177 protein-coding genes, 2 pseudogenes and 1 riboswitch (2 of these 180 only partly in view) are annotated in these 230686 nt (G+C 62.1%); of the genes and pseudogenes, 53 read left to right on the top strand and 126 right to left on the bottom strand.

What is annotated here, in order from left to right:
* The 3 genes from GN300_RS20815 to GN300_RS20805 all read right to left on the bottom strand — a co-directional run.
* On the bottom strand, positions 1-720 hold the 5' portion of the coding sequence (locus tag GN300_RS20815; RefSeq protein WP_003940866.1) for a glucose 1-dehydrogenase. 51 nt of this gene lie to the left of the window's left edge; 720 of the gene's 771 nt are visible here — the first part of the coding sequence; it begins with the start codon at positions 718-720; the stop codon falls past the left edge of the window.
* Between the two features lie 14 nt (positions 721-734).
* Positions 735-1082, bottom strand: a complete 348-nt coding sequence (locus tag GN300_RS20810) for a hypothetical protein (RefSeq protein ID WP_007727425.1) — start codon at positions 1080-1082, stop codon at positions 735-737.
* Positions 1083-1316: 234 nt separating this feature from the next.
* Positions 1317-4604 carry an error-prone DNA polymerase gene (locus GN300_RS20805; protein WP_037129108.1) on the bottom strand — a complete coding sequence of 1096 codons (3288 nt, stop codon included), beginning with the start codon at positions 4602-4604 and terminating at the stop codon, positions 1317-1319.
* Positions 4605-4872: 268 nt separating this feature from the next.
* Between GN300_RS20805 and phoA the strand changes: the two genes are divergently transcribed.
* Positions 4873-6405, top strand: a complete 1533-nt coding sequence (phoA, locus tag GN300_RS20800) for an alkaline phosphatase (RefSeq protein ID WP_063316680.1) — start codon at positions 4873-4875, stop codon at positions 6403-6405.
* 37 nt (positions 6406-6442) lie between these two features.
* On the opposite strand, the gene GN300_RS20795 is transcribed toward phoA, so the two are convergent.
* The 4 genes from GN300_RS20795 to GN300_RS20780 are packed head-to-tail and all read right to left on the bottom strand — an operon-like array spanning position 6443 to position 10072.
* Positions 6443-7213, bottom strand: a complete 771-nt coding sequence (locus tag GN300_RS20795) for a (2Fe-2S)-binding protein (RefSeq protein ID WP_063316681.1) — start codon at positions 7211-7213, stop codon at positions 6443-6445.
* Entirely contained in the window at positions 7210-8007 is a 798-nt protein-coding gene (locus GN300_RS20790) for an ABC transporter ATP-binding protein (protein WP_081305329.1), read from the bottom strand. The genes GN300_RS20795 and GN300_RS20790 overlap by 4 nt, the downstream gene beginning before the upstream one ends.
* Before the next feature lie 32 nt (positions 8008-8039).
* Positions 8040-9080 carry an iron ABC transporter permease gene (locus tag GN300_RS20785; protein WP_058226420.1) on the bottom strand — a complete coding sequence of 347 codons (1041 nt, stop codon included), beginning with the start codon at positions 9078-9080 and terminating at the stop codon, positions 8040-8042.
* Complete coding sequence (locus GN300_RS20780) at positions 9077-10072, bottom strand: ABC transporter substrate-binding protein (protein WP_063316757.1); 996 nt, start codon at positions 10070-10072, stop codon at positions 9077-9079. The genes GN300_RS20785 and GN300_RS20780 overlap by 4 nt, the downstream gene beginning before the upstream one ends.
* A 115-nt stretch (positions 10073-10187) precedes the next feature.
* Positions 10188-10334, bottom strand: a riboswitch (cobalamin riboswitch).
* A 71-nt stretch (positions 10335-10405) separates the two neighbouring features.
* Here GN300_RS20780 and GN300_RS20775 point away from each other — a divergent pair.
* The 4 genes from GN300_RS20775 (at position 10406) to GN300_RS20765 (ending at position 15513) form a co-directional block, all read left to right on the top strand.
* Entirely contained in the window at positions 10406-12526 is a 2121-nt protein-coding gene (locus GN300_RS20775) for an MMPL family transporter (RefSeq protein ID WP_003940878.1), read from the top strand.
* 67 nt (positions 12527-12593) lie between these two features.
* Positions 12594-13061 (top strand): hypothetical protein, encoded by a 468-nt coding sequence (locus GN300_RS20770; RefSeq protein ID WP_231915037.1) that lies wholly within the window; start codon positions 12594-12596, stop codon positions 13059-13061.
* 284 nt (positions 13062-13345) lie between these two features.
* A complete protein-coding gene (locus tag GN300_RS29775; RefSeq protein WP_003940840.1) occupies positions 13346-13468 on the top strand; it encodes a hypothetical protein in 123 nt (40 codons plus the stop codon).
* A 50-nt stretch (positions 13469-13518) separates the two neighbouring features.
* On the top strand, positions 13519-15513 hold the full coding sequence (locus tag GN300_RS20765; RefSeq protein WP_063316682.1) for an SDR family oxidoreductase: 1995 nt from the start codon (positions 13519-13521) through the stop codon (positions 15511-15513).
* Positions 15514-15609: 96 nt separating this feature from the next.
* On the opposite strand, the gene GN300_RS20760 is transcribed toward GN300_RS20765, so the two are convergent.
* Positions 15610-16338 carry a response regulator transcription factor gene (locus GN300_RS20760; RefSeq protein ID WP_007727444.1) on the bottom strand — a complete coding sequence of 243 codons (729 nt, stop codon included), beginning with the start codon at positions 16336-16338 and terminating at the stop codon, positions 15610-15612.
* On the bottom strand, positions 16335-17507 hold the full coding sequence (locus GN300_RS20755; RefSeq protein ID WP_233405678.1) for a sensor histidine kinase: 1173 nt from the start codon (positions 17505-17507) through the stop codon (positions 16335-16337). The genes GN300_RS20760 and GN300_RS20755 overlap by 4 nt, the downstream gene beginning before the upstream one ends.
* A 298-nt stretch (positions 17508-17805) precedes the next feature.
* Here GN300_RS20755 and GN300_RS20750 point away from each other — a divergent pair, with 298 nt between their 5' ends.
* The 4 genes from GN300_RS20750 (at position 17806) to GN300_RS20735 (ending at position 23038) form a co-directional block, all read left to right on the top strand.
* Positions 17806-18891 (top strand): serine hydrolase, encoded by a 1086-nt coding sequence (locus GN300_RS20750; RefSeq protein WP_233405677.1) that lies wholly within the window; start codon positions 17806-17808, stop codon positions 18889-18891.
* A 228-nt stretch (positions 18892-19119) separates the two neighbouring features.
* On the top strand, positions 19120-20304 hold the full coding sequence (locus tag GN300_RS20745; RefSeq protein WP_007733647.1) for a serine hydrolase: 1185 nt from the start codon (positions 19120-19122) through the stop codon (positions 20302-20304).
* A 99-nt stretch (positions 20305-20403) separates the two neighbouring features.
* Positions 20404-21600 (top strand): serine hydrolase, encoded by a 1197-nt coding sequence (locus GN300_RS20740; protein ID WP_233405676.1) that lies wholly within the window; start codon positions 20404-20406, stop codon positions 21598-21600.
* Between the two features lie 295 nt (positions 21601-21895).
* Positions 21896-23038, top strand: a complete 1143-nt coding sequence (locus GN300_RS20735) for an MFS transporter (RefSeq protein WP_230691667.1) — start codon at positions 21896-21898, stop codon at positions 23036-23038.
* A 93-nt stretch (positions 23039-23131) separates the two neighbouring features.
* Here GN300_RS20735 and GN300_RS20730 read toward each other — a convergent pair whose 3' ends face one another.
* On the bottom strand, positions 23132-24757 hold the full coding sequence (locus GN300_RS20730; RefSeq protein ID WP_007727452.1) for an amidohydrolase family protein: 1626 nt from the start codon (positions 24755-24757) through the stop codon (positions 23132-23134).
* A 153-nt stretch (positions 24758-24910) separates the two neighbouring features.
* Positions 24911-25900, bottom strand: coding sequence for a threonine/serine dehydratase (locus GN300_RS20725; RefSeq protein WP_082845812.1), 990 nt, complete (start codon positions 25898-25900; stop codon positions 24911-24913).
* A gap of 81 nt (positions 25901-25981) precedes the next feature.
* On the opposite strand from GN300_RS20725, the gene GN300_RS20720 reads away from it, so the two are divergent.
* Complete coding sequence (locus GN300_RS20720; RefSeq protein ID WP_063316684.1) at positions 25982-26905, top strand: LysR family transcriptional regulator; 924 nt, start codon at positions 25982-25984, stop codon at positions 26903-26905.
* A 2-nt stretch (positions 26906-26907) separates the two neighbouring features.
* On the opposite strand, the gene GN300_RS20715 is transcribed toward GN300_RS20720, so the two are convergent.
* A complete protein-coding gene (locus GN300_RS20715; protein WP_042449699.1) occupies positions 26908-27483 on the bottom strand; it encodes a TetR/AcrR family transcriptional regulator in 576 nt (191 codons plus the stop codon).
* Between the two features lie 76 nt (positions 27484-27559).
* Between GN300_RS20715 and GN300_RS20710 the strand changes: the two genes are divergently transcribed.
* On the top strand, positions 27560-28174 hold the full coding sequence (locus tag GN300_RS20710) for an NAD(P)H-dependent oxidoreductase (RefSeq protein ID WP_063316685.1): 615 nt from the start codon (positions 27560-27562) through the stop codon (positions 28172-28174).
* A 13-nt stretch (positions 28175-28187) separates the two neighbouring features.
* On the opposite strand, the gene GN300_RS20705 is transcribed toward GN300_RS20710, so the two are convergent.
* Positions 28188-28769, bottom strand: coding sequence for a GNAT family N-acetyltransferase (locus GN300_RS20705; RefSeq protein WP_007727469.1), 582 nt, complete (start codon positions 28767-28769; stop codon positions 28188-28190).
* Positions 28770-28845: 76 nt separating this feature from the next.
* Here GN300_RS20705 and GN300_RS20700 point away from each other — a divergent pair, with 76 nt between their 5' ends.
* Positions 28846-29829 carry a hypothetical protein gene (locus tag GN300_RS20700; protein WP_063316686.1) on the top strand — a complete coding sequence of 328 codons (984 nt, stop codon included), beginning with the start codon at positions 28846-28848 and terminating at the stop codon, positions 29827-29829.
* Positions 29830-29883: 54 nt separating this feature from the next.
* On the opposite strand, the gene GN300_RS20695 is transcribed toward GN300_RS20700, so the two are convergent.
* The 3 genes from GN300_RS20695 to GN300_RS20685 are packed head-to-tail and all read right to left on the bottom strand — an operon-like array spanning position 29884 to position 31918.
* Entirely contained in the window at positions 29884-30774 is an 891-nt protein-coding gene (locus GN300_RS20695; protein WP_063316687.1) for a sucrase ferredoxin, read from the bottom strand.
* Positions 30775-30832: 58 nt separating this feature from the next.
* Positions 30833-31405, bottom strand: a complete 573-nt coding sequence (locus GN300_RS20690; protein ID WP_003940957.1) for a YdeI family protein — start codon at positions 31403-31405, stop codon at positions 30833-30835.
* Positions 31406-31414: 9 nt separating this feature from the next.
* Positions 31415-31918 carry a hypothetical protein gene (locus GN300_RS20685; RefSeq protein ID WP_037129197.1) on the bottom strand — a complete coding sequence of 168 codons (504 nt, stop codon included), beginning with the start codon at positions 31916-31918 and terminating at the stop codon, positions 31415-31417.
* Between the two features lie 128 nt (positions 31919-32046).
* On the opposite strand from GN300_RS20685, the gene GN300_RS20680 reads away from it, so the two are divergent.
* Complete coding sequence (locus GN300_RS20680) at positions 32047-32892, top strand: alpha/beta hydrolase (RefSeq protein ID WP_054188135.1); 846 nt, start codon at positions 32047-32049, stop codon at positions 32890-32892.
* On the opposite strand, the gene GN300_RS20675 is transcribed toward GN300_RS20680, so the two are convergent.
* Complete coding sequence (locus GN300_RS20675) at positions 32877-33833, bottom strand: GlxA family transcriptional regulator (protein ID WP_007727480.1); 957 nt, start codon at positions 33831-33833, stop codon at positions 32877-32879. The two genes, GN300_RS20680 and GN300_RS20675, sit on opposite strands and share 16 nt — an antisense overlap.
* A 125-nt stretch (positions 33834-33958) precedes the next feature.
* Between GN300_RS20675 and GN300_RS20670 the strand changes: the two genes are divergently transcribed.
* A complete protein-coding gene (locus tag GN300_RS20670) occupies positions 33959-34597 on the top strand; it encodes an HD domain-containing protein (RefSeq protein WP_007727481.1) in 639 nt (212 codons plus the stop codon).
* A 9-nt stretch (positions 34598-34606) separates the two neighbouring features.
* Here the strand turns inward: GN300_RS20670 and GN300_RS20665 are convergent, their stop codons facing one another.
* The 7 genes from GN300_RS20665 to GN300_RS20635 all read right to left on the bottom strand — a co-directional run bounded on the left by GN300_RS20665 (position 34607) and on the right by GN300_RS20635 (position 41936).
* Entirely contained in the window at positions 34607-35563 is a 957-nt protein-coding gene (locus GN300_RS20665) for a R2-like ligand-binding oxidase (protein ID WP_003940790.1), read from the bottom strand.
* An 87-nt stretch (positions 35564-35650) separates the two neighbouring features.
* Positions 35651-37288, bottom strand: coding sequence for a sulfatase-like hydrolase/transferase (locus GN300_RS20660; RefSeq protein WP_058226414.1), 1638 nt, complete (start codon positions 37286-37288; stop codon positions 35651-35653).
* Positions 37289-37333: 45 nt separating this feature from the next.
* Positions 37334-37675, bottom strand: a complete 342-nt coding sequence (locus tag GN300_RS20655) for a DUF6292 family protein (RefSeq protein WP_007727485.1) — start codon at positions 37673-37675, stop codon at positions 37334-37336.
* A gap of 67 nt (positions 37676-37742) precedes the next feature.
* A complete protein-coding gene (locus tag GN300_RS20650; protein ID WP_030535116.1) occupies positions 37743-38498 on the bottom strand; it encodes an alpha/beta fold hydrolase in 756 nt (251 codons plus the stop codon).
* Positions 38485-39330, bottom strand: a complete 846-nt coding sequence (locus GN300_RS20645) for an alpha/beta hydrolase (protein ID WP_058039032.1) — start codon at positions 39328-39330, stop codon at positions 38485-38487. The genes GN300_RS20650 and GN300_RS20645 overlap by 14 nt, the downstream gene beginning before the upstream one ends.
* Positions 39331-39495: 165 nt before the next feature.
* Positions 39496-41049: a DNA polymerase Y family protein gene (locus GN300_RS20640; RefSeq protein WP_003940966.1), complete on the bottom strand. Its 1554-nt coding sequence runs from the start codon at positions 41047-41049 to the stop codon at positions 39496-39498.
* Complete coding sequence (locus GN300_RS20635; RefSeq protein ID WP_058039031.1) at positions 41046-41936, bottom strand: hypothetical protein; 891 nt, start codon at positions 41934-41936, stop codon at positions 41046-41048. The genes GN300_RS20640 and GN300_RS20635 overlap by 4 nt, the downstream gene beginning before the upstream one ends.
* Positions 41937-42163: 227 nt before the next feature.
* Here GN300_RS20635 and GN300_RS20630 point away from each other — a divergent pair, with 227 nt between their 5' ends.
* Positions 42164-43363 carry a serine/threonine-protein kinase gene (locus tag GN300_RS20630; RefSeq protein ID WP_058039030.1) on the top strand — a complete coding sequence of 400 codons (1200 nt, stop codon included), beginning with the start codon at positions 42164-42166 and terminating at the stop codon, positions 43361-43363.
* A gap of 9 nt (positions 43364-43372) precedes the next feature.
* On the opposite strand, the gene GN300_RS20625 is transcribed toward GN300_RS20630, so the two are convergent.
* Both GN300_RS20625 and GN300_RS20620 read right to left on the bottom strand, forming a co-directional pair.
* Positions 43373-44764 carry an FAD-binding oxidoreductase gene (locus GN300_RS20625; RefSeq protein ID WP_003940869.1) on the bottom strand — a complete coding sequence of 464 codons (1392 nt, stop codon included), beginning with the start codon at positions 44762-44764 and terminating at the stop codon, positions 43373-43375.
* Positions 44761-45597, bottom strand: coding sequence for a class I SAM-dependent methyltransferase (locus GN300_RS20620; protein WP_058039029.1), 837 nt, complete (start codon positions 45595-45597; stop codon positions 44761-44763). Before GN300_RS20620 ends, GN300_RS20625 begins: the two co-directional genes overlap by 4 nt.
* 135 nt (positions 45598-45732) lie before the next feature.
* Here GN300_RS20620 and GN300_RS20615 point away from each other — a divergent pair, with 135 nt between their 5' ends.
* The 6 genes from GN300_RS20615 (at position 45733) to GN300_RS20590 (ending at position 51311) form a co-directional block, all read left to right on the top strand.
* Positions 45733-46410: a helix-turn-helix domain-containing protein gene (locus tag GN300_RS20615; RefSeq protein ID WP_003940889.1), complete on the top strand. Its 678-nt coding sequence runs from the start codon at positions 45733-45735 to the stop codon at positions 46408-46410.
* A 110-nt stretch (positions 46411-46520) separates the two neighbouring features.
* On the top strand, positions 46521-47105 hold the full coding sequence (locus tag GN300_RS20610) for a M15 family metallopeptidase (protein WP_063316688.1): 585 nt from the start codon (positions 46521-46523) through the stop codon (positions 47103-47105).
* A 2-nt stretch (positions 47106-47107) separates the two neighbouring features.
* Positions 47108-47749 (top strand): phosphatase PAP2 family protein, encoded by a 642-nt coding sequence (locus GN300_RS20605; RefSeq protein WP_003940956.1) that lies wholly within the window; start codon positions 47108-47110, stop codon positions 47747-47749.
* 75 nt (positions 47750-47824) lie between these two features.
* Entirely contained in the window at positions 47825-48523 is a 699-nt protein-coding gene (locus GN300_RS20600) for a response regulator transcription factor (protein ID WP_063316689.1), read from the top strand.
* Positions 48520-49914: a cell wall metabolism sensor histidine kinase WalK gene (locus tag GN300_RS20595; RefSeq protein ID WP_003940854.1), complete on the top strand. Its 1395-nt coding sequence runs from the start codon at positions 48520-48522 to the stop codon at positions 49912-49914. The genes GN300_RS20600 and GN300_RS20595 overlap by 4 nt, the downstream gene beginning before the upstream one ends.
* A gap of 188 nt (positions 49915-50102) precedes the next feature.
* A complete protein-coding gene (locus GN300_RS20590; protein ID WP_063316690.1) occupies positions 50103-51311 on the top strand; it encodes an MFS transporter in 1209 nt (402 codons plus the stop codon).
* Here GN300_RS20590 and GN300_RS20585 read toward each other — a convergent pair.
* Genes GN300_RS20585 through GN300_RS20575 form a run of 3 tightly spaced genes read right to left on the bottom strand, consistent with a single transcriptional unit; the run spans position 51308 to position 54748 of the window.
* A complete protein-coding gene (locus GN300_RS20585) occupies positions 51308-52762 on the bottom strand; it encodes an MFS transporter (protein WP_042449833.1) in 1455 nt (484 codons plus the stop codon). The two genes, GN300_RS20590 and GN300_RS20585, sit on opposite strands and share 4 nt — an antisense overlap.
* 49 nt (positions 52763-52811) lie before the next feature.
* Positions 52812-53471 (bottom strand): response regulator transcription factor, encoded by a 660-nt coding sequence (locus GN300_RS20580; RefSeq protein WP_003940972.1) that lies wholly within the window; start codon positions 53469-53471, stop codon positions 52812-52814.
* Positions 53468-54748 (bottom strand): ATP-binding protein, encoded by a 1281-nt coding sequence (locus GN300_RS20575; RefSeq protein WP_037125680.1) that lies wholly within the window; start codon positions 54746-54748, stop codon positions 53468-53470. The genes GN300_RS20580 and GN300_RS20575 overlap by 4 nt, the downstream gene beginning before the upstream one ends.
* Positions 54749-54984: 236 nt before the next feature.
* Between GN300_RS20575 and GN300_RS20570 the strand changes: the two genes are divergently transcribed.
* Both GN300_RS20570 and GN300_RS20565 read left to right on the top strand, forming a co-directional pair.
* A complete protein-coding gene (locus GN300_RS20570; protein ID WP_007727507.1) occupies positions 54985-56370 on the top strand; it encodes a PspC domain-containing protein in 1386 nt (461 codons plus the stop codon).
* Positions 56367-56600, top strand: coding sequence for a hypothetical protein (locus GN300_RS20565; protein ID WP_003940832.1), 234 nt, complete (start codon positions 56367-56369; stop codon positions 56598-56600). Before GN300_RS20570 ends, GN300_RS20565 begins: the two co-directional genes overlap by 4 nt.
* Before the next feature lie 55 nt (positions 56601-56655).
* On the opposite strand, the gene guaA is transcribed toward GN300_RS20565, so the two are convergent.
* On the bottom strand, positions 56656-58227 hold the full coding sequence (guaA, locus tag GN300_RS20560; RefSeq protein WP_007727510.1) for a glutamine-hydrolyzing GMP synthase: 1572 nt from the start codon (positions 58225-58227) through the stop codon (positions 56656-56658).
* Positions 58228-58594: 367 nt separating this feature from the next.
* On the opposite strand from guaA, the gene GN300_RS20555 reads away from it, so the two are divergent.
* Positions 58595-60364 (top strand): Ig-like domain-containing protein, encoded by a 1770-nt coding sequence (locus GN300_RS20555; protein ID WP_063316691.1) that lies wholly within the window; start codon positions 58595-58597, stop codon positions 60362-60364.
* A gap of 51 nt (positions 60365-60415) precedes the next feature.
* Positions 60416-62173 carry an Ig-like domain-containing protein gene (locus GN300_RS20550; RefSeq protein ID WP_003940813.1) on the top strand — a complete coding sequence of 586 codons (1758 nt, stop codon included), beginning with the start codon at positions 60416-60418 and terminating at the stop codon, positions 62171-62173.
* Between the two features lie 69 nt (positions 62174-62242).
* Here the strand turns inward: GN300_RS20550 and GN300_RS20545 are convergent, their stop codons facing one another.
* The 3 genes from GN300_RS20545 to guaB all read right to left on the bottom strand — a co-directional run bounded on the left by GN300_RS20545 (position 62243) and on the right by guaB (position 66861).
* Positions 62243-63997: a GMC oxidoreductase gene (locus GN300_RS20545; protein ID WP_063316692.1), complete on the bottom strand. Its 1755-nt coding sequence runs from the start codon at positions 63995-63997 to the stop codon at positions 62243-62245.
* Between the two features lie 173 nt (positions 63998-64170).
* A complete protein-coding gene (locus GN300_RS20540; RefSeq protein WP_003940976.1) occupies positions 64171-65310 on the bottom strand; it encodes a GuaB3 family IMP dehydrogenase-related protein in 1140 nt (379 codons plus the stop codon).
* Between the two features lie 27 nt (positions 65311-65337).
* Positions 65338-66861, bottom strand: coding sequence for an IMP dehydrogenase (gene guaB / locus GN300_RS20535; RefSeq protein WP_003940903.1), 1524 nt, complete (start codon positions 66859-66861; stop codon positions 65338-65340).
* Positions 66862-67104: 243 nt separating this feature from the next.
* Here guaB and GN300_RS20530 point away from each other — a divergent pair, with 243 nt between their 5' ends.
* A complete protein-coding gene (locus GN300_RS20530) occupies positions 67105-67509 on the top strand; it encodes a DUF5319 domain-containing protein (RefSeq protein WP_003940777.1) in 405 nt (134 codons plus the stop codon).
* A 102-nt stretch (positions 67510-67611) separates the two neighbouring features.
* On the opposite strand, the gene GN300_RS20525 is transcribed toward GN300_RS20530, so the two are convergent.
* The 3 genes from GN300_RS20525 to GN300_RS20515 form a co-directional block, all read right to left on the bottom strand.
* The gene (locus tag GN300_RS20525; RefSeq protein WP_230359675.1) at positions 67612-68550 is read right to left on the bottom strand and encodes an anti-sigma-D factor RsdA; all 939 of its coding nucleotides are present in this window, start codon (positions 68548-68550) and stop codon (positions 67612-67614) included.
* The gene (locus GN300_RS20520) at positions 68534-69112 is read right to left on the bottom strand and encodes a sigma-70 family RNA polymerase sigma factor (RefSeq protein ID WP_003940953.1); all 579 of its coding nucleotides are present in this window, start codon (positions 69110-69112) and stop codon (positions 68534-68536) included. The genes GN300_RS20525 and GN300_RS20520 overlap by 17 nt, the downstream gene beginning before the upstream one ends.
* 175 nt (positions 69113-69287) lie before the next feature.
* Complete coding sequence (locus GN300_RS20515) at positions 69288-69986, bottom strand: hypothetical protein (RefSeq protein ID WP_007728619.1); 699 nt, start codon at positions 69984-69986, stop codon at positions 69288-69290.
* 768 nt (positions 69987-70754) lie between these two features.
* On the opposite strand from GN300_RS20515, the gene GN300_RS20510 reads away from it, so the two are divergent.
* The 4 genes from GN300_RS20510 (at position 70755) to GN300_RS20495 (ending at position 73378) form a co-directional block, all read left to right on the top strand.
* Positions 70755-71051: a WhiB family transcriptional regulator gene (locus tag GN300_RS20510; RefSeq protein WP_003940939.1), complete on the top strand. Its 297-nt coding sequence runs from the start codon at positions 70755-70757 to the stop codon at positions 71049-71051.
* Positions 71052-71216: 165 nt separating this feature from the next.
* A complete protein-coding gene (locus GN300_RS20505) occupies positions 71217-71882 on the top strand; it encodes a fasciclin domain-containing protein (RefSeq protein ID WP_007728616.1) in 666 nt (221 codons plus the stop codon).
* 88 nt (positions 71883-71970) lie between these two features.
* Positions 71971-72639: a sigma-70 family RNA polymerase sigma factor gene (locus GN300_RS20500; protein WP_007728615.1), complete on the top strand. Its 669-nt coding sequence runs from the start codon at positions 71971-71973 to the stop codon at positions 72637-72639.
* A 1-nt stretch (position 72640) separates the two neighbouring features.
* Positions 72641-73378 carry an anti-sigma factor domain-containing protein gene (locus GN300_RS20495; protein WP_063316694.1) on the top strand — a complete coding sequence of 246 codons (738 nt, stop codon included), beginning with the start codon at positions 72641-72643 and terminating at the stop codon, positions 73376-73378.
* Between the two features lie 74 nt (positions 73379-73452).
* Here the strand turns inward: GN300_RS20495 and groL are convergent, their stop codons facing one another.
* The gene (groL, locus tag GN300_RS20490) at positions 73453-75063 is read right to left on the bottom strand and encodes a chaperonin GroEL (protein ID WP_003940715.1); all 1611 of its coding nucleotides are present in this window, start codon (positions 75061-75063) and stop codon (positions 73453-73455) included.
* An 86-nt stretch (positions 75064-75149) separates the two neighbouring features.
* Positions 75150-75449 carry a co-chaperone GroES gene (groES, locus tag GN300_RS20485; protein ID WP_003940763.1) on the bottom strand — a complete coding sequence of 100 codons (300 nt, stop codon included), beginning with the start codon at positions 75447-75449 and terminating at the stop codon, positions 75150-75152.
* A 233-nt stretch (positions 75450-75682) separates the two neighbouring features.
* Between groES and GN300_RS20480 the strand changes: the two genes are divergently transcribed.
* Complete coding sequence (locus tag GN300_RS20480) at positions 75683-77398, top strand: TIGR03767 family metallophosphoesterase (protein WP_063316695.1); 1716 nt, start codon at positions 75683-75685, stop codon at positions 77396-77398.
* A gap of 19 nt (positions 77399-77417) precedes the next feature.
* Here the strand turns inward: GN300_RS20480 and GN300_RS20475 are convergent, their stop codons facing one another.
* Positions 77418-77978, bottom strand: a complete 561-nt coding sequence (locus GN300_RS20475) for a potassium channel family protein (RefSeq protein ID WP_063316696.1) — start codon at positions 77976-77978, stop codon at positions 77418-77420.
* 161 nt (positions 77979-78139) lie between these two features.
* Here GN300_RS20475 and GN300_RS20470 point away from each other — a divergent pair, with 161 nt between their 5' ends.
* Complete coding sequence (locus GN300_RS20470; protein ID WP_063316697.1) at positions 78140-79729, top strand: Hsp70 family protein; 1590 nt, start codon at positions 78140-78142, stop codon at positions 79727-79729.
* Positions 79730-79747: 18 nt separating this feature from the next.
* Here the strand turns inward: GN300_RS20470 and tsaD are convergent, their stop codons facing one another.
* The 7 genes from tsaD to GN300_RS20435 form a co-directional block, all read right to left on the bottom strand.
* Entirely contained in the window at positions 79748-80785 is a 1038-nt protein-coding gene (gene tsaD, locus GN300_RS20465; protein ID WP_054827677.1) for a tRNA (adenosine(37)-N6)-threonylcarbamoyltransferase complex transferase subunit TsaD, read from the bottom strand.
* The gene (gene rimI, locus GN300_RS20460) at positions 80782-81276 is read right to left on the bottom strand and encodes a ribosomal protein S18-alanine N-acetyltransferase (RefSeq protein WP_003940971.1); all 495 of its coding nucleotides are present in this window, start codon (positions 81274-81276) and stop codon (positions 80782-80784) included. The genes tsaD and rimI overlap by 4 nt, the downstream gene beginning before the upstream one ends.
* Before the next feature lie 10 nt (positions 81277-81286).
* A complete protein-coding gene (gene tsaB, locus GN300_RS20455) occupies positions 81287-81970 on the bottom strand; it encodes a tRNA (adenosine(37)-N6)-threonylcarbamoyltransferase complex dimerization subunit type 1 TsaB (RefSeq protein WP_063316698.1) in 684 nt (227 codons plus the stop codon).
* Between the two features lie 107 nt (positions 81971-82077).
* Complete coding sequence (gene tsaE / locus GN300_RS20450; protein WP_003940673.1) at positions 82078-82569, bottom strand: tRNA (adenosine(37)-N6)-threonylcarbamoyltransferase complex ATPase subunit type 1 TsaE; 492 nt, start codon at positions 82567-82569, stop codon at positions 82078-82080.
* Positions 82559-83611, bottom strand: a complete 1053-nt coding sequence (locus GN300_RS20445) for an alpha/beta fold hydrolase (RefSeq protein ID WP_003940782.1) — start codon at positions 83609-83611, stop codon at positions 82559-82561. Before GN300_RS20445 ends, tsaE begins: the two co-directional genes overlap by 11 nt.
* Positions 83608-84810, bottom strand: a complete 1203-nt coding sequence (gene alr / locus GN300_RS20440) for an alanine racemase (protein WP_007728606.1) — start codon at positions 84808-84810, stop codon at positions 83608-83610. Before alr ends, GN300_RS20445 begins: the two co-directional genes overlap by 4 nt.
* A gap of 55 nt (positions 84811-84865) precedes the next feature.
* Complete coding sequence (locus tag GN300_RS20435; RefSeq protein WP_063316699.1) at positions 84866-86299, bottom strand: NAD(P)H-hydrate dehydratase; 1434 nt, start codon at positions 86297-86299, stop codon at positions 84866-84868.
* Between the two features lie 38 nt (positions 86300-86337).
* On the opposite strand from GN300_RS20435, the gene GN300_RS20430 reads away from it, so the two are divergent.
* On the top strand, positions 86338-86709 hold the full coding sequence (locus GN300_RS20430; protein WP_003940908.1) for a plastocyanin/azurin family copper-binding protein: 372 nt from the start codon (positions 86338-86340) through the stop codon (positions 86707-86709).
* 53 nt (positions 86710-86762) lie between these two features.
* Here the strand turns inward: GN300_RS20430 and glmS are convergent, their stop codons facing one another.
* Positions 86763-88625, bottom strand: coding sequence for a glutamine--fructose-6-phosphate transaminase (isomerizing) (glmS, locus tag GN300_RS20425; RefSeq protein WP_003940837.1), 1863 nt, complete (start codon positions 88623-88625; stop codon positions 86763-86765).
* 112 nt (positions 88626-88737) lie between these two features.
* Between glmS and GN300_RS20420 the strand changes: the two genes are divergently transcribed.
* Positions 88738-89577, top strand: coding sequence for a dienelactone hydrolase family protein (locus tag GN300_RS20420; RefSeq protein ID WP_003941000.1), 840 nt, complete (start codon positions 88738-88740; stop codon positions 89575-89577).
* Here GN300_RS20420 and GN300_RS20415 read toward each other — a convergent pair.
* The 10 genes from GN300_RS20415 to eccCa all read right to left on the bottom strand — a co-directional run bounded on the left by GN300_RS20415 (position 89538) and on the right by eccCa (position 100500).
* The gene (locus tag GN300_RS20415; protein WP_003940907.1) at positions 89538-89822 is read right to left on the bottom strand and encodes a hypothetical protein; all 285 of its coding nucleotides are present in this window, start codon (positions 89820-89822) and stop codon (positions 89538-89540) included. The genes GN300_RS20420 and GN300_RS20415 overlap by 40 nt on opposite strands.
* Positions 89819-90883, bottom strand: coding sequence for a hypothetical protein (locus GN300_RS20410; protein WP_233405675.1), 1065 nt, complete (start codon positions 90881-90883; stop codon positions 89819-89821). Before GN300_RS20410 ends, GN300_RS20415 begins: the two co-directional genes overlap by 4 nt.
* Before the next feature lie 80 nt (positions 90884-90963).
* Positions 90964-91269: a hypothetical protein gene (locus GN300_RS20405; protein ID WP_063316701.1), complete on the bottom strand. Its 306-nt coding sequence runs from the start codon at positions 91267-91269 to the stop codon at positions 90964-90966.
* A 111-nt stretch (positions 91270-91380) separates the two neighbouring features.
* Positions 91381-92718, bottom strand: coding sequence for a phosphoglucosamine mutase (gene glmM / locus GN300_RS20400; RefSeq protein WP_063316702.1), 1338 nt, complete (start codon positions 92716-92718; stop codon positions 91381-91383).
* Between the two features lie 154 nt (positions 92719-92872).
* Positions 92873-93382 (bottom strand): 30S ribosomal protein S9, encoded by a 510-nt coding sequence (gene rpsI, locus GN300_RS20395; protein WP_007728596.1) that lies wholly within the window; start codon positions 93380-93382, stop codon positions 92873-92875.
* Complete coding sequence (rplM, locus tag GN300_RS20390; RefSeq protein WP_003940842.1) at positions 93379-93822, bottom strand: 50S ribosomal protein L13; 444 nt, start codon at positions 93820-93822, stop codon at positions 93379-93381. The genes rpsI and rplM overlap by 4 nt, the downstream gene beginning before the upstream one ends.
* A gap of 290 nt (positions 93823-94112) precedes the next feature.
* Positions 94113-94406 (bottom strand): WXG100 family type VII secretion target, encoded by a 294-nt coding sequence (locus tag GN300_RS20385; RefSeq protein WP_003940975.1) that lies wholly within the window; start codon positions 94404-94406, stop codon positions 94113-94115.
* Between the two features lie 100 nt (positions 94407-94506).
* Entirely contained in the window at positions 94507-94812 is a 306-nt protein-coding gene (locus GN300_RS20380) for a WXG100 family type VII secretion target (protein WP_003940986.1), read from the bottom strand.
* A 184-nt stretch (positions 94813-94996) separates the two neighbouring features.
* On the bottom strand, positions 94997-96439 hold the full coding sequence (locus GN300_RS20375) for a type VII secretion-associated protein (RefSeq protein ID WP_233405674.1): 1443 nt from the start codon (positions 96437-96439) through the stop codon (positions 94997-94999).
* Between the two features lie 56 nt (positions 96440-96495).
* Positions 96496-100500 carry a type VII secretion protein EccCa gene (gene eccCa / locus GN300_RS20370; protein ID WP_063316762.1) on the bottom strand — a complete coding sequence of 1335 codons (4005 nt, stop codon included), beginning with the start codon at positions 100498-100500 and terminating at the stop codon, positions 96496-96498.
* 235 nt (positions 100501-100735) lie between these two features.
* On the opposite strand from eccCa, the gene eccD reads away from it, so the two are divergent.
* Positions 100736-102202 carry a type VII secretion integral membrane protein EccD gene (gene eccD, locus GN300_RS20365; protein WP_063316764.1) on the top strand — a complete coding sequence of 489 codons (1467 nt, stop codon included), beginning with the start codon at positions 100736-100738 and terminating at the stop codon, positions 102200-102202.
* Between the two features lie 14 nt (positions 102203-102216).
* A complete protein-coding gene (gene mycP / locus GN300_RS20360; RefSeq protein WP_063316703.1) occupies positions 102217-103629 on the top strand; it encodes a type VII secretion-associated serine protease mycosin in 1413 nt (470 codons plus the stop codon).
* Between the two features lie 14 nt (positions 103630-103643).
* Here the strand turns inward: mycP and eccB are convergent, their stop codons facing one another.
* Positions 103644-105110 (bottom strand): type VII secretion protein EccB, encoded by a 1467-nt coding sequence (gene eccB / locus GN300_RS20355; RefSeq protein WP_082845801.1) that lies wholly within the window; start codon positions 105108-105110, stop codon positions 103644-103646.
* A 97-nt stretch (positions 105111-105207) separates the two neighbouring features.
* Here eccB and eccE point away from each other — a divergent pair, with 97 nt between their 5' ends.
* Complete coding sequence (eccE, locus tag GN300_RS20350) at positions 105208-106848, top strand: type VII secretion protein EccE (RefSeq protein WP_063316704.1); 1641 nt, start codon at positions 105208-105210, stop codon at positions 106846-106848.
* 16 nt (positions 106849-106864) lie between these two features.
* Here eccE and GN300_RS20345 read toward each other — a convergent pair whose 3' ends face one another.
* Positions 106865-107422, bottom strand: coding sequence for an NADPH-dependent FMN reductase (locus GN300_RS20345; RefSeq protein ID WP_003940967.1), 558 nt, complete (start codon positions 107420-107422; stop codon positions 106865-106867).
* A 22-nt stretch (positions 107423-107444) separates the two neighbouring features.
* Positions 107445-108023 carry a TetR/AcrR family transcriptional regulator gene (locus GN300_RS20340; protein ID WP_003940885.1) on the bottom strand — a complete coding sequence of 193 codons (579 nt, stop codon included), beginning with the start codon at positions 108021-108023 and terminating at the stop codon, positions 107445-107447.
* A gap of 57 nt (positions 108024-108080) precedes the next feature.
* Here GN300_RS20340 and GN300_RS20335 point away from each other — a divergent pair, with 57 nt between their 5' ends.
* Positions 108081-109223, top strand: coding sequence for an acyl-CoA dehydrogenase family protein (locus GN300_RS20335; protein WP_007728582.1), 1143 nt, complete (start codon positions 108081-108083; stop codon positions 109221-109223).
* 58 nt (positions 109224-109281) lie between these two features.
* Here GN300_RS20335 and truA read toward each other — a convergent pair whose 3' ends face one another.
* The 32 genes from truA to rpsJ form a co-directional block, all read right to left on the bottom strand.
* Positions 109282-110166 carry a tRNA pseudouridine(38-40) synthase TruA gene (gene truA, locus GN300_RS20330; protein WP_063316705.1) on the bottom strand — a complete coding sequence of 295 codons (885 nt, stop codon included), beginning with the start codon at positions 110164-110166 and terminating at the stop codon, positions 109282-109284.
* A 6-nt stretch (positions 110167-110172) separates the two neighbouring features.
* On the bottom strand, positions 110173-110730 hold the full coding sequence (gene rplQ, locus GN300_RS20325; RefSeq protein ID WP_003940748.1) for a 50S ribosomal protein L17: 558 nt from the start codon (positions 110728-110730) through the stop codon (positions 110173-110175).
* Positions 110731-110759: 29 nt separating this feature from the next.
* A complete protein-coding gene (locus tag GN300_RS20320; protein WP_003941016.1) occupies positions 110760-111821 on the bottom strand; it encodes a DNA-directed RNA polymerase subunit alpha in 1062 nt (353 codons plus the stop codon).
* Positions 111822-111941: 120 nt separating this feature from the next.
* Positions 111942-112547 carry a 30S ribosomal protein S4 gene (gene rpsD, locus GN300_RS20315; protein ID WP_003940769.1) on the bottom strand — a complete coding sequence of 202 codons (606 nt, stop codon included), beginning with the start codon at positions 112545-112547 and terminating at the stop codon, positions 111942-111944.
* Between the two features lie 22 nt (positions 112548-112569).
* On the bottom strand, positions 112570-112983 hold the full coding sequence (gene rpsK, locus GN300_RS20310; RefSeq protein WP_003940683.1) for a 30S ribosomal protein S11: 414 nt from the start codon (positions 112981-112983) through the stop codon (positions 112570-112572).
* On the bottom strand, positions 112983-113357 hold the full coding sequence (rpsM, locus tag GN300_RS20305; protein ID WP_003940834.1) for a 30S ribosomal protein S13: 375 nt from the start codon (positions 113355-113357) through the stop codon (positions 112983-112985). Before rpsM ends, rpsK begins: the two co-directional genes overlap by 1 nt.
* 250 nt (positions 113358-113607) lie before the next feature.
* On the bottom strand, positions 113608-113721 hold the full coding sequence (gene rpmJ, locus GN300_RS20300; protein WP_003938068.1) for a 50S ribosomal protein L36: 114 nt from the start codon (positions 113719-113721) through the stop codon (positions 113608-113610).
* A gap of 90 nt (positions 113722-113811) precedes the next feature.
* Positions 113812-114033, bottom strand: coding sequence for a translation initiation factor IF-1 (gene infA / locus GN300_RS20295; protein ID WP_003418601.1), 222 nt, complete (start codon positions 114031-114033; stop codon positions 113812-113814).
* 313 nt (positions 114034-114346) lie between these two features.
* Positions 114347-115144 carry a type I methionyl aminopeptidase gene (map, locus tag GN300_RS20290; RefSeq protein WP_003940806.1) on the bottom strand — a complete coding sequence of 266 codons (798 nt, stop codon included), beginning with the start codon at positions 115142-115144 and terminating at the stop codon, positions 114347-114349.
* Positions 115144-115689 carry an adenylate kinase gene (locus GN300_RS20285; RefSeq protein ID WP_003940868.1) on the bottom strand — a complete coding sequence of 182 codons (546 nt, stop codon included), beginning with the start codon at positions 115687-115689 and terminating at the stop codon, positions 115144-115146. The genes map and GN300_RS20285 overlap by 1 nt, the downstream gene beginning before the upstream one ends.
* Positions 115686-117005, bottom strand: a complete 1320-nt coding sequence (secY, locus tag GN300_RS20280; RefSeq protein ID WP_003940773.1) for a preprotein translocase subunit SecY — start codon at positions 117003-117005, stop codon at positions 115686-115688. Before secY ends, GN300_RS20285 begins: the two co-directional genes overlap by 4 nt.
* 276 nt (positions 117006-117281) lie before the next feature.
* On the bottom strand, positions 117282-117725 hold the full coding sequence (gene rplO, locus GN300_RS20275) for a 50S ribosomal protein L15 (protein ID WP_003940829.1): 444 nt from the start codon (positions 117723-117725) through the stop codon (positions 117282-117284).
* Positions 117726-117727: 2 nt separating this feature from the next.
* Positions 117728-117907 (bottom strand): 50S ribosomal protein L30, encoded by a 180-nt coding sequence (gene rpmD, locus GN300_RS20270; RefSeq protein ID WP_003940751.1) that lies wholly within the window; start codon positions 117905-117907, stop codon positions 117728-117730.
* Positions 117907-118578 (bottom strand): 30S ribosomal protein S5, encoded by a 672-nt coding sequence (gene rpsE, locus GN300_RS20265; protein ID WP_003940718.1) that lies wholly within the window; start codon positions 118576-118578, stop codon positions 117907-117909. Before rpsE ends, rpmD begins: the two co-directional genes overlap by 1 nt.
* A gap of 31 nt (positions 118579-118609) precedes the next feature.
* Positions 118610-119017, bottom strand: a complete 408-nt coding sequence (rplR, locus tag GN300_RS20260) for a 50S ribosomal protein L18 (RefSeq protein ID WP_003940996.1) — start codon at positions 119015-119017, stop codon at positions 118610-118612.
* A 1-nt stretch (position 119018) separates the two neighbouring features.
* Entirely contained in the window at positions 119019-119558 is a 540-nt protein-coding gene (gene rplF, locus GN300_RS20255; protein ID WP_003940970.1) for a 50S ribosomal protein L6, read from the bottom strand.
* 14 nt (positions 119559-119572) lie between these two features.
* On the bottom strand, positions 119573-119971 hold the full coding sequence (gene rpsH, locus GN300_RS20250) for a 30S ribosomal protein S8 (protein ID WP_003940873.1): 399 nt from the start codon (positions 119969-119971) through the stop codon (positions 119573-119575).
* 452 nt (positions 119972-120423) lie between these two features.
* Positions 120424-120609 (bottom strand): type Z 30S ribosomal protein S14, encoded by a 186-nt coding sequence (locus tag GN300_RS20245; protein WP_003940698.1) that lies wholly within the window; start codon positions 120607-120609, stop codon positions 120424-120426.
* Positions 120610-120613: 4 nt separating this feature from the next.
* On the bottom strand, positions 120614-121180 hold the full coding sequence (rplE, locus tag GN300_RS20240) for a 50S ribosomal protein L5 (protein ID WP_003940924.1): 567 nt from the start codon (positions 121178-121180) through the stop codon (positions 120614-120616).
* Between the two features lies 1 nt (position 121181).
* Positions 121182-121499, bottom strand: coding sequence for a 50S ribosomal protein L24 (gene rplX / locus GN300_RS20235; RefSeq protein ID WP_003941019.1), 318 nt, complete (start codon positions 121497-121499; stop codon positions 121182-121184).
* On the bottom strand, positions 121499-121867 hold the full coding sequence (rplN, locus tag GN300_RS20230) for a 50S ribosomal protein L14 (protein ID WP_003940951.1): 369 nt from the start codon (positions 121865-121867) through the stop codon (positions 121499-121501). Before rplN ends, rplX begins: the two co-directional genes overlap by 1 nt.
* A gap of 346 nt (positions 121868-122213) precedes the next feature.
* Entirely contained in the window at positions 122214-122495 is a 282-nt protein-coding gene (gene rpsQ / locus GN300_RS20225) for a 30S ribosomal protein S17 (RefSeq protein ID WP_003941020.1), read from the bottom strand.
* A complete protein-coding gene (gene rpmC / locus GN300_RS20220; RefSeq protein ID WP_003940734.1) occupies positions 122492-122728 on the bottom strand; it encodes a 50S ribosomal protein L29 in 237 nt (78 codons plus the stop codon). Before rpmC ends, rpsQ begins: the two co-directional genes overlap by 4 nt.
* Positions 122728-123144, bottom strand: a complete 417-nt coding sequence (gene rplP / locus GN300_RS20215) for a 50S ribosomal protein L16 (protein ID WP_003940899.1) — start codon at positions 123142-123144, stop codon at positions 122728-122730. Before rplP ends, rpmC begins: the two co-directional genes overlap by 1 nt.
* 3 nt (positions 123145-123147) lie before the next feature.
* Complete coding sequence (gene rpsC / locus GN300_RS20210) at positions 123148-123954, bottom strand: 30S ribosomal protein S3 (RefSeq protein WP_003941003.1); 807 nt, start codon at positions 123952-123954, stop codon at positions 123148-123150.
* The gene (rplV, locus tag GN300_RS20205) at positions 123954-124358 is read right to left on the bottom strand and encodes a 50S ribosomal protein L22 (RefSeq protein ID WP_003940717.1); all 405 of its coding nucleotides are present in this window, start codon (positions 124356-124358) and stop codon (positions 123954-123956) included. The genes rpsC and rplV overlap by 1 nt, the downstream gene beginning before the upstream one ends.
* Positions 124355-124636 (bottom strand): 30S ribosomal protein S19, encoded by a 282-nt coding sequence (rpsS, locus tag GN300_RS20200; protein ID WP_003940820.1) that lies wholly within the window; start codon positions 124634-124636, stop codon positions 124355-124357. The genes rplV and rpsS overlap by 4 nt, the downstream gene beginning before the upstream one ends.
* Positions 124637-124649: 13 nt before the next feature.
* The gene (gene rplB, locus GN300_RS20195; RefSeq protein ID WP_003940895.1) at positions 124650-125486 is read right to left on the bottom strand and encodes a 50S ribosomal protein L2; all 837 of its coding nucleotides are present in this window, start codon (positions 125484-125486) and stop codon (positions 124650-124652) included.
* Between the two features lie 39 nt (positions 125487-125525).
* Positions 125526-125831: a 50S ribosomal protein L23 gene (gene rplW, locus GN300_RS20190; protein ID WP_003940990.1), complete on the bottom strand. Its 306-nt coding sequence runs from the start codon at positions 125829-125831 to the stop codon at positions 125526-125528.
* Positions 125828-126502, bottom strand: a complete 675-nt coding sequence (gene rplD, locus GN300_RS20185; protein ID WP_003940723.1) for a 50S ribosomal protein L4 — start codon at positions 126500-126502, stop codon at positions 125828-125830. The genes rplW and rplD overlap by 4 nt, the downstream gene beginning before the upstream one ends.
* Positions 126499-127155 carry a 50S ribosomal protein L3 gene (gene rplC, locus GN300_RS20180; RefSeq protein WP_003940826.1) on the bottom strand — a complete coding sequence of 219 codons (657 nt, stop codon included), beginning with the start codon at positions 127153-127155 and terminating at the stop codon, positions 126499-126501. The genes rplD and rplC overlap by 4 nt, the downstream gene beginning before the upstream one ends.
* A gap of 17 nt (positions 127156-127172) precedes the next feature.
* Positions 127173-127478 carry a 30S ribosomal protein S10 gene (gene rpsJ, locus GN300_RS20175; protein ID WP_003938093.1) on the bottom strand — a complete coding sequence of 102 codons (306 nt, stop codon included), beginning with the start codon at positions 127476-127478 and terminating at the stop codon, positions 127173-127175.
* A 552-nt stretch (positions 127479-128030) separates the two neighbouring features.
* Between rpsJ and GN300_RS20170 the strand changes: the two genes are divergently transcribed.
* The 5 genes from GN300_RS20170 (at position 128031) to GN300_RS20150 (ending at position 133090) form a co-directional block, all read left to right on the top strand.
* Positions 128031-128507 (top strand): hotdog fold domain-containing protein, encoded by a 477-nt coding sequence (locus GN300_RS20170; protein WP_003940943.1) that lies wholly within the window; start codon positions 128031-128033, stop codon positions 128505-128507.
* An 85-nt stretch (positions 128508-128592) separates the two neighbouring features.
* The gene (locus GN300_RS20165; RefSeq protein ID WP_019747551.1) at positions 128593-129117 is read left to right on the top strand and encodes a chorismate mutase family protein; all 525 of its coding nucleotides are present in this window, start codon (positions 128593-128595) and stop codon (positions 129115-129117) included.
* Positions 129114-131198 (top strand): aminodeoxychorismate synthase component I, encoded by a 2085-nt coding sequence (pabB, locus tag GN300_RS20160; RefSeq protein ID WP_063316706.1) that lies wholly within the window; start codon positions 129114-129116, stop codon positions 131196-131198. Before GN300_RS20165 ends, pabB begins: the two co-directional genes overlap by 4 nt.
* A gap of 8 nt (positions 131199-131206) precedes the next feature.
* Complete coding sequence (locus tag GN300_RS20155) at positions 131207-132106, top strand: prephenate dehydrogenase dimerization domain-containing protein (RefSeq protein WP_063316707.1); 900 nt, start codon at positions 131207-131209, stop codon at positions 132104-132106.
* Between the two features lie 6 nt (positions 132107-132112).
* Positions 132113-133090, top strand: a complete 978-nt coding sequence (locus tag GN300_RS20150) for a diiron oxygenase (RefSeq protein WP_063316708.1) — start codon at positions 132113-132115, stop codon at positions 133088-133090.
* Between the two features lie 120 nt (positions 133091-133210).
* Here GN300_RS20150 and GN300_RS20145 read toward each other — a convergent pair whose 3' ends face one another.
* Positions 133211-134068, bottom strand: a complete 858-nt coding sequence (locus GN300_RS20145; protein ID WP_083057623.1) for a glycosyltransferase family 2 protein — start codon at positions 134066-134068, stop codon at positions 133211-133213.
* A gap of 404 nt (positions 134069-134472) precedes the next feature.
* Here GN300_RS20145 and GN300_RS20140 point away from each other — a divergent pair, with 404 nt between their 5' ends.
* The 5 genes from GN300_RS20140 (at position 134473) to GN300_RS20120 (ending at position 139359) form a co-directional block, all read left to right on the top strand.
* A complete protein-coding gene (locus tag GN300_RS20140) occupies positions 134473-135444 on the top strand; it encodes a daunorubicin resistance protein DrrA family ABC transporter ATP-binding protein (protein WP_020969036.1) in 972 nt (323 codons plus the stop codon).
* Positions 135441-136304, top strand: a complete 864-nt coding sequence (locus tag GN300_RS20135; RefSeq protein WP_007728549.1) for an ABC transporter permease — start codon at positions 135441-135443, stop codon at positions 136302-136304. Before GN300_RS20140 ends, GN300_RS20135 begins: the two co-directional genes overlap by 4 nt.
* Positions 136301-137158 (top strand): ABC transporter permease, encoded by an 858-nt coding sequence (locus tag GN300_RS20130; RefSeq protein ID WP_007728547.1) that lies wholly within the window; start codon positions 136301-136303, stop codon positions 137156-137158. The genes GN300_RS20135 and GN300_RS20130 overlap by 4 nt, the downstream gene beginning before the upstream one ends.
* 194 nt (positions 137159-137352) lie before the next feature.
* Positions 137353-138366: an alpha/beta hydrolase family protein gene (locus GN300_RS20125; protein WP_007728545.1), complete on the top strand. Its 1014-nt coding sequence runs from the start codon at positions 137353-137355 to the stop codon at positions 138364-138366.
* Between the two features lie 129 nt (positions 138367-138495).
* Positions 138496-139359, top strand: a complete 864-nt coding sequence (locus GN300_RS20120; RefSeq protein ID WP_052027895.1) for a triacylglycerol lipase — start codon at positions 138496-138498, stop codon at positions 139357-139359.
* A 156-nt stretch (positions 139360-139515) separates the two neighbouring features.
* On the opposite strand, the gene GN300_RS20115 is transcribed toward GN300_RS20120, so the two are convergent.
* From GN300_RS20115 to GN300_RS20075, 9 genes are all read right to left on the bottom strand, one after another.
* Positions 139516-155178 (bottom strand): non-ribosomal peptide synthetase, encoded by a 15663-nt coding sequence (locus GN300_RS20115; protein ID WP_233405672.1) that lies wholly within the window; start codon positions 155176-155178, stop codon positions 139516-139518.
* Between the two features lie 93 nt (positions 155179-155271).
* The gene (locus GN300_RS20110; protein WP_374229176.1) at positions 155272-184044 is read right to left on the bottom strand and encodes a non-ribosomal peptide synthase/polyketide synthase; all 28773 of its coding nucleotides are present in this window, start codon (positions 184042-184044) and stop codon (positions 155272-155274) included.
* A 451-nt stretch (positions 184045-184495) separates the two neighbouring features.
* Entirely contained in the window at positions 184496-185101 is a 606-nt protein-coding gene (locus GN300_RS20105; RefSeq protein WP_039973146.1) for a 3-oxoacid CoA-transferase subunit B, read from the bottom strand.
* Positions 185102-185142: 41 nt separating this feature from the next.
* Positions 185143-185898: a CoA transferase subunit A gene (locus GN300_RS20100; protein ID WP_007730192.1), complete on the bottom strand. Its 756-nt coding sequence runs from the start codon at positions 185896-185898 to the stop codon at positions 185143-185145.
* Between the two features lie 3 nt (positions 185899-185901).
* A complete protein-coding gene (locus GN300_RS20095) occupies positions 185902-186729 on the bottom strand; it encodes a CoA ester lyase (protein WP_003942031.1) in 828 nt (275 codons plus the stop codon).
* Complete coding sequence (locus GN300_RS20090) at positions 186726-187214, bottom strand: MaoC family dehydratase (protein ID WP_003942078.1); 489 nt, start codon at positions 187212-187214, stop codon at positions 186726-186728. Before GN300_RS20090 ends, GN300_RS20095 begins: the two co-directional genes overlap by 4 nt.
* Positions 187211-188374: an acyl-CoA dehydrogenase family protein gene (locus tag GN300_RS20085; RefSeq protein WP_007730190.1), complete on the bottom strand. Its 1164-nt coding sequence runs from the start codon at positions 188372-188374 to the stop codon at positions 187211-187213. Before GN300_RS20085 ends, GN300_RS20090 begins: the two co-directional genes overlap by 4 nt.
* A complete protein-coding gene (locus GN300_RS20080) occupies positions 188374-190413 on the bottom strand; it encodes an acetyl/propionyl/methylcrotonyl-CoA carboxylase subunit alpha (protein ID WP_063315116.1) in 2040 nt (679 codons plus the stop codon). Before GN300_RS20080 ends, GN300_RS20085 begins: the two co-directional genes overlap by 1 nt.
* Before the next feature lie 5 nt (positions 190414-190418).
* Entirely contained in the window at positions 190419-192008 is a 1590-nt protein-coding gene (locus tag GN300_RS20075) for a carboxyl transferase domain-containing protein (protein ID WP_042453308.1), read from the bottom strand.
* A 98-nt stretch (positions 192009-192106) separates the two neighbouring features.
* Between GN300_RS20075 and GN300_RS20070 the strand changes: the two genes are divergently transcribed.
* Both GN300_RS20070 and GN300_RS20065 read left to right on the top strand, forming a co-directional pair.
* Complete coding sequence (locus tag GN300_RS20070; protein WP_003941968.1) at positions 192107-192706, top strand: TetR/AcrR family transcriptional regulator; 600 nt, start codon at positions 192107-192109, stop codon at positions 192704-192706.
* 48 nt (positions 192707-192754) lie between these two features.
* Positions 192755-193501, top strand: a complete 747-nt coding sequence (locus tag GN300_RS20065; protein WP_024487832.1) for a GTP pyrophosphokinase family protein — start codon at positions 192755-192757, stop codon at positions 193499-193501.
* 158 nt (positions 193502-193659) lie between these two features.
* Here the strand turns inward: GN300_RS20065 and GN300_RS20060 are convergent, their stop codons facing one another.
* Entirely contained in the window at positions 193660-193920 is a 261-nt protein-coding gene (locus GN300_RS20060; RefSeq protein ID WP_003942027.1) for a GlsB/YeaQ/YmgE family stress response membrane protein, read from the bottom strand.
* Positions 193921-194108: 188 nt separating this feature from the next.
* Here GN300_RS20060 and dctA point away from each other — a divergent pair, with 188 nt between their 5' ends.
* A complete protein-coding gene (gene dctA, locus GN300_RS20055; RefSeq protein WP_063314726.1) occupies positions 194109-195506 on the top strand; it encodes a C4-dicarboxylate transporter DctA in 1398 nt (465 codons plus the stop codon).
* Positions 195507-196055: 549 nt separating this feature from the next.
* Complete coding sequence (locus GN300_RS20050) at positions 196056-196910, top strand: glycosyltransferase family 2 protein (protein ID WP_233405670.1); 855 nt, start codon at positions 196056-196058, stop codon at positions 196908-196910.
* A 45-nt stretch (positions 196911-196955) separates the two neighbouring features.
* Here GN300_RS20050 and GN300_RS20045 read toward each other — a convergent pair whose 3' ends face one another.
* The 3 genes and pseudogenes from GN300_RS20045 to GN300_RS20035 form a co-directional block, all read right to left on the bottom strand.
* Positions 196956-198320 carry a PQQ-binding-like beta-propeller repeat protein gene (locus GN300_RS20045; RefSeq protein ID WP_063314727.1) on the bottom strand — a complete coding sequence of 455 codons (1365 nt, stop codon included), beginning with the start codon at positions 198318-198320 and terminating at the stop codon, positions 196956-196958.
* Positions 198317-199762 carry a hypothetical protein gene (locus GN300_RS20040; RefSeq protein WP_063314728.1) on the bottom strand — a complete coding sequence of 482 codons (1446 nt, stop codon included), beginning with the start codon at positions 199760-199762 and terminating at the stop codon, positions 198317-198319. Before GN300_RS20040 ends, GN300_RS20045 begins: the two co-directional genes overlap by 4 nt.
* Positions 199763-199945: 183 nt before the next feature.
* Positions 199946-202193 (bottom strand): annotated as a pseudogene (locus GN300_RS20035) (MMPL family transporter).
* 223 nt (positions 202194-202416) lie between these two features.
* Between GN300_RS20035 and GN300_RS20030 the strand changes: the two are divergent.
* Complete coding sequence (locus GN300_RS20030; protein ID WP_058227514.1) at positions 202417-203865, top strand: hypothetical protein; 1449 nt, start codon at positions 202417-202419, stop codon at positions 203863-203865.
* Between the two features lie 55 nt (positions 203866-203920).
* On the opposite strand, the gene GN300_RS20025 is transcribed toward GN300_RS20030, so the two are convergent.
* The 20 genes and pseudogenes from GN300_RS20025 to GN300_RS19930 all read right to left on the bottom strand — a co-directional run.
* Positions 203921-205033 carry an NDMA-dependent alcohol dehydrogenase gene (locus GN300_RS20025; RefSeq protein ID WP_003942086.1) on the bottom strand — a complete coding sequence of 371 codons (1113 nt, stop codon included), beginning with the start codon at positions 205031-205033 and terminating at the stop codon, positions 203921-203923.
* Between the two features lie 47 nt (positions 205034-205080).
* Complete coding sequence (locus GN300_RS20020) at positions 205081-206580, bottom strand: aldehyde dehydrogenase family protein (protein WP_019744236.1); 1500 nt, start codon at positions 206578-206580, stop codon at positions 205081-205083.
* Between the two features lie 108 nt (positions 206581-206688).
* The gene (locus GN300_RS20015; RefSeq protein ID WP_003942072.1) at positions 206689-208356 is read right to left on the bottom strand and encodes a sigma-54-dependent Fis family transcriptional regulator; all 1668 of its coding nucleotides are present in this window, start codon (positions 208354-208356) and stop codon (positions 206689-206691) included.
* A gap of 4 nt (positions 208357-208360) precedes the next feature.
* Positions 208361-209998, bottom strand: coding sequence for an AMP-binding protein (locus GN300_RS20010; RefSeq protein WP_039973143.1), 1638 nt, complete (start codon positions 209996-209998; stop codon positions 208361-208363).
* Positions 209999-210205: 207 nt separating this feature from the next.
* Positions 210206-211483, bottom strand: coding sequence for an MFS transporter (locus GN300_RS20005; RefSeq protein ID WP_139799876.1), 1278 nt, complete (start codon positions 211481-211483; stop codon positions 210206-210208).
* Positions 211484-211813: 330 nt separating this feature from the next.
* Entirely contained in the window at positions 211814-212353 is a 540-nt protein-coding gene (locus GN300_RS20000) for a hypothetical protein (RefSeq protein ID WP_007730168.1), read from the bottom strand.
* A 142-nt stretch (positions 212354-212495) separates the two neighbouring features.
* On the bottom strand, positions 212496-213794 hold the full coding sequence (locus GN300_RS19995) for an HAD family phosphatase (protein WP_054186892.1): 1299 nt from the start codon (positions 213792-213794) through the stop codon (positions 212496-212498).
* 80 nt (positions 213795-213874) lie between these two features.
* A complete protein-coding gene (gene eutC / locus GN300_RS19990) occupies positions 213875-214648 on the bottom strand; it encodes an ethanolamine ammonia-lyase subunit EutC (protein WP_058227511.1) in 774 nt (257 codons plus the stop codon).
* Positions 214645-216069, bottom strand: a complete 1425-nt coding sequence (locus GN300_RS19985; RefSeq protein WP_007730162.1) for an ethanolamine ammonia-lyase subunit EutB — start codon at positions 216067-216069, stop codon at positions 214645-214647. The genes eutC and GN300_RS19985 overlap by 4 nt, the downstream gene beginning before the upstream one ends.
* Positions 216066-217538 (bottom strand): ethanolamine permease, encoded by a 1473-nt coding sequence (gene eat, locus GN300_RS19980; protein WP_003941913.1) that lies wholly within the window; start codon positions 217536-217538, stop codon positions 216066-216068. The genes GN300_RS19985 and eat overlap by 4 nt, the downstream gene beginning before the upstream one ends.
* A gap of 165 nt (positions 217539-217703) precedes the next feature.
* Positions 217704-218264, bottom strand: coding sequence for a DUF779 domain-containing protein (locus GN300_RS19975; RefSeq protein ID WP_042922384.1), 561 nt, complete (start codon positions 218262-218264; stop codon positions 217704-217706).
* A gap of 91 nt (positions 218265-218355) precedes the next feature.
* Positions 218356-219879, bottom strand: a complete 1524-nt coding sequence (adh, locus tag GN300_RS19970) for an aldehyde dehydrogenase (protein WP_063314730.1) — start codon at positions 219877-219879, stop codon at positions 218356-218358.
* A 143-nt stretch (positions 219880-220022) separates the two neighbouring features.
* A complete protein-coding gene (locus tag GN300_RS19965) occupies positions 220023-221336 on the bottom strand; it encodes a helix-turn-helix domain-containing protein (RefSeq protein WP_003941954.1) in 1314 nt (437 codons plus the stop codon).
* Between the two features lie 105 nt (positions 221337-221441).
* Entirely contained in the window at positions 221442-222923 is a 1482-nt protein-coding gene (gene mftG, locus GN300_RS19960) for a mycofactocin system GMC family oxidoreductase MftG (protein ID WP_063314731.1), read from the bottom strand.
* A complete protein-coding gene (mftF, locus tag GN300_RS19955; protein WP_007730153.1) occupies positions 222920-224317 on the bottom strand; it encodes a mycofactocin biosynthesis glycosyltransferase MftF in 1398 nt (465 codons plus the stop codon). The genes mftG and mftF overlap by 4 nt, the downstream gene beginning before the upstream one ends.
* Positions 224318-224414: 97 nt before the next feature.
* Positions 224415-225107, bottom strand: coding sequence for a mycofactocin biosynthesis peptidyl-dipeptidase MftE (mftE, locus tag GN300_RS19950; RefSeq protein WP_063314732.1), 693 nt, complete (start codon positions 225105-225107; stop codon positions 224415-224417).
* Between the two features lie 98 nt (positions 225108-225205).
* Positions 225206-226420: pseudogene (locus GN300_RS19945) on the bottom strand (DUF222 domain-containing protein).
* Between the two features lie 75 nt (positions 226421-226495).
* Complete coding sequence (locus GN300_RS19940; RefSeq protein ID WP_063314733.1) at positions 226496-228445, bottom strand: mycofactocin system FadH/OYE family oxidoreductase 2; 1950 nt, start codon at positions 228443-228445, stop codon at positions 226496-226498.
* Positions 228445-229272 (bottom strand): mycofactocin-coupled SDR family oxidoreductase, encoded by an 828-nt coding sequence (locus GN300_RS19935; protein WP_063314734.1) that lies wholly within the window; start codon positions 229270-229272, stop codon positions 228445-228447. The genes GN300_RS19940 and GN300_RS19935 overlap by 1 nt, the downstream gene beginning before the upstream one ends.
* On the bottom strand, positions 229269-230686 hold the 3' portion of the coding sequence (locus GN300_RS19930; protein WP_063314735.1) for a mycofactocin system FadH/OYE family oxidoreductase 1. Its footprint extends 514 nt past the window's final position; the window shows 1418 of its 1932 coding nt (coding positions 515-1932); its start codon lies beyond the right edge, outside the window; it ends in the stop codon at positions 229269-229271. Before GN300_RS19930 ends, GN300_RS19935 begins: the two co-directional genes overlap by 4 nt.

Here is a 230686-nt window from a genome sequence, read left to right as displayed (position 1 = left end):
GCACCACGACGACTGGTCGCTCGCAAAGAACACTGCGGCGGCGGCAACTTCCTCGGTCCGGCCGTAGCGCGTCTGCTTCGTGACCATCAGGTCGTCGAATCCCCCGGACTCGAGGCCGAGGGCATTCTCGAAATCCTGCTGGTGACTCTTGACCAGGTCGGTATCGATGAATCCGGGCAGCAATGCATTCGCGCGGATTCCGTGGAAGCGAAGTTCGGCTGACAGGGTTTCGGTGAGATTGCGAACTGCTGCTTTGGCTGCGGCATAGCTGCCGATCAAAGGCGAGCCGGTGGTCGACGAGATCGACGAGATGTTCACGATCGAACCGCCACCGGATGCGACGAGAGCGGGCAGCGAATGACGCACTGTCAAGAACACTCCATCGAGGTTGACCGACATCACTTTCCGCCAGTCCTCGAACGAGGTCTCGATCAGCGGGGTCGTGGTGGCGATACCGGCGTTGGGTACTACGACGTTCAGTCCGCCGAACTCTTCGACCGCTCTGGCGACGAGATCCTTGACCTGCTGTTCGTCGGTGACATCAGTGGTGACAGCGATAGCTCCGTCGATCGAGTCCGCCACTGCCTGTGCTGCGCCACCGTTGATGTCGGAGACCACGACCCTCGCGCCCTCCGCCCCGAACGCCCGGGCAATGGCGGCGCCGATTCCGGCACCTGCGCCGGTGACAATTGCAACTTTGTTCGCGAGAAGATCGGACATGTCAGCGTTCCCCTTCAATTCTCGGTCGGGACGTAGAAAAGCAATTCGGGTCCGGTGTCGCCGGTGGTCGCGATGGCCTCGGACATGTCGAGAGTTCCGTCGCCCAAAGCACTTCCCAACGCCTGCGCGGTGCCCGCGAGATCTTCCGTGTCGAGTTGATAGATGCTCAGGTAGCGGCGCGCGGGCAATGCATCCTCGGGCAGCAACTGCACATCCGCCAGGAAGAATCTGGAGGCGGAGACAACTCCGGGCACTCGTTCGACGACCTGCGGAATATGCACGTCGTCGTACCAGCGGTTGAACGCATCCTCCGAAGACGGATCGGCGGGGTGTACGTGTGCGACGAGAATCGCTGTGCTCATGAAGTTCCTCTTCGACTCGAAGTGCTTTTGGTTCAGCGCGTTTGGAAGGCGACGATATTCACGCGCAAGGCAACTGACCGCGGCTGCGTGTGGTGAATCGATCGCGCTCAAGCGACAACCCTAGGGAGCAAATGTGACCCGCACCATATGCTCGGAGGTCAGAGTTGAGCTCCACATTTGTCCTCTCGGCACAAAACTGTCTCTCGGCACTAACATGGTGGCCAGAATCAGGCGTTAACGGAAGTCTCGCGATTTGGCCGTAACTCGCAGATCCATCAGCTGCATCCGGTCTGCCACGACGGTGACAGCGCCTTCTGCATTCTGCACCTTCCCTCGAATAAGCAACGCCGGCGCCGTATTTGCCAATTTTCGGTACTTTGCCCACAACCCCACCGAACACACGACGTTGACCATGCCGGTTTCGTCCTCGAGGTTGATGAACGTGACGCCCGCAGCTGTGGCCGGACGCTGCCGGTGTGTGACTGCTCCCCCCACCAGCACACGGTCACCGTCCGGGATGTCGAGAAGTCTCGACGCCGGCACCACGCCGAGCGCGTCGAGCTGTGGGCGGAGGAATTGTGTCGGGTACGTGTCGGGAGATACTCCTGTCGCCCAGACATCCGCCGCCGCTAATTCGACGTCGCTCATGCCGGGCAGGGTGGGAGCTGTGACCGACGCACCGATACCGGGCAAGCGGTCGGGGCGCTCCCCCGCCGCAGCGCCCGCTGCCCACAGCGCTTCTCTACGCGAGATACCGAAGCTGGCTAGCGCACCGGCGGTCGCCAGCGATTCAGCTTGTGCGGTAGTCAGTTCCACCCGCCCGGTCAGATCGAGAAACGACGTGAACGGTCCACCGAGGTCGCGCTGTTCGACAATTTTCTCGGCGAGTGCATCGCCGATGTTGCGCACTTCCCCCAGCCCCAGCCGAACCTCGAATCCACCTGCCTCGACGGTGGCATGCGCGAGGCTGACATTGATGTCTGCACCGTGTACCTGCACTCCGTGCCGGCGCGCATCGGCAACCAAGGACTGCGGCGAGTAGAAACCCATGGGCTGCGCGCGCAGAAGTCCGGCGCAGAACGCAGCGGGATGATGAAGTTTGAACCACGAGGAGTAGAAGACCAGCGCGGCAAAACTCTGTGAATGGCTTTCCGGGAAACCGAAATTAGCGAATGCATACAGCTTTTCGTAGATCCGGTCGGCAACCTCGTCACCGATGCCGTGTAGGTCTCGCATGCCCTGATAGAACCTCGCGCGCAGTTGTTCCATCTTCTCGGTGGAGCGTTTCGATCCCATTGCCCGACGCAATTGATCGGCCTCGGACGGCGTGAAGCCCGCAACGTCGACGGCCATCTGCATCAACTGTTCCTGGAACAGCGGAACCCCCAACGTGCGTTCGAGTGCCTTCTCGAGCGACGGATGGTCGTAGGACACAGGTTCGAGTTTGTTGCGCCGACGAATGTACGGATGCACTGATCCGCCTTGAATCGGCCCCGGACGGATGAGCGCGACCTCGACTACCAGGTCGTAGAAGTTTCGAGGCTTCAGACGCGGCAGTGTCGCCATCTGCGCACGTGATTCCACTTGGAACACCCCCACCGAATCTGCCCGCTGCAGCATCTCGTACACCGCCGTTTCCGACAGATCGAGTTGCGCCAGATCGACTGTGATGCCTTTGTGTTCGGCCACCAGATCCATCATGTAGTGCAAAGCAGAAAGCATGCCGAGACCGAGCAGATCGAATTTGACCAGCCCAGCGGCAGCACAGTCGTCCTTGTCCCACTGCAGGACACTACGATTGGCCATCCGCGCCCACTCCACCGGGCAGACGTCGGCGATGGGACGATCACAGATGACCATGCCGCCTGAGTGGATGCCCAGGTGCCGCGGATAGCCTTCGATCTGCGCCGCCAGTTCGAGTACCGGACGCGGAATATCGGTATCCGCGTTCTTGTCGATACCACCCCACCGGCCGACCTGCTTACTCCACGCATCTTGCTGGCCCTGCGAAAAGCCAAGTGCCCGAGCCATGTCCCGCACTGATGATTTTCCTCGATAGGTGATGACATTGGCGACCTGCGCGGCATACGTACGCCCGTACTTCGCGTACACGTGCTGGATCGCCTCTTCCCGGCGGTCGGACTCGATGTCCACGTCGATGTCGGGCGGGCCGTCACGTTCGGGCGCAAGAAACCTCTCGAACAACAATTTGTTGCGAACCGGATCGACATTGGTGATGCCGATCGCGTAACACACCGCCGAGTTCGCAGCGGAACCTCTTCCCTGACAGAGGATGTCGTTGTTCTTGCAGAACGACACGATGTCATGCACCACCAGGAAATATCCGGGAAAGTTCAATCCCTCGATGATGGCAAGTTCATGTTCGAGCTGTTTGTATGCCTTCGGTGCACCTTCCGGCGGTCCGTAGCGTTCCAGCGCCCCCACCATGGTGAGCTCACGCAACCACGACGCCTCGGTATGCCCGGCTGGCACGTCGAACGGTGGCAATTTGGGCGCGATGAGCTTGAGATCGAAAGCGCACTCACGACCAAGATCGGCGGCACCACTGACAGCCTCGGGATAGAGCGAGAACAGTGCCGCCATCTCCGCGCCGGACCGCAGGTGCGCTCCGCCGGTAGGGGCCAACCATCCTGCTGCCTCGTCCAAGCTTTGACGCGACCGCACAGCCGCCATTGCCATGGCGAGGCGTCGACGCGGAGGAGCGGCGAAGTGCGCGGCGGTGGTCGCCACCGTACGTAGTCCATGCTCTCTCGCCAATTCGGCCAGAACGGCATTGCGCTCGTCGTCCTCCGCCAACCCATGATGAGTGAGTTCCACCGACACTCGCTCCGCCCCGAAACGCTCGACCAGATCCCCCAAGGCATCCGCCGCTGCTTCGCGACCACCCGACGTCAAGGCTTGCCGCACATGACCTTTCCGGCACCCGGTCAGGATCTGCCAGTGGCCACCGGCCGCTTCGGTCAGCACGTCGTAGTCGTACTGCAGTTTGCCCTTCTCGCCGCCCGCCAGATGCGCGGCAGCGATCTCCCGCGAGAGCCGGCGATACCCTTCCTGCCCACGGGCAAGTACCAGGAGGTGCGTTCCACCGGGATCTGCCGTGCCGGTTCTGGGTACCGAATCCAGAGACAACTCGGCCCCGAACACGGTGCGCATTCCCCATTCACGTGCGGCTTCCGCAAACCTCACCACGCCGTAGAAGCCGTCGTGATCGGTGACGGCGATAGCTTCGAGCCCGAGACGCACTGCTTCCTCGACCAGCTCTTCCGGCGGTGATGCACCGTCGAGGAAACTGAAGGCCGAGTGAGCGTGCAGTTCTGCGTAAGGAACTACACCGGCACCACGGGTGAGCTCGCCCGCGTGGTACTCGCCGCGCTTTCTTGACCAGGCGGGGCTGTCGCTTCCATCGCCCGGAAACAAATCCTCATGTTCCACACGGCCGGGTCGTCCGGAAAGCACCCGTTCCATCTCGGACCACGTCGGCGGCCCATTTCCCCAACCCACACTGACCTCGCACCTGATCGAGTCGGCCGTCAGGGACGACCGACTGCTCGAGGATGCCGAAAGGGAAGACGCACCACATACATCGAACTGATGTTCGATGCTGATTCAGTCTGACAGGTCACTCACCCACAGTCAACAGAGCGAATCTCAACCCTCACCGTCTCGTCACATTCAGATGTACGCATGTCTGCACTCCGTTCACTTTCGCCCCAGATCATTAGCGGCGTTCATAATCTCCATCCACACTGTTTCCAGGAGTACTACTCGTATGTCGTTCTCGCGCAACACACGTAGGTTGACGGCCGTCGCCGGCGCCGTCGCCGTTCTGGCCGCTGCCGGCTGCAGCAGCAGTGCCGACGAGGCCACCGGCTCGAACGGCGCGACCGTCGATCGCGCCGCGACCGGCGAACTGTCCTCGAACGGTGGCGCTCGCCGCATCGACGGTGATCAGTCGGCCGCAGTGCGCGACGCCGTCAACGCTTCCGGCGCGAAGAACGTCATTCTCTTGATCGGCGACGGCATGGGCGACTCGGAGATCACCGCCGCGCGCAACTACGCCGAGGGCGCTGCCGGCAGCTTCCCCGGTCTCGATGCCCTGCCGATCACCGGCCAGTTCACGCACTACGCACTGACCAAGGACGGCAAGCCCGACTACGTCACCGACTCCGCAGCCAGCGGATCGGCATGGTCCACCGGCACCAAGACCTACAACGGCGCGATTTCCGTCGACATCAAGGGTCAGGCCCAGTCGACCGTCCTCGAGATCGCCAAGGCGAACGGCAAGGCCACCGGCAACGTCTCCACCGCCGAGGTGCAGGACGCCACCCCCGCAGTGCAGGTCGCGCACGTCAGTGGCCGCAAGTGCTACGGACCGGAGGCAACGTCCAAGTCCTGCCCGGAGAACGCCCTCGAGAACGGCGGCAAGGGGTCGATCAGCGAACAACTCCTCGACACCCGCGCCGACGTCACCTTCGCCGGCGGCGCCAAGTCCTTCGCCGAGACTGCGAAAGCCGGTGACTGGCAGGGCAAGACACTCAACGAGCAGGCCGCAGCTCGGGGCTACCAGCTGGTGAAGAATGCCGCCGAGATGAACGAGGTCGGCAAGGCCGATCAGGATGCACCCGTGCTCGGCTTGTTCGCCGACGGCAACATGCCCGTCCGCTGGGAAGGCTCTGTCGCCACCCGTGACGGTTACCTGCAGCCCGCAGAAACCTGCGTCGACAACCCCAAGCGAACCTCCGACGTACCGAAGCTCGCGGACATGACTCAAAAGGCGATCGACCTACTGAAGGTCAACGACAACGGATTCTTCCTCCAGGTCGAAGGTGCCTCGATCGACAAGCAGGATCACGCAGCCAACGCATGCGGTCAGATCGGTGAAACCGTCGACCTCGACGAAGCTGTGCAGAAGGCACTCGAATTCGCGAAGACCGACGGAGAAACCCTGGTCATCGTCACAGCCGACCACGCTCACACCAGCCAGATCGTCACCAACGTCAGCGCCGACGACATCGCCACCATCGCCAAGGACCAGAACATCCCGGTCGAGCGCGCCCAGGAAATCGTCTACCCCGGTCTGACCCGTAAGCTGACCACGAAGGACGGCTCGGAGATGACGATCAGCTACGGAACGTCCGAAGATCCGGCCGTCGAATCCGAAGGGCATACCGGCACTCAGTTGCGCGTAGCAGCTTTCGGCCCGCACGCGGCCAATGTCAGCGGCCTCACGGACCAGACCGATCTGTTCTTCACGATGACCGACGCGCTGGGACTCGACCGTTCCAAGGTCGCAGCTCACTGACCTGACAACACCCGACCCGGTAAAAGCCTGGGTCCAGTCACACCAGAGCAGCCAAGGCGCGCACCCGATCTTCGGGTGCGCGCTTCGGGCAACTGGTGCATTTGCCTTCACCGGGCACCTCGTAAATCAGGCAGCACGACGCGCGCTGCGTGAATCTGCGTCGCCCGGATGCCACCGGTGTCAACGGATCAGAAACGCGCACAACACTTTCATTGCGGCCGACATCGACGAAACGCGGAACCGGAATGCCCGGGTTCTCACCGCGGAGAACATCGATCAGGCCGGCAGCAAATGCACTTCCGCGTTCCCTCGCGCTACCGGCGGCGTCGAGGCTGCGATTGGCGATGGAGTCCGTCGCGATCGCCCACAGCGCCTGCTGCCGAACGCCGGACACCTCGGCGAGTACCTCGATCACGGGACTGAGTGAGCGGAACATCGCGTGGCCCAACTCCGCCACACTCCGCGAGATCGGAATGACCGATCCGGCAGCAAAACCGCCCAGATAGCCGTTGTCACGCAAGAAGATCCGCCCACCGTCCAACGATGGATCGGCCGCGAACCCGGTGACCATCCCGGTTCCGATCGGAATGCCGGTCAGCGTCGAGCTGGCCGAGTACCACCACAACGTGCCGTTCACTCGACTGTCCGCACTCCCCCATCGCTCTGCCGTATCGGCGACACGTGCTGCCAACCACTGGGGGTCGGTCATCAACACCGCGGGCACCGTATCCGGATACGCGCTCAGGTTGTCGAAGAACGGCACAGCTACTGCCATACGGGCGTAGATCCCGGCCACCGATTCCGTCATGCCAGCCCCAATATCTCCATCCGCGGACGTACTCCGCGTTCGACTCGCGCCCTGATGCCGAAAACCTCGGCCAACAACGGCTCGTCCAACACCTCGACCGTAGACCCACACGCGCGGAGTTCACCTTCGGTGAGCACGGCAAGGTTGTCGCAGTACTCGACTGCCAACCGTAGATCGTGCATCGTGACCACAACTGCGAGCCCCGCCGACGCAAGTTCGGTAAGCAGTTCCATCACGATCAACTGGTGACGAAGATCGAGATGATTGGTCGGCTCGTCCAACAACAGAACCTTGGGCTCCTGAGCCAATGCGCGGGCTATCGAGACACGTTGCCGCTCACCACCCGACAGGGTCGATACGTCTCGTCCGGCAAGCTCGACCAAACCGACCTGCTCGATGCACCGGTCCACGATGGTGGTATCGCGCTCCGTGCTTCGGTCCAACCAGCTGCGGTGCGGAGTTCGTCCGAGCGCGATCGATTCACGAACCGAAAGTCCTGCCGAGACAGTGGGTTCTTGAACACTTGCCGAGACAGTTCGGGCGATGTCCTTACGCGAGAGCGTCGTCGAGTCGACTTGATCGATCAGAACTGCGCCACCTGTCGGCGTCAAAGCGTTGTAGCAGCAGCGCAGCGCCGTCGTCTTGCCACTGCCGTTCGGCCCGACCAAGCCCAATATTTCACCGGACTTGACTGCGAAAGTGATGCCGCGCAACACTTCGCGATTTCCGAGCCGCGCCCGGGTCTCGACGAGTTCGAGCAGGGGCGCAGTTTCGGAGTCTTTCGGGAGTGTCACTGTTCTGGCCTGTGTCACTGTTCTGGCCTGTGTCACTGTTCGAGCCTCCGATACTGCCGGTAGAGCATCCAGACGAAGATCGGTGCACCCACGAGGGCCGTGATCACTCCGACCGGAACTTCAGTGGATTGTGCCACCGAGCGCGCAGCGGTATCCGCGGCAACCATCGCGACGGCGCCCAGCAGGGCTGCAGCAGGGAGCAGTCGAATTGCTCTGGTGCCGACGATGAAGCCGGCCAGATGCGGGATCAGCAGACCGATGAAACCGATTCCACCGGCAACGCTGACTGCTGCGCCCGCCAGTACGGAGACCGCGAGCAAGGACAAGACACGGAACCGTCGGACGTTCATACCGAGTGCAGCGGCCCCGTCGTCACCGGTCTGCAAAACGTCCATCCATCGCGAACTGAACAGAAGGGCTGTGCCGACGACGGCCAGTGTGATCGTCGGGAAGATCAGCGTCGACCATCGTGCATCACCGAATCCGCCGGCAATCCAGTGCATCACCGACGTCACGTGCCGATCATCGGCCAATACCAGGATGCAAAAGGTGATGAGCGCCGAGAATATCTGGGCGAGCGCGACACCCACCAAAATGATCGCGGTCGGCTGCGGATACCGGCCGCCGATCAGCAGTGCGAGAAACAACGGGATCATCGCCCCGGCAAATGCTGCGACCGGAATCGTGAAAACCCCGAGGAGGCCGGCGCCGAAACCCAGCACCGACACGAGCACCACCATGAATCCCGCGCCCGACGAGACTCCGAGCAGATACGGATCGGCAAGCGGATTACGGGTGACAGCCTGAGCAACTGCACCTGCCATGGCCAACGAAGCACCCACTACCGCGGCAGTGAGTGCACGTGGCAGGCGGGAGTCGATCACGATCGACTCCCGCGCCGCGGTCCACCACGTCTCGAAAGTCCCTGGCGCCAAACGTGCTCCGACTATCGCCCAGACGTCACCGACGGGAATGCGAACCGATCCCAAGGATACGGCCAACCCCAGGACGATCGCCAAGGCGACCGCCAAGCCGACAAGCAGGGCGCCGTACCCGTAACGCGTGCGGGTCACTTCGCCGCGTCAGCGCCTGGATGGAAGGCTGTTGCGATGATCTGTGCCGAACGCACCAACCGTGAACTCTCGAACAGGTCAGCGAGAGGAACCACGACGAACCGGTTCTGCTGCACAGCAGGGGTGGTCGCCATCAACGGCTGGGCACGGAGGAAGTCGATCTTCTGCTCGGCTGTCTTGTCGCCGTAGTCGATGACCACGATCGCCTGGGGTGCACGCTCGGCAACAGCTTCCCACGATGCGTCGATGTAGGGCTTTGTCCCTTCGGCGAAGATGTTCGAGACGCCGGAGTATTCCGCGACCAATTGACCGACGCCGACTCCGCCGATGGTCGTCGGAACCTGGTCACCGCTGTCGTAGAAGAAGGTCGGTACCGGCGCCGCGTCTCCGACCGAAGCGCGGACGGAATCGAGACCATCGCTGATCTCCTCTGCGACCTCGCGGGCGGAATCTTCGACGCCCAGGACTCGACCGAGTTGCGTGTAGTCGTTCTCGAGCAATCCGATGTCGGGGAACCCGGTGCCACAGTATTCCGAGAAGAGGAAGGTGTTGATTCCGCGCTCGCCGAAAGCGTCTCGGGAACGGCCTTGCTTCTCGTTGAAGGCACTGGTCATTCCTCCGACCACGAAGTCCGGATCGACGTCGAGAACCTGCTCCATGCTGGGGAACGTATCGGAGAGGCTGGGAATCTTGTTGAATACATCGGCGGTCTCGGCAGTTGGCGGGTTGTCGCTGTACGCCCGCCCGACAATCCGATCACCCGCGCCGATCTCGATGAGGGCTTCGGTGACGTGTCCGTTCAAAGACACGATGCGCTGCGGCGGCGAATCGAAGGTCATCTCGCGATCGCAGTTGGTCACGGACACCGGCTGTGCGAAGGATTCCGCAGCAGACGCCGACTCTGATTCCTGACCTTTGGAACAACCTGCCGAAACCAAGGCGACCGCGATGAGAACAGCGGCGGCGCGGGACGGGGAGAACTGAAGTGACACGGGGACCTCGTAAGGGCTCTGAGCCACGAATGAGGATCCGACAGACAACTCCGCCCGCACGCTGATCCTCGGCCAGAGCTCCTGCTGGACTTCCTTTTCGTAGACCACGACGAATGGATGTCGCACACCGCGCGGCGGGTAATCGGGCTTGCCGACACTCGGTGACTACCGAGAATCGACCTACCGTTGCGGGTCAGCGCCGGATTCGGACCGGCTTCCCCCACACGCGTGGCTTGCAAGTGCTTCGAGCAGTATGCATGACGTTTCCGATTCAAGACCAAACGCCCACTACAGTCGATCTGGCCAGACGCCCCCACACACCGGAGTTGATACATGACACGCTGGGCCCAAACCGTCGTCGCCCGGAAATGGTGGGTACTGAGCCTCGCGGTTCTGATAGTTCTCATCAGTGGGGTGTGGGGACTCGGAGTGTTCGGCAAGCTCAGCCAGGGCGGCTTCATCGATCCGGGCAGCGACTCCGCGAAGGTCGCCGACATCATCGAAGACAATCTCGGACCGCAGACCCCGGACATCATCGCGATCTACTCGCCCACGGACGGCAAGACTCTGGACGACATCGGGCCGGCAGTGACAGCCGCCGTCGACCAGTTCAAAACCGAAGTGCCGACCGCTTCGGTGAAATCGTATTGGGGAACAGACGCCGCAGCGAAGGCCAGCCTGCTCTCGAACGACGGATCCATGGCGGCCGTTGCGATCACGTTGGCCCCGGACTCGGGCGTCACGCCCGCCACTTTCGCCGATCTCCTGCCGAAGCTCGAAGTCGAAGGTGCCGAGGCACAATTCGCGGGTAACACCGTCGTCGGCGTCGCATTCAACACCAAGCTCGAGAAGGACCTGGTGGTCGCCGAAGCCATCGCCATTCCGATCACTCTGGTGCTGTTGGTCTTCATCTTCGGCGGCATCGTCGCTGCTGCCGTGCCCGTGTTCGTGGGTGTACTCAGTGTCCTGAGTGCTTTGGCGGTTCTGCGAATCCTCACGCTGATCACCGATGTGTCCTCGTTCTCGATCAACGTCGCTTCTCTTCTCGGGTTGGGACTGGCCATCGACTACGGACTGTTCGTGGTCGGTCGGTTCCGTGAAGAACTGAATTCGGGCTCGGACCCGGGAGCGGCTGCTCAGCGGACAGTTCTGACGGCGGGTCGCACCGTCATGTTCTCGGGTCTACTGCTGATCTGTGCGTTCAGCGGCATGCTCGTATTCCCCCAGGCCGTCATCCGCTCTCTGGGCTTCGGCGCGATCGCTGCGGTATTGAGCGCGGCCGTCCTGTCGCTGACCGCTGTGCCTGCGCTGCTTGCCATTCTGGGGCATCGCATCAACGCCCTGACGTGGCGCAAGGATGCGGCGCAACGCGGCGAGGAACGCTCGCGCAAGTTCTGGGGCCGCGTCGTCACGTGGGTGATGAAGCGTCCGGTCGCAGTCTCGGTGACGATCGTGGCTGTGCTGCTCGTGATGGCCTCGCCGCTGCTCGGCGCCCGGCTGGGAGAACTCTCGTACACCGCACTACCGGACAACGACCCCGCTCGCGTCGCAATGGACACGTTGGTCAACGACTTCCCGCAAACCGGAAACGGCGCAACGATGATCCTTCAGGCCGAGGACGGGAACACTCTCACCCCGGCCGAAGGTGCAGCGATCGCCGAGTCCGCCGGTCAAGTCGAGGGCATCGGTCAGGCGACCGTCGTCGCGAGCACCAATCAACTCGTCGCGGTTCAGGCTCTCTACAGCGAGGGCTCTACACCCCAATCACAGAGCGCCGCAGTGACAGATCTGCGTGCGATCTCCGCTCCCGACGGAACGGTGCTGCTTGTCGGCGGCGGTCAAGCCATGGTCGACGACGGCAACAACGCCGTCCTGCACTGGCTACCGGTGATGATCCTCATCATGGTCGGATCCACCCTGATCCTGTTGTTCCTCGCGTTCGGTTCGGTGGTGCTGCCGATCAAGGCGGTGCTGATGGCAGCCCTGAGTCTCGCGACCACCTTCGGTGTCCTCACCTTCGTCTTCCAGGACGGACACGGCGTCGAACTCCTCGGGGTCAGTCAAACTCCGCTGGAGGCGACGTTCGTCGTGCTCATCCTGGCGGTGGTCTTCGGATTGTCCACGGACTACGAGGTTTTCCTGATGTCACGGATGGTCGAGGCCAAGAACGCGGGAGCGACGACAGAGGAAGCGGTCAAGTTCGGAACCGAGCGCACCGGCCGCATCGTGACGGCTGCCGCCTTACTCCTGATAGTGGTGACGGGGGCCTTCGCAATGTCAGGGCTGTCAGTGATGAAGTTCCTGGGCGTCGGCATGATCGTCGCGCTGATCGTCGACGCGACCATCATCCGCATGTTGCTCGTGCCCTCGCTCGTGAAGTTGATGGGCGAAGCGAACTGGTGGGCTCCTGTGTGGATGAAAAAGGTTCACGCGAAGGTCGGCATCGGCCACTGATCGCGACTGGATCATGTCGCTGAAGAGTGCCTGGGATCCTGCGGAGAGCCGTGTTTGACTAGGGGTCGTGGATGACTTACCTGAGAGTGTTGTGGTCGGCTCAGCAGTGTTTTCGCGTGTCGACTCGGACGATTCGTTGGCGTGCTGGACATCGATCATCGATGTCCAGGGGGTCGGTGACTCCAGGCCGGTGAGTCTGGTTATCGAGCCGGCCACCGTGCCGGAGTCTGCGGTGTGTGAGCTCGCTGCGACCGTGATGGCCCGGTTCGGTGAGTTTGCCGAAGTCGCCGCCGATTACCTGCGTCAACAGCTGCGTGGGCCACAGTTCGGCCTCCGCCACTCCGAACTCGTGGAGTTGGACGCCACGGAGTCACTGTTCGGCGAACCTGAGGCGGTGATCTGGGCTGACGGAACCTGGCTGCTGCGGTTCGCTGAGTCAAGGCTCGAGATGGCCGATCCTTTCGGGATCGGTGTTCTGTTCGAAGGAACGACCCCGTATGCGGTCGAGGACTTGTCGGGCGCTGAACCGGCCTAGGGTTTGCCGGCCTGGCCACTCCATCGCCTCGACGATGGTGCGCCGGTCTACTGGCGGACGGCGCATGGCCTTCACACCCTCGGAACAACGGCCGCCCACATCTCATCCGAAATCACGTCACGCGACGCAAGGACGAGCGCGCACCCCACTGCGCCCGAAACTCTTCAGCAACAGACCTAGTGGATTTCCCTGATCGGGCAGTCGTCCTCGAGGATGACTGCCCGATCGTCTAAATCGCTCCGCAGGGCGATGTTCTCCGAAGCTGATTTCGTCAGACTTGGAGCATGACAATTTTCGAATGGATCCTTGCAATCCCCGCTCTTGCGCTTGCCGTCGCGTTCTTGTTCTCCGGAATCATCTCCGCGGGCATCGACTTCGACGCCGAGGACGGGGTCATGACGCATTGATGTTCGTTTCCCTCTAGCCGCTGATCTTACTTTGGAGTAAGTTACCGACTATGGCCACATACATCGTCACTGGCGGTACCGGATTTCTCGGACGAGCTGCACTGCCACTCCTGCTCGAGCGTGATCAAACTGCTCAGATCCATGTGCTGGTCAGAGCCGGTTCTGTCGCCAAACTCGAAGAACAGGTGTCGGCAATTCCCGGCGGCGATCGCGTGCATCCGCTCATTGGAGATCTGACCGAGCCTGGGCTGGGCATCGATTCTCCCCCACCTGCCGACCACGTCCTTCACCTCGGCGCGATCTACGACATCACCGCCGGAGACGAGCAGGCTTCGACGAATGTCGAGGGCACACGCTCCGTGGTCGAACTTGCTGCGAAACTGGGAGCCACCCTTCATCACGTGTCATCGGTCGCAGTCGCAGGCGACTATCCGGGCACGTTCAGCGAGACCGATTTCGATTGCGGCCAAGGCTTTCCGACGCCCTACCACCGAACCAAGTTCGAGGCCGAGAAGCTCGTTCGAGAACGAGAAGGCCTCACCTGGCGTGTTTATCGGCCGTCTGCCGTGGTCGGCAACTCCGTCACCGGGGAGATGGACAAGATCGACGGTCCGTACTACTTGTTTCCAGGACTGGCGCTACTCGCGAAACTACCTGCAGCACTCCCCGTCCCGATCCCCAACCTCGGCGCAACCAATGTGGCGCCCGTCGATTACGTAGCCGCCGCCCTCGTCGAATTGATGCACGCGCCCGGCCACGACGGCGAAGCATTCCATCTCGTGAATCCGAAACCTCAACCGGTACGCGAAATCTATGCCGGACTCGCCAAGGCCGCCGGAGCGCCCCGGCCCGCACTCAGCCTGCCGGGCGTGATCGCCAAACCCTTTGTCTCGCCATTGCCGATGGATTCGGCAGAATCGGCGCGGAAGGTCTTCCTCGATCGCATCGGCATGCCTGCAGCATTGCTCGACAACATGACGATGGCGCCGACCTTCACCTCGGAGAGAACCGTTGCCGCCCTGGCCGGATCGGGACTGGCGGTCCCCGAGTTCGGGTCGTACTCCACTGTGTTGTGGAAGTACTGGCGCGCAAACCTCGATCCCAATCGCGCACGACGTAACAGTCCCGAAGGACCACTCGTGGGTCGGATCGTTCTGATCACCGGAGGCTCTTCCGGAATCGGCAAGGCATCGGCCATTGCCGCCGCTCAGAAGGGCGCCACCGTTCTCCTGATCGCACGCCGCACCGACGAACTCGATGCCGCAGTACAGGAGATTCGATCAGCCGGAGGCAAGGCGTTCGGTTACCCCTGCGACATCACCGACGACGAGTCGGTCCAGCACACGATCAAAAGCATTCTGACAGAACACGATCACGTAGACATGTTGGTAAACAACGCCGGCCGATCCATCCGGCGCGGCATTTACCACTCCACTGATCGTTTCCACGACTACGAACGAACGATGGCCGTGAATTACTTCGGCGCTGTGCGATTGGTGCTCGCCTTGTTACCGACCATGCGTTCTCGCCGCTTCGGCCACATCGTGAACATCAGCAGCGCGGGAGTCCAGGCGGCAACGCCTAGATTCTCGGCCTACGTGGCGAGCAAGGCCGCCCTCGACGGTTTCTCGGACGTAGCCGCCTCTGAAACCCTGGCGGACGGAATCACTTTCACGACCATCCACATGCCGCTGGTCGAAACACCGATGATCGCTCCGACCGGCGAATACAACAACGGCCCGATCACCAGCCCGGAAAAGGCTGCGGCAATGGTGATCCGCGCGCTGATCGACCGCCCCAAACGCATCGACGTACCACTGGGAACCCTGGGTGATCTGGGAACCCTGTTCGCACCGCACACCAAGGACCGAATTTTCAACCAGATGTACCAGGCCTTCCCCGATTCTCCGGCGGCAAAGGGTCAGGTAGACAAGGAAACTCCGGCAGACGCTCCGGCAACACCGGCGCGACAGCACCACTCGCGCTCGCGCATCCGCAAACTCGGCCGTCGTGCCGCCCGACTCGTGCCCGGTACGCACTGGTGACCGGTGGTGTGACTTCGTCTCGGAGCGTTTCGGCAAGAGGAACGGATCTGTAGGTTCAGTCGGCGAATCCTCACCGGGTCACGCTGACAAAATCAATCAACCGCCAGTTGCACAGGGTTCCGTATCGGTGCCTGACCCCGGGACCACCAGACCAGACTCGTAGGCGATGACGACAGCGTGCGTCCGATTCTGAGCACCGAGCTTTGCCAGCACGTTCCCGACATGCGTTTTCACTGTCTCCAGGCTCACAACCAGAACCTGAGCAATATCCGAGTTGCACAGCCCGGTGGCCATCAACCGCAATACCTCTTCCTCCTTTGCTGTCAGCGCTGCATTCGGGAACGCCTCAGCGGAGACCAACGGGCGGGGCGTAACCATCCGGCGTAGCGCGGCAGGGAACAGGATCACTTCGCCCGCCGCCACCACACGTACTGCCGCTGCGATCTGCGGGACTGGGAGCCGCTTCAGCACGAAGCCACTCGCGCCCGCACTGAGTGCGGCCGTGACGTAGCCATCGTTTTCGAAAGTGGTGATTACCAAGACTTTCGGCGGTTCGGTGCACTCGGCCTGGAGGTGCCGAGTTGCCTCTATTCCGTTGCGCAGCGGCATCCGCACGTCCATCAGCACCACATCCGGACGAAGTTGCCGCGAAAGCTCCACTGCTTCGATACCGTCGGAAGCCTCGCCGACGACCACAATCCCGGGCTGAGCTGCGAGCAGCATACGCAGGCCGCTGCGGGTAACGTCGTCGTCATCCGCAATCAGCAGGGTGACTGGCATGCTTGCAGGTTTGGCGGCGTCCTCACTCCAATTGGCTTCGGTCATCGTGCCACCCGGACCGGCAACTGAACACTCAATCGCCAGCCCCGGGCTCCGTCCGGTCCAGCCTTGAACTCACCGTTCAAGAGTCGCACGCGCTCGGCCAAACCTGCCAGGCCGCGCCCTGATCTTCGAACTACGTCTGCCTTTCCCCCGGTCACTGCCCCGATGCTGTTGACCACTCTGAGCTCGACGCTCTCCGAGCCGACTGCCACCGTGATTTCGATCGGCCCGCTGTCCCCGTGCCGCAGAGCATTGGTCGTCCCCTCTTGCAGGATCCGGTACGCCGCGCGAGAGAGTGTCCCCTGGATCTGTGAAAGGTCACCCGACAGGTTCACCTCCACAACCGCCCCCGCATGCCGCAACCGATCAATTAACGCAGGCAAGTCCGACAGCGTCCGAGAAGGTACAGCCCCAGGCCTCTCCTCGCGAAGTACACCCAGTACGTAGTCCAGGTCCTCGAGCGCTGCCCGTGTCGACTCCTCGATGCTACGCATGGCGGCCCTCGCTGCGGCAGGATCGGAGGCAAGCACCTCGCCGGCCACCGCCGCCTGGATCGTGGCGGCGGTGAGCGTGTGTCCGATCGAGTCGTGCAACTCGTGAGCGACCCGATTACGTTCGGCCAGTTGCAGTTCACGTTCTTCCGCCAGCGCGAGCCGTTCAGCCGTGGACGGCCCCAACAGTCGTGGCGCCAGCCATCTCAGCAGTGTTGCCACCAGGACACAAATTCCTACCGCAAGCAGGAGGCAGCCGGCCGCCACGACCCAGGTCCATCCACCCGTCACGTCAACCGACGTATCGAACAGACTGATTCGCGCCGTGCCGCCGAGCCAGTTCCCCGGGAGCGAAATCCCCATGATGAAAAGGACGCTGGTCGCGAGCGCCGCCAGCCAACCCACCATGACATGCAGGACAATCCAGAGCGGGGCCCGCCAGCGATCAATGTCCGAGAGGTTAGGAGTACGGTGTCCGAGCGCTGGACTCGGCAGCGACACCTGCAGCAGTCGGCGGGCAGAAACGATGAGCGCGCGTCGCACAGGATGCACCAGGCCGAGTGCTCCTACCAAAGTCACCCATATGAGCAGGACCGAAAGCACCCGGACGAACTCGGGTGCGGATTGCCACGCGAGAGCAGGCAACATCGCAACCACCAGAAGTGGCAGGCTTGCCAACACACCACAAAAGGCGAAAAGTACAGCTGAGTATGTAGAGCCCCGCATCAGCGGTCGTAGTCCGGTGATCATGATTCGACAAGTATGACTGGGCCGCTCGGCGATGGCCTCCCCCGATCGAGGGAGATGGTTTTCCCGCGTCGGAGCGATGCGCGACCAATCCTCCAGCAGACAGGATCGTGTCCAGACCGATCAATCTCTCCAAGGAGTTCTACTGATGCGCCGCCACAGTCGACAGGGCCAGCCTCCCTCACCCCAAAGACAAAGCCGGAAACGGCACCGCGCCCTCTGTTCCGTCGCAATGACTCTCAGCGTGGTCACCCTCGGTGCGTGCTCGTCGTCCGCCGATACCGTCGCTGCGCGGCACGATGCGGTTCAACGCTCCCTCGACGCGCTGGTGAGCGAGGACGGACTACCCGCCGCCCTCGCAAGCATCCAAGACCGAAACGGCAACTCCCACAACTACACCGCAGGAGTCGGTGACCTGACCACCGGATCAGAGGTACCCCCCAACGGCCAGATACGAATCGGCAGCAACACCAAAACCTTCACCGCAGTAGTGGTCCTGCAACTGGTCGCCGAAGGAAAGATCGAACTCGACACCCCCATCGAGACCTACCTACCCGGACTCGTCCGCGGAGACGGGATCGACGGCCACAACATCACCATCCGCCAACTCCTCCAACACACCAGCGGACTCCCCAACTACAGCAACTACCTGGAAGACGAAGTCCGATATTACGACCCACGCGAACTTCTCGACATCGCGCTCGAACATCCTGCCGACTTCGCCCCCGGAACGAGTTGGAAGTACAGCAACACCAACTACGTCCTCGCCGGCCTACTCGGACAGAAGATCACTGAAAAACCCCTCGCCGAGGAGATGAACCGGCGAATCTTCGCGCCGATCGATCTGCAGCACACATACTTTCCTGAACCATACGACGAGAAGATCTCGGAACTTCACCCCCGCGGCTACTACCGGGAGTCATCGGACGCGCCTCCCGTCGACATCACAGAGATAGACCCCTCGTGGGGATGGGCCGCAGGGCAATTGATCTCCACCACCTCGGACCTCAACCAGTTTCTCCACGCACTCCTCGACGGACGACTGCTCCCCGCAGCCCAACTCGACCAGATGCGCACTACCGTCCCCGCGGAGGAAACCTTCGGACCCGATGCCCGCTACGGACTTGGATTGGTCAGCCGCCCGCTACCGTGTGGCGGCCTGTCCTGGAGCCACGGCGGCAGTTTCCCTGGATACGAGACACGCGGGGGCGCTACCGACGACGGACGCGAAGCGAACATCGCGGTCAGCATGCAAGTAGTCGACGACGCCACCCGGAGAAAACTCGAACACGCGGTGGATATCGCCCTTTGTCGCTGAGGCCTCCTGTCAATCACCAAAGGCCGCCTACTCCGAAATAGCTCGTCAAACCGACAGTATCGGCCGCGAGACGCCGGACTCCGAGGTGCAGCCAGCTACACCCCGTACGCTCCGGCACGCACCACCGAGAGACTGCACTTCGCACCATGGAGGACGCGTACGCACGTCAATACTGTTCTCTGCATGTGGAACTCACCACGAGATTCGACGAACAGGAGACCACAACCAATGACCACCCTTCGACGTCGCCCCCTGCTCACCGTGCTTCCGGCAGTCACCGCTGCAGCCCTCATATTGGGCGTGAGCGGATGTGGTGACACCACTGACTCCACTGATTCCACTCGGCAAAGCGACGCTGCCGTGCAACAGGCGCTCGACGGCGTCATCGAGCAGGGGATCCCCGGCGCACAACTCGTGATCTCCGACCCGTCGCGGGGCACTCGCATCATTCGTGCAGGAATGGGAAACACCGCCACCGGCGAGCCTATCCCCGATGATGCGCGGGTCCGAATCGGCAGCAACACAAAGGCCTTCGTCTCGACCGTCGTCATGCAACTCGTCGACGACGGACTGCTCGACCTCGATATGAGCATCGAGCACTACCTGCCCGGAACGGTCGTAGGCAACGGGAACGACGGCAACCGAGTCACCATTCGAGATCTCTTGCAGCACACCAGTGGACTGACGGACTACCTCGCCGCCGGCGGAGCACGGCCGGAAGACATCAAGCCCGGCCAGCTGCTGGTGGGGACAAGCGCACAACCACCGGAGCACTTCTCCCCCACTGAACTGGTCGATATCGCGATGTCTCTTCCACCCGGCCCGGCAGCCAAAGACAAGGCTGTCTATTCGAACACGAACTACATTCTGCTCGGGATGCTCATCGAGAAGGTCACAGGACGCCCTGCCGCGCAGGAGATCACCACCCGCATAATCGATCCGCTCGGACTGATGGACACCTATTTTCCCGCCTCCCGCGAGACACAGATCCGCGGTTCTCATGCACAGGGCTATCACCCGATTGACGGCATTCAGGTCGATGTCACCGATGGCGACGTGTCGTGGGCCGACACCGCAGGTGCGATGGTCGCAACGGGCGCCGACCTCAACACTTTCTTCACGGCTTTGCTACGCGGCGATCTCGTCTCGAATGACAGGCTCGCCGAGATGAAACACACCGTGCCGTTCGACAGGAGCCCGCAGGACAGCTACGGACTCGGACTAGTCCGCGTGAACAGCTCCTGCGGGAAGGAGATCTGGGGTCACGGCGGCGGAATTCCCGGCTTCGGCACCTCGGGCGGAGTCGATACCACAGGACGCGCTGTGACTCTCACCCTCAATCACATCCCGATGAGCGAGGACGCCTTCGTAGCAGCACAGCGAGTTGTCGACGCAGCGATGTGCGAGAAGTGAAGGAAACATGTTCGTGCACGACTTCGCACGCAACATCGAACAACAATTCTTCCCGAGCGAACGATGTCCCGAACCTACCAATCCTCAGGAGTTCTACTGATGCGTAACAATATTCGAAAGGGCTTCCCTTCCTCAGATCGCCGGCAGGACCGCAAACGGCACCGGACCTTTTCGGTCGTTGCCGCGGCGGCCCTCGGTGCCATGACGCTGGCGTCCTGCTCGCCGTCATCCGCCCTCAGTCCCGATACCGTCGGTTCTTCCTCCACCGAGTCCGACGCGGTTCAACGCTCCCTCGACGCGCTGATGAGCGAGGACGGACTACCAGCCGCCCTCGCAAGCATCCAAGACCGAAACGGCAACTCCCGCAACTACACCGCAGGAGTCGGTGACCTGACCACCGGATCAGAGGTACCCCCCAACGGCCAGATACGAATCGGCAGCAACACCAAAACCTTCACCGCAGTAGTGGTCCTGCAACTGGTCGCCGAAGGAAAGATCGAACTCGACACCCCCATCGAGACCTACCTACCCGGACTCGTCCGCGGAGACGGGATCGACGGCCACAACATCACCATCCGCCAACTCCTCCAACACACCAGCGGACTCCCCGATTACGGAATACACGTCAATGACGAAGAGATCAGATACCGCTACGCCGACCCCCACGATTTGCTCGACGTCGCGTTCCAACACCCCGCCGACGCACCGCCCGGAACGAGTTGGGGGTACAGCAACACCAACTACATTCTGGCCGGCCTACTCGTACAGAAGGTTACCGGCCGCCCCCTCGCCGAGGAGATGAATCGACGTATCTTCGCGCCGATCGGCCTGCGCGACACCTACTTCCCATCCCCGGGAGACATGACCATCCGGGGTCCCCATCCCAAGGGATACCACCGCACCGCACCAGACAGCCCACTGAGTGACGTCACAGAGATGGACCCGTCGTGGGGATGGGCCGCAGGGCAGCTGATCTCCACCACCTCGGACCTCAACCAGTTCCTCTACGCGCTACTCGACGGACGACTGCTCCCCGCAGCCGAACTCGACCAGATGCGTACCACCGTCCACGTCGGCGGGCCCACCGGACTCGAGTACGGCCTCGGCCTCACCAGCAGGACTCTCTCGTGCGGCGGGGTCTACTGGGGCCATGGCGGCGACATAGTCGGTTACGAGACCCGCGGCGGCATCACCGACAACGGGCGCGCCGTAAACCTTGCGGTGACTGCTCTTCCCACGACTGCGTCCGCCACGCAACACGTCGTAGACACCGTGGACAGAGCTTTGTGCAGTTAAAGCTCTGGTGACAGCGTCACCCGGAATCTCACCCGAGTGACGCTGTACCGCCCGACGAAACATTCGGTCGGTTATTGGCCGAACGGACCAATGCGGCCAACGTGTCCGCTGCCACACTTCATCAGTCCATGCGGCACAACGCAATTCAGGAGACATGATGAAGTCGGAACGCGCCACAGTTGAGGAACCCTCGCATAGCGGCGGCAAGTCGATACAAAAAATATTGGACAACAAGTCAATTCGTCGAACAACGACTATGACTGTTGGGCTGCTCAGTACGATCTGGATGATCGACATGATAGATCGCGTGATGATCGGGCTTGCACTGCCGATGATCGGAGACGAATTCTCCCTCAGTAATACGCAATTGGGCGGAGTCGTGTCGATCTTCGCCATCTTTTACATGCTCGGGCAGGTCCCCGGCGGCATGCTGGCCGACCGATTCGGACCCCGGCCACTATTGATCGTTGCGTTGATCCTGTGGTCGGTGTTCACCGCACTGACAGGATTCGCCTGGGGACTCGTCTCGCTGATGGTCATGCGTGCGATGTTCGGGCTCAGCCAGGGCCTCTTCCCAGCAGCGTCGTTCAAAGCTCTGGCTGAGCGAACCCGTCCGAAAACTCGCGCCACGGCCATGGGCTTCATGATCGGTGCAAACAACCTGGGCCCCGGCATCGCACCATTGATCATCGCCCCAGTTCTCATGGCCGTCGGTTGGCGGGACGCATTTTGGCTGGTGGCCATAGTCGGCGCCGTGATCGGCACAGTCGTCTGGTTGGTGCTCCCGGCGCCGTTGGACACAGAGATCACGGAAGATCCGGAGGCCGCACTGCAACCGCTCGCCAGTGAACACTCACGCGCCGCGGTATTCAAGTCCGTTTCGGTCTGGAAGTTCGCACTTCTGTTCTGCCTGGCCAACATGGCCGGATATGGGCTGTTGACCTGGGTGCCGAGCTACCTCCTCAACGAAAAGGGGCTCTCGCTGATCGATACGGGAATCTTCGCGGCGATCCCGTTCATCGTCACGGCATTGGCCATCGTCGTCGGTGGACGTCTGGTGGACAAGTACTTTCACGACAGCGCGCGCATTCTGCTCGTTCCGTGCATGGCCACCTCCGCCATTCTGCTGTTCTTGATGACTACCACCGATACCGTCGCGATGTTCACGTTCTATCAAACCCTCGCGATGGGCGTCAGCGGACTGTGCTCGATGTCGATCTTCGCCCTCCCGTTGCGGGCATTGCCTGCCGAATTCCTCGGTTCCGGAATGGGTTTGATCAACGGTTGTGGACAGCTCGCCGGTTTCATCACCCCCCTCGTGATGGGATGGATGGTGGACCAGTTCTCGTACATGGCCGCGTTCGGAGTCCTGGTCGGCGCGACGGCTGCGGCGGCTTTGGTGGCCATGATCGTTCCGCAAACCCCGGCGAAATTCTGAGGGCTCTCACGTGGTCCGGCGAAGTGGCCGCTGAAGGGTCGTTCCCGGCAGTGGCCGCTTCGCCGATCCGGAGCTGACCCCGGTGCCAGCTCGTCACCTCACTGCATCGAACCCGTTGCGCGAGCGCCGAAGTGCGCGCCCTGCAAGCATCCCCGTCGGCACCCCGTCCGACAGTGCCGGTTGCCCATTGACCACAACGTGCCGCATTCCGGTCGCATACACTCTTGGGTTGTCGTATGTCGCGAGATCCTCTACCTGCGAGGGGTCAAAGATCGCCAGATCGGCGTATCCCCCTGGCGCAATGTAGCCCCGCTTCGCCAAACCGAAGTTTTCAGCAGGAAGGCTGGTCATTCGGCGAACGCATTCCTCGACTGATTGCCCGCCAATGCCGCGGGTGTAGCGGCTCAGAATACGGGCGAAAGTTCCGAATGAACGGGGGTGGACGGGTTGCCCCGCGAAAAGGGTCTCCGTGCTTTGAGCATCGGCATCGGAACCAACCGAAACCCAGGGACGCTCGAAGGCAGTTCGCGTGTTGTCCTCCGACGCAATGAAATAGGCAGCCTCGGCTGTGGGGAGAGCGTCGAGAACAGCCAGTATGGTGTCTACCGGGTCATGATGCCCCATCCTCCGAGCAATAGATCCCAGAGCTTCCCCCGCTCGGATCCCGAGTGCCGGTACCTCGGACAAGATCGTCACCCCATCGGCGCCTCCGGACGCAGCGTAGAGATTCTCCCAGTCCTCGTCCTCACGATGGATCCTCTCGCGGATCTGCTCTCGGACACCGGTCGAGTTCAGGTGCGTGCGCCCGGCCGTCGTGTCACGACACCGAAACTCCGGTGGCAACGCGGCACTGAGCAGCGTGTTCCCCGCCTCGTACGGATATACGTCCGCGGTGATTCGCACACCGTCCTCGCGAGCCGACTCAACCAATTGCAAGGCCTCGGACATTTTGTGCCAGTGCGACTTACCAGCAACCTTGAGGTGGTAGATCTCCCCGCGCGCTCCTGTCGTTCGAGCGATATCGACCAGTTCCTCGATGCTTTCGAGAAACCTCTGCCCTTCGCTTCGGAGATGGCAGATATGGACGGCATCGTGTCTGGCGAGCACCTGCGAAAATGCTCGCAACTCGCCGGAATCCGCATAGCTTCCGGGTGGATAGATCAGAGCCGAACCCACTCCGAGAGCTCCATTTTCAAGCTCCTCGTCGAGCAGGGCACACGCTTCGGCCAGCTCTTGTTCACTCAACAGGCGATTGTCCACACCCGCAACCACCATGCGCAGATTCGCCGCGCCGACGAAGCTCGCCACGTTGAAACCGACGCCGTTCGTCTCCAAGGATTCGAGAAAATCATGCAACCTCGGCCAATGTGATTGCACCCCAGTTGGAATCGCGCCCAATCCGAGCATCGCCGGAGTCATCGAACCCGTGACCGGTCCGAGAGACACGCCTTCACCGAAGACCTGGGTTGTGACCCCCTGATACAAGTCCGACAATCCTCGTGGGTCTTGCTGCAGCGTGAGGTAACTATGGCTGAGCACATTCACAAAACCGGGAGCCACCATGCAACCGCGAGCATCGATGTCGATCGCCCCCGGCACAGCACCGATCGTTCCGACTTCCACGATCGTGTCACCGGAGATCGCAACATCCGCTTTCCTGGGCGGGCTCCCTCTACCATCGAGCACAGTCCCGTCCCGAACGACGATTGTCGGCAGCATCACGTCTCCTCCACGGTGGCCTTGCTGTCGCGAGATGCGACCCTGTTCACTTTGCTGAATCGTGGAAGCGAAATCTTGTTCCAGACACACATACGCGATGCAAAATTGGTGCCGCCCTACCAAACTGGCCCATGGTTCCGATCATGCCATCGGTCAGCCGACGACCCTGCGGATCTCACTCTCGGAGGCATTGGCGCCCGTGCAGACAACAGCAACGCGCTTATCAGCGAAGGTGTTCGGATGCGAATAGACCGCAGCAAGTGCGGCCGCACCGGCACCTTCGCTCAAAGTGTGAGCGTCGTAGAGCAACGCCCGCTGCGCGAGGGTGATGTCGTCATCCGTGACGAGCAGGAAGCCTCCTAGCCGTTCACGCAAGACACGTTGTGTCAGTGCAAACCCGGCACCGGTCGCAAGCCCCTCGACCCGGGTGGTGTTCGGGCGCTCGACGCACGTGCCGGAACTCCACGAGTCATGTGCGGCTCGTGCGGCCTCAGACTGCACTGCGAACACCTCGAGGTGCGGTGCAAGCGCACTGGCGACGAGACACGCCGCCGCCGCACCGCTGCCGCCACCGACTGGGACCACCACCGCGTCCAGATCAGGTTGTTGTTCGAGGAGTTCGACGTAGGCCGTTGCAACACCGGCGAGGATTGCCGGCTCATTGGCGGCGCTCACGAGACGCAGGCCGTCACGTTCGCTGATGAAATCGGCGTGAGCACGTGCTTCGTCGAAGTTCACACCGTGCTCGATGAGCTCGGCTCCGAGCATGCGGACAGCGTGAGCCTTGACTGGATTCGCCCCAACCGGCATGACGATCACACACCGCACGCCCGCACCCGCTGCGGCATACGCCAAGGACTGAGCATGGTTTCCGGTCGAGTAGCCGACAATCCCCCGCGCCCGCGTCGCCTCATCCAGTCCTGCCACCAGGTTCAGTCCGCCGCGAACCTTGAACGCACCCGTGGGGTGCACGTTCTCGTGTTTGACGAACAATTGGCTGCACGAGCCCGCACCCAAGGTCGGGTGCGATATCAGGGACGTGACCGGTAGATGCCGACGGACGACCTGACTGGCACGCTCGATGTCTGCCCATACGGGTGGATGTAGCTGGTTTGATGCCGTGAGATCAGATGCCGGTGCCATGTGATTCACCCTGCCAAACACCGATTCATAGATCCAATACGTGTTTTCGTCCAAAGCATCGAAATCTTCTATGATTTTGGCATGCTCGATCTAATTCGGCTGAGGGTCCTGGTCGCTGTTGCACAGGAAGGATCGGTGACAGCCGCCGCCGATTCTCTCGGTTACGCGCAGCCCTCCATCAGTCACCACCTTCGACAGCTCGAATCGGAAGTCGGGGTTCCACTGTTCCAGCGAGCGGGTCGTGGACTGCGCCTGACGGACGCCGGCGGAGTGCTGGTTCGGCGAGCCACCGAGATCCTCGGCCACGTCGACGCAGCGGTAGCCGAAGTCCAGACGTACGCAGGACTGAGGGCCGGGCGGGTACGACTGGCCGCATTCCCGTCAGCCCTGGCGAGTTTGATTCCGCAGGCGATGGCAGCGTTCACGTCCCAGTACCCCGATGTGTCCATCAGCCTCGTTGATGCAGAACCACCCAAAGCACTTGCACTGCTTCGTAACAACGATGTCGACGTAGCTGTTGTCTTCGCGCACGAGGACACCCCTGAAGTCGGGCTCAAGCAGGTCGCGCAGACGACTTTGCTGGAAGATCCGTTGTACCTGATCACATCTACGCGGAATGCAGATGCCGCCAACGAGATCACGGACTACGCCGGTGAGACCTGGATTGCCGGTTGCCCGAGCTGCCGAGCCCACCTCCTCACCGCTTGCAATCGAGCTGGATTCATTCCGCGGATCGAGTTCGAGACCGACGACTACGTCGCCGTCCAAGCCCTGGTCGCCTCCGGAAGCGGGGTAAGCACCCTTCCGGCCCTCGCCCTCCAGGCACATCAGAACCCGAGTATCCGCGCACACCGCATTCCCGGCGAGCGACGCACTGTCTCCGTCGCAACCTACGGCAAACCTCCACTTGCTCCCGCGATCGACGCGTTCGTCAGAACTCTGACAGCGATATCCGAATCCATGCGTGAGCGCGTCGAATTGGATGGGCACCAAGATAACCGGTGACCTCAGGTCCGGCCGACCACCGCGACTATCAGTGCGGCAAGTTCGCTTCGAGCATCGTCGGGCGAGAGCGCTCCCGCTACCGCCGCATGCGAGAGTGCCTCTGCAGCACCGAATATTGCGGTCATCGAAGGTTGCGCAAGTCCTCCGCCCGCACCAAAGGGAGTCAGCACCTCCCGACATCGTTCGGAATAGGCGTGTTCCGATTCACGCTTGACCCGCTCCAGCTCGGGCGAACCCTCCAGCGCTGCAAGCACACCCGTCAGTTCACGCCCCTGCGCCAGCGAACATCCGACGTAGGAGTCGGCGATGGCATTCGCGCGTCCGTTCAGAGACTCATCCGCGGCATCGAGATACTCCTCGAGCATCACCGTCTGACGATCGTCGAATTCCTTGAAGAGCGCTGCCAACAACGCGGCGCGAGAGGCGAAATGGCTGTATACAACTGGCTTTGCAACGCCGGCACGTTCAGCCAACCGACCAAGGGTCAGCGCGTCCGCACCCTCCTCTCGCACCAACGCCCACGACACCTCCACGAGTTGTTCGTACCTGCCGGCTCGCGACAGTCTCGTACGTGCCATCGGACACCTCCTTGCGCTATATACCAATAGTAACCTACTCTTAGTACATAAGCGCACCATCTACCGAAGGACGCTCATGACCACACTCGTCGTAGTCTCCCACCCCGATCCCCAGTCACTTACCCAGCATGTCGCCCGTTCTACCGCCGACGCGATCCGCGACCTGGGCGGCGACGTCGACTTCGCGGACCTACATGCCGAGAATTTCGATCCCCGATTCGCCGAAGCCGATGTGAACCTGTTCCGCGGCAAAGGGACTCCCCCGGCCGACGTTATAGCCGAGCAGGAGCGAATCGATCGTGCAGACGATCTGATTCTCGTGTTTCCGATGTACTGGTGGTCGATGCCCGCACTACTCAAAGGTTGGATCGATCGAGTCTTCGTCAGCGGATGGGCTTACGAATTCACCCCGGGAAGCGAATTCGTGAAGAAACTGGACCGACTCACCGTCCACCTGATTCCAGTCGCAGGTGACGACGCCGAGAGTTTCGACCGACACGGCGTGTACGAGGCCTTCCGGACACAGATCGAACGCGGAATCATCGAATATTGCGGTGCCACACTGGGATCGACAACCTTCGTTCACGAGTCGGACACGAAGAGCCGAGGCGTCCTCGCCGCAGAAATCCACGACCTCAGCGAAAGCATCGCGTCCCGTGTCGCCTACCCTGCGACCGCGACTTCCCGTTGACGGTCAAAAACGGTCAACTGGCGCTTGACCGGCCCGTGGCCGCCCAGTAGCGAAGCGTGTCTCCCGAATGGCCGAGGTTGCGCGACAACTGATCAGCTGGGCGCACGCTATCGAGAAGTCCCCCACACCCTTCGATAACATTACGCGAACCCGCGTTCGTTTCGTCGCAGGTAATCAGGACGCGACTGAGCCCCACCGGGTCGCCGGCATACGTGAGCACTTCCCGCAGAGCAGCCGACGCTATCCCTTTCCGCCGTTCCGACGGCCGAATCCCGTAGCCGATATGACCACCAAGATCCGCCAAGAACTCATTCAAGCTGTGTCGCAACTGGATAGCACCGAGATACCTGCCGTCTCGCACGATCCACCAGTTGGTTGCCGGGACAATGTCGGGCCCCGGCAACGCCTCGGGCTGCGCCAACAACTCCTGAACCCACTGCCCGAATCCATCGCGTGACGCAAGGTCGAGATCCAGACGTTGCGCAACTCCCAACGCCGAACCGGGCTGATCCGCCTGCGGTCCACCCCACTCGTCACGCGACTCCAACCAGGACACCCACAAGGCCTCGTCAGGCGCAACCAAATCGACTGTCATAGCAGCGATGCTACGTCGCACCCGCAATGGTCGAGACTTCGCCTCAATCCATCGCAAAAGCACATAGTGTCGATGTATGAGTGGACGATTCACAGCTGGGGTCTTTATCGTCGTCGTCAGTGTCGTCGCCGTTGCGTTGGTTTGGACCGGCGTTCGAGACTATGAATCTTTCACTCCACCGGTCGCGACGGCGGTCGATCGGGCAGACTGCCTCGCCCCTGATATCACCGCCGCGCTCGTAGCCCCCGAGGCACGCGACAGCAGCATCGCACTTCGCCCCGAGGGAAGTGGTTACCCGCCTCCTGATTTCAGCCCCGTTGCCGTTGTTCGATGCGAACGCGGAGAAACGTCCGACGGTGGGTTGACCATCGACTCCATACGCCTCGAGGGGGACATCCACGCGGTGGACGATGCATTCCGCGAACAGTCTCGTCGATTTCCTGCCAACGTCCGGGCCGACTGCGCGTACCGTCTCGTCCCGCCAGCCGGTTTGTGGCTGGTAGACGAAGCAGGAGCAGCCATACGCCCTACCTGGCCGACCGCGCCCTGCGGACTGCAAGAGAAACCACACGCAGCCCTGAGCCAACTACATGAGATCAGCCGCGCGCAGCATCCGGTCGACGACATCTCCTCCGATGACGCCGGAACCTGCGCGGAGTCGATCGGACAACCGTTCGCGACGACCACTGAAGCTGACATGAGTCGCATGGCAGAACACGAAGACACTCACGCGCGCCCACTGACGGAAACAGCTTTGGCTACACCGATTTCCGACGTCGGCAGACTACTGGTGTGCCGCTATTCCACCGAACCGCCGCTGCCCGAGTCCCGAATCCGCTTGTCACGCCAGCAGAGTACTGATCTGATGGAGGTTGCATCCACCGCGCCACCTGCAGGCCCATGCGATCTCGTCGCCCATCACATCGCTTCGATCGACGTACTTCGTCCCGACGGATCGGGCGGCACGCGGATGGCAGTCGAACTCGACGGATGCCAACGCGTAAACCTCCTCGGACAACGTCAATTACCGCCCGCAGTCATTGCGCTCCTGTTGCAGTAGCGATGACCCACACCCGAGTTCATCGAGACTGATCGTAGAAAACCGACGATGAAATCACAGGTCTCGAATCGACGTGACGACAACCGGCCTGACCGGCTTGGGCGCCGCGCCGCAACTCGGTGGACGCGGCGCGAGTTCGGAGACTGCAGTCTCCACGGCCCATTGCCGGCCGTCCACATGTGCGACGACGCATGTCCCGTCACTCGCCTGCTCGATGACAGCCAAGTCGTCGATTCCGCAGGTTATTTGCTGTCGCACAGCAATTTCCGAAGCCTGCCCCGCAGGAGACCAACAACTCCGTCCACGCAGGCCTGGCAAATGGACCTGATCTCGGGAAGCCACCTCCACGGCCGTGACACTCTCACTTGCCGACAGACGGCCGTACGTATTGCCGCTCGGCAACAGGATCATCGACGGCGCGAATCGGTGCCCGCCGGTATGCGAACACTCCCACACCTGGGGTCCGAAGGACGACATCAGCGCTGCGGCGATCGGCCTGCCGAATACAGCGCAGCACTGGTCGCGCTTGCCGTGTGCGCAAACCAATACGACTGGCTCGGTCACTTGCTCGCCCAGTCCTGGTGGCGGCCCATCCAACAAGAAGAAATCGACGTCGAGTAATTCCATCGGCGAATCGATGTGCAACCTTTCACACCATGAGTCGCTCGGATCGGAGCGCGCAAGCAGGACGGTGTGTCCATCAGTCATCGGATCGGTGCGCCCGGGTCGCCGAACGAACATGATTCGTACGTTCGCTGCATCGGCTCGGCGGCTCAGCTCGGCGGCAAGCTCCTCCCCCAAGGCCGTACCGTCCAACACGTCACGACCCCACGCGGCATTGAATTCGAGGCATACCCAGCCCCGCACGACGGCAGCGCTGCCTGCCAGCGGCTCATCGACAGCAGACAGTGCGGAACAGGTTTCGGCTTCGATCACGAGGCCCATTGTGTCAGCCTCGCTGGGTGTCGATTCGCAAGTCCCTGTGGCCCAGTGACACGGCAGCTCAATAGAACTTCTTGCCCTCCGCAAGCTGGTTCACGAACTTCTCGATCCGCCTGGCTCGCGTCTCCGGACGCTTTGCCTCCTGCAGTCGGTACGCGATGGTGAATCGGTTGGTGGAATTGAGCGTCGCGTAGAACTCACGAGCCTTCGGGTTTTCCGCGAGCGCATCGAGAAAGTCTTTCGGGACCTCGGCCTTGGCTGATCCCTCGTACGCGCGATCCCATCGACCGTCGGCCTTGGCCTTCTCGATCTCGGCGATGCCGGAAGGCTCGAGAAGTCCCGCAGCGTCGAGGCGGGCGACTATCTCGACGTTGCGTTTGGACCACGGACTCCGCGCGGTGCGTCGCGAAAACTTCTGTACGAAGAAATCGTCGTCGATTCGCCGTGCGAGGCTGTCGATCCAGCCGAAGCACAGGGCAACGTCCAACGCTTGGTCGTAGTCGATCGAACTGTGCGACGAGGTCTTCTTGGCCATTTTCAGCCAAAGGCCGGGGACCACCTCGTGGTTCTCGGACAGCCATCGACGGAACTCTGCTCCGTCAGCGAAGTATTCGGTATCGAGTTCGACTGCCATCAGTGCTCCTCATTTTCGCGATACCCATACTCTGACAAAACCCTGCGACAAATATCCGAGAGTTCCGAGTGCGAGCACCCATTTGGCAATACTGACGGTCGAAGCGGCGCGAACCCTCGAGTCGGTGATCCTGTCGCGATGATCGAGGAAATGGAGTCCGACCACGTTCTCGACGTAGTCGCCGGCCGCCGACAGTACCGGCACTACGGCAAGGGCGCGCCGAGTTGCCGGGGAAAGGGGAACCCGCTCCCCGAGCCTCGTGCCCGCTGACCGCAAAGCCATCGCGTAGATCGCGGGATGTACGAAGTCGGGGTAGTAGTGACTACGAAATCGTGCCGTGGCCTCTTCGTCCATGGAGTCCAAGATCTCGACGTACCGGCGAGCGGAGAACGCCGTCTGCACTTCCAATACTTTGGGAGCCACCGGCCCGAGTAGGCGAGCAATATTCGCTTGTGAGACAACAAAAGCGGTGGTCCACAGTGCCATCGCCTTCGCAGATCCAGTTGGTGCCATTCCACGATCGTGCCATCTTCGCACAACAGAACGGAACGGCCCGACGGAAGAGCTCGCCGAGAATGTGAATGAGGTTGTAAAAAGCGGGCATCCCGTATCGATCATCGGTCCGATAGCGGGGAGCGCGCATGTCGCCCAAGTCCAACCCGACTGTTCTGTTCATCCACGGACTTTGGATGCACCCGACCACCTGGGACCCCTGGGCGCAGGTTTTCAGCGCGCAGGGATACCCCACGATGGCGCCGGGGTGGCCAGGGGACGCGTCGACCGTGGGTGAGACGCGTGAACACCCGGAAGACATCGCGGGACACGGCATCGAGGACGTGACGGATCACTACGCCAAGGTGATAGCCGATCTCGACGAACCACCGATCGTGGTGGGGCATTCGTTCGGAGGTTTGATCGCGCAGAAACTTCTGGGCCAGAAGCTGGCGACCGCGGCAATTGCCATCGACCCGGCTCAGCCCAAAGGGGTGTTGAAACTTCCCCTCGTTCAACTGGGCAGTGTTTTCCCGGTCCTGTCCAACCCCGGGAACTACCGGAAGGCGTACTCACACAACAGAGAGTCGTTCCACAAGTCCTTCGCCAGCGCCGTGTCCAAGGACGAGTCCGACGCCTTGTTCGAGCAGTATGCGATTCCCGCCCCTGGTCGGCCGTTGTTCGAGGCAGCACTCGCCAACTTCGCGCCCCACAGCCCCGCTGCAGTAGATTTCAACGCTCGCCGCGGGCCACTCCTGATGATCGGCGGCGGCAAGGATCGCACAGTCCCGAAAGCCAGTTCGGACAGCTCGTTCAAGAAGTACGCCAAAGCCCCGACGATCAACGAATACAAGGTCTTCGGCGATCGAGGTCACTCGCTGACCATCGACCACGGCTGGCGTGAGATCGCGGACTACAGCCTTGCCTGGCTCGACAAGCAGGGCATGAGCCCGCCGCAAGGCAAGCACGAAAGTCAGTCTCAGCCGAAAGCTTGAAAACGACGGCGGTACACCTGCGGCGAGATTCCGAGATGCGTCGAAAATGCTCGTCGTAGGGATTCCGAACTGCCGAATCCCGCCAATTGCGCGGCTTCGGTCACCGAGTGGCCGGCATCGAGGAGCGCTTTCGCGGAGTCGAAACGGATCAACTCGACGTATTTGGCCGGCGTCGTACCGAGTTCTTCCCGAAAGAGCCTCGTCAGATGCCGTGGGCTCAGGTGCGCCAGGGCAGCCAGTTCGTCGACCGAGTACTCCCCCGCCGGATCGGCGGCCACCGCCTCGACCACTGCGCGAAGCGCGGGCACCCGGGGCCGCGGCCCGCTCAACGACGGCGAGAACTGTGACTGCCCACCTGGACGTTGGAGAAATACCACCAGAAGCTGTGCGACACGTCGGGCCATTTCTGCACCATGATCTCGCTCGAGCAATGCGAGCGCGAGGTCGATCCCGGCGGTCACACCCGCAGACGAGAACACCGTGCCGTCCTGGATGAAAATGGCGTCGGGAACTACCGTGATCTGCGGATAGGCGCGCGCCAGCGTTGCCGTGTGTTGCCAATGCGTCGTTGCGCGGCGTCCATCGAGCAGTCCACTCGCCGCCAGGATGAATGTCCCGGTACAGATCGAGGCAACCCGACCCGAACGTCTCGCCAGATCGCTCGCTGCCTCACGCAATTCCGGACTCACCGGCATCGACGGGAACACGTCGCCACCCATGACCAGCAACGTGTCGAAGGAACCGGAATCTGCGACGTCACAGTCGACCGGAATGCGCATGCCGGTCGACGAGTCGACATCGTGTCCACCTACCGAGCAGATCACCAACTCGTAGTTCGCTCCGCCGCGATTGGCCTCTGCGAACACCTCACTCGGACCTGCGACGTCGAGCAGTTTGACGCCGTCGAACACCAGGACGGCAACTCGATGCACTGCGGTCACGATCGCTCCCCTTCGTCCTGATCTGTGGACAGTATGGCCGAGATCAGGGTGCGCCCGCGTGCGTGCTCGACCGACACTGGGACAGACCGAGAAATTCGCAGCAGCGACGAGCAGAGCAGGTACCGATGAACACGATCATTGCCGGTGTGAAAATCCCCGATTCGAAGATGGCTGCCGACGCCACCGAACTCGTCCGAGATACGGCGTCCGAGTTACTGTTTCACCACTCGCGACGCGTCTTCCTCTTCGGATCGCTGCAAGGCGCGCGTTTGGGACTGCACGCCGACCCTGAATTGCTCTACGTCGGCGCCATGTTTCACGACCTGGGGCTCACCGAGAAATTCCGGGACAGTACGGCGCGATTCGAATTGGACAGCGCGGACGAAGCGCGGCGATTCCTCACCGGCTACGAAGTCGACGAAACCGACATCCGCAAAGTGTGGGAAGGCATCGCTCTACATACGACGCCCGAGGTCCCCTCGCGGCTGGAGCCCGAAATCGCCTTGGTGACAGCGGGTGTGGAGACCGATGTACTCGGAATCGGATACAGCGAACTCGACCAGGCCGACATCGACGCCGTCACCGCGGCCCACCCCCGTCCGGATTTCAAGAATCAGATCTTGAAGGCCTTCACCGACGGCTTCAAGCACCGTCCCGAAAGCACGTTCGGGACGGTGAACGCTGACGTACTCGAACATTTCGTGCCGGGATTTCGGCACATCGATTTTGTCGAGGTCATCCAGAACTCGGCTTGGCCCCAATAGAATTCGCAGTCATTTGGCCGCCTCACTCATCGCAGCGGCATCTTCTGCCCCGAACTTTTCCTCGAGGGTCTCCGGCGAATAGTCGAGGTCGATCTCGGCGACGTCGCGCCCGCGTGCAGACTCGATCGCCGAAAGTCGGCGCTGCGCACGGTCTGCGGCATACTCGAGGAACTCCTGATTGTCCAAACCGAACGGCTGCACCTCGAATTGATCGTTGACCCAGTTGATCATTCCGAGGGCCATGGGCATGAGTTCACCCATCCGCTGCTGGACGACGTCCCAGTTGTGATCGTCGGCGGCGACGTGCCTTCGGCAGGTGAACGTTCCCCAAGCCATGTGCCGTCGTTCGTCGTCACCGATCTTTCGCACCAATTGCTGCATGCCAGGGAGGATTCCGCGCGTCGCACAAACTTTCTGCCAGGCGTAGTAACCTGTCAACGCCAGACTGCCCTCGATGACGTGGTTGTACGTGACGCTGGCACGCACCTGGTTGACCGGGCTGGGGTCTGTCTCGAGAATGCGTAGCGACGACGGCAGCTCCTCGTAGAACAGTTGCCGGTAGTACGGATTGTCAGCGACGTAGGAATGCAGGTCACTGGTCAATCCCACTTCGTCCATCCACAGCCGAAACACCTGGGTGTGCTTGGCTTCCTCGAAACAGAACTGCGTCAAGTACATCTCGTCGCCGAATCGTCCCTCGGTCGACATTGCTTTCATGAACGGTTGAATGTCTTCGGTGACGGCTTCTTCACCGGCGATGAACTGCGCACACAGGAAGGTGGCGCTGCGCTGTTGTTCGCTGGTCAGCTCCTGCCAGTCACGAGCATCCTGCGAAAAATCGAGGTCGGTTGGGTTCCAGAATTTGGCGTTTCCCTTGGTGAACAATCGGAGTGGGAACGAATCCCAGTTCAACCCTCCCGACCGAAGAGAACTGAAACCTTCTCGCCCCGGCGAGGTGACAGTCATGACATTCCTTCTTCCCGAACCGAAGACAGATGCCCCACCAGCATGCCCGCAGAACTGAAACGTGAATCAGTTTTGACGAAATTCGATCTATTCCTTCAGGGAAACACCCTTGGTCTCCATCACTGCGAAGAGCTTGGCGTTCATCTGAGCTGCCAGATCCGGCCGATACGAACCGATGTTGAGCGGATTGGCGAGATTGTTCAGTTCCAAGGGGTCGGCTTGTAAGTCGTACAGTTCGTATTGCGGCGCAGCAACTCCCGCAGGATCGAAGTACATCGTGTACTTCCAGCGGCTCTCGCGTATGCACCGAATGTGGTTGGGCTGCGTGACGATGTTCTGACCGTCGGGCGTCGCACAGTTCTGATCGTCGTAGGTGAACAGAATCGTGTCCTGAACCTGCGTGCTGGGACTTTGCGGATAAGCGGCAGCGTCGACGATGACCGGTGTCAGATCGGTACCCAGGAAGTTCCACGATTGACGCGCAGGCGCTTGGGCGAGCGTGGCGAGAGTGGGCATCACGTCGATCAACGACGCCAGGGCGTCGGTGCGAACGGGTTCGGGAAACAGCAAGGGGTTGCTGATGACCAGTGGAACGCGCAGTGTTTCCTCGTAGGCGTTGAACACTTTCTGCCGCAAACCTCCGTGACTCATCCCCATCTCCCCGTGATCGGACATCCGAACGATCACCGTGTCGTCGAGCATCTGTGGAGTGGCTTCGATCGCGTCGAGCACGCTGCCGATGTGTTCGTCGACCACCTTGTGCATATAGGCGTAGAAGTTGATGTAGTTACGCGCCTGATCGGGTCCGAGCAGCGGCCCGAGCCCGGCTGCCAACAGCAGTTCCGACTGAACCTGGGCTGTCGGTTTGTGATTGAGCGCCAGGATCTCGTCGAAGGTGGGCGGCAAGTCGATACCCTGCTCGAAGGCGCCTGGCGCGTCCGATCCGTAGTTGTCGCACGTGCCGTTCATCGCGTTCCACGTCTGGGGGTACGCGAGGACATCGTGCGGGTTCACGAACGAGACGATCAGCGCCCAAGGCTGTCCGGATGCGACTGCGGGTCCGGAGAGAAACTCGACAGCTTCCTCGGCGACACGGCGATCATGGTCTGCGCACCCGCCACCGAAATGATCCGGATTGGTGTCCTGGCCCGCGTCCGGCGGAATCCACCCCTCGAAGCCGAATCCTGCCACGTCCTCGCTTGTCGGATCACCACCCTCGACGCCTTTGCTCAGATGCCATTTCCCCCGGTACTGGACGTTGTAGCCGGCCGACGCCAGCAGCTTTGCCATGTTCTGTTCGGAGACCTGCAACTGTGGCTCGGTGGGTGAGACAGTGCCACCTTCGGTGAGCGTTCTGGTGACCCCGTGCTGCGCGGGGTAGAGGCCGGTGAAGAACGTACTGCGACTGGGCGAGCACATCGCGGTGTTGCACACTGCCTGGTCGAAACTCAGCCCGTGATCGGCAATCCTCTTGCGGTTGGGCAGATTCTGTTCAGCCCAGCCTTGGGGCCAGTACATCGGCCGGCGTTCCTGATCGGTGATGATGACAACGATGTTGGGTTTCTGCGGAAACCGATCGGCGGGTGCTGCTTGTACCGGCACCGCGCTCACCGCGCCGGCCGCGACGTCTGCCACTCCCGCGAGGACAAGGGCACCGACGCCACCGAGGAACGTCCGGCGCGGCAATGAATGACAATGCGGGGCTGGAACGTTCTCTGGGTTCACGGGCGTCGTCCTCTCGGAGGCGTTGTCGCCCCAGAGTTGACCGAATCACTCTTCGCTACACATGCGCGAGCAAACTGCCCGTGCGCTGATCAGTTCGATAACCCGATCCGCACAGCGCAGCGGATCCGGTGTCCGGCCGATACCGAGGGTGTCGACTATCGAAATCGTCCTTCGCACATCAGCCTCCTCGACACCCCACGACCAACCGAAGTCGTGATTCCAGAGCAGAACTGCGTTCTTCCCCGGATGGTGCCTGGCATGAACGGGAAGGACGATCACCGCATCCATGCTCGGCCCCTGCGGCCATCGGACGGTCTCACCGTGAACGGACCGTGCTACCGCGTCGACGTATTCGTGTGCGGACCAGTCGTTGCCGTTGGTATGCATGGAAGTACATTCGGTGCCACACACGTTTCGGATGGGTTCTTGGCATCACCGATCGAGTATTGCGCTTTCAGGAAATGAACGGCAACACAACGGATTCGAATTGGCGATGACCGTCGCGGTGGACACTGTGGCCGGTACGGAAAGAGACCAATTCACAGCGTGCGACGGTGGCTGCAACAGCGTCGAGGCGAACAGGATCCACCATCCCGCCCAGACCTCCACGCAGGAACAACATGTCAGCCTCGATGAGCGGCAACCGATCCCACCACTGCGGATCCGGTCGGCGGAACTGCTCGAGCGCGGACCGCGTCATCGAGCGATCGAACGTCAACGCGGCTCGCGGATGCCGCACCAAACTTGTTGTGGCGTGCCACAGTTCTGGGACACTCGGCAATTTCCTCGCGAACACCTGTTCCGGGTCACCCGCACGTAGTGGTAACGGCGCTTCCTCGATGACCAACTTCCGCACCGCAGTGGGACGTTTCTGCGCGATCAACGACGCCGCGTGCCCGCCGAGCGAGTGGCCGACCAGGTCCACCTGCTCGAGTTCGAGATGATCACACACGTCCATGACGTCGTCCGCGAACTCCTCGAACAGATACGACGACGCACGAGCGCTCCGGCCGTGGCCGCGAAGGTCGACCGAGACAACTCGCCGGTTGCGTGATCGCAAGGTCCGCGCGAACTTGTCCCAGGTACCGCTGTCGCCGCCCATCCCGTGCACGAGGACTACCGGAGGCAGATCGGCCACACTGGGATGCGAGCCGGAATCGCGGTAGCTGATCTGGACCCCGCCGGCACTTCGTACGTTAGCGACACTCACGAGTTCCCAGGATAGACCCGTCCTCGCGGATTGCTGACGCGGTCAGCCGAGGCTGCAACTCCCCTGGTCGCGTGACCTCGTCGTAGCGACCGAGTCCGATCCTCGCGATGTTTCGCAGCGACTCGCTTGCATCGGCGAAGTAGCCGCAATGCCCTCGAACGGCTCCGGTACCGAAAACAATGGCTCCGTGCTGCGCCCGAACTGGAGACGGGCCGTGGCCGATGCGGCCGATCTTGACGCGTGGGAAATAGCGGATCCAGTCCGACGGACCAAGCGCAGCCCAGAGATTTCCGGCAAAGCACAGGTCTTCGCGCGAACTGGTCCCCATCCCCGGACTACCCAGCACCACGCAATCGTCCACTCGCGCCGACTGGAGAGCGAGTCCGCACACCACGGCCCCGTAGCTGTGTCCGACGAGCGTCACATGCGCCGATCGCGGCAGGATACGAGTCAACCGCGCCAGATCTATCGCACCAAGTTCTGCAAGTGTCCGGGAGAACGACTCGAGAAATCCCCACGGCGTCCGATAACCGACCCACACGATCACCGCGACGCGGTCGTTCGGCCCGAGCGTTCGGAGCATCCTTCCCAGTGTCCATCCGCTCGCGCGTGGTCCTGTCGGACGGTTCTCGTCGAAGTAGTTTCCCAGTCCGTTGTCGTTGCCCGGCACGAAGATCATGATGTGCTCGGCTGTGGCGACATCGCCGAACACCTCCACGATCCGGCCTTCGCCGGTCTCGTCGTACGCCAGAAGTTGTGCGTCGCGTAGCTCCATCGACTCGTAGTGAAGTCGATCGGTTCCGGAAACGTCAGCTCGACCCGCCGTTTTCATGACACTCCTCGCGAAGAGTTGCAACGACGAGAATCATTGCAACAGTGAGTTTTTGAATGTCATCAACGCTAGGCACCCGATGGCGTCAGTGCGATGGCGCCAGCGCCCCTACTGTTCGTACAGTCGACTCGACCATGTCCGGTACAGCTGGCTGTACCTACGAGCTCATTCGTACACGCCCTCCACCGACCATCCACCGCCTTCACAGATCATCAGCAACGCCCGCGATTCCTCCAACAGCACCTGAGCCCGCGCGGCCGTGCGCGCCGAGGCTGCGTCCCACCATCGCTCGTCCACCGGCCAGGGCCCGGCCCATCCCTGCACTGCCCATTCCTTGCTCCCCCACTTCAGCCTTCCCGGCTGCGAGCTGAAGACACCGCGCTCAGTGACGTACACGGCGTTGCCGGCCACATCCTCCAGCCATACCTTGGGATTGTCGACGAAGATCGACCCCGGAGACGGCTGCGGCAGACGACCAGGCCACGGGGCTGTCGGATCATGAGCAGCTACCCGCTCGTCACCCAAGGGCAACAGGGTAATTCGCTCCGAGGGCCCTCGACCACCGCTCAGGACACCGACCTGAACCGATTCGCCGCCCAGAAGACCTTGCACGCGCACCAATGCTCGCCTGGCCCGCTCCTCCTCGTCGCCGACACCGCCCCACAGCCCCAACTGCAAAGCGCCGGCACTGACCACCTCCACCGGTTCCAGACGCAACACCGCTATGCCTGCGGTCGGCCGGGTCTCACTGCGCCCGGTGAGCCAGCCGTCCAGTTGCCATCGCACTCGATCGGCCGTTCCCTCCGGTGTCAGAGGTTCGGCGCAACGCCAAGTCCGAGAAAGATTTTCACCGTTGCCCGTGCTGGCCGAAATCGACAGGCGGGTACACGCCACTGCGGCAGCCGACAATTTGTCGTGCAGGAGACTCGCCAAGGCGCGCCCGGCAAACGCTGCGGCATCCACCCGCTCGATCGACGGATCGTAATGCTGCTCCACTTCCAGATCCGGCGGAAGCGTCCGCGCCGACGGTGGCCGCTCGGGTTCACCGCGCGCCGCACGATGCGCGAGCACCGCATCGGCCCCGAAACGCGAAGCGACGTCCACTGCCGGTAAATCCGCGAAAGCACCGATGGTTCTGATCCCGAGCCTGCGCAGCAGATCCACCAACTCCCCGCGATGCGGCGCAGACAGACTGGGCTCGGCCGCCAACTCCGGCATGGGTAGCGGCGCCAGAAACCGTGCCCCCTCCCCCGGCGGCACCAGCGCTGCCCGGCGCGCGGCAATGACCGCTGTGGACAGTTGATCCGCCACACCCACCTGACTCTCGACGCCCGCAGCAGATGCCTGATCCACCAATCGTTCCGCCGCGGCTTCCTCCGAACCGAAGTACCGACTGACACCTCGCGCACTGAGCACCAACAAACCAGGACGAAGTACCTCGACGCCCGGTGCCACCGCATCAATGGCCGCGGCGACCGGCTCGAACAATCTGGCGTCGCGTTCCGGATCTGCCATCGCCACATACAGTTCCGGGCAGCGGGCCTGCGACTCGCGTCGGCGCAGGCCTCGTCGCACTCCCTCCGCGCGGGCCGTCGCCGAACATGCGATCACCCGATTACCCGAGGTGACCGCGACAGGATGCGTGGCAGGAAGATCGGCAAGCGCTGCCGCTGCCACCGCCGGCCAGTCCGGGCACCACAACGCCAGAACTCTGCTCACAGTGACACCACCCGCGACGACACCACCCGCGACGACACCACCCGCTCCGACACCACCTGTTCCGACACGGCCTCGACCGGCCGGGAAGGTACCCACTCGACCCGCCCGGCTGCACTACAGATGTCCAGATGCGTGGTCCGGGGCTGGAACGAGCGCCCCCGAGCACGAACCGCGAGGCTCAGGGAACTGAGCCGACCACGCCCCAACTCACGGCCCTGACCGAACCCACCGTAACCATGAACCCGAGCGTCCAACCGAACTTCGGCCCCGTCCCAGTGACCTTCGGTGACAACAAGAGTCGAGCCCTTGCTCCGGGCGCGCGCCACCACCGCTCGCGCACGCGACGGGGATACCGACGCACCCGCCAATCCCAGAATCACCAGATCCATACCGTCAAGCAGCACAGCAGCGATCTCGACCGGATCCGGCCCAGGCGCCGGAATGAGCGCCAGACGTTCCAGTTGCGCACCCATCTCGTACGCCGCCAGCAATCCCAGTCGAGGTTGCCCGATGACTGCCACATGCCCCCCGGACGCCGTCACGGACGCGACCAATCCCAAGAGCAAGGAAGCAGCGCCCTCGACGGACACCACGGTTCCGCGCACCAAACCGCCCTGCGGTAGCAATGCCCCGATACCTTCCGGCACTGGGAGAACACCAGCCTTGTGCGCGCGGTCCACGACCGGTATGTCCCGGTCGGCAACACTCTCGAAGGCTGCTGCACTTGTCCCGGAAACACCAGCCACGGAAACACTCGGTCCCGAAAACGACGTATCGCCGCGAGAGGGAATGGACGCGATCTGTCGGCGGAGCTGTGCCAGCCGATCCTGACGGGACAACCCCGCCGCATCTGCCGACAGCTCCACCAACTCGGTCACCTCGGTCATCCCCATCCTCCGGAACACCGGAAAAACTCACTCGGCAGCAATCCATAACCAGCCGGCAAACCGCGGGGAAGTCGGGTCTGACATGCATCCAACGAACAGCAATTTCGAACATATTTTCGAACTGTTTTCAGTAAACCGTGTCACCCCCGACACGTCAAGCAGAGCAAAAAACCCAGTTCACAGGAGCCTCGAGCGTCACAGTGGCATCAATCCATTAACCTTGAGATGTGACAGCTCAGGAGCAGACCGGGAGGGGCATCGGGCCCGAATACCTGCTGGCGGGGCGGTACCGACTCCGCTCCAAGATCGGCGACGGAGGCATGGGCGCCGTCTGGCTGGCCCGCGACACCCTCCTCAGCCGTGACGTCGCGGTGAAACAGGTCACAAGCACGGAAGGCCTCGACACCGAAACGGCCGAAGAGGTCCGTGAACGTACATTGCGCGAAGGCAGGAACGCCGCAAAGCTCACCCACCCCCACTCCATCGCCATGTACGACGTCGCGATCGAGTCCGGTGAACCGTGGTTGGTCATGGAGTACTTCCCCGCCCGCAGCCTCGCCCAGGCGATGAACCTGGCCGACACGTTGCCACCGCTGGAGGTCGCGCAGATCGGCGCGCAGATCGCTGCGGCGCTCACCGAGGCGCACGCCGCCGGCATCGTCCACCGCGACATCAAGCCCGGCAACATCCTGATCGCCGACCGAGGCAAGTCTCTCGGCACCGTCAAGATCAGTGACTTCGGCATCGCCCGCGCAAAGAGCGACGTATCCGACACCCAGGACGAGGTCATCACCGGCACTCCCGCGTACTTTGCACCCGAAGTTGCCCGCGGCGACGATCCCACCGAGGCCAGTGACGTCTTCTCACTCGGGTCGACGCTCTACACGGTGATCGAGGGTCAACCGCCCTTCGGCATCGACTCGGACGCCATCGCTCTACTGCATCGTGTCGCCAAGGCCGAGATCTACCGACCCACCAAGTCCGGACCGCTCACCGACGTTCTCCTTCAGCTCCTCGAGCCGGACCCCACCCGTCGGCCGACGATGGCTCAGGCACGCGACGCGCTCGCTGCAGCCGCGACGGGCGGTGGCACGATCGAGCAGTTGATCGACGCTCCCGTCTACTCGTCCGAAGGCGCCGTGCCGGCGTGGGCTCACCGCACCACACAACTCGCCGACCCACACCGCCGCAATCGCCTGACCGGCTCCACGATCACCGGACTGCCTGCAGTGCAACAGAACACGCCACTGCGGAACGTCCCCAGCCCCATGGACATGTTCTCCTGGCCGCCGCGGATACCGACCGGCCCCACCGATGCCAGCACCCGCGACAAGGTAGTGGCCTGGGCTCCCCTCGCCATGACAGGCATGGTTGCCGTCATCATCTTGGCCGCACTGATCGTCGTCATCCTGGTATTCACGGCCTGACCGGACGCTCTACGCGGGCAGAATGTTTGCGTTGAGGTGAAACACGTTGTCCGGGTCGTACTTCGCCTTGACGGCGGACAATCGCGCGTACTTCGCCGCACCGTAGGACGCTCGCACTCGGTCCTCGTCGACATCGGTCATGAAGTTGACGTACCCGCCTTGATTGGACGAGAACGGACGCAAGGCTTCCCAGGTCTCACGCACCCACGATCGATCCAATTCCAGTGTCCCGGCATCGGTGGCCGTAGCCGTCATGTTGCACACGTAATGTGGTGTGCGAGAACCACCGAACGCAGTGTCATCCTCGCCGACGGAGGTGAAAGCTCCCTGCAGCGGAAAGATCGGCATGAAGGACATCGGCGACGATTTCTTGCCCGCTTGCTCGGTCAGAACATCGATCACGTCGTCGGAGAAATCCACCAGGTCCAAGGCCTTCTCATAGGCGTATGCACCCCATGGTTCCGATTCGTCGAGCATCGACTGTAAACCGATGTACGGGAGCGGGGTGACGAACTCGAACAGCGTCGGCACGCCCTCTCGAATCGGCGCAATCGCGTTCGAGTGTTCCTCTTCCGATCCGAAACCGGCTACCAGCAACGCGTATCCGGGCAGCAGGTGAAACTGATCCGGAACAAACGGTGCCGGAGGCGCGGACAAACCGACGGCAACCATCGCTCCGGCATTTCTCGGCAGGGCAGGCACCACTTCGCGGCACAGACGAAGCGCTGCGGGTCCGTCCTCCATCCCCCAGAAGAACAGTCCCAGATGCACTTCCGGACCGATCTCGCTCAGACGGTACTCGAACTCGGTGACCACTCCGAAGTTTCCGCCGCCGCCGCGCAGCGCCCAGAACAAGTCGCTGTGATCGTTCTCGGAGGCCCGCACGATCGAACCGTCGGCGAGCACCACCTCTGCCGACACCAGATTGTCGATCGCCAGGCCGAGCGTGCGCGTCAACCACCCCATGCCGCCGCCGAGGGTCAGGCCACCGACGCCGGTATCACTGATCACTCCACCGGTCACTGCCAATCCGTGTTCCTGCGTCGCGGCGTCGAGGTCGGCAATCGTCGCACCACCACCGACCCTGGCTCGCTTCGCGGACGGGGCGACACTGACTACGTTGATCGCACTGAGATCGATCATCACACCGCCTTCACACACCGATGTACCTCGGTAGGAATGCCCACCGCCTCTGACCGAAACCTCCAACGAATGGGCTCTGGCAAATGCAAGTGCCACAGACACATCCGACGCCGACCGGCACCTGGCGATCACCGCCGGACGATGATCGATCTGCCCGTTCCAGATCGACCTGGCGTCGTCGTACTCCGGATCTCGGGGGCTGAACACAGAACCCGTGATCGCCGATTTCAGTGGCGCGAACTCGACCGTCGTCATCATGCACCGCCCTCGTCGGGTGTCGCGGTGAGAAGCAGGTACTCCCACTCCATCACGAACGGCTCGCTTCCTCTGCCGTACTTCTTTGCCAACTCGAGCAGATCGCGATCGAGCGCCTGCGTGCGGTCAGGATCGTCGGCGATGTTCCGGTACACCGCGATGGTCGGGCCGTAATTCTTCTTGAAGAAATCGCGGAAATCTTCCGGCCCGCTGAATGTGTCCACACGAAGTACGTCTTTCCTTGCGGCAACATCGCCGAGCAGATCACGAACATGGTTCTCGTCGCCCCACAAAGGCGCCGGCTGCGAACCAGGAGGCGGGGGCGGTGCATACGGCTTCATCGTTTTGAACATCTCGCCGATGAACCCCGTCGGAGTCCAACTCAGCACTCCGATCTTTCCGCCGGGTCGGCATACTCGCAAAAGTTCGTCCGCGGCGCGCTGATGATGCGGGGCAAACATCACACCGACGCAAGAGAGCACTACGTCGAACTCGTTGTCGCCGAACGGAAGAGCCTCGGCATCGGCCTCCTGCCAATCGAGTTCGACACCCGCGAGCGCCGCGGCCTCCCGTCCTGCCACGAACAGTTCGGGAGCCAGGTCGGTGGCGATCACCTGCGCACCCAGCGCAGCCGCCGGAATGGCGGCGTTGCCGGACCCCGCCGCGACGTCGAGCACCCGATCTCCTTTCTGCACGCCGCATTCACGCACCAATACAGGTCCGAGTTCCGCGATGACCTGCGTCGCCACCGCCGGATAGTTACCGAGCCCCCACATTGCCCGGTGCTTGGCCTTCAGCTCCCGGTCCAACCCGAGAGTCCCCGTTGATTCACTCATTACCGTTCTCCTTCAATAATTTTCGTACTCGGAGCCCGACAGCGTTCATGCCGTTACTCCGACGCTACGACGACGGTTCGCTCCTCTCCAGTACGAAATCTGTACCGGAGCACCCCGGAGGCCTACGATCGAGAGATGGGGTCCTCGTACCACCAGTTCTGCCCCGTCGCCAAGGCGATGGAGCTACTCGACGAGCGGTGGACACTGCTTCTCCTCCGCGAACTGATCATGGGAAGCGAACATTTCAACGATCTCCGCCGCGGGCTCCCGCGAATGTCACCGACTCTGCTCTCGACCCGGCTTCACCAACTCGCGGTCGCCGGCATCGTGGAGCGAGAAGAAACCGACTGTGTCGTCAGCTATCGTCTGACCGACGCCGGCCGTGAACTGCGCCCTGTGGTCGAAGCTCTCGGCATCTGGGGTACCAGGTGGATCGGTGAACTGGGCGACGAAGATCTGGATCCGAAACTGCTGCTGTGGGACATGCATCGCCGCGTGGATCATTCCGTGGTGCCTGAAGGCAAGACCGTGGTGCACTTCGCATTCTCCGGAGTACGTGGACATTCGCGGAACTGGTGGCTCGTCATCAATTCCGGTGAGGTGGACATGTGCGATATCGATCCGGGTTTCGACGTTGCAGTGTCGGTCTCTGCGGGCTTGCGACAGATGACCGAGATCTGGCGAGGTAACCTGACCTGGTCGGACGCCATACGGTCCGGTGACGTCACCATTTCTGGGCCTACCGCGTTGCGTCGTAGCCTGCCATCGTGGTTCGAGCTGTCGACTTTCGCGTCGATCCCGCGCCCCGCGTAGCGCGCGCTCACCAGCCCCGTTCCGTCCTGTTACAGAGCTGTTGCAGACCGTGACACCGTCGACGAACGGTGACCACCTGCCGGTGACACTGACCGAGAAGTCTCTGTTGTATGCCCAGCCACCGCGGAATCATCCGCTTCGTCGCACTCGGTGCAGTCGTGCTCGGTGCGGTCGCGCTCAGCTCCTGCTCGTACACAGAAGAAGCACAACCGAAGAGCGGTAACTACCTTGCCACTCAGCCTGATTCAGGACCTTCAGGCGGCGAGATCGAGGACGGCATCAGCGTGCAGGACACTCATGTGCCCGCGCTTGCCCGTCTCGATTCCGCACTGCTCGCGGCGCTCCAGTCGGCAGCGGCCGACGCACAGGCATCCGACGTGGACATGCACGTCACGTCGGGTTGGCGGTCCGCGGCATACCAACAGCGACTGTTCGACGAAGCCGTCGTCAAGTACGGCAGCGTGGACGAAGCGTCCAAGTGGGTGCACTCGCCGAGCCTGTCCAAGCATGTCAGTGGACAGGCCGTCGACATCGGACCGACCGACGCCGACGACTGGCTCATTCAGCACGGCAGCGATTACGGCCTCTGCCAGACCTACGCCAACGAGATGTGGCATTTCGAATTGGCAACCACTCCTGGCGGGGAATGCCCGCCACAACTGAGCAACCCCTCGGACGAGAGAGCGGAAGGCTGATCATGACACGAGTCAAGCCAGCGAGACTGATTGCCGCACTGGCAGTCTTGATCCTCGGAGTCGTCGAATTCGAATTGGCGGTCAACACGACCGGTGGTCAGATCGTCGACCAACAACTCATGGTGGGCGCGGCCACCTCCGAACGCCTCAGCGTGTTCTCCGCCGAGTTCATCGGCCTCGTCACCCCGATACTGATAGTGGGAGGAGTGCTCGTGGCGCTCATGATCACATTGCGCAACAACCCGATTGCGCTAGCCTTACGCGTCGTCGTCGTGACCCTCGGCCCCATCACGACAGCCTGGGTTCTCAAACAATCGCTGAATCGACCGGACCTGAACGGTCTGGTGATGCACAATTCCTTCCCCAGCGGCACTTTGACGGCCATAGCTGCTCTGGTCTGCGCGATCGTGATCGTCACGCCCTCGAGGTGGCGGGCGGTCGTTGCGGTCAACGGTGCGCTGATCACCATCGGAACCGCGATCTCGGTAGTCGTGCTGCAATGGCACCGCCCGAGCGACGTGATCGGTGCACTACTGCTCGTCGGCTGCTACACCCTCGCTGTGTCGGCATTTCCCTTGAACACCAGCGTCGCCCGGCATGCGGTGCTGGCAGACTCAGGCAACGAGCGACTCTCGCGAGTGTGACCCCTGTACCCTTGGCTGACCGAGATTTCTCCGACCGCAGAAGGCCCCTGATCATGGCGAGTCCAAGGTGAGCTCATGGTGAGCATTCTTTTCATAGAAGACGATCCAGCCGTGGCCGAGGCAATCACGTTGGGACTGAACCGACTCGGGCACGACGTCAGCCATCGCCCCGACGGTAACGGTGATTTCGACGACGTCCTCGGCTCCACCGACCTCGTCCTACTCGACCTCGGGCTGCCGGGTGCCGACGGTTACGAGATCTGCCGACGTATCCGCACCCGAAGTTCGATCCCGATCATCATTCTGACCGCTCGATCCGACGACATCGACACCGTCGCCGGCCTGGAAGCCGGTGCCGACGACTACGTCGTCAAACCGGCCAGTCCGCGCGTCCTCGACGCTCGTATCAAAGCCGTCGTGCGGCGCTCGGCACCCGCAACGACGCGCCCGGATGCGACGCCGGGTGCAGAGACGTTCGGCGACCTGGAATTGGATCGGTCGTCGCTGCAGGTCCGCAAGGCCGGGATGCTGCTGACCCTCACCCCGACCGAACTCCGACTGATCCTGGCGCTGACCGAGAACCCCGGACAGGTCCTGAGCCGCCGACAGTTGTTGTCCGCAGCCTGGGACCAGGAGTATCTGGGTGATTCCAGAATCGTCGATGCAGCAGTGCAGCGGCTGCGCGGAAAGATCGAGGACGACCCGGCCGCACCGACCGTCATCGAAACGGTGCGCGGGTTCGGGTATCGCTTCAACACCAGCCCAGCCCGATGAGACCGACCTGGCTTCAGGTCGACGGTCTGCGAACCAGGCTCGTGCTCGTGTTCATCGCAATCGTCGTGATCATCGCCGGGGCAACCGCGGGTGTCGTCTCGTTCATGGCGCGGTCGTGGATCTATTCCAACGCTCAGGATGTCGCGACCGCACAATTTCGCGACGAACTGCAATACGTCAACGGAACACCGGTAGACGAGTTGACGCCTGCCAACCTCCAACAGATCTTCCAGTCCGACATGACGCTGATCGTCGACGGCGAAGTCATCCGTCAAGGATCCGTGGATGCGGCGACCATTCCGCCCAGCTTCGACGAAGGTTTGGACAGTCCGAAGCTGATCCGTTTCGAGAGGCTCGACTCCCAGCGCATCATGTTGGGAATGTCCGTCAATGTCGTGGACATGAGCGCGGACGACAGCTACGACAACGAGACATTGGTCAAAGCCGTCACCATCCGGCCGCTGGTAGGAGTGCAGGACAAGTTCGACGACCTGCTTCGAGCTGTCGGCCTCACCCTCGCCGCCGGTGTGTTGGTGAGCGGACTACTCGGGCTGTGGATCGCGTCGACGCTTGTCCGTCCGCTCAAACGCCTGGACAAGGCGGCCGCCCGCGCTGCCGACGGCGACCTCAGCGTCCGACTCCCCGAAGACGGAGTAGCCGAACTCGCCCAGGTCACAACAACGTTCAACAACATGGTCGCTCGCAACGAAGCGGTCATCCGAGGTCTGGAAGAATCGGAAGAGCAGTCGAGAAGGTTTGTCGCAGACGTCTCCCACGAGCTCCGGACGCCGCTCGCAGCACTGGTGCCGGTCAGTGAGATCCTCCGTGAAGAGATCCCCAATCTTCCGCCCGACGCCGCCGCTGCCGCGCGCATCGTGAGCAGTGAGATCGGCAAGCTCACTCGACTTGTCGAAGACCTCATCGAAATGTCTCGCCACGACTCTCAGCAAGCGCACCTCGTCCTCGACGACGTCGACCTCGTCGAATTGACCGAGCGCACACTCGAGAGCCGCGGATGGACAGACACCGTCGAACTGCGCGCACCCGAAAGTGTCAGCGCCAGAGTCGATTCGCGTCGGATCGACATTGTCGTCGCCAACCTCGTCGGCAATGCACTGCGCCACGGAGCGCCCCCGGTTCGCGTCGAGTTGAGCGTCGAATCCGGTTTCTCCGTCATCACCGTCGTCGACCACGGCCCCGGCATCTCACCCGAAGACCGGCAGGCGATCTTTCGGCGGTTCTACAAGGTCGACACCGCGCGCGGACGCAGCGAGGGCAGCGGACTCGGACTCTCGCTCGCCGTCGAGAACGTGCACCTGCACGGCGGCACCATCGGCGTCGACCAGGTGGATGGTCGCACGGTCTTCACGGTTCGCCTGCCCCGTCGCTGAACCCTTCCCGAGCGAACGTACCTTTCGGCGCACCCAAGGCGATCGTCGTACCGTTCGCTCGAAAAGGGGTGGGCACTTCGCACCCTGAACCGTCCGCGTTCGACCAAATAGTGGGATTCTGGTTTCAACATGTGAAACCACGCGAGTAGCGTCGGCATCGTCGAACAGCGTAGAGATCGGAGGGCACCATGACGCAGGCGTCGCGGCTGGAAAAGACGGCCGTCTCCCCGAAGGCGTGGACGATGCTCGGAATCGGCGTCGCAGCCCAGGCCTCAGGCACCGTCTTCGTCAGCACCCCCGCCTTTTTGATCCCGCTGCTGCATTCCGAGCACGGCCTCTCGTTGACGCAGGCCGGAACTCTGGCCGCTGCACCCACTTTCGGCATGGTTCTCACGCTGGTGGCGTGGGGAGCGATGGCTGACAGATTCGGCGAGAAATGGGTCATCTCCATCGGGCTCGGCCTGACGGCGATCGCCGCGCTGGCCGCGACCACCACCGACAACTACACCCTCCTCGGGATCGCATTTCTGCTGGGCGGAATGGCTGCGGCGAGCACCAACGCTGCCAGTGGACGTGTTGTGGTCGGCTGGTTTCCCAAGGATCGGCGCGGCCTCGCGATGGGAATCCGGCAGATGTCACAGCCCCTGGGCGTGACCATCGCGTCGCTGACCATCCCGACTCTCGCTGCGAACGTAGGAATCGGTTCGGCCGTCGGACTGTCGGTAGCTCTCAACGGCGTTCTCGCCCTGATCTGCGCCGTCGCATTGATCAATCCCCCGCGGCCGGCGGCGCGGCCCACAGACATCCCGGTCGAAACGGTAAATCCTTATCGCTCGAACTGGTTCCTGTGGCGCATTCACGTCGTCTCGGCACTGCTGGTGTTTCCGCAGTTCACCCTCTCGACATTCGGTCTGGTCTGGCTGATCAGCGAGCAAGGATGGGACGCTGCGCCCGCTGGGCTCCTGATCGGGATCTCCCAGTTCGTGGGTGCACTCGGACGCATCGTTGTCGGCATCTGGAGTGATCGCGCCGGAAGCAGAGTAGGCCCGCTGCGGTTGGTTGCCGTCTCCGCGTCTGCGGTCATGTTGGCAATGGCGGCAGCCGGCGCAGCGCCTTGGGGCGTTCCCGCCTTGATCCTGCTGCTGGCAACCACTATCAGCGTCGCCGACAACGGTTTGGCATTCACTTCCGTGGCCGAAGCTGCCGGGCCGAAATGGCAAGGAAAAGCATTGGGCGCACAGAACACCGGGCAGTTCATTGCCGCGTCAGCAGTGGGCCCGGTGGTCGGTGCGCTGATCGGCGCGGTCGGCTACCCGCTCGCCTTCGCGATAGTCGCGGCATTTCCCGCCGCAGCAATTCCCTTGGTGCCCAGCCGCGATCGCGACATCAGCGTCTAGTCCCTCATCGGATTCGGTTGCACTGCAGGTCCCGTCAGATCACAATGCGGCTTGCAGGCAACCGAATCCGCTTCCTGAACAGGCTCTACTGTCGGAGTTCGGATCAGCGTCGCGGCGATCGCTGCACCGACCAACAGCAGTGCCACACAGATGTACATCGCGTACCGGAACCCGTCGGAGAAACTCGTCGGATCGACCAGACTTTCGGCGTCGATACCCACGAGGGCAGGCAAGGCCGCGACGGCAAGAAGTTGGCTCGTGCGAGCAACGGCATTGTTCACACCGGATGCGATTCCGGACTGCTCCACCGGTACCGAACCAAGCACCGCGGCGGTCAACGGCGCGACCATCACCGCCAGGCCGAGCCCGAACACCAGAACTCCCGGCAGCACGACGGTCAGGTACGACGCATCCGGGCCGATCCGCGTCATCAACACCAACCCCACCGCGGCAACGGCGGGCCCGACCGTCATCGGCAACCGCGGTCCGTGCGTCTGCGCGTAACTGCCCGCGCGCGAAGACAACAGCAGCAATGCCAAGGTGATCGGTACCGTTGCGACGCCGGCAGCCACCGGCGAGTACCCGGCAACCAATTGCAGTTGCAGCACGAGCAGGAAGAACACACCGCCCAGCGCCGCATAGACCGCAAGGGTCACCAGATTAGCCGCGACGAACATCCGCGAGCGGAACAGGGACGGCGGCACAAGGGCACTCGGTGAGCGTCGTTCCACCACAACGAACAGGCAGAGCGCGATCACTCCGATCAGCCCGACTATCGGGTTGACCTCGATCAGCCCGTACGTCAGTGCGCCGAGACCGACTACTGCGCAGGCAGATCCGACCACGTCCAGGTGCTCGGGCGGATGCGGGTCGCGGCTCTCCGGTACATGGCGCACCGCTGCCCACACCACGACGATCGCCAGCGGGATATTGAGCAGGAATACCGATCGCCATCCCGCCACTTCCACCAGCCAACCACCGAAAAGCGGTCCGATGGCGCCGGCAACACCACCTAAACCCGACCACAATCCGATTGCCGCGCCGCGGTCCTCCTCACGAAGTGACGCGGAGATGATGGCAAGGCTGCCAGGTGTCAAGAGCGCAGCTCCCACTCCCTGCAGGATTCGTGCAATCACCAGAAACGTGATGTCCGGTGCAATTCCGCACAGCAACGACGCGACCGCGAACCAGACCGTCCCCCACACGAATACCCGTCGCCGACCCCAACGATCACCGAGGGCTCCCCCGAGCAGAATCAGCGACGCCAAGGCCAAGGTGTAACCGCTGAGCGTCCACTGCAGTCCGGCGACACCGGAACCCAGTTCTTCACCGATGTGAGGAAGAGCAATGTTGACGACGGTGCCGTCGAGGAGAGCCATGCTCGAGCCGAGAACGGTGGCGGCGACAACCCAACGCCCACGCTTCGACGCGAGCGCCAGTGGTTCCGTCATCGGTCCATGGTGCGCCTTCGCACGCAATCGCGAAAGAGCGCGCGGGAATTCAGTCGATCTGGCGGCGATGTGCCCAACGCGTCAACGCATTGCGATTGGACTGCTGAGTCTTTCGCAGAACGTTCGATGCGTGAGTCTCGACCGTCTTCACGGAAATCACCAGGTCCTCGGCGATTTCACGGTAGGTGTACCCACGTGCCAGCAATCTGAGCACTTCGAGTTCTCGCGGAGTCAGCGAGTCGAGTTCCGGATCGAGTTGCGGCTCGGGTGCGTTGGAACGCCCGGTGAAGGAGTCCAGTACGAAGCCTGCCAGGCGAGGCCCGAACACTGCGTCACCACCGGCAACGCGTCGTACACCCTCGGCCAGTTCGGATCCCGAGATCGTCTTGGTCACATACCCGCGCGCGCCGCCGCGGATCACCGCGATCACGTCCTCGGCCGCATCGGAAACGCTGAGCGCCAAGCACACCGGGCCGGAATCGATTCCGCGCAGAACTGCCACTCCACCACCGTCAGGCATGTGGACATCGAGCAGAACGACATGCGGTTTCGTCGAGTTGATACCCGCGATCGCCTCAGCGACGCCACCGGCTTCACCGACTACGTCCATGTCTGCCTCGCGCGAGAGTTCCGCCCTCACCCCGGAGCGGAACACTGCATGATCGTCGACAAGAAATACGCGGTACGGGGGCGGCGCAAGCGAAGTCACTGGGGCTGTTCCTCGGGGTTGTCGACACGGTCAGCAGTCTGGTCCCACTTTAGAGCAGAGTCACCGAGCGGCATGTGCACGCGGATCTCGGTGCCCTTTCCGATGTCGGATCGAACCACGACGCGGCCACCCCGTCGCTCGATGCGACCACGAATCGACTTGGCCAAGCCCTGACGGTCCTCCGGCACCGCATTGACGTCGAATCCAACTCCGCGATCACGAACGAACACACTAACCTGGTCGCCCTCGACCTCGGCGAAAAGATTGATTTCCTTCTCCCCCGAGTGCTTTGCCGAGTTCACGAGAGCTTCACGCGTCGCACCGAGGAGCGCGGTGAACGCTTCCTTGGGCAGACCGTTCTCGACGCCTTCGCCTTCGAGTTGTACGTCGCCGACCGTGACGGGGCGGACCGTGACGCCATGCTGGTCCTCCACTTCACCGGCGATGATCTTCAGACCTTCGGTCAGGCTCGTGTGGTCGATATCCCCGCCGCTGAACAACCACTTGCGCAGCTCGCGTTCCTGACCACGGGCCAGGCGCGCCACCTCTTGCGGATTGTCGGACTGCTTCTGAATCAGCGCCAACGTCTGAAGTACGGAGTCGTGCAGATGCGAGGCGATCTCTTCACGTTCGTCGTTGCGAATACGAGCCGCACGCTCGGCGCCGAGAGCCCGCCACATCCGCAGCCACAGCGGCACCGTCAACAATCCGACACCGATCAGCGTCACCACCACGGCCAGCAGGGACGAGCGCAGTGCTTCGAGGTCGACCTGAGCGAGGACGACGACGCCGAGACCCAAGATGATCAAGGTCGCTCCCCCGACCACCCGCGCCCACGTGAGAACGGTAGGCCGCTGCGGCAAGCCGATGACGGTCCGGGGACCGTCGGAGTCGAACTCGCGCCACACCAAAGCAGCACCGATCGCGACGACGAAGAACGGTGCGAGCACCGAACCCGCCGTGCCGCTGAACAGCCAGGACAACGCGGCTGCGCCGCCCAATCCGAGTGCGATCAAGCCGTACGCCCGCTGCCGCTCGGCCGCGGACGGCTTCTGGGTGTCCGTGCCGGCTGAGGTGAAGATCCAGAGGGCGCCGTAAATCACGATGCCGGATCCGGCCATCGCCGCCAGAATCGCGAAGGCGACTCGAACCTTCAGGACGTCGATCCCGAGATGATCGGCGATACCGCCTGCAACACCGGCGACGATGCGACCGCCGGAGCGCCGCTCCAGCTTTCGCAATGGAACACCGCCCGGAATGGGCACACCCTTCTTCATGGGTACGGCATGCACCGGTACCCCGTTGACGGGCGGGCCTCCCGTGAACCCGGGAGCGGGACCGCTCACGAACGGCGGATCTGACAGATATTGCACATAGTCGATACTGGCACGAACCACTCGGACTCACATCAGGGTCCAACCCTGAATCAGGGCGGCGCCCCTGGCCCCGATCGTCACAAAGATCAGGGTTGGCCCTGATGCGCGGAGGCCGCCCCGGAAGCCAGGATTGATTCATGAACAATCCGACTTTCCAAGAACAGATCCAGGATCTGTGGCGGACCCGCCCCGTGCGTCTGCCGGCACAAGGTCACGTGGCCGGGGTATGCGCCGGAATCGGATACCGGTACGGCATCGACCCCATTCTGGTACGTGTCGCGTTTGTGGCCTCCACTATTTTCGGCGGCTCAGGCATCCTTCTCTACCTCGCCGGGTGGTTGGTGCTCGCCCGCGCCGGTGACGGATCGTCCCCCGCACAGTCGTTGATGGGCCGCGGACACAGCTCCGATTCCAGTACCAAGACCATCGTCTTGTTGGTGGCTCTCGCCATCGCGGCTACGACCGTCGGGCCTGTCGGCGTCGGCCTGGGTGGTTCCGGTCTGATCGGGCTGATTCTGATGGTCGGAGGCCTGTGGCTGCTCTACCAACGAGCGCCGGTCCCGCCTGCACTGCCACAGAGCACGTCACCGTACGTCGGCGCGGGTACCGCGTATCCAGGCACGGGATTCACGCCCGGGCCGTTCACTCCCGGATACTTCGCACCCAATCAGCCGCCCGTGTACACGCCGTACACAAAACTCCCCGACAGCTACGTGCCCGAGGAACGGCCGGCCGAACAGTCACCGCAATCTCAGGCCGATCATCCGACGATCAACCTGTCGAAGGACCCGAGCGCTTCAGCCGCCGCCAATCCGACCGAGGTGATCGGCGAGGCCGCCATCACACCGCCCTCCTGGGATCCGCTCGGTGTCGCTCCGTTCGCCTGGGATCTCCCGGACCCGGCAGTCAAAGCCACGCCGCTGCTGCCTTTGCCACCACGTAAGCGTCGCTCGCGATGGACGCTGACAGTGCTCGGACTCGCGATCATCGTCGCCGCCGTCACCGGGGCAGCGGGCGCGGCAACCGGCAACGAGTGGTTCACTCCCGGCCGAGTCGGTGCTGTCGGACTCGCCGTCATCGCGCTCGGCCTGATCCTCGGGGCATTCTTCCGCAAGGGGTACGGCCTGCTGGTCGTCACCGGACCGCTCGTGGGTTTCGTGCTTCTCGCCTCGTTGGTCTACCCGATCGATTTCGACGCCTCGGGTGAGCAAAGATGGACTCCGGCAACCGCTTCCGAGTTGGAGCCGTCGTACTCGGGAGCCTTCGGAAGCTTCACTCTCGACCTCAACGGGGTCAAGTTCACCGAGGACAAGACCATCGACGTCGCGGCGTCGTTCGGTGAGTTCGTCGTCATGGTGCCACCAACCGTCAACGTCAAGAACAGCTGCACCGTCGTCATGGGTGACGGATCAGGTTGCCTCGACGGCGGAATACACCCGGGCCGTGATGTGACACCGGATTCGCCCACACTGACCATCAACGCCAAAGCAACGTTCGGCAGTCTGAAGGTGACGCAATCATGAGCGAATACGACGAGACCACAGAGCACGACGAGACCCGAGAATCCAAGCGCCCCTCGGCACTTCTGCTGATCGCCGGACTGGCCGCACTACTGGTCAGCGTGTGGGCGTTGGTCGGGCCGTTCTCCCTGGCGCCGGCAGCGAACATTCAATTCCGTTGGCTGTTCGTCGGTGCCGCCGTCGTGGCAGGACTACTGCTGGTGATTCTGCCGAATCGGCGCAACCGGAAGTAAAACTGCTGTGCGCCTTTATTAACCGCGGGGGGTTAATAAAGGCGCACAGTTGTTTTTACTCCCACTCGATAGTTCCCGGCGGCTTGCTCGTCACGTCGAGGACTACGCGGTTCACGTCCGCAACCTCGTTGGTGATTCGAGTCGAGATGCGCTCGAGGGTCTCGTACGGCAGACGCGTCCAGTCCGCGGTCATCGCGTCTTCACTCGAGACCGGACGCAGCACGATCGGATGACCGTACGTCCGGCCGTCACCCTGCACGCCCACGCTTCGGACGTCGGCGAGGAGAACTACCGGGCACTGCCAGATGGTTCCGTCCAAGCCTGCAGACGTAAGCTCTTCGCGCGCAATGGAATCTGCCTGACGCAGGATCTCGAGGCGATCGCGGGTGACCTCACCGATGATGCGGATACCGAGTCCGGGACCGGGGAACGGCTGGCGTCCGACGATCTCTTCGGGCAGGCCGAGTTCGCGGCCCACTGCACGGACCTCGTCCTTGAACAGCAGACGCAACGGTTCGACCAACTTGAACTGCAGGTCTTCCGGCAGCCCGCCGACATTGTGGTGGCTCTTGATGTTTGCAGTTCCCGTGCCGCCGCCCGACTCCACGACGTCCGGGTAGAGCGTGCCCTGGACGAGGAAGTCGACGGTCGCACCATGAGATGCGTTCTCGCCCAGAACATCACTGACTGCGCCTTCGAAGCTGCGGATGAACTCGCGGCCGATGATCTTGCGCTTGGTCTCGGGATCGGTGACGCCTGCCAGCTCACCGATGAAGGTGTCCGCGGCATCCACGGTGATCAGACGAGCGCCGGTTGCCGCGACAAAATCCTGCTCGACCTGCGTGCGCTCACCGGCTCGCATCAAACCGTGATCGACGAAGACGCATGTCAACCGGTCGCCGATTGCGCGCTGAACCAAAGCCGCAGCGACAGCGGAGTCGACGCCACCGGACAGACCGCAGATGGCGTGTCCGTCTCCGACCTGCTCGCGAACCTGCTCGATCAGCGCATCGGCGATGTTCGACGCCGTCCACGCTGCCGGAATACCGGCAATCTCGTGCAGGAAGCGGCTCAGGACCTGCTGACCGTGCGGGGAATGCAGAACCTCAGGGTGGTACTGCACACCGGCGAGCTTGCGGGCGCGGTCCTCGAACGCCGCGACGGGAGCACCGTCGCTCGTCGCGGTCACCTCGAAGCCGGAAGGCGCTTCGGTGACGGCGTCACCGTGGCTCATCCATACCGGCTGCGTCGAGGGAAGACCGTCGTGGAGCAATCCGCCGGATACCGCGATATCGGTACGGCCGTATTCGCGGGTACCGGTCTCGGCGACGGTGCCGCCCAGGGCGCCTGCCATTGCCTGGAATCCGTAGCAGATTCCGAAAACCGGAATGTCGTGATCGAACAGTGCGGGATCAAGCTTGGGAGCACCGTCTGCGTAGACACTCGAGGGCCCACCCGAGAGCACAACAGCCAAGGGGTTCTTGGCCACGATCTCCTCGACGGTCGTGGTGTGCGGAATCACCTCCGAGTAGACCTTGGCTTCGCGAACTCGCCGTGCGATCAACTGCGCGTACTGCGCCCCGAAGTCGACGACAAGAACTGGTCTCTGCTGCTCGATATCTGCCACAGGTGCAGTCTAATCGCCGCAGCCAGCGCTTCTGCGCATGCATGGACTCAGCCCGCTACTCGGCCGAGCGAGCGCGAGGTACGTCACTACAAAGGCCGCCCCTCAAAACTGCGCGGCGACCTCGCGCGGATCTAGACCACCGTCCAGGTCAACGGCGCCCCAATCACCCGCACCTTAGCTTCGGCAATCAATTCAGCAGCATCATCGCAGGCCAGAGCCCGAAATGGACGAAGGGTGAATTTTCTGGACGTTTGACCGATTCGCCTGAACCAAACGTCCAGTAAAGGTAATCTCGCCCGTCAAGTGATCAGGATCACGATCGCAAACGGCCGGCGCCGCCGAACGGCGCTCACCTCGAGGAGGACCTGTGCGTCGATTCATACGACGACTCGCCATACCTGTCGCAGCTGTGACGGCTGCCGCCGGACTTCTAGTCCTCGGCACGCCGGCCACTGCTGACGAAGCCCCGCCGACCACTTTCACCGGCACGACCGACAACCTGATCTTCACGAAGAGTGTCATCGGGAACGCGGCAGTTCACCCAGGCGACACCGTCACGTACAAGACCGAGATCAAGCACAACGAAAGCGGCATCGAACGGTCGATCGCAAAGATCCGTGACATCCCGCCCGCAGGATTCGTCCTCGTGCCGGGCAGCGCCAAGGCCACCTACCTGGGGGTGACCAACCGGGCCACGATCAGCAACGAATCAGATGGCGGAGTCTCCGCGAAGTGCTCGAGCGGCTGCACCTTCCTGGTCGGTGGATTCGTCGTCAAGAAGAACCAACCCGTCACGCTGGAAGCGACCTACACGGTCCCCGTCGGCACAGCATTCGGGACGTACGACAGCGGCATGCTCTTCGACGTCAACGCCTTCAGCACACAGCAGGGTCTCAACCCGATCAACGTCAACGTCCAGGTAGTCGACCCGTCTGTCGCCACCGGAACCACACTGGTTGCACCGGCAACGGCGAAGGTCGGCACGCCGGTCGACCTGACCGCGACAGTTTCTCCGTCCGACGCGAGCGGCACCGTCCAGTTCAAGGACGGCGGCAACGACATCGGCTCGCCGGTCCCGGTTTCGGGCGGTAGCGCCACCCTCTCCCACACTTTCGACAGCGTCGGCGCCCACGACATCACCGCCGCGTACAACGCCGGTCCGGGATTCCACAGCTCGACCTCCGGAGTCCAGACCGTCGACGTCTCCGCGGACACCACCACCACGATCTCGGCCCCGAACGCCGCGCTGGTAGGTGACAGCATCACCGTGAGCGCTGTCGTCACACCGGCAAACGCCGTGGGCACGGTGCAGTTCAAAGACGGCGAGACCAACCTCGGCGCACCGGTGGCTGTAGTCAACGGGACGGCTTCCCTGACCCGCAGCTACGACGCTTCGGGCACCCACAGCTTCACCGCAGTGTTCACCGGCGAGGCCGGTTACGGCGATTCCGTCTCCACCGCAACCCAACTCGACGTCAGCGATCCCGACTGGGGAACCACGACCACAGTTGTCGAACCACTCACCGCTGTTGTCGGTGAACCGACCAACCTCTCGGCCACCGTCTCCCCCATCCCGAGCAGCGGAACCGTGACGTTCAAGGTCGACGGCGCCGAGGTCGGTACCGCACCGGTCGGCACGGGTGACGGCGTCGCGATCCTCCCGCACACCTTCGCATCAGCGGGCGCTGCAGCCGTGACGGCAGAGTTCTCCGGCGGAACCGGATTCATCGGCTCCACGTCCACGTCGTTCACTGTGAACGTGACCGATCCCGAACCCGCCCGCGCCGACACCACGACGTCTCTGACCGTCAGCGGCTCGGCTCAGGTCGGAAAGGCATTGCAGCTCAAGGCCACCGTCGCACCCGGAACAGCAAACGGAATGATCCAGTTCAAGTCCGGCACGACGCCCATCGGCGCACCCGTTGCCGTCGTCAACGGCGTCGCGACACTCACGCACACCTTCGACGACGAGGGAACGTTCGGCCTCACTGCCAACTTCGTCGGCGACGCCGGTTGGAAGAACTCCGTCTCCGGCCCGACCGTCGTGCAGGTCGGCACCGCACCGACCGACGGCGGCGGCACCGGAAGCGTGGACACCGGTTCGCTCAGCGGCCTCATCCCGCTCTTCGGAAGCTAGTCCCCCACATCAGCTTTGGACACCACTCCCGTACCCAGCTCAGGAGAATCCATGTTCGTGTACTCCAGACGTCGCATCGCGGCGCCGATCGCCGCCACGGCACTCGCCAGTGGCGTCATCCTCGCGGGAATCCCCGCATCAGCGGCCCCCGTGACAACAACCTTCGGCACGAGTTGCCTGGCAACCCCGTCCGCTGTCGCCGGTCCGACCACGCAGTCACAGTCCGGCTCGGTCATCGTTGACGCACCGGAATCCATCGGCGCCGGTGAAACCTTCGAAGTCACCATCCAACCCGGCCCGATCGCCTTTCCCGGCTCCGCTTCGGGGGCGACCGTCCAGAACGTCTCCCGCATCAAGGTCGACGTCGACGTTCCTGCGAACGCCACCCTGGTGGAAGCCACCATCGTCCCCGGCACTTCGGCGGGGCTCAGTGGTGTAGCGCCGAACATCCTGCGCGTCAACGAGAACGGCAACGTCGATCCCAACGGAACGATTCTGCGCCTCTCCGGAAACAACCAGGTCATCGGAAACAGCCCCAGCTCGAGCATCAACTCCGAGGGCGGCATCGTCGTCAAGGCGACCGGCAAGAACGTCGATGGTTCCAACAATGCCGACGGCTACACGCAGTTCCAGCTCCCCCAGGTCAAGGCAGTTCTCAAGGCCGGCGATTCAGGGGACGTCGCGATGAAGGTACGCACCGGCGGCAGCGCGGGAGCGTGGAACAACGATCGCAACTTCCTCACGTTCCTCCCCAAGGCCACCCTGGTCATCACCGCCTGGGCACCCACGCGATGCACCCCGCGTGACGCCGAGAACGGTCCGCTCAACAGCGGCGCAGGCCCCCTCGCCACGACGCGGATCATCGAGGCGGACAAGGCAACCACCACCACAGTCGTCGGACCGGCCAACGCCAAGAACGGAACTCCCGTCACCCTGTCAGCCAACGTGAGCGGCGGCGCAAACGGTGGAACCGTCCAGTTCTTCGACGGCGACAACCCACTCGAGGACGCCGTGCCGGTAACCGGAGGGTCGGCCAGCATCTCCCCGACCTTCACCGAGGACGGACCGCACTCCATCACCGCGAGCTACAGCGGAGCCCCCGGGTTCCTGGCGTCGACGTCGGCGTCGGCCAAGATCGTGACCGTCACGACCGATGCACCGCCGGACGCCGTGACCACTACCGCCACGGTGTCGCCGTCGACCGCGAAGGTCGGACAGGACGTCAACCTGACTGCCAAGGTCGATCCGCAGGGTACCGGCGGCACCGTCGATTTCATCGTCGACGGCACCGAAACGGTCAGTGCTCCGGTCGGAACCGACGGAGTTGCCGTCGCTCCGTACACCTTCACCTCGACCGGAACGCACAAGGTTGTCGCGAAGTTCACGGGCTCACCAGGATTCGCGCCGTCCGCTGCCCCGGCATTCCCGGTCAGTGTGACGACGCCGGCTCCGGCCGACGTCGAGACGACCACGGTTCTCGACGCCGTCGGAACTGTTCAGAAGAACACCCCGGTGACGCTCAAGGCAACGGTCGATCCGTCCGGCGCCACGGGCAAGGTCCAGTTCAAGGTCGGTGACACCCTCATCGGTGGACCGGTCGACGTGGTCAACGGTGTCGCAACGGTACCGGCGACATTCTACAACTCCGGGACCTACAGTGTCACCGCCGAATTCGTGGGCGCTTCGGGCTACACGGCCTCCGCATCCGCGCCGCAGACCCTGACCGTCCCCGGCGATACGGACGGCGGGCCCGGAGGCGGGACCGGCAGCCTCGACCTCGGCACTCTGTTCGGGTCGCTAGGAGGCTGACACTCTGAAACAGAGATGGGGCGTGTCGTCGAATCCTCGACGACACGCCCCATCTTCGTTCGCGGCGAACTATCCGGCTGCCGGCTCCGCCGGAACAGCGGTAGCTGTCTTGCCGCCGGTGATCTTCACGATCGGCAGGACCAGCGCGGCCGGGGCCGACGCCGGCACCACAGGCGACTTGGGTGCAATCGGAGCCAACCGCTCGTAGCCGCTGCCCTGGGCGGGACGCAGGTCGGTCTCCCCCTTGTTCGGCCACAGCGAGGCCGAGCGCTCGGCCTGAGCGGCAATGGTCAGCGACGGATTCACACCGAGGTTGGCCGAGACCGCTGCGCCGTCGACGACGCTGAGCGTCGGGTAGCCGTACACGCGGTGGTACGGATCGATGACGCCGTGATCGGAATCCGACGCGATAGCGCAACCGCCGAGGAAGTGCGCCGTCAGTGGAACGTTGAAGATCTCGCCCCACGTGCCGCCCGCGACGCCGTCGATCTTCTCGGCAACTCGACGCGTCGCCTCGTTGCCCTCCGGGATCCACGTCGGGTTCGGCTGACCGTGGCCCTGCTTGCTGGTGACCTTGCGTCGACGGAACAGGCCCTTCTTCGTGTACGTGGTGATGGAGTTGTCGAGGTTCTGCATGACCAACGCGATGATCGTGCGCTCACTCCAGTCCTTGACCGTCAACATGCGCAACATCTGGTACGGATTCTTCGCAACCACACCGAGGAACTTGATCCATCGGGGCGTCTTGCCGCCGCCGTCCGTCATCAAGGTCTGCAACAGGCCCATCGCGTTCGATCCCTTGCCGTAGCGGACCGGCTCGATGTGGGTGTCGCTGCTCGGGTGGAACGACGAGGTGATCGCCACTCCGCGGGTCAGGTCGAGTGCGGGATCGACCTTGTACTTGCCTGCGCCGACAATGGATTCGGAGTTCGTTCGAGTCAGCTCGCCGAGCTTGTCGGAGAGCTTGGGCAGCGCTCCGGTGTCCTTCATGTCGAAGAGCAGATGCTGAGTGCCCCACGTTCCGGCCGCGAGAATGACGTTCGCAGCCGTGTAGGTGCGGCGGTTCTTTCGTCCGAATGCACCGGTTCGCTCGGTGAACACGTCCCACGAACCGTCGCGAGCCTCACGAAGCCCGGACACGGTGGTCATCGGAATGATCTCGGCGCCGGCTGTCTCGGCAAGGCCCAGATAGTTCTTGAGGAGCGTGTTCTTCGCTCCGTGACGGCAGCCCGTCATGCACTCGCCACACTCGATGCAACCGGTGCGCTCGGGTCCGACGCCGCCGAAGTACGGGTCCTTCGCCTTCTTGCCAGGTTCACCGAAGTAGACGCCGACGGGCGTCTGGATGAACGTGTCGCCGACACCCATGTCATCTGCGACGGACTTCATGATCTCGTCGGCGGGCGTCATGTGCGGATTCTGCACGACGCCGAGCATCTTCTGAGCCTGCTCGTAGTACGGCGTGAGCTCGCTGCGCCAGTCGGTGATGTGCGCCCACTGCTTGTCCTGGAAGAACGGCTCCGGCGGCTGGTACAGCGTGTTGGCGTAGTTCAACGACCCGCCGCCGACGCCTGCGCCCGCGAGAATGAGGCAGTCGCGCAACAGGTGCACGCGCTGAATGCCGAAGCACCCCAGCTTCGGAGCCCAGAGGAACTTCTTGAGATCCCAACTGGTCTTCGCGAAATCTTCGTCGGCATACCGTCGGCCGGCTTCGATGACGCCGACCTTGTAGCCCTTCTCCACGAGACGAAGCGCGCTCACGCTTCCGCCGAACCCGGATCCGACGATCAGTACGTCGTAGTCCGTTGCCCGTTGCTTGCCCATCAGGACACCTCCACCGTGAACCGTAGTTACCCGCCAGTATGCACCTATCCCTTGTGACTACCACCACAAGGGGCCCCATAAGCGTAACCGCAAGTATCAGGAACGGAAGAAAGTCCTGCACAACGAACTGTGGCCCCGGTTCACGAAGAACCGGGGCCACAGAAAGGTACAAACTACGCGCGGACTGTCAGCCCGACCTTCTGGAACTCCTTGAGATCGGAGTATCCGGCCTTCGCCATCGACCGACGGAGACCACCGACGAAGTTCAGCGAACCGTACGGATCGTCCGAAGGGCCGCTCAGAACCTGGTCCAGACTCGGACGCTCACCATAGGAAACCGGAAGAAGTGCTCCACGCGGAACCGAAGGATGAGCCGCCGCGGACGGCCAGTACCAGCCACCACCCGGCGCCTCGGCAGACACGGCCAGCGGCGTGCCCAGAACGGCAGCGTCGGCACCGCAGGCGATGGCCTTCGCCAGATCACCCGAAGTTGCGATGTCACCGTCGGCGATGACGTGGACGTAGCGTCCACCCGTCTCGTCGAGGTAGTCGCGCCTGGCTGCTGCAGCATCGGCAATGGCCGTGGCCATCGGAACGCCGATGCCCAGGACCTCACCGGTGGTGGTTGCGCCCTCGGTAGACCCGTACCCGACGATGACACCGGCAGCGCCGGTACGCATCAGGTGCAGCGCGGTGCGGTGGTCACTGACCCCACCCGCGACAACCGGAACGTCGAGTTCCGAGATGAACGTCTTGAGGTTGAGCGGTTCCTGCTCGGTGTGCACGACGTGCTCGGCCGAGATGATCGTGCCGTGGACGACCAGGAGGTCGATGCCCGCCTTGATCAGCTCCGGCGTCAGTGCGCGCGCATTCTGCGGACTGACGCGAACGGCAGTGGTGACCCCCGAATCACGGACCTGCGCCACCGCAGCTGCCAGAAGACCGGCCTGCAGCGGAGCCGCATGCAGCTCCTGCAGGTAGCGGATGGCCGCGTCGACGCCACCGTCCTTCTCGGCGATCTCGACGAGACGCCGGAGCTTCTCCTCGACATCGGGGTGACGGCCCCACAGGCCTTCACCGTTGATGACACCGAGGCCGCCGCGCTTACCCAACTCGATCGCGAAAGTCGGCGAGACCAACGCGTCGGTGGGATGTGCGAGGACAGGAATGTCGAACCTGTAAGCGTCGAGCTGCCAAGCAGTCGACACCTCCTTCGACGAACGAGTTCGCCGGGAGGGAACGATGTTCACATCGTCCAACTCGTAGGTACGTCGGGCCGTTCGACCCATGCCGATCTCAACGAGGTCGCGCACGCGCGCCCCTTTCTCGTGTACTGGTTGCTAACGAGCGGTGTAGTTGGGTGCTTCGACAGTCATCGTGATGTCGTGCGGATGGCTTTCCTTCAAACCGGCCGCCGTGATCTGGACGAACTGAGCGTTCTGCAGGTGCTCGATCGTCGCCGACCCCGTGTATCCCATGGCAGCGCGCAGACCACCGGTGAGCTGGTGCGTCACCTGCGAGAGCGGGCCACGGAACGGGACACGTCCTTCGATGCCTTCCGGAACCAACTTGTCCTCGGACAGCACGTCGTCCTGGAAGTACCGATCCTTGGAGTACGACTTGGCCTCGCCACGCGACTGCATCGCGCCGAGCGAACCCATTCCGCGGTAGCTCTTGAACTGCTTGCCGCCGACCAGAATCAGTTCGCCGGGCGATTCAGCGGTACCGGCCAGGAGTGAACCCAGCATGGCCGTCGACGCACCTGCGGCAAGAGCCTTCGCGATGTCTCCGGAGAACTGGAGTCCACCGTCGGCGATGACGGGCACACCGAGAGGCTTGCACGCGGCAACCGCTTCCAGGATGGCCGTGACCTGAGGGGCACCGACACCGGCGATGACGCGGGTGGTGCAGATGGAACCAGGGCCGACTCCGACCTTGACGGCATCGACGCCGGCTTCGACCAGTGCCAGAGCACCCGCGCGCGTAGCGACGTTGCCACCGATGATCTGAACCCGCTCGCCCAGTTCACGCTTGAGCTTGGCGATCATGTCGAGAACGTTGGACGAATGCCCGTGCGCACTGTCCACCACGAGTACGTCCACACCGGCATCGGTGAGCGCCATCGCGCGCTGGAAGGCGTCATCGCCGGCACCGACTGCAGCGCCGACGAGCAGTCGACCGTCACGGTCCTTGGTGGCGTCGGGATGCTGCTCGGTCTTGACGAAGTCCTTGACCGTGATCAGACCGGTGAGCTTGCCGTTGCCGTCGACGATCGGCAGCTTCTCGATCTTGTGCCGACGAAGAAGGCCCAGTGCCACGTCAGCGGTGACGCCTTCCTGAGCGGTGATCAGGGGCATCTTGGTCATGATCTCCGCGACCGGGCGATTCTGGTCGACCTCGAAACGCATGTCCCGGTTGGTGACGATGCCAACCAGCTGGCCGGCGTCGTCGGTGACAGGCAGACCCGAGATGCGGAAACGAGCGCACTTCGCATCGACCTCACCCATCGTGTCGGTCGGCTTACACGTGACGGGATCGGTCACCATGCCGGCCTCGGAACGCTTGACCGTCTCGACCTGTCCTGCCTGGACCTCAACCGACGAGTTGCGGTGCAGAACACCCATGCCGCCGGCGCGTGCCATCGCAATTGCCATGCGCGACTCGGTGACGGTGTCCATCGCAGAACTGACCAACGGAATCCGCAGACGGATGTCGCGGGTCAGTTGACTGGACGTGTCGACCTGGCTCGGGATGACGTCGGACGCAGCCGGCAACAGCAGCACGTCGTCGTATGTCAGTCCCAGCATCGCGACCTTGTTGGGGTCGTCTCCTCCGGTGTGTACATGTCCTGCAGAACTACTCATGCGGTCAGGACCCTCCATGGACCTAGATTCGCCCAGGGCGACCGCTGTAGCAGCCGCCTCGAAACGGATTACGAAAGCTGGATATCGGATAGAAGGCGCCTGCACGGAAAGAAATTCCTGGCACCTTTTCCCGGCGTTGCACACCATGGTATCGGCTCACTCAAAGGTCCGAACCATCCCACCCACGCTGCGTGTACGCGTAACAAGTGGCGCTGACCCCCCTGACCTGCGTACCGTGGTGCTGTGCGTGATCAACTGCCCCCCGGTCTGCCGCCAGATCCCTTCGCCGGCGACCCAGCTGACCCCTCCGCGGCTCTCGATGCCATCGAGCCGGGTCAACCACTCGACCCCCACGAACGCCAAGCGGTCGAGGAGGATCTCGCTGACCTCGCTGTATACGAGGCACTCCTCGCTCACCGCGGTATCCGCGGTCTCGTAGTCTGCTGCGAGGACTGCCAACAGGATCACTACCACGACTGGGACATGCTGCGCGCAAACCTGCTGCAGCTGCTCGTGGACGGAACCGTCCGCCCCCACGAGCCTGCCTACGACCCGATGCCTGAGGCATATGTCACGTGGGACTACTGCCGTGGATACGCCGACGCGTCGATGAACGAGGCGATGCACGGCGACGGTTTCGACAGCTGAGCGAAACCTCACCCAAGCTCATACGAAAGTGGCCGACAAGCAATTGCTTGTCGGCCACTTTCGTATGAATTCAGATCGGAACGATGCCGATCAGAGCGGGTCTCAGGGCGGCGGTGACGAGAAATCACCGGACGGCGACGAGGCAGGCGCCAGAGACGTCGTCGTCGTGGTGGTGGTCGTTGTCGTCGTGGTTGTCGTCGGCAACGAGGTCGGAGGCGTCGAGGAAGCCGACGTCGGCGGCAACTGCAGCTGCACTCCCGGATCTGGTTTGGTCGAACTTGTCGGTTCGCCAGGTCCCTGAGGATTGAGCGGTTTGACCGAGGAGCCCGGAATTGCCGTGATCGAAGTGGTCGGGCCGGCCGGCTGACCACTCGTCGGCGGCGGCGCTACAGGTGACGTGGTCTCCTGGACCTGCGTCATCAACTTGCCCCAACGCTCGACGAGGTCGGTCTTGTCCTGCGAGTCCTTGACCGCATCGGCACGGTGAGCTGCGTTGTCCAGCACCATCTTTGCCGCAGGAATGTCTCCGGCAGCCAACAGCCGCTCGGCCTTTTCCAGCTCGGAAGTCGTGTCGATCTTCGCAACTGTCGAGTTGGCCTCGTCGGCGAAGACGACCTGCTTGACACCCCACAGGGCATCGCCGGGCTGGGCGTCGTACGCCATCGCCGTCGCGCCACCGAAGACCACTGCTGCAACAGCTGCAGCGGCGGCGATCGGACGAACCACACGCAATCGAGAACGGGAACGGGAACGCTGACGATCGGAGAAGCCGGACGGCGTCGCTGTGATTGCAGCGATGACATCGTCCAACAACGGACCCTCGGGCATCGGAGTCGCAACGACATCGTCACGCCATTGCGAGAGGATCAACGCAAGTTCGTACTGTTCGGTGCTATCGGTTGCTACCGGCCCACCATTCGAAATGGATTCGATCAGCGCATCGTCACGCCGAACCGCAGCCAAATCCACTGGCGTACCGTCGTCGGCGAGATCACCGAGATTCGAAGCGTCATGCCCCTCGTCTCTAGCCAAAGCTCTCACCTGCTTTCGTCACTTCTTTTTTCAGTTTCGCGATCGCTCTGTGCTGAGCGACTCGTACAGCTCCGGCGGTACTACCGACGGCGACGGCCGTTTCCTCGGCCGACATCCCGACCACCAGGCGAAGTATCAAGATTTCTCGATGCTTCTCCGGAAGTGTGCCGAGAAGTTCGTGCATCTGTCTGCTGGACTCCGAATCGAGAGCCCGCTGTTCGGGACCATCATCCAGTGCTATTACATCCGGTACTTCGGAAACGGGCTCCGACTTGTTACGGGCGGAGCTTCGATGTGCGTCCGCAACCTTGTGCGCGGCAATTCCGTACACAAAGGCCATGAACGGGCGTCCCTGGTCCTGATATCGCGGCAGCGCGGTCATCACGGCCAGACAGACTTCCTGTGCGACGTCGTCAGCGGACAGGTGTCCTCTCTCGGCCGCACCCACTCGACCGCGGCAGTAGCGCACCACCATCGGTCGGATGTTCTCCAGAACCAAAGCTAGAGCTGTACGGTCGCCCTGCGCAGCAGCGGCGACCGCGGTGTCCAACTCATCGCTCGTATTTGTCATCGTCAGCGAAAATCCTGGCGTTACAGTGGCACCTCCCGAGCGGGTGTGCTCCCGCTCTCAGCGGAACCCTCTAAGAGTAACCATCCGGACCGACTGGTCTCCGCATACCTGCCCAGCAGTCGCGATATCGATACAGCTCCTTCTGGAATGTTCTCCGGAGACTTCGGTGGCGTGGTTACGACAAAGGTAGGAGTGATCCACCACGCATCGCAATCAGATCGCCGATCTCCCGGGCACTCGGTGAGGTTCTCTCACCGCTGACACCTTCGATCAACAGAGACGACGCCCAGGCCAGGGGCAGCAGGCCGTATTGCCGGCACCGCGCGAACACATCTGCTGCCGTCTTCACGGCTGCGCTCGCGTCTGTTCCGGTCAGCGCGGCGCTACGCAGCAGATCCGACTTCACGCGGTGCCGCACAGACTCCGATTCCGCTGACAATTCGACGGCGCGTTCTGCGTGTCTGCGGGCACGAGCGAAGTCGCCTCCCGCCAACGCCAATTCTGCGGAGACCCATTCGATCCGAATTTCCTGCCGCCACAGCCCGCCCTCGGCATCCAGACGCGCCCGACATTGCGCCAGCAGGCGCCAGCCGAGCGGGAGCCTGCCACAGCCGAGGGCGTCTGCGGCCAGACCGGTCAGAGCGTCACAGGCAGCCTCTGGATCACCTGGCAGGCCGCCGACGATCGCCAGTGCGCGCCCGTCCCACGTGGACGCGAGTGCATGGCGTCCGCTCTGGCGAAGAAACGACGCCCTCGTGCTGGCAGACAGAGAGGCAAGAACTCGATCCGAGTGCGTCGAGAACCCGGCCGTGAGCCGATCGAGGACATCCAATGCAGCCCGCGCTCTTGCGTAGTGGCCCTGACCACCCAGCACTACTGCCGTTGTCCACCAATCTCGGGCAGAGCAAGGCGCCGGGAGGCGGTCGAGATCCGGATCCGCACCGAACGCGGCAGACTCGAGGGACCCTGGAAGTGCAGTTGTTTCGTTGGGCACAGGTGATTGAGGGCGCGCAGGTGTCGACACAGGTTGATCATCGCAGCAGCACGAGCAGACATTCGCACGACCGGCGTCACACCAACGATGCCAAAAGTCGCACGAAACACGAAAAGGCAAGTTTGTCGGAGTTAATCAGATATTCAACTGAGATTTGCCAAATGTACTCGTAATGATATTTAACGGGCATATATCCGTGACGTTAACTGCGCATTACTTATTGGACGGATGTCCTAGTTGAAACTTGGGCACTAAGTCCCGAAATGGAGTGCAACCCCGCCCACGCAATATCGGACAAATGACGCAAACCGAGCCGAATGACCGAGTGATTTCGCCGGGCGATCAGCCTCGAACATATCCCTGATCTGTAGGTTTCGCATCTCGAGCAGCCGGGCTTGCCGGCCGCCACCTCGATCGACCCAATTTCGACATCGGCGCAGAACAACGCACGAGGGGCCCGAAATGTAAATATATACTTCGTTAACTCTCGCATTTCGATATATGCCGATCGCCACTGAACGAGCCTATTGACGCGATTTACTCAGCACCCTTACGGTTAGCAAGCGTGAACGATTCAGAAGGCCCGGATAACCTCCGGGCAACTTGGTCCGCTCGTTGATCAACGCGAGCTTGCAGTAAGGAGTCAACATGCCTGCACCGAATCACCTTCCAGGCCCCAACGCAGACATCTGGGACTGGCAGATGCACGGTCTGTGCCGCGGAGTCGACTCCTCCATGTTCTTCCATCCCGATGGCGAACGCGGTAGAGCACGTGCCCAGCGCGAAACCCGCGCAAAAGAGATGTGCCGTCAGTGCCCGGTCCTGATGCAGTGCCGCAGCCACGCGCTGACCGTCGCCGAGCCGTACGGCATCTGGGGAGGAATGTCGGAAACCGAACGTGAACTACACGCGCGCCACCGTCGCACCACCCGCATAGCTTCCTGATACACGTAGGTAGAGCGCACTAGGCCCCCGAGAGTTTTCGGGGGCTTTTGCGTGTGGACGGGACACCGTCGAAAAGAATTTCCGACACGACCCATCCGACCGACGCCCGCCTCCGAATGCCTTCTGACAGTGCACCTCAGCACATCCCTTCAGGAAGGCAGACCCATGAACACCTCTACTCGAGTTCTGGCAGTCACCGCAGCAGCCTCTTTCGCCGTCTTCGGCGTGGTCGGTTGCTCCTCCGACGACAACGATTCGTCGACCGACACGTCCAGCGCCGCCATGACGTCTTCTGCCATGGGATCGAGCATGTCTCCCAGCAGCGCGATGGCGGAGCCTGCTTCCGATCTGGTCGGTGCAGGTTGTGCCGACTACGCAGCTGCAGTGCCGAGCGGCGCCGGATCGGTCAGCGGAATGGCCCAGGATCCGGTTGCCACAGCGGCATCCAACAATCCGTTGCTCACCACCTTGACCGCGGCAGTCTCCGGCCAGCTCAACCCGGACGTCAACCTGGTCGACACCCTCAACGGTGGCGAGTTCACCGTCTTCGCACCGATCGACTCGGCATTCGCCAAGATCGACCCCGCCACGATCGACAGCCTCAAGACGGACAGCGCCACGCTGACCAAGATCCTCACCTACCACGTGGTTCCCGGCCAGATCGCCCCTGACGCGATCGACGGAACGCACCCCACCGCCGAGGGCGGAACGGTCACCGTCACCGGATCCGGTGACAACATCAAGGTCAACGACGCAACTGTCGTCTGCGGTGGAGTCAAGACCGCAAACGCCACCGTCTACCTCATCGATTCGGTGCTGATGCCGCAGTAGTCCCCACCTGCTGTGCGCCTTTATCAACCCCCCGCGGTTAATAAAGGCGCACAGCGGCCAACGGCGGGCCAAGAGAAAAGAACCGGACATGCACGCTACGGTTGTACGCGATGAAGCGAGACAACTCTTCGTGAGCGAGCCAGACCATGCGTCGGATGCGGCCGACGCATGCCCGACGGACAATTCTGCGGCCCGCACCGCGCGAATCGCGGAATCACGCGAGCTGGCAGTGATCCTCGCGAACGTCGCCGGTGGCGACCAGAGCGCCTTCGCCGAGTTCTACGACCGAACCAGCTCCCGTGTGTACGGCATGGTTCTTCGTGTACTCCGTGATCCAGGTTTCTCCGAGGAAGCGGTCCAAGAGGTCTACCTCCAGGCCTGGAAATCAGCCGACAGCTTCGACCCTGCCAAGGGGTCCGCGCTTTCCTGGCTCCTGACACTTGCACACCGGCGCGCAGTGGATCGCGTGCGCTCCGAACAGTCGAGTTCGGATCGACAGGCTCTCTACGACACCACCAATGCCACTCCCGAATTCGACGTCGTCAGCGACGAAGTGACACGAAGAGACGAGCATCGTGCTGTCACCGACTGTCTCGAAACGCTGACGGACACTCAGCGCCAATCGGTGACTCTCGCCTATTACGGCGGCCGAACGTACCGCGAGGTGGCCGAAGATCTCGGCGTGGCGATTCCCACGATCAAGTCGCGAATTCGCGACGGACTACTGCGCCTACGTGGATGTTTGGGGGTGATGTGAGATGGACGAAGAGCTGATCGACTACGCGTACGCCTACGCGATCGATGCGTTGGACCTCGACGAGCGCCGTGAGGTCGACAAACGACTTGCCGCTTCGGACTCCGCGACCCACGCCGAATTCGACGCCCAGGTCCGGCTCACCGCCGAAACCATGGCCGCGATTACCGTCGTCGACGCCGTCGAGCCCCCGCCGTCGCTGCGCAGCAGCGTCCTCGCCTCGATCGCAGAACAGACCGCGGCTCCCAACGCCCCGGTTTCGCTGGCCGAGCGTCGTAACCGTCGACGCCCGTGGACCATGGCTCTTGCGGCGGCCGCCGCAGTCGCAATCCTGGTCGGCGGCATCGGAATCGGACGCACGCTGTCCGACAACACGCCGCCGCAGAACGCCGCGTCCGAAATCATGGCAGCACCCGACGTTCATGCCACGACGCGTGACATCCCGGGCGGCGGTAGTGCCACGACGCTGTTCTCGCCCTCCGAAGACGCCGCAGTCCTCGTGATGAACGATGTGACTCCCCCGAGTCCGGATACCGTCTACCAGATGTGGCTGGTGCCGGGCGACACCGACGACACCACGATGATCCCGATGGGGACGATGGCTCCGGGTGACGTCAAACCCACTACTCAGGTGGTGCTCGACGGCATCGGTCCGAATACGAAGTTGGCGTTCACTGTCGAACCGCCCGGCGGATCGCAGCAGCCGACGAGCGAGCCGTTCGCAACGATCCCGCTCATCTGATCGCCAGACGAAAAAAGATCCCCCACCGGAATCCGGTGGGGGATCTCTTCTTTGTCGAAACTACGAGCAGCGAGTCAGTGGCTGTGACCGTGTCCGGTGTCGGCAACTTCCTCGGTCGGCTTCTCGACGACGGCGCTCTCGGTCGTGAGGATCATGCGCGCGACGGAAGCGGCGTTGACCACTGCCGAGCGAGTGACCTTGACCGGGTCGACGACGCCGTCGGCAAGCAGGTTGCCGTAGGTGAGGGTGGCAGCGTTGAAGCCTTCGCCCTTGGTCATCTCGGCGACCTTGCTGACAACGACGGAACCGTCGATGCCTGCGTTGCTGGAGATCCAGAACAACGGGGCGTTGAGGGCTTCGCGGACCACGGCAACGCCGGTGGCCTCGTCACCCGTCAAGCCGAGGTTCCCGATCAGAGCCGTACCGGCTTGAACGAGAGCTGATCCGCCACCGGGGACGATGCCCTCGGAAACTGCTGCCTTGGCTGCGTTGACCGCATCCTCGACGCGGAACTTGCGTTCCTTCAGATCGGTTTCGGTGGCTGCGCCGACCTTGATGACGGCCACGCCGCCGGACAGCTTCGCCAGACGCTCTTCGAGCTTCTCGCGGTCCCAATCCGAATCGGTGTTCTCGATCTCGCGACGCAGCTGCGCAACGCGGGTCGCGATGTCGTCAGCGGTGCCTGCACCGTCGACGATGACCGTCTCGTCCTTGGTGACGACAACGCGGCGAGCGCTGCCGAGCAGCTCGAGGCCGGCTTCCTTGAGCGAGAGGCCGACGTCGGTGTTGATGACGGTGCCTGCCGTGACGACTGCGAGGTCGTCGAGGAATGCCTTGCGACGATCACCGAAGAACGGCGCCTTGACGGCGACGGCCTTGATGGTCTTGCGGATGGAGTTGACCACGAGGGTGGAGAGAACTTCACCCTCGACGTCCTCGGCGATGATCAAGAGCGGCTTGCCGGATTCGGCAACCTTCTCGAGCAGCGGAAGGAAGTCGGGAAGTGAGCTGATCTTCTCGCGGAAGAGCAGGATCAGCGCGTCTTCGTAGACGGCCTTCTGCGCATCGATGTCGGTGACGAAGTAGGGCGAGAGGTAGCCCTTGTCGAACTGAACACCTTCGGTGACAACGAGTTCGGTTGCAACGGTGGAGGATTCCTCGACCGTCACGACGCCGTCGGTTCCGACACGGGTGAGTGCCTCGCCGACGAGCTTGCCGATCTCTTCGTCACGTGAGGAGACGGTGGCGACCTGAGCGATCGACTTCTCGCCCTCGACGGGGGTGGCTGCGGCGAGCAGTTCCTCGACGACCTTGTCGGCTGCGGCGTTGATGCCGACGCCGAGAGCCATCGGGTTCGCGCCCGCTGCGATGTTCTTGAGTCCGCCGCGGACGATGGCCTGGGCCAGAACGGTCGCGGTGGTGGTGCCGTCGCCGGCAACATCGTTGGTCTTGGTGGCGACGCTCTTGACGAGCTGTGCGCCGAGGTTCTCGAAGGGATCTTCGAGCTCGATCTCACGGGCGATGCTCACACCGTCGTTGGTGACGGTGGGGCCGCCGAATGCCTTGGCGAGCACGACGTGGCGTCCACGCGGGCCCAAGGTCACCTTGACGGCGTCGGCAAGCTTGTCGACTCCGGCTTCGAGAGCGCGGCGTGCGGTCTCGTTGAACGCAATTTGCTTGGACATCTGTTCTGTCAGCTCCTGAATCTTCGGGGCGTGAACGCATTCCGCCCCGGGATCCTGTGTGGACTCCGGGGCGGATCACGTGTGTCTTACTTGGAGACGACAGCCAGCACGTCGCGTGCCGACAGGATCAGGTATTCCTGGCCGGCGTACTTGATCTCGGTTCCGCCGTACTTGGAGTAGATGACCGTGTCACCCTCCTTGACGTCGACCGGGATGCGGTTGCCCTGCTCGTTGACGCGGCCTTCGCCGACTGCAACGACGGTGCCCTCCTGGGGCTTTTCCTTGGCTGTGTCAGGAATGACCAGGCCGGAAGCCGTCGTCGTTTCAGCCTCGTTGGCCTGGACGAGGATCTTGTCCTCGAGCGGCTTGATGTTGACGCTCGCCACGATGAGCCCTCCACTTTGGGGTATGTGCGTCCGAGGCGATCCTCGGACAGCTGTTTGGGTATGCCGTTTACGGCGCGTCACTGCAGTCCCGTCGTCGCGGGTGCCGGAACTCGATCAGCGCCAATTGGCACTCTATACGTGAGAGTGCCAACCCTCAAGGACTGGGCGCATTTTTCTCTTCGTCCAGAGCGAAACAGGACAGCCGTCCACCACGTTCACCTATTGTTCACTTCGTGACGAACATCAATCGCCGTAGTTTTCTGACCTTCGCCGGACTCGGCGCCGTCGGCGCGGTCAGCCTTGGCAAGCCGTGGGGCCTGCAATATGCAGGCGCGTCGACCATTCCGACGTCAGGTCCTGGCACCACTCTCGAGTCCGTGTCCACCCCCGTCAGCAGCAGCGGCTACACCGAGCTCACCGCCGGACCCGGTTGGGCGAACATCGTGCGCAGCGAGTTGGCCGAGCCGAAGTCGGGACGCGAGGACCGACGCACCGCGCTCGCCTCACTCGTGCAGTTGACCGACGTCCACATCGTCGACGCCCAGTCCCCCATGCGATTCGAGTACGTCCACCAGATCACCGGCTCGGCGTTCCGCCCCCAGGAGACCCTGACGGCGCACGGGCTGATTTCACTTGTCCGCCGGGTCAATTCGATCGGCAGTGGCCCGCACACGTCGCGACCCTTCGATGCCGTCGTCACCACCGGCGACAACACGGACAACAAGGAATTCGCCGAACTCGACTGGTTCCTCACCTCACTCAACGGCGGAACCGTCGTCGCCAATACCGGTGCCAAGGACCGCTACGAGGGTGTACAGAACTCGGGTGCCGATCTCTACTGGAACCCCGAGTCACCGATGCTCGACATGTACAAGAAGGCCGGATTCCCGGAGATCCCCGATTTCTTCGGTGCCGCTTTCACGCCCGTGTCGAGCCCCGGCCTGAACACCCCTTGGTACTGCGTGTTCGGCAACCACGACGATTCGGTGTCCGGCACGGTGCCCAGCGGCATCCCGCCGCTCGAAGCGATGTACACGGGATCTCTCAAATTCGAGGTGCCTGGTTCACCGGAGCAGGCCAAGCAGATCGACGTCGCCACCAAGTTCGATCCCAGTGCGATACCCGGAATCCTGTCCGCCTTCACGACGCCGCCGCGCCAGGTCACCCCCGACCCGTCGCGCGCGCCGTTCACACCGCGACAGTTCATCGCCGCACATCTTGATCCCGCGCACACCGGTCCCGGCCCCGTCGGACACGGTTTCGCCCCCGACGCCGGCGACACCGGTATCGGTTACTACTCGTTCGAGATCGCACCGGGCGTCGTCGGCATCAGCATGGACTCCACCAACCGCGCGGGCCTCGTCGACGGTTCGCTGGGCGCCGCTCAGTTCCAGTGGATCGAGAACACCCTGCGCGCCGGCAGCAGCACCTACTACGACGCCGCGGGCTCTCGCGTCACCGAGTCGCGAGGTGACACGTATTTCGTGCTGTTCAGTCACCACACGAGCGACACGATGGACAATCTCATTCCCGACCCCGAGAACGTCCTCGAGCCACGCCTGCGCGGTTCACAGCTTCTCGACTTGCTGCATCGTTTCCCGAACGTACTTGCCTGGGTCAACGGACACACCCACGAGAACAAGATCACCCCGTGGCCCGGCGCGACCCCCGAGCAGGGCTTCTGGGAGATCAACACCGCCTCGCACATCGACTACCCGCAACTCGGACGCATCATCGAGATCGCGGACAACCATGACGGAACGGTGTCGTTGCTTGCGACGCTCTTCGAGGCGGAGAGTCCCAATTCCGTCGACTACAGCGACAAGTCGGCAGCCGGGCTCGCCTCGCTGTACCGCGAACTGTCGTTCAACGACATCCACCGCGACCCGAAGCTGACGGGTACCGGCGTCGACCAGAACGTCGAATTGTTGGTCCACACCGGACGATGACTCCGATTGCCGCAGTGTCCTAGGTGATTTCAGGTCCGCTCGAAGGCGAGCGGTGCACTTTCGCCCACGACACTGCGGCAACGACGAATCGAACGCCGAATCCGATCAACACCAGATTGCAGACGATCTGAAGGCTCACGAGCCCCCGGGCAAGGTCCGTCTGCGCGGCGATGTCACCGAATCCGACTGTCGAGAAGACGGACAACGAAAAGTACAGCGCCGCCATACGCGACAGCGGTTCGGTGAAACTGCCAGGGCTTGCATGCTCGACCGAAAAATAGGTGATGGACACCAACAACAAGTACGTCGGCATCACCACCGCCACAGCTTCGACCGCCTGCAGAGATGGCACATCGGAACGCAGAATTCGCCACACCTGCCAGGTGGTCACGGCAAGTACCGCGGCGCCTCCACCGATCAAGAGGAAGATTGCACTGGCGGTATGTACATCGATCCACGGCAGAAAGAAATACGCGCATCCGAAGGCGATCACCGTCAGCGTGGGTCGAAGCACTGCACCACGGATCAGCGCGCGTCGTCGTTCCCGGTCGATGTGGGGAGAATCGCCTTTTTTCCGCATGAATCAATGATCGACAATTTCGCAGGTAAAACCACCCTTTCGGTCCGAAAAGGACGTCACGGAGACGAAAAGCACTGAGCAATCCTCACGAACCTTCTGTAACGTTCATATAACGGCGGTCGATTGAACATTGACCGGTATTGACTGTGAGGAGGTGTGCGATGAGTTGTTCACTGGGAATTTCCACTGGATCTTCCGGTGTCTATTCAGCACTCGTCGACACCGATACCAGCACAAACGCGCCAGGCGCCGTGCCTGCCGAGACTCGCTTCGTCTCGGCGGATCAGGCCAATTCCAACGTCGGTGACCTTGTCAGAGCATCCATCAAGCTGATGACGACGCAGGTAACGGACGGATCTGAAGCGCCGCGCTCGATCGGTGTCAGCTATCGCACGGACGATCAACTCGCGAGCATCAGGTCATCTCTTTCGCGCTCGCCGAAGCAGGTCCGTGCAATCCCCGAACCTGCCGCCGTACACGCGTATCTCGCCGAGACAGGGAAAACCGAGCGGTACGACACGACAGCTCAGGTGGACGTCGGTGATCAAGGTCTGACGGTGTCCGTCGTCGACCACACCGGTGAAGTTCTGCACTCCGACCGTATAGACGCCCTCGCAGGGGCCGGAATCGACCGGGCATTGGTCGACTTCGTGACGGAGAAGGCGCCAGGGCACTTGCGCCGGTACACCGACGCGGAACTTCTTGCCGCCCGGTGCCATGTCGCCAAAGAGCAACTGTCCACGTCCACCAAGGTGACCATCGACCTTCCGATCGACGCGATGGCGATCACGCGCGACGAGTTCGAGGCCATCATCGCCCCGGATATAGAGCGCGCCGTCACCTTCATCCGTGAAGTCGTGAAGGGCTCACCGCGGCCCGTCGGTGCCGTTGTACTCATCGGCGGTGGCGCACACATTCCGGCCGTGCGGTCCGCCGTCGCCGCTGCCGTCGACGTCCCCATGGTCGAGATCGTCGAGCCCGAGACTGCGGCAACCAAAGGTGCTGCACTCCTGGCAGATTCGATCACCGCAATTCGTTTCCCGCTGCTGGGCTCCGGAAGTGACCAGCGCTCCGGATCCACCGCCAAGGTATCGGGAGCGTTGATCGGTGCGCTCGTGGTCGGCGGACTGGTACTCGGTTACGGCGCAAAGGAATTGGTACCGACCGACGACACCGCGGTCTCGCCCGTCGGAACGGGGTCGACCACGACGACGGTGAGCCCCGAAGCGACACCGAGCACCGGATCGACGATCATTCCGTCTCATGATCCTCTGCCCTCGGTAGCCGGCAGCACGTATCCTCGGTACGGGTATCCCACCACCCCGTTCGACTCGCAGCCTTACGACACGCACTCGTACACAACGCATCAGTACACACTTCCGCCTGCGCCGATCCCGGACACCTCGACGACAACCACGCCGCCGACCACGACAACGACCACTCCGAATTGGCCGACCATTCCCGGAATCACGCTGCCCGATCCACCGGCGTGGTGGCCGACGATGCCGGACACCGAGGCGACGCCCCCGGTCGATCCGACCGAGGCAAACCCCGGCGGCGGTCTCGGCCCGGGTGAGAGCGGCGGCGAGAACCCGACGACGCCGGAGACTCCTGGATCCGGTTCCACCGAAACCGAAATCACTACCCCTGGTGGTGGTGATCCGACGACGAAGCCCGGTGAACCGAATACCTCGATGCCCGAAAACGGTCCCGCGACCACACCGGATCGGGAACCGGCCCCGGTCGGCTGATTCTCAGTCGGCCGATTTTCAGTGCATCAACTGGCTGACGGAGACCGACAGCCCCGGGTCCGTCGCAACACTCAATTCCGAAGGGCCTGCGCCGTTTCCGATCAGGTGAGCGGCCAACGATGCGATCATCACGCCGTTGTCCGTGCACAGTCGAGGTTTCGGAATGCGCAACGTGATGCCCGCTTCGGCGCAGCGCTGCTCGGCGAGTGAGCGGATACGCGAATTGGCCGTGGCGCCGCCGCCGAGAACCAACGTGTCGACCCCGACGTCCTTGGCTGCACGCACTGCCTTCATCGTCAGGACGTCTGCAACCGCTTCCTGGAACGAGGCAGCGATGTCCGGGATCGAAAAGGTCTCGCCTGCGCGCTCTTTCGATTCGACATAGCGCGCGACGGACGTCTTGAGTCCCGAGAACGAGAAGTCGTGCCGCGAATCGCGCGGCCCCGTCATGCCGCGAGGGAAGGCGATTGCGTTCGGATCTCCCTCTTGCGCAGCAGCATCGAGTGCCGGTCCACCGGGAAAGCCGAGTCCGAGCAGTCTGGCCACCTTGTCGAAGGCCTCACCGGCGGCGTCGTCGACAGTCGTGCCCAGTTCGACAATGGGCTTGCCCAGATCTTCGACGTGAAGCAGGTGTGTGTGACCGCCGGAGACCAACAATGCGACGCACGAGGGCAACGGACCGTGCTCGAGAGTGTCCACCGAGACGTGACCGCCGAGATGATTGACCGCATAGAACGGGATGTTCCATGCTGCCGCATAGGCTTTCGCTGCGGCTACACCGACCAGCAGCGCGCCGGCCAGTCCGGGTCCGATGGTGACGGCCAGCGCGTCGGGCTTCTCGATACCGGCGGCAGCAAGGGCACGGCGCATCGTCGGCACGATCGCCTCGAGGTGAGCCCGCGAGGCCACTTCGGGAACCACTCCCCCGTACCTGGCGTGCTGATCCACGCTCGATGCCACCTCGTCGGCCAACAATTCGCAGGTTCCGTCACCGTTCCAGCGGACGATACCGACACCTGTTTCGTCGCAAGAACTTTCGACACCCATGACGATCATGCTTGCTGCTCCTCAATTTCGCGGACACCGAGCACGGCAGGCCGTCTCATCGTGTACGCATCTGCCCCACTGGGCTGGTAGTACTTCTTTCGTGTTCCGACGATCTCGAATCCTTCGCGCCGGTACAGCGCGATGGCAGGTTCGTTGTCGGTGCGCACTTCCAGGAACACCGGGCACTGCCGTGAATCCGCCAGAGTCAGAAGCGCATCGAGCAACGCGCCGCCGATTCCGAGTCGCTGAGCCGAGGGATCTGTACCGATGGTGTGAACCTCGGCCTCCATGTTCGGCGACGCCCCCAACAATGCGACTCCGGCGTAGCCGAGGACGTGACCGTCAGGCTCCCGGGCAACGAAGTAATGATTATGTGCGCCTGCAAGTTCCGAGACGAACGCTTGTGCGCTCCAGGGTCCGTCGCCTGCGAACAACGCGCGCTCCAACTCCGCGCACCGTTCGGCGTCATCGACGTTCATCGGCTCGATGCTGTACTTCATCTGCTCTGTCTCACTTGCCACGTTCTGCAAGGGTCTTCGCGTCCGGGCGTCGGAGGTACAGCGGCTCCAGCGGGGCCGGAACCGAGCCGGACAGGATCTCGCGAGCAGCGACTGTCACCAACCCGGCCGGTGAAGGTGTCTCCGCCGGGTCGACGGGTAGATCGAAGAAGTCCACGTGCGAAGCGGATCCGGCAATCAGCGTCGAAGGCGAAGGATCGACGTCGCCGGCGGAATTCACAGCCGGTCCTTCGACGCGCACTCCGCCGTCATAGCGCGCCCAGTAGATCTCGCGACGCCTCGCGTCAGTCACGACGAGCAGGCTCGGTGTGGTCGGTACCGCAGCCGCGATCGCATCGAGGCTGCACACGCCGTACACGGGAACACCGAGTGCGTCACCGAAGGCAACTCCCGTCGCCATGCCGACACGCAGTCCGGTGTACGGCCCTGGCCCGACACCCACGACGACGGCGTTCAAGTCGGCCGGTGTGAGCCCTGCCTCGGCGAGGCATTCGAGGACGTGAGGGGTCAAGACCTCGGCGTGCGCACGAGGATTGACCGTGACACGCACGGCAAGCGTCTCCACTGTGTCCGGCGACTCTGCGTCCGGTGACACTGGGTCCGGTGACGAAGCCGACAGGGAGACGACTCCGGCAGTGACTGCCGGAGTGGAGGTGTCAATTGCGAGAACAAGCACGATTTCTCAGGGTACCCGCACGTGAAGAACTACTTCCGGCCCGGGAGGGTCACGACGTCTGTGACACGAAACGCCGTTTCACGACGTCTGTGACACCAAACTCCCTTTCACGACGTCCAGGACCAACTCGCAGTCCGCACATCCGATTCGGGTTCCCGATGAAGCTGCACTCGCAGGTGCCGTTCGACGAGCCTTTCCACGACGTCACCACCCCATTCGACCACCACCACTGCATCGGTGAGGTCGGTGTCGAGGTCGAGGGCATCGAGTTCGTCGAGCGCATGCGGTCCGCTGTCTCCCAGCCGGTATGCGTCGACGTGGATCATGCCGACGGGAACTCCGCCGCCGGGGCGGGTGCCCGGACGATGCTCACGAGCGATGACGAACGTCGGGGACGTCACCCGGCCCTGCACCCCGAGCCCGGCGCCGATTCCGCGCGTCAACGCGGTCTTGCCTGCCCCGAGTGGACCGTCCAGCACCACCAGGTCGCCGGCAACAAGTCCCGCCGCCAAGCGTCGGCCGAAAGCCTCGGTATCCTCGGCCGTTTCCAACGTGATCTGTCCGGACACGGGAAGTCCCGTGGAGTTCTCAGCCGACATCGGACCGCTCTTCTACCTGCGCTCGCTGCACCAACTTGTCGATTGCGTCCGTCACGATCGCCGGGAACTCGAGCTGCACCAGATGGCCGGCCCCGTGAACTCGCACGAGTTCGGATTCGGGGAGATCGGCGGCGAGACGCTTGGAGCTGATGAACGGAATCATCATGTCTTGATCGCCGCAGATCACGACTGCCGGTGTGTGCGCGAGGACCTCGAGAGAAGCGGACTCGTCGTGCAGTTCCAACGTCCGCAGGAAATTGACGATGGTCACAACCGAGGTGCGGTCGAGCATGCCGTCCGAGAGTTCATGCAGCCGTGGGCTGACATCGGTGCCGTACGAGGCCGCACGCAGGATCGGCGTGATCAATACTCGCGCAGCGCCCCGGGCATGCTGAACTACTCCTGGTGAGGTGCGCACTGCCAACCGGAATCCGTCGATGATCGGATTCTGCAGATTGCGGGTCAGGCCGGTCTCCGCCAGGCCTGCCGCCGTCGTCGCGACCAGCCCCACGCCGATGACTCGGCCCTCGAACCATTCGGGTCGCTGACCGGCGAGCGCGAGTACCGTCATGCCGCCCATCGAGTGACCGACCAGAACTATCGGCCCCTTGGGTACCTTGGCCTCGACGACGGTCGCGAGGTCGCGGCCGAGCTGAGAAACCGTACAACTCTTCGAACGCGGCATGCCCGAGTCTCCGTGTCCGCGCTGGTCGTAGAACACCATGCGAACCTTGTTGCCCCATCGCTCTTCGAGCTGGCGGCGCTGGAAATGCCAGGACAGCGCACTCAGGCAGTATCCGTGCACGAAAACGACTGTCAGCGGAGCGTCGTCCGGTCCCACTTCGCGAACTGCCAGCTCGACACCGTCCTCGGTGCGCACCGTGCTCTTGCGGTCGCGCGTCATGAGGTCGAAGTCCTCGTCCGCGTAGATTTCCCGGCCCGGACGCGTCGCGGTCTTGAATGCGTTCACGCCGGCCATCGAGCCGAGCGCCACGGCGCTGAGCAGGCCACCGAGAATGCTCATCTTTCCTGCAGTCTTCATGACGTCTCTCCCCCGATGTACGTACGCACAGTGCGTCCACGTATCCCGGTCACGACCTCGTAGTGAATGGTGTCGAGTACGTCGGCCCAGGCCTGCGCGTTGGGTTCGCCGTGATCGCCGTTGCCGAAGAAGATCGCGGTGTCGCCTTCGCGAACTCCGTCACCGTCCGGACCCAGGTCCACCAATACCTGGTCCATGCAGATTCGCCCGACAGCCTGGCGACGCTTACCGCCCAACTGCACTTCGAACTTGCCACTCAGTGAGCGAGACAAACCGTCGGCGTAGCCGACGGGAAGCAGCGCAAGAGTGGTGTCGTGCGGTGCGACCCACTGATGCCCGTAGGAGACGCCCTCTCCGGCGGCTACCTTCTTCACCAGAATCACCTTCGCTCGCAGCGTCATCGCCGGTCGTAAACCGAAATCTCCGAGTTCGGGCACCGGAGACAATCCATATATCGCGATTCCGGGCCGAACCATGTCAAACCGCAGGTCAGGACGGGTGACTGTAGCAGCGGAGTTGGAAAGATGAACGACTTCGGGGTCGAATCCGCGAGCGCGGACGTCGGCAACCGCGTCGATCAAACGCTGCTTCTGCATGTCGATGACGTCGTGATGCGGTTCGTCCGAGTGCGCGAGGTGAGAGAACACTCCGCGCAGCCTGATCGTGCCCTCGTCCCGCGCAGTGGCGAGGTCGTCGAGCATCTGCGGCCACTCGGTTCTCGATACGCCGTTGCGATTGAGACCGGTGTCCACCTTGAGCGTCACCATCGCCTTTTGTCCCAGAACCCGTGCCGCGTCGACGACAGCGGCCAGGTGTCGCGGGGAGGACACGCCGATCTCGACGTCCGATCGGATCGCCGAGGCGAAATCGGCGTCGACGCCGTGCAGCCAGGCAAGAACGGGAGCGGTGATGCCTGCCTCGCGAAGGACCAGTGCCTCCGCGATGGTGGTGACGCCGAGTTCCCGGGCTCCCGCCGAGAGCGCCGTCCGCGCCACCGCAACTGCGCCGTGGTTGTATCCGTCCGCCTTGATGACCGCCATCAACGCTGCATCCCCGGCAAATTCACGCAGAACACGCACGTTGTGCGCGATCGCGTCCAGATCGACGACTGCCTCCGTCTGCGGCCCTACTGCGTCGTCGAGTCGGCTCGCCTTCCCCTCCGCAGGCTCCTTCGGTGCTCTTCCCTGGGCAAGCGTCATGGCGACAATCCTGCCACCCACGCAGAATCGGACACGTGTTCGGGTTTGAACACCCTCAATCGAGGGCAAAAGAGCGAAGCACACGCACCGATTCCCGCAGACCTCCCAGCAGGGGTGAAGCCGAAATCGGTGCTCCGGCGACATCCCTCTGACCGCCGGCAGCGGCGATGTTCGCAGCCAACGCGTGAGCCCGCGCCCCGACGGCCCCGGCTTCGAGAGGGCTCAGACCCGACGCCAGCAACGCACCGATCACACCGGAGAGGATGTCACCCGAGCCTGCCGTCGATGCCCAGGAGCCGCCGGCGTCGTTGACCAGCACCTCACCGCCGGGATCCGAGATCACCGTCGTATGGCCCTTCAACAGGACCGTGACTCCGAGGCGTGCGGCAAGAGCACGCGTGGCCGCGATCCTGTCGTCGCCAAGAGTTGTGAATCGAGCGAACTCGCCGGCGTGGGGCGTCAACAGTGTCGGCGCGGTCCGGGCTGCGACAAGTTCGGGACGCTGAGCGAGGAGGGTAAGTCCGTCCGCATCGACAACAACGGGTACATCAGTAGCCAGCACCGACGCCAGAAGTCGCGCGGCGTCGTCGTCGGTACCCATACCGGGGCCGACCACCCACGCCTGAACTCGCCCGGCGGCTTGGAAGGTCTCACTCGCAATCACCTCCGGGAACCGGGCGAGCACCTCGGTGGCGCCGTGCCCGGCGTAGCGGACCAGGCCGGCGGTCGCGGTCACCGCGGCACCGGTACAGAGCACGCCCGCGCCGGGATACTGCTCACTTCCCGCAACGATGCCCACCACACCCTGCGAATACTTGTCGTCCTCCGGACCGGGCACCGGCCACAGCGCACCGACCTCCGCCGGATCGAGCGAACCGAATTCGGGTTCGCTGATGCTCAATCCGATGTCCACGAGTTCGACACGACCACACAGCGGAGCCGCGAGTACGTGTACCGGCTTGAGCGCACCGAATGTGACCGTCACATCAGCGGTCACCGACGGGCCGTCCACTGCGCCGGTGTTCGCGTCGACGCCGCTCGGAAGATCGACCGCCACGATCGGTGCATCCACCTGGCCGACGAGATCGGCCGCGTCAGGCCGTAGACCGCCGTGCCCGGAAATCCCGACGATGCCGTCGATCACCAGATCCGGCGACCCGACTTCGGCGGCGACTCGGCCGCCGGCCTTCAAGAGAGCATCGAGGCCCGCCCGATGAGCGCGCGCCGGATCGAGCAACACGGCCCGCACGCTCACACCTCGTTTGCGGAGCAACGCACCGGCCCACAGGGCATCACCGCCGTTGTCGCCCGTACCGACCAGCAGCGTCACCGACCGATGCGCGACCGACCCTGTACGGGAACGCAATTCGTCCGCGACTACTCGCGCAAGACCGTACGCCGCTCGACGCATCAGCACCCCGTCGGGCAGCTTGTCGAGCAGCGGCGCCTCAGCTGCTCGCACCTGATCGGCTGTGTAGTACCCACGCATGTCGGAACCCTTCAGTTGCCGTCGCTACCCTCGAAACCATGAAATCACGTCTTCGCCCGGCAATCGCGGGTCTCGTGCTCGCTCTCGGTCTGGTCGGGTGCAGTTCCGGCACCGACTCCACACCACCGGCTCCGGAAACGACGGCCAGCGGACCCGTGGTGACCATCTCCGGGATGGCGTACTCCCCCGCGTCCATCACCGTGAATGTCGGCGAGACGGTCACGTGGGTGTTCGACGACAACGGAATGGCCCACGACGTCAACGGCCTCGGGGACGCCAAGGGCAAACTCCGCAGTCCGCTCAAGAAATCGGGAACCTACACCTACACGTTCACCGAACCCGGAACCTACGACTACACCTGCACACCGCATCCCGAGATGCGCGGAACCGTCGTAGTCGAGACGCCGTAACGCGCTCGGGCCCCACAGTCTTGCGACTGCGGGGCCCGATTTTCTAGCGAAAGCTACTCGACCGTAACCGATTTCGCCAGGTTACGCGGCTTGTCGACGTCGTAGCCACGCGCCGCGGCAACCTCGGCCGCAAAGATCTGCAACGGAACCGTGGACAGCAACGGCTGCAGCAGAGTCGGTGACGCCGGAATCTCGATCAGGTGATCCGCGTGCGCCGCGGCGACGGTGTCGCCTTCCTCAGCGATGACGATAGTCGTCGCCCCGCGCGCCTTGATCTCCTGAATGTTGGACACCAACTTCGAGTGCAGGACAGCGCGGCCCTGCGGCGACGGCATGACGATGATGACCGGAAGGTCCTCCTCGATCAAGGCGATCGGGCCGTGCTTGAGCTCACCGGCGGCAAAGCCCTCGGCGTGCATGTACGCAAGCTCCTTGAGCTTGAGCGCACCCTCGAGCGCCACCGGGTAGCCGACGTGACGCCCCAGGAACAGCACGGTCGACGCGTGCGCGAACTGGCGCGCCAACGCGCGCACCGGTTCTGCCGTCTCGAGCACCTTGCTGACCAATGCGGGCATCGCTTCGAGGTCGGCGTACTCGCGGGCGACCTCGTCCGGATACTTGGTTCCGCGAGCCTGCGCCAAAGCCAAACCGACGAGGTAGTTCGCGGTCACCTGCGCCAGGAACGCCTTGGTGGACGCGACCGCGATTTCCGGTCCTGCCCGCGTGTAGAGAACTGCGTCGGCTTCACGCGGGATCTGTGCACCGTTGGTGTTGCAGATCGCCAGGACGCGTGCCTTCTGGTCCTTGGCGTGCTTGACAGCCTCGAGCGTATCGGCCGTTTCCCCCGACTGCGAGATTGCGACAACAAGCGTCGAGCGATCGAGAACCGGGTCGCGGTAACGGAATTCGCTGGCGAGTTCGACCTCGACAGGTAGACGCGTCCAATGCTCGATCGCGTACTTCGCCAACAGACCGGAGTGGTAAGCGCTACCGCAAGCGACAACGAACACCTTGTCGACGTCGCGCAGTTCCTGATCGGACAACCGCTGCTCGTCGAGGACGATCTTCCCGTTCTCGAAGTGGCCGAGGAGCGTGTCGGCGACAGCGGTCGGCTGCTCTTCGATCTCCTTGAGCATGAAGTAATCGTGACCACCCTTTTCGGCGGCCGCGAGATCCCAGTCGATGCGGAACGGGCGTCCTTCTGCCTCGTTACCCGCGAAGTCGGAGATCCGGTAGCTGTCGGCAGTGATCACCACTGCCTGATCCTGTCCGAGTTCAACCGCATCGCGTGTGTGCTCGATGAATGCAGCGACGTCGGAGCCGAGGAACATCTCGCCCTCACCGACACCGACTACGAGCGGTGTCGAGCGGCGCGCGGCGACAATCGTGTCCGCATGATCAGCGTGCGTGAAGACGAGCGTGAACGCACCTTCCAACCGACGAACCACCGACAGCGCACTCTCGATGAAATCACCTGCCGTCGGCCCCTGGGCGTACGCCCGGGCGACGAGGTGAACCGCGACCTCGGAATCCGTGTCGCTCTGCAGTTCGACGCCTGCAGCCTCGAGCTCCGCACGCAGCGGGGCAAAATTCTCGATGATTCCGTTGTGAACGACAGCCAGCTTGCCCGAGGCATCACGATGCGGGTGCGCATTGCGGTCCGTCGGACGCCCATGCGTCGCCCAACGGGTATGGCCCATACCGGACGTACCGACGAAGTGATCCGCACCGTACTCGCCGAGCTCCGCCTCGAGGTTGGCCAACTTACCGGCCTTACGCTCGATCTCGACCCCACCGGTTCCGTCGAGAATCGCGATTCCCGACGAGTCGTACCCGCGATACTCCATTCGTCGCAAAGCCTCCACCACAACGCCCAGAGCTGGGCGGTGGCCGACGTATCCCACGATTCCGCACATGGTGACTCAGGGTACTTGGACATCGGCGGTGGGCGCATTTTGCGGTTCCCGCACCTGGTTGCGGCGTCCGCTCCGCATACACGAGGCGGCTCATCGGATAACGTCTTCAACCGTGGCACCGAAACTGAAGACACTGACCCGTGAGCTGTCCAAGCGCGGCCCGCACCGAGTTCTCCGCGGCAACCTCGCCCTGGCCGGACAGCCGGGTGTCGTGTACACGCCGGAAACCGGTTTCAATCTCCCCGCCGTTGCCTTCGCGCACGGGTGGATGGTCGGGTCCCACAAGTACGAGCAGACACTCCAGCACCTCGCTTCCTGGGGAATTGTCGCAGCGGCGCCCGACAGCGAACGCGGTCCGGTCCCGTCACATCTCGGATTGGCTGCAGATCTTCGAGCGACGCTCGACATCTGCGTCGGCGTGCGACTCGGCCCCGGACAGATCAGCGTCCAACCCGATCGGGTCGCCTTTGCCGGTCACGGCATGGGCGCGGGCGCTGCGGTACTGGCCGCAGCGCAGCGCGGGGATGTCGGTGCGGTAGCCGCACTGTTCCCGGCCCCGACAGCACCCAAGGCGGAGAACTACGCGTCGAAGATCACAGCGCCCGGATTGATCCTCGCCGGCGAAGACGACGTCGATTCCTTGACCAGCAATGCCCGGCCGCTGAGCGTGGAGTGGGGCGGTCCTGTCATCGCACGTACCGTGAACGACGCCCAAGACGCCGGACTGATCGAAGGCCGCCGACTCCTCGGCGCCCTGGGCCTTGGTGGATCCGAGCGCAAGACACAGGCCGCCACACGGTGCCTGCTCACGGGCTTCCTGTTGTTCCATCTGACCGGCGACAAGAAGTACAAGGATTTTGCTGATCCCGACGTCGAGATTCCGCACACGGCGCCGTTGCTGCCGGTCGAACCTCACTCCGACGCGCGGGCCAGCCAGCTGTTGCGTAAGTAGGAGTCCGTACTCGCCACCGACTCCGGCGGCGAGCACGGCGGCGTCGGCGTCGGCTCTGACGCGGATCGCAGATACGGGCCGGACCTGACCGGCCCATCCGTGTCATTCTCGGCGGATGTCGTTTCGGACGGCGGCTCCTGGTGCGATTCCGCGCTCGCTGCGGCCACTCTGCGCTCACGGAAGTCGTCGAGTTGAGAATCGAGGGTTCGACGGATCGCTTCGAACGGCGCGTGAACGGACTTCACAGCGGACCAGCTCCGGCCAACTCAGCGCCCGTCTCTCCGCCGGGGACCACGATCGACCCGTCAGGGACTGTGACAGGCGGCTCCGGGTCCGGCACGGGCGAGACTTCGGCGGTGGTTTCGACCGGCACCTCGTGCTCGCGAATCTCAGGGTCGGGAGTTTCGGGCTGGAGTGTCGCAGGCTGGGACGCTTCTTGCGGGCGCGCCTCGTGCAGCGACATCTCCGGATCGGCATCGAGCACTATTCTCGGCCAACCATTTTCGCTCAACTCCAGGGTGGCCGACACAGAGTTCCCGTCAGCACCTGCAACATCCAGACTCACCCCACGACCGTCGGACGCAATCGAGAAGCCCCAAGTGTTGCCGCCGATCGAGAAAGAGACAGGAGCGGCGGCGACACCGGATGCACTCGGCTCGGCGATCGGAAAGGTTGACGTGAACGCGTCTGTCACCCACTGGGTCGCGGCGTCAAAAGCATGACCAACCGCGCTCGCGCACTCCGCACACGCCCTGTCGAATTCATCGCGAGTATCGAGATACGCCGAACGAAAAACCGTGTCCAGCCATGGCGCCGCACCACGACCGGTGGAAGCGACGTGAGTCAGCTGGTCGATCTCCCCCGCACCCAGACCGCCGATTGTCGCCCGGTCGAGGCTTGCCACCTTGAAAGCCTTGTCTGCCAAAGCCGTTCGAACCGTCCGCGCGAACTCGTCGGCCAGCGTGATCAACAGTGGCGCCGAATCCGCATCGGACCGAGCTTCACGCCGCGCCGCGAAGGCCTGATCTACGACCGCACCCACGCCGGAAACATTCCACACTGAAGGAAGATTCTCCGCCAGGGTCGTCAGCATCGCGATCTCGGCGACCGAACCGTCCACCGCTGCGGCCATGTCCGACGCATCTCGCATTAGTGCCTCGAAATCGATACCAGCCTCTGCGCGATACGCATCCTCGTAGGACGTAAGCATCCGTTCTTCGAAGCCCAACCGAGAGGCCAGGTCGTGAAATCGATCGAAGAACTGCAGTCCCCTCGCACCAGCATCCAGGATTTCGTCAGGACGCACGCGCGAATCACGCAGTGCAAGAATATCTTCGACGCAATAGTAGCTGTTTGGTACTGCCTGTGCGGTACCGCTCGTCCGTCTCATGAGACCGACCCGCTGGAGTCTCGCAATCGCTGCGCACCCTGACCGTCCACCTCAGCGATCACCTCAGCCGAAGAGGAAAGCCGACGCGCCAACCCATCGAGAAGATCCGCACGGCCAGTCAAGCGAGAATTCAGGACCGCCAATGCCGACGCCAACGCGGCTCCATGCTCGGCGTAATCACGGCCCGAAACGGCACCGCTGAATCGCAGACGCCTGATCGGGTCCGCAGAATCGCGCAGAGCCTGGGCCACCGACACCGCATGGCGCGCCAATTCATCTGTTCCAGCGCGGTCGACATCCACGAGCGCCCCCAAGTTTCAGCGGAACCACTCGAACGTCGAGCGGCCTTTGACTCCTTGGACGCAGCAGGGCGCAATTACGTTCCCTCAAAACGCGAATGCCGTAATGAGGGGCTAAACCGAACCGACGATCTCGGCCAACTCGTCGGCCAGCTTCTGCGCGAGCGGAAGTTCGGTGGCCTCGACCATGACGCGGACCAGTTGCTCTGTCCCGGACGGGCGCAGGAGCACGCGACCACCGTCACCGAGGACGCGCTCTGCGTCCGCGACTGCTGCGAGTACCGACGGCGATGCTGCGACTGTCGCCTTGTCCCCGACCTTCACGTTGATCAGAACCTGCGGGAGGGTTGTCATCGTTGCGGCCAGCGCGGATGCCGACTTACCCGTGCGAGCCATGCGTCCGAGCAGCCGGAGGCCGGTGAGAATCCCATCGCCCGTGGTGCCGAACGCCGGCAACACGACATGGCCTGACTGCTCGCCACCGAGGCTGTATCCGCCCGCGCGCAGTTCCTCCAAGACGTAGCGGTCGCCTACGGCAGCAGTCACGATGTTGATACCGGCCTCGCGCATCGCGATGTGCAAACCGAGATTGCTCATGACAGTCGCGACGAGAGTGTTCTCGACCAACTCACCGGCGTCGTTCATCGCGATCGCCAGAACTGCCATGATCGCGTCACCGTCGACCACCGCTCCGGTCTCGTCGACGGCCAGGCAACGGTCGGCGTCGCCGTCGTGCGCGAGGCCTAGGTCCGCCCCGTGATCGACTACGGCTTTCTGAAGATTCTCCAGGTGCGTCGATCCGCAGCCGTCGTTGATGTTGAGGCCGTCGGGATCGGCGCTGATCGCGATGACGCGAGCGCCCGCTGCCGCGTAGGCAACCGGTGCGAGCGCGGAAGCAGCGCCGTTGGCGCAGTCGACCACAACGGTGAGTCCAGCGAGTGGCTCGCTCGCCGCGCTCGCCAGATGCGCAAGGTACAGCTGAGCGGCGTCGTCGACCGTACGGACGCGGCCGATCCCGGCACCTGTCGGTAGGACGGGCGGCGCAGTGCCGTCGAGTGCATCCTCGATCGCCACCTCGACAGCATCATCCAGCTTGTGTCCACCGGCTGCGAAAATCTTGATTCCGTTGTCCGGCATGGGATTATGCGATGCAGAGATCATGACACCGAGACTGGCGTCGAGCTTTGCCGTCAAGTATGCAACTGCCGGAGTCGGAAGAACACCCACGTCGAGCACGTCGACACCCGCGGAACTCAATCCTGCGGTCACCGCGGCTTGAAGCATCTCACCGCTGGCGCGAGGATCGCGGCCGATCACGGCGGTCGGACGAGCGTCCGAGCTGTCGGCTGTCAGTACGCTCGCCGCGGCAACTGCCAATCTCAATGCAAGATCTGCAGTCAGATCCGAATTGGCAAGTCCACGAACACCGTCAGTACCGAACAACCGACCCATAGAACGACTCCTGAATCCTGTGAACCTCGAGAAGGGAACTCGAGAAGGGAATTTCTCCGAGAAACACAAGAGCGAGCGTCCGTTAACGATGGACGCCCGCTCTTGTGGTGAACAGGTGCCGAAGCAGACCCGTCGGGTCAACCTCGGCAAAGCATCAGCGCTTGGAGTACTGCGATGCCTTACGGGCCTTCTTCAGGCCGTACTTCTTACGCTCGACCGCGCGGGCGTCACGCGTCAGGAAGCCTGCACGCTTGAGGGCCGGACGATCATCAGGGGTTACCTCGATGAGTGCGCGCGCGATAGCCAGACGCAGTGCGCCTGCCTGACCGGACGGGCCGCCACCGTGCAGCAGTGCAATGATGTCGAAAGACTCGGGACGCTCGACGAGCACCAGCGGAGCCTTGATCAGCTGCTGGTGAACCTTGTTGGGGAAGTAGTCCTCCAACGTACGACCGTTGAGCTTGAACTGACCGGTACCGGGAGCCATCCGGACGCGAACGACAGCCTCCTTACGGCGACCGACGGTCTGGACCGGGCGATCGAGGACGATCGGTGCGAGCGTAGCTGCAGCAACCTCTTCGACGACCTCGACTGCGTCAGAGACAAGCTCTTCCACTGCTTCGATGTTCTCTTCGGACACGTTCTGCTCTTCCGGCGATGTCACTGTGCGACCTGCTTGATCTCGAACGGCACCGGCTGCTGCGCGGTGTGGGGGTGATTCGGGCCCGCGTAAACCTTGAGCTTGCTGCTCATTGCGCGGCCGAGCTTCGTCTTGGGGAGCATGCCGACAATGGCCTTCTCGACGAGACGATCGGGAGTCCTGTCGAGGACCTCACCGACAGTGCGGGACTTCAGGCCACCCGGGAATCCGGAGTGGTGGTAAACATTCTTGCCCTGCAGCTTGTTGCCGCTGATGGCAACCTTCTCTGCGTTGATGATGACAACGAAGTCACCACCGTCGATGTGCGGCGCGTAGGTGGGCTTGTGCTTGCCACGCAGCAAGTTCGCTGCCTGAACGGCAAGACGGCCGAGCACCACGTCAGTGGCGTCGATGACGTGCCACGTGTGGGTCACATCTCCGGCCTTCGGGGTGTACGTAGACACAGATCTTCCTCGTCTTAATTCATTCCACTGCTGACCATGTGCGTATCGCGTAAACGATCCTCGGCGGCCAGTTGAGACCCGAGAACCGCCGGTCTCCACGCATTTCTGCCGGAGCCCTACGGCACGCCACCGATAGACGATACCGGTCTACCCGCTGCCAGGTCAAAGCGCAGCCATTCCTGCCAACAGCATCATCGTCCAGCACAGCGATGCGAGCGATCGACATGCGCCTGCCCCGGCAACCTGACGGTACCGGGGCAGGCGGGGTGTCATCACGGCATGGGATGTTGTCAGCGACCGAACCCGTTTGCCGCGATCCGATCAGCTTCCTGCATCTTCTCCGAGCCGCTCGCCGTCGCTCCGGCGATCTGCGCGAGAACCATGTTCAGTTCTTCGGAAGCCTGAGCCCAGCGACGCTGTGCGTCGTTCCACGCTTCGGAACCTGCCCCTTCCCAGCCTGCTTGCAGCTTGTCCACGACAACCTTGATGTCGCCCTGTTTGTCGTTGATCGCTTTGGCCTGCTGTTTCATCTGATCGGACAGCATTGCGAGGCCGCCGAAGTCGTACTTGATCCTGTCGGACATAACTGCTCCCGGTTCGGTGTGACTGGAGAGAAATTGTGAGAACTAACTTGCGAGAACTACTGGCTGAGGATTGCTTGATCGGACGATGAAGAGCTGGCGGTCAGGACATGTTCACCGTCGCGCCGCGAAGCGAGCTGACGTTGTCGTCTTCGGTCGAGTCGAAGGTTCCCGCGGCCTGTTTGATCTGCTCGCAGATGTCGGTCAGAGCTGTGTCCAACTTCAGGGCCGCGCTGTTGTATCGCTCCATGATTCCTGCGTATTCGACCTGCGCCGCACCGTTCCACGAATTGTGCGAAGCGTCGGCCTCCGACCGAACAGCGTTGACCAGCCCCCTGATGTCACCGAGATGTCCGTCGATGGTCCCCGCCGAATCGATCAATTCAGCGGTAGTTGCGGTAAAGCCCATGTCGTCCCCCTGGATTCGGTGAGTACCGTTCGGTATCGGCGATCACACACAACGGGCTTTGTCCGTCGGATGTGCACCGGGGTCGAGCGGAACTCCCTGATGTGCGCTACACATACTTTGACGCGACCTTCGTGCCAACGGTTCCGGCCCGACCGAAGAATATTTTCAGAACCGACCGATCCGGTCACGGTGTGAATTCGACCGACTGCCACATCCGCAGGCAGTCCGCTTCGAGACTGCCCCACTCACCGACCAGATACTGGCAGCCGATACTCACTTGCCGTCCGTTGTCGACGTACACGTGCCAACGCACCTCGGAGAAATCGTCCGGAAACTCGACGTACACCACTGCCTGTTTTCCTGCGGCATCGTCGAGCACAGAAAACTCTGCGAACCGCAATGGGTCCTCGAACGTCGAAAACTGCTGACGCAAAACGGCTTCGACGGAATCGAATCCCACACCTTCCGCAAGACGTTTCTCGATGACCACGATCTTGCGATCCGCGCCGGAACCGGGTACCAAATCGGTACGCCCGCTCGAGGTCCCTCGCGACAGAAGCTTCCAATCGGAAGGTACCTCTGCCGCAACGCTTCCCACGTCCACACGCGTGAGTTCCGGCGTGGCACCGGACTCGATCGACGAGATCGAAGTCTTCGGCGCAGGCGTTTCCTGATCCTTCGACGCCTCCACGATCTCTACTTCGTCTTCCGCCGTGGCTGCGACCGACCCCGTCAACCGAGAATCGTTTCGATCGCGAGTGGACACCACCACCGTTCCTGCGACCGCACCGGCGACGGCGACCACCGCAAGCGTCGCCGCGAACCATCGACGGCCTCCGCGCCGCCCGCCGACGCGACGCGGCGAAGAGGCATTCGAGTCCAAGGAAGGAATCGACTTCGCGCCATCCGTATCGCCTACCCACCCGGCGCCAAAAGCCGAATTGTCGACGATTCGTCCCGAACTGTCCCGCGCGGTTGTCTGGCGAACGAGCGTCTGAGGATCCACCAGAGACGCAGCCACCCGGCTCTCGTCCAGAATTCGGATGCTCGCGTGGCCGTGAACATTCGTCGACCCCCGTTCGAGCGAAGCCGCAACAGCATGAGAGCTCGGCCCGACCAACACCACAGCGTCCCGAACCGATAGATCCCCGATTGCGGAAAACAACCCCGCAACGTCTGCGATCTCCGAACTTTGTGTTCCGTCGATTCGGAGTTCACCGTCGACCTCAGCGACAACAGAAGCGACCACCGTTCCGCCTCGCAGTTCGAGGACGACACACCGCGATCGCCAAGCCGTATGAGCCGACCTCGCCGCCGCGATCGACGTCGGAACGAGTACGACGTCGTGCGCCACTCGACGTGCGGCATCGAGCAATCGCCGCCTGCGTGGGGCACCCCAATCCGAGGGATGACTGAGATGAAGAATGTCTGCGTCGACGATTCCGCACCCGTCCATCGCACTGGAGATCAGCCTGGCCACCTCCAAGACAGTCGGGACAACCCGACCATCCACGTCGACATAATCGTCGTCGATGTAATCGATCGCATTCTCGCCGGCCGCACCGGGGCCCGACGCCGGTTCGCGTCGGAGGTCTGCACTGCAACAGAATTCGCGTTGACCCGACACGACCCAGATATTCGATGCACCCCAATGTAACGAGACCGACACTGCGGACGGAGCGGTCACAGCGGTGGTATCCACGGAACTTGGACAAGTTGGGTTTGCGAGCGGGAAACGTAGACCCCACGGCCTTCCGGCATCGCCGACGCGCGGACAGTGCCGACGAGATTTCCCTCGTCACGGCTTCCGCTCATGATCAATCCGGCCGGCGCCATGTCGCGAATTCTCGCAATGACCGGCTCGTACAGTGCTCTGGCCGCACCACCGGAACGGCGGGCAATAACCAGGTGCAAACCGATGTCCTTGGAGTGCGGAATGTATTCGAGCAACGGCGCCACCGGATTTCCACTCGGTGTGGCCACAAGGTCGTAGTCGTCGATCAGTACGTAAATCTCCGGCCCACTCCACCACGACCGTTCCCGCAATTGCTGCTGCGTTGTTTCGGCGTTCGGCATTCTGGCAGCGACGATCCGAGCCAAGTCGACCATCAACTCACCGAAGGTCGTCGACGACGCCGAGTACCCGCCGAGGTGATTCCCTTCGACCACGCCCAGCAGGGAATGCCGATAGTCACCGATGATCAGCTTGGCCTGGGCCGGTGTGTTCGACGCGATGATCCCTTCGGCTATTCCACGCAAGAGAGATGTCTTCCCACACGCGGTGTCGCCGAATATCAACAGGTGCGGGTGTTCCCGGAAGTCCATGTACACCGGGGCGAGGTCGGTCTCACCGAGCCCGATCGGCACGGTGAGGCACCGACCGTCGGCCGCACTCGGTGAGGGCCACCGGGTCCCGACAGCTTCGAGAAGTTCTGCCCGCGAGTAGGAACCCGGGAGCATCCGCACGGTGGGTGCCGGACGCGAATTCGACATGGCTGCAATACGTTCGACCGTCGCCACCACAGCCGTACTCGAGTTCTCACTACCCGGTAGGCCGTCGATTCGAGGTAGTCCGGTGAGAAAGTGGAGTCCGTCGCGAGTGATGCCACGACCCGGTCGACCTTCCGGCACCAGGCCGGCTTTCCGGCGACCCGCATCCGAATCTCCCGGATCACCCAAACGAAGTTCGATGCGAGTACCCAGTTGATCCTTGAGTGCCGGCCGGATCTCGGCCCACCTCGACGTCGTGACGATCACGTGTACACCGAAGGACAAACCTTGACCGGCGAGCATGTTGATCTGGGGCTCGAGTGATTCGAAATCCGAACGAACGCTTGGCCAACCGTCGACGACGAGGAAGACGTCACCGTACGGGTCCTCTCGGAGTCCCGCAGCCTCACCTTCCCCGGCGGGATCAACTGTTCGCAATCTACGGAAATCGGCCATCGATTCGATGCCGAGGTCACGAAACAGTCGCTCCCGTTTGGCGACCACACCGAGTACCTCGGCAACTGTGCGCCGGACGCGGTCGGAATCCAAGCGGTTTGCCACCGATCCGACGTGCGGCAGATCTTTCAATCCGAGGAGCGTTCCACCGCCGAAGTCGAGGCAGTAGAACTGAATCTGTTCCGGCGTGTGCGTCATGCTCAGAGACAAGATCAACGTGCGCAACGCCGTCGACTTTCCCGACTGCGGGCCGCCGACAATCGCGAGGTTGCCAGTCGATCCGTTGAGATCGGCGACGAGTAGATCGCGGCGCTGATCGAACGGCCTGTCGACTATGCCGAAGGGTGCGCTCAGATTTCCGCGAGGTTGATCACCGGTCGCCCACCGCGGCAACAACTGGTCAAGCGTCGGAGATGACTCGAGCGGCGGGAGCCACACTTCATGCGCACGTGGACCGTGACCGCGCATGCGGTCTACGAGGACTCCCATGAGAGTACGTGCATCGTCACCGATTTCACCCATGTCGACGACGTCGGGCTCGACGGGAACGACAACGGCCTCTGGTCCGATCACGGGCTTCGCGGTAAACGGCAGCGGCGCCAGTTCGACGGGGGAATCGATCGAGAATCGAGTGGGCACGATCCGCTCGCCCTCGTACGGGCCTGACACGTACGCACCTTGGAAGCGAACGATCTCAGCAGAATCGGACTTCAGGTATCCCGCACCGGGTGTACCCGGAAGGTGATAAGCATCGGGAACGCCGAGGACGGAACGAGACTCGTTCGCCGAGAACGTTTTCAACCCGACGCGATACGAAAGATGGCTGTCGAGACCCCGAAGCTTTCCTTCGTCGAGTCGCTGACTGGCCAGCAGCAGGTGAATGTGAAGTGACCTGCCCAATCGCCCGATGGCCACGAACAATTCGGCAAATTCCGGCTGCTGACTGAGCAGTTCGGAAAACTCGTCGACAACCACGAAGAGTGCCGGTAACGGATCGAGTGCAGCGCCAGCCAGCCTCGCCTTCTCGTAATCGGACACGTTTGCGAAGTTTCCTGCCGCACGCAACAGTTCTTGTCGACGATTCATTTCGCCGGCGAGCGCGTCCTTCATACGATCGACCATCGCCAATTCCTCGGCAAGGTTGGTGATGATCGCAGCAACGTGCGGCGCCTCCTCGAGGCCGAGAAAGGTTGCACCACCTTTGAAGTCGATCAGGACGAGGTTCAGTGCGTCGGGAGAGTGGGTCGCGATCAGGCCGAGCACCAAGGTTCGCAGGAACTCCGACTTGCCAGAACCGGTGGCTCCGATACACAGCCCGTGCGGACCCATACCGTTCTCGGCCGACTCCTTCAGATCCAGTTCGACGGGGTTTCCGTCTTGTCCGACACCGATCGGCACGCGGAGTCGGTCGCGCCCCTGACGTGGAAGCCAGCCATGCTCAGGATTGAACCTCGCAACGTTTCCTATCCCCAACATCTGGCTCCACGTCCGAAGGGATCGGTCGTCGTCAGCTGCGTCGACGGCATTCTGCGATGCCGCACGGAACGGTGCGATGCGACGCCCGAACGCCTGCGCCAGGCTCGTCGTCGCAGCGTCGGGCCTCGCAAAGTTCTCAACTCCTGCGCTGCTCACCGCGCCGATCTGATCGCTACCGACGACCAGTCGCAACCCACGCGTCGCCACCAGCCGCGGGCAGAACCCGCAGAGGTCGAGGACGGTCACCGAGTCGAGCCCGGATTCGGACAACAGGCCGGTGTCACCTTCGAGTAAGCCACCGTCCACGACCAACACGAGATGCGGAACGCCCACACTGGCTGGAGTGTTGCGAGCGAATCGAGCACGCATCGAAAGCGGTTCCCCGAGGGAACTTTCGAATTCGAGATACGAACCGAACACCATGCGTGCAGTGCCGGTGCCGTCCTGAGACTGCGGGTGTTGCACGTGTGGGAGCCACTTGACCCACTCCCACTCGGATTCGGTATCGGGACCGCACACCACCGCAACTTGGAGCGTGTCCGGACCGTGGAATGTGCACAGCTGCATCAACATCGAGCGGACAAGCGCACGAGCGGAATCTCTCTGCCCCTCGATGGACATCGCAGCAAATCCGCGAAGCGAGACGGCGGTCGGCAGGTCCTGCACAACCGAATGTGCACGGACGAATCGCCGAAGTGAGACAGCAGCGACGGGTTCGAGATCCTCGACCGGCCCGGTCTCCGGAGACACGAGTCTGGTGGCCAATCGCTGTGTACCCAGACCTACCCGAACGTGGCAGTAGTCCGAGTCGGTGATCTGACGCTCCCACATCCGCACAGTCCCGGCCAGTGTCCAAAGCAGCGACGGCTCGGGATTGCTCCACTCGAGAGCAGCACGCTGCGCACCAGACGTCGCAGCAACATCACTACGCATCTGATCCAGGTACCGGAGGTAGTCCTTGCGGTCCTCGTTCGCTTCGGACGCTCTTGCTCCACCGCTACGACCGCCCCCGGCGAGCATTCCGAGCATCGACACCATCATCATGACCGGAAACAGCAGGGACATCGGATTGCGCGCCATGCCGGAAGAGAACATCAGCGCCACCATGCCGATCATGGCAACCACCATGATCACCGGAAGTAGTTTGGTCAGTAGATTTCCCGGCGTGACGCGAGGTATCTCCGGTGGGGGCTGAAGCGTCACCTCGCCGCCCGGTGTGCGCGGCGATTCAAGGCGTGCTCGACGCGCAAATCTGACAGTGCTCAATTCACCCACCCCCATCGGTGCTGCAGCTGTTGCCGCCAGGCGCCTCGTCCGACTACCGCCGGCCCCCCAAGGCGTACTCGCGCAATTGCAAGAGAGTAGATCACAACACCGACACTCGGGTCGGTGCCACCTGTTGTCGGCGCTGTCTTCGATACAGGCGCGCAGTTCATGTCGTATTGTTCGGGTGAACTGGGGTGACGCGAAGGGGGAATCGCGTCATGGGAGGGGACAGATCTTGACCAGCACCACTACAACCAGCGCTGCGAACACCGGAAACGGACGAGGCGCGAGTCATTCTGCCGAACTGTGCAGGTTGACGGTACTTTCAGCCCATTCGCAGGTGGATCTTGCGGTGCCGCTTCGTGTTCCACTCACCGTGGTCATTACGGGCATTGTGGACACAATTGTCAACCACAGCAATTTCAACGAGTTCGACCACACCACCGAACAATTCGAGCCCGTCGACTGGACTCTGTCGAAAGTCGGCAGGTCACCGCTGGCACCGACGCTGTCGCTGCACGAGCACGGAATCCGCGATGGAGAATTGCTCGTACTCGAGGCCTCGGACACCGCTGCCCCGCCCCCACTCTTCGACGACATCATGTACACCGTCGCGGCCACGGATGCGGACGTCTACCGACGCTGGACTCCGGTCACCGCGCGCATTGTCGGCTCGACCGCCGCCCTCGTCGCTGCGCTCGTCGCGGCCCTCGCCCTGGTCCTCGGCGACACGGGACTGATCGGCGCCGTCTGCGGCGGAGTGACGTCTTTGGTGCTCACAGTCGCCGCCGCCGTGGCGGCGCGGGTGTACGGAGACTCTGCAAGTTCCGTCACGCTCGGATGCGCTTCGGTGCCACTGGCGTTCATCTCCGGCGCACTCTGCGTGCCCGGCACTGTTCTTTCGGCTCATCTGCTTCTCGGTTCGGCATTTGCCGCTGCGGTAACTCTGATCTGCTTCCGCTTGTGCGGCGCCGGATTAGCTGTCTTCACCGCACTTCTCGTCGTCCTTCTCGCGGCGGTGGGCACCTTTGCCGTCACTACCACGCTTCCCGGGGCGCGCACCGCGACCGTCAGCGGCGCGGTGATTGCCGCCGCATTTATCGTTCTCACGTTCACCGCTCGACTGTCGATGTTGTTCGCGCGACTACCGCTTCCCCCTGTTCCGACGCCGAGTAATCCCCTCGACGACGACCGCGACGAACTGCCCGAACCCGAACTACCCGGGCTGACCGAGTTGGCCGAAAGGGCAGGGCGGGCGCGTAACTATCTGACCGGGCTGATCGTGGCCACGTCAGTGGTCGCGCTCGTCGCTGCCGTCGCACTCGCGTGGTCCTGGCCTGGTCAGGGGATCGTCTGGCCGAATCTTGCTCTCGCATTCGCGACGGCCGTCGTGCTGATGTTTCGCGGGCGCACCTACGCGGGCGCACAGCAGGCTGTGCCACTCATCGCGGCAGGCATCTCGGTGATTCTCGTTCTCCTGGGCGACATGGCATGGACCCATCGCGACCATGCATTGGTCATCTTCGCCATCACGATGACCGTTCTCCTCCTGGCACTGATTCTGGGAATCCTCGCCCCCCAGAACACATTCAGCCCCGTTATGCGACGCGCTGCCGAGCTGTTGGACCTCGCTGCGATTGCAGCAATCGTTCCGCTGATCTGCTGGGTCAGTGGCCTCTTCGCGCTCATGCGTAGCCTCTGAGCGATCGGTGATCGATGGTGATTCGACGTGCAACAAACATCTGCGCCAGTCTCGTGATCGTCGCCTTCAGCGTTCTCGCCGGGGCAGGTGGCGCATCGAGCGCGGTTCCCTCCCCCATCGATCCTGCAATGCTGCCGGAGGACGGTCCGCCCGCACCTCCACAACCCACCGAACAACGAACCCTGTGCGTCCCAGCCGTGGCAGGTGGTGACGATGCGGACATTCCACGTTCTCAACGAGATCTGGGATTCGATTCTGTGTGGCCGATCACCAGAGGGGCCGGACAGCGAATTGCCGTCATCGACACCGGTGTCAGCAGACATCCCCGGCTGCCATCGCTCGACGGCGGCGGTGATTACGTCGGTACCTCCGACGGCACCGACGATTGTGACGCACATGGAACAGTCGTGGCCGGTCTCATCGCCGCCCAGCAAGTCGAGGGTTCCGGATTCTCCGGAGCTGCGCCTGACGCACAGATAATTTCGATCAGGCAGTCCAGTGCCGCCTTCTCGGTGGCCGGCCAACGCGAAGACCCTGCTGCAGCCGAGAACTCATCCGGGTACGGAAACGTCGACACCATGGCATCGGCCGTCCGTCACGCTGCGGACATGGGTGCAAGCGTCATCAACATCTCCGAAGTCGCCTGCAAGCCTGCCGGGGACGGGATCAACGACCAACGACTCGGCGCTGCAATCGAATACGCCACGATCGCGAAGAACGTCGTAGTCGTCGCAGCTGCAGGTAACGTCGGATCCGGAGGTTGCAAGAACCAGAATCCGCCGCCGGATCCCGTCGACCCCTTAGCCGATCCATGGAACTCGGTTGCGACGATTGCCAGTCCGGCTTGGTACGACGACTATGTCCTCACGGTCGGGTCGGTAGACCCCAATGGCGCCGCCAGTTCCTTCAGCCTCGGCGGTCCGTGGGTCGACGTGGCGGCGCCCGGCACCGGAATCACCTCACTTCACCCGACGTCGCCCGGTCTGACCAACGGGGTGTACGGCTCCGACGGCGCCGTACAGTCGTTCAACGGGACCAGTTTCGCTGCGCCCTTTGTCGCGGCAACCGCCGCACTGGTCCGGTCGGTTCACCCGGAACTGACTGCGCCTCAGGTCATGCAACGTATCGAAGCCACCGCCCACGCTCCGGCGCAGGGTTGGAATCCCTACGTCGGTCACGGCGTCATCGATCCACTTGCGGCAGTGACGGGCGAATTGGCCCCAGGAGAACGCGTCAAGGTCAACCATCAGTCGGTGTCGATCGATCCCCTACCCACGCCGCCGACCCCCGACAACCGATCTCGCGACACGGCACTCGTCGGAGCCGGAACGGTCGGCACCCTCGCCCTACTGACGCTGTTGGCATCGATGCCTCTTCGTCGAGTAATTCGTCGGCATCTTCCCGAACGCCAGAACATCGATCCCTGAACCGTCAGCAGTGTTCAGTTCACCGGAGCGGCCGGCGCTGTATCGGGGGCGATTCCGTCGTGAGCTATCAGTGCATTGCTCTTCTCGAGCGCGGGACCTGATGCAAGCAGGTCGAGAATCTGCCAAGGCGCGCGATCAGGCGTTCGCGTCAATCCGAGCGCGCGAGCGGAGGTTTCGTCCGGTACGCCGTACTTCACACCGGTATCGGCTACGTAGAACACTCCGTCGTGCCTGGTGCTGTTCGTCTCGATTCCGGTCGCTTGAACAAATCCGCCGAATCCCTGTTCGACATGGACGTTGTCGAGATTGTCACCCGATCCGTCCGCCTGCGCCAAGGACACCAACTTGCCACCCTCCGGGATCGGAACCTGCAATCCAGCGACAAGTTTCAGCGTTGCAGAACTACTTTCGCCGCCCTCGACTGCAGGTGCGGGAGCCCATTCCAGACAGCCGACAGGTGCGCCGTGATCATCGACGATCTCCGGAACCACCCGCGGCAACAAGTCGACGGCCAGCTCACTCACCGAGGGAATACGACTGATGGCATCAGGGGTGACGCTCGCGATCCCGGTGGCGCCCTGCGAATCCGAAAAGTAGATCAGTTGGGCGAGCGCCGCACCGATCTTCTGGATCCCGTTCTCGAGTACCACGTAGTACTGCGGGTCCGCACCCACCGAAACCTGGACGACGGAGCCGACAGTCTTGTTCTGCAGAGGAAACCGGGGCGCCGATCCCAGTTGGCGGATTCGCGGAGCCTCGATGCGCGGAACTTCGGGAATCGAATTGAGGAATCCGATACTGATCGGCCGCGCCTGTGCTCCTTCCAGGCCCAAAGCCCGCATGATCGCCGGATCGTCCACATCGATTTCCGCTCGCTTCCCGTCGTACACGAGAAAGTGATCGGAACCCGACTTCACCAGGAATGCACGGTCATTCGTCAGATATGTCGTGTTTTCGCCGACATTGGACGAGCCGACCAGGACCGAAGTCGTCAACGATTTTCTCCCGTCGGATCCGACGGAATCGCACACCGTCCACGCGGCGTTGGTAGGGTCGGCCGATTCCGGCAGCGCGGACGGTGCGCCGGGAATGCCGACGAGCGCGCCCCGGGGTTTCGCCTCGACCTCGGATGCCTTGACTATTGCCGGTTTTCCTGGCGAACCCAGAATCAGTCGTGCGGAGGCCAAGTTCAGCACAGGGCGAAACGTACCCTCCATGGCGACGAACATCGCGCCCGATTCCTTTGCAACGACGATCTCTGCATCGCCGATTCTGTCCTGTGGCCGAAACAGAGCGAGTACAGCGCAACCCGCCAATCCCAGTGCAGCGAGGACTATTCCGACGGTGAACGCGCGCGACTGTGATCGCATCGGATCGTGAAGCATCCGCACGTCTCGTCTGACCAGCGCATGTTCCATCCGCCTGACCAAGAATCGGTACCCGTTGACCTGCCAGCGCGTGGTAGGTGTCGCAGCCATCATTCCCCCCGTGCCTTACATCCCCTTGCGAAGACACAGTACAGTTCCGCTGGGGCGGAAATTTTCGGGTAGTTCGCAGGTCAGGTATCGGGGAGGAACCGTGGACCGATCGCGGTTGAAGCATTGGCCGTCGTCACACAGGATTTCGACGCGCGAGTTCGTGCCGGCACAGATTTTCGGAATCGGTGCGGGCGGAATCGCGATGGCCAGTGGGCTCGATTGGTTCTGGGCGCTGGCAATCGGTTGTGTGGTTGCCGGATCAATGCTGCTTCATGTGGGCGGTTGGTCGGTAATGTCCTGGATTGTCAGGTACTTTCGCTATCTGCACCGCAAGGACGTCGACCGCAGCACGATCGTCAGTTTTCACACTCCCTCCGAGCAGTCCATCGGGCTCCGAGTGGACGGATCTTCGCTCGTCGCTGTCGTCGAGATCGCTCCCCCACGCGACTACCTGACCAGGATCGGCCGTCATTCGTTCGACGCTTCCCACCTTCTGCCCACGGCAGCCCTCGCCAATTGTCTCTATCAGCACGACATCTCACTCACCGGCATCGACATCGTCAGTCACGGATACCGCGCCGCGTCGGGAACGCCTGCCACCGAAGTCTACGAACGTCTCATCGGACCACTACCAGCCACCGCCACCAGAAGTGTTTGGCTTGCACTACGTTTCGACGCGCTGGAGGGTGGTGCAGCAGTCGAACGCCGGGGCGGGGGCGAACAGGGCGCCGGCCGCGCGATAGCTGTTGCCGCCAATCGTGTCATCCGGGTGCTCGATTCAGCGGGGTGCAAGGCGCGGATCCTGACCGCACCGGAGATCGCGTCGTCCACTGCCCAGGTGAAAAGAGGAGTGGCCGGCCACGAGGTCACCGAAACGTGGCGAAGTACCCCCTTGCCTGGCGTGTCCAACGTCGGATTTGGGATCGAACCCCGTTTCATCACCACTGCGACCCTGACCCGAGTGTGGGCAGTGGCAACGGTCGGGACGTCCGTGACAATTCGGTTACGACCCACCGGACAACGCGGAGAGGCGAAGGTCAGTGCGACATGTCGCTTCACCACGCGCAATCCACCTGAGAACGCACCGCTGGCCGGTTTGGTCTCGCTACGTGGGCGCCAGCGCGACGGATTGCTGACCAACTTGCCAACCGCATTGGCCGCGCTGGACGGCATCACGCCGGGCGTTCGCATGGACGGGGGCACACTCGACTCACTCGCTCTACCCCTTGCCGGGTGCGGCCAACTCATCGGCTCGGACCGAAACGGGCACGGTGTCGCGGCCAGAATTTCGGGGCCGGGCGTCAACACCGTTCTTGTCGCCGGCGAACTCTATCTGGCTCAGCAGTTGATCTTTCGAGCCATCGCGACCGGCGCACTGGTACTCGTCCACACCGATCGACCGCAAGCGTGGACCGCGCTCACCGACTCGATGGGAGTGCCTGACCGACTCCGCGTGTCCGGGCAGGGCGGTGGGCCTGAGGGCGCCTTCAACACTGTCGTGTTCGACGGCGTCGAGGGGTTATCTCCGCGTGCCGGCGTGACCGCAATCTATGTGTACGGACATCCACGCCAATGGCCTCGGGTCGACCCTGAAATCTCGATAGTCCAGCCATTCGCACTCGGTGACAAGATCACGGTCGAAACCGGCCGTACACGCGTCGACCTGACTCTCGTGACCATCGCTTCCGAGACATCGTTCATCGGCCGTCCACGAGCCGGCGACGCTCACCAGATGGCGTGATCGCGTATGTCCAAGATCAGCCGGGATAGGGATCACTTGCACGTTGCATCCGCAATCCGCTTCCCCACCAATCCAATTCACGAATCATCTTCTCGCTTGCATCGATCGCAATCGAATCCACGCCGTACGGCTCGTGTCCGAATTGCTTACGCACCCGGTGAATGGTCACGCTTTGACGCACCGAGACCATGTGCAACTCCGCCACCACTTGCCTCAGTTGCTCGACGGCCCGAACACCACCTGAAATCCCGCCGTAGGACACGAATCCGATCGGCTTGGCACGCCACTCGTGTTTCACCGAATCGAATGCGGTCTTGAGAGCAGCCGGATACCCGTGGTTGTATTCGGAGGTCACGGCGACAACAGCGTCGGCGCGCCCGATTCGCCGGCGGAAAACCTCCGTGGCAGGTGAATCCGAGAAATCCTGGGGCAACGACAGCTCTCTGAGGTCGATCACCGATACGTTCCACGACGGGTTCGCGGTTGCGCGCTCGACAAACCAGTCCGCCACTGCTCGTCCCATTCGCCCCTCGCGGACCGAACCTACGATGACTTCGACGTTCAAAGGTGCCATGAACGTCGATGCTAGCGACTGATCACGCAGTGATCCCGTCCGTGATGAGTGCTGCCAGTTCCCGATAAGCGCTGGCATCGTCCAGACCAGTTGCCCGGTAGACCGCGCGTTGCTGGATCCGAACCATCGTCGCCGCAGCGGCATCGGCGACAAATGATGCGTGTACCTGCCGGAATGCGCCCGAATCGACCCCCTCGACGATGAGCGATCGCACACGATCAGCAGCGATCGACGTGTTCTTCTCGTAGACCTGGCTCGCCGACACCGATTCGGCCAGGTCTTCCATGAACTGACTGGACGCCGCGGACAGCCGATCACCCACTGCTTCGAGATACACCGCGACTCGACGAGTCGGGGCCGTTTCGGCGGCGACTGCACTCTCCACTGCATCGGTCGCCGCCCGGAAGAAGTGCACTGTCACCGCCCGCACCAGATCCTCTTTGCCGGCCGCCACGGTGTACAAGGTGCTCTTGGAGCAGTGCAGACGAGCTGAGATCTCGTCGAGCGTGAGGTGGGCGAAACCCTCGCTCAAGAACAGTTCGACCAATTGATCGAACAACTCTGCCCTGCGCGCAGTCGTCTTGTGAACCAGCCTTGCCATACCTACAACAGTACTGCAGTATCGTTCTCAGTACTATTACCTAGCTAGGAGCCGACCGTGCCCGTCGAACGCCTGATGCCCAGCCAAGAAGCTCGCGATCTCATCGAACTGACGCGTGATGTCGCGGACAAGGTACTCGCGCCCAAGGTCAACGAATACGAGAAGGCCGAGAAGTATCCAGACGGAGTGTTCCCCGCACTCGGACAGGCGGGTCTGCTGAGCCTTCCGTATCCCGAGGAGTTCGGCGGCGGCGATCAGCCGTACGAGGTGTACCTCCAAGTGCTCGAAGAGATCGCCTCACGCTGGGCAGCGGTTGCAGTGGCGGTGAGCGTGCACAGCCTGTCGTGCTTCCCGCTGTTCACCTTCGGCACCGACGAACAGAAGAACCGCTGGCTACCGGACATGCTGGGCGGCAACACCATCGGCGCGTACAGCCTTTCCGAAGCGCAGGCCGGATCCGACGCCGCCGCGTTGTCGTGCAAGGCGACGCCCACCGACGGTGGCTACCGCGTCAACGGTTCGAAAGCCTGGATCACCAACGGCGGCAAGGCGGACTTCTACAACCTCTTCGCACGCACCAGTGACGACGGTTCACGCGGCGTCTCCTGCCTCCTGGTGGACAAGGACACCGAAGGCCTCAGCTTCGGAAAACCCGAAGAGAAGATGGGGCTACGCGCGGTCCCCACTGCCTCCGCGAACTACGACGACGCCTTCATTCCTGAGGAGCGATTGATCGGTCAGCGCGGCCAGGGGCTGCCGATTGCCTTCAGCGCTCTCGACTCCGGCCGACTCGGAATCGCTGCCGTTGCCGTCGGAATCGCTCAAGGCGCGCTCGACGACGCGGTCGCTTACGCGAAGGAGCGCAAGGCATTCGGCAAGCGGATCATCGATCACCAGGGACTCGGTTTCGTGCTCGCGGACATGGCTGCCGCAGTCGACTCCGCGCGAGCCACCTACCTCGATGCAGCCCGCCGCCGCGACGCCGGAGTTCCGTATTCACGCAACGCGAGCGTCGCCAAGCTCGTGGCCACCGACGCGGCAATGAAGGTCACCACCGACGCCGTTCAGGTATTCGGCGGGTACGGATACACCCAGGACTTCCCCGTCGAGCGCTACATGCGCGAGGCCAAGATCACGCAGATCTTCGAGGGCACCAACCAGATTCAGCGATTGGTCATCGCGCGCCAACTGGCGGGATAGCCCCCCCGATACGAATGCCCTCCCACACAGAATGGGAGGGCATTTTGCATGGTGAAGTTCAGTCGCCGCAGCATCCACCCGAAGACGGAATCTCGCGGGTCTCACGGGTAATCGCGTTGCGGGCAGCCAGTTCCGAGTAGTCGGGGTAGTCCACGCGGACCAACGAAAGTCCGTGCGCCGGCGCAACGAGGATGGAACTGGACCGCGAAGTTTCGTCGAGCAAACCTGCCACCCAGTCGGCGGTGCGCCGTCCCTCACCGACGGAGAGGACTGCGCCGACAAGACTGCGAACCATCGACCAGCAGAACGCATCGGCATTCACGTACGCCGTGAACACCGTGCCCTCTTGGCTCCAGTCGAAACGCTGCAGCTCCCGCACCGTCGTGGCGCCTTCTCGACGCTTGCAGAATGCCGCGAAGTTGTGCAGACCCAGCAGCCGATTCGACGCTTCCTGCATCGCTCCGAGATCGAGTGGTTTGGGATACGAGACGGTGTCGCGTGCGCGTAGTGGCTCCACTCCGAACGCCGCGTTGGTCACCCGGTACTCGTAATAACGTCGCATCGCGGAGAAGCGCGCATCGAAGTCACCCGGAACCACCGATATCTGTTTGACCCGAACGTCCTTGGGCAGAAATCGTGCAAGTCTGCGCACGAGTCGCGACGGATCGTCCGGGAGCAACTCTCCCGGAACGTCGACGTGCGCTACCTGACCGGTGGCGTGGACACCGGCGTCGGTTCGACCGGCAACGGTCAACTGAACCGGGCGTCGAAGCACCGTTCCCAACTTGTCTTCGATCTCACCGCACACGGTGCGCAGATCGGTCTGGCGGGCCCAACCCGAGAAGTCGGTGCCGTCGTAGGAGATGTCGAGCCGCAATCGAACGAGCCCGCCGTCCCCGATGGGGGCGGCGGGCTCGTTCGATTCAGCATGTGCCGAAACCAAGGGAGACTAGTCCTTCTTGGCCTCTTCGGCCTCGGGAGCGTCGGCCGCAGTTGCGGTCTCGTTCTCGATGGCCTCGACGACTGCGTCAGCGTTCTCGACCTCAGCCTCGGTCGCGTCGGCCTCTACGGCCTCGACGACGTTCTCTGCGGCGGGAGCTTCCTGCGAGGACTTGACGCGACGAGCGCGGTCAGCCTCGGAGGTGACGGTCTTTTCCTTGACGAGCTCGATGATTGCCATCGGAGCGTTATCACCCTTGCGGGGGATCGTCTTGATGATGCGGGTGTATCCACCGTTACGGTCCGCGTAGAACGGGCCGATCTCGGCGAACAGGGTGTGAACGACATCCTTGTTGCGGATGACCTTCAGCACCTCACGACGGTGAGCCAGCGTGCCGGCCTTTGCGTGCGTGACGAGCTTCTCGGCGTAGGGGCGCAGTGCCTTGGCCTTGGACTCGGTGGTGGTGATGCGACCGTGCTCGAAGAGCGCGGTAGCCAGATTGGCGAAAATCGCCTTCTGGTGGGAAGCCGACCCGCCGAAGCGGGCACCCTTCTTGGGCTTGGGCATGATGATCTCCTAGTAAAGGACCTGAGCTGCTACAGCTGTTCGGTCTCGGCGTAGTCCTCGGTACCTTCGGCATCGCCGAAGGAACCGGCATCAGTGTCACTCCACGTTCCGGTGGCGGCGTCGTAGCCGGCAACGGTGGTGGGATCGAAGGATGCGGGGCTGTCCTTGAGGGACAGGCCGAGCGAATGCAGCTTGACCTTGACCTCGTCGATGGACTTCTGTCCGAAGTTGCGGATGTCGAGCAGATCGGACTCGGTACGGCCGACAAGCTCACCGACGGTGTGAACACCTTCGCGCTTGAGGCAGTTGTAGGAGCGGACCGTGAGGTCCAGATCCTCGATGGGGAGTCCGAAGGAAGCGATGTGATCGGCCTCGGCAGGCGAGGGTCCGATCTCGATTCCTTCTGCTTCGACGTTCAGCTCACGGGCCAGGCCGAAGAGCTCAACCAGGGTCTTGCCCGCCGAAGCGAGCGCGTCCCGTGCGGTGATGGAGTTCTTCGTTTCCACGTCGAGAACGAGCCGATCGAAGTCGGTGCGCTGTTCGACGCGAGTGGCCTCCACCTTGTAGGTGACCTTGAGCACCGGCGAGTAGATCGAGTCGACCGGGATACGGCCGATCTCTGCGCCGGACGCCTTGTTCTGAACGGCGGGGACATAGCCGCGACCGCGCTCGACTACGAGCTCGATCTCCAGCTTTCCCTTGTCGTTCAGGGTGGCGATGTGCAGATCAGGGTTGTTCACGGTGACGCCTGCCGGGGGCACGATGTCGCCTGCAGTAACAGCGCCGGGGCCCTGCTTGCGGACGTACATGGTGACCGGCTCGTCCTCTTCGGAGTTCACGACGAGGCCCTTGAGGTTCAGGATGATGTCGGTGACATCTTCCTTCACGCCCGGGACGGTGGTGAACTCGTGGAGAACGCCGTCGATACGGATGCTGGTGACAGCAGCGCCGGGGATCGACGAGAGCAGCGTGCGGCGCAGCGAATTGCCGAGCGTGTACCCGAAACCTGGCTCCAGGGGCTCGATGACGAACTTCGAGCGGTTATCAGCGATGACCTCTTCGGTCAGCGTGGGTCGCTGAGAAATGAGCATTGGTATTTCCTCCTGTACGGACGTCCACTATTTGACGCCCACGATGGGAAAGGGCCTGCGGCCCTGTGAGTGGTTGAGGAGTCCGGAGACTCCTCAACCACTCACGGGGTGCGAAGCGCCTTACTTCGAGTAGTACTCGACGATGAGCTGTTCCTGCAGAGCAATGTCGATCTGCGCGCGCTCGGGAAGCTGGTGAACCAGGATCCGCAGACGCGAGCCGACAACCTGCAGCCACCCGGGAACCGGGCGATCGCCGACGGTCTCACGCGCAACCTGGAACGGAAGCGTGGAGAGCGACTTCTCCTTGACATCGATGATGTCGTACTGCGAGACGCGGTAGCTCGGGATGTCGACCTTCTTGTTGTTCACGAGAAGGTGACCGTGCGTGACCAGCTGACGTGCCTGACGGCGCGTGCGAGCGAGGCCTGCGCGGTACACGACGTTGTCGAGACGCGACTCGAGGATGCGAAGCAGGTTCTCGCCGGTCTTGCCGGGGCGGTTGTTCGCCTCCTTGTAGTACAGGCGGAACTGCTTCTCCATGACGCCGTAGGTGAAGCGAGCCTTCTGCTTCTCCTGCAGCTGGAGCAGGTACTCGCTCTCCTTGATACGCGCGCGGCCGTGCTGTCCGGGCGGGTACGGGCGACGCTCGAATGCCTGGTCGCCTCCAACGAGGTCGACGCGCAGACGACGCGACTTGCGGGTGATGGGTCCGGTATAACGTGCCATTTTCTTCTACCTATCCTTCCCGCTATACCCGACGCCGCTTGGGCGGACGGCAGCCGTTGTGCGGCTGGGGGGTTACATCGGAAATGGTGCCGACCTCGAGGCCAGCGGCCTGGAGGGAACGGATTGCGGTCTCGCGACCGGATCCCGGTCCCTTGACGAAGACGTCAACCTTCTTGACACCGTGCTCCTGCGCCTTACGGGCAGCGCTCTCAGCAGCAAGCTGAGCGGCGAAGGGAGTCGACTTACGCGAACCCTTGAAGCCGACGTGTCCCGAAGACGCCCAGGAAATGACATTTCCGGCGGGGTCCGTGATGGACACGATGGTGTTGTTGAAGGTGCTCTTGATGTGAGCGGCGCCGTGCGGGATGTTCTTCTTATCCCTGCGACGCGTCTTCTGGGTCTTCTTCGGACCGGTGCTACGTGACTTCGGGGGCATTACTTCGCCTTCTTCTTGCCGGCAATGGTGCGCTTCGGACCCTTACGGGTACGGGCGTTGGTCTTGGTGCGCTGACCACGCACGGGCAGACCACGACGGTGGCGCAGGCCCTGGTAGCAGCCGATCTCGATCTTGCGACGGATGTCGGCCTGAACCTCGCGGCGAAGGTCACCCTCGACCTTGAGCGACTCCTCGATGTACTCGCGGAGCTTTGCCAGGTCCTCGTCCGAGAGGTCCTTGCTCCGGAGATCCGGGCTGACGCCGGTGGCGTCAAGGATTTCCTTGGAGCGGGTACGGCCGATGCCGTAGATGTATGTCAGTGCGATCTCCATGCGCTTTTCGCGAGGAAGATCAACACCAGAGAGACGTGCCATGGTGGCATTTCCTTATCGGTGTGCGGAGGTCTGCTCCCAGCCCTTCCCCTGTGCCTCTTGCCGAGTACCGACGCCCGAAGGCGCAGATGATCTCATCAACTAACTCAGTGGGGCCCCGGCCTCCGTGCCGGGGGTGAACCATTGTCCGACCTTGGCGATCGGTGAACGATCGCGTGGGGTCTCGTCAACAATGGCTGGTACTGGGAGGTCTTCTTTGCTTGTTGCCAAGCAGATCTTCGAAAAGCTAGATCTAGCCCTGACGCTGCTTGTGACGCAGGTTCTCGCAGATCACCATGACTCGACCGTTACGGCGAATCACTTTGCACTTCTCGCAGATCTTCTTGACGCTCGGCTGAACCTTCACGTCTTCTGATCTCCTGTTTTGTCGCAGCCCGCCGCGATGAACCGCGGCAGACATACTTCTCCCTGACCCAGGTCAGGTCCGGGAAGTTCGTTACTTGTAGCGGTAAACGATGCGTCCGCGCGACAAATCGTAGGGCGAGAGCTCTACGACAACGCGATCTTCCGGGAGGATGCGAATGTAGTGCTGACGCATCTTTCCGCTGATGTGGGCGAGGACCTTGTGGCCATTCTCGAGCTCAATGCGGAACATCGCATTGGGCAGCGGCTCGACTACTCGTCCTTCGACCTCGATGGCCCCGTCTTTCTTAGCCATATCCTCCGCGATCCGTTTGGTTTGGCATGCTTCGTGCATCGGCTTCCGTTACATTGGCACGCAATGGAAAGATCGTCGGCAGTTCGAAAGCCCGATCCCGGAGCGATCCGGGCGTAGGCACACGAACTATCGACGCGCATAGCGCACCGCCTAGCCATGTTACGCGATGTAAACGACCAGGCCAAATGCGCCTCCGGTCAGGGTGACGACGCACACCGCTCCCCCATCGAAAAAGTCCCAGCCTCGAAATGAGGCTGGGACTTCTCGAACATGAATCATGCTCGCTGCCAACACTTGTCAGCGACTGTGTCGACTACTCCGGCCGGAGTGTCAGAATCCGCGGACCGTCTTCGGTCACTGCGACAGTGTGTTCCCAGTGCGCCGCACGGGACCCGTCGGTCGTCACAACGGTCCAGTCGTCGTCGAGAATCACCGTGTCGGTGGTGCCGAGCGTGAGCATCGGCTCAATCGCCAGGCACGATCCGACAACCAGTTCAGGACCCTTACCCGGGGCACCTTCATTGGCGAGGAACGGATCCATGTGCATTTCCCGGCCGATTCCGTGTCCGCCGTATCCGTCGACGATGCCGTAGGAACGACCGTGCAACTTCTCGGCGGCATGAGTGCCGACCTCGATCGCGTGCGAAACATCCGTCAGACGGTTGCCGGCGATCATTGCCGCGATCCCGGCTTCCATAGAAAGCCGAGTGGCTTCGCTGAGCTCCTGATCGGCGACGCTGATCTCACCGACACCGAACGTCCAAGCGGAGTCACCGTGCCATCCGTCGAGGATCGCGCCACAGTCGATGGAAACCAGGTCGCCTTCAGCCAGGATGTCCTGAGCTGAAGGGATTCCGTGAACGACGCGATCGTTGACCGAAGAGCAGATCGAGCCGGTGAAGCCGTGGTACCCGAGGAACGAGGGCACGGCGCCGGCGTCACGAATGACGGATTCAGCGACCGCGTTCAATTCCAAAGTGCTGACACCGGGCTTCGCCGCAGCGCGAACCGCCACCAGAGCCGAACCCACGATCGCGCCGGCAGCAGCCATCGCGTCGAGTTCGCCCGCGGAGCGGAACGGAACAACCTTGCGTTTGCGCCCGAAGACCATTACTTACCCAACGCTGCCAGTGCGCGAGCGTTGACCTCTTCGACCTCGCCGATCGCGTCGACGGAGACGATGCTGTCCTTGTAGTAATCGAACAGCGGTGACGTCTCGTCGCGGTAGACCCGGAGTCGGTTGCGAATGACGTCCTCGGTGTCGTCGGCACGACCGCGGGCGAGCATACGCTCGACCACGATGTCCTCGTCGACGACGAAGGAGAGGACACCGTCGAGCTTGGTGTCGAGATCCTTCAAGATTCCCTCGAGTGCCTGAGCCTGTTCGACCGAGCGCGGAAATCCGTCGAGAAGGAAACCGTTTGCTGCGTCCGGTTCTGCGACGCGAGCCTTCACCATGTCGTTGGTGATCGAGCTCGGTACGAGTTCGCCGGCGTCGATGTACTTCTTTGCTTCCACACCGAGAGCGGTGGCCTGACCGATGTTCGCGCGGAAGAGATCACCCGTGGAGATATGGGGAACGCCGAACTTCTCGGACAAGATAGCGGCCTGGGTGCCCTTGCCGGCACCGGGAGGACCAAGGAGGACAAGTCTCACTTGAGGAACCCTTCATAGTTACGCTGCATTAGCTGACTCTCGATCTGCTTCACGGTGTCCAGGCCGACGCTGACCATGATCAGCACCGCGGTGCCACCGAACGGCAGGTTCTGCGCGCCGCCGCCGTTCCCGATGTCGAGGAACAGGTTGGGCAGAACAGCAATGGTGCCGAGGTAAATCGCACCCGGAAGGGTGATGCGACTCAGCACGTAGTTGAGGTAGTCCGCGGTCGGCTGACCGGGTCGGATACCGGGGATGAAGCCGCCGAACTTCTTCATCTCGTCGGCGCGCTCTTCGGGATTGAAGGTGATGGCGACGTAGAAGTACGTGAAGAAGACGATCAGGCCGAAGTAGATCGCGATGTACACCGGGTTGGCCGGATTCACCAGGTAGGTGTTGATGAGGCGCTGCCACCAACTGGGGTCGACCGCTGTACTGGCCGAAGTCAGCTGTGCAATCAAGTTCGGGAGGTACAGCAGTGAAGACGCGAAGATCACCGGGATGACGCCGGCCTGGTTCACCTTCAGAGGCAGGTACGTCGAGGAACCGCCGTACATCTTGCGTCCGACCATCCGCTTCGCGTACTGCACCGGGATACGACGCTGACCCTGCTCGACGAAGACGACACCGGCGATGATCAGCAGCGCTGCGAGGCAGACGAAGGCGAAGACCAGCGGACCACGGCTGTCGAGGATTGCCTTGCCCTCGCTCGGGATACGCGATGCGATACCGGCGAAGATGAGGAGGGACATACCGTTGCCGACGCCACGTTCGGTGATGACCTCGCCGAACCACATGACCATGGCAGCACCGGCAGTCATGACCAGCACGATGATGACAAGACCGAAGATCGACTTGTCGGCGATGATGTCGTCACAGCCCTGGAGCAACTGTCCGCGTGCCGCAAGAGCGACGATGCCGGTCGACTGCAGGATTGCCAGAGCAATGGACAGGTAACGCGTGTACTGCGTCATCTTGGCCTGGCCGGACTGGCCTTCTTTCCGAAGTTCCTCGAACTTCGGAATCACCACGGTCAGCAGCTGCACGATGATGCTCGCCGTGATGTACGGCATGATGCCGATCGCAAAGATCGACATCTGCAGTAGAGCGCCGCCGGAGAACAGGTTGATCAGCGAGTAGATACCTGCTGAGTCACCGGAGTTGGCGATATCGATGCACTGACGCACACGGCCGTAGTCGACACCTGGGGACGGGATGAGAGCGCCGACCCGATACAGAGCCACCAAGCCGAGGGTGAAGAGGATCTTCCGCCTCAGGTCTGGGGTCCTGAGGGCCGAGACGAAGGCGGAAAGCAAAGATCCTCCTGGCACGACGGTAGGGAGACAGATCGTTTTGACCTGTCGAACTTTTGAACTCTAACAGTGAGCATTTGGGAACTAGGCGGGCAGACCACGAAAACCGGGTAAGCCGAAGATACATTTGCCACTCGGTGACCAGAATACTGGCCCGTCCGAGCATGCACGACCAGTCTGTGACAAGACCTCGTACCTGTGACACGACCTCGTAGACGCCGATGGCCGCACCGCAGCAAACGCTGCGCTGCGGCCATCGGACTAGCTACGCGTGATCACTCACAGCTCGGTGGCGGAACCACCGGCAGCAGCAATCTTTTCCTTGGCGGAACCGGTGAACTTGTCGACGGTCACCTGAACGGCAACTGTCAGTTCGCCGTCGCCCAGAACCTTGACGAGCTGGTTCTTGCGGACTGCGCCCTTGGCGACGAGATCCTCGACCGTGATTGCTCCACCTTCGGGGAACAGACGGGCGATGTCGCCGACATTGACGACCTGGTACTCGACGCGGAACGGGTTCGTGAAGCCCTTGAGCTTGGGCAGACGCATGTGAAGCGGCATCTGTCCACCCTCGAAGCCCACGCGCACGGTGTTACGTGCCTTGGTGCCCTTGGTACCGCGACCTGCGGTCTTACCACGCTTGCCGCCCTCACCGCGTCCAACACGAATCTTGTTGGACTTGGATCCCGGAGCGGGGCGCAGGTGGTGCAGTTTGATGGTCATGGTTAGACCTCCTCAACTGTTACGAGGTGGCGCACCACGTTGATCAGACCGCGGTTCTGTGCGTTGTCCTCACGAACAACGGTCTGACGGATGCCCTTGAGACCCAGCGTGCGCAGAGAATCCTTCTGGTTCTGCTTGGTCCCGATGATGCTCTTGATCTGAGTGACCTTGAGATCTGCCATTACTTCACACTCCCAGCAGCCTGTGCGCGAGCGCGAAGCATGCCGGCGGGTGCAACCTCTTCGAGGGTGAGGCCGCGGCGAGCCGCAACTTCCTCGGGACGCTGCAGACCCTTGAGCGCAGCAACGGTCGCATGCACGACGTTGATGGCGTTGTCGCTACCGAGCGACTTCGACAGGATGTCCGCGATACCAGCGCACTCCAGCACGGCGCGCACAGCGCCACCGGCGATAACACCGGTACCGGGGCTTGCCGGGCGAAGCATGACGATGCCGGCAGCAGCCTCACCCTGAACGGGGTGAGTGATGGTGTTGGCGATCATCGGGACGCGGAAGAAGCTCTTGCGAGCCTCCTCGACACCCTTCTGGATGGCCGCGGGAACTTCCTTGGCCTTTCCGTAGCCGACGCCGACCAGTCCGTTGCCGTCTCCGACGATCACCAGAGCGGTGAAGCTGAAGCGACGACCACCCTTGACGACCTTGGAAACGCGGTTGATCGTGACAACGCGCTCGATGAACTGTGACTTCTCCGCAGCGTTTCCGCCACGGCCACCGTCGCGACGGTCACGGCCGCCACCACGGTTGTCCCCACGAGCGTTGCTGTTGTCACCGCTGTTGGGGCCATTCTGTCCGGCGGGTCCGCTTCCGCCGTCACGCCTTTGACGTCCCGGCATCAGGCTGTCCTTCCGTTGAAAATGTTGGTCATCAGAACTTCAACCCGCCTTCGCGAGCCGCGTCTGCCAGGGCCGCGATGCGACCGTGGTAGCCGTGTCCGCCGTGGTCGAAGACAACTGCTTCCACGCCGGCAGCCTTGGCGCGCTCGGCGATCAGCTGACCGACCTTCGCGCTCGCAGCCTTCTTGTCGCCTTCTGCCACGCGCACGTCTGCTTCGATGGTCGACGCGGAGGCCAGGGTGTGGCCGGCCAGGTCGTCCACGAGCTGGACGTGGATGTGGCGCGAGGACCGGTTGACGACCAAGCGGGGACGCTCGGGCGTGCCGGAGACCTTCTTGCGGAGACGGAAGTGACGACGCGTCTTCGAGAGACGACGCTTGGTGGACGCATCCTTGCCCAGCGGAATCCGCTTGGCTTTCTGGTTTGCAGTCTGGCTCATATCACTTACCCGTCTTTCCGACCTTGCGGCGGATCTGCTCACCCTCGTAACGCACGCCCTTACCCTTGTACGGGTCCGGACGACGGAGACGACGGATGTTGGCCGAGATCTGCCCGACCTTCTGCTTGTCGATGCCGGACACCGAGAACCGGGTGGGCGACTCGACGACGAAGGTGATGCCTTCAGGAGCCTCGATCGGCACCGGGTGGCTGAAGCCGAGCGCGAACTCGAGGTCCTTGCCCTTCAGTGCCACACGGTAACCAACACCGTGGATCTCCATCTTCTTCGTGTAACCCTCGGTGACACCGGTGATGATGTTCGCAACCAGGGTCCGCGACAGACCGTGCAGCGCGCGGCTACGACGCTCGTCGTCGGGGCGCGTGACGCTCAGCGAGCCGTCCTCTGCCTTTTCGATTGCGATGGGCTCGGAGATGGTCAGCGCGAGGGTGCCCTTGGGACCCTTGACGGTGACATCCTGGCCGCTGATCGTGACGTCAACGCCCGCGGGGACGGTGACCGGAATCTTTCCAATACGCGACATTGTGGTGGCCTCCCTTACCAGACGTAGGCGAGGACTTCCCCGCCTACTCCTTGATTGGCCGCCTGGCGATCGGTGAGCAGACCGGACGACGTGGAGATGATGGCCACGCCGAGGCCTCCGAGGACCTTGGGCAGGTTGGTGGACTTCGCGTAAACCCGGAGACCGGGCTTGGAAACGCGACGCACGCCGGCGAGGCTACGCTCGCGGCTGGGACCGTACTTCAGATCGACGATGAGGGTCTTGCCGACCTCTGCGTCTTCGGTACGGAAATCGGAGATGTAGCCCTCGCGCTTGAGGATCTCGGCGATGTTCGCCTTGATCTTCGAGTGGGGAAGCTTCACCTCATCGTGGTACGCCGTGTTGGCGTTGCGCAGACGCGTCAAGAAGTCTGCGATGGGGTCAGTCATGGTCATAGGTCGACCTCGACACCTTTCTCGCTGTGGTTCCCATGCAACACCGGACGAATCCGATCGTGGGCCTCCAGCAATTCGGCTGGGCCGTCCGACTTGTGTCAGACGGCGTAAGTTACCGCACCGAGCTGAACGCATGCGTCAGCCACGGCAACCGCTCTAGTGTAGGGAACTTTGGCGCAGGTGTCCACCGGGATGCCATGTCACCTCCCCCACCGCCACCCGAAGGTCGCTGATCGGGACGGTATCGACGCACCCCGAAATCTGAACTGCTCGTTCGGCACAGAAGAACGACACCGACGAACGATGATCGCTTTCAACCAGAGTCGCAGCGGGACAGTTCTTTTCAGGATCGGCTCGACACGCATCTTGATGGAAACCACGAATGGGCGTGGGTTCCAAAGGAACCCACGCCCATTCACATGCGTGGTGTGACGAAGCCCGAGGGCCTCAGATCACCAAGAGCTCTTGCGAACTCCGGGAAGCTCGCCGGCGTGAGCCATCTCGCGAACGCAGATACGGCACAAGCCGAACTTGCGGAACACCGAGTGCGGGCGACCGCACCGCTGGCAGCGGGTGTAGGCGCGAACCGCGAACTTGGGCTTCTTGTTGGCCTTGTTGACCAATGCCTTCTTAGCCATGCGCTCAGTTCTCCTTGAACGGGAAGCCGAGGTGCTTGAGCAGTGCACGGCCTTCTTCGTTGTTGGTTGCGGTGGTCACGACGGTGATGTCCATGCCGCGGGGGCGATCGATCTTGTCCACGTCGATCTCGTGGAACATCGACTGCTCGTTGAGGCCGAACGTGTAGTTGCCGTTGCCGTCGAACTGGTTGCCCGAGAGACCACGGAAGTCGCGGATACGGGGCAGAGCGACAGACACGAGGCGGTCCAGGAACTCCCACATGCGGTCGCCACGGAGGGTGACGCGTGCGCCGATGGGCATACCTTCGCGGAGCTTGAACTGCGCGATGGACTTACGTGCCTTGCGGATCTCGGGCTTCTGGCCCGTGATCAGCGACAGGTCATGGACAGCGCCGTTGATCAGCTTGGCGTCACGGGCGGCGTCGCCGACGCCCATGTTGACGACAACCTTGACGACGCCGGGGATCTGCATGACGTTCGAGTAGTCGAACTCGCTGTTGAGCGCGTCCTTGATCTCAGCGCGGTAGCGTGCCTTGAGGCGCGGCTGGACCTTGTTTTCGGTGGAGGTCATGTCAGATGTCCTTCCCGTTCTTCCGGGAAATCCGAACGCGCTTGCCGGACTCTTCGTCGGTGCGGTAGCCCACGCGGGTGGGGTTTCCGTCCGAGTCGACGACTGCAACGTTGGAAACGTGGATCGGGGCTTCCTGCGTGACGATGCCGCCGGAGGATGCTCCGCGCTCGTTCGCGGAAACCGCGGTGTGCTTCTTGATTCGGTTCACGCCTTCGACGAGGACCTTGTCGGTCGCGGGGTAGGCCTGAATGACCTTGCCCTTCGCGCCCTTGTCCTTGCCGGCGATGACCAGAACGGTGTCACCCTTGTGCACCTTCATCACAGCACCTCCGGGGCAAGCGAAACGATCTTCATGAACTTCTTCTCGCGCAGCTCACGGCCGACGGGTCCGAAGATGCGGGTTCCACGGGGATCACTGTCAGCCTTGATGAGCACTGCAGCGTTCTCGTCGAACTTGATGTAGGAACCGTCCGGACGACGGCGCTCCTTGGTCGTGCGAACGATGACGGCCTTGACGACCTCACCCTTCTTGATGTTTCCACCGGGGATTGCGTCCTTGACGGTGGCGACGATGACGTCACCGATCCCGGCGTAGCGACGTGACGAACCGCCGAGAACGCGGATGCAAAGGATTTCCTTGGCACCCGTGTTATCAGCGACGCGAACTCGCGACTCCTGCTGAATCACTTGATCTCCCTAGACCTGGAATTTCGTGCGCAACGGATTACCGACCCGGTGCGCGCGGTCATTGTTGCCACCTGCGTCGTGTCTGAGCTGCAGTCCCACCGACTGACGTCGGGAGACGATCACTGCAAGCACCGTTCGAGCTGCGCACGTGAAGACACACCTCTGCCACAGGCAACCGTTCTATTGTAGGGAAGGGTTCACCGAATACCAAATCAGCCGTACTCGACGCAACTCGGACCCTTCGCCCGGAAAGCCTCGAAAGCCCGCGGAAAGCCGAATGGCCCACTCCCCCAAGGGGAAGCGGGCCATTCGGTGATACTCGATCAGCTCGAGGATTCGATCAGGCTTACTTGGCCTTTTCGAGGACCTCGACCAGACGCCAGTGCTTCGTCGCGGACAGCGGACGGGTTTCCATCAGCTGAACGCGGTCGCCGACGCCGGCAACGCCGTTCTCGTCGTGCGCCTTCACCTTGGTCGTACGGCGGATGATCTTGCCGTAGAGCTTGTGCTTGACGCGGTCTTCGAGCTCGACCACGATCGTCTTTTCCATCTTGTCGGACACGACGTATCCGACACGGACCTTACGGCTCGCGCGCTCTTCTGTGCTCACTGCTTTTTCCTCACTCATGCCGCGTCACCTGCATCCGGACCCACAGCGAGTCCGAGCTCACGCTCACGCAGGACGGTGTAGATGCGCGCGATCTCGTGACGAACGGTGCGCAGTCGTCGGTTGTTGTCCATCTGGCCGGTAGCCATCTGGAAACGAAGGTTGAAAAGCTCTTCCTTCGACTCACGGAGCCGGGTGACCAGCTCGTCTTCACTGAGCTCGCGGAGCTCTGCTGCTGGGGTTCCAGTAGCCATCAGAACTGCTCCTCTCTGGTCACGATCCGGCACTTGCACGGGAGCTTGTGCATCGCGCGGCGCAGGGCCTCGCGAGCAATCTCCTCGTTGGGGTATGTCATCTCGAACAGAACGCGTCCGGGCTTGACGTTGGCAATCCACCACTCGGGCGAACCCTTACCGGAACCCATTCGGGTTTCGGCCGGCTTCTTCGTGAGGGGGCGATCCGGGAAGATGTTGATCCAGATCTTGCCGCCACGCTTGATGTGCCGAGTCATGGCGATACGAGCGGACTCGATCTGCCGGTTGGTGATGTAGGCAGGCTCGAGAGCCTGGATGCCGTAGTCACCGAAGGTCACCTGGGTACCGCCCTTGGCGGCACCCGAACGGCTCGGGTGGTGCTGCTTGCGGTGCTTGACCCGCCGTGGGATCAACATGCGTCAGCCCTCCTGATTCTGTTCAGTTGCGGGAGCATCGGCGGTTGCGGTCGCTGCGCGGCCGGCCTCGGTGCTGGTCGCAGTGGTACCGGTGGCACCGGAACGACGCGGACGGCTCGGACGCTCACGACGCGGGCGATCCCCGGCCGGTGCGGCCGTGTTGGCGGCGAGCTCACGCTTGCCACCGACGATGTCGCCCTTGTAGATCCAGACCTTGACGCCGATGCGACCGAAGGTGGTCTTGGCCTCGTAGAGGCCGTAGTCGATGTCCGCACGAAGCGTGTGCAGCGGCACACGGCCTTCGCGGTAGAACTCCGACCGGGACATCTCGGCGCCGCCGAGACGACCGGAGCACTGAACGCGGATTCCCTTGACGTTGGGCTGACGCATGGCCGACTGGATGGCCTTGCGCATTGCACGACGGAAGGCAACGCGGTTCGAGAGCTGCTCGGCCACACCCTGTGCGACGAGCTGTGCTTCAGCTTCTGCGTTCTTGACCTCGAGGATGTTCAGCTGAACCTGCTTGCCGGTCAGCTTCTCGAGCTCGGAGCGGATGCGATCGGCTTCGGCGCCGCGGCGGCCGATGACGATGCCCGGACGTGCAGTGTGGATGTCCACGCGAACACGGTCACGGGTGCGCTCGATTTCGACCTTCGCGATTCCTGCGCGCTCCATGCCGGTGGCGAGGAGCTTACGGATCGCGACGTCTTCCTTGACGTACTCCGCGTACTGCTTGTCTGCGTACCAGCGAGACTTCCAGTCGGTGGTGATGCCGAGACGGAAGCCGTGCGGGTTGATTTTCTGGCCCACTACTGAGCACTTCCCTTCCGGCGATTACGGGTCGATGTTCCGGTCTTCGGCAGGCTCTCCACGATCACGGTGATGTGACTGGTGCGCTTGCGAATACGGAACGCACGTCCCTGTGCACGCGGCTGGAACCGCTTGAGGGTCGCGCCCTCGTCCACGAACGCCGTAGCAACGACAAGCGTGCTGGGGTCGAGGTCGAGGTTGTTCTCGGCGTTGGCTGCTGCGGAGGCGATCACCTTGGCGACCGGCTCGCTCGCTGCCTGCGGCGCGAACTTCAGGATGTTCAGGGCGTCTTCAACCGAGCGCCCGCGGACCAGGTCCACAACTCGACGTGCCTTCATCGGCGTAACGCGAACGTGCTTCGCTACAGCCTTGGCAGTCGGGTTGGCGGTTTCGGTGTTGCTCATCGCCTCTTCGCCTTCCGATCATCCTTGATGTGACCCTTGAACGTGCGGGTCGGTGCAAACTCTCCGAGCTTGTGTCCGACCATGGAGTCGGAAACGAACACGGGGACGTGCTTGCGGCCGTCGTGAACTGCAAACGTGTGGCCGATGAAGTCCGGGATGATTGTCGAACGACGGGACCAGGTCTTGATGACCTGCTTGGTTCCCTTTTCGTTCTGTACATCCACCTTCGCGAGGAGGTGGTCATCGACGAACGGGCCCTTCTTAAGGCTGCGTGGCATCCTTCACTCCCTCCTAGCGCTTGTTCTTGCCGGTGCGGCGGCGACGGACGATCATCTTGTCGCTTGCCTTGTTCTTGCGGGTACGGCCTTCAGGCTTACCCCACGGGCTGACCGGGTGGCGTCCACCTGAGGTCTTGCCCTCGCCGCCACCGTGCGGGTGGTCGACCGGGTTCATCACGACACCACGAACGGTCGGGCGCTTGCCCTTCCAACGCATACGGCCGGCCTTGCCCCAGTTGATGTTCGACTGCTCGGCGTTGCCGACCTCGCCGACGGATGCGCGGCAGCGCACGTCGACGCGACGGATTTCACCGGAAGGCATACGCAGCGTGGCGTAGCTGCCTTCCTTACCGAGGAGCTGGATGCTGGCGCCTGCGGAACGAGCCATCTTGGCTCCGCCGCCGGGACGCAGTTCCACACCGTGGATGGTGGTACCAGTCGGGATGTTGCGCAGCGGCAGGTTGTTGCCCGGCTTGATGTCGGCGCCTGCACCGGACTCGACCGGTGAACCCTGCACCAGGCCCTTGGGGGCGATGATGTAGCGCTTCTCACCGTCTGCGTAATGCAGGAGTGCGATGTTTGCTGTGCGGTTGGGGTCGTACTCGATGTGAGCGACCTTTGCCGGGATGCCGTCCTTGTCGTTGCGACGGAAATCGATCAGTCGGTATGCACGCTTGTGTCCGCCACCCTTGTGACGGGTGGTGATACGACCGTGTGCGTTACGTCCACCGCGACCGTGCAGCGGGCGAACCAGCGACTTCTCGGGGGTCGACCGAGTGATCTCGGCGAAGTCCGAGACGCTCGAGCCACGACGGCCCGGTGTTGTCGGCTTGTACTTACGGATTGCCATGAGTCTTCTCGTCCTCTATGTCTCGTCAAGTCCCGGCGCTTACGCGACCGGTCCTCCGAAGATCTCGATGGGCTTGCTGTCAGCGGACAGGGTCACGAGCGCGCGCTTGGTGTCCTTGCGCTTGCCGTAACCGAATCGGGTCCGCTTACGCTTGCCCTGACGGTTGGCGGTGTTGACGCTGGTCACCTTGACGCCGAAGACCTTCTCGACGGCAATCTTGATCTGCGTCTTGTTCGAGTCCGGGTGCACCAGGAAGGTGTAGGTGCCTTCCTCGATCAGTCCGTAGGACTTCTCGGAGATGACCGGAGCGAGCAGGATGTCGCGGGGGTCAGCGATGGTGCTCACTTGGCGTCCTCCTTGTTCTGAGCGCTCTCTGCGGGCCCGTGGATGAACGCGTTGAGTGCCTCGACGCTGAACACGACATCGTCTGCATTGAGCACGTCGTAGGTGTTGAGCTGGTCGGGTGCAATGGGATGCACGCCTTCCAGGTTCTGCACGCTCTTCCAAGCGGCTACATCCTGGCGACCCACGACGAGCAGCAGCTTCTTGCGATCCGAAATCTCGCCGAGGAACGCGATTGCGCCCTTGGTCGAAGGCGTCTGCCCTGCAACCAGTTCGGTGATGACGTGGATGCGCTCGTTGCGTGCGCGGTCAGAGAGGGCTCCGCGAAGAGCGGCTGCCTTCATCTTCTTGGGGGTGCGCTGGCTGTAGTCACGCGGCTGCGGGCCGTGAACGGTTCCGCCGCCGACGAACTGCGGTGCGCGAGTCGAGCCCTGGCGTGCGCGGCCGGTGCCCTTCTGGCGGTACGGCTTCTTGCCACCGCCGCGGACGTCGCCGCGGGTCTTGGTGGAGTGGGTTCCCTGACGAGCAGCTGCGAGCTGCGCGACGACAACCTGATGGAGAAGCGCGATGTTGGCCGGAGCGTCGAAGATCTCAGCGGGGAGATCGACGGTGCCGTTGGTCTTGCCGCCGGCGACCTTGACGTCCAGGGTCAACTTGGTCTCGGTGCTGGTCATGCCCGTGCACCACCCTTCACTGCACTCTTGACGATCACGAGGCCGCCCTTGCGGCCGGGGATCGCACCCTTGATCAGCAGCAGGCCGTTCTCTGCATCCACCTTGTGGACCGAGAGGTTCTGCGTCGTGATGCGGTCGCTACCCATGCGTCCGGACATGCGCATGCCCTTGAACACGCGGCCGGGAGTTGCACAGCCACCGATGGAGCCCGGGCGGCGGTGAACAGCCTGGGTACCGTGCGACGCGCCCTGTCCCTTGAAGCCGTGACGCTTCATGGTTCCGGCGAAGCCCTTGCCCTTGCTGGTTCCGGTGACGTCGACGTATGCGCCGTCCTCGAAGACCTCGGCGGTGAGCTCCTGGCCGACCTCGTAGTCGGAGGTGTCCGCAACGCGGAGCTCCACTACGTGGCGACGCGGGGTCACACCAGCCTTGGTGAACTGGCCGGAAGTCGGCTTGTTCACCTTGCGCGGGTCGATGGCGCCGAACGCGAGCTGAACGGCGCTGTAGCCGTCACGCTCTTCGGTACGGATCTGGGTTACGACGTTCGGCCCAGCCTTCACGACGGTGACCGGGACAACCCGGTTGTTCTCGTCGAAGACCTGGGTCATGCCGAGCTTGGTGCCCAGGATTCCCTTGATCTTGGTATCAGTCATTGTTTTTGTCTCCGCCGTCACTGAATGTTCACGTCGACACTGGCCGGAAGGTCGATGCGCATGAGCGCGTCAACCGTCTTCGGCGTCGGGTCGAGAATGTCGATCAGCCGCTTGTGAGTACGCATCTCGAAGTGCTCGCGCGAGTCCTTGTACTTGTGCGGCGAGCGGATGACGCAATATACGTTCTTCTCGGTCGGCAACGGCACAGGTCCAACGACGCGGGCACCCGTACGGGTTACCGTCTCGACGATCTTGCGCGCTGACGCGTCGATCGCCTCGTGGTCGTAGGCCTTGAGCCTGATGCGGATCTTTTGTCCCGCCACGCTTAGTGTCCTTTTCTTGCCGCGTTTCGTAGCCCGCCTGGTCAGGCTCGAGCTACCTCGTCTGCACAGTCCTTGCCTGGACGATGACACGACGAACACTGAAGCGATCGGGACCAAGTCCAAGTTCTCGGGAGTACCGAGATTCGGATCGAGATCAGGATCTGCTGCCGCTGTTCGTTTGTCATTGTTCTCCGGTACACGCGGTCGGGCGTGTCGCCTTCTCACTCATCCTGCGCCGGACAATCTTTCGATTATCTGGCGCGTGATGCGTACCGGACGTGTTCGATGTCGAACACAAAGTAGGTACTGCTTCCGTCCTGCATTACTTCTCGTCTTGCATGGTCACAGTCGTTGACCCGATTACCCTGACGGGATCTGCGATCGATCGTCTGTGACGTCTTACCCTTACCCGATCACGGCCGCAATCGACCGCGTCCCGGACAAGGCAACCCGACCAGTATGCCGTACCTGGCCCAAATCCTCAACTCCCCCGAACTGCCTTTTCCGAGTGAGCTGCGCGACAACAACCTTACTCAGAAGTAAGATAGGCCTATGACTACCTCCAGCCCTACCTATCGCGGATGGCAGAAATTGCCGGACAATGCCCTCGGACATGCAGTTTTCTCGGCGGCGATGTCCATTCGCGTGCCCTATTTCGCCTCTGTTCTCCCCCGGGTGACCAAGTTGGAACCAGGGCTCTGCGAGGTCCGCTCCCCCAAATGGTGGGGCGTCCACAACCATCTCGGCACTTTTCACGCGATCGCTGCCTGCAACCTCGCGGAGGTCGCGATGGGCATGCTGAGCGAAGCGACGGTTCCGAACTCGCACCGCTGGATCCCCAAGTCGATGAAGGTCGACTACCTCGCCAAGGCCGAGACCGGCCTGCGGGCGGTCGCCCGACTCGAGACTTTGCCGGACTTCGCGGCGATCGAGAGTGGCACGGAACTTCTCGTTCCCATCTCGATCTTCGACCGGGGCGGCAAGGAAGTAGTCCACGCCGAAATCACCACCTGGGTCTCCCCCAAGTAGGAACTCACGAACCCGCCTGCATCGCAACCTGATTCGCCCGCCAAACAGGTTTCGCAGAATTAGGCACCACCGCAGGTTTCGGCGAATGACGATCGTGGAACACCTCCCCGAACGGCGATGGTCGGTCGGGGTGCCGGTGTCCGGAGGTGGGTTGCGTTCCGGGCACCACATTGTCGACCTCGCGTCACGCCGAGCACCGGGAGGCCTCGTGGAAGAGTTCTTGACCACAACGAGTTCCGAAGCAGGCACGCAGACCTCGTCGTATCCGGACGAGGCCGAGGGATTGGACAGCTTCCGGCGCGACCTCGACGCCATCGACGCTCTACTTCTCGAGACGGTGCGGCAGCGGCTGGAACTCTGCCTGCGCATCGGCGAGTGGAAGCGCTCCCGCGAGGTTCCGATGATGCAACCCGGCCGCGTCCGCCTCGTGCAGGAGCGGGCGCGTGAATTCGCCCGTAGACACGACCTCTCCCCCGACTTCTTCAACGCCCTGTACGAGCTGATGATTGCCGAGACCTGTCGACTCGAAGACCTGGTGATCAACGCACCTGTTGAGGAGGAGGACACTGTTCGGGAATCCGTCGGACCGAGATCAGGATCATCGACATGAGTTCCCGCACCCTTCTGGTGGACAATTACGACTCGTTCACCTACAACCTGTTCACCCTGTTGACCGAGGTCAACGGGGTTGTGCCGACCGTGGTCCGCAACGACGCGGATTGGGATTCCCTCGATCTCGCGTCGTACGACAACGTGGTCATCTCCCCAGGTCCCGGCCGGCCGGATCGCGACCGTGATTTCGGAATCAGCCGCCGTTTCATCGAAGAAGCGCCTCTCCCACTTCTCGGTGTCTGTCTCGGCCACCAGGGCCTGTGCGAGTTGTTCGGCGCGGACGTGGTGGTTGCGCCCGTACCGATGCACGGCCGAATTTCGCTGATCGATCACGACGGCTCGGGCATTTTTGCCGGACTTCCGTCGCCGTTCCGAGCTGTTCGCTACCACTCGTTGACCGTCGAGAATCTGCCGAACGCCTTCGTTCGTACCGCGTGGACGTCCGACGGTCTGCTCATGGGTGTCCGGCACCGGACCAAGCCGATGTGGGGAGTTCAGTTCCATCCGGAGTCCATCAGCACCGAGTTCGGCATAGATTTGCTCGCGAACTTCCGCGATCTGTCCGTCGGACGCACTCTGGATTCGGTGATCCGACCCGAACCTGTTCCGCAAACACCCGACCTGCGGCCGGCGATCAACTACGACATCGACGACGTGACTCTCGATTTTGCAGTGGACCCGTCGGCGGCCTATGCAGCACTGTTCGCCGACGGCCCGAACGCGTTCTGGCTGGACCGCGCGGCAACCGCAGAGCCGAGTGCGCGCTTTTCGATTCTCGGCGATTCGTCGGGGCCGCTGGCCGAGTTCATCACGTACGACGTGCAAGCCGAGGTACTGACTGTCAGCCGAAAAGGCTTGTCCGACGAGCACATTCGAGTTCCTTTCTTCGATTACTTGGACGCACAACTCTCGACACGCTTCGTGCCCTCGCATCCGGAACTCGACTTCAACCTCGGCTACGTGGGATACCTCGGCTACGAACTGAAAGCACAGACCGGAGGAAGGGCAGTCCATCCGGCACCCACTCCTGATGCCGCTCTGGTGTTTGCCGATCGCGCCGTCGTCATCGATCACACCGCGGGCCGCACTCACGTTTTGAGATTGCGCGAGAAAGTCCGGGACGCCGGCTATGACGATTGGCTCGAATCGACCGTCGACACCTTGGCGCGGATCGGCGCGGACCTTCCGGAACGCACCCCGGTTCCGCTGATCAGCGACACCGTCTGGACGCAGGCTCGCCTTCGGCATGATCGCGATCAGTACCTGTCGTTGATCGGAACGGCCCTCTCGGAGATCCGGGCGGGTGAGTCCTACGAGGTGTGTCTGACCAACATGGCGAGCGTCGACGAGACGATCGATGCACAGCAGGCGTTCGAGTATCTGCGCTCGATCAATCCGACGCCGTACAGCGCACTTCTCGACTTCACCGGCATCTCGGTGGTCTCGGCCTCGCCTGAGCGGTTCCTTCGTGTCGACTCGGCCGGCAACGTCGAGTCCAAGCCGATCAAAGGGACCCGCCCGCGCGGCGTCACCCGAGCGCGTGATGCTGCCCTACGGCAGGACCTGCTCGACAGCGAGAAGGACCGCGCCGAGAACCTGATGATCGTGGACCTCACCCGCAACGACCTCACCAAGGTCTGCGTTCCGGGAAGTGTCCACGTTCCGAGGCTGTTCGCGATCGAGTCGTACTCGTCCGTTCACCAAATGGTGTCGACGGTGCGCGGACACCTGAGTCCGGGGTCGTCGGCGGTGGACTGTGTGCGTGCCGCGTTCCCCGGTGGATCGATGACCGGCGCCCCGAAGGTACGGACGATGGAGATCATCGACCGCCTCGAATCAGGCCCACGTGGGGTCTACTCGGGATCGATCGGGTACTTCGCGCTCGGTGGCGCCGCGGACCTCTCGATCGTGATCCGGTCGCTGGTCTGCACCGAGAGCGGCGTGACCTTCGGAATCGGCGGTGCCATCACAGCGTTGTCCGATCCGGAAGAAGAATTCGACGAGACCACGGTCAAGGCGTCCACGCTGCTCCGTGCGCTCGATGCGGTGTCCTCGCGGGTCCTCGAGTACGGCGGGTAGATCCAGCCATGACGGCGGCATCAGGCACAGCGACGGTTGTCGGCGGGCTGGGTGCCGTCGGATCCATGTTCGTCGAACTGCTTCGCGCCGGGGGGTCGACCGTCACCGTCGTCGACCCAGCAGGCAGCGATCCCGACGGAGATGTAGTCGTCGGAGACATCACGAAACCCAGTGAGCAAGTCCTCGCGCACGTGGAGTCCTCGCGCATCATCGTGCTCGCGGTTCCCGAACAGGTCGCTCTAGCCGCACTACCGAGCCTTCGGACATCCGGCGCTCTCGTTGTGGACACGCTGTCGGTCAAATCGCGGATGGACGCAGCAATCGCCGACGCCGGCCGAGAAGGGGAGTTCCTCGGACTCAACCCCATGTTCCGTCCGTCGCTCGGGCCACGCGGTCGGGCCGTCATCGCAGTGCCGTACGTCGGCGGTCCGCAGTCCGACAGATTCCTCGACATCGTGCGCTCGTGGGGCGCGTCGGTCGCGGTGATGGACGCCGATCGTCACGACCGGTTGGCTGCGGCCACCCAGGTTCTGACACACGCGTCGGTGCTGGCTTTCGGCGTTGCCCTGGCTGAACTCCGAGTTTCCGCGGACGAACTCCTCGCGGTCGCCCCTCCCCCGCATCGGACCTTGCTCGCGCTCCTGGCGCGTGTAGCCGGCGGCGAGCCGGAGGTGTACTGGGACGTGCAAGCGGGCAATCCGTACGCAGGTGCGACACGAAAAGCACTGTTCGATGCCACCGCACAGGTGGACAGGGCGGCCGAAACCCTCGGCGACTTCACGACGCTGATGAAAACCGCCGACGCAGCGCTCGACAATCGCTCAGGCGAATTGAACGCGGAGTGCCAGAGCTTGTTCGATCGCATTGCCGAAGGGCACAGAGAGATCGCCGAAGGGCACAGAGAGTAGGGCACGATGAGACCTGGAGTGAGTCCGCCCAGCCTCCCGGAGTACGACGCCTCCGATCCGGTCGAGAGTGCAATCGTCCGCCGCCTTGCGAGCAATTGGGCGCGCCGGGCAACCGTGAAGAAGGCGGAGCCGGAACTGGACGATCTCTTCGATACGTCGTTGTCCGACTACCCCGAAGCACTTCTCCCGTTCGCGGAGCATCCGATCTACCTGGCATTGAGCCCCGAGCAGAAGCAACGCCTGCAAGCCTGGGCATGGATCGCGTTCAACAAGAACGTCATGGACATCGAGAAGTACGTCGTCAATCCCGGCTTCGACGCTCTCGCCGAAGACCGACTTAACGTCGGTCTCGGAGATTGGGCTGCAGTGGCGGTCAATCAGGCGATGGTCGACGAGCAATATCACACGCTCATGCACTTCAATGCCAGTTCAGCGACCCGTCGAGGCAGGGGCTGGGGGCTGCCGGCCAAGGCATTGCCCGACGTCCTGACGGTCCGCACGCGGGCGCAAGCCCTCGACGCAGCCGAGGGGCCTCGCAAGATCGCGCTGACACAGTTGGCGTTCATGACCGTCGCCGAGGTGTCGATCACCGCATACCTCGACCTGATCTCGGACGACCCGGGCGTGCAGTCGATCAACCGCGCGACCATTCGGTTGCACGCTCGCGACGAGTACTGCCATGCCTCGATTGCCGGCGAACTGGCGGTACTGGTCTGGGATTCCTTGAATCGTGGAGATCGCAGCTATCTACTGGAAGGCTTCGAGGGCGCCATGCGCGCTTTCAGCGGAACCGACTTCGGCGCGTGGCGAGCAATCATGGAGATCGAAGCCATACCCGGCGGACAGAAGATGCTCGATGATGTCGCGTTGGAACCGAGCAACGAACTGTTCGTACAGGATTACAGCGGAATATCGTCCTTGCTCCATAAGTTGCAAGTTACGACAGAAGTATCAATCGCAGGAGAAGAATACCTACCCAGTTAATCCTGAGCAATAAGTGCTGATTCTCCAACAAACCCGGTCCAGTAATATTCCGCAATTATCGGGCACTCCCGATTATTCAGCTAGACAAGAGCTTGAGCAAATAAATACCGGACGAAATGCTCAAGAAAAGACGGGGAGATCCCGCGCACGCTGCCTCCGGCCCAGAAACCGGGAAGAGATTCGCCCGGAATTCTTGTCATACATTCGATAAAGAGGCCACAAGATTGCATGCAGGACACTGTCCGCTGCAATCAAGAACGTTAACTTCCAATGCGACACACCATGATGCTCGAGAGTTTTCTTTGATGCTCGATTATATCGCGCATACACTCGCGGCGAACTAACTCCACGCCTACCCGAAACCTTTGCGGCCATGCTCGAGATCTGCCCCAAAGTGCAACGAACACGCGCCATGCAGAGGGATAAGTCGATATCCTCGTGAATGTCGGTTCGATCGCTGACCGCATCCCTAACGGCCAACCAAGCCGACCGACGCATCGCCATGTTACTGCCTGGAACTGCAACAACAGGCCGAACTGCGCTCTGGGCCCCGCGAACGAGTCGCCAATTCGTCCATCGGCGCTGAAGGCCGGCGATCGGAGATTCATAAAGGTAAGTCAGGCCGGTTACGCCCGAGAAATCGTCGCGACGCTCGAAGAATTCGTGAACCGCAACTGCCCAGCCTTCCCCCACGATCGTATCGGCGTCGATACGTCCGATAAGTTCTCCACTAGCCGCGTCAAACCCCTTGTTTCTCGCATGCACCACCCCGGGGCGGGATTCACAGAGAAGCCGAAGCTTGGGACAACTAATTTGATACTTCTTGATCAACTCAGAAGTATTGTCCGAGGAATTATTGTCAACTACGATGATTTCGTCGACATATTCACCTTGAGCAATGAGCGCTTCGATGCACGTTTCGATGTATTCAGATTCATTAAAAGCCGGAACAACCACCGACAACGTCGCGTTCGCCATTTCCCAACGGTATCGCGAATCTCTCCACAAGACATTGAGCAGCGGGCCCAGGGAACCAACCGGAAGGAATCGGAGGACTTTCGTCACCGGTCAAATCAAAGACCTCCGGTCCGTGCAACTGAATACCCACCTGCGTAGATGCGCTAAAAATCTATTTGGTCATTCGTTCAATTGGAGGAGATCTTTACGTTACAAAGAGCATTTGTGATTCTTGCCACAAGGTGAAATCGAAGGTGAGAGTTGCTGGCAGGAGCCCCGTACCCCCTCTCACGCGTCCGATTGCCCGAGTGTCGGTTTGACCCTCCGGTAACATCTGAGCGGAGATCACGGATAGAAGACAGAAGGCATCTGTGCGCCCGTCGGGAGCGCGTGCCCGTTCCGACAATGCAGACAGCGGAGTGTTGATGCCCTTTTCCACGGACGCAGCGGTACTAGTGGAGGACGTACACAAGTCCTTCAAGAACGTGCACGCGCTGCGAGGGATCAACTTCACCGCCCCACGTGGGACGGTGCTCGGCATCTTGGGTCCCAACGGCGCAGGCAAGACAACGACGGTGAAGGTCCTCTCCACGCTCATCCGCCCCACCAGCGGACGCGCGATGGTGGCTGGCTACGACGTAGTGCGCAACGCTCCCGAGGTTCGACGCTCCATCATGATGACCGGGCAGTTCGCCGCCCTGGACGATTCACTTACCGGCCGCGAGAACATCGAACTGTTCGGCAGGTTGATGGGGCTCGACCGAATGTCCGCGAAGGTGCGCGCTGCCGACCTGCTCTCTCAATTCGACCTCGTCGAAGCAGGATCCCGAGTAGTCAGGAACTACTCCGGTGGTATGCGCCGACGAATCGATATTGCGTGTGGCCTGGTTGTTCGCCCTGAGGTCGTTTTCCTCGACGAGCCGACCACCGGCTTGGATCCGCGCAGTCGGCAAAGCGTCTGGTCGCTGGTTCAGTCACTGAAGGAGCAGGGAATCACCGTGCTCCTGACAACTCAGTACCTCGAAGAAGCAGATCTACTGAGCGACAACATCATCGTCATCGACAAAGGCGCGGTCATTGCCGAGGGGACTGCTGACCAATTGAAGGCTCGAACCGGCGCAAGCTTCTGCGAGATCGTGCCCGCAGATCTCAAACAGCTGCCTCACGCGGTCCATGCACTCGGCAATCTGGTCCCCCGCGACTTCAGATTCGATCTGGCACAAGAGAGCGGGCGGATCGCGATCCCCGCACCTGTCGGCGCAGGAACGCTCTCTGAAGCACTGCGTCGTCTGGACCACGCACGGATTCCGCTTGCAGACATCGCGCTTCGTCGCCCGTCACTCGATGACGTCTTTCTTTCACTCACCGGTGAACAGCACGTAAGCGAGACACCGTGACGACAACTACAAAATTCGGGGTCGATCAAGTGACTGTCCGCGGGGACAGTCGCAGCAAGATTGCAGTCCCCGAGGCATTAAGCGTTGGAAAGCACCGCCGACCGCATCCATCAGCGATCAATCAGTGGTGGGTGCTGACTGCACGCACCGTCAAATCGATGGTGAAGCGCTACGAACTACTGATCGCGGTAGTCGCGCCATTGATCTTCACGATCGGTTTCTACCTTCCGTTGAAGTTCGTCATGCAACTTCAGGGCATCAACTATGCCCAGTTTCTGATGCCGATCATCGTGCTGCAAGCCATGGCCTTCACGTCGATCTCCGCCGCTCAGATGTCCTCGACCGAATCGATCACCGGCTTCAGCAACCGCATGAAAACCATGCCAGTAGTCGGCCCCGTGCCGCTGTTGTCTCGTCAATCGAGTGGCTTCGTCCGTTCGACAGTCTCACTCGCCGCGGCATTGACCTTCGGCCACTTGATCGGTTTCCGATTCTCAGCAGGCATGGGTCAGGCAGTTCTGTTTTGTGCAATCGCCCTCGCGTTCAGCACATGTCTGTCCTTCGCCGGTGATGCAATCGGTTCACTGTCGAAAAGTCCACAAGCCACCAGTCAGGCGCTGACGCTCCCCCAATTGATTCTGGGGATGTTGTCCTGCGGTTTCGCGCCCGAGACTGGCTTTCCCGAATGGATTCGGCCGTTCGTGCGCAATCAACCGGTATCGCAGTTTTCATTCGCCATGCGTGATCTTGCGCAGGGCGGAGTCACCTGGGGCGTCCTGTTTCCCGTCGTTGCGTGGACGATCGGGTTGATCGTCTTCTTCGCGCCACTAGCGTTCTGGGCAAGTATGAGGCGGTCATGAGCGAACCGACAGATCGTTTCATGGCGGCCGTCCGACCCGCCGAGGGGTTTAACTTTCCTTACCCGGACAAAGCGCTCCCTGAAAGCTCTTTCAAGGCACTGGTCGTGCACAGCGGGATTCAGGCCAAACGTTTGTTGGTCACGTGGCTGCGCGATCCATCAACCACCATTCAAGCTCTTGTGTATCCAGCGTTCATGCTGTTGATGTTCCGAGTCGTCCTGGGCAATTCGATTACAGCAGCGACGGGCCAATCGAGCATCTTCGGAACGGTCCCGCTGATCATCCTCGTTGGCGCCATGTTCGGCTCGATTGCGAGCGCAGTCGGACTCAAAGGCGAACGAGCATCTGGACTCTTGAGCCGGTTCTGGACTCTCCCTGCGCATCGTGCCTCCGGTCTGGTCGGACGCATGATCGCCGAAGCGGTGCGAGTTCTCGTCACCTCCATCGTCATCCTTGGTGTCGGCTATCTGTTGGGATTCCGATTCAACCAGGGTCCCCTGGCCGCGGTGGCGCTCTTGGTATTGCCGATCGTTTTCGGCATCGGCTTCGCGATGATGGTCACGGCGCTGGCAACAGTGGCAGATAATCTCCCGCTTGTAGAGATCGTGTCGATCTCCTGCACGCTGTTGATGTTCTTCAACTCCGGTTTTGTTCCAGTGATGGCTTATCCGAAGTGGCTGCAACCAGTTGTTGCCGAGCAACCAATGTCCGTGGCAATCGATGCGATGAAAGGCCTCTCCTTGGGGGGGCCCGTCGCCGAGCCCCTGCTCAAGACATTGGCCTGGTCGTTCGGGATGGTCGTGGTGTTCGTGTATCCAGCGATACTCGGATACCGACGCGCCGCTTCGGATTGATAGTCATCTGGGTATTGCCTGGTGGATCCGTACGCGCGGTAACGTCTACGGCTGACCATCCGAATTACAAGTAGTTCAGACTCACGAAACACGATTGCCGAGCAGGTCCGGCAGCACAGTTGAACCAACCGAAAGGCGTTGTCTTGACTCGAAAATTTCGGTCCCCCTGGAGGCGCACCGTCGCAGGTGCACTGATGGCGGCGAGCGTCGTCCTTGTATCCAGCAGCATGGGCATCGCCGGTGCCACACCCATTGCGCACCAAGGCGGGGGAGATGCAGCACAGGACGATACGGACGGTTCGTACATCGAATCTGTCGAGCGAGTCAACGATCGTCAAATCGTTGTGAATGTCTACGCAGCATCAATGGACAAGTCGGTCCCCATTCAGGTGATTTTGCCTGCAGACAACTCTCAGCCGCGCCCCATTCTGTACCTTCTCAACGGTGCCGACGGCGGAGAAGGCACAGCAACATGGGACCGGCAAACTGATGTGGTCGATTTCTTCGCCGATAAGAACGTCAATGTTGCGATTCCGGCCAAGGGTCTGATGTCGTACTACACCGACTGGGAGAAGGAAGATTCCGTACTCGGAAAGAACATGTGGAGCACCTTCCTAGGCAAGGAGCTTCCTCCACTCCTGAACAAGGAACTCGGCAGCAACGGTGACCAGTCGATTGCAGCTATCTCGATGTCTGCGACCTCTGTTCTGAATCTTGCGATCGAATATCCCGGGTTCTACAAGTCAGTTGCATCCTATTCGGGTTGTGCACAGACGAGTGACCCGATGGGGCAGGCCTTCGTACGGGCGACCACTGAATGGATCGGCGGAGTTGGCGACATTCAGAACATGTGGGGCCCATTCGACGGTCCGGGCTGGGTCGAACACGACCCGGTAGTCAACGCCGAAAAGTTGCGTGGCACTCCCCTGTACATCAGCACGGGTAGTGGCTTGCCCGGTTTTCCGAACGATACCCCGGAGAACCCTCGGATTCAGGATGGGCGAGCAGCGATGTTCGACCAGATTGTTGTAGGAGGACCGATTGAATTCGCGACCAGCATCTGCACCGGAAACCTCGCTCGACGTCTTGCCGACCTCAATATCCCGGCAACTGTGGACTTCCGGCCGGTGGGTACGCATTCGTGGGGTTACTGGCAAGACGATCTGCACAAGTCATGGCCGTTCATCGCCCAGTCCCTCGGGGTCTGATCGCGACACGCAGATTCTCGGAGCAAGAAGCAAAGCTAGCAACAAGGTGTTCAGCACGCGAGGAAAGAATTGAAGCGATTCACTCTGGTCACGCTGGCGTCATTGGCGGCCTGTGTGGTGCTGGCCGGAATGCCAACAGCTGCATCAGCAGACCCGGCGGAACCCACGCCCGGATTGTCCAGCATGGGTCCTTCCCCTGCCGGCGCCAACGACTGGGATTGCAAGCCAAGTCTCGAACATCCCCGTCCGGTGGTACTCGTACACGGGACCGGGATGAGCATGACCGACACCTGGGATGTTATGGCGCCTCAGCTTGCTGATTTGGGCTACTGCGTCTTTGCGCTGAATTATGGCGGTGTGCGCGAAATTCTGAATCCCAATGCTGTGCATTGGGGAATCACCGACATTGCAAGCTCCGCTGAGGAGCTTGCAATGTTCGTTGACTCGGTGAAATTTCACACCGGTACGACACAGGTGGACATCGTCGGTCATTCCCAGGGCGGCGTCGTTGCTCGCCAGTATCTTAAGTTCAACGGCGGAGCAACTCGTGAAGATCCGTCGAATAACAAAGTGCACTCGCTCATCAGTCTCGGCGCGACCAACCACGGAACTACATTCGGTGGTCTTCAAGCGAATGCACGATCGCTGTCTGCGATGGGCCTCCCTGGCGATCTACTGGTCCAAGCGATTTGGGGGCCTGCTGGCGTCCAACAACTCAGCGGCACACCATTCTTGACAGCTCTCAACGCCGAATCCGAGACGCAACCCGGAATCGAGTACACCGTCATCGCTTCGGCTCACGACGAAATCTCGACGCCACCCGAGGCAACTTTCCTTAGCCCAGGTGATGGCGCCGTGGTCCATAATGTCTGGACTCAAGATAACTGTGCCGGGAACACTGCGTCCCACGGACAGTTGGTCAGAGACCCTCACACTCTTGATCTCGTCAAGTCAGCGCTTGACCCGGAGTACCGGTCGCTCCCTTGCGAATAGGCACGTCAAACAAGCAACAGCAGGAATGAAGTAGGCTGGCGGCGCGGAGAAATCCAGCGCCGTCAGCCTTTTTTGTATCTTCATGTACGTCCGTGGGTCTGGCTCGACGGCACGACGCCTAGCCAGGCCCGCGGATCGACGGCCATCGAGATAGTGTCAGGAATTCAGCGAGGCGGCAATCATCGGGCCGATCTCCTCCAGCCCCTCTGGCGTCATCATCGAAACATGGTTCACGCTTGCCTGACGAACATCGATTTCACCGTCGATCAGTGAACGCCAAGGTTCGACCCCATCGGCCTCAGTTTCATTGGATCCCACGAACAGCACTGGCCCCGTGCACGTGTCCGGTTCGTACTCACGTGTCAGCGCCGCGGTTCGCGCGATGCTGGAGAACAACCGCCTGATATCGCTGGCGTTAAGCCCGATAGCTCCGCCATTCACTGCAGTGAGGACATCACTGGCACAGTCGATCGATAGGTTCTCGAGGTCTTCGTCATCCGGAATGACGACGCCCAAGCCAGCAACTTCGTGTCTGACCATCGCCGCAAATGCTTCATCATCCAAGCTCAAGGGCGAGCCGTCCAAGATCACCAAGGCACTCACCTTCTCGCCGAGGGCTTCAAGCCTTGCCGCGATTCCATGCGCGACAACTCCACCGAACGACCAACCCAGAAGTCTGTACGGCCCCTGTTGTTGCACTGATCGGATCTCGGACACGTATCGATCTATGTAGTCGGTCAGTGCGGTCGCGAAAAAGTCCTCCTCGGTCAACGCTGGTGTCTGCAACCCGTAGAGCGGCACTGATCTGTCGACGAACGCGGCGAGAGGTGCGTACGGCCAGGCCAGCCCGACCATTGGGTGCACGCAGAACAGTGGAAGCTCAGATCCGCGTGCACGCAAGGGCAACGTGACAGCGAGTGCCGCATCAAGATCCAGTTCAAATCCAACGTGCATACCGGTTACCAACTTGTCGGACATCTCCGACACAGTCGAGCTGGTGAATAGCATGCGCAGCGGAACCTCAGCCGAAATCGCTTGGCCCAACTTCGCTGCCAACTGCGTGGCGATCAGGGAGTTTCCGCCCAATTCGAAGAAATCGTCATCGAGACCGACCCGATCGATACCGAGCAATTCTTCGAACACAGAAGCAACAAGTCGCTCGACCTCCGTCACCGGAGCCCGGAACACCGCAACCTCGAACACCGGCTCCGGCAACAACTTCCGATCCAACTTCCCCGAAGCATTGAGCGGAAACGCATCCAACACCATGATCTGCGACGGCACCATATACGACGGCAACACCACACCCAACGAATCCACCAGTGCCGCAGTATCAACCACCGCACCCGACGCCGGCACCACATACCCCACCAACTGATCACCGGTCACCGTCGACACCACAGCCACCGACGACACAGACACCGACACATCGGCCACCAACGCCGACTCGATCTCCCCCAACTCGATCCGCTGACCACGGAACTTCACCTGAAAATCGGTACGACCGATGTACTCGAGCTCACCCGACACACCCCACCGCACCAAGTCCCCCGTGCGATACATCCGCGAACCCACCCCACCGAACGGATTCGCCACGAACCGATCCGCCGACAAATCCGGACGAGAAACATACCCACGAGCCAACTGATCACCCGCAAGATACAACTCACCCGCAACACCCACCGGCACCGGACGCAACCGCGAATCCAACACGAAAACCTGCGAATTCCACTGCGGCACACCAATAGAAACCACACCACCATCGACGGCGCCCGTCACATCCGCGAACGTGATCGACACCGCAGCCTCGGTCGGGCCATACAAGTTGTGAACCCGCGCACCCGACACCACACCGAAATCACGCACCGCCTGCGCCGGCAACGCCTCACCGATGACGAACACATCACGCAACGAACCCAACAACTCCGCAGACACCGCACCCGCGAACACCGACAACATCGTCGGCACGAAGTCCGTCACCGTCACACCCTGATCAGCGATCACCGACGCCAAATACCCCGGATCCCGATGACCGTCATGCGTGGCCACCACCAACCGAGCACCCACCGCCAACGGCAAGAAGAACCCCCACAACGACACATCGAACGTCGTCGCAGTCTTCTGCAAATACACATCCGACCCAGTCAGAACATACTGACCCTGCATCCACGCCATCTGATTGACGATCGCCTCATGCGAAACCGCCACACCCTTCGGCTTCCCCGTCGACCCCGACGTGAAAATCACATACGCAGCATTCGAACCCCGAAGCGGCGCAACACGATCCACATCCAACACCGGCGCATCCGAGAACCCGGACACATCCAACTCGTCAATCAACACCACATCGAACTCACCCGGCAACACCACACCGTCACCAGCAGTGGACAACACACACACCGGCGCCGCAGTCCCGAGAATATGACCATTGCGCTCGACCGGATGATCCGGATCCAACGGCACATACGCCCCACCCGCAGCAACCACCGCATACATACCCACAACAAGATCAACCGACCGACGCATCGCCAACGCCACCAACGACTCCGGCCCCACACCCACCGAAACCAAATACCGCGCAAGGCGATTCACCCGAGACCCGAACTCCGCATACGACAGAGACTGCCCCTCGAACACCACCGCCACCGCATCCGGAGACGCCGCCACCTGCGCAACAAACCCGTCGAGCAACAAAGCACCAACAGTCAACTCGTGAACAGTGTCATTCCACCCCGCGAGCACCAACGAACGCTCAACAGAATCCAAAATGTCTATGTCACCCAAAACGGCCGACTGATCAGCAACGACGGCACCAAGGATCCGTCCGAACCGCTCCGCAAACGAGACAACCGTCGACTCGTCGAACAAATCCGTCGCATACGTGAACTGCGCCGCCATCCCCGCCGGGGCACCCGCCTCGTCAAACTGCTCGACCATGGTCAGCTGCAGATCGAACTTCGCCGCCACCGCAGTGGCATCGACACCCGCAACCCGCAGATCACCCAACTGCAACGCCGACTGCTCCATGTTCTGGAACGCCAACATCACCTGGAACAACGGACTCCGAGCCTGCGACCGCGCCGGATTGAGCACCTCCACCAACCGCTCGAACGGAACATCCGCATGCGCAAACGCCTGAAGATCAGCCTCCCGCACACCTGCGAGCAGATCGACGAAACTCTCCGAAGAATCCACCTCCGTCCGCAACACCAACGTATTGACGAACATCCCGATCAAATCATCGAGAACCTGCTCACCACGACCCGCCACCGGAGTACCGATCGCAATATCGGACGTCCCCGACAACCGCGCCAACACCACCGCCAACGCCGCATGCACCACCATGAACAACGACGAATTCGACTCACGAGCAACATCATTCAAACCAGCATGCACATCCGCACCCACCACGAACGAATGATCCGCCCCACGATTGGACGCCACCACAGGCCGCGGACGATCCGCCGGCAAATCCAACTGATCCGGCAACCCCGCCAACGCCGACTCCCAGAACCCGACCTGACGCGAAATCAACGACGACGGATCATCCTCGGACCCCAACACCTCACGCTGCCACAACGCGTAATCCGCATACTGCACCTCGAGCGGCGCCCACCCCGGCACCTCACCCCGAGAACGAGCCTCGTACGCCACCATCACATCACGCGTCAACGGCCCCATCGACACACCATCACCACTGATGTGATGAACCACCAACGCCAACACGAACTCCGACTCCGACACCGCGAACAACCGCGCCCGAACCGGAACCTCCACCGCCACATCGAAACCAGCCGACAAGAACTCCGTCACCGCACCAACGACATCGGACTCCGACACCACAACCGGCGACACATCCAACCGCACCCGATCCGCCGACAACACCTCCTGGAACCCGACACCGTCGACCTCCGGATACACCGTCCGCAAAATCTCATGCCGCGCAACAACATCCGACACAGCAGCCTGCAGAGCCGCCACATCCAACAACCCCGACAACCGAATCGCCACCGGAATATTGTTCGCCGACGACAACGTATCGAAACGGTTCAAGAACCACATCCGCTGCTGCGCCAACGACAACGGCACCCGCTCCGGACGCACCCGAGCCGTCAACGCCGCCCGCGCACCCGAACCGATCTCCGACTCCACCCGCGCAGCCAACAACTCCACCGACGACGCCTCGAACAACACCCGCACCGGAACCTGCGCATCGAGCGCCTGCCCCAACCGAGCCGCCACCCGAGTCGCAATCAACGAATTACCACCCAGCGCAAAGAAATCGTCATCCAGACCGACGCGCTCGACACCCAACACATCGCCGAACACCGACGCGACAATTTCCTGCACCGCTGTGACCGGCGCCCGAAACTCCGCTGCCTCGAACACCGGTGACGGGAGAGCCTTTCGATCCAACTTGCCCGACGCATTGAGTGGAAGCTCGTCGAGGACAAGAACCTTCGAGGGCACCATGTACGCCGGAAGCACGGCCCGGGCAGACTCCAGAACTTCCGACGCATCTACTGCAGTTCCCACGACATACCCGACCAGGCTGTCGCCGAACGTCGCATCGCTGTGCAGGACGACCACCGCATCTGCAACCGCCTCGTGCGAGATCAGAGCAGATTCGATCTCGCCGAGTTCGATACGCTGCCCCCGCAATTTGACCTGGAAATCCGACCGGCCGATGTACTCCAGCTCGCCCCGACCGTTCCACCTGACCAGGTCGCCGGTTCGATACAACCTACTACCGCCGCCTGATTCATGCTCTCCCACAACCACAAAGGGGTTGGCGACGAAACGCTCCGCCGTCAACGCCGCTCGGTTTCCGTATCCGCGACCGACACCGACACCGCCGACGTACAACTCACCGATCACGCCCGGCGGCACCATACCCAACGACCGATCCAGAACGAACAGATCCATGTTCGGCACCGGCGCACCGATCGGAACGCTGACGGTGTCATGCGCAGTCACCGCGTGGAACGAGACCACGTCCGACGCTTCCGTCGGGCCGTAGCTGTTCACCACGCGTACTCCGCCTGACAACAAACTGCCAAGACGATTAAGCCGGATCGACTCGCCTCCAAGGAACACAACATCGAGAACGCTCAAAGCAGAATCCTCGTCGGAATCCACCACGGCTTCGAACGCGCTCGGCGACATGTTCGCCACTGCAACGTCACCGTGCCCGACGCGAGCAACGATCGCATCCGGATCGAAACCGTCTGGGGCAAGCACTACGCTCCGACCGCTGCTCAACGCTGCCCAGACGTTCTTCTGCGTCAAGTCGAAACTCGGTGACGACGCGATCAATAGACCACCAGTTTCGGGCAACTCGCTGCGGTACCAGGCCACCGTGTTCTCGATGCCGGCCATCGGCACCAACGTCGGCTTCGGACGACCCGTCGAACCGGATGTCGAAATGACATACCCCAAGCGGTCCCCCGCACCGAGTTCACGCCATCGATCCGTCGGCCTCTCCACCATCGGCGAATCGCGCATGATGTTGTCGAGGACGATCACGTCCACCGCCAGATCGAGAGTCGTCGTACTCACCGCGCATCGGGCGCCGGTGTCGGCGATTATCGCTTCGATCCGATCCTGTGGGTACGACGGATCGATCGGCCCGTACGCAGCACCCGCCTTCCACGCCGCCAACATACCTACGACCCACTCGACCGACCTCGGCACGATCAACGCGACGACGTCATCCGGACCGACGCCGGCCGCCGTCAATCGCTCGGCCACCACGTTTGCGTAGGCGTCGAGCTGCCCATAGGTCAGCGCCTCGCCATCGCACTCGACGGCAAGAGAATCAGGCGTCCGCCCAACCTGTTCTTCGAACATCGCAGTCAAGGACGCGCCTGCCAACGCTGTGCGCCCACCAGCGGACCAGCTGAGAAGGTTGCTGCGCTCAGCAGCGGTAAGTACGTCGATATCACCCAACCGAACTGACGGATCAACAGTGATCTCAGCAAGGATGCGCCCGAACCTGCCGGCAAAGCCTGCCACCGTCGACTCGTCGAACAAATCCGTCGCGTACGTGAACTGCGCCGCCATCCCCGCCGGGGCACCCGCCTCGTCAAACTGCTCGACCATGGTCAGCTGCAGATCGAACTTGGCCGCCACCGTGTTGGCGTCGATTCCCGCAACTGTCAGATCGCCAAGTCGAAGCACCGACTGCTCCATGTTCTGGAACGACAGCATCACCTGGAACAACGGATTACGCGCCTGCGACCGCGCCGGATTGAGCACCTCCACCAACCGCTCGAACGGCAGATCTACGTGCGCAAACGCACCCAGATCGCCCTCACGAACCCGACCCAACAACCCCGAGAACGACTCCGAAGAATCCACCTCGGTCCGCAACACCAACGTATTGACGAACATCCCGATCAAATCATCGAGAACCTGCTCACCACGACCCGCCACCGGAGTACCGATCGCAATATCGGACGTCCCCGACAACCGCGCCAACAACACCGCCAACGCCGCATGCACCACCATGAACAAGGACGAATTCGACTCACGGGCAATTTTTTTCAAAGAATGATGCTCTGGCGCGTCGATAACGAAAGCGTGTTTGGCGCCACGATTGGACGCCACCGCCGGCCGCGGACGATCAGCCGGCAAATCCAACTGATCCGGCAACCCCGACAACGCCGACTCCCAGAAACCGATCTGACGCGAAATCAACGACCCCGCATCATCTTCCGACCCCAAAGTCTCCCGCTGCCACAACGCGTAATCCGCATACTGCACCGCCAACGGCGCCCACCCCGGCACCTCACCCCGAGAACGAGCCTCGTACGCCACCATCACATCACGCGTCAACGGCCCCATCGACACACCATCACCACTGATGTGATGAACCACCATCGCCAACACGAACTCCGACTCCGACACCGCGAACAACCGCGCCCGAACCGGAACCTCCACCGCCACATCGAAACCGGTCGACAAGAACTCCGTCACCGCACCAACGACATCGGACTCCGACACCACCACCGGCGACAAATCCAACCGCACCCGATCCGCAGACAACACCTCCTGGAACCCGACACCGTCGACCTCCGGATACACCGTCCGCAAAATCTCATGCCGCACAACAACATCCGACACCGCAGCGTCCAACGCCGCCACATCCAACAACCCCGACAACCGAATCGCCACCGGAATATTGTTCGCCGACGACAACGTATCGAAACGGTTCAAGAACCACATCCGCTGCTGCGCCAACGACAACGGCACCCGCTCCGGACGCACCCGAGCAGTCAACGCCGCCCGCGCACCCGAACCGATCTCCGACTCCATCCGCGCAGCCAACAACTCCACCGACGACGCCTCGAACAACACCCGCACCGGAACCTGTGCATCGAGCGCCTGCCCCAACCGAGCGGCCATTCGAGTAGCAATCAAAGAGTTTCCGCCGAGTGCGAAGAAGTCGTCATCCAGACCCACTCGCTCGACCCCGAGTACCGCCGAGAAGACAGAAGCGACAATTTGTTCTACCGGCGTGACCGGGGCCCGGAACACCGCAACCTCGAACACCGGCTCCGGCAACAACTTCCGATCCAACTTCCCAGACGAGTTCAGAGGCAACTCGTCCAAGACCATGATCGCGTTCGGAATCATGTAGACAGGTAGCGATTCAGGAAGCGCATTCCTCAAGACTTCTACGTCGATCACAGAATCCGGGACCGCGATCACATATGCGACCAGCTGATCGCCCATATCGGTGGATGCCACAGTGACCACACACTGAGCTACCGTCGAATGCGCCAGCAGAGCTGACTCGATCTCACCCAGTTCGATCCTCTGACCACGGAATTTGACCTGAAAATCGGTACGCCCGACATACTCGAGTTCGCCTGCGGTGTTCCACCACACCAGGTCCCCGGTGCGATACATCCGACTGCCACCGGGATTGATTTCACCGTTCGTGTCGCTCGCCTCCACAAATGGGTTCGCGACAAAACGATCACTGGTGAGATCGGGTCGCGCGACGTAACCGCGCGCCAGTTGATCACCGGCCAGATACAGCTCACCCGCAACGCCTACCGGCACCGGCTGCAACCGACTGTCCAACACGTAGACCTGCGAGTTCCACTCGGGCACCCCGATCGGAATCCCTGTTGATTCCGATCCATCGACCTCGTAGTAGGTGATCGAGACCGCAGCCTCGGTTGGGCCGTACACATTGTGCAGGCCTGCAGACGACACCTGAGCGAATGCACGCACCGTCTCGACCGGCAATGCCTCACCGATCACGAATACGTCCCTCAGTGACACCAATGCGTGTTCCGGAACCGAAGTCGCGAAGACGGTCAACATCGATGGAACGAAGTCCGTCAGCGTCACCCGATGATCTTCGATCAGACGAGCCAGATACGCGGGATCTCGATGGCCGTCGTGAGATGCCAGCACCACTCTCGTACCGGACAAAAGCGCAGTGAAGTATCCCCACAACGAGACGTCGAATGTCGTAGCAGTCTTTTGTAAATAGACGTCTTCTGGGCCGATGGCGTACTGATCCTGCATCCACAGGACCTGGTTCACGATGGCGTGATGCGACACCGCAACGCCTTTGGGCTTGCCCGTGGAACCCGAGGTGAAGATCACGTAGGCGGCATTCACATCATGCAGACGACCGCGACGATCAGCATCGGAAACGACTGAAGCCGAGTAGCTCGAAAGATCGACACCGTCGATCAACAGCACGTCGGCGCCGTTCGGCGCTACGAAAGCATCCCGCGTCGTCGACAGCACACAGACCGGATCGGCCGTCGTGAGGATGTGCCCGATCCGCTCGGCCGGGTGATCAGGATCCAAGGGCACGTAGGCTCCGCCCGCGGCGATCACCGCGTACATACCCACTACGAGATCGAGCGATCGACGCATCGCCAAGGCCACCAACGATTCGGGCCCGACCCCGTTGTCGATCAGCTTGCGTGCCAACTTGTTCACACGTTCCGACAACTCGCCATAGGTCAGCGACTGGCCGTCGAACACCACGGCAACAGCATCGGGTGCCAACGCAACGCGGGTGTCGAACAGCGAAGCCAACGTCTCGCTGTTCTCAACGTCATGCGCGGTGGAGTTGCGCGCAATCAACAGCGACTCGCGCTCGGCCTCCTCCAACAGTTCGATGTCACCCACGGTGATCGACGGATCCACGACCACCTGCTCGAGGATCCTGGTGAACCGATCGGCAAATCCACGAATGGTCGACTCGTCGAATAGGTCTGTGGCGTATGCGAACTCGGCGAACATGCCAGATTCGTGCGTATCTTCGATGCGAGGAGCGAGGGTCAGTTGAAGGTCGAATTTCGCGATACCCGCGTCGAACTCGAGACCCGACACCTCCAAACCTGAAAGCTCCAACGCATCCTGCGACATGTTCTGGAAGAACAGCGCGACCTGGAACAGCGGGTGATGTGCCTGCGATCGGGTGGGATCGAGCACCTCGACCAACCGCTCGAACGGAACATCGCCGTTGCCGAGCGCCTGAAGGTCTGTCCTCCGCGTTGCCGAGACGAGCGCACTGAACGAACTGGCGAGGTCAACAGGAGTCCGCAGGACCAGTGTATTCACGAACATACCGATCACATCGTCGAGCGCCTTTTCGCCTCGCCCTGCAACCGGGGTACCGATCACGATGTCACTGGTACCGGACAACCTTGCGAGAAGCACGGCGAGGGCCGAATGCATCACCATGAACAGCGACGCGTTCCGCTCGCGTGCAAGTGAGTCCAAGCTCGACCGAAGCTCTTCACTGACGGAGAAGCGGTACGTAGCGCCACGATTCGAGGCGACGACCGGGCGGGATCGGTCAGCTGGTAACGCAAGCACTTCCGGAGAGTCGCGGAGGACGGAGCGCCAGTGGTCCAGCTGAGCCGAGATCAACGAATTCGGGTCGTCCTCGTCGCCGAGGACCTCCCGCTGCCAGAGTGCATAATCGGCGTACTGCACCTCGAGCGGAGTCCAATTCGTAACGCCATTCGAAACCCGAGCGGCGTAAGCAACCATGACATCCCGAGTCAACGGACGCATCGAGAACCCGTCCGCTGCGATGTGATGCATAACGAAGGCGAGAACAAATGCGTCCGCCCCCACCTCGAACAACTGCACACGGAACGGTACCGACATTGTCACATCGAACCCTGCCAGAGCGAGCGTCAGCAGTGCCTCTTCGATCCGAGTTCCGCCCAGAGTGACTGGGGTGAGATCAAAAGATACCTCTGAGGCAGGCAGAATCACCTGCTGACCTTGCCCACCCGCCTCGGGGTAGATCGTCCGTAGCGATTCGTGCCGATCCACCACATCCGATACGGCCAACTGCAGTGCCGACAGATTCAACTGGCCACTCAAACGCAGCGCAATCGGAATATTGTTGACGGCCGATTCGGGGTCGAAGCGGCTCAGGAACCACATGCGCTGCTGAGCAAGTGACAACGGAATCGTCGTGGGGCGAGGTCCTGCGACTAGTGCCGGAATGTTCCCGGAACTGACGTGTGACGAGATCGCCGCCGCCAGCGACTCTACATTCGAATTTTCGAACAGGACCCTCACGGGGATCGTCGTATCGAGCGCTCGCCCGAGCCTGGCGACCAATCGTGTGGCTACGAGCGAATTACCACCCAAAGCAAAGAAATCATCATCCAACCCGACACGCTCGACCCCCAGAACGTCGGCAAAGACGCCCGCTACCGCCAACTCCGTATCAGTTGCGGGTGTTCGATACTCCCGCACCTCGAATACTGGCTCCGGCAACGCCTTCCGATCCAACTTACCGTTCACCGTCAGCGGAAGCTCCTCGAGCACCACCACAGCATCCGGAACCATGTACCCGGTCAGGAACTCGCTCACCCTCGTCGACACAACGGAAGCAGCAAGATCCATGCCAGCCTCGGGGACCACATACCCCACAAGACGATCACCGAGCGCAACATCCGAGCGCACAACCGCCACAGCGCCAGCCACCCCAGGCACACGCAACAACGCAGCCTCGACCTCGCCGAGTTCAATCCGGAACCCACGCAACTGAATCTGCGAATCACTTCGGCCCGCGTACTCGAGCACCCCGTCGACACTCCACCGCGCAATATCACCTGTCCGGTACATCTGATCACCGGAACCGCTGCGGCCGAACGGGTTCGCAACAAAACGACCAGCAGTCAACCCGGGCTGGCCCACATACCCACGCGAAAGCTGACCACCAGCGACATACATTTCGCCTCGAACACCCACCGGCACAGGACTAAGTCGATCGTCGAGTACGAACACCGACAATCCACCAAGGCCACGGCCGATCACCGAACCACTCGCCTCACGAACCATCACCGAATCGAGTGCCGAGAACGACACATGCACAGTGGTCTCGGTGATCCCGTACATGTTCACCAATCGCGGCGAACTATCGTCATGACGGTCATACCAACGCACCAATTGAGACAAATCCAGCGCCTCACCGCCGAAGATCACATGACGCAACGACAACGAACCGGCCGAATCGCCAGCCATCCGATCCGCCTCGGCGAACTGATAGAACGCCGAAGGAGTCTGATTGAGCACTGTCACTCGCTCCCGCACAACCAACTCACGGAACTGCTCCGGCGAGCGAGAAGTCAGGTAATCCACCACCACAACAGTGCCGCCGTACAACAGCGGGCCCCACAACTCCCACACCGAGAAATCAAACGCGTAACTGTGGAACAACGTCCACACGTCCGAACCATCGAAACCGAACCGCGGCTGAGCATTCGCAAACAACTCCACCACATTCCGATGACTGACCGCCACACCCTTCGGCTTCCCAGTCGAACCGGACGTATAGATCACGTAGGCAATATCGTCGGCACGCAACGCAGAACGACGATCACCGTCCGACACCGGCGAACCGTCGTAATTCGCCAAGTCCAACGCCATCACGTCAAGAACTGGCACCTCGACATCGACGACATCACCTGCAGCGACGACGCACACAGGACGCGCGTCCCCCAACGTATAAGCGATTCGCTCTGCCGGATACGTCGGATCAATCGGAAGATAGCCACCACCGGCCTTCACAACAGCCAACAACGTGACAACCAACTCGACCGACCGCGGCAAGATAACCGCCACCAACGACTCCGGACCAACACCCGACTCGATCAGCTTGCGCGCCAACCGATTTGCCGCCTCATCCAGCTCGCCGAACGACAACCGGCGACCCTCGAACACCACGGCAGTCGACGAAGCCTCACCCACAACCCTCGCGTCGAACATCGAAACCAACGTCGTGCCGGGCTCGACCTCGACACCAGGAACCATCCAAGAATCCAAAACGTCCGAACGCTCGGCAGCATCGAGCAAATCGATATCACCGACCACCACCGTGGCATCCGCTGCAATCGCTTCAAGAATCACAGTCAACCGACCGGCGAAAGATTTCACCGATGCCTCGTCAAACAAATCCGTCGCATAAACGAGTGCCACGCTCAGGCCCCCTGACGCAGCAGTCGCGTCGGACTCCCAGATCGTGAACTGCAAGTCGAATTTGGCTGTCGCCGAATCGACATCGAGCCCAGAGATGATCAATCCCGGTACCTCGAGGCTGCTTTGCGTGCTCTGCCCAAGATTCTGCATAGAGAGCATCACCTGAAACAGCGGATTCCTCGACTGCGATCGCGAGGGATTGAGCACCTCCACCAACCGCTCGAACGGAACGTCCGAGTTACCGAATCCATCGAGATCGATATCTCGAACCCGGGCGATCAAGTCGATGAAAGACATGTTGACGTCAACATCTGTGCGGAGCACGAGCGTATTGACGAACATCCCGATGAGGTCATCGAGAGCTTGATCGCCTCGACCGGCGACCGGAGTGCCGATCGCAATGTCCGAAGTCCCCGACAACCGCGCCAGCAGAATCGCCACGGCACTGTGCAACACCATGAACAGAGATGCGTTGTTGTCGAGCGCAATTCGATTGAGAGCCTGGTGGAGATCCGGCTCGATCGTGAATGTGTGCCCGGCTCCCCGGTTCGACGCGACGCGCGGGCGCGGGCGGTCCGACGGAAGATCGAGCTGATCGGGGATACCGGCCAATGCGTGGCGCCAGTAGTCGACCTGGCGAGTGATCAGAGAATCCGGGTCGTCCTCACTGCCGAGAACCTCGCGCTGCCACAGTGCAAAGTCGGCGAACTGTACGGGCAGCGGAGCAAGATCGTGCGAAATTCCCTGTGTCCGAGACACATAAGACGAAACGATGTCCTTGGTCAACGGTCCCATGGAGAACCCGTCACCGCTGATGTGATGGACGACGAACACGAGGACGAATTCGTCGGCGGCGAATTGGAAGAGTGCCGCCCGAATCGGAACCTCGGTGGTCACGTCGAATCCCGGAGTCACGAAGTCGGTCACGCGCTCGACGATCGCCGACTCGTCCACCCGTATGGGAGTCAGGTTCGGTACCACGGCTGCAATGTCGACCAGGCGCTGATATCCGACGCCGTCGACCTCCGGGTACACAGTCCGAAGGATCTCGTGCCGCTCGATCAAATCCTCGAGTGCGCCTTGCAACGCATCGACATCGAGCGCTCCGCTGAGCCGCAGCGCGACCGGAATATGGTCGACTGCCGATTCTGGTTCGAATCGATTGAGGAACCACATGCGCTGCTGTGCCAAAGACAGCGGAACCAACTCGGGGCGCTCGCGAGGGATCAGGGGAACGTGAGCCTTGCGGTCTTCTGAGATTTTCGCTTCGTCGATGAAGACGGCAAGTTCTGCGGCGGTGGGTGCGTCGAAGAAGTTGCGCATGTCGATGGCGATGCCGTGTTCGGCATTGATCCGCGCAACCACGCGAGTGGCGAGCAACGAGTTGCCGCCCAGTTCGAAGAAGCCGTCATCTGCCCCTACCCGATCCTGCCCGAGCAGATCGGCAAAGATCGCGACCACACCGGCTTCGGTGGGTGTCGCGGGCTCGCGATACTCAACCGTCTTCGACGCGAATTCGGGTGTGGGCAAAGCCTTTCGATCCAGTTTGCCGCTGGCGTTGAGCGGAAACTCGTCCAGTTCGACGAACATGGCAGGGATCATGTAGTCGGGTAGCCGTTCGCCAAGCGACGACGTCAGATTCTCAGAATCGATACCCTCGGCGACGATGTAGGCCACCAAGTTGTCACCGATCGTTTCGTCCGAATGGACGATCACCACGGCTTGGGAAACACCTTCGCAATCGAGCAGTGCCGCCTCGATCTCACCGAGCTCGATGCGCAGACCGCGGAGCTTGACCTGAAAGTCGGTGCGACCGATGTATTCGAGCTGACGGTTCGCTCCGGCACCGCGCCAGCGCACCAGGTCTCCGGTTCGGTACATCCGGGATCCGTCAGTAGCGCCGGGCCGCGCCACGAAGCGGTCTGCCGTGAGATCGGGACGCGACACGTATCCCCTGGCCAGCTGAATCCCGGCAAGATAGAGCTCTCCTGCTACACCCGACGGCGAGGGCCGCAGCGCATCGTCGAGCACCAGGAGCTCGGTGTCCGCAACTGCTGCACCGATCGGCACCGACACCTGATCCTGCTCGCCGGTTTCGTAATAAGTCACGTCGACGGCGGCTTCGGTCGGGCCGTACAGGTTGTGGAGTCCAGCGCTGCTGACCTCGCGCAGACGTGCCGCCGTTCGAGCCGGCAACGCCTCACCGGAAGCGAACACGTAGCGAAGGGTTTTGACCTGCGCAACAAGGGGTTCGGCGACGAACACGGCGAGCATCGACGGCACGAAGTGCACCGCCGTCACTCCGCGCTCGATCATCGTGCGAGCCACGTACACCGGATCACGATGTCCGTCGGGTTCCGCGATCACCAGCGATGCACCGACCTGCAGCGGCCAGAAGAACTCCCACACGGACACATCGAAAGTGAAGGGTGTCTTCTGCAAGATCACGTCGTCGGCAGTGAATCCGTACTCGGTCTGACGCCATTGCAGGTTCGCGACGATGGCACGGTGAGAGACTGCAACGCCTTTGGGGCGTCCGGTCGATCCGGACGTGAAGATGACATACGCAGTGTTGTCCGCGCGCAGCGGCGCCAACCGGTCGGCGTCGGTGACAGTTGTCTCGGCACGACCCGACAAGTCGAGGGTGTCGACGTCGAGCGTGGGCGTACCGTGCGGCAGCACCACGGCATCGGACGTTCGTGTGAGCACAGCCGTGGGCTTCGCGATCTCGAGTACGTAAGCGAGACGGTCGGCAGGATGATCCGGGTCGAGTGGAACGTACGCGCCGCCGGCCTTGACGATCGCGTACATCGAGACGAGGAGATCGATCGATCGACGCATCGCGAGACCGACGAGGCTGTCCGGTCCGACACCTGCCGCGACGAGTTCACGGGCCAGACGGTTCGCCCGCGCGTCGAACTGCGCGTAAGTGAGCTGCGTTCCGGCGTAATCCAGCGCGAGCGCATCCGGCGTCCGCTCGACCTGCTCGTCGAAGAGTCCTGCGAGGGTCACGTGTGCATCGGACTCCGACGCGACCTCCACGATCGAAGTGCCGTCGGTGATGAGACGGTCGACCACCGCGCCGAGACCGTCGGCCTCGCTGCCGATCAGCTCTGGCAGCACCGTGGAAACGACAACAGGAACCAGGGCATCCGCCCCCAATGCCCCACCCATCGCGGTGTCGAGAGTGACCATCTCGTCATTGAGTCGTCCGTAGCTGATTTCGGTTCCACCGTGGCTCAGAGCCACACGATCAGGATCTACCGCCGCAACTGCAGCCACCAACTTCGGCAGATCTTCGATCGTCAGCGACTGCGGTCCCGGAATACCGACGGACATCTACACTTCCTCCAACTGACTTTCGTGAAGTGCGCCCCGGTCGAGCACAGCGTTCTGCTCGGCCGGAGGCGTTCACTGGGCAAATACTGAATGTTACCCGGCCGTACCCCCACGGCCCGCTGACACCGACTGTGCGTCAGCTATCACCGAGCTCACAAGTGTGGCGAGACCGTCGACGCCAAGTGCCGGCAGGATGCCCGGAACAAGTCCGGCGAGCGACACAGAAACCAGAGCATCGGGGGCGAGAGCAGCCCCCATGGCGGTACGCATGGCAACGAGCTTGGTCGACAACTCACCGAAGGTGACAGCCTGATCACCGTGGGTGAACGCAATTGCCTCAGGATCGGCGGCCGCCGCTGCGGCTGCCAGTTCGGGTAGGTCCGCCGCGGACTTCGGCTCGGCAGCGCTCGCTTCCTCGCGTTCCTGCTCGGTCACGATGTCGATCGTGCGAATCACGACCCCGGGATCGGTCACCAGTTCTTCGAGCACCCGCCCGAATCGCGCCGCAAAAAGCGCGATGGTCGATTCGTCGAACAGGTCGGTCGCATAGGTGAAACGCATCCTCAGCCCGGACAGCACCCCGGCATCGTCGAATTGCTCGATACCGGTGAGCTGCAGATCGAACATCGCCTGGTCGAAACCGTTGTCGACCGCAGAGAGCTCGAGGCCCGGGAGCTGGAACGTACCGAGAGCCATGTTCTGGAAGGTGAGCATGACCTGGAAGAGCGGCGAGTATGCGTGAGAGCGCTCTCGCCCCAGTTCGTCGACCAACCGCTCGAACGGTACGTCGGCATTGGCGAATGCCGACAAGTCCTTGTCCTTCACGTGTGCCAGAACGTCGACGAACGTCGAAGCAGGCGCGATCTCCGTTCGCAAGACCAACGTGTTGACGAACATCCCGACAAGATCGTCGAGCGCCCGCTCACCTCGACCCGCGATCGGCGTACCGATTGCGATGTCGTTCGATCCACTCATCTTCGCCAACAGCACGGCCAGGGCAGTGTGAACCACCATGAAGACTGTCGAGTTCTGCTCCCGTGCGATCGTCGCGAGCCGGTCCGTGGTCTCGGAATCGACGGCAAACTCGAATTCCGCACCGCGCATGCTGGCCCGCGCCGGCCGCGGCCGGTCGGTCGGCAGTTCCAGAAGCTCCGGAGTGCCCTTGAGCTCGTTCACCCAGTACGCGAGTTGACGGCCCAGCTGACTGTCCGCGTCCTCCGGCGATCCGAGGACATCACGCTGCCACAGCGTGTAGTCGGCGTACTGCACCTCGAGCGGAGCCCACTCCGGGGTCTCCCCGCCGGTACGTGCGGTGTACGCAACCATGGTGTCTCTGATCAACGGAGCCATCGAGAAGCCGTCACCGCTGATGTGGTGAATGACAACGACGAGGACCCGCTCGGATTCGTCGACCTCGAAGAGACGGATTCGCAACGGAACGGCTGTCGTGACATCGAAGCCCTCGCGAACTGTGTCAGCCACCTGCTCGGCGACCGACGCTTCGTCGGTTGCGATCACTTCCAGTCCCACCGCCGCTGCGGAGCGAGGCAGGATCATCTGAACCGGTCCGTTGCCCCGGTCCGGGTATACCGTCCGGAGCACTTCGTGACGCTCGATCAGATCCGACACCGCTGAGTGAAGTGCGTCGACATCGAGTGCGCCGGACAGCCGGATCGCGACGGGGATGTTGTACGCACCCGAGGTCTTGTCGAACTGATTGAGCACCCACATACGTTGCTGCGCCAACGACAGCGGAATCTCGTGCGGACGCACCTGAGCCACCAACGGTGGGCGGCCACCAGATCCCGCGTGTTCGAGAACCCTCGACGCCAATGCCCCGACAGTCGACGCCTCGAAGATCACGCGGACCGGAATCTGCGCGTCCAACGCCTCACCCAGCCTCGACACGACCTGCGTCGCGACGAGAGAGTTTCCGCCGAGCTCGAAGAAGTCGTCGTCGAGTCCGACCCTCGCCACACCGAGTACGTCAGCGAACACACCCGCCACGATCTCTTCGACGGGGTTGGTCGGCGCACGGAATTCGGTCGCCTCGAATTCGGGGTCGGGCAGGGCTTTGCGATCGACCTTGCCGTTGATGTTGAGCGGTAGTTCGTCCAAGACCATCAATGCCGCCGGCACCATGTAACTCGGCAACTCAGCCACAAGAGTCCGCTTCAAGGTTTCGACATCGATGCTTTCCCCGCTTTGAGGAACGACGTAGCCGACAAGTCGATCACCGATACGCGCATCCGACTTGGCCACCACCACAGCGGAGTCCACGCTGGCCTGCTTGCGAAGAAGCGCTTCGATCTCACCGAGTTCGATGCGGTAGCCACGGATCTTGACCTGGAAGTCGGCGCGCTCCACGTAGTCGAGTTCGCCGTTCTCCGTCCACCGGACGAGGTCGCCCGTGCGGTACAACCGCGAACCCGCGTCACCGAAGACGTTGGCCACAAATCGTTCCGACGTCAGATCCGCGCGACCGTGATAGCCGCGAGCAAGCTGGGCACCGGCGAGGTAAAGCTCCCCGGTGACTCCGACGGGGACCGGATGCAAACGCGTGTCGAGCACGAACACCTGCGTGTTCCATTCGGGGGCACCGATCGGCACCGAGGTCGTATCGTCCGAACCGACGACGTGCGCTGTCACCGAGACGGCGGCTTCGGTCGGACCGTACAGATTCACCAACTGCGCGTCGCTGAGTTCTGCGAACTCGGTCGCGGTCGCGGCCGGCAACGCTTCACCGATCGCAAGCACCTGACGAAGTGATTCCGGAAGGCCATTTTCCGATGCCGACTGCAACATCGCGAGCATCGACGGCACCACGTGGAGCGTCGTGATCTTCTCCCGGGTCATCAGGTCGAGCAGGTAGCTCGGGTCCTTGTGACCTTCGGGTTCGGCAATCACCAGTCGTGCACCGGAAGTCAGTGCCGACCAGAACTCCCAGACCGAGAGGTCGAACGTTGCCGCGGTCTTGAGCACCATCGCATCGGATCGGTCCAGGCTGTACTGATCGCGCTTCCAGAGAATCTGGTTGACCACCGCCTGATGCGAGATCGCGACGCCCTTCGGTCGCCCCGTCGATCCCGACGTGAAGATCACGTAGGCGGTGTTGCCCACTCGCAGTGGAGCAATCCGATCCGCATCGGTAACCGTCGCTTCCGCGTAGGACGCGAGATCGATCGTGTCCACCTCGATCACGGAATCACCGAACGCCGGATTCTTCGCAGTGGTCGAGGCAGTGAGGACGCAGACCGGATCTGCCATGGTCAACACGTACTCGATGCGGTCCGCCGGGTGGTTCGGATCGATCGGTACGTATCCACCACCTGCCTTCACCACCGCGTACATGGCGACCAGCAGTTCGACCGATCGCTCGATTGCCAACGCGACCAACGACTCCGGACCGACACCGGTTGCAATCAGATGGCGTGCGAGACGGTTCACACGTGCATCGAACTCGGCGTAGGTCAGCGACGTGTTCCCTGCGATCACTGCCACCGCACCCGGGTTCGAACCGACCTGCTCGTCGAACAGTTCGACCAGAGTGACTCCCGGGACGGAGTGATCGGTCTCGTTCCAGCGGTTCAGGATCCGGTCGCTCTCGGACGAATCCAGCAGCGCGAAGTCGCCGACGGTCAACGACGGATCGGACGCGATCTCCGCGAGCAATCGCACGAATCGATCGGCGAAGTCCTGCACGGTCGACTCGTCGAACAGATCATGCGCGTAGCTGAACATCGACGTGATGCCGGCTGCAGATCCGTTCGCGTCGTACCGATCACTGACGATCAACTGAAGATCGAACTGCGCGACCCCGTTGTCGATATCGACGCCCTTGACGGTGAGCCCCGGAAGCTCGAGCCCTCCGGTTTCCATGTTCTGGAAGAGGAAGCCGACCTGATAGAGCGGATGACGAGCGGTCGAACGCGGTGGGTTGAGCACCTCCACGAGTCGCTCGAAAGGAACGTCCGAATGTGCAAATGCTTGAAGGTCGGTCTCCCTGACACGTCCGAGCAGGTCGAGGAACGGCGTGCCGCTGTCGATCTGCGTACGGAACACCAAGGTGTTCACGAACATGCCGATGAGATCGTCGAGTGCCCGCTCACCACGTCCTGCAATGGGTGTACCCACCGCGATGTCCTCGGTTCCGGACAGTCGAGCCAACAACATCGCGAACGCAGTGTGCGTGAGCATGAACAGCGTCGAATTATTTGCCCTGGCAAGACCGCTCAACCGAGCATGCAACTCTGCATCGATATCGAAGTGCAGGTAACCGCCGCGGAAGGACTGCGTCGCGGGGCGCGGCCGGTCGGCGGGAAGTGCAAGCTGATCAGGCAGCCCGGCAAGAGCATTGCTCCAGTACGCAATCTGCTGCGAAGCAATAGATCCCGCGTCTTCCTCACTGCCCAGCACCTCTCGCTGCCACAGGCTGTAGTCGGCGTACTGAACGTCGAGAGGAGCCCAGGACGGTGTGTACCCGGCAACCCGCGAGGCGTATGCGGTCACGACATCCCGAGCGAACGGTGCCATCGAGGAACCGTCGGCGGAAATATGATGAATCGCGACACCGAGTACGTATTCGTCGGAAGCCAACTGGAACAACCGGATACGAATCGGAATCTCGCGTGTGACGTCGAAGCGCGTCGACGCCAGCGCGACCAACTCACCTTCGAGTTCGTCCACGCCAGTCGGTTCTGCGACGATTTCGTCCGACCAACTCGACACGGGCTTGACGACCTGCACCGGACCGTCTCCGATTTCCGGGTAGACGGTTCGAAGTGATTCGTGCCGCCCGATCACATCAGAAATCGCCGCGCTCAGCGCCGAGACGTCAAGATCGCCCTGAAGGCGCAGCGCCATCGGGATGTTGTATGCCGCTGCACTCCCGTCGAATCGGTTGAGGAACCACATACGCTGCTGCGCCAACGAAAGCGGAATCCGCTCTGGCCGCTCGACCGCGGTCAGCGCGACTCGCCCACCCGACCCGGTCCGGCTTTCGGCGTGCGCTGCGAGATCCTGCACCGTGGATGCTTCGAACAGAACTCGAACCGAAAGTTCGGTGTCGAGAGCATCGGCGATTCGTTTGATCGTGCGAGTGGCGTTGAGAGAGTTGCCGCCGAGCTCGAAGAAATCGTCATCGAGACCCACACGATCAACACCCAACACCTCGGCAAACACCGACGCAACGATCTCCTCCTCCGCCGTCACCGGAGCCCTAAACACCGCAACCTCGAACACCGGCTCCGGCAACAACTTCCGATCCAACTTCCCCGAAGCATTGAGCGGCAACGCATCCAACACCACAAACTGCGACGGCACCATATACGACGCCAACCGCTCCCCCACACCCACCTTCACCACATCAACATCAACCGAAGACCCCACCGCAGCAGTGACATACGCAACCAACTGATCACGCCACACCACCACCACAACAGAACCCACACCCACCTGATCCCGAACCGCAGCCTCGATCTCCCCCAACTCGATCCGCTGACCACGCAACTTCACCTGAAAATCACTACGACCGACATACTCGAGCTCACCCGACACACCGATCCACCGCACCACATCCCCCGTGCGATACATCCGCGAACCCACCCCACCGAACGGATTCGCCACAAACCGCTCCGCCGACAAATCCACCCGCCCGAAATACCCACGAGCGACCTGCACACCCGACAAATACAACTCACCCGCAACACCCACCGGCACCGGACGCAACCGCGAATCCAACACCAACACCGACGAATTCCACACCGGAGCACCCATCGGCACCACCACACCCACACCATCGAGCGGACCCGCCGCCGTCGCATGCACCGTGAACTCCGTCGGACCATACAAATTATGAACCTCAACCGACGGCAACACCGACAACACCCGACCCACCACCGACGCCGGCAACGCCTCACCCGCCGCGAAAATCACCCGCAACGAACCCAACCCACCACCACCGAGACGCGAAATCGTCGCCTCCGACGTGTCGACCAACTGATCGACGAACACCTCCAACATCGACGGCACAAACGAGACCATCGACACCGACTCCGCCGCCACCACCGACGCCAAATACCCCGGATCCCGATGACCGTCATGAGTAGCCACCACCAACCGAGCACCCACCGCCAACGGAACAAACAACTCCCACACCGACACATCGAACGTCACCGGAGTCTTGAGCAACACCACATCAGAACCCGACACCGCATAACGCTCCGCCAACCACGACACCTGATTGACCACACTGCGATGACTGACAGCCACACCCTTCGGCCGACCCGTCGACCCCGACGTGAAAATCACATACGCCGTATTCCCCGACCGCAACGGCGCAACCCGATCCACATCCGAGACAGGAGCATCCGAAAAACCAGACACATCAACAACATCAACCTCGACCACCGGCACCACACCAGCATCGAAACCAACATCAGAAGTACTGACCACACACACCGGCGACGCCGCCGCCAACACATACCCATTACGCTCCGCAGGCTGATCCGGATCCACCGGAACATACCCACCACCAGCCCTGAGCACACCGTAAACCGCAACCAACAAATCAACCGACCGACGAACCGCAACGCCCACCAACGACTCCGGCCCCACACCCACCGAAACCAAATACCGCGCAAGGCGATTCACCCGAGCATCGAACTCCGCATACGACAGAGACTGCCCCTCGAACGAGAGCGCTACCGCATCCGGAGACGCCGCCACCTGCGCAACAAACCCGTCCAACACCGACACACCCGCAACCTCACGAGCCGTGTCATTCCACCCCTCGAGCACCAACGAACGCTCAACAGAATCCAAAATATCAACGTCACCAACACGCACCGAAGGATCGGTGGCTACGGAGGAGAGCAGTCGAAGAACTCTGTCCAGCAACGCAGTTGCGTAGTCGGCATCGAAGAAGTCCGGTAGGTACCGCAGCGTCAAGTGCAACTGCTCGTCGAGTGCGATCAGCAGGGTCAACGGGTAGTTCGTGGAATCGTCCGAGGCGATGTCGTCGATCATCATTCCGTCGAGAACATCCGCCTGTGCGGCGAGGCCCTCACGGTCGACCGGGTACGACTCGAATACAACCAACGTGTCGAACAGTGTTCCGACGTCCGCTGCTTTCTGGACATCGGTCAAACCGAGATAGTGATGATCAAGCATTCTCGTCTGCTCGATCTGGACCCTGGCAACCAATTCTTCGACGGACTCCCCGGCGTCGAGGCGCACCCGCACGGGGAGGGTGTTGATGAACAACCCGACCATCGATTCGACGCCGGTGAGCGCCGGTGGCCGGCCGGACACTGTTGCACCGAAGACAACGTCGTCGGTTCCGGTCAACGCACCGAGCAGGACCGCCCACGCGCTCTGCACGATCGTGTTGGCGGTGACCCCGAGTCGTGCGGCCAGAGCGGTGAGCGCCGCGGTTGTCTCCGACGACATCGACACGTTCAGCTTCTGTGACAGCGCGGTGAATTCCTGTCCGCCTGTGACCTGAGCAAGCAGCGTCGGCTCTTCGACGCCGGAAAGCACATCCGCCCAGGCTGTGAGTGATCGATCACGATCCTGATCGACAAGCCACGCCAGGTAATTGCGATAGCTACGCACACGCGGAAGAACCGAGTCGTCACCACGCGTCGCGTACAGCGCCAACAGGTTCTGCAAGAGCAGTGGCACCGACCAACCGTCGAGAATAATGTGGTGATTCGCCACCACCAAGCGATAGTCCCCCTCCGCCATGGTGACGAAGGTGAACCGAATCAACGGCGGTGACGCCATGTCGAAGTGTGTCGCCTGGTCAGCCGTCAAAACTTCGTTCAGAGCTGCCTCACGGTCGACGGCCGCAATATCGCTGAGATCGATGTTCCGCCACGGGACTGGAACGTCTTCGAGGACTATCTGGACCGGCGTTCCGTCGTCGTCGGCCGTGAATGCCGTTCGCAGGTTCGCATAACGGTCGATGATTCCCTGTGCTGCAGTGCGCAAGCGGTCGGCATCCACCTTCCCGGACAGAGTGAGAATCATCTGCACCGAGTAGAGGTCGACGCTGGATTCTGCCAACATCGCGTGGAAGAGCAAACCGGACTGCAGCGGTGCCAGGGGCCAGATGTCGGTCACCGTACCGAATCGATTCTCGAAGCCGTCGATATCTCGTTGGCTCACGGAGACAAGCGGCACGTCGGACGGTGTGAGTCCACCGGCTCCGACGGAGCGAGAATGCTCCGCCAGGGCAGTCAGTGCTTCGACCCAAATCTGTGCAAATGTCTCGACACTCTCGCCGTCGATGGCACCGACGGGGTATGCGAAAGAGGCCTCCAGAACAGCACCGTCTGCGCCGTCGTTGACGATCGCATTGATGTCGACGACCTTGTTTGCGGGCATGTCGACGTCTTCGGGTGCCGACACGTTGGCGAAATCGCCGGCCGGCAGCCACCCGAGTCCCTCGACGCCTGCCGGAAGATCCTCGGCGACAACTCGTCCCAGGTAGTTGAAGCTGACCTGTCCCCCGGCGAAGCGAGAAAGCACTGCGCGCGTGTCTTCGTTCAGGTAGCGCAGCAGTCCGTACCCGACGCCCTTGTCCGGGATCGCCAGAAGCTGTTCCTTCACTGCTTTGATCGCGCGTCCCGCCGAATCACCTCCGGCGAAAGCGTCACCCAGATCTACCTCGGAAAGATCGAGACTGATCGGGAAGGCAGCGGTGAACCAGCCAACGGTCCTTGACAGATCCGCGCCAGGAATCACGGCTTCTTCGCGACCGTGGCCCTCGAGTTGCAGCAAAGCAGACGTCGAGTCGATTCCGGCTCGGCGACGCCACTCGATCAGCGCGAGTGCCAGTCCAGCGAGCAGGCCGTCGTTGGCGCCGCCGTTGAAAACCTCCGGCAGCGTGGTCAACAGAGTCTCCGTCACCTGAGTGGGGACCGTCACGCTTATCCGCTGAACCGTTGCCGCAACGTCGACGGCAGAGTCGTACGCCCTCTTACCCAGCACCGGGTCCGGTGTCTGCAACACCTTCCGCCACGTATCCAGCTCGGCCACACGCGAATCCCGATGGGCCTCTTCGGACAAAGCATGAGCCCAGCGTCGCATCGACGTACCGGTCGGCTCGAGAGCAACATCCCCCGTCGTTCCGGCTACATCCCCCGTCGCTCCGCTCGCCCCGGCCATCTGAGCCGCAGCCGACACCAGATCCGGAACGATGATTCGCCAGGAAACCCCGTCGACGATCAGGTGATGTGCAGCAATGATCAAGCGCCCGGTGCGAGTGGGACCGAAGTCGACCCACACGAACTGAACCATTACGCCGTCCGCCGGATTCAACCGGCCGAGAGCCTCGTCGAGGCCCTTGGAAGCCGTGAGAACAATTGTCGACTCGTCCGCAGCCGCGTCGACATCGACGCGGCTGAGCAGATCCTCGACGTCCACGGTTCCGGGCTCGGAGACCGACATCCCCCATCCGCGACCGTCGGAGATCAGCCGCGAGCGGAACATGTCGTGGTGGTCGACGACTGCAGCGAGTGTTCGCACGATGTCGGCTCGCTGCACTCCGAGTGGAAGCTCGAGAGTCATCGTCTGTGTGAATCGGTTGTAGCTGCCACCGCGCTCGACCATGAATCGTTCGATCGGCGTCAACGGCATCCAGCCGACTCCACCGCCCGGCAACTCCTCGAGCACCACCGCGGCCTCGACGTCGGCGGCATACTTCGCCACTTCGGCCAATGCCGCGACAGTCTTGCTCTCGAAGACGTCACTGGGTGCGAATACGACCCCACGTGCCTTCGCACGAGAGACGAGTTGGATGGACATGATCGAGTCGCCGCCCTGAGCGAAGAACGAGTCGTCGGTGCCGATGCGATCCAGGCCGAGAACGTCCGCGAAGATCTCGCTCAGGATTTGTTCCATCTCGGTGACCGGGGCGCGGAATTCCTTGGTCTCGAAAACCGGTGCTGGGAGCGCTTTTCGGTCCAGCTTGCCTGCCGGACTGAGCGGCATGTCCGAGGAGACCATGACCGAAGCCGGAACCATATGGGCCGGAAGGGTTCTGGAGACGAATTCGATCAATTCCGCCGAAGTGACCGAAGCGTGCTTTCCGGTGAACACGTACGACACCAGCGCCGGGGCACCCGACGGCAGGGTCGTACCCATCGTCGCAGCGAACTCGACCTCGGGGTGTGCCGTCAGCGATGCATCGATTTCGCCCAGTTCGATACGGAAACCGCGAATCTTGACCTGGAAATCGTTGCGGCCCACGTATTCCACGGCGTAGGTGGAGGGTGCCGTTCCAGCGACCCAGCGCACCACGTCACCGGTTCGGTACATTCGCTCGCCCGGATTACCGTGCGGGTTTGCCACGAATCGATCGGCACTCAAGCCTGGACGACGATGATAGCCGCGGGTCACCTGAGGACCGGACAGATACAGCTCGCCCGAGACTCCCAGTGGAACTGGATTGAGTCGTGTGTCCAGGACGAATGCGGCCATGTCACCGATCGTGGCGCCGATGTCCATTCGGTCACCGGGCAGAAGCGGAACGCTGACGTTCGTCACGATCGTCGTCTCGGTCGGGCCGTAGACATTCAGGAATGTCCTGGGAGCCGAAGCCGACGCGGCCGATCCGTCCCCTGTCGTCCACTTGCTGATCAGTTCCGGCGAATACGCTTCGCCACCCACGCCTACCACCGTCAGGTCGTCCAGGCCGCTCGGGTCCATCGACGCCAGGGCAGCGGGTGTGATGAACGCATGCGTGACTCGTTCGCTACGGAACACCTCAGCCAGTTCGTCGCCGCCGTACACGCCAGGCGGGACGATGACCATCGTCGCGCCGGTGGCCACCGCGAGGAACAACTCGAGCATCGACGCGTCGAAACTCGGTGACGCGAAGTGCAATGTCCGCGAGGTGGGCTTCACGAGGTAATGCGCGGCCTGCGTGACACTGAAGCTCGCCAGTCCCGCGTTGGTTGCGACAACGCCCTTCGGCAGTCCTGTCGTGCCGGAGGTGTAGATGACCCAAGCCGGATGAGCAGTCGTCAGTGGACGGACACGTTCCTCGGCATCGATTGGCGCTCCGGACACTCCGGCGATCATCTGTTCGCCGAGCGGTCCGTCCACGACCAACCACTCGACGTCGTCGGCGAGATTCGGACGTTCGACGTCGAGGGTGAGGCCAACCTTCGCACCCGAGTCGCTGAGCATGTGCGCGATACGGTCTGCCGGATAGTGCGGATCGATCGGAACGACCGCTGCCCCGGTCTTCGACACTGCCCAGACCGCGAGTATCGATTCGACGGATCTCGGAATCGACACCGCCACAAGATCTTCAGCCCCGAGACCACGGTTGATCAAAACGCGGGCCAGCTTCGACGACCACTCGTCGACCTCGCAATACGTCATGGACCTACCGGCCGCGGCCTGCGCCGTGCCGGGGTAGCGCAAAGCGACGTTGTCCGGGTAGCGCGCAGCAGCGTCGGCAAGAATCTCGGCCAACGGCGCCTGCGCTACTCCTGACGAAGCCCTTTGACTCGTCAGAACCTCACGCTCGGACGCGTCGAGGATTTCGATGTCACCCACTGAAGTTGCGGGGTCCGTCGCAATTCCGTTCAGAATGCGCATCAATCGTGCGGCGAATCCGCGGACGGTCGATTCGTCGAACAGATCCGTCGCGTACGTGAACGTCGCCGACAGCCCTTCTGATACCTCACTGATCGTGAGCTGCAGGTCGAACTTGGCCACGGTCTCGTCGATTTCGAACTCGGCCGCCGTCAGACCGGGCAGAGCCAACGAGTTCTGCCCCAGGTTCTGAAATGCCAATGCCACCTGGAACAGCGGGTGATGTGCCCTCGACCGAACGGGATCCAGCACTTCCACGAGCCGCTCGAACGGAAGGTCCGAGTGCGCGAACGCCTGAAGGTCGGTTTCCCGAGCCGAGGCCAGAAGTGTTGTGAATGCCGCCGAAGGATCAACCTCGGTACGCAAAACCAGGGTGTTGACGAACATTCCGATCAAATCGTCGAGTTCGGATTCACCTCGCCCGGCCATCGGTGCACCGATGTTGATGTCCGTTGTTCCCGACAGACGAGCGAGAAGCGACGCCAGAGCCGCATGGACCACCATGAACATCGACGCATTGTGTTCCCGGCCCACGCTGATCAGCCGCTCATGCAATTCCTGACCGATCGAGAATTCGAATGTCGCTCCCTGACCGGAGAATACCGCCGGCCGAGCCCGATCGCCCGGAAGATTCAACTGTTCGGGCACGCCGTCCAGTGCTTGCGCCCAGTAAGTGATCTGTTGCGCGATGACGGACTGCGGATCGTCCTCGGACCCGAGAACCTCACGCTGCCACAACGAGTAATCGGCATACTGCACCGGCAACGGCGTCCAGGTCGGAGCCTGGCCGTTGGTTCGGGCGTAGTAGGCGGTCATGACGTCGCGGGTCAACGGGCCCATCGAGAAACCGTCGGTCGAGATGTGATGCACCACGAATACCAGAACGTGCTCGTCGGCCTTGATCTGGAAAAGCTTGGCGCGCAACGGCACCTCGGCCGTCACGTCGAAGCCTGCCGCTACGAAGTTCGTTACCTCGGAAACGATCTCCGAATCCGAGACCGAGGTTGCCGCGAGGTTCACGTCGACATCAGCCGGTGCAACGATCTTCTGGTAGCCGACGCCGTCGACCTCGGGGTAGACCGTGCGCAGAACCTCGTGACGGCCGATAACGTCGGCGACCGCTTGCTCCAGCCCCAAGACGTCCAGCTCTCCGGTGAGAGTTATCGCAACCGGGACGTTGTTCCCTGCCGAGCTCGTATCCAACTGGTTGAGGAACCACATGCGCTGCTGCGCCAACGACAACGGCACCCGAACCGGACGCACCTGCGCAGTCAACGCCGCACGTGAACCGCCACCGACATGAGAACCCAAACGAGCAGCCAACGCCTCCACCGTCGACGCCTCGAACAACTCCCGCACCGACACCGAAGCATCCAACGCCTGACCCAACCGAGACGTCACCTGCGTCGCAATCAGCGAATTACCACCGAGCGCGAAGAAATCATCATCCAAACCAACACGCTCGACGCCCAGAACATCCGCAAACGTCTGCGCAACAACCTCTTCCACCACCGACGTCGGAGCACGGAACACCGCAACCTGCAACGACGGAACCGGCAACGCCCGACGATCCAACTTCCCGTTCACCGTCAACGGAATCGAATCCAACACCACAAACGCCGACGGCACCATGTACTCCGGCAACAACGAACCCACCGACACCCGAAGATCGTCGACCGAAACGCTCACACCCGCAGCCGGAACCACATACGCCACCAACCGCTGATCACCCGGAGAATCCTCACGAACGACCACCGCCGTCTGCGCCACCGACACATCCGCCAACACCGCAGACTCGATCTCACCGATCTCGATCCGGAAACCACGGATCTTCACCTGATCATCCGCGCGACCCAGATACTCCAAATCACCAGCGCTGTTCCACGACGCGACGTCACCCGTGCGGTACAACACCTCGCCGGCATTGAACGGATTCGCCACAAACCGCGTCGACGTCAACCCCGCCTGACCCAGATAACCCCGAGCCAACTGAACACCAGAGACATACATCTCACCCGCGACACCAACAGGCACCGGAGCCAAACGCGTATCGAGCACGAACACCTGCAGACCCGAAATAGCCTGACCCACAACACTCGCCGACGCATCCGCCGCCAACGCAGCATCCAACACACGATGGCTCACATGCACCGTCGTCTCCGTGATGCCATACATGTTCACCAACGTCGGCGCGAAGTCACCGCGGCGGCCGTACCAATCCGACAAGCGACGCAGCTCGAGCGCCTCGCCGCCGAAAACAACCCACCGCAACGACAACTCAGCGGCCCGACCGGATTCCGACGCCAACCGATCAGCCTCGGCCAACTGATAGAACGCCGACGGAGTCTGATTGAGCACCGTCACCCGCTCAGCAGCAAGCAACTCCAAGAACTGCTCCGGCGACCGCGACGTCACATAATCCACAACCACCAACGTGCCGCCGTACAACAGCGGACCCCACAACTCCCACACCGAGAAGTCGAACGCATAACTGTGGAACATCGTCCACACATCGGATTCGTCGAACCCGTACACACCCTCGGTATTCGCAAACAACTTCGCCACCGTCGTGTGCGGAACCTGCACACCCTTCGGGCGACCCGTCGAACCCGACGTGTAAATCACATACGCAACATTCGACGACCGCAACGGCGCAACACGATCCGCATCCGCCACCACCGAACCATCGAACTCCGACACATCCACCGCGTCGATATCAACCACAGGCAAACCAGCGGGCAACACCAACTCACGCCCGGACCACGAAATCGCAGCCACCGGAGCAGCATCAGCCAACATGAACTCGACACGATCAGCCGGATACGACGGATCCACCGGCAAATACCCCGCACCGGACTTCACCACCGCCAACAACGCCACCACAAGATCCGCCGACCGCGGCAACGCCACCGCCACCAACGACTCCGGACCACAACCCTGAGCAATCAACCTGCGCGCCAAACGATTAGCCCGCACCGACAACTCACCATACGACAACGACTCGCCACCGAACCGCACCGCAACCCGATCACCAAACCGCGCAGCAGCATCATCGAACCACGCCGACAACGTCGAATCCACACCACTGTCGACACCCGTGTCGCTCCATGACAGAACGCGATCCAACTCACCGGCGGTCATAACATCCACGTCGCCAACGGCAGCGGCCGGATTCGCGACAACGCCACGGAGGACGGACACGAACCGATCAGCGAACTCGGCCGCTGTCGACGCGTCGAACAGATCCGTCGCGTAGGTCAGGGTGCCGGACATACCGGCGTCAGCGGCGTCTTCAAGTGTGAATTGCAGATCGAACTTGGCCAGTGCTGCGTCGAATTCCACAGCAGCGGCGGTGAGTCCGGGCAGTTCGAGAGCACTCTGTCCAAGGTTCTGGAACGTCAACGCCACCTGGAACAACGGATGACGAGCCTGCGAACGAACCGGATCGAGAACCTCAACCACACGCTCGAACGGAACATCCGCATGCGCGAACGCCTGCAAATCCACCTCACGCGCCGACGCCAACAACTCGGCAAACGACATCGACGGATCAACCTCGGTACGCAACACCAAGGTATTGACGAACATACCGATCACGTCATCGAGCTCGGCTTCACCACGACCCGCGATCGGGGCACCGATCGCAATGTCGGTCGTCGCGGACAGTCGTGCCAACAGCACCGCCAGAGCCGAGTGAACAACCATGAACGGAGTTGCGTTCGTTGCCTTGCCCAGTTCGTCCAGCTCGGACCACAGCTGCGGTTCGATGGTGAAACTGTGATTGGCGCCGCGCCCTGAAGCAATCTCGGGACGCGGACGATCACCAGGCAGATCCAACTGCTCCGGAAGATCAGCCAACGCATCCGACCAGAACGCAATCTGCTTCGCGATCATGGACTGCGGATCGTCCTCGGACCCGAGAACCTCACGCTGCCACAACGAATAGTCGGCATACTGCACCGGCAACGGCGTCCAGGTCGGAGCCTGGCCGTTGGTTCGGGCGTAGTAGGCGGTCATGACGTCGCGGGTCAACGGGCCCATCGAGAAGCCGTCGGTCGAGATGTGATGCATCACGAACGACAACACGAAGTCGTCATCAGCGACCTGAAAAAGCTTGGCGCGCAACGGAACCTCGACAGTGACATCGAAGCCCTGGGCGAAGAGCGAATACAGCTCCGCCTGGATTCGGTCGTCTGTGACGCGTTCTGCGCCGAGATCGATCGAGACATCTTCTACCGAGCATATCTTCTGGTAGCCGACGCCGTCGACCTCGGGGTAGACCGTGCGCAGAACCTCGTGACGGCCGATAACGTCGTGAACTGCCGAATTCAGGGCCGCCAGATCGAGCGCACCCGTGAGCCGAACGGCAACAGGGACATTGTTGACAGCAGAATCGGTGTCGAATCGGTTGAGGAACCACATGCGCTGCTGCGCCAACGACAACGGCACCCGAACCGGACGCACCTGCGCAGTCAACGCCGCACGTGAACCGCCACCGACATGAGAACCCAAACGAGCAGCCAACGCCTCCACCGTCGACGCCTCGAACAACTCCCGCACCGACACCGAAGCATCCAACGCCTGACCCAACCGAGACGTCACCTGCGTCGCAATCAGCGAATTACCACCGAGCGCGAAGAAATCATCATCCAAACCAACACGCTCGACGCCCAGAACATCCGCAAACGTCTGCGCAACAACCTCTTCCACCACCGACGTCGGAGCACGGAACACCGCAACCTGCAACGACGGAACCGGCAACGCCCGACGATCCAACTTCCCGTTCACCGTCAACGGAATCGAATCCAACACCACAAACGCCGACGGCACCATGTACTCCGGCAACAACGAACCCACCGACACCCGAAGATCGTCGACCGAAACGCTCACACCCGCAGCCGGAACCACATACGCCACCAACCGCTGATCACCCGGAGAATCCTCACGAACAACCACCGCCGTCTGCGCCACCGACACATCCGCCAACACCGCAGACTCGATCTCACCGATCTCGATCCGGAAACCACGGATCTTCACCTGATCATCCGCGCGACCCAGATACTCCAAATCACCAGCACTGTTCCACGACGCGACGTCACCCGTGCGGTACAACACCTCGCCGGCATTGAACGGATTCGCCACAAACCGCGTCGACGTCAACCCCGCCTGACCCAGATAACCCCGAGCCAACTGAACACCAGAGACATACATCTCACCCGCGACACCAACAGGCACCGGAGCCAAACGCGTATCGAGCACGAACACCTGCAGACCCGAAATAGCCTGACCCACAACACTCGCCGACGCATCCGCCGCCAACGCAGCATCCAACACACGATGGCTCACATGCACCGTCGTCTCCGTGATGCCATACATGTTCACCAACGTCGGCGCGAAGTCACCGCGGCGGCCGTACCAATCCGACAAGCGACGCAGCTCGAGCGCCTCGCCGCCGAAAACAACCCACCGCAACGACAACTCAGCGGCCCGACCGGATTCCGACGCCAACCGATCAGCCTCGGCCAACTGATAGAACGCCGACGGAGTCTGATTGAGCACCGTCACCCGCTCAGCAGCAAGCAACTCCAAGAACTGCTCCGGCGACCGCGACGTCACATAATCCACAACCACCAACGTGCCGCCGTACAACAGCGGACCCCACAACTCCCACACCGAGAAGTCGAACGCATAACTGTGGAACATCGTCCACACATCGGATTCGTCGAACCCGTACACACCCTCGGTATTCGCAAACAACTTCGCCACCGTCGTGTGCGGAACCTGCACACCCTTCGGGCGACCCGTCGAACCCGACGTGTAAATCACATACGCAACATTCGACGACCGCAACGGCGCAACACGATCCGCATCCGCCACCACCGAACCATCGAACTCCGACACATCCACCGCGTCGATATCAACCACAGGCAAACCAGCGGGCAACACCAACTCACGCCCGGACCACGAAATCGCAGCCACCGGAGCAGCATCAGCCAACATGAACTCGACACGATCAGCCGGATACGACGGATCCACCGGCAAATACCCCGCACCGGACTTCACCACCGCCAACAACGCCACCACAAGATCCGCCGACCGCGGCAACGCCACCGCCACCAACGACTCCGGACCACAACCCTGAGCAATCAACCTGCGCGCCAAACGATTAGCCCGCACCGACAACTCACCATACGACAACGACTCGCCACCGAACCGCACCGCAACCCGATCACCAAACCGCGCAGCAGCATCATCGAACCACGCCGACAACGTCGAATCCACACCACGATCGATCTGGCCGGCACTGAAGCGGGACAGCAGGTTTCGTTCTCCATCGACCAAGATGTCAACGTCACCCACCGCTACGGTGGGATCAGCAGTCACCGCACGGAAGGTCCTTACCAGCCGATCACCGAATTCCACAACGGTCGACTCGTCGAACAGATCCGTCGCATACGTCAAAGAGGCGGACATTCCGGCGGGTGCGCCGGCCTCGTCGGTTCGTTCGGTCAGGGTCAACTGGAGGTCGAATTTCGCCAGCGCAAGATCGGCACTTTCGATCGACACTTCGAGGTCGCCCAGTTCGAGCGTTGTCTGTTCGTGGTTCTGGAACGTCAATGCCACCTGGAACAGCGGATGACGAGCCTGCGAACGAACCGGATCGAGAACCTCCACCACACGCTCGAACGGAACATCCGCATGCGCGAACGCCTGTAGATCCACTTCACGCGCCGACGCCAACAGATCCGTGAACGACATCGACGGATCAACCTCGGTACGCAACACCAAAGTGTTGACGAACATACCGATCAGATCGTCGAGCTGCGCCTCACCGCGACCCGCGATCGGTGTACCGATCGCGATGTCGGTCGTTGCGGACAAACGAGAAAGTACGACGGCGAGCGCTGCGTGAACAACCATGAATGGTGTCGAGTTACTGCTGTGCGCAATCGAATTGACAGCTTCGTGCAGGGTGGCGTCGATATCGAACTCGACCTCGGCTCCGCGCCCTGAAGCGACCTCGGGACGAGGACGATCGGCAGGCAGATCCAACTGCTCCGGAAGATCAGCCAACGCATCCGACCAGAACGCAATCTGTTTCGCGATCACGGACCGCGGATCGTCCTCGGACCCGAGAACCTCACGCTGCCACAACGAGTAATCGGCGTACTGCACCGGCAACGGCGTCCAAGCCGGCACCGACGCTCGTGTACGTGCTTCGTAGGCAACCATCACGTCACGGGTCAACGGACCCATCGAGAAACCGTCGGTCGAGATGTGATGCACGACGAACACCAGAACGTATTCGCTGTCGCCGACTTTGAAGAGCTTGGCGCGCAACGGGACTTCGGACGTCACGTCGAAGCCGACTGTCGCCAGCTCGGCGACGCCCGCAGCCAGGCGATCTTCCGTGATCGACACGGGGCTGAGGTCGACGACAACGTCTTGGACGTCGAGGACGTCCTGATAGCCGACGCCGTCGACGTCTGGATACACAGTTCGCAGTGATTCGTGTCGGCCCACGACATCGATCACGGCGGCGTCAAGAGCTGCCACATCGAGGGCGCCCGAAATCCTGATCGCCGCCGGGACGTTGTTCACTGCCGACGCGGGTTCGAACCTGTTCAGGAACCACATGCGCTGCTGCGCCAACGAAAGTGGGATCCGAGCTGGCCGGGGCTGCTGCACCAGTGGGGCGGTGGCGCCCGAACCGGCGTGCAGCTCGAGCCGGACGGCGAGTGACTGCACGGTCGACGCTTCGAAGAGCGCACGAACCGGAACGCTTGTGTCGAGCGCCTCTCCCAGCCGAGCGGCGACACGGGTCGCGATCAACGAGTTGCCGCCGAGTTCGAAGAAATCGTCGTCGCGGCCAACCTGTGCGACTCCGAGAACTTCGGAGAACACCTGCGCGACAGTCTCTTCGACGGTCGTGATCGGCGCCTGGTACACCTTGGACTCGAACACGGGCGAGGGCAGAGCCTTGATGTCCGTCTTGCCCGCGGTGGTCAACGGAATCGAATCGAGTACCAGTACTGAGTCGGGGACCATGTAGCCGGTCAGGAACGTCGACACCGACTCGATGACCTGTGCGGGATCCACCTCGGCGCCGGCCTGCGGCACGACGTATGCAACGAGACGATCTCCGAAGTGATCGTCGGAACGAACGAGAGCAACAGCTTGCGCAACGCCCGCGCAACGGGTCAGCGCGGCCTCGATCTCGCCGAGTTCGATACGGAACCCACGGATCTTGACCTGGAAGTCACTGCGGCCCACGTACTCCACTGCGCCACCGTCGATCCACCGGACCACGTCACCCGTGCGGTACAACCGCTCTCCCGGCGCCCCGAACGGGTCTGCGACAAAACGACCCGCTGTCAATGCCGGCTGTCCCAGGTATCCACGAGCGACCTGAACACCCGACACGTACAACTCACCTGCGACACCAACCGGAACGGGCTGCAAGCGGCCGTCCAAGATCCGCGCGGCCATTCCCCGAATCGGGCCGCCGATGTTCATACGATCAAACGCGGTCAGCGTATCGCTGATGTTCGAGGCGACTGTCGACTCCGTCGGACCGTACGCATTGAAGAATCCACGCACACCGCCATCCGGAAGCGGCACCGCCCACTTGGCAACGAGAGACCGCGAACTGGCTTCGCCACCGACGACAACCACCCGCAACGCGTCGAGCCCGCTCGGATCCACTGATGCCAGCGCAGCGGGCGTCACGAACGCATGCGTCACGCCCTCCGAGCGCAAGATCTCGGCCAATTCCGCGCCGCCGTACACCGTCGTCGGCGCAATCACCATCGTCGATGCTGCTCCGAATGCCATCAGCAACTCGAGAACAGAAGCATCGAAACTCGGCGAGGCGAAATGCAGCGTCCGAGCATCCGCGGTCAGCGCATAGCGCTCGACCTGCTCGGCGCAGAAGTTCGCCACACCCGCATTGGTGACCACAACGCCCTTGGGCAGACCCGTGGTGCCAGAGGTGTAGATGACGTAAGCAGGCTGCCGCTCGTCGATCGCACTGCGTCGATCCGAATCACTTACCGGCGCGCAAGATTCTGCCGCGCACGCCGCCATTGTCTTCTCGTCGTCGAGAACAACCCACGTCAACGCCGACGGCAATCCTGCCTCGACGTCACTGAGCGCAAGACCCAGCACCGCACCGGAATCGGAGATCATGTGGGCGATACGGTCAACCGGATACGTCGGGTCGACGGGCACGAATGCAGCACCCGTTTTCACCACTGCCCACAGAGCGAGAACCGAATCGGCCGAACGCGGAATCGCGATCGCGACCCGATCCTCCGGCCCGACGCCCTTCTCAATCAGAACACGAGCGAGTCGCGACGACCGCTCGTCGAGTTCGCGGTAGCTGATCGACTGACCGTCGAAGCGAATCGCATCCGCCGACGGATCCAAAGCGGCCGCCGCTGTGAGGATCTCGACCAGGGTTCCCGAGACCGACTGACCTCCATGAACATCGGCCAGCACACCCCGCTCGGCCGCATCGAGAATATCGATGTCACCAACGACAATCGAAGGAACCGACACGACAGTCTCGAGGATACGAACCAGACGCCGAGCAAACCCCTCGACCGTCGAAACGTCGAACAGATCTGCAGCAAACGTGAATTCGGCCGAGAGCCCTTGCTGGATCCCGTCTTCGCCGATCGACTCTGTTACTGCGAGTTCGAGGTCGAACTTGGCAGTGGTCGTGTCGATTTCGGCGGCCTTGATCGCCAGTCCCGGCAGTTCCAATGCCGTTTGCGCGAGATTCTGCAAGGACAGCACAACCTGGAAGAGCGGATGTCTGGCCTGCGACCGGGCGGGAGCCAAGACGTCCACCAACCGCTCGAAGGGCACGTCCGAGTGAGCGAACGCTCCGAGCGCAGAATCACTCGCCGCAGCCAGCAGATCCGTGAATGCCTGGGCCTGGTCGACCTCGGTGCGCAGAACAAGCGTGTTGACGAACATACCGACGAGATCGTCGAGCGCCTCGTCCCCGCGACCGGCAACGGGAGTGCCCACGGCGATGTCCGAGGTCCCGCTCAGTCGGGCCATCAGAACGGCAAGCGCCGAGTGCAACGCCATGAAGAGCGTCGCGTTGTTCTCCCGTGCCAGCGCGTCCAATCGACGGTGCACATCCCCGGAGATCTCGAACGCGAATCGCTCGCCGCGCATCGACGCCACATCAGGCCGAGACCGGTCCGACGGAAGCTCGATCACATCCGGTAGGTCTGCCAGAGTCTCGGTCCAGTACGAGATCTGCTGCGAGATCAGTGATTCCGAGTCCTCTTCCGACCCCAGAACCTCACGCTGCCACAACGAATAGTCGGCGTACTGCACAGTCAACGGCTGCCACGCCGGCGCGATCCCGTCCTTGCGTGCCGAGTAGGCAATCATGACATCGCGAGCCAGGGGCGCCATCGACCAACCGTCAGCGGCGATGTGATGAACCACGATCGCAAGGGTGTGCTCGGTGTCGCTGACCGTCAACAGGCGGACACGGATCGGCACGTCGACGGTGACGTCGATCGCTGAGGATCCGATTGCAGCGACTCGACTTTCGAGCTCGTCCTGATCCGAAACCGACTCCACGGTCAGCCCGCCGAACGCCTCCGAGAGCGACAGAATCGACTGCTTCGGTCCGGAAGCCCCGTCCGGATATACCGTTCGGAGCACCTCATGCCGGGCCAGTACGTCCTCCAGCGCCATTTCCATCGCGGCAGTATCGAGATGACCAGTCAGGTGCAGAGCAAAAGTGATGTTGTAAGCAGCTGAGTCGGTGTCGAAGCGGTTCAGGAACCACATGCGCTGCTGCGCCAGCGACAACGGAATTTCCGCGGGACGCACCTGTGCGACGAGCGCCTTCTGCCCGCCGCTACCTACGTGCGACTCGATGTGTGCGGCGAGCGCCTCGACGGTGGAAACGTCGAATAGCGTTCGCACCGGCACCGTAGTGTCGAGCGCCCGCCCCAATCGGGAGGTGACCTGAGTGGCCACCAGGGAGTTGCCACCGAGTTCAAAGAAGTCGTCGTCGAGGCCGACTCGTTCCACTCCGAGAACATCCGCAATCACCTGCGCGACAATCTCTTCCACCGGCGTGGTGGGTGCACGAAACTCGCGGACCTCGAAAACAGGCTCCGGCAAAGCCCGGCGATCCAATTTGCCCACCGGGGTCAACGGAACCTCAGCGAGTTCCATGATGACGGACGGAACCATGTAGCTCGGCAGAGCCTCCGCCACGAACGAGGCGAGCACGTCCCGATCGAAACTCGACCCGTCAGCCAGTTCGACGTAGGAAACGAGGGTTGTGACACCCGCCGCGCCTTCGCTTCCGACCGTCACCGCGAAGCGCACAGACTCGTGCGAGGACAGAACTGCGTCGATCTCACCGAGTTCGATACGGAATCCGCGAACCTTGACCTGGAAGTCACTGCGGCCGACGTATTCGAGAACCCCCGCGTCACCGCGCGCGTCTCCGCCGGTCCAGCGCACGACATCGCCGGTCCGGTACATTCGCTCGCCATCCGGCGAATACGGGTTGGCGACAAACCGTTCCGCAGAAAGGCCTCGCCGCTCATGGTAGCCGCGAGCCAATGCAGCGCCCGCAAAGTAGAGCTCTCCCCTGGTACCGACTGGAACAGGATGCAGACGCTCGTCGAGTACCAGTGCCGACATGCCCTCGACGGGACGCCCGATGTCGATCGATCGGCCGATCGCGAGATCGCCGAACGACGAGATGATAGTGGTCTCGGTCGGACCATACCCATTGAAGTAGGCGCGCCCTGGGGCCCATTTCGCCAGCAACTCGGGAGTGGTCACGTCACCGCCGACGGAGACGACTCGCAATTCAGGCAGCTCTGCCGGCTCCATGGTCCCGAGTACTGCGGGAGTGATGATCGCGTGTGTGACCTTCTCGGAATGAAGAAGATCCGACAACTCGTGTCCACCGATAATTGTCGACGGAACGATCACCAAAGTTGCACCCGCGGAGAAGGCGACCATCCATTCGAGTACCGACGGGTCGAAGCTCGGTGAACAGATATGGAGGAAGCGCGAGGACTGTTCTACCCCGTAGCGACGCTGTGCTGCGTCTCTGACGCCACGGAGTCCACCGTGAGTGACGCTGACACCCTTCGGTTTTCCCGTGGAACCGGATGTGTAAATGACATATGCAACGTGAGAACTGTGAATCGGAGCAATTCGGTCCTCGTCCGTGACCGGCGCTGAAGATTGCGCCGACAGTTCTCCGTTCAGCGCCTGGCCGTCAAGGACCAACCATTCTGTGACCGCAGGAAGCTGATCTACGAACTGTCCCGACGTGAGTCCGATCGCGGCCGAAGAATCGGCCAGCATGTGCCGGACACGATCTTCCGGATAACTCGGGTCGACTGGGACGTATGCCGCCCCTGACTTCGCCACCGCCCATACTGCACAGACCATCTCGTACGAGCGAGGAAAGGCGAGAGCAACAATGGTCTCGGGGCCGGCGCCACGTCCGATCAGAACCCGAGCGAGCTTCGACGACTGCTCATCGAGCTCTCGATAGGTGATCGATCGACCCTCGAAGCGCACAGCAACCGAATCCGCCTCAGCCGTGCCGGACAGGAAGATGTCGACGAGACTCTGCCGGGGCATCGTGTCATCCGCGGCTACGACCGTCAGATCGGTGCGCTCGGAGCGTGAGAGCAGGTCGATATCGCCGACGATCGTTTCAGGTCGGGTAGCCACGGCATCGAGGATGCGCACGAACCGAGTAGCGAAAGTGTTCACCGTGGCCGGATCGAACAGGTCCGTGGCATAGGTGAAGGTGGCGCTCAAGACGTCCGAGTCTTCGCTGCCTTCAGGATTCTCGGACACCATGAGCTCGAGATCGAATTTGGCGACCGGGACTTCCAATTCAGCTGCAACTGCTTTGACACCTGAGAATTCCAGTTCGCGTCGTCCACTGATCTCCGCAGTGAGCGCAACCTGGAACAGCGGGTGACGAGCCTGCGAACGCGCCGGACTCAGGACTTCGACCAACCGCTCGAACGGCACATCGGCATGCCCGTAGGCAGACAAGCCCGATTCCCTTACCCGAGCGAGCAACTCTTCGAATCGTTCGTTCGGATCGACCTCGGTGCGAAGCACCAGGGTGTTCACGAACATGCCGATCACGTCGTTGAGCGCTTGATCGCCTCGCCCGCCGATCGGGGCACCGATCGCGATGTCGGAGGTACCACTGAGCCGGCTCAACAGCGTTGCATATGCCGCCTGCAACACCATGAACAGCGAGACGCTCCTCGAGCGCGCCAACTCGTTCAACTTGCGCGTCGTGCGTTCGCTGATCTGAAAATGGTGCTTGGCACCGTGATTGGACGCGATGGCAGGACGAGGTCGGTCGGTCGGCAGATCCAACTGATCCGGCAGATCGGCAAGTGCCCGGCGCCAGAAGTTGATCTGGCGAGACGACTCCGAGCGCGGGTCTTCGTCGGATCCCAGTGCTTCGCGCTGCCACAGGGCGTAGTCGGCGTACTGAATCGGCAGCGGCGTCCACGCCGGCGCAGACTTCTCACTTCGCGCCGAGTAGGCGACGAGAAGGTCACGTGCGAGCGGACGGAACGACAGTCCGTCTGCAGCGATGTGATGGAGAACCATCACCAGGACGTAGTCCGTCGGAGACACCTCGAAGAGGGCAACCCGTACCGGGATTTCGAGCGTCACGTCGAAGCCGCGAGACGCCACGTCGAACAGCGCCGCGTCGAGATGCGAATTCCGAATCTTGACCGGATTCAACTCCACCGCGGCCCGGTCGACCGGCAGAACCAGCTGTTGCGCGGTTCCGTCGACATCAGGGTAGATCGTCCGCAAGGACTCGTGTCGCTCGAGAAGATCCATCACCGCGGCATGCAGGGCGGACGGGTCCACCGAACCGGTGAGCCGGACCGTGAACGGAAGATTGTAGGCGGGCGTCGACGGATCGAGACGGTTGATGAACCACATGCGCTGCTGCGCAAGCGAGAGCGGGACGACCTCGGGACGAGGCTTGGCGATCAGCGGGGTGAGCTGCCTGGCGTTGCCCGCCACCGACTCGGCGCGGGCCGCCAGGGTGGCGACCGTGGTGGATTCGAAGAGCTCTCGAACGCCGAGTTGCACTCCCAATGCCGAACCCACTCGCGTCACTAATTGTGTTGCAACCAGAGAGTTTCCACCGAGCTCGAAGAAGTCGTCATCGATACCGACGCGCTCGACACCGAGAACGTCGGCAAACACGTCCGCCACGATGCGTTCGATTTCGGTGCGGGGCTCGCGGTACTGCTTCGCACTCGCGAACACCGGCTCGGGCAACCCGGCACGATCCAATTTGCCACTCGTGTTGAGCGGCAACGCATCGAGCACCATCAACGCGGCCGGAACCATGTACGACGGGAGGCTTCGGCCGGCGAACTCACTGAGCACCGCAGCATCGATGTTTCGGCCTGGACCCGGCACGACGTAGCCGACCAATTGATCACCGGTCGGGGTGACGGTCACCAAAACGACAGCCTGCGAAACGTCGGGGTGCGCCAGAAGGACGGTCTCGATCTCGCCGAGTTCGATGCGCTGCCCGCGGAACTTCACCTGGAAGTCTGTACGCCCGATGTAGTCGAGATTTCCGTCCTCACGGCGACGAACGAGGTCGCCGGTCCGGTACATACGCTCACCGGCCGTGCCGTACGGATTGGCTACGAACCGATCCGAGCTCAGGTCCGGTCGACCAACGTATCCGCGCGCGAGTTGAACGCCGGCGAGATAGAGCTCACCCGGCTGCCCGATGGGGGTCGGGCGAAGTTGCCCGTCCAGTACGTGCGCCTGAGTGTTCCACTGCGGCATACCGATCGGCACGGAAGTAGTATCCGTGGCCACGGCCTCGTAGTACGTGACCGATACCGCGGCTTCGGTCGGACCGTACAGGTTGTGCAGTCCGGCTCCACAGAGTTCGCGGAAGGCGGAAGACGTCTCGGGCGGGAGCGCCTCGCCGATGACAAACACGTGGCGCAACGAATCACAAGATCCGGCAGGTGCATTCGCAGTGAACAGCGTGAGCATGGATGGCACGAAGTCGGTGATCGTGACGCCGAGCTCCGCGATCTTGTTCGCCACGTAGATCGGGTCTCGATGACCGTCCGGAGTCGCGACGACGAGCGTGGCGCCGACCTGCAACGGCATGAAAAATCCCCACAGCGACACGTCGAATGTCGTAGCGGTCTTCTGCAGGTAGATGTCCGACGCCGACAGCCCGTACTCGGCGTTCATCCACTGAAGCTGATTGTTGATCGCCGCGTGAGTGACCGCGACACCCTTGGGTCGACCGGTCGAACCCGAGGTGTAGATCACGTACGCAGTGTTCGAGAAATGCAAGGGAGACAGGCGATCCGCGTTGACGATCGGCCTGCTGTCGAGCTGCCCATAGTCCAGTGTGTCGATCTCGATGACCCGTGTGCCCGAGGGCAGATCCACGTCGTCCCGCGCAGTGGTCACAACACACGTGGGCTGCGCCGACTCGAGAATGTAGGCGGTGCGGTCGGCTGGGTGGTCGGGATCCACCGGTACCCAGGCTCCGCCGGCCTTGGCAATCGCGTACAGACCGACCATCAAGTCCAAAGACCTGCGGATCGACAGTCCTACAAGCGATTCGGGCCCAACACCCATGGCGATGAGTTGACGAGCCAAACCATTTGCGCGAGAGTCGAATTCGGCGTACGTGAGGCTGGCGCCTTCGAAAATGACAGCGGTGGCATCGGGAGTTCTCTCGACCTGACGCTCGAATGCTTCGGTGATGGTCTGCGAGGCAACGTGGAAGCCGGTGCGGTTCCACAAGGCAACCTTGTTTCGCTCCTCGTCGGTTGCGACAGGAAGATCCCAGACCTTGCGGCTCGTTTCGGCCGAGACGAACTTCTCGAGAAACTCTACGAACCGCGAGTGATTTCGCTGGGCGTCCGCGGGCGCGTACAGATTGGGATTCGACTCGAAGTCGATGTGTGTGCGGGTATCGCCGACGCTCTGATACAGGTTGACACCGAGGTCTTCGATCAAACCCGTGGACAAGATGTGAAGTTCGCCGACGAGGGGCCCGAACGCCAACTCGGTGGAAAACATCATGATGTTGATCCAGGGGCCGAAGAATCCGCCCCGGCCCGGCCCGTCCCCGCCGCGAACCATGTCCTCGTGTCGGTATCGCTGGTGGCGCAGTGCGCCGGACATTTCGTTCCTGACATCGTCCAGAAGCTCCTGGACGGTGGTGTCCGCGGTGACGGTCAGGCGCAGCGGCACGACGTTGGAGACCATGCCTCCGGATCGACGCAGCACGGCTGTTGTTCGACCGGAAACGGGCAGACTCAGCGACACGTCCTCTCGTCCGGTCATCTGAGCGAGGTACGCCGCAAACGCCGCGACGACAGTGCCGGCAACAGTGGTCTTCTCGATGCGCTCGAGGAACCGCCCGAGCAGAGCCTCGACGTGGTTGGACAGCGCTGCACTGTCGATCCGACTGACTGGAGCCGGCGCGGCACTTCGACCCGCGAGGCTCGAGATCTCGTCGAGATTCTCGATCTTGTCTGCCCAGTACTTGCGATCGGTTTCGAAACGACTCGACTGGCGGTACTTGTTGTCCACCTCGTAGACGTTCCGGAGATCGGAGGCCTCACTCGGCTCCGGATCCCGGCCCTCCACGCGCGCCGAGTACAGCTCCGCCACACGAGTGACGAACGTCGACGCACCGAAACCGTCGAGAATTGTGTGGTGGACCCGTGTGTACCAGTAGTAGCGATTCTCGCCGAGCCGCAGGATCGTGGCAGAGATCAAGCGGTCCGTGAGCATGTCGATCGGCCGGCTGCGATCTGCTCGCATCCACCGCATGGCAGCGTCGTGCGAGTCGTCTTCACTACGAAGGTCGACGTAACCGACCGAATCATCGAGTGCGGGGTCGATGATCTGGTAAGGCTGGGCGTCGATCTCGAAGATCCGGACGAAGGCCGACCCGATTTCGCGACCGGCGTCTGCGCAGGCCTGCCGAAGGGCGTCAAGTTCCAGAGCACCACGGAGTTCGACGTACTGAGCGATGTTGACCGGAACGGCGGGATCGAGGTGTTGCGCGAACCACATACCGAGCTGGGCCGCGGAAAGCGGGAATGCGTCGGATCGCTGAACGTCTTCCGGCGAGCTGCCGACCTCCGGCTTGCCGCTCCCCAGTTCTCCGTTACCCAGCGAATTCACGCCCACAGCCTCTCTTCCACACCATTGCGCACCCGTGCGAGCCGAACGTCCGATTCGCAGCAGCTACCGACCTCATCCAACCTCGACGAGCCAGAACCACCCATTGTCTCCGATACATAGGTGACAAGAGAAATCCATACCCCGGTGTATCGACGGTTTTGTTGCAATTCGTTACAAATCGCCCAGCTCATCTACCCCCCGATCGCATTGCCGAAACGCACCGTTCAGACGCGGCGCGCGACACCTCTCCCCCTGGGACAATCAATTGCAACCGACGATCTACACCCCAATCCACATCAGTCACCTCGGACAATTTACAGGGCCGCCGGGTACTGGGTGTCTGAGCTCGAACGAGATTCGACAGTCGCTGATCGAGACTATCGGTACTCGCCGACAGACCGACGAAAGAACGCGCCGACCAGCGGTCGGCGCGTTCTTCGATTTACGGTACGAAGCTTCAGGAAAAGCCCACACCAGTCACACTCTTCAGGTGCTCGCTGCTGACCCCTGGAGCCAGCTCCACAAGCTGCAGCCCGTCCGCGGTGACGTCCAGCACTGCCAGGTCGGTGATGATCCGGTTGACGACGCTCTGACCGGTAAGCGGCAGCGTGCAGGCCTCGACGATCTTGGGATTGCCGTCGCGGTCGGTGTGCTCCATCACGACGATGACGCGGCGGGCACCGTGGACCAGATCCATCGCCCCGCCCATACCCTTCACCATCTTGCCCGGCACCATCCAGTTGGCAAGGTCACCGGTCTTCGACACCTGCATCCCGCCGAGCACCGCGGTGTCGATGTGACCACCGCGGATCATGCCGAAGGAGAGAGCCGAGTCGAAGAACGCGGCGCCTGAATTGACGGTGACGGTTTCTTTACCGGCATTGATGAGGTCGGCATCGACCTGATCATCGGTCGGATACGGTCCGGTACCGAGGATGCCGTTCTCGCTGTGGAGGACCACCTTGACGCCCTCGGGCAGGTAACTGGGGATCAGAGTCGGCAGGCCGATGCCGAGGTTGACGTACTCCCCCGGCCGCATCTCGGCGGCAGCGCGAGCGGCCATCTCGTGGCGAGTCCAACCGATACGGGTTTCCTCTGCACTGGTCACTTGGTACCTCCTGATACGGTCCGCTTCTCGATCCGCTTCTCCTGTGGGCCTGTGTGCACGACCCGCGCGACGAACACTCCAGGTAGGTGCACGTGTGCGGGGTCGATGTCGCCCGGCTCGACGAGGTTCTCCACCTGCGCGATGGTGATCCGGCCGGCCATGGCAGCAAGCGGGTTGAAGTTCATCGCCGTCTTGTTGAAGACGAGATTTCCTTCGGTGTCGCCGTAGTCCGCGTGCACGAGCGCGAAGTCAGCGGTGATCGCCTCTTCCAATACATACGTGCGGCCACCGAACACTGCCGTCGCCTTCGGTGGCGACGCCACGGCGATCGAACCGTCCGGGTTGTATCGCCACGGCAAGCCGCCCTCGGCGATCGGGGTGCCGACGCCGGCCGGAGTGTAGAACGCCGGGATGCCGGTACCGCCTGCTCGCAGCCGCTCGGCCAGCGTCCCCTGCGGCGTCAACTCCACTTCGAGCTCACCGGCGAGATACTGGCGCGCGAACTCCTTGTTCTCCCCCACGTACGACGCCGTCACCCTGGCGATCCGGTGCGCGCCGAGCAGAATGCCGAGACCGTAGTCGTCGACACCGCAGTTGTTGGAGAACACCTCGAGATCGGTGGCGTCGCCGTCGGCGATCGCCGCGATCAGTGCGTCGGGAATACCGCACAGCCCGAAGCCGCCCACTGCGAGCCTGGATCCACTCGCGATGTCGGCAACTGCCTCAGCTGCCGTATTCACGACTTTGCTCATCCGTTAGTTCTCCTTCTGCTGAAAGATTCCGGCTCGGTGAAGAAGCTTCTCGGCGTGACGGAGAACGGGAGCGTCGACCATCTTGCCCTCGAACGCGAACACACCACGTTCAGTAGACACCGCGGCAAGCACTCGTGTGGCCCAGTCGATCTCTTTTTCCGAAGGTGCGAAGGCCCCGCGGATGACCTCGACCTGACTCGGATGGATCGCAACCTTCACGTCGAAGCCGACTGCGACGGCATCAGCGGACTCGACGCCCAGGCCGACGAGGTCCTTGATGTCGAGGTACACGGAATCGACAGCCAACCGGCCGTAGCTCTTCGCGGCCAGGAGAGACGTCGATCGGACGTGCTTGGCAACGTCGCGGTACGAACCGTTCGGGTGCCTGCTCGAGTTGCCGCCGAGACCGGCAACAAGATCCTCGGCTCCCCACATGACACCGATGGCGTTCGCAGCAAGCGCGATGTCGGCCACGGCGAGGGCTCCTCGCGGGGACTCGACGAGCGCAACCACGTCCGCCGGTGCGAGCGAGAGGACGTCCTCGGCCGATTCGCACTTGGACAGCATGAGACGCGAATAGTGTGTGCCGTCCAGCGCGATCAGATCGAGTTCGTGATCAGGCGTACCGACCGGATTGACGCGCACGACCGTCCGCTCCGGATCGAGAGGCGTGTCGATCAGGGCTGCACGTGCGGCTTCCTTGTCGGCCGGAGCCACACCGTCTTCGAGATCGAGGATCACGACGTCGGCAACAGCCGCGGCCTTCGCATAGCGCTCGGGACGATCCGCCGGGCAGAACAACCACGCCGGCCCCGGCGGTGTCCACGTCATGAGGACACCTCTGCCGGACGCAGTTGCACCAGTGTCTTGCGCGTGGCCAGTGCGACGACGTCACCGTGCTGGTTACGCCCGGTGTGCACGAGCGTCACGATGCCTTCACCTGGACGGCTCTTCGACTCGCGCTTGTCCGCGATGAGCGTCTCGGCATACAAGGTGTCGCCGTGAAAGAGCGGCTTCGGGAAGCTGATCTCGGAGAAACCGAGGTTCGCCACGATGGTGCCCTGCGTCAACTGCGCGACGGACAGGCCGACGATGGTCGACAGGGTGAACATCGAATTGACCAGCCGCACACCGAATTGAGTGTCCTCGCTGTACGCGGCATCGAGATGCAACGCCTGCGTGTTCATGGTCAAAGTCGTGAACAGGACGTTGTCAGCCTCGGTCACCGTCCGGCCTGGGCGATGCTCGTAGATCGCGCCGACCTCGAACTCCTCGAACCAGAGCCCGCGCTGAGTGATCTTCTTGGGGTTCGTCACAGCCCTGCCTCACGAGCGATGAGCATCAACTGCACCTCGGTCGTTCCCTCACCAATTTCGAGGATCTTGCTGTCACGGTAGTGGCGCGCGACGGCGTACTCGTTCATGAAGCCGTATCCGCCGTGGATCTGCGTGGCGTCACGGGCGTTGTCCATGGCAGCTTCGGAGGAAATCAGCTTGGCGATAGACGCCTGCTTCTTGAACGGCTTGCCCGACAACATGAGTGCGGCCGCGTCGTAGTACGCGGTACGTGCGACGTGGGCACGAGCCTCCATACGCGCGATCTTGAACGCGATGGCCTGGTTGTGTCCGATGGGGCGACCGAACGCCTCGCGTTCCTTGGCGTACTTGATCGACTCGTCGACGCAGCCCTGGGCGGCACCGACGCTCAACGCGGAAATAGCGATGCGGCCTTCGTCGAGGATGCGCAGGAAGTTCGCGTAGCCGCGGCCGCGCTCACCGAGCAGATTCTCTTCGGGGACACGAACATCGGCGAACGTGAGCGGATGGGTGTCGGATGCGTTCCAACCGACTTTGTTGTACGCCGGTTCGGCCGTGAAGCCGGGCGTCGTGGTCGGCACGAGGATCGTCGAGATCTCCTTCTTGCCGCCGTCCTTGACACCCGTGACCGCGGTGACCGTCACGAGCTTGGTGATGTCGGTGCCCGAGTTGGTGATGAACTGCTTGTTGCCGTTGATGATCCACTCACCGCTGTCGAACTTCGCGGTGGTCTTGGTGCCGCCGGCGTCGCTACCCGCACCGGGTTCGGTCAGGCCGAAGGCAGCCAACGACTTGCCGCTGGTGAGCTGCGGAAGCCACTCCTGCTTCTGTGCCTCGTTACCGAAACGGTAGATCGGCATGGCACCAAGGGACACACCAGCTTCGAGAGTGATCGCGACGCTCTGGTCGACCTTGCCCAGCTCTTCGAGCGCCAGGCAGAGTGCGAAGTAGTCGCCGCCCATTCCGCCGTACTCCTCGGGAAACGGCAGGCCGAACAGTCCCATGTCGGCCATCCCGGCCACTACCTCGTACGGGAAGGTGTGGTTGGCGTCGTGCTCGGCAGCAACCGGTGCCACTACGGTCTTCGCGAAATCCGCAACCGTCTTGGCGAGCTGCTGGTATTCGTCCGGAAGCGCTCCGGTGGCAAGGTAATCGGACATCAGGCGTCTTCCTTCTGCGTCATGTTCTCGGTCTTTACTTCTGCAGTCTCTTCGTCCGCGACAGGTACCACGCGGGCCAGAACCTGATCCACCATCACCTGATCGCCCTGACGGACAAGCACTTCCACGATCCCGTCGATCGGGGACGTCAAGGAGTGCTCCATCTTCATGGCCTCGACCACGACGAGTGGTTGTCCCGCGCTCACTGCCGCGCCGTTCTCGACGTTGACTGCGATGACGGCACCGGGCATGGGGCTGGCGATTTCGGCGTCACCGGCGTGCTTGTCCTCACCGCGAACGCTGACTTCGGCTACCTCGCGCACGTGCCAGGTTCCGCCGCCTGCCAGCCACAGACCACCATCGGTCTCGGCGACGACAAACGTGCGTCGACGTCCGTCGATCACCACCGCCAGTTCGGATCCCGTCAGGGTCGCGCTGAATGCGCGAGGCTGTGAACCTTCGACCTCGACCTTTGCATCCGCGGGAACGCCGACGATCGCAACGTGCGCCGTTCGGGTGCCGGCGGAGAGCCTGATGCTGGTCGGAGCGGGAGTTCCGACGCGCCACCCACTCGGGACGTCCCAGGGATCAACGCATTCCGAGGTTGTCCACCGCGAGAGCCAGCGATACGCCGCGGCAGCAATGAGAACCTCGTCGGAGGCGTCGGCTGCGACAAAGTCTTCGACGCGACGATCGAGCAGACCGGTGTCGAGGTTGCCCGCGATCACATCCGGATCAGCCAGGAGGAACCGTGCGAATTCGATGTTGGTCACGACTCCGAGCACTGCGGTGTCACCGAGTGCGCGATCGAGCTTGCGCAGTGCGCCCGCGCGGTCGGGAGCGTGGGCGATGACCTTGCTGAGCATCGGGTCGTAGTCACTGCCGACGACGGTGCCCGCGAGCAGTCCGGAATCGACGCGCACGCCGGAACCTGACGGCTCGACCAGATCGACGACGCGGCCGCCCGTCGGCAGGAATCCACGGCCCGGATCCTCCGCGTACACACGAGCTTCGATGGCGTGCCCGGTCAGCGTGATGTCACCCTGGGAGAAGGCCAACTTCTCCCCTGCTGCCACACGGACCTGCCATTCGACCAGATCCAGTCCGGTCACCATTTCGGTGACGGGATGCTCGACCTGGAGGCGGGTGTTCATCTCCATGAAGAAGAACTCGTCCGGCTTGTCGGCGGAGACGATGAACTCCACGGTGCCGGCGCCGGTGTAATCGACGCTTCGAGCGGTGTTGCACGCTGCCGCGCCGATCCGGTCACGGGTCACCTGATCGAGCAGCGGCGAGGGAGCCTCTTCGATGACCTTCTGATGACGCCGCTGCAGGCTGCATTCGCGCTCACCGAGGTGAACGACGTTGCCGTGCTGGTCGGCGAGAACCTGGACCTCGATGTGCCGGGGCCGCAGGACGAATCGCTCGAGGAACAGGGTGTCGTCGCCGAACGACGACGCGGCCTCACGGCGGGCACTGCGAAGAGCCTCGGCCAGATTGGCCGGATCCTCGACCAGACGCATTCCCTTGCCGCCTCCGCCGGCCGAAGGCTTGACCAACACCGGGTAGCCGATGTCCTCGGCCGCTGCGATCAGTTCTTCGTCGGTCAGATTGGGGCGAGCGATACCCGGGACCACCGGCACGTCGAACGCGGCAACCGCGTTCTTCGCGGTGATCTTGTCACCCATCACCTCGATCGCCCGCTCGGAGGGGCCGAGGAAGGCGATTCCGGCGGCCGCACAGGCAGCCGAGAACGCCGAGTTCTCCGACAGGAAGCCGTAACCGGGGTGAATACCCTGAGCACCGGTGGACTTGGCAGCGTCGATGACCTTGTCGATGACGAGGTAGCTTTCACGCGCCGCGGCCGGTCCGATGTTGACGGCAGTGTCGGCCTCGCGGACGTGGCGAGCATTCGCGTCGGCGTCGCTGTAGACGGCGACGCTGCGAATTCCCAACTCACGCAGCGTGCGGATCACACGAACCGCGATCTCACCGCGGTTGGCCACGAGAACAGTATCGATAGTGCGCAACTCAGTCATTTCGCTCACATCCGGAAGACGCCGTAGGAGACCGGCTCGATCGGCGCGTTTGCGCACACCGAAAGGGCCAGGCCGAGAACAGTTCTGGTATCTGCGGGATCGATGACACCGTCATCCCACAGCCGCGCAGTGGAGTAGTACGGATTGCCCTGAGCCTCGTACTGCTCGCGGATCGGCGCCTTGAAGGATTCTTCGTCCTCGGCCGACCACGGATTACCCGCGCTGTCGAGCTGGTCACTACGAACCGTCGAGAGCACCGAAGCTGCCTGCTCGCCGCCCATGACCGAGATGCGCGCGTTCGGCCACATCCACAGGAAGCGAGGTGAATACGCGCGTCCACACATGGAGTAGTTGCCGGCGCCGTACGAGCCGCCGATGACGACTGTCAGCTTGGGGACCCGCGCACACGCGACTGCCGTGACCATCTTGGCGCCGTGCTTGGCGATGCCGCCGGCCTCGTAGTCGCGTCCCACCATGAAGCCCGCGATGTTCTGCAGGAACAGCAGCGGCACACTGCGCTTGTCGCACAGTTCGATGAAATGTGCTCCCTTCATGGCGGATTCGCCGAAGAGCACGCCGTTGTTGGCGATGATGCCGACCGGGTGGCCCTCGATGTGCGCGAAACCGGTGACGAGCGTCTTGCCGTATTCAGCCTTGAACTCCTGGAACGCGCCACCGTCAACGAGCTTGGTGATGACCTCGTGCACGTCGTACGGAGTACGGGGATCAGTCGGAACGACGTCGTACAGCTCGCTCTGATCGGCGACGGGCGGAACCGTGGAGATGACGTCCCACGGGCGCTCGGAGCGGGGGCCGAGCGTGGCAATGATGTTGCGCACGATCCGAAGTGCGTCGCGGTCATCCTCGGCCAAGTGATCGGTGACGCCGGAAACCTTGGAGTGCAGGTCGCCGCCGCCGAGCTCTTCGGCCGTCACGATCTCACCGGTGGCTGCCTTCACGAGCGGCGGTCCGCCGAGGAAGATGGTGCCCTGGTTGCGGACGATCACTGCTTCGTCGCTCATCGCGGGCACGTAGGCGCCTCCCGCGGTGCACGAACCGAGAACTGCGGCGATCTGGGGAATCCCCTTGGCGCTCATGGTCGCCTGGTTGTAGAAGATCCGGCCGAAGTGCTCACGGTCCGGGAAGACCTCGTCCTGGCGCGGCAGGAAGGCGCCGCCGGAGTCGACGAGGTAGATGCAGGGAAGGTTGTTCTGCAGCGCAACTTCCTGCGCGCGCAGGTGCTTCTTCACCGTCATCGGGTAGTAGGTGCCGCCCTTGACCGTCGCGTCGTTGGCAACGATGACGCACTCGCGACCCGACACACGGCCGATACCGGTGATGACGCCGGCGCCCGGGCACTCGTCGTCGTACAGGCCGTTGGCCGCCAGTGGGGATAGCTCGAGGAACGGGCTGCCCTGGTCGAGCAGCGAGTCGACGCGATCTCGCGGCAGCAACTTCCCTCTGCTCACGTGACGCTCGCGAGAGCGCTCGTTGCCACCCAGCGCTGCTTGCGCCAGTTTCTTCTTCAGTTCGTCCACCAGAACGGTGTGATCGGACCGGTAGCCCGATCCTTGCGTGATTCCACTGGGAGTCATCCCGCCGCCTTCGCCATGAGTTAATGCTCGATAACTGAAACTAGATTAACTATGATTAACTGAGTTGTCCAGAACACAAGCGAAGAAAGATCGAGAGAATGACCTCTGAGCAGGTAGCAGCTCCGACGCGACGCGATCAGATGAAGGCCGACCGTCGACGTCAACTCTTGGACGCCGCCGCCCGGTTGATCGCCGAGCGCGGATTCGTGAGTGTGCGACTCGAAGACCTCGGCGCGGCCGTCGGCATCAGCGGCCCGGCCGTGTACCGGCATTTCCCCAACAAGGATGCCGTCCTCGTGGAACTTCTTGTCGGCATCAGCACGCGCCTGCACGAAGGCGGCTCTGCGGCAGCGGAGGCAGCGGACTCACCGAGCGCCGCACTCGACGCACTGGTGGAGTTCCACCTCGACTTCGCGCTCGGCGAGCCGGACCTGATCCGCATCCAGGACCGCGACCTCGAAAGCCTGCCGGCCGACGCGCGTCGACAAGTGCGTCAAACGCAGCGTAAGTACGTCGAGGTGTGGGTCGGAGTCCTCGAACAACTCGACCCCCAGCTCGATCAGGCGGACGCACGAATCAAAGCGCATGCCACCTTCGGTCTGATCAACTCGACGCCGCACAGCGCCAACCCCGCTTCGCCGGCACGCGCACGTCGCGTCCTGCGGGATATGACACTGGCCGCCCTGCGCACCCACTGAAACCGGACACGGCACAATCGGTGGCAGACTGGTTACACCAGCTAACAGATGAGGGTGCCGAACGTGGAAGACAGCAGTGGGGTCAGCAGGGCCGATTTCGCCGAACTGCGGACCGAGTTCTCCCGCTTCATGATGTTGTACCAATTCGGAATCTCCGAACTGATGACCAAGGTGAACATCCTCAAGGACGAGTTCACTCACATCAATCAGTACAGCCCCATCGAACACGTCACGTCACGAGTCAAGTCACCGGACAGCATCCTGCGAAAGGCTCAACGCCTGAACGTCCCGCTGACGATCGACGACATCTCGAAGAACATCTTCGACATCGCTGGAGTACGTATCACCTGCAGCTTCATTTCCGACACGTACCGAATCGCCGAGATGCTCACCAGCCAGACGGACCTTCGGGTGATCGAGCGCGAGGACTACATCGCCGATCCGAAACCCAACGGCTACAAGAGCTTGCACTTGATCGTCGAGGTCCCGGTTTTCATGAGTGACCGCGTCAGGCACGTACCGATCGAACTTCAGATCCGCACGATCGCGATGGATTTCTGGGCGAGCCTCGAACACAAGATCTACTACAAGTACAACCGCGAGGTTCCCGTCGAACTCCTCGACGAACTCACCGAGGCTGCTGCCGCGGCACACCGCCTCGACGTCAAGATGGAACGACTCAACGACGAGTTCGCGAAAATCAAAGCGCTGCCCCATCCTGATGACGAAATCCTCGAGCAGGATCTGCCGGCACAGTTCCTCGAGGCGCTGCATCTTCAGCGACGGGCGCTCTGAATTCGGTCCCCCTCCCCTGAGCGAACGCGCCTTTCGGCGCATCTGAGGCGACGAAAGTGCCGTTCTCTCACAACTGGGGTCGGACAACTAGGGCAAACAAAAAGAAGTGCGCCCTCCCGAACTTCGGGAGGGCGCACTTCTCGAATTGGGTCGGCTTGCTATTTCTTGCCAGTGACGGCGCTGTAGCCGATCGAGAGCACGGCCGCCGCGGCGATGCTGATGATCCAGCGGATCCAGTCGATTCCACCCGTGTCGCCCTTGTCCGAGATCGCTCCCCAGACCCAGTACCCGATAAGCGCTCCGGCGATACCCAGCACGACGGTCACGATCATGCCGTACTGCTGCTTACCTGGCAGTACGAGACGAGCCAGGATTCCGATGACTGCGCCGAAAATGATGGTTCCGATAATTTGCCCCATGACAGCCCCTCTCACACGTCGTGCATGCACGCGGACGGAAGATCACCGCTCAGGGAAACAATAACCACAGTCACACACAACTGTCGCTTGTTGACCGAATTGTTGTCCGAGATGCAACCTCGACGCGTTACATCCACGACATTCGCGAGTTATTTTTTCGCAATCAAGCGGACCTACCGTTCCCATCCATGCCAACTTCCGTAAAACTGCCGAACAGCGAGCTCGCGCGACTCGCCAACAAGCCGCCCTGGTACCGATCACTGTTCGTGCAATTGATCGCCGCTATCGTCATCGGTGTTCTCATCGGCTGGTTGTGGCCGGAATTCGGCGCGAACCTCAAGCCCCTCGCCGACGGGTTCATCAAGCTGATCAAAATGCTGATCGCGCCGATCATCTTCTGCACCGTTGTGATCGGGATCGCCCACGTCGGGGATCTGAAGGCCGTGGGGCGTATCGGCGTCAAAGCACTCATCTACTTCGAGGTCGTGACCACCTTCGCCCTGTTGTTCGGGCTGCTCATCGGAAATCTGATGAAGCCGGGTGCGGGATTCGACATCGATCCGGAGACGCTGGCGAACGGTGCGGACGCCGTGGCCGCCAAGACCGGAAGTGGCGAACTTCCCCACACCGTCGAATTCCTGCTCAATATCATTCCGGTGTCGATAGTTTCGGCCTTCGCCGAGAACGCACTCCTCCAAGTCCTCTTCTTCGCCGTACTGTTCGGGCTCGCATTGGCCAAGGCGGGTGAGAGTGGACCACCGATCGTGTTCGAACTCGTCGATCGTCTGAGCCATCTGTTCTTCACGATCATCGGCTGGATCATGAGACTGGCGCCGTTGGGCGCTTTGGGCGCGATGGCGTACATCGTCGGTCAGTACGGGATCGCTTCGCTCGGAAGTTACGGAAAGCTGATCGCCGCATGCTATCTCGCCGCCGTCCTGTTCATCCTCATCCTGGCCGCGATAGTCAGGTACTTCGCGGGCGTGAACCTGTGGAAGTTCGTCAAGTACATCAAGGACGAACTCTTCCTCGCTTTGGGAACGGCGTCGACCGAAGTAGTTCTGCCCCGAATCATGGTCAAGCTCACCAACGCCGGATGCTCGCGCACTACAACAGGATTGGTGGTGCCTACCGGCTACTCGTTCAATCTCGACGGCGCGACGCTGTACCTGTCGATCTGCATGCTGTTTCTGGCGCAGGCACTCGGCGTGGACCTGACACTCGGTGAACAGATCACTGCCGTCCTGGTTCTGATGCTCACCTCAAAGGGAATGGCCGGCGTGCCGGGATCGTCATTCCTGGCGCTGTCGGCCACCGTGGCCGCAATCGGTCACGGCGCAATTCCAGTTGCCGCAGTCGCTCTCCTACTGGGCGCCGATCGAATCATGGATTCGATGCGGGTGTCGGTGAACCTGCTCGGGAACTGTGTCGCAACCTTCGTGGTCGCCAATTGGGAGGGGCAGCTCGACAAGGAGCGCATGCGCCGAGTGCTCGACGGAGAAGACGTTTCACCGCTCGAGGAAGTCGATCCGATCACCGGGAAAACCGTTCCGGCACCCGAAACCGAAGGCATCCTGACCCGATAGGTAGGGCCGGCTACCGATTGCACATCGGGAATCGGTGCTGAAAAGTCGCGGGGGCAGACTTCACTGGAAAATCCAGACCGACAGCTACAAAAGCAAATATTTGCAGATGGCGGCAACCTTGCCGTCAGGGGTCCGTTGAATCTACAAATATGGCACTTGCGCTGCACCGACTCCACTTCACTGAAAAGCAACTTGCGACATCTAGATATTGCCCAGCGGTTGCCGCAGTGGCGATTCACAATTCAGCGAACGGGCAGCATTATATTTGCCGGAATTAGAAGGACTAAAGTCCGGTGTTCGACCGACGAATAGACTCGAGTGGGTAAAAATCAATCAGTTCCGAAAGCCTTATTCTGCATGCATTTATGCCGTGCCAGCTGCACTTATGCTGACAGTTTCCCGCAATAAGCTGTTGCGGGATTGATCATATGGCCCTCGGTTCAAATTGTCCGAATGGTCACCTATTGCTATCGTAACCTTTGCGAAGGACTGGACCCAATTGCCCAGCAAAGGAATACAGTGACCGCATCCATGCAGGATATTGAACACTTGTCCACTAATCGACTTTCGGTGGTTGTTCCGGTATTCAACGAAGAGAACGCGGTTTCCGGCTGCATCGAGCGTCTACTGACCGAGTCGGAAATCGATGAGATTCTGATTGTCGACAACAACTCGACGGACGGTACTGCATCGATCATCCAGGAGTTCGCCGAGAAGTACGACAAAGTCAGATATGTCTTCGAGGCCCGCCAAGGCGTCGTACACGCCCGGAACGCGGGCTTCGACGCCTCGACCGGCAACATCATCGGTCGTATCGACGCGGACACACGGGTACAACCGGGATGGGCAGATGCGGTCAAGGGTTTCTTCCAACGCAGCACCGCTCACTCAGCAGTTGCCGGACTCACCTACCTCTTCGAATCGCCGTTTGCTCGAATCCACCGCTACGCACTGGACAGGCAGGTGAAGCAGGGGAAGTTCGATTGCGAACGTCAAGTACTCGCTGTCGCCGGAGCGAACATGGCGATCAGAAAAAGCGCATGGTTGTCGGTCCGCGAGCAAGTCAGTGACCGGCCGGACATCCACGAAGATATCGACCTTTCACTGTGCCTTCGGGAGGGTGGAATGACGATCGGACAGATCGCGGACATGCGAGCGGAAACGTCCGGCCGACGCGGCGAAACCCCTCCGTTGGAGTACTTGAAGTACAACCAAGCATCCGAATCGGTTCTGCACCTTCACAACATCATGAATTGGCGCCTCAAACTGACCATCTGGGGCGACTCGATGCTCCACGCGCTCGTGTGGCCCGTCTACCGCATCTACAACTTCGAGCAGGAGCGCCTGGAGTTCAGGCGCTTGTTCGGCATGTCGAAAGGTCGAATCATGCCAGTTCACCAGTAACCCATCGAATTTCGCTAATCACCGAAGGTTCGCAGCCACCGAATTTCACGACAGTTTCAACGCCGTGACGCGGTCTTCACTGGAACGCAACAGCACCTTCTCCCCCGCCCACAGCTCCCGCGGCATCGCCCAGGGGGTGAACTCTTCGTCCCCGTCCTGGTCCACCCGAACCTCCCAACTACGTTGGCCTGTACGGACATCCGTTCCGTAGACGTTTCCCTCGTCGATAACGACATCGCCGTGCCAGACAACCTCCCCGGCGCGCTCGGCGTTCGATCGCCACAGGACCTCACCGGTGAGCAGGTCCACGAACTGGACCTCGGGTTCGGAACCGGAACGGGTCACGGCAACCACGTTGCCGATCACCGCCAACGACTGTGCGGTGTCGAAGAGTTCACTGTTGGACCACAATTTCTCGCCGGAAGTCCGGTCGAAACCGCTGTGTCCCAGAATGATCGGAGTCGATCTTCCCGCGGGATCATCTCGGCTGTATCGCCCGCCGTAGTACGAGGACTCCGAGGGCAGTTCGTCCGTCCTGGCGAACTCGCGCCCGTTCTGATCGAGCGCGTACTCACTTGTCGGACGGCCATTGCCTTCGCAACCGCCATCCGACACCAATGTCACGCCGTTCGACGATGTATGCGCGGTCGAACAGGTGGAGTAACCGTGTACCCACCGCTGTTCGCCCGTCTTCAGATCGAATCCCAGAGACTCGTCGAGAGTGATCACGCCCAGATCGCCGTGCACCGACATCACCGGATCGACGTATCCGGCTTCCCACGATCCACCGACGTCGAACGCTTTGGACCAGTTCGCTTCCGGATCGTCGACGGTTCCGCTGTGCACGCGAACGTCGTTGCTCTCGATATCGCCCTCGAGCGCGAGGACCGTGTCACCCGAGACAACCGCGAAGATCGGTGCCCACGGCGTCTTGATGTCTCGACGCTCTCCTGTCTCGATATCGAAAAGTGAGTACGAACCACCGGATACGTACGGCCCGGAGAAACACAGCACCGAACTGCCGAGCAGAGTCTCGGAGCAACCACCGACGTCGACCGCCGACGTGCGCCAACGGACAGTGCCGTCGTCGGCATCGAGTGCGACCAATTCCGCGTCGTCCAACGAATATGCCTGGCGGTCCGGCATACCGATCATCGTGACCACGAGTGATCCGGCGTCGATGAATCCGCCCATGTCCATGTTGAATTCGGTTCCAACAAGTGGGCTCCGGAAGATCGCGAACTCGCGCCCGAGAATCTCGGAGGCCTCGACGCTCCATAGCTGCGACGAGATCGCTGTCGGTTCGGAACTCGTCGACGTGACCACCGTGGCGATGGCGGCAGTGACGGTGACTACGGCTGCGGCGGCCGCGATCCGAAGTCGCGATTTCGGAGAGAATCTGGTGGTCATCGAATCTCCAGGCCTTCGGTCGTCGCGAGAAACTCCAACTGCGCGAACGTCATCGGATCGTTCGGGATCGCAGCCGACGACGAAACCGAGACTTGGGTCCCATTCGGGCGGGTGACGACCACCGACCTGCTCGTTTCCTGCGTCGATTCTGCTTTCGAGCCGTCATTTGTCATGGGCACGGTCGAGTAGTTCCGTTCGTCTCGCTCGATCACGGATCCATCCGGTCGCGTCACGACCTCCAAGGGGTGCCCGTCGTAGGAAGGGTCGTATTTGTTGGGCTCCGTAGGGAGTGGTTGTCCGCCGGTAATTGTCATGTTGAGCGTCGACTCGCTGTCTCCCGTCCGAGTGAGAAGTCTCTGACATGCGGTGGACCTGTCATTCTCCGAGACCGTCAGAGTGCCCGGTCCGGCATCAAGAATCGGAAAACCCGGAGGTACAGCGCGCCATCTGACTTCGAGTACCGCGTTGAGACGTTCGATCGTTGCGCGATCGAGTTCGGCCACGTCGCCAGAGTCTCGGGGGATCCCGTGGCACCCGGGCGAAAGCGGTGCCGTACCCGGCGGAGCAGGCGTCGTGATTCGCAGTTGCGGCAGGCTGACCAGAGAAACCAGTTCGTCGATGGTCAGTGGAAGCGCGCCGCTTGCCTGAACCTCGGCGCCGACTCGATCGGCAGTGTCATCGAGATAGGCGTGAACTCGTGTGCCATCGATGCCGTAAAGGAACGCCGAACGAGAGAGAGTGCGTTGTCCGTTGATTTCACTCCACGAGTCCTGCACGTCCACTACTGAACCATCCGCGAGTGAGCGGCGTTCGACGAGAGAACCGGCAACGCACGGAGGAACCGGCGCCTTACTGCTGTTGACCGAGACCGACAGTCCACCACTGGCCTCGCCTCGAAGTATTGTCGCCGACGCATCAGTGGACGCCAGATCCTCGATCGTCCATCCCTCGGGCAACTCGTCCGAGGTCGACGGTGCCGAGATCGGACCGAACTGGAGTGATCGGCTCGGACTGGCGAACTTGATCTCGACGCCGTCCGGAATCGCATCGGCGACCGCATCCGACATCGATACAGCCTTGGCGCCGGAAAACCACGGAAAACGTGGGTCGTCGTACGCGTCGTCGCCGCCTGTCGATGTGAAGATCGAGATTCCGTGGTCGTCGTCCGGCGCTTCGACACTCTCACAACCCGGAATCGCGGTCGGGTACACCGCGCTCGGCGTGACGTACGAGAATTCAGGCACGTCCTCCACCGGAATCTCGTCCGGTGTGGATGTCATGGTGATCGAAGATGACGCAGCTACCGAGATGTCATCGGACGGCGAACTGCTCCACCGATCCACCAGCCCGGCAACCACTGTCCCACCGGCGATCAGGGAGACGACCGTCAGCGCGAAGGTCCACTTCTCGGCCCGCTTCAAATCGGTTTGCTCCTTCGACACGTACCCTCGCAGTCACCGTCACGGCCCGCTCCCGATGCGCGTCGCCTCTGGATGTCCTGTCGCGATCACAGCGATTTCTGTTACCAACCGGATGGTTTCCTATCGCGCGGGCTCCGTATGAACACAGAAGAACGGGGTGCCAGTTGCTGTGCAACCGGCACCCCGTCCTGACGACCTGAGTGCTTACACCCTCACAGGCACCTGATTCGGGTCTGGATCGGAATCCGGATCCTGCTCGATCGGAATCCGTCGAATCGCTTCACCCTCGATGTCGACGTTCGGCAGGATCTTGTCGAGCCACGCCGGCAACTTCCATGCCGAATCACCGAGAATCGACATGACCGCAGGTATCACGATCATGCGGATGATGAAGGCGTCGAAGAAGACTGCCGCCGCGAGGCCGAAGCCCATCATCTTGCTTGTCGTCTCCGAGGACAGCATGAATGCGCCGAACACGGAGATCATGATGATGGCCGCCGACGCGACCACGCGAGCACCATGGGTGTAGCCGGAGATGATGGCGTCCTTGGCCGACAATCCGTGCACGTATTCCTCGCGCATTCGCGTCACGAGGAACACTTGATAGTCCATCGCCAACCCGAAGACCACACCGATCATGAAGATCGGCAGGAACGAGATGATGGGTTGTGTGTGCTCGATCAGCCCGAAGTCGCCCTCCTGGAAGATGGCCACTGTGGCGCCGAAGGTCGCACAGACGGAAAACAGGAATCCGAGAGTTGCGGTCAGCGGCACCAGGATCGAGCGGAAGACGACCATCATGATGATGAACGCCAGACCCACAACCACGATGAGATACGGGATGAGCGCGGAACTGAGCTTCGACGACATGTCGGCAACGATCGCGGTTTGCCCCGCTACACCGAGTTCTGCGCCTTCCGATTTCACCGTCGATCCGTAATCCCGGATCTGATTCATCAGCTCGTGAGTTTCGGGGCCGCTCGGTGACATCTGCGGGGTGACCGCGATGAGCGCAGAGTTGGCGCCCGCCATCGGGTTTGCCGCGTCGGGTCCGTTTCCGACCCACATCAACTGATCCGGAGTTGCGACGTTGTCGAGGCCCTTGATGTGCGCGACAGTGCCTTCGGCAATCGCGGTGATATCGGTGCCGTCAGGCGCGTCGAGCACGACGAACAATTCGCCATTGACGCCTTCACCGAACCCACGTTGCAGCAGGGCAAGTGCCGGCCGCTCTTCGTCCTGAGTGAACGAGAGTCCGAGTTCGAGCTTCGTCATCGGAATAGCCGCGATCACCAGAAGCACCAGCGCAGCACCCGCGATCGGCCACGGGTACTTGGTGACTATCTTGGCCCAGCGATGTCCGTTGGATTCCATCGTCTCGGGCTCGTCACCGTGGCGAAGCCCGGGGATACGAGGCGAGAACGCGAATCTGCCGAAGATACCCAGGACAGCCGGGATCAACGTGATTGCGCCGAGGACGGCGATGATGACGGCAACCGCTGCAGAGATTCCCATCTGGGTGATCATCGGAACCCCGACCACCGCCAGGGCTGCCAGCGCGACCACAACCGTCAGGCCGGCGAAGACGACGGACGAACCGGCAGTACCCACTGCGCGCCCGGCAGCGGCTTCCCTCGTTCCGCCCAAATTGAGCTCACTGCGGTAACGCGAAACGATGAACAACGCGTAGTCGATCGAGACTGCGATGCCGATCATCGTGACGATTCCCGTGACGCCTTCGTTGATGTCGAAGAAGCCCGAACCGAGGGTGACAGTCAGAGTGGCCAGCGCAATTCCCAGAATTGCGGTGAACAGCGGAATAAAGGCCGCAATGAGCGCGCCGAACGCCACGATCATCACGATGAACGCCACCGCGAAGCCGAGCATCTCCGACAGACCACCTGCGGCCTGTACCTGCATCATCGAACCGGTGCCTTCGACTTGCAGGCCACCGGTGCGGAATTTTGCCATCAAGTCGAGGAACGCCGTCTTGTTGGCCTGTGTCTGATCCTCGATGCGAATCGACTGATTGAGCTGGATCAGCCCGACCTTGCCGTTGTCGCCGAGAACGGCCGACGCCACCGCCGGATTTGCCTCCGCGAGGGTCACCGGATTGACGATCTTCTCGGGATCGACGATATCCGGCAACGTCTTCGCCTGCGCGATCAACTGGTCGATCTGATCGCTGTGTGCGGCAAGTCCGTCGTCTGCCGCGATGAGAATGCTGGTCGACGCCTGAGTTTGTTGCTCTGCTGCCGCTGCAAAGTTCTCGTTCATCAACTCGGTCGCACGTTGGGAATCAGTGCCCGGAAGATTGAATTCTTTGGAGAACGTCGGATTTGTGGCGCTGATTGCGCCCCCCCACCACCGCGATCACGATAATCCACGCGGCCACCACAAGATACTTGTGGCGGAAAGCAAACTTCCCCAACCTGTAAAGATACGTAGCCAACGTAGGCCTCTCTCGCCGTGGACTGGTCTGTCCGAAGAACACGGAGTCTTTCGGTGCCAGGGACATACGGTACGGACCGATCGGCCTGTTGGCACCCGGTATATCTGCGAAAACGGCATATCCGACGCGCCTTCGTCCCGTTTTCAGACCGCTCGGTACCGTGGACACGACACGGGCAGGCGCCTCGCCAGAGCAGACGCCACGTAGTACGAAAGGCAATCCCATGAATCACGGCCAGGCCGTCGATCGCGATCTCCTCCTTGCCGGCCAACAGCGACTCGACGCGCTGGGCCCACGATTGACGGGCTCTCCTGCACACCACGAGGTGGTGGAAGAAGTCGCGAACGAACTGACCGAACTGGGCCTCGACGTCCGGCGTGATTCACACACTTTCGAACGCTGGGATCTGCCGGCGACACCTGACGGACTTCGCATCGAATTGCCGACGGGACCGATCAGAGTTTCGTCCGCATTCCCCTACTCCGGATTGACCGGGCCACAGGGAATCTCCGCTCCCCTGGTCTACGTCAGCGCGCGACGCCCCAAGTGGTCGGCGGCCAAGGGCGCGATCGCAGTGATCGAGGTCCCGCACATCGATCTCCCCCGCAAGCTACTGGTCAGCGAGTGGGGCCCGATCGCCACCGACGAGACACTTCGAAATCCGGTTCTCTCCGCAACACTTCTGGGCCCGAAGCTCGACAAGGCCCGCAAGGCCGGTGTCCTCGGCGTGATCGCGGTGTGGCGTGACATCGCTCCGGACAACGCACTGGGACAATATCTTCCGTTCACGCAGCCATATCACGACATCCCCGCCGTCTGGGTGGCCGGCGACGAGGGCGCGAAGGTTGTCGCTGCAGCTCGCTCCGGTCAGCTGGCGACTCTGGTACTGGATGCGACTCTGCATCCGGACACCCGGACCGACACGGTGTGGGCGGTGTCCCCCGGAACCTCACCCGAAGAGACGATTCTGCTCATCACTCACAGCGACGGAACCAACGGTGTCGAGGAGAACGGCCATCTGGGAATGTTGGCGTTGGCGCGGCACGCCGTGGCGCAGCCGCATCGACGGTCGTACGTTTTTGTCCTGACGACTGGCCACCTTCGTATTCCAGCGGTGTCCAAGCACGGACAGGCAACGTCCACCTGGCTCGAAGCGCACCCCGAGATGTGGAAGGGCGAAGCCGGTCAGGCGCGCGCCGTAGCGGGGATCGCCATCGAGCACCTCGGCGCACTGGGTGATACCGAGGACAACTCGACCGGCGGCTATGCCTTGGAGACCACTCCGGAACCGGAACTGCTCTACGCGACGAGTCGGGAAGTGCACGACATCGTTGCACCGCTGTGGCGCGACATTGGAGCGGGCGATCGCCGAATCGTGGCGCCAGGACCGGTCATTCATTTCGGTGAGGGCGAACCACTGTTCGAGCGGAAGATCCCGGCGGTCGCCTTGGTGACGGCGCCGCAGTACCTGCTCGCTCTGCGCGAAGCCGACGCCGTCACGCACGTCGACCTGGACGCGATGATCAAGCAGATCGAAAGCTTTCGGGATCTGCTCGACGCCTTCGACGCAACCGACACCGCGGCTTTCGGTCCGGTGGTCTCGCGCTCGGTGTTCGCGAAGTTCTCGGCGCTACTTCAGTTGATGCAGATTTTGTCGAAAGCCAAGAAATAGTGCTGTGCGCCTTTATTAACCGCGGGCGGTTAATAAAGGCGCACAGCACTTGGGGTTACTTGTCGTGAATGATCACGCCACGGATGTTCTTGCCGTCACGTAGATCCTGGTAGCCCTTGTTGACGTCTTCGAGGCTGTAGGTGTTGGTGATCAGTTCGTCGAGCTTGAGCTGACCGGCATCGTAGAGACGCAGCAGTCGCACGATGTCGTACTGCGGATTCATGGACCCGAACAACGTGCCCTTGATCGTCTTCTGATTCAGCGTCAGGTCGGTACCCGACACGTGAACGGTCAGCTTGGCGGGGTCGGCGAGTCCCGTGATCACCACGGTGCCACCCTTGCCGATCACTGCCGTCGCTGCACTGACCACGTCCTCGTCGACGGTGCCGACAAGGATGAGCGCAGCGTCGGCACCCTGTCCCCACGTCAGCTCGTTGACCTTGGCAGCAGCGCTCTCGGCGTCTGCAAAGGCATGGGTTGCACCGAACTTCAGTGCGGTCTCACGCTTGAGAGCAACCGGATCGACCACAACGACGTACTTGCAGCCGGCCGAAACGGCGCCCTGGACGGCGTTGATGCCGAGACCACCGATGCCGTAGATCACAGCGGTGTCACCGGCGCGAAGGTTACCGGCATTTACTGCCGTTCCCCAACCCGAAGGCACGCCGCAGCCGACGACCACCGCTGTCTCCAAGGGAAGCCAGTCGTCGATCTTGACTACCGAGTGCTGAGAAATGGTGGCGCGCTCGGAGAACGTTCCCAACATGCACATTCCGCCGAAATCCATTCCGTTGCCGTGGAAACGGAAGGAACCGTCGGGCATCGAGCCTTCGAGGATGGTGGCACCCATGTCGCAGAGGTTCTGGCGACCGGTCGAGCAGTAGCGACAGGTGCCGCAGTTGGGGATGAAGCTACACACGACATGGTCGCCCGGCTTGACCTTCGTGACGCCTGGGCCGACCTCTTCGATGATGCCCGAGCCTTCGTGTCCGCCGACGATCGGGTAACGCGGCGGGAGATCACCGTCGGTCAGGTGCAGATCCGAATGGCACAGTCCGGCAGCGGTGTACTTGATCAGTACCTCACCCACACCCGGGCCGTCGAGGTCGAGTTCCATGATCTCGAAAGGCTTTCCGGGCTCGAGCAGTACAGCAGCTTTGGTCTTCACTGGTGATCTCCTTGATTGTCGGACGAGAGAATGAGCGATGGGGTCGGTCAGAGAGCGATGTTGACGGCCTTGGTCTGGGTGTAGAGATCGATAGCCGAAGCGCCGAGCTCGCGGCCCCAGCCGGACTGCTTGTATCCACCGAAGGGCATTGCAGTGTCGAAGCCGTTGTACTGGTTAATCCACACCGAACCGGCCTTCAAGCGCTTCGCCGTGCGGTGAGCCTTGGAAATGTCCCGGGTCCAGATGCCGGCGGCCAAGCCGTAGATGGAATCGTTTGCGGCAGTGATCGGTCCGTCGTCCGCATTGAACGGCAGCGCCGCCACGACGGGTCCGAAGATCTCCTCCTGAACGATGGAGAATTCGGGCTTGACGTCAACGAAGACGGTCGGCTCGACGAAGTAGCCCTGATCGCCCCAGCGGTTGCCGCCCGTCAGTGCACGTGCGCCGTCGGCGATTCCCTCACGCAGGTAGCCGGTCACCTTGTCGAACTGCTCCTGCGAGACCAGCGGTCCGAGCTGGGTGGTGGGATCGAGGCCGGGTCCGATCTTGACCTGGCTCGCTGCGTGCGCGACGGCCTCGGTGAACTTCTCGAAGATGGTGTCCTCGACGTACAGACGAGTACCCGCAACGCAGCACTGTCCGTGGTTGAACAGCCACGCATTGAGCGAACCCTCCACCGCGGAATCGAAATCGGCGTCGGCGAACACGATATTGGGGCTCTTGCCACCGAGCTCGAGCGTAACCTTCTTCAGATTGCCCTTGGCGGCGTCGACGATCTTCTTACCCACCTCGGTGGAACCGGTGAACGCAACCTTGTCCACGTCGTCGTGGCCGGACAGAGCAGCACCTGCATCGCCGAAGCCGGGAACGATGTTGACGACGCCGGGCGGGAAGCCTGCTTCTTCGAAGACCTCCGCGAGAAGCAGTGCGGTGAGCGGGGTCTGCTCAGCGGGCTTGAGGATCACCGTGTTGCCGGCGGCGAGCGCGGGGGCGAGCTTCCACGACGACATCAGCAGCGGGAAGTTCCACGGCACGATCAGTCCACAGACGCCGATCGCCTCACGCAGGGTGTAGGCGTGGAACTCGCCGCCCGGAGAGAAGGGCATCGACACGTTGACGGTGCTGCCTTCGATCTTGGTGGCCCAACCCGCGTAGTAGCGGAAAACGTCTGCGGCCCAAGCCACGTCGACGGCGGTGGCGATGGCAACGGACTTGCCGTTGTCGAGAGCTTCGAGCTGACCGAATTCCTCGGCACGAGCACTGAGAATGTCGCCGACGCGCCAGATCATCCGCTCGCGCTCGTTTGCCTTCATACGTGACCAGGGGCCGTCCTCGAAAGCCGTTCGAGCGGCACGTACCGCGCGGTCGATGTCTTCGGCCTGACCGTGTGCCACGTCTGCGAGCTTCTGTCCGTCAGCCGGGTTGTACGTCGCGAAGGTCTGACCCGAAGCGGCGTCGACGAATTCGCCGCCGATGTAGAGCTTCTTCGGTCCGTTCAGGAAACCCTGTACCGCGGAACTGATGGTGTGTTCGGCTACTGCCGTCATCGGAAACTCCCCTGAAGTAGTGAGGTGCGAATGTGATGCACGCCATACTTCCGCGCTTCCAGGGGTGCTAACTGTCCGAACTTTGTACAACTGAAGTCGGACAGCAAACTACACAGTGATGTCGAGCGCCCGCATCCGTGTGTAGAGAGTGCTTCGGCTGATTCCGAGTTGCGCCGACGCGTGAACCTTGTTGCCGCCGCAGTCTTTCAACGCTCCGATGATCGCCTGGCGCTCGGCTTTCTCCCGCCCTGCCAACCGCGACACCTTGGTCGTGGTGCGATAGTCCTCGGGCAGATCAGCGACGTCGATGCGATTGCTCGAGCGTTCATCCGAGGCGCGATTCAACACGACGCGCAATTCGGCCAGGTTGCCCGGCCAGTTGGCCGCCGCGAGTGCTTCGGCAGCGCTGGCGGTCAATCTCAGTTCTGGTGAGATCCCCTCCAACATGACTTGTGCCAACTCGGCGATCTCAGCCTGTCGCTCGCGCAGTGGGGTGATGACAACCCGGGAGGCGCATCGTGAGAGCAGCGCGGCGATGGTCGGCGGAAGATCAACTGCCGCTCCGCTGGTCAGTACGATTTTCGGCCCCTCGGCGCTGGCGTCGATCAGGTCTGCGACCAGCGGCAACACCGAGTCAGGAAGGAGTTGTACCTGTTCGATCACGACCACGCCCGAACGCTTACGGGCCGCTCGCACGAGATCGGTGACCCACTGCTCACGGCCGTCGAACGCGATTCGCGTGGCATCGAGCCAACTCGCATCGACACTGCCGACTACGTCCGATGCTGCCGAGGTTCGGCCGGATCCTGCTTCACCCGAGATCGCCACGGCGGCAGAGGTTGCCCGCGCCCGCATCAGGTCGCGCCGCAGTCGTTCGCCCGGAGACGGTGCCCGCTCGTGCGTTCTGCGGATCGGTGCCCGTTCCCGTTGGAGTGGTTCGACCAGGAAGAGCGCACCACCGTCAGCCCCGGAAATCCGGTCGGCTTGAACTCGCGCCAGCGCGCCGGACGCCAATTCGACTGTCACCAATCGTGATTGGTCCGGATTCAGGTCGGCAATCAAGGAACGGAGCGATACATGGTCTGCGGTGTCGAGCAGATCCAAAGCGGTTCGGTTGCTCAGCAGGATGTCGTCGCCGATGGCCGCGACGGCAATGTGGCGCTGATGTGAAACTCGCTGGAATGCGTCGACCAGCCGCTGCTCCGATGCTTTCGAGCCTTCGAGCAGCCGTTTCTCGATGTCCGCTGCAGCACGTGCAAGGAAGGGCGCGAACAGTGGGTTGGCCTGCGAGACAACGCCGGTCATGTCGAGAATGCCTTCGACACGACGTGTGACGGGATGCAGGATCGGCTGTCCGTAGCAGCTCAAACCCTTGAGGCTGTCGAGGAAATGCTCGTCACCGTGGATCACCACGCTTCGTCCGACCTCGAGGGGTGTACCAAGCGCGTTGGTGCCGGCGTGCTCTTCACCGAAGCGTGAGCCGTTGACGACACCCAACCGCTCGATCGTTCGCTCGACGCGACTGTCGGAGTACACCGAAGCGACCACGCGGCATTCGCGATCGGCAAGCAGCACGCAGAAACCGGTGCCCGCGATCTGTTGCGAAACTTCGTCGAGCACGGGTGCGGCGGCCCGGAGCAAACGAGACTCACCGTCCTGCTCCTCGGTGTCCACGGCGATGGCCGACGACGGGTCGAGGCCACTGAGTCGAGAACGCTTCCAGGAGAGCGCGATCTCGGGGCGTACCGGCTCACGCTCCCCTGGGTTCGCGGACATACTCTCAGGCCTGACCGATCAATTCGATCGCCTGTTCTCGCATCGCGATCTTGCGGACCTTGCCCGTGACTGTCATCGGGAACTCGTCGACGACATGGACGTACCGCGGAATCTTGTAGTGCGCGAGCTTGCCGGTGCAGAACGCGCGGACCGAATCGGCGTCGAGATCGTCTGCACCTTCGCGCATCTGGACCCACACCATCAATTCCTCGCCGTACTTTGCGTCGGGTACGCCGATGACCTGCGCATCGAGAATGTCGGGGTGGGTGTAGAGAAACTCCTCGATCTCACGCGGATAGACGTTCTCGCCACCGCGGATGACCATGTCCTTGATGCGTCCCGTGATGGCGACGTATCCGGCCTCGTCCATGACTCCGATGTCTCCGGTGTGCATCCACCGGGCAGCGTCGATCGCCTCGGCGGTCTTCTCCGGGTTCTCCCAGTATCCGAGCATGACCGAGTAACCACGCGTGCACAGTTCACCCGGCTCGCCGCGGGGCACCGTCAATCCGGTTGCCGGATCGACGATCTTGATCTCGAGATGCGGCCCTACCCGGCCGACCGTTTCGGTGCGCTGCTCGATCGAATCGTCCGAGCGGGTCTGCAACGACACCGGCGAGGTCTCCGTCATGCCGTAGCAGATGGACACCTCCGACATGCCCATGCGATCGATGACCTGCTTCATCACCTCGACCGGGCAGGGCGAGCCCGCCATGATGCCGGTGCGAAGGGACGACAGATCGAAGCTGTCGAAGTCAGGCAACGCCAACTCCGCGATGAACATCGTCGGAACGCCGTAGAGGGACGTGCACTTTTCAGCCTGAACGGCTTCGAGCGAAGCACGCGGATCGAAAGCCGGACCCGGAATGACCATGGCAGCACCGTGACTGGTGCACGCAAGGTTGCCCATCACCATGCCGAAACAGTGGTAGAACGGCACCGGGATGCACACCCGATCGACCTCGCTGTAGTGGCACAACTCGCCGACGAAATAGCCGTTGTTGAGGATGTTGTGGTGACTGAGCGTCGCGCCCTTCGGGAAACCGGTAGTACCCGAGGTGTATTGGATGTTGATCGCGTCGTCGGCCGACAACGCGGCCTGGGCTGCGGCGAGCGGAGCCGGATCGCTTGCCTGCGCCGCCAAGCCGTCTGCAAGCACCGCGTCCCACTCGGGTGAACCGAGCAGGAGCACCGACGTCAGATCCGGGCACTGCGGCCGCACCGTCTCGATCATCGACGCGTAGTCCGAGGTCTTGAAGCTGGCCGCAGACACCAGCGTCGAGATCCCGGCCTGCTCGAGTACGTACTGCAACTCGTGCGAGCGGTACGCCGGATTGATGTTGACCAGGATCGCGCCGACCTTTGCCGTCGCGTATTGCGTGAACGTCCATTCCGGACAGTTGGGAGCCCAGATTCCTACCCGATCGCCCTTCCCCACACCACGGGAAAGCAGTCCGGCAGCGAGCCCGTTCACCTGCTCGGCGAACTCCCGGTACGTCCATCGTCGACCGCTGGCGTGGTCGATCAACGCATCGCGGTCGCCGTGTGCGGCAACCGTGCGATCGAGGTTGTCTCCGATGGTGTCGCCCAGCATCGGACCGTCCCATACTCCGGACGTATAGCTGGGCAGCGGCGTACTCATGTGTTCTGTCCTCTCCGGTTACCTGTTCAGGCACCTATGAGAGGGGCCGCCGCAGCGGACCCTCTCATCTACGAATTTACTCGATTCGGTGTGATGCACGACATACTTCCCGGTGCGGGGTGGCCGTAACTGTTCAGAGTCCGGACACCCCACCCGCCTGCTGTGCGCCTTTATTAACCGCCGGCGGTTAATAAAGGCGCACAGTGGTTACAGCGCGTGGTCCTTGGTCTCGACGAGCGCCCAGGTGCAGACCAGACTCACCACACCGAGGATTGCCAACATGATTCCGATGGCCATACTCCCGTAGGCCGAGGCCAGCGGTGCGGCGATCAGCGGCGGCACTGCGCCGCCGAGCACTCCGGCGAGGTTGTAGCCGAGGCCGGCACCGGTGTAGCGGTAGCGGGTCTGGAACATTTCCGGAAGCAGCGCACCGCAGGGGCCGTACGCGATTCCGAAGATCATCAGCGTGCCGAACATTCCGAGGATGAACGCGATCGGTGTTCCGGTGTCCAGGAGCGGGAACAGCACCAGCGCCCAGACGACGGCCAGACCACACGAGATCATGATGACCTTGCGGCGCCCGATGCGGTCCGAGTACAGAGCGGAAACGACGATCGCCGCACCGAAGACAACCGCGGAAGCGATACCGACCGACAGGACGAACGGACGGGAGAAGCCGAGGGTCTTTGTTCCGTAGCTCGTCAGGAAAGCCGTGCCCATGTAGAAAAACGCGAACAGGCAAGCCAGGGCGCCTGCCGAGAGCAGGATCTCCTTGGTCTGGAACCGCCAAGCATCCAGGAACGGGAGGGTGCGAGGTGCTTCGTTCTTCTGCTCCGCGACGCGCTCTGCCTGCTCCGCCTTGAAGACGGGAGTCTCCTCGATAGCGAGCCGCATGTAGAGGCCGATGCCGACCAACACGATGGAGAACAGGAACGGGATACGCCAGCCGTAATCGAGGAAAGCCTGGTTGGTGTCGCCGAGAACTGCGCCGGTGATGAGGAAGGTACTGCTCGAGAGAACGAAGGCGATTGCAGGGCCGAGCTGCGGGAACATCGCATACAGACCACGTTTGCCCGGTGGAGCGTATTCCGCCGTGAGCAAGGTTGCGCCTGCCCACTCACCACCGACCGCGAAACCTTGGCCGAATCGCAAGAGCACCAAGATGATCGGGGCCGCGACACCGATGGTTGCAGCACCCGGCAGCAAGCCGATCAGGAGCGTCGAGATACCCATGAGCAGGAGCGTCGAGATCAGCGTCTTCTTGCGACCGATGCGATCACCGAAGTGTCCGAACAACATTGCGCCGACGGGCCGGGCGATGAATGCGACTGCGAAAGTCGCAAACGATGCGACAGTTCCCGCAGTGGCACCGAGCGCGGGGAAGAACACCGTCGGAAAGACAAGTGCCGCAGCGGTTCCGTAGATGAAGAAGTCGTAGAACTCGATAGTCGTGCCGATGCAACTCGCGATTGCGACGCGCCGCACACTGGTGGTGTTCTGCGGGGGCTGCGTCGCACCTGCGGCACTCGCACCCCCGGCGCCGGCGGCACTGGTGCCGCCTGTGGGAGAGACTGTGGTCACTCGATTCCTCCGTGGTCCCGTGGTGTCGCCCTGTGGGCATCACCGTCGATAGGAGGAAAGGTAGTGATGTGGCTCACCCCCGCACTACCCCCGAAAGGGGGTAGGAGTGATCTCAGTCACCACTTGTATGCAATGGTAACGAGTTTCACGACCCTCGACATGCCGCAGGCCGTCCGATTCGTTCTCACGAATCGGACGGCCCTCGAAAACGGCGTCACGGTGCAACGCTACGGATCAAGCCTTACCGGCAGCCCCGAACAGTTCCTGACGGATCTCGCCCCACACCGTGGCGTAGGAGTCGATGATCGGTTCGGAAATCCACTTGGACTCCCCCGCTTGCACTTTCGCGAGAGCATCCGAGAAGAGATCCTGGTAACGAGACAACCGCGGAACGAATGCCGACAGATCGTCGAACAGGTTTGCAGCCCGGCGATCCAACTCTGCAAGGGAATCCGCATCTGCGTCGTCGATGAGCGCGGCGAACTCCTCGTCCAAGGGAAGGAACGCCTCGTACACCTCACCGATGGAGTCCTCGTCGATCGAGACGCGCTCGGCGTCCAACTGATCTTCGAGTTCTGCCAAACCTTTCTCGGTCAGGCTGATGGCGTTTTCCGCTTCGACCGCTTTGCCCTGCGCGACAAGTGCGTCGTACGCAGCTTGACCGGAAGCCGAGCTGACGCCCAGGTGCTCGGCCAGGACGACCGCTCCGACCCGCTCCTTGAGACGTACTGCTTGGAGCAGTGCCAACTCGTCCACATTGCCAGCGAAGGCCATCGATTTCTCCTACTCACGTGCCGCCTCTGCGGCTCCAGCATCACAGCGGACACCCGTGGGTTTCCGCAGCCCGACAAAGGGCTCGACAGAATCAGATCACACCCCGATCGATCGTTGTGAAGTCACCGCGACAAGTCGACCGTCACGCGACGGTATCGGCCTGATCGGGGATCACGCTGCCGTCTGCGCGGGTCACGGCACCTTTTGCCCCGGCCGCGTCGGTGTAAGCATCGGTCGAGCAGTGATAGGGAGCGTCCGCCCGGGACTTCGGTTCGATGAACATGGGGTTGACCAGCCATTTCCCGTCACTGTTGTCGTAGGCATTGCACATCAGTTCGGGATTGTTGCGGTTGATCACCAGGCGCGCACCGGTCGCATCTCCGAGGAACGTCACGTCGGTGACAGAATCACCGGCAGCAAATACCTGACGTCGATCGGCGGCCAACTGCTCGAACGCCGTAGGCCCTTGAACCCCGTAGACAACCTCGTTGACCTGGCACCGCTTCCCGTCGATGTACGGAATGACCGAGTCGTCACCGTCCGCAACCCCACCACATCCCCGCAGGCGCCCCGTCAGAACGCCGCCCTCGACGATCGGCCGAACTCCCATCACGTGATCGGCATCCAATCCCAGCTGCTCCGACCAGACACGAACGACCGGTTCGGCCGACGCGGAGATGATCCGCACGTCGAATCCATGAGCGCCGAGGGTTTTCACCAAATCTTCGACTTGCGCGTAGTAACGCACCGAGCCGTCGACTTCCGTGGTACCGACGGTCTGATCGGATCCTTCTGCAGCAGCGAGATTCTCGGCACGCGCTGCGCGGGCGTACTCGGTGATCTCGTCCTCGGTGTGCCCTGCCATCAACTGCACCGCCCACGCGTATGCAGCCTTGGTCCGGCGGTGATCGTAGCCGTCGAATGCAACCTGTCCGTCGCGAGTCTTCTCCTCGAGTACCGCAACGATCTCGTCAGCGCAGTCCAAGTCGGTACTGGTTACCAAGGGTTGACCCGGGGCGGTCTCCGAGCCACACGCGGCGGAAAGTGCGGCAGCGCCGGCTGGAGTCATGAAGCGACTGGTGGTTGCCCAGTCCGCTCCGGCGGGCTGTAACACCTTGTTGTTCTTGATCATCCAGAATGCAGTGGCGCTTCCGATGTCGTTCTTGACAACTGTGTTGTCCCAGTCGAAGAGCGCCAACGGAGCTCCGTCATCGACATCACCTGCAGCTCCACACGTTCCGAACTCCGTCATCATGGCATCCAACCTCACACGGTTGTCGCCGTACCACGCCAGACTGGGATCCAACGCAGCACAGGATGAACCACTCTGCGCCACATCTTCTTTCGGGGCGCTCTCGGCCGAACTACATGCAGTTGCACTCAACAGGACACTACCTACCGCCAACGCACACAGGGCGCGGGCATGCAGCGAACGGAACATCGATTCCCTCGTTTTCGTCGTGATTCGGGTACGACGGCATACCCGGGTCGATCGACCCGGGTATGCCGTGCAGTTGTCAATTAATCGAGCGTCAGCACTTCTCCCGACGCAACGGCGTCGGCGCGAGAGGTGTCCTTGAGGTCGACGCCGGAGCGGCCCAACTGGCGCGCTCCCGTCACCAATCCCAGGACGACACGAGCAGCCTGCTCGTATCCGAGTCCCTCGGGTGGGTGGACATTGGAAATGCAGTTTCGATCCGCGTCGGTACGACCGACGCGCGGAAGATGAGTCAGATAGATCCCGACGCTGTCCGCAACGGAGAGCCCTGGACGTTCGCCGATCAGGACGATCGCCGTCTGCACTCCCATCGCGGCGGCGATGTGATCACCCAGTGCCACACGGGCATTCGTGGCGATCACCGGCGGCGCAATCGAGTACCGCTCCCCCAACACCGTGACCAACGCGGACAATAGTTGCTCGCCGTGGTCCATCAGTGCTCGCGGGGAGAGTCCGTCGGCGAGGATGAACCCGATTTCCTTGTCGGAGCTCTTGATCGCGCTCAGGTCAGCCGGCTGGCGCCCCAGGTCGGGTCTCCGGAGATACTCACTGCGGGTGGAGACGCTGCTCGCCACCACCACCGGCGCCCCGATGCCCACCCCTTCGACCCGACTGGCAAGCGTCTCGGAGTCGAGTGGCTCGTGGACCGCGTCGCGGGCTGCGGCGTGAGCTGCCTTGAATTCGAGAACCCGCTTGGTGGGCAACGAATCTCCGGCACGCCCCAGCCCGATACGCGATTGTGTGGTCTTGCGCAGTGGACCCCAGAAATCGAGGATCGGTGCCTGGTCCTCGGTCATGAGTTCACCGTCAAAGCCCGCAACGGCGACATTTCGGCGTCGATCGGAAGAACCCGACCGTTTGCGTCGGTCATCCCCAAGTTGTGGAGCCAGGTCTCGAACTCCGGGGCGGGCTGCAAACCGAGAACCTTACGCACATACAGCGCGTCGTGGAACGCCAGACTTTGATAGCCGAGCATCACGTCGTCGGCGCCGGGCACCGCGATCACGAACGCCGCGCCGGCGACGCCCAGCAAGGTGAGCAGGTTGTCCATGTCGTCTTGATCGGCTTCGGCGTGGTTGGTGTAGCAGACGTCCACTCCCATCGGCAGCCCGAGGAGTTTTCCGCAGAAGTGATCCTCCAAGCCCGCGCGAATGATCTGCTTGCCGTCGTAGAGATACTCGGGACCGATGAAGCCGACCACGGTGTTGACCAGCAGCGGTTCGAGATCACGTGCCACTGCGTATGCCCTGGTCTCGAGTGTCTGCTGATCGACCGGGGCTCCGCCGGTGCCGTAGTGGGCACCTGAGCTGAGGGCGGACCCCTGCCCCGTCTCCAAGTACATGACGTTGTTGCCGACCGTTCCGCGGTTCAAGGAGCGCCCGGCCTCGTTGCCCTCACGCAGGAGCGGAATGTTCACTCCGAAACCGGAATTGGCGCCTTCGGTACCGGCAATCGATTGGAAGACAAGATCGACCGGCACCCCCGATTCGATCAGTCCGATCGTGGTGGTCACGTGCGAGAGCACGCACGACTGAGTCGGGATCTCGAATCGCTGACGGATGTCGTCGAGCAGGTGGAGCAGATCCGAGGTGGCCTGGGGTGAGTCCGTCGCCGGGTTGATACCGATGACGGCGTCGCCACATCCCATCAGGAGACCGTCCAATGTGGCCGCCGCGATGCCGCGTGGATCGTCTGTCGGGTGGTTTGGTTGGAGTCGGGTGCTCAGCCGGCCGGGCAGTCCGATGGTAGTGCGGAACCCCGCGGTGACCGTGATGGCCTTGGCGACAGCGATCAGGTCCTGATTGCGCATGATCTTGCTGACCGCCGCAACCATCTCGGGGGTGAGCCCGGGACTTACGGCGGACAACCGTGCGGAAGCTTCCGGCGCCGACGCGGTCTCGAGCAACCAGTCTCGTAGTCCGCCGACAGTCAGGTGGGCCACCGGCGCAAAGGCCAGGCGATCGTGGCTGTCGATGATGAGCCTGGTTACCTCGTCGTCCTCGTACGGAACCACCAGATCTTCGAGGAACACCGTCAACGGAAGATCAGCCAGAACCCATTGAGCAGCAGCACGTTCGGCGTCGGAGCTTGCCGCGCAACCGGCTAGTTCGTCACCCGACCGCAGTGGTGTCGCTTTTGCCATCAGATCGACGAGACCGTCGAACGAGTAGTTGGTTCCGGATACCTGCTGGTGATACTTGGCCATCCCGCGACTCATCCCAATTCTTCTTCCGCCTGTGCAAGTACAGCAAACTCCTCGTCCGGCGAGTTGGCAACAAGGTGGTGACGACTGTAGAGACCGAAGTACGCCATCAGAACTCCGAAGGCAACCAACGTCAGCAATGCCGCAACGGGATCGACCAGGAAGGTGGCCACCACCGACACTGCCGCGATCACGAGCGCAAACGAGGTGGTGGCGATACCGCCGGGCGTGCGGTACGGGCGCGGCATGTTCGGCTCACGCTTACGAAGAACGATGTGACTCACCATCATCAGGACGTAGCTCACTGCCGCGCCGAACACCGCCATGTTGAGCAACATTGCACCTTCACCGGTGAGTGAGAGCGCGAAGCCGATGATTCCGGGTACGACGAGAGCGAGAGTGGGGGCCTTGCGCTTGTTGGTCACCGACAGGTTCTTCGGCAGGTAGCCGGCGCGGGAGAGCGCAAACGTCTGGCGTGAGTAGGCGTACATGATCGAGAAGAAGCTCGCGACCAGACCGGCAAGTCCGATGTAGTTGACGGCCTTTGCCGCTCCGCTGTCCCCCAGAGCCTCGACGAGCGGATTTCCGGAGGTGGACAGGGCGTCTGCGCCGAGCGCACCGGTGGCGAGGAAGAGAACCGTTGCGCCTGTGACGATCAGGATCAACATGCTGATGATGATGCCGCGGGGGACGTTCTTCTCCGGCTCACGTGCTTCCTCGGCGGCCAGCGGTACACCTTCGACCGCAAGGAAGAACCAGATCGCGAAGGGCACGGCGGCCCAGATTCCGAGCAGACCGAATGGCAGGAACGACGACGATCCGACTGCGCTGGTGTCGACGGCGATATCGGTGAGGTTGGACGAATCGAAAAGGCCGACAGCCGAAACCGCGAACACGACCAGGCCGACGAGTGCAATGGCGGTGATGATGAACATCGCCTTGAGTGCCTCACCGGCGCCGGTGAGGTGAATGCCGATGAAGATCGCGTACACCGCGAGGTACACCCACCAGCCGTCGGTGATCCCGAACAGGTTCAGGGACTCGACGTACGCACCGATGAAGGTCGCGATCGCTGCGGGTGCTATCGAGTACTCGATGAGAATTGCTGTGCCGGTGGCAAATCCGCCCCAGGGCCCCATGGCCCGTCTGGCAAACGTGTATCCACCACCAGCGGCAGGAAGTGCCGACGACATCTCGGCCATACCGAGCACCATCGCCAGGTACATACCCGCGATGACAACCGCCGCGATGAGAAGGCCACCGAAACCACCTTCGGCCAGACCGTTGTTCCAGCCGGCGTAGTCACCGGAAATCACATAGCTGACACCCAACCCCGCAAGCAGCACCCACCCTGCTGTTCCCTTTCGGAGTGTTCGTTTCTCCAGATACGAATTGTCTTCCGCATGGAAGTCTGCGCCGTCGTGGTGTGCACCCGCGGCACCGGCGTTTTTGCCGGTTGCGTGGTCGGAAAGAGACATGTCCATCCTCTGAATCGGTCAAGAATGAGACGACGCACGGTGGATGCGTCGCGTGAAATGAACGGTATGTGGGCGATGTACGGAGAAGGTCGCCTGGAGATGACCGTGCTGTTAACTGGCTGTCATGTGAGCGGCCCCGAGTCTGTTCAGATCTTCTTCAGGCTGCCGTTCTCAGGATCGGGCGGTCGCGCCCGGCACCGGGCAGGCGTCGACGGCCTCGGCGACCACCTGGGGAACCGTCGGGGGCAAAGGACGCACGCCCGCTTCCCAATCAGCGCCCACGAGAATGCTCGACGCGCCGAGTGCTTCGTTTTCGTCCGGTGTGAATGCCCTTGCTCGACTGAGGAATCTGAATCCTTCAGGAGACTCCAGGCTGAATCCACTGCCGCGGCCGGGCACGACGTCCAGTACCAACTGGGTGTGCTTCCAGGCTTCGAACTGTGATCCGGAAATCCAGACCTGTACAGCGTCGGTTCCGGTGGGAAGGTCTTCGGGAGTCTCTCCGACAGCAAGTCGGAGATCGATGATTCCGAGTAGTACGTCACGGTCCCCGACGATGAATTCGCCTGAGGGATAACACATCGGGGCCGAGCCGTCGCAGCATCCGCCGGATTGATGCATCATCAGTTCGCCGTGAGTCCCGCTGAGGCGGCGCAGGAGGTCAGCCGCCCCAGCGGTGGTCACCAACCGGGGTGGAACGGCGCCGGTATCGGGTGTGTCCGTGGCGCTCATTCCAACCTCCGTGTGTTTGTGCAGGTTTCGCGTGTTGCAGTCTTGCTCACCGGCACCCGCAGCGAGGGGCTCACGGGTGCCGGTGGGTAGATCAGAAGAAGCCCTGAGCCTTCTGGGCGTAGCTGACCAGGAGGTTCTTGGTCTGCTGGTAGTGCGAGAGCATCATCAGGTGGTTCTCGCGGCCGATGCCGGACTGCTTGTATCCACCGAAAGCGGCGTGTGCCGGGTACTGGTGGTACGTGTTGGTCCAGACGCGACCGGCTTGGATGTCGCGGCCTGCGCGGTAAGCAACTCCGCCGTCGCGGGACCAGACACCGGCGCCCAAACCGTAGAGCGTGTCGTTGGCAATTTCGATGGCCTCCTCGTAGTCCTTGAACGAGGTGACCGAGACGACGGGTCCGAAGATCTCTTCCTGGAAGATGCGCATCTTGTTGTTGCCGGTGAACACCGTCGGCTGGACGTAGTAGCCGCCGGACAGGTCTCCGCCGAGTTCGGCTCGCTCACCACCGGTGATGACCTTGGCGCCTTCGGCCTTGCCGATCTCGATGTACGAGAGGATCTTCTCGAGCTGATCGTTGCTGGCCTGGGCACCGATCATGGTGTCGGTGTCGAGCGGATCCCCTTGGCGCACAGCCTTGGTGCGGATGGCTGCCATCGCGAGGAACTCGTCGAAGATGTCTTCCTGGATCAGCGAACGTGACGGGCAGGTGCAGACCTCGCCCTGGTTGAGGGCGAACATCGTGAAGCCCTCGAGTGCCTTGTCCTGGTAGTCGTCGTTAGAGGCGAGGACGTCGGAGAAGAAGATGTTGGGGCTCTTGCCACCGAGTTCGAGGGTGACGGGGATGAGGTTCTGCGACGCGTACTGCATGATCAGGCGACCGGTGGTGGTCTCACCGGTGAACGCGATCTTCTTGATACGCGGGCTGGACGCGAGCGGCTTTCCGGCCTCGACGCCGAAGCCGTTGACGATGTTGAGAACACCGGCAGGCAGCAGGTCACCGATGATGCCGATGAGGTGCAGGATCGAGACTGGCGTCTGCTCGGCAGGCTTGAGCACGATGGCATTGCCGGCAGCGAGGGCGGGAGCAAGCTTCCACACGGCCATGAGGATCGGGAAGTTCCACGGAATGATCTGTCCGACTACGCCGAGCGGCTCGTGGAAGTGGTACGCCACGGTGTCGGAGTTGATCTCCGAGAGCGAACCTTCCTGTGCGCGAATAGCTCCCGCGAAGTATCGGAAGTGATCGATGGCGAGCGGAATGTCGGCGTTGAGGGTCTCGCGGATCGGCTTGCCGTTGTCCCACGACTCGGCGAGTGCGATGGATTCGAGGTTCTCCTCCATACGATCAGCGATCTTGTTCAAGATGATCGCGCGCTCGGCGACCGAGGTCTTGCCCCAGGCCGGAGCTGCTGCGTGCGCTGCGTCGAGAGCGAGTTCGATGTCTTCTGCGGTGGAACGAGCCACATCACAGAAATTCTGTCCGGTCACCGGTGTCGGGTTCTCGAAGTACTGACCCTTGACCGGAGCAACCCATTCGTTGCCGATCCAGTTGTCGTATCGAGACTGGAAGGACATGATCGCGTCGGCGGTACCTGGGCGGGCGTACACGGTCATTGCAAGCTCCTATGTAAACGTGATCTTCCTGGGCGCACCCACCAAATCGGTGACTGCAATCCCACCCCCCGGTGGGGTGTGATTCACAACACTAGGAGTTGCAACGTTGCAAGTACGTTGCGTGCGAGAAACGCGGATGATTCTCAGATGCCCAATTGGCGGTCGAGGAGATCAATTCTTGCCTGGACCTGCGAATACAGCGGAGATTGAGGATCCAACGTGGACAGGTAGGCCTCCCACACGACGGAGTCTTCGCGGCCGTGCACCGACGTGGTCCACCGGGCCAGAAGGTTGGCGTCACCTCCACGTAGCAGAGCTGCCTGAACCCTGGTGCGTAGTTCTTCCCGCACCTCTTCGATGCCGGGAGACGCCGAGCCCGCCAGCACCGGGCCCGAATACAGTTTCATCGCCGTCGCTGCGTCGCCTCGATCCAACGCTGCCCGCACATCGCCGACATCTGTCGTGAACTCCGTGATGATCCGATAGGGGCGCGAAGCAAGCCGGTCGGCACCGAAAACCTTACGAAGCCGCGACATTTCCGCGCGAATGGTCACTGCGTCGAGCTCCCCCTCGTCGAGCAGGACCGCAAGGTGGTCGGAGCTGAGACCCTCCGGGTGTTCGGAAAGCAGAAGGAGAATCTCGGCGTGACGCTGCGAAATCGGGATGCGGTCACCGCCGCGAACCAGCATCGGCCGGCCGGCACCGAATGTTTCGAGGCGCGGAGCCGTAGCACTGAGCGGGATGGGCGAGTTCAAGAGATGGAATCGCAATTCCGATTCGGCGGCCGCGACAGTTGCACGGATCAGTGACAGCACTTCGGGAACCGCAACCCTGGGACCACCGGTGATGTCGATGGCACCAAGGATTTGCCCAGTGGTGGGATCGTGGACGGGTGCGGCCGAACAACTCCAGTCGTGCACGGTTCGGTTGAAATGCTCGGATCCGAAAATCTGTACGGAGTGATCGAGAGCAAGCGCCGTTCCCGGCGCATTGGTGCCGACACGATCTTCGCTCCAATCGGCGCCTTCGACGAAGTTCATGGACAACGCCTTGTCCTTGGCCGAGTTGTCACCCTCCACCCAGAGCAATCGACCGTGTGCGTCACTGATCGCGATCAGTAGTCCGGTCTCGGCAGCATCTTCCACCAGGAGTTTCCGAATCACCGGACGGATCAGTGACATGGGATGCGCGGAGCGATATTTTTCGAGCTCCAACCCTTCGAGCATCTCAGGGTTGCCGACCACATCGGGATTTACCCCCTTGTTGCGGCTACGCATCCAGGACTCGAGTACGACCGAGCGGACATGGGAGTCGTCGGTCAGCCCCTGGCCGGGCACGCCGCGAGCATCGATGAACGACTGATGGGCAGACGAAAGTCGCCGCGCGAGTAACGCGACGTCATCGCCTGGCCTGACCGCCACCCACGGGTTGCCGGGCACAGCCTGTTCACGTGCCATATTTTGCGTTCCTCCGCTCCGTGGACCACTGTAACGCCGATCACAGCCCATAGGCGAGAACGACCATTCGGTATGACGGCCGACCCAGCCTGCTGCCCCTCGCGGTCACTCGTCACCGAGCAGAATGGCGCTTGCTCGTTCCGCGACCATCACCGCGGTCGCATGCGGGCCGCGGGTCGGGATCGTCGGCAGGATTGACGTGTCAACAATACTGAGTCCTTGCGCGCCGATCACACGGCACCGACCGTCGACGACTGCGAACGGGTCCGCCTCGGCACCCATCACGCAACTACCGGACATATGCAGCGACGTTCCCAGGCGGGATTCGACCCACTCATCGGTGTACTCCACGACGGGGCGATCGATCAACCCCGTCTCGGCGATCGACTCGAGAAGATTCTCGGCGATCCGCATCCCTTCCCGAATGGCAGCTCGATCGTGCGCCGACGCGACGTAGTTGTACCGAATACGCGGCGCCCCAGCGGGATCCCGCGATGCCAGTTCGATGCTTCCCCGGCTGTGCGGCGCCATGAGGACCACTCCGACGCCGTGGTCCATGCGAGGCACACCGGGAACCAGTTCGGTGAAAGATGCGGTGTACGGACGAATTTCGATCTCAGCGAGGTTGAGGGCTGTCTCCAGCACCGGAGTCTGCGATCGAATCGTGCGGGGCTTCGAAAAATGGTACGGCAGCAGCACTTCCGGGTGGTCGACGAAGTTCTGTCCGACGCCCGGTCGATCGAGAACGACGGAAACTCCCTGCCCTACGAGTTGTTCCGCTGGACCAACACCGGAATTGAGGAGAATGTGCGGTGTCGCCACCGCACCCGAACACACGACCACATGGTCGGCACGAATGCGTCGGACATTGCCGTCGCCGAGAACGTCGACGCCGATCGCACGGGTACCCGAGAACGCGATACGAATGACGTTCACTCCGGATTCCACCCGCAGATTCGGCCGGTGCAACGCCGGCATCAGATACCCGATCGCCGTACTGATCCGACGATGATCCGACACGTTCAGTGGCACTCGGCCCACCCCGAACGAGTCCGGCGCATTCTTGTCGACGTCGTCGGGAAAGCCTGCTCCGAGCGCTGCCGCATGAAACTCGCCGCTCAGTGGATGCAGTTGGTCCCACGCTCGACGCTCGACCGGGATCGGTCCGGCGGTCCCGTGGAACTCGCTCTCGAAATCACGATCCGTTTCGGACTTCTTGAAGTACGGCAAGACGTCGTCGTATCGCCATGAACTCGGCCAATGCTCGAAATCAGCACGGGTCGCGCGGGTGAAGTACGCACCGTTGACGGCTCCGGATCCACCGAGTGTCCGCCCCCGCGCAATTGTGGACGCCCGACGCGGCGTCAGTTCGACCGGATAGGTCCACGTGTATTCGCTCGCAGGTCCGACCGGCAGTCGGTACGGATCACCCAGGACGTCCGGGAGTTCGAGCGCCGATCGATATCCGCTTCCCGATTCGAGGAGCATCACCGTGGCGGATGGATCTTCACTGAGCCTGGCTGCGACCACGCAACCACACGTGCCACCACCGACAACCAGGAAATCTGCGTAGTCGGCTTCTGTCACTTGGTGATTCGAGGTTTCAGCGCCGCCCAGTCGCGGGCGTCGAATGCGCCACGCCAGAGTCCGGCTCCATACGCGATGTCGTCGGCTCGTTTGAAGAAGACGTACCGAACCGGTCCCAGCCCGCCTGGCTCACGGTGGCGATACCAGTCCACCAAACCTTCGGTGACTGCTGCAGCGACGGCCAGCCGCCGAATTCGCCTGGAGGCGATCACCGCCAGGAGCGTCACGGGCCAGTAGTGACGACACATTGCCGAGGCGAGTTGCCAGAATCCGCCGACAACTCCCTGCGCGGTGAGGATCGCCGCGATCCGGGTGGGTTGACTCAGGCCGGTGAACATCTTTCGCAGCCGGTAAACGGTAAACAGCAAAGCGCCGAGTGCGCCGGCAAGACCGGAACGGGTCAGTGTTGCGGCGGCGATGCACGCGAAGAGCGTCGAGAACGACATCGCCATCGGCGGAACCGAACCCTCGTGTCTTGCAGCCAACGGCGCCGCACCCGTGCCGTAGAACGCTCTCCTGGCGAACCACTTGTCGAACTGAACTCGATGATCGTGGGCGACATGCGCAACCGGTTCGTACCTCAGTCGCCAACCCGCAGCCTGCAGTCGCCAGCAGAAATCGACGTCCTCGGCTACTTCGAGACTCTCGTCGAAACCGTTGCATTCGAGTGCCACGTCGCGCCGGACGATCACGGCGGCGCTGGGGACATAGGCGACCGGACTGCCCGACTTCACCGCAGCTTCCTTGCGTCCGAGGTCGAGAGACGATCGCATGTTCTCGTACCGCGCCAGCGCCGTCCCGTACGGATCGAGGGCGACGATGCGGGGTGCAACAAGGGCAACCCCCGGATCGCTGAAGTGGCCCAACATCAACTCGAGCCAACCGGCACGCGGTATGACGTCGGAGTCCAGGAAAGCTACGAAACGTGTTTGGGCCGAACGCAATCCCGAGTTTCTCGCTGCCGAGGGTCCGCGGGCACTCTCGTGCCGGACCACTGTGATGGTGCCGGTGCCCGGGCAGGCGCGACGGGGCTCCACCGGCACTTCCGAACCGTCGTCGACAACGATGACGGTCAGATCCTTGAGGACGGGCAATAGGCGTTCGACGCCGGCCTGGTTGTCCTTGACCGGAATCACGACCGTGACATCGGCAGCGGACGGCGTCGACATCGGACGAGGATTCGCGACACCTGAATCGAGAAGGTGTCGCGCAACCGCAGCGCTCTGCTGATCGACCACCTCGAGGAAGCCGTCACCGATCATCGCCGCAGCCGTCGGCGCCAGCTTGAGCATCCGCGTCGGAGATCCGCCGATGAGTACCCGGCCACCCGAGTACGTGCGCACCTTGGGGTCCAACCGAATGCCGAAGCCGTCGGGGAGTCTTGCTGGTCGCATCAGATGATCGTAAGGGACGTAGCCCGTCGTGCTGCAACTCGTCGCAGCCTCGAAAGCCGTCGCAGGTGGACCGTCCGCCCCCACTCGGTCGTGGTCGTCACCGAAGCCTCCCATCTGGACCAGGCTCCCACCGGGCCAGTCCATCCGTCACGCGTCCTACCAACTCACCGAAGATGTATGCGCCGTCTTCGGCGGTAGCCCCGACTGGATTGCCGAGAACGCCGTTTTGCGACACAGCGACCATACCGCCCGAACGCATTCCTGGCATCAGGTCCGCGATAGGAGACAAATTTCCTGTCTCAGCAAGGCTCATGTGCACCAAATCGGGCGAAAGGTGCAGCAATAGGCTCGTTTCAGTGTGTCCGGCATGGGCGTCGGCACCCGGAACAGCGCACGGCACCCAAGCAGCATCACGCCCCTCATACCGCAGAAGTGCCACCGCTTTGGCCAATGCGGGACCATTTCCGCCGTGGCCGTTGACGAACAGCACCCGCTTCGTCCATCTGAACGCCGACCTTCCGTATTCGACGACGACGGTTTCCATAGCCTCGGCACCGATCGAAATCGTGCCGGCAAACCCTTCGTGTTCGCCGCTCGCCCCGTATTCGATGGCCGGGGCCACGACGACGTCGGGCAGAGCCTGTGCGACTGCTCTCGCGATCCGAGTGTCGGTATCGAGAGGCAGGTGCGGTCCGTGTTGTTCGAAAGAACCGACCGGGACCACGACGGTGAGCGCAGTGCCCTCGAGCGAAGGACTCGGGATGGCAGCAAGGTCACGCGGAGAACTCATCCCCCGATCGTATTGGTGCGAGCCCCTCCCACCGCAACACTGCATGCGGATACACCGGGGCATTGTTGCGCCCCGGCGTATTCGTCAGTTGTCGCGGTTCACGCCGCGGTGGGTGGGCTGTTCCCGCCGATCGGCTGCTGATACGGATCAACGGACATCGGTGGATAGAACACCGATTTGCGATCCGGTCCGATCTCCACCCGCCACTCCGTGTGATGCAGCGTCCGGTGATGATGACCGCACAACAAGATCAGATTATCGAGATCCGTTGGGCCACCATCGTTCCAGTGAACAATATGATGGGCATCGCACCACCCCGATGGTGTCCCGCACCCCGGAAACGCACACCCACCATCACGCACCGCCAACGCCCGCCGCTGCGGAACCGTCGCCGTTCTCGCTTCCTTACCGCAGTCGAGCGGAACACCATTATCATCCAGGAGGATCCGGGTGACGGTGCAGTCGCGCGCCAACATCCGGGCAGTATCAATACTGATCGGACCCACCCAATCCGCCCTCGCAAATCCGAGTTCTTCGGTGGACGGCAGGAGGTCTTTCAACGCTTGCAGGTCCGTCATGTCTTTCGCAGACGCAGTCACCGTGATGTGTGGTTTCACTCAGCCCTCGATCGGACCCAACCCCGCCCGCTCATACCGGCGCAACAACTCGCAGAACCCGTCCGCCCGCCGCAGCGCCGGAGTACGCGTGTCCTTCACGCCGTCCTTCTCCGGCGTCGGCGCCGACAGGCTCGACAACAACGTGATCAACCGTGCCCCGTTCACAGCATCTAGGTCACCCTTCACAGTCACTCTGCCGTACAAGCCTTTCGAGGCGTAGAACTCGTTACGTTCGGAATCCTCGCCGACCGGAACGCCGTCCTCACGCTTGCCGTACTGCTTCTCGATCCGCCGAATCGCCGCCCGCACCGCATCACAATCGGCGATGTTCTTCGACGCCAACCCCAACAAGATCCCGCGAGCCTTGTCCACATCCGCCAGGGTCATGTTCTTCGGTGGATGCTGACAAAACGACGCCACCTGCCGCGCTTTCAACGCATCAATATCCCCGCGGTGGAACGCATCCGCGACAACAGGTTCGAGCATCAACAACCGCGCCAACCCGACTAGCAGACTGCACTCACCGATCTCCAGATTCGTCGAACCATGCAACCACTGCGCGATCGCCCGAAAACCCTTCCCACCGAGAACGTCCCGGGAAAACACCTCCACGATCAACAACACCAACCGCGACTGCAACTCGTGTCGGGCGCGCACCAGATCCAGAACCTCCCCCTTGAGGCCCTCACCATCCAGCTACCACGCATCCCGACTGTCCATGCTCAAAGTTTAATCGAACATACTTTCGAGAACCGGAGACAAAACGGACGACTATATCGCCAACGCGGCCCGATGCCCTTCGATGACGGCCGCGTGCGAACGCCTCGGAGACAAGGCGTCACCGATGCGAAATTTCTCGAAACAGCTTCCCTGCAAGGTGTTCCACAACTCGTCGACAGGTTCCTGCTGTGTCGCGAAGACCACCCAGTCGACTGCAACTTCCTCGGTCACACCCGTCGGAAGGTGAACCAAGCTCACGAGCGGCGAGGCCCCAGCGCTCACCGAAGTCACCATCAGATCTGTCCGTTGACCGATCGACTTCTCGAACGCTCGGCGGTTCCACCCCTCGAAATCCAGGGTGATGCTCAGGTCCTGCGCGACCACCATGCCGTTGGTCGCGATCGTGACGGCACAGCCTCGATCAGCGAGGAACTCCGCCACCGACGTACCTTGATGGAATCCCAGTTCGTCGTAGACGAGCACCGTTCCACTCGGCAGAATCTTGCCGTCGAGAACGTCTCGAACACCCACCACACGCTCTGATCTACCCGCCCACGCTGGGCGTAAAGGCCGCGCTCCGGTTGCAATCACGACCACCTCGGGCGCGCGCTCCTCCACGATCGCGAGATCAGCTCCAGCATCCAACTCGATCGTCACACCACTTCGGCGACACTCAGATTCGAGATTCCGGACGAGGTCGGCGAGCTCACGGCGAGCCGGTACCACCGAGGCGGTAAGAATCTGTCCCCCAAGTCTTCGTTCACGCTCGAACAGCGTCACCGCATGACCTCGCTGGGCCGCTGTAGCCGCAGCTTGCAGGCCGGCGGGGCCGCCACCGACCACCACCACCGTGCGGCCCCGTCGCCGCGGCATCGGCAGCGGTACCGATTCCCGACCAGCGCGCGGATTTGCGGTGCACCCCAACCAACGTCCCAGACCCATCCGCCCGACGCATTCCTGGTTGCAGGACAGGCAGGTTCGCACCTGTACCGATTGACCAGCACGCGCTTTGTTCACAAAATCCGGATCGGCGATCTGCCCGCGAACTACGCCCACCAGATCGCATACACCGTCCTCGAGTGCAGCTTCGGCTTGCTCCGGCGTCTTGAAACGGCCGACTCCGACGACTGGAAGATCGATGACCTCCCTGATCGCAGACGGGACGAAGTTGGCGTAGCCGGTGGGTACAGCCATCGATGCTTCGACCAGATGCAGTGTTTCCGTGGCCATTCCGACGGTGGTGTTGATGTAGTCGACGTGACCGTCAGCTTCGATGAGTTGGGCGGTGGTTACCGCGTCGGACAGTTCGATGCCACCCCGCGTTCCTTCGTATCCACTCAGGCGCACACCGAGCACACGATCCGGGCCGATGGCCTTACGCAGTACCCCGAGCACTTCGAGAAGGAAACGCGCACGATTCGCCACGCCCCCGCCGTAGCGATCAGTGCGCAGGTTGGTCGAGGGTGCGAGAAACGCGCGCACGATGGACGACTGCGACGCCTGCAATTCCACCCCGTCGAAGCCACCGGCAACGCAGTTGCGCGCAACAAGGGCGAACCCTGCGAGAATCTCGGCAATGTCCGCGTCGTCGACAGCCTTGGGCACCTCGCGGAACAACGGATCCGCAACGGCGCTCGGCGCCAACAGCGGCGATCGCGAATAGGTTCCAGCGCCCTGACCCCCATTGTGGTTGATCTGCGCGAGAATCGACGAACCATGCGCATGAACGGCGTCGGTGATCCGCCGGTATCCCTCGATCGCTTCCGGCCGATAGCCCGCAATCATCTTCTCGTACGGTCGATCCGAAGGATGCGTCGAGTGCTCCTCGGTGATGATCAGACCCGCACCGCCGCGTGCCCGCGCCTCGTAGTAGCCCGCGTGCTGCTCCGTCGGCAACCCGTTCTCCGCGTAATTGGTCAGGTGTGCGGAGAACACGACCCGATTGCGGAGTGTCAGGTTGCCCAGGCGCAGTGGCGCGAAGAGGCGCGGGTACGGCGTCATCAGACCTTGGAGTTTCCTTGATCGAGAGCGATATGACTTGCCGTGACGGTGCGGGAACCGTCACCGGCGAGCCACAGGACGGTATCGGCGATCTCGTCAGGTTCGGCGAAAGCGATGTCCGAGAGGATCGGAGTGAAGTTGGGAAGGTACTGCGGAAACTTTGCAAATACCTCGAGAGCGCCCTGGTCGACCCCCATCGGCGTATTCACTCCGTAAGGATGGATCGAGTTGACCCTGATCTTGTACTCCCCCAGTTCCTTTGCCGCGGCCTGCGTCAGACCGACGAGACCGAACTTGGCGCTCGCGTAGTGCGCCTGTCCGGGCAGCGCCTTGAGTCCGGCCACCGAACTGACCACGATGATCGATCCACCGCGCCCACCCTCGATGATCGCCGGCACCGAGGCCTTGAGGGTTTTCCAGACTCCGGTCAGGTTGATGTCGATCAGAGTTTCCCACTGCTCGTCCGACATTTCCCAGAATCGATTCCAGTTGCAGACCCCGGCGTTGGCGACCACGATGTCGAGACGTCCGAACTGTTCGACGCCGTCCTTGACCACCGCGGTGAGCGCTGTTCCGTCACGGACATCGACCTCGCGGGCGAGGATCTTCCCGCCCTCCGCTTCCACCAGACGTATCGTCTCGGCAAAGTCCTCGGAAGTTGCTGCGTCGTAGGAATTGTCCGACGCCACCGACGCGCATACGTCGACCGCGATGATCGCTGCTCCCTCGCGCGCCATCTTGACCGCGTGCGCACGTCCTTGACCGCGCGCTGCGCCGGTGATGAAAGCAACGCGACCTTCGAGCGAACGAACTGAACCCTGTGTCATGAGATAGCCCTCTCTGCAGAATTGAAACTCGTTCTAGTAGTAAACCCTGCAAAGCGCCCTTCGCGGATGGATTCGAGAACAGTTCTCGGGGCAACCGAGTCGCCCACCTGAATGTCGGCCTCTTCCTTCAGCGTTTCGTTCGGCAGACGAGGCGAGCAGTCGATCACCACTTCGCACTCGAGCTGCGACCGCTCGCCGGTATGGACGTGTTCGACGCAGACGGCCCCTCGAGCGATTTCGGTGACACGTGACGCGAGCACCCTGGTGACCCCGGCCTGCTGGATGCGCGTGTTGGCACCGACCAGATCCCCACTCGCACCGAGCCTCGAACCGACGATGCTGTCGGGAGTCACAATCGAGACGGAGATGCCATGGGCCGCGAGTGCTTCTGCGAGCGCCACCGCGATCGGTCCACCGAGGGGATCGATCAGCGCGACCGGACCCGGCCCCACGGTGCTCAACTTCTCGAAGGCTTCCGACGCATCCAACCACCGAACCGAATCGTCGACCGGATACGTCGGCGGCCTCGCAGCACTACCGGTGGCAACGACAACAAACTCGCCCCGGCTGCGTGCGTCACCCAGGTCTTGGGCGTCGAGCGCCGCCCCGGTCCGCATCGTCACGCCGCTACGACGGCATTCGTCCTCCAACCACTGCGCGAGGAGTGCGAACCGGCTACGGCCGTCACCTCGCGCAAAAGTTCGGATCATGCCGCCGAACTGCGATGAACTCTCGACGAGTGTGACCGAGTGCCCCGCCACCGCCGAGATCCGTGCGGCTTCCATCCCAGCGGGGCCACCCCCCACGACCAGCACGGCTCCCGGTGTCGAAATCTGCTCTCGCTCATCGGGGTCCACCGTCTCGAAACCCGCGCTCGGATTCCCGACGCACGTCACGACAGGATTGCGAGGATCACGCACGAGGCACGCCTGATTGCAGAGCACACACGGCCGGGGACGATCGCCGCGCGCGGCTTTCACGACCAGGTCCGGGTCTGCGATCTGGGCCCGGGTCATCTCGACGAACTCACTTACTTCCAGCGCCGCGTGAGCGTCGGCGATGTCCACGACGCTCCCCTGCACGACAACAGGAATCGACAGAGCGGCCTTGATCTCACGGCACAGATCGAGGTTGAAGTTCGGCGGGCAGTGAAAATCGGGGCGGTACCGGTCAGACGAATAGAGTCCGCCACGAACGACGACAAGGAGATCGAGGAACGGAGACACTTCACGCGCGAGACCGATGGCAAGATCGGGCGTCAGGCCCGCCCATGGAGCTTCCTCGTCACAGGACAACCGCAGGGAGACAACGTGATCCGACCCGACTTCCTCGCGCACTGCCGAGATGACCTCGCGAACAAGAGCAACGCGATCGCTACCGTATCGGTCTTGCCGAGTGTTGGTCAGACCCGAAA

The sequence above is a fragment of the Rhodococcus sp. Ni2 genome, from assembly GCF_021352185.1.
GTDB classification, from domain to species: domain Bacteria; phylum Actinomycetota; class Actinomycetes; order Mycobacteriales; family Mycobacteriaceae; genus Rhodococcus_F; species Rhodococcus_F qingshengii.
Note: the sequence above shows the minus strand (reverse complement) of the source record. Positions and strands in the feature narration are given on the sequence as shown.

Excerpts from the sequence above, each read along its gene's own strand:
- GN300_RS20345 (WP_003940967.1), bottom strand. The coding sequence starts at position 107,422 with ATGGCACCTTTGAACGTCGAAGTCATCGTAGGTTCGGTCCGCGAGGGG.
- tsaD (WP_054827677.1), bottom strand. The coding sequence starts at position 80,785 with ATGATCGTCATGGGTGTCGAAAGTTCTTGCGACGAAACAGGTGTCGGT.
- GN300_RS20610 (WP_063316688.1), top strand. The coding sequence starts at position 46,521 with ATGCCCAGCCACCGCGGAATCATCCGCTTCGTCGCACTCGGTGCAGTC.
- GN300_RS20385 (WP_003940975.1), bottom strand. The coding sequence starts at position 94,406 with ATGTCCGACAGGATCAAGTACGACTTCGGCGGCCTCGCAATGCTGTCC.
- GN300_RS20070 (WP_003941968.1), top strand. The coding sequence starts at position 192,107 with ATGACCTCTGAGCAGGTAGCAGCTCCGACGCGACGCGATCAGATGAAG.
- GN300_RS20600 (WP_063316689.1), top strand. The coding sequence starts at position 47,825 with ATGGTGAGCATTCTTTTCATAGAAGACGATCCAGCCGTGGCCGAGGCA.
- eutC (WP_058227511.1), bottom strand. The coding sequence starts at position 214,648 with ATGACCGAGGACCAGGCACCGATCCTCGATTTCTGGGGTCCACTGCGC.
- GN300_RS20705 (WP_007727469.1), bottom strand. The coding sequence starts at position 28,769 with ATGACAGTCGATTTGGTTGCGCCTGACGAGGCCTTGTGGGTGTCCTGG.
- GN300_RS20100 (WP_007730192.1), bottom strand. The coding sequence starts at position 185,898 with ATGAGCAAAGTCGTGAATACGGCAGCTGAGGCAGTTGCCGACATCGCG.
- GN300_RS20750 (WP_233405677.1), top strand. The coding sequence starts at position 17,806 with ATGACTCTCAGCGTGGTCACCCTCGGTGCGTGCTCGTCGTCCGCCGAT.
- GN300_RS20620 (WP_058039029.1), bottom strand. The coding sequence starts at position 45,597 with ATGAGTGAATCAACGGGGACTCTCGGGTTGGACCGGGAGCTGAAGGCC.
- GN300_RS20520 (WP_003940953.1), bottom strand. The coding sequence starts at position 69,112 with ATGACAAATACGAGCGATGAGTTGGACACCGCGGTCGCCGCTGCTGCG.
- GN300_RS20565 (WP_003940832.1), top strand. The coding sequence starts at position 56,367 with ATGAGCGAATACGACGAGACCACAGAGCACGACGAGACCCGAGAATCC.
- eccB (WP_082845801.1), bottom strand. The coding sequence starts at position 105,110 with ATGATGGCTGCGACACCTACCACGCGCTGGCAGGTCAACGGGTACCGA.
- GN300_RS20735 (WP_230691667.1), top strand. The coding sequence starts at position 21,896 with ATGATAGATCGCGTGATGATCGGGCTTGCACTGCCGATGATCGGAGAC.
- alr (WP_007728606.1), bottom strand. The coding sequence starts at position 84,810 with ATGACGCTTGCCCAGGGAAGAGCACCGAAGGAGCCTGCGGAGGGGAAG.
- GN300_RS20550 (WP_003940813.1), top strand. The coding sequence starts at position 60,416 with ATGTTCGTGTACTCCAGACGTCGCATCGCGGCGCCGATCGCCGCCACG.
- mycP (WP_063316703.1), top strand. The coding sequence starts at position 102,217 with ATGGTGATTCGACGTGCAACAAACATCTGCGCCAGTCTCGTGATCGTC.
- rpsK (WP_003940683.1), bottom strand. The coding sequence starts at position 112,983 with ATGCCCCCGAAGTCACGTAGCACCGGTCCGAAGAAGACCCAGAAGACG.
- GN300_RS20125 (WP_007728545.1), top strand. The coding sequence starts at position 137,353 with ATGGCGGCGAGCGTCGTCCTTGTATCCAGCAGCATGGGCATCGCCGGT.
- glmS (WP_003940837.1), bottom strand. The coding sequence starts at position 88,625 with ATGTGCGGAATCGTGGGATACGTCGGCCACCGCCCAGCTCTGGGCGTT.
- GN300_RS20150 (WP_063316708.1), top strand. The coding sequence starts at position 132,113 with ATGAGACCTGGAGTGAGTCCGCCCAGCCTCCCGGAGTACGACGCCTCC.
- GN300_RS20435 (WP_063316699.1), bottom strand. The coding sequence starts at position 86,299 with ATGCGTGGGTACTACACAGCCGATCAGGTGCGAGCAGCTGAGGCGCCG.
- GN300_RS20075 (WP_042453308.1), bottom strand. The coding sequence starts at position 192,008 with ATGACTCCCAGTGGAATCACGCAAGGATCGGGCTACCGGTCCGATCAC.
- GN300_RS20765 (WP_063316682.1), top strand. The coding sequence starts at position 13,519 with ATGGCCACATACATCGTCACTGGCGGTACCGGATTTCTCGGACGAGCT.
- GN300_RS20590 (WP_063316690.1), top strand. The coding sequence starts at position 50,103 with ATGACGCAGGCGTCGCGGCTGGAAAAGACGGCCGTCTCCCCGAAGGCG.
- GN300_RS20510 (WP_003940939.1), top strand. The coding sequence starts at position 70,755 with ATGCCTGCACCGAATCACCTTCCAGGCCCCAACGCAGACATCTGGGAC.
- rpmD (WP_003940751.1), bottom strand. The coding sequence starts at position 117,907 with ATGGCAGATCTCAAGGTCACTCAGATCAAGAGCATCATCGGGACCAAG.
- GN300_RS20700 (WP_063316686.1), top strand. The coding sequence starts at position 28,846 with ATGAGTGGACGATTCACAGCTGGGGTCTTTATCGTCGTCGTCAGTGTC.
- GN300_RS20505 (WP_007728616.1), top strand. The coding sequence starts at position 71,217 with ATGAACACCTCTACTCGAGTTCTGGCAGTCACCGCAGCAGCCTCTTTC.
- GN300_RS20000 (WP_007730168.1), bottom strand. The coding sequence starts at position 212,353 with ATGGCCTTCGCTGGCAATGTGGACGAGTTGGCACTGCTCCAAGCAGTA.
- GN300_RS20130 (WP_007728547.1), top strand. The coding sequence starts at position 136,301 with ATGAGCGAACCGACAGATCGTTTCATGGCGGCCGTCCGACCCGCCGAG.
- GN300_RS20340 (WP_003940885.1), bottom strand. The coding sequence starts at position 108,023 with ATGGCAAGGCTGGTTCACAAGACGACTGCGCGCAGGGCAGAGTTGTTC.
- guaB (WP_003940903.1), bottom strand. The coding sequence starts at position 66,861 with ATGAGTAGTTCTGCAGGACATGTACACACCGGAGGAGACGACCCCAAC.
- GN300_RS20245 (WP_003940698.1), bottom strand. The coding sequence starts at position 120,609 with ATGGCTAAGAAGGCATTGGTCAACAAGGCCAACAAGAAGCCCAAGTTC.
- GN300_RS20010 (WP_039973143.1), bottom strand. The coding sequence starts at position 209,998 with ATGAGTACGCCGCTGCCCAGCTATACGTCCGGAGTATGGGACGGTCCG.
- GN300_RS20020 (WP_019744236.1), bottom strand. The coding sequence starts at position 206,580 with ATGACGGCAGTAGCCGAACACACCATCAGTTCCGCGGTACAGGGTTTC.
- rplP (WP_003940899.1), bottom strand. The coding sequence starts at position 123,144 with ATGTTGATCCCACGGCGGGTCAAGCACCGCAAGCAGCACCACCCGAGC.
- map (WP_003940806.1), bottom strand. The coding sequence starts at position 115,144 with ATGGTCTTCGGGCGCAAACGCAAGGTTGTTCCGTTCCGCTCCGCGGGC.
- GN300_RS20495 (WP_063316694.1), top strand. The coding sequence starts at position 72,641 with ATGGACGAAGAGCTGATCGACTACGCGTACGCCTACGCGATCGATGCG.
- GN300_RS20720 (WP_063316684.1), top strand. The coding sequence starts at position 25,982 with ATGCTCGATCTAATTCGGCTGAGGGTCCTGGTCGCTGTTGCACAGGAA.
- GN300_RS20015 (WP_003942072.1), bottom strand. The coding sequence starts at position 208,356 with ATGTCCGCGAACCCAGGGGAGCGTGAGCCGGTACGCCCCGAGATCGCG.
- GN300_RS20430 (WP_003940908.1), top strand. The coding sequence starts at position 86,338 with ATGAAATCACGTCTTCGCCCGGCAATCGCGGGTCTCGTGCTCGCTCTC.
- GN300_RS20635 (WP_058039031.1), bottom strand. The coding sequence starts at position 41,936 with ATGACCGAGGTGACCGAGTTGGTGGAGCTGTCGGCAGATGCGGCGGGG.
- GN300_RS20115 (WP_233405672.1), bottom strand. The coding sequence starts at position 155,178 with ATGTCCGTCGGTATTCCGGGACCGCAGTCGCTGACGATCGAAGATCTG.
- GN300_RS20680 (WP_054188135.1), top strand. The coding sequence starts at position 32,047 with ATGTCGCCCAAGTCCAACCCGACTGTTCTGTTCATCCACGGACTTTGG.
- groL (WP_003940715.1), bottom strand. The coding sequence starts at position 75,063 with ATGTCCAAGCAAATTGCGTTCAACGAGACCGCACGCCGCGCTCTCGAA.
- rplD (WP_003940723.1), bottom strand. The coding sequence starts at position 126,502 with ATGACCAGCACCGAGACCAAGTTGACCCTGGACGTCAAGGTCGCCGGC.
- rpsS (WP_003940820.1), bottom strand. The coding sequence starts at position 124,636 with ATGCCACGCAGCCTTAAGAAGGGCCCGTTCGTCGATGACCACCTCCTC.
- GN300_RS20605 (WP_003940956.1), top strand. The coding sequence starts at position 47,108 with ATGACACGAGTCAAGCCAGCGAGACTGATTGCCGCACTGGCAGTCTTG.
- GN300_RS20105 (WP_039973146.1), bottom strand. The coding sequence starts at position 185,101 with ATGGCCGCTCGCGCTGCCGCCGAGATGCGGCCGGGGGAGTACGTCAAC.
- tsaE (WP_003940673.1), bottom strand. The coding sequence starts at position 82,569 with ATGTCGGCTGAGAACTCCACGGGACTTCCCGTGTCCGGACAGATCACG.
- rimI (WP_003940971.1), bottom strand. The coding sequence starts at position 81,276 with ATGAAGTACAGCATCGAGCCGATGAACGTCGATGACGCCGAACGGTGC.
- GN300_RS20475 (WP_063316696.1), bottom strand. The coding sequence starts at position 77,978 with ATGCGGAAAAAAGGCGATTCTCCCCACATCGACCGGGAACGACGACGC.
- mftE (WP_063314732.1), bottom strand. The coding sequence starts at position 225,107 with ATGAGTTCTCCGCGTGACCTTGCTGCCATCCCGAGTCCTTCGCTCGAG.
- GN300_RS19985 (WP_007730162.1), bottom strand. The coding sequence starts at position 216,069 with ATGAGTCGCGGGATGGCCAAGTATCACCAGCAGGTATCCGGAACCAAC.
- GN300_RS20570 (WP_007727507.1), top strand. The coding sequence starts at position 54,985 with ATGAACAATCCGACTTTCCAAGAACAGATCCAGGATCTGTGGCGGACC.
- GN300_RS20320 (WP_003941016.1), bottom strand. The coding sequence starts at position 111,821 with ATGCTCATTTCTCAGCGACCCACGCTGACCGAAGAGGTCATCGCTGAT.
- phoA (WP_063316680.1), top strand. The coding sequence starts at position 4,873 with ATGTCGTTCTCGCGCAACACACGTAGGTTGACGGCCGTCGCCGGCGCC.
- rplF (WP_003940970.1), bottom strand. The coding sequence starts at position 119,558 with ATGTCGCGTATTGGAAAGATTCCGGTCACCGTCCCCGCGGGCGTTGAC.
- infA (WP_003418601.1), bottom strand. The coding sequence starts at position 114,033 with ATGGCTAAGAAAGACGGGGCCATCGAGGTCGAAGGACGAGTAGTCGAG.
- GN300_RS19965 (WP_003941954.1), bottom strand. The coding sequence starts at position 221,336 with ATGGCACGTGAACAGGCTGTGCCCGGCAACCCGTGGGTGGCGGTCAGG.
- GN300_RS20655 (WP_007727485.1), bottom strand. The coding sequence starts at position 37,675 with ATGCATACCAACGGCAACGACTGGTCCGCACACGAATACGTCGACGCG.
- adh (WP_063314730.1), bottom strand. The coding sequence starts at position 219,879 with ATGACCGTGTACGCCCGCCCAGGTACCGCCGACGCGATCATGTCCTTC.
- GN300_RS20625 (WP_003940869.1), bottom strand. The coding sequence starts at position 44,764 with ATGATGACGACGGTCGAGTTCGCGCCACTGAAATCGGCGATCACGGGT.
- GN300_RS20665 (WP_003940790.1), bottom strand. The coding sequence starts at position 35,563 with ATGACTGTCACCTCGCCGGGGCGAGAAGGTTTCAGTTCTCTTCGGTCG.
- GN300_RS20585 (WP_042449833.1), bottom strand. The coding sequence starts at position 52,762 with ATGACGGAACCACTGGCGCTCGCGTCGAAGCGTGGGCGTTGGGTTGTC.
- rplX (WP_003941019.1), bottom strand. The coding sequence starts at position 121,499 with ATGAAGGTGCACAAGGGTGACACCGTTCTGGTCATCGCCGGCAAGGAC.
- GN300_RS19940 (WP_063314733.1), bottom strand. The coding sequence starts at position 228,445 with ATGACGCCGTACCCGCGCCTCTTCGCGCCACTGCGCCTGGGCAACCTG.
- GN300_RS20065 (WP_024487832.1), top strand. The coding sequence starts at position 192,755 with ATGAGGGTGCCGAACGTGGAAGACAGCAGTGGGGTCAGCAGGGCCGAT.
- GN300_RS20690 (WP_003940957.1), bottom strand. The coding sequence starts at position 31,405 with ATGGCAGTCGAACTCGATACCGAATACTTCGCTGACGGAGCAGAGTTC.
- GN300_RS20795 (WP_063316681.1), bottom strand. The coding sequence starts at position 7,213 with ATGACGGAATCGGTGGCCGGGATCTACGCCCGTATGGCAGTAGCTGTG.
- rpsE (WP_003940718.1), bottom strand. The coding sequence starts at position 118,578 with ATGCCGGGACGTCAAAGGCGTGACGGCGGAAGCGGACCCGCCGGACAG.
- GN300_RS20145 (WP_083057623.1), bottom strand. The coding sequence starts at position 134,068 with ATGGCGAACGCGACGTTGTCGGTGGTTGTTCCGGCTTTTAATGAATCT.
- rpmC (WP_003940734.1), bottom strand. The coding sequence starts at position 122,728 with ATGGCTACTGGAACCCCAGCAGCAGAGCTCCGCGAGCTCAGTGAAGAC.
- rplB (WP_003940895.1), bottom strand. The coding sequence starts at position 125,486 with ATGGCAATCCGTAAGTACAAGCCGACAACACCGGGCCGTCGTGGCTCG.
- GN300_RS20545 (WP_063316692.1), bottom strand. The coding sequence starts at position 63,997 with ATGGGCAAGCAACGGGCAACGGACTACGACGTACTGATCGTCGGATCC.
- GN300_RS20575 (WP_037125680.1), bottom strand. The coding sequence starts at position 54,748 with ATGAAGAAGGGTGTGCCCATTCCGGGCGGTGTTCCATTGCGAAAGCTG.
- GN300_RS20710 (WP_063316685.1), top strand. The coding sequence starts at position 27,560 with ATGACCACACTCGTCGTAGTCTCCCACCCCGATCCCCAGTCACTTACC.
- GN300_RS20165 (WP_019747551.1), top strand. The coding sequence starts at position 128,593 with ATGACGATCGTGGAACACCTCCCCGAACGGCGATGGTCGGTCGGGGTG.
- rpsD (WP_003940769.1), bottom strand. The coding sequence starts at position 112,547 with ATGGCACGTTATACCGGACCCATCACCCGCAAGTCGCGTCGTCTGCGC.
- GN300_RS19975 (WP_042922384.1), bottom strand. The coding sequence starts at position 218,264 with ATGAGCGCCACGGACACACCCGATACCGGCGCCGTTCCACCCCGGTTG.
- GN300_RS20745 (WP_007733647.1), top strand. The coding sequence starts at position 19,120 with ATGACCACCCTTCGACGTCGCCCCCTGCTCACCGTGCTTCCGGCAGTC.
- GN300_RS20445 (WP_003940782.1), bottom strand. The coding sequence starts at position 83,611 with ATGAAGACTGCAGGAAAGATGAGCATTCTCGGTGGCCTGCTCAGCGCC.
- GN300_RS20140 (WP_020969036.1), top strand. The coding sequence starts at position 134,473 with ATGCCCTTTTCCACGGACGCAGCGGTACTAGTGGAGGACGTACACAAG.
- rplR (WP_003940996.1), bottom strand. The coding sequence starts at position 119,017 with ATGAGCCAGACTGCAAACCAGAAAGCCAAGCGGATTCCGCTGGGCAAG.
- GN300_RS20120 (WP_052027895.1), top strand. The coding sequence starts at position 138,496 with ATGCCAACAGCTGCATCAGCAGACCCGGCGGAACCCACGCCCGGATTG.
- GN300_RS20740 (WP_233405676.1), top strand. The coding sequence starts at position 20,404 with ATGCGTAACAATATTCGAAAGGGCTTCCCTTCCTCAGATCGCCGGCAG.
- GN300_RS20080 (WP_063315116.1), bottom strand. The coding sequence starts at position 190,413 with ATGACTGAGTTGCGCACTATCGATACTGTTCTCGTGGCCAACCGCGGT.
- rplV (WP_003940717.1), bottom strand. The coding sequence starts at position 124,358 with ATGAGCAACACCGAAACCGCCAACCCGACTGCCAAGGCTGTAGCGAAG.
- rpsH (WP_003940873.1), bottom strand. The coding sequence starts at position 119,971 with ATGACCATGACTGACCCCATCGCAGACTTCTTGACGCGTCTGCGCAAC.
- GN300_RS20380 (WP_003940986.1), bottom strand. The coding sequence starts at position 94,812 with ATGGGCTTTACCGCAACTACCGCTGAATTGATCGATTCGGCGGGGACC.
- GN300_RS20155 (WP_063316707.1), top strand. The coding sequence starts at position 131,207 with ATGACGGCGGCATCAGGCACAGCGACGGTTGTCGGCGGGCTGGGTGCC.
- GN300_RS20470 (WP_063316697.1), top strand. The coding sequence starts at position 78,140 with ATGAGTTGTTCACTGGGAATTTCCACTGGATCTTCCGGTGTCTATTCA.
- GN300_RS20715 (WP_042449699.1), bottom strand. The coding sequence starts at position 27,483 with ATGGCACGTACGAGACTGTCGCGAGCCGGCAGGTACGAACAACTCGTG.
- pabB (WP_063316706.1), top strand. The coding sequence starts at position 129,114 with ATGAGTTCCCGCACCCTTCTGGTGGACAATTACGACTCGTTCACCTAC.
- GN300_RS20500 (WP_007728615.1), top strand. The coding sequence starts at position 71,971 with ATGCACGCTACGGTTGTACGCGATGAAGCGAGACAACTCTTCGTGAGC.
- GN300_RS20810 (WP_007727425.1), bottom strand. The coding sequence starts at position 1,082 with ATGAGCACAGCGATTCTCGTCGCACACGTACACCCCGCCGATCCGTCT.
- GN300_RS20095 (WP_003942031.1), bottom strand. The coding sequence starts at position 186,729 with ATGACGTGGACACCGCCGGGGCCGGCGTGGTTGTTCTGCCCGGCGGAT.
- GN300_RS20060 (WP_003942027.1), bottom strand. The coding sequence starts at position 193,920 with ATGGGGCAAATTATCGGAACCATCATTTTCGGCGCAGTCATCGGAATC.
- rpsQ (WP_003941020.1), bottom strand. The coding sequence starts at position 122,495 with ATGAGTGAGGAAAAAGCAGTGAGCACAGAAGAGCGCGCGAGCCGTAAG.
- dctA (WP_063314726.1), top strand. The coding sequence starts at position 194,109 with ATGCCAACTTCCGTAAAACTGCCGAACAGCGAGCTCGCGCGACTCGCC.
- GN300_RS20760 (WP_007727444.1), bottom strand. The coding sequence starts at position 16,338 with ATGACCGAAGCCAATTGGAGTGAGGACGCCGCCAAACCTGCAAGCATG.
- GN300_RS20045 (WP_063314727.1), bottom strand. The coding sequence starts at position 198,320 with ATGACCACCAGATTCTCTCCGAAATCGCGACTTCGGATCGCGGCCGCC.
- GN300_RS20595 (WP_003940854.1), top strand. The coding sequence starts at position 48,520 with ATGAGACCGACCTGGCTTCAGGTCGACGGTCTGCGAACCAGGCTCGTG.
- rplQ (WP_003940748.1), bottom strand. The coding sequence starts at position 110,730 with ATGCCCAAGCCCAAGAAGGGTGCCCGCTTCGGCGGGTCGGCTTCCCAC.
- GN300_RS20030 (WP_058227514.1), top strand. The coding sequence starts at position 202,417 with ATGAATCACGGCCAGGCCGTCGATCGCGATCTCCTCCTTGCCGGCCAA.
- mftF (WP_007730153.1), bottom strand. The coding sequence starts at position 224,317 with ATGCGACCAGCAAGACTCCCCGACGGCTTCGGCATTCGGTTGGACCCC.
- glmM (WP_063316702.1), bottom strand. The coding sequence starts at position 92,718 with ATGGGTCGGTTGTTCGGTACTGACGGTGTTCGTGGACTTGCCAATTCG.
- GN300_RS19935 (WP_063314734.1), bottom strand. The coding sequence starts at position 229,272 with ATGACACAGGGTTCAGTTCGTTCGCTCGAAGGTCGCGTTGCTTTCATC.
- GN300_RS20085 (WP_007730190.1), bottom strand. The coding sequence starts at position 188,374 with ATGTCCGATTACCTTGCCACCGGAGCGCTTCCGGACGAATACCAGCAG.
- GN300_RS20695 (WP_063316687.1), bottom strand. The coding sequence starts at position 30,774 with ATGGGCCTCGTGATCGAAGCCGAAACCTGTTCCGCACTGTCTGCTGTC.
- GN300_RS19995 (WP_054186892.1), bottom strand. The coding sequence starts at position 213,794 with ATGTTCCGTTCGCTGCATGCCCGCGCCCTGTGTGCGTTGGCGGTAGGT.
- GN300_RS29775 (WP_003940840.1), top strand. The coding sequence starts at position 13,346 with ATGACAATTTTCGAATGGATCCTTGCAATCCCCGCTCTTGCGCTTGCC.
- GN300_RS20170 (WP_003940943.1), top strand. The coding sequence starts at position 128,031 with ATGACTACCTCCAGCCCTACCTATCGCGGATGGCAGAAATTGCCGGAC.
- GN300_RS20725 (WP_082845812.1), bottom strand. The coding sequence starts at position 25,900 with ATGGCACCGGCATCTGATCTCACGGCATCAAACCAGCTACATCCACCC.
- GN300_RS20685 (WP_037129197.1), bottom strand. The coding sequence starts at position 31,918 with ATGGCACCAACTGGATCTGCGAAGGCGATGGCACTGTGGACCACCGCT.
- eat (WP_003941913.1), bottom strand. The coding sequence starts at position 217,538 with ATGGACATGTCTCTTTCCGACCACGCAACCGGCAAAAACGCCGGTGCC.
- rplC (WP_003940826.1), bottom strand. The coding sequence starts at position 127,155 with ATGACTGATACCAAGATCAAGGGAATCCTGGGCACCAAGCTCGGCATG.
- GN300_RS20670 (WP_007727481.1), top strand. The coding sequence starts at position 33,959 with ATGAACACGATCATTGCCGGTGTGAAAATCCCCGATTCGAAGATGGCT.
- GN300_RS20645 (WP_058039032.1), bottom strand. The coding sequence starts at position 39,330 with ATGAAAACGGCGGGTCGAGCTGACGTTTCCGGAACCGATCGACTTCAC.
- rplE (WP_003940924.1), bottom strand. The coding sequence starts at position 121,180 with ATGACCTCCACCGAAAACAAGGTCCAGCCGCGCCTCAAGGCACGCTAC.
- GN300_RS20730 (WP_007727452.1), bottom strand. The coding sequence starts at position 24,757 with ATGCTGCCGACAATCGTCGTTCGGGACGGGACTGTGCTCGATGGTAGA.
- rpsM (WP_003940834.1), bottom strand. The coding sequence starts at position 113,357 with ATGGCACGTCTCTCTGGTGTTGATCTTCCTCGCGAAAAGCGCATGGAG.
- rplO (WP_003940829.1), bottom strand. The coding sequence starts at position 117,725 with ATGACCATCAAACTGCACCACCTGCGCCCCGCTCCGGGATCCAAGTCC.
- GN300_RS20615 (WP_003940889.1), top strand. The coding sequence starts at position 45,733 with ATGGGGTCCTCGTACCACCAGTTCTGCCCCGTCGCCAAGGCGATGGAG.
- GN300_RS20775 (WP_003940878.1), top strand. The coding sequence starts at position 10,406 with ATGACACGCTGGGCCCAAACCGTCGTCGCCCGGAAATGGTGGGTACTG.